Here is a 230,686-nt window from a genome sequence, read left to right on the forward strand (position 1 = left end):
GCCGGGTAAATGGACAGCTGCAATATAAAAACGGCGGCGCCGGGGAAACAATCAGCTATAACACGCTGGCCACTCCCCGCGGAGGGCAATACCGGTTGCTGCTGCCCGATGGCACGGCCGTATGGCTGAACGCCGCTTCTTCTTTACGTTATCCGGTTGCCTTTACTGGTAATGAAAGAAAGGTGGAGCTTACCGGCGAAGCCTATTTTGAGGTGGCCAGCAATGCTGCAAAGCCTTTCCGGATACACGCAGGCAGCCAGCTAATAGAGGTGCTGGGCACTCATTTTAATGTAAACGCCTATGCAGATGAACCAGAAATGAAGACCTCCCTGCTGGAAGGCGCGGTAAAAGTAGGCAGCACGGTGCTGCAGCCAGGCGAACAGGCGCATGTAACCCGTAACGGCAATATCACCGTTACGCGGGGCGGCAACATCGCAGACGCCGTAGCCTGGAAAGAAGGCTTTTTTGTTTTCAGGAACGATAACCTGCAGACGGTGATGCGTGAAATAGCAAGATGGTATGACGTAACAGTTGTGTATCAGCCAAACATCAATAACAGCCAGCAATTCTCCGGGAGAATAGACCGCAGCCTCACGTTAGCGCAGGTGCTGAGCGGTCTGGCGGCAACAAAAGCACATTTTAACATTGAAAACGACCGGAATGTAGTGATACTTCCATAACGTACAACAGTCAATCAAAATAACGGAGGGCAAAAAAAACCGGGAATGCGGGAACATCCCCGGCGCATTTGGCTCGTCCTGATAAATCATGCCCGGAACGGCAATTATTATTAACTCACCAAACATCGCAAAAGTATGTATTTTTTTTACAGTGGTAAAAGGAGGCCGCGGCTTCCTTTCAAGCTACGACTATTCCTCCGCGCTATGAAGCTAACAGTCGTTTTTCTTATGCTGGCACTGGGCGTTTACGCCTCCGGTTATTCGCAGCAAGTGACAGTCTCCGGTAAAAGCCTCCCGCTTGAAAAAGTGTTCAGGATGATTGAACAGCAAACCGGCTATGCATTTTTTTATAACAATGTAGATATCGGCAAGGCGCCGGCCATCGACCTGTCCGTCAGGAATGTAAGCCTGGAATCCGCATTGGACCAGGCGCTGAACGGACAGCCCCTTGCATATACCATACTGGGCAGAACCATTTTTATCCGATCGGCCGCCAGGCCAACCGCTGCCGCGCCAACGGCAGATAATATTAAGGCACAGGGCGTAGTCGTGGACGCCACCAGCGGACAACCACTGGTAGGCGTAACCGTGCAGGTAAAAGGCGGCACGGGCGGCACCACCACTGATGCAGCGGGCAAATTCAGTCTGTCTGTGCCCGAGGGCGCTACACTCGTTGTCTCTTACCTGGGCTTTGGAAAACAAGAAGTAAAAGCCACAGACGGCATGCTGCGGATTGCGCTGATAGCCACCAATACAGGCCTTAACCAGGTAGTGGTGATAGGATATGGCACAGAGAAAAAGAAAGATCTTACCGGCGCTATTGCTTCCGTAAAAGCGGAAGATCTTACCCGTACCGCTTCCAACAGCTTTACCACCGCTATCCAGGGAAAAGTGCCGGGCGTGTTCATTTCACAAACCGGTGGCGCGCCGGGCGCTGCGGCCTCTGTACGCATCCGGGGCGTGGGCACTACCGGCGGCAACCAACCGCTATATGTGGTGGACGGCTTTCCTATTAACGGTGATGGTATGTCTGTGCCAGGCAGCTCATCCCGTGTGGACGGCATGTCTATCGTAAATCCTAATGATATTGCCTCTATAGAAGTACTGAAAGACGCTGCCGCTGCGGCTATCTACGGATCGCGCGCGGCGAATGGCGTGGTGCTCGTTACCACCAAACGGGGAAAAGAAGGCAAGGTAGATGTTAACCTGAACGCGTATACGGGGTTCACCCAGTTATGGAGAAAGCCCGCTTTTATGAATGGAGAAGAGTTTGCCAGGATGGCCAATGAATTATACACCAACTCCGGCATGACGCCCAACCCGCAGTGGGCCGATCCCGCCTCCTTTGGTAAAGGCACAGATATGATAGACGAGATCTTCCGTACTGCGCCCCTGCAGAACTACGATCTAAGTTTTGCCGGCGGCTCCCAGAATCTGAGGACCCGGCTTTCCCTGGGATACACCAACCAGGACGGCACCATGATAGGCACCGCCTATAAGCGGTATACCGCCAGGCTCACTGCCGATCTTAAAGCCAATAGCCGGCTCAGTTTTGGTGGTACCCTCGCCTTTGCGGCTACAGACTCCAAGGGACAGAATACGGATGCTATGCAGGGCGGCATCTTTAACCTTGCACAACAGTTTTTTCCCACACTGAACAGGGATTCCGTATTCTTTGGTCCCGGCGGCTATTACACCAAAGATGGCGACAACCCTATTCTGAAAGCCGCTTCCATCGACAACCGGCTGAGGAACTACCGGTTTTACGGCAATGTGTTTGGCGAGCTGGAAATTGTAAAAGGCCTGAAGTTCAGGACCAGCATAGGCCTGGATATGAACAGCAACCGGGCCTCTTCCTGGGAAGGACAGGCCGTACGCGGATTTTATATACACCCACGGGCAACGTTGAATGAACGGTTTGACCAGGGACTGACAGCGCTGATCGAAAACACCCTTTCGTATTCCAGGTCCTTTGGCGATCATAACATATCCGCCGTAATAGGCCAAACCGCCCAAAGCATCAAAAACGGCTGGATCTCCGCCGCCGGTAACGGTTTCCAGAATGAAGCATTGCAGGTGATCAATGGCAGCGATGTAAGCCTGCGTACTGCCAGCGGCACAGATACTTATGCTACGCTGGCCTCTTACCTGGGCCGCGTTAACTATTCCTATAAGAGCAAATACCTGCTCTCCGCCAGTTTGCGCCGGGACGGCTCCTCCAATTTTGGCCCCAATAACAAATGGGGCAATTTCCCTGCGGTATCCGCCGGCTGGCGCCTTTCTGAAGAAACGTTCATGAAACCGCTGGCCAATGTGGTGAGCGACCTGAAGATCCGTGGCAGCTGGGGACAGCTGGGTAACGACGCCATACCCGCATTTGGCTACCTGAGCACCATCCGCAGCGGCTCGAATACGGATAACTATGTGTTTGGCGCCGGCGCACAAAACATCGTGATCGGCTCTACTATGACCAGGCCCGGTAATCCCGATCTGAAATGGGAAGCCACCGAGCAGACGGATATCGGCCTGGATGCCTCTTTCCTGGCAGACCGGCTCTATTTCACCGCAGACTATTTTGTAAAAAACACCAAGGGCATGCTGATAAGCCTCCCTGTTTCACTGGAGGCAGGCTTCCAGAACGCGCCCACCGTAAACGGCGGGCAGGTGCAGAACAGCGGTATTGAGCTATTGCTGGGCTACCGGGACGATATAGGCGCACTGCATTTTGATATAAGCGGCAACGTAGCCACGCTGAAGAACGTGGTGAAAAGCCTGGGTGTGGGCCAGCCCATTGTAGGGCCTACCCTGCCCGGTACTGCTATGACCATGACCTATACCCAGGCGGGACAGCCCATTGGCTATTACCGCGGCTATATTGTAGATGGCGTATATCAAACGGATGCGGAGGTAGACAAAAGTTTCCAGCCCAATGCCATTGCAGGCGATTTCCGCTACAGGGATGTGAACGGCGATAAAGCCCTTACCGATGCCGATAAGGTAAAGATCGGCAAGCCCTGGCCTGATTTCACCTACGGCCTTAACCTGAATGCCACCTGGAAAGGATTTGATCTGAACCTGATGCTGCAGGGCGTAGCTGGCAACCAGATCTACCATGCCAATAAAGTGTCCAACTATCCCATGAAATACTTTAACGGCAATGGTATCGTAAACGGCGTAAAAGATGTGCTGAACCACTGGACACCCGGCAGCGGGGTCAATGACCAGCCAGGCCTGAAGTATACGGACGCCAATGGTAATTATGTAAACGCCTCTTCCTTCTTCGTGGAAAACGGCGATTATATGCGCCTCCGCAACGTGGTGATAGGATATGCGCTGCCCGCCAGCCTGCTGCAAAAAAATCCATCCGCCATGCTCAAGAGCGTAAGGGTATACGTAAGCGCACAAAACCTGTTCACCTTTACCGGGTACTCCGGTTTTGATCCTGAAATAGGCAATACGGACCCGCTGAATTCCGGTATAGACACCGGCGTTTTTCCGCAGCCCAGGACTTTTATGGTGGGCATCAATGTTGGTTTCTGATCTAACTGTTAAATGAAAAAGACATGAACGTATTTAGTAAATATTTTATCGTTCTCCTGCTTATAGCCATGGCATCCTGCACTTCCGATTTCCTGACGGTAACGCCAAAGGATGTGCTGACAGACGCCAACTTCTTTGTTACGGCCGCCGATGCGGAATCCGCGCTGATAGGCGCCTATGGGCAACTACAGGAAGAATCTACTTTTGGCAACGTAGTGGACGCCGCCAACCTTGACTGGACCATGAGCGGAGACCTGTATGAGCAGGACCAGAATACCCCCAGGGTAGAACTGGAGATGTTAAGCCTGCCGGCCAACAATCTTTATATCGAGCAAATGTATACGGGTTTGTACAGAGGGGTGGCCCGCGCGAATTTCGTGATCAGCAGAACGGGTAAGATGACGGGGATTGACGCTGCGGAGCAGGCGCTGATCGTGGCCCAGGCTAAATTCTTACGCGCCATTTATTACTATAAGCTCGTTACCTATTTTGGCGGCGTATCGCTGGTAGTGGATGAGCTGAACGCATCTTCCAAACTGGATATTCCCCGCTCCCCTGCCGCTGATGTATGGAAACTGATCATCAGCGACCTGCAGGAAGCCGCCGGTGTGCTGCCGGTTAACTGGTCCAATGCAAACGACCTGGGACGGGCAACCAAAGGCGTTGCGCTGGCCTACCTGGCAAAATGTTACCTGTGGCAGGAGAACTGGGCGGAAGCCGTGAAGGCCAGCGAAACCATCATCAGCTCCAATGCCTATGAGCTACTGCCGGATTTCAGGAGCGTGTTCCTGGAAACCAACGAGAATAACCGGGAGATGGTGTTCTCTACCCAATACGCTTCCGTAAGCAATGGCATAGAAGGCAACCAGCTGGATGTAAGGTCTGCCCCCAGGGGAGCCGCCCCCGAATTCATAGGCAGGGGCGCCAACAGTAATTTTGTGCCGCAAACCGCGTGGATCGATGCTTTTGAGAAAGGGCTTGACGGCAAAATAAAGGACCAGCGCTACTGGGGCGTGATCATAGGTCCCGGCGAACATCACCAGGAAATGACGGATTTCGTGATGCCGCTCACTTTCCCCAACAGCTATACGAAAACAGGTTATATCGTTACCAAATACTGGCAAAAGGCGTCTGTAGTAGCCTCTGGCCTTAATGCGCCTATTGTGCGTTATGCAGAAGTGTTGCTGAACTATGCAGAAGCGCTGAATGAGACCAACCGTTCTCAAGAAGCCATGGAACAGGTAAACAAAATAAGGGCCCGCGCCGGGCTGGATCCCAAACCGCTGCAGCTTTCCAAAGCAGCCACGCTAGATGCTATATTCTATGAGCGGCGCATGGAATTTGTATGGGAGCCTGCCGGCGCCTTCAGTGATCTTAACAGAAGGAACCGCTTTATGGATTTTATCAAAGCCAACCGGGCAGATTATAACAAGATCGATGTGGGCAGCAAGCCTTGGCTGAATCAACGTCCTATCCTGCTGCCCATACCATTGGGCGCATGGAATGTAAATAAGTCGCTGACACAGAACCCGGGATATCCCGCATTTTAACCCAAACCGGAAATATGTATGAAGAAACTGATCGTTCTATTGTTAGCAGCCGTGTTACACAATGCGGCCAATTGCCTGGCCCAGGACCTTACCGCCGATTCCGCGCGCATTGATAAACTGCCTGCCCTCCCCTTCCTGCCGGAACCACTGGTACTGGATGAAGGAGGCAGGAATGTACCGGTAACCTCGCCCCAGCAATGGGAGCAGCGGAAAGCCGAGATCAAAAAACAGTACCAGTATTGGGTATCCGGCGCCGTACCGCCGGCCCCGGGAAAGATAACGGCAAAAGTATTATCAGAAACGATGTCTGGCAGCGTAAAACTGCGCCTGGTAGAATTATCATTCGGTCCGGGCAACCGTGCTAAAATGACGCTGGAACTGATGATACCGCCGGCGACAAAGCCGCTGCCTGTTTTTATGACACAGTGGAATCACCGCGGCTGGGCGCAGATAGCGGTACGCAGGGGATATATAGCCTGCGTTTACGCCGGAGCGGATAATAAAGATGATACAAAGAACTATAACGAGATATTTGCGGGTTACGATTTTGCCACGCTGATGAAGCGCGCCTGGGGCGCATCGCGGGTAGTGGACTACCTGTACGGCCTGCCGGAAGTGGATACGGCCCGCATTGCGCTCACGGGCCACTCCCGTAATGGTAAACAATCGCTGATGGCGGCGGCATTTGACGAGCGTATTAAGGCGGTAGTGACCAGCAGCGGTGGTACTGGAGGCGAAAGCACTTTCCGCTACTCTGACGAGCGCTTTGGTTCAGAGTCTGTGGAAGAGATCACCCGGGTATTCCCTCACTGGTTCCACCCCCGCCTGCATTTGTTCGCCGGCCGGGAACAACACCTGCCGGCAGACCAGAACCTGCTGATGTCGCTGATAGCGCCACGCGGACTGATGATGGTATCCGCCATTACAGAAGGCCAGGGCAATGCATGGGGTATTGAGCAGAGCTACAAATCCGTAAAGAAGGCCTATCATTTTTTAAATGCGGACAGCAATGTAGCCATCCTCTTGCGCAGGGGCCGGCACCAGCATGCAGCCAGGGATGCGGAAGATTTTATTGACTTCTTTGACTATGTTTTCCAACGCTCGCAGGCGCGCCCTGCCAACAGGCTGTACTACGGCTATTCTTTTGAGCAGTGGCAACAGCTGAGCAAAGAAACGGCGCCTCCCTCCAATTTACAGTCTGCCGGCCTGCAGCAGCGGATACAATGGCTGCTGGGCGATGAGCCGCCAGGCATATTTGCGGAGAAGCCGCTGTCTGCCTTGCTGTCGCGGAACAGCACCTATCCCGATGATTACCTGGCAGAGGTAATAGGGCAGCCTAATCTGCCAAAAGGCGTAAAGAAAATGGAGATAGGCGCCTACACGGCATTGGGAGACGATCTGTGGGGAACGGTCTATTTTCCCGCGGATAAAGCGCCCAATGATACGGTTAGCGGAAAATTACCGCTGGTGATCTTCCTGCACGGATATTCATATGCCACGGGCAGCCAGCGGAGAACGGAGGGCATTATCCGCCGTTTTACGGCACAGGGATATGCCGTACTGTTATTTGATCTACCGGGCATGGGTACCCGCGCGGAAGAAGCGGCGCGTTTTTATAACCGTTATCCACATTGGTCGCTGATGGGAAAGATGGTAGCGGATACCAGGAGCATCCTCAACGATGCATGCACCAGGATGCCTTTTGTTGACACTACACATATCTACCTGGCGGGATATTCCTTAGGCGGGACTGTGGCGCTGCTTACCGCTGCGCTGGACAGCCGGGTTAAGGGAACGGCGGTAGCGGCCGCATTTGGCTCCCTCCGGCACGATAACGCGGGAACGGAAGGCATACGCCATTATGCCCGCCTGCATGGATTGATGCCCCGGCTGGGATTCTTTGAAGGCCGTGAGGGCAGCATCCCTGTAGATTTTGATGAAGTGCTGTCCAACATTGCCCCGCGGCCGCAGCTGGTAATATCACCGGCCAAAGACAGGCATCATACCCTGGAAAAAGTACGGCAGCTGATGAGACCCGTTAAAACCGCCTATCAGCAAAAAGGCGCTGAAGGGCAGCTGGAATTCAGCACGCCGGACGATTATAACCGGTTTACCGTGCAGATGCAGGACCAGATGGCAGAGTGGCTGGGTAAACAACGATAGCTTATATGTGTGAACTAAAGCGGCCCGGAAGACATTGTTCTTCCGGGCCGCTTTAGTTTAAACCCGCCGATTAACACCGTTTGGCGGAACCAGCCCCCTAACTTGTCGGTTTTACACCTCATAAAATCCTCCGGTGATCCCCATCTTTGCATTGTCAATAACATCCAGGCAAAAATTTAACAAGCTTTATGAAAACTTTATTAAAAACACATAACCTACGTACAACAATTCTACTCATTGCAATTATGTTTGCAGCATCCCGGTCAAACGGGCAACAGCTCAAACCGTCCGATAGTGGCTACGCGCCTGTTAACGGCATCAAAGTCTATTACGAAGTATATGGCCAGGGTGCGCCCATCGTTTTAATACATGGTTCCTTTATGACAATTAATTTGAACTGGAGTGAATTGATCCCTGAGCTGGCAAAGACCAGGAAAGTAATTGCCGTTGAATTGCAAGGCCACGGGCATACACCGTTTTCAGACAGGAAATTAACAATTCCTACTTTAGCAAGTGATGTGGCAGGCGTAATGGATCATCTGAAGATTGACAGTGCTGATATAGCCGGATATAGTTTAGGTGGCACTGTTGCTTACCAGTTTGCCATACAAAGTCCTAAACGGTTAAAGAAATTAGTGATCATTTCTTCTACTTATAAAAGCGCCGGCTGGCTACCAGAAATAAACAATGGATTTAAGGGATTCAAGCCTGAGTTTTTTACCAATACCCCTCTAAAATCTGCATATGACGCAGTGGCGCCCGACAAGACAAAATGGATAAATTTCTTAGAGCAACTGATTGCTTTTGCCGGCACACCATTTGACCTGGGTGACGCCAATATTTCGAAAATTACCGCTCCTGTTTTAATCATCTCCGGTGATAATGACGGATTGGATAAAATTGAGCTGATGAAAACTTATAAATCATTAGGAGGTGGTGTTTCTGCTGATCTGGGGGCTAGTCCCAAATCGCAATTGGCCATTGTTCCCGGGCAGGGGCATGTGAGCCTGATGATGCAGACAACAACGATCCTGACCTACATGAACAGTTTTCTACAATAATCTGACAGCATAATAACTATTAACTTAATTATAAAAAATTGAATAAAATGAGAAAAATAATTGTTTTTTCAATGATCACACTGGACGGCGTTATACAGGCACCCGGCGGCCCCCAGGAAGACACATCAGGCGGCTTTAAACTTGGCGGCTGGACCTCATCTTACGGCGACGAAGTTTTTGGCAAGATCATGGCAGAAGAGTTGAAACCGGCTGAGTATCTTTTGGGCAGAAAAACTTTTGATATTTTCGAATCTTATTGGCCCAAACATGCTGATTTCTGGCCCGGCATCAATGATGGCGCTAAATACGTGTTATCCCAGACCAGGGATAAATCAGATTGGAAGAACACTAATTTCCTCAAAAGCCCGGCAGATATCGAAAAGCTGAAAAATTCGGACGGTGGCGATATTCATGTCTGGGGTAGCAGCAAGCTTGTCCAGGTGTTGCTTAAACATGACCTGGTGGATGAGCTCCGGCTCAAAATTTACCCGGTGCTGCTTGGCGAAGGGAAAAAGCTGTTTGAAAGCGGCGTGATCCCGGCAGCATTTACGTTAACAGATAGCCAGGTGACGCCTAAAGGGGTTATTATCACCAATTACAAGCGGGCAGGGGAAGTGGTGACAGGCGATGTTGGGGCGTAAGGGAAACCGCTGCCCGGAGACATTTTTCAACAATCACCCCGATGGTCATGTTGCCTTAGTAAGTCAACATAAGCATCGGGGTGTTTTCTTTGGAGCCATCATTATCGTCAATAGCGCTTATTATTCAACGCCCTTATCCAGGACCTCCTTTTTCTCAATGCGATAGGACGCAATGAGGCCCATACCGCCGAAAATAGCAATAAGGGCAAAGTAAATGGAGGAGTTCTCTTCGCCATTGATAGCTGGCACCGCTACATCTGTAAGATATGCCAATAATAAGCCGATACCGCCACCGGTAAGCAGCAGCCCATATTTAAGGCTGGTATAGGGAGCCGGCCGCTGTATCTTAGGGTTCATACCCTTTTCTATCATTGCCAGGTTCTCTTTCTTCATGAGGTAAACAATCCCGAAAACTAAAGCCATAGCTGCCAGTGGCACCAGTATGGCCATCATCATTTCATTCGTATTCATGATAATTTGTTTGTTGTTAGTATTACAAGCTATGACTACATCTAAAAAGACCAGGTTACAGAAAAACGTACAAATTATTTTAAATTGTAGTGTAACCTCCGGGTTAAAATAGTAGTCATACCTCTCATCTATGCACGCCGGAATGGATGACATTAATATTATCAACCAGGTACTAAAAGGTGACCAGCAAGGTTTTGAGGAATTGATAAAACGATACCAAAGCTTTGTATTTACCATTGCGCTACGTTACTGCCGCAACCGGGAGGACGCGGAAGAAATTGCCCAGGATGTATTTGTGAAAGCTTACCGCTCGCTGGCAGACTTTAGACGGGACGCGAAATTCAGTACATGGCTGTACACGATTGCGATGAATACCACCAGGACTTTTTTACGAAAGGCCAAGCCGCCTGTTGACTCCCTGGAAAAGGCGGTAGTATATGAAACGGTGAGCGCCCAACATACCGGGACCGGCGCCGATCTGACGGAACAGCGCTCCACCCATCAACTGGTCAATCATGTAATAGGACTGTTAAGCCCGGATGACGCTACTATCATCACCCTGTTCTATAAAGCGGAGCAAAGCATTGAGGAAACAGCCGTTATTATGGGCCTTGCGCCTAATACTGTAAAGGTGAAACTGCACCGGGCGCGGTTACGGTTAAAGGAGAAACTGGAACAATTTTTTGCAGATGAAATAAAAGAAATTATAAATTAGTATTGTAATTGCTTTAAGTGAACTGATATGGAGAAACATTTTGATATAGAGAAACACCTGCGCGAAGACGTGGAGATCACGTCCCCCTCCCCTGATTTCTCTAAAAAAGCAATGAGCGCTGTTATGGGAACAACTATTGCGCCTGCGTCCCGCAGCTATATCAATAAAAAGGTTTTGTATGTTGCCGGCGTGTTTTTTCTGTTATTGATCACCGTGCCCCTGGCGTACAGCCTCTTTCCCGCTAACTGGTCCATGACGGGCGATATGCTTCCCGCTGTTGCGCTTAATAAGCTCGAGATCAGCAAATATTTTAACCACCAGACGGTCAATAGCCTGTTATTCCTGAATGTATTATTAGGGCTGATATTCCTGGATAAATACCTTATCAGGAGGCCGCGCGCTCCGCATTTCTGAAATCAGCTGCAGCGTTCCTCATCTTTCTGCATCAGGGTTGCCCCGCCCCGCCTGAGGAGCCATAGATCTGCCCTGTAGCATAACTGCCACTATCCGCAGCCAGTTGAACATAGATACCGGCCAGTTCCACCGGCTGTCCGGGCCGCCCCATTGGCGTATTACCGCCAAAGTTCTTCAGTTTTTCCTGTGTGGCCCCGCCGCTAACCTGCAGGGGCGTCCAGATAGGGCCAGGCGCCACGCCATTCACCCGGATGCCCTTTGCAGCAAATTGTTTGGCCAGCGATTTTACGTAATTCATAGTAGCCGCCTTTGTTTGCGCATAATCATACAGGTCTGGCGATGGATCATATGCCTGTTCTGATGTGGTTGCAATGATCACCGACCCAGGCTGCAAATGCGGCAGTGCTGCTTTAATAATCCAGAAGGGCGCGTAAATATTTGTTTTCATGGTGGCGTCAAAGTCTTCGGTTGTAAGATCCAATACCGACTGGCGGGTTTGCTGGCGGGCAGCGTTATTAACAAGGATATCGAGGCCCCCCAATCCATTAACAGCCTCCTGCACCAGTTTTTTACAGAACTCTTCGTCACGCAGATCACCGGGGATAGCTACTGCTTTGCGGCCTTCCTTTTTTATAAGCGCTACAACTTCCTGTGCATCCGGTTCTTCTGTGGGAAGGTAGTTAATGGCCACATCCGCGCCCTCCCGCGCAAATGCGATAGCGGCAGCCCTCCCCATGCCGGAATCACCGCCAGTGATCAATGCTTTCCTGCCTGTCAGCCGGCCGGATCCTTTATAGCTATCTTCTCCATGATCCGGCCGTGGATCCATCTTACCGGCTAAACCTGGCCATGGTTGCGATTGCCCGTTAAACGGCGGGCGGGGGTATTTCTTTGTGGGGTCCTGCAGTTGTTGATTTTGGGGAACGGATGCCTTTCCGTTTCCTGTTGCCATAAGCGCAGGTGCGGCAGCAAGCGTAGCAAGCCCACCTATAGCCCGGCGGCGGCTGATTCCTTTTGAGTAGGTCATGATCAGTGATTTAAAGTGTATGCAGGCATCTCCACAAAGAACGAGCCACGCCAAACCATCCGTATTTTATACAGTGAAACAGCAACGACCTACCCATTCCACTAACCCTGTAACGCAGTTGCGACCGCTATTAACGGGAGCAGGGAACGCTTTTAAGCCTAAGCGGACTTTAGTATGGAACGCTTTTAAGCAAAGTACCGAACGCTTTTGCCCCTAGTCAAACCCTAGTATGGAACGCTTTTAAGCCGTGTACCGAACGCTTTTAAACTTAGGGAGAATACAGGGATGGAACGCTATTAACAAACCTCCTGAACGCCTTTGAGCCCTAGTGGGGAGCTGGTTTAAAGCGCTATAAAAGGCGGTTGGCAGGCAAAACAGCTCCTGTTACATGCCGGGCGGTATCCCCTTATGTGGCAGTGTATCCCTGGTTATGGATCAGATAGATTGCTGGCGATAGCGGAAAGTTCACTGCCTGCATGAGCAGGCGTGTCTTGTCCTATGGAGTATCATGCTGATCAAAAACGTTCATTTTGTCGCAAAATGCCCATTTTGTACAAAACCGATTATTTTGTACAAAAACGCCAGAAATGTCAGGTGCATTTGGGTGGTATTGACGGCGCCTTTACATTTGCCGGTACCTAAAAAATATGTTTATGGGAAAGCAAAAAGGCCCTGTTTTTATCGAGGGCACCTTCGACGGCCGTACCTATTACAAACTGGACGGCAAGTATTATGTAAGAAAAAAAAGCAGCTTAAGCGCCCGGCGGGTTAAAAGAACTCCAGCGTTCAGACGCACCATGGAGTATGCCGGATGGATGGCGCAGGCATCTGTCATCGGATCAGCCATTTACTGGAAATTGCCGGCTAAACAACGGAAGCGGGCGCGTTACCAGGCGCTTACCGGAGAAGCCATGCGTTTGCTGCGGGATGGCGTAGATGAGGCTACGGTGCGGGCAAAGCTGGAAACGGCCTATCTGCAGAAAGAGGCGGCCAGCAGTATTGATCCTAAGCCGGTGGCCTGTGCAGATCCGAAACAGACTGCAGCTCCGCAACCGGAGATCAATGAAGCCGGTCTTAAGCCGGTGGAAAAGGCAGCGTCAACGAACGGGCGGCAGCCAGCGATCATTCAGTTGGAAGCCAGGTCTACTGCTATCATTCCTGCTCCGGCTTCAAGTCAGCGACAGTCGCGCGTATTGCGTTTCAAGGCAAAGCGCAAACATCCGTTTACAGCCGGCGCGACTGGTAACCCACCCGTTGCGGTACCGGCATAGACAAGCGTAAGCGGCGCAGGCGCCTACATCCCGTATATCAGAAACAATGTGTATATTGAGTAAACATTACGCCCCAATATTCCTAATCTGATAAACGCCCCCAAAAGTATGGACAATGGAATGAATGCGGTGTCCGTAGGTTCCCCATTTTTCAAGAATAGCAAGGCTTACCTGGTTGCCATCAGCCGCTATGCTTCCCCGCATATAAACAACCTGTCAAGCCCGGCTAAAGACGTGGCTGCGTTAAAAAACGTTTTGGAAGAGCAGCATGGGTTTACTATCGGGCCGGTGGATCATTGCAAAGATGGGAAGGTTTTTGCTATCTCCAATCCTTTGCTGGATTGCAGCGGGCACACGTTGTTAAAATTCCTTTCCGGAATAAAAGCGGAGCACGAAGACAGGCTCTTATTCTATTTCGCCGGGCATGGTATTGCTATTGACAGCAATGACCGGCCGGAAGGTTTTTTGCTGGCATCCAATGCCAGGGCGGGCCAGGAAAAGACGTTTGTCAAGATGAATGATATCATGTCTATCCTGGGCAAGTTGCCTTGCAAACATCTACTGGTCATACTTGATTGTTGTTATGCAGGCGCTTTCCGCTGGAGTGAGCGCACCAGGGGCCTGGGCACTGCGGCCATCCCCAAAACGATCTATTATGAGCGGTTTGAGCAATATACCAAACATAACGCCTGGCAGGTGCTTACCTCCTCTGCGCATGACCAGATGGCTATTGACACGCTACGGCTTGGCAAAAGGGAAAGCGATGGAGAAACGGATGAGCTGTCCCCGTTTGCACAAAAGCTGGTAAATGCCCTCAAATCCGGGGAGGCGGACTATTCCTCAGAAGCTATACCGAAGGACGGTATCATTACCGTGGCGGAACTTTGTCTTTATCTCGAAAACAGCGTTTTCCAGCAATTATATAGCGCCGGTATATCACGGGAGAAACGGCAGGCGCCCATGCTCTTTCCGCTGGAGAAACATGATAAAGGACAGTTTGTTTTCCTGAACCCAAAGCTCCAGGAGGAGAACAGGATCCGGTTGCTGCATAAAACGGGCCGTAATCCGTATAAAGGCCTGGATGCTTATGCCCCGGGGGATAACGGTTTGTTCTACGGCAGGAAGCGGGTGATTGAAGATGGCTGGTCAGTTGACAGTACCTATTATCCGTCCTTACGTAAAATTATCACTGCGCACCGGATAGTGGTAGTAACCGGGCCATCCGGTATCGGCAAATCATCCCTGATACGGGCGGGCCTGTTACCACTTTATAAAGCATTGGGGTTTGACAGCTGGCACGAGATCCGTCCCGGTAAAAAGCCTTACAGCACACACGCCGCGTTCCTGGTTGAATGCGGGAACGATCCACAGCGGCGTATTATACTTGTGGATCAATATGAGGAACTGATCACGGAATGTAATAACGAAAAAGAACGGAACGATTTTGAACAGGCCCTGGCCATGCTACCTGACCGGCATACAGTTATTGTCAGCATCCGCTCAGACTTTGAAGCCCATTTTAAGGAAGGTTTTATTGCACCTGTTGCCAACCGTAACGGTTACCACCGGTTTGTGGTACCGCCATTTGCCCGGCAGGAGCTTAAAGAGATCGTTACACAACCTGCCGCACAGGAAGTGCTTGAATTCAAACCACTACAGGCACAGGACGAAAAACGCAGCAGCGAGGATTTTATCAACAGGATCGTAGACGAGGCACATCAACAACCGGGTTCCCTCCCACTCCTGTCTATGGCGCTGGCTGAGCTATATGCAAAAAAAGAGGGAGTAAACCTGCTGGAGGCGGTATACAACCAGTTCAGCGGCATATCAAACATCATTGAAAGAAAAGCAACGGAAGCTTATGAAACCTATCAGGGAAATCCACGCAAACAGCAGCTCTTCAGATTCCTTATTTACAGGATGATATCATTGGATGGCGGAGAAATTGCCAAAAGAAAAATATTCACCCGGTATTATACGGATCAAGGCAACAACGAAACACTGAATGATCTGTTATTTTCAGATCCTGATGCGACGGCTACCATCCAGGAGATCAAGATCCACCTGGAAAAAGAAAGGTTACTGAACTCCGGCACAGATGAAAAAGGGAATGAATATACAGAACCTGCACATGACGCCCTGCTGCGTTCCTGGCCCATGCTGCTAAACTGGTTAAATGAAGATCCTGAAAATACCGGCAGAACAGAAAAAAACAACCTGCTCCTGCATGAGGCTATAAAGGATACTGCCATAGAATATTATAAAGAAACGGATCCCAAAAGGAAAAATAAGTATCTATGGAAAACGGACCCAAGGCTAAGCCTGGCGAGAAGGCCGGAAATAACAGCCAGGCTTAACCAAATAGAGCATGCGTTCATTGAAGCATCCTATAAAGCAAAGGTACGCGGCGCCAGAAGGAATATTGCCATTATTACGGCGGCGTTCCTGGTCATTGGCGCGGTAGCGGTGATCGCCGTTATACAGGCAAAGATAGCGCAGGATACTGCTGCCAGGAACAAAGCGCTTTACCTGGCCAGTGAAAGCGACAAATATCTGCCTTCGGATGCTATCAGGTTGTTGGAATATGCCGCCAGCTTGTCTCCGGAAGAAACCAGCGTGATGCAGAAGCTACAAATGCTGACGGGTTTTGCTACTGACATTAACCTGTTTACGCTGGCCAATATGGAACATCCTAAACAAGTGATGACAGCGGATTTTAATACCAGCTCCCGCACACTGGTAAGCGTATGCCTTGAAGATTCCGTGGCCAGGTTATGGAATCTTAAGGGAAGGATGCTGGCCGTTCTAAAACCCGCTACGCCATCGGAGGTCAAGGAAGCGATCTTCCTGCACAATAAGGAAAATAATATCGTAGTACTGTCTGGTACGGAAAAGACCAGCTATATTTCCATATTTAGCGCCGGTGGAACCCTGTTACGGGAGAATAAAATAGATGGCAGCCTCCAGCACCTCAGTCATTCATTTTCCGGCGCTTTTCTTTTTGGACAGCCCAGTGTTGTGATAGATATGAAAAATGTGCGGGGAGCACTCATCCCCCGCATCTTACAGGGAGAAGCCATCTATCCCTATCCTGCCAGTGATAGCTTTATCGTAAAAAACGACAACAGGTTACAAATATATGGACCAGATGTATCCATGCCCGCTTATTCCTTTCTTGTTGATCCTGAACTGAGATACCTGACGATCGATAAATTTGGCTACTGGATGTTGCTTACGAGCGGGGAGGATTCCAAAGGATCGACCGCGCAGTTGCTTCGCCTGGGCGACAGTATCCCAGTATTTGATCTGCGCAGGGATCTCAGTGAGATAATAATTGCCAATACCGGTGATGTGAATATATTTTATAAGGACTCCATGTTTGCCTTTAATGAAGAAAACAAACACACCTACGTAACTACGGAAACTGACCTAAGCTTCTACCAGTCACAGGCCGTTGGCGGCAGCTATATTACCGTTCTCAATACGCAGGATGAGTATGGCAACAAACTGAGTGATGAGGATCTTACTACTACGATCGGCCTGGGCGATCATTTCAGGAAGATCAGGTATAATGGTGTTTTCTTTGCTTCATTTGACAGCCTGGATGCCAAAAAACTATCCTATGACAGGAATGTGATCCGCTACTGGGATTTTAACGAAAGGGCATTTGAAAGCCGGTTTTTTGGGCCTACCGAAACCCGCCTGGCGAAATATGTAGATGGCGGTAAAAAGAAATATGTTTTCTCAAATATAGATGAAGATGCGGACTCTGTTATCTGTTCCATCTCCGATGAACAATCCTACCATGAGCTTTATTTAAGCGGATCTTACCTGGTTATAGAAAAGTTTCCATTATTCTTTGCTATTGATGAGGATTCGTGTCTGCAGTTCGAATTCAGGAACAACCAATTTGAACGGATCAGCCAAACCGTTACGGGAAGAGCGCTCGATTATCGCAAGCTGGCAGGCAACAACCGTTTCTTTTATGGCATAGCCGATAGTAACAGGATAATCCGGCTATCCCTCCCGGACGGCAAGACAGACAGCTTTACCATCAACAAAAAAACTATTATCAACGATTATTATGAAATGGCCGGCAGGGAGGATCAACTTTTTGTAATTGACAGTTCTGGAAATTGCTTTATATGTTCCCGGCAGGGCAAGACAGAAAAATTTGATATCCCAAACGAACCAGGCAGAAAGGTCAGGCAGTCAGATGATCACCGGTTCCTGAGCTTTACCCTGCGAAGAGGCGTGTTATTGCTGGATCTTTCTGATCTTACATCCAAACTGGTAGCGATAAAAAACGAGGAAATATTTGATGCATCCTTTTTTCCTACATCCAACAGGATGCTGATCTGTACACGTAACTACAATAATTACCTTTATAACATAGCAGGCGATAAACTGCGTTTCTTCTATACCAAGGAGTTTATCAGCGCCGGCGATTATGTTTCGCTCCGGTTAAATGACTCTTTCTCTGCGAATGAAGTTTTCTTCTCCCAAAATGGTAATGCATTTATCCTAAAAAGCGAGAACCGCTGCTCTCTATTTGACGGGGATGGTAAAAAGCTGGTAGACTATGACCTGAGCTTATTGAATAATGCGGTCTTCGTCAGCCTCTCTGAAACCGGCGAAAAGTTTATTGCTATGACGGATGATAACGTAACCAGGGAGATCTATACCCCCGCCGGGATCCTTGCATGGTTAAAACATGCGAACATTCCCCCTTTGTCGAAGAAGCTAAGGGACCAATATGATCTGCCTTTACCGGAGAAAAAACCTTAATCAGGGGAACCCTAAGCGCCGGTCTGGAAAGGCTGATCAACCCACCATCATTACAGCGGCTTATTACCTGCATTCTTTGCCGCCTCCTTCAGCCATTCCCGTTTTTCCTTTGCGAGATTTGCCTGCTCGTCTTCATTATCCAATTTCCCTGATTCCGTAATATAGCTGAACGCCGAGGCTACGACAGCGCTTCCTACAATTTTGGTTATTGTCAACGCGGTACCGCCGGGAATAACATGGAATACTATGCTCGATACTGGATCAACCGCGGCGCTAACTGCGCCACCAACATCCGCTTTCCAGGGCAACCGCCTTACCTTTTTTCCCAGCTTCCGCCAGAAAGAATCTGCATTCTGCAATTCCTTGTCCCAAAAGTCTACGCTGGCATCTGCAATAGCCAGTGCCAATAACACAAAGTTTTTGTCTTTATCATTGTATTCCCCGGCAAAGACCTCATTTTCTACCTGTTGTATCCGCGCTTTGATCTCCTCAACATTATCGGATTCAAATTTCAGCAAGCTGGTGATCATTTCAATCGCGTCCTTCCCTAGCTCTGCCTGGCGCAGTTTTTCACCAAGGTCGCCTTTATTGGTTTTACTAAGTATGTCCGCGATCATTGAATAACTGATCGCCTTATCAGCTTCTGTTGTCTGACCTGTGACAACGGCTAAGTAATCGCATACTGTTTCAATGATCAGATCCAGGGAAAGACCATCCCTTGATTTGCCCGATAGTTTGTCTACTAGGGAAGTAAGGCCTTTATTATGGAGCGCTCCATATTTCCTGAAGGGATTCACATTGACCGGCTGATTGTCCATTGGGGTTGATTTAAGGTTGAGGATAATTGTATTATAAGTAATATAACGATTTTCTTTACAATTTCAAATAGTGTCATAATTTTGCCACTTGATCAAAAACACCAACTTTAGCATGGACCTTACAATCTCCGGATATTCGACCGCATTATTTTCCACCTGGTATTTCATAGAAGAATTAGGCTTACTATTCGATTGTGGCGATGGTGTTGTTTCGTCTTTATTACAAAAAAGCAGAAAGGTTGACAATATATTCATTTCACATGCTGACAGGGACCATATAACGGGTCTTTTGCAGTTTAATCAATTAAATGCAAGGCAGGGTTTCCCTGTCATCCACCATCCGCGGGACAGCGGATCGTTTCCGCCGCTGAGGGATTTTTCAGTAAAATTTGATCCACATGTACAAGGCGCTGTCTGGAAACCCATCATTGACAGGGATAAGATCTGGATAAAAAAAGACATTTATGTGGAGGCGCTAAGGAACAATCATGTTGCGGCCAGTGAAAATATCTACAAAAGCTTTGGGTTTAAGGTGGTGAATGTAAAAACCAAACTGCGACCGGAGTATGTTACCCTGCCGCCCGTTGAAATAAAGAAAACAATTGAAACGCTGGGTAAGGAAGCCACACATACCAACGTTGAAACAATACTGCTATCCTATAGTGGCGACACTCCTCCGGAAAACTTTGCATATTGGAATAATTCGAAAGTATTAATTCATGAAGCTACTTTCCTGGGAGGAGATCATATCCAACCACATGGCAATAAACACAGCACGCTTGAGGAGGTCATAAGATCGGTTGCCGCGATCAATATTGAATGTCTGATCCTTGGGCATTTTTCTTCCAGGTATTCCGATGAACAGATCAATAGCAGGATAAAGGAGCTATGTAAGCAATATGCCATCCAGATCCCAGTATACAGCGTGCTGCCCGGAAAAACGGTTATTGATATTTTATCGGGAGCGCCGGTGTGTTAACCCCGTATCTTTTCTTATTTTTGTTACGACAGGATATATCAACCCCAAAGGCCTTTGCTGGATCAACAGGAACTGTTTCTCATCTGGTTTTAGATAGCCATGCCATTCAGATCAATTTTTACTGCCGCCGTACTGTTTTGCCTTGTAGGGAATTTACAGGCACAGGCTCCGCACCTGTATTTCGAAAGACTTACTACAGAAAACGGCTTGTCGCACAATATGGTCAACTGCTTTTTACAGGATAAACGCGGTTTTATGTGGATCGGAACAGAGAATGGGCTGAACCGTTATGATGGCCATACCTTTACCGTATTCCGGAATGAGCCGGGTAATGCCGCCTCGCTTTCAGGAAATATCATCACTGATATCATAGAAGACAATGACCAGCTTTTATGGATCGCCACCGCAGACGGCGGGTTAACCAAGTATGATCACCGCCTGCCCCCTGCGGAGCAGTTTAAACAATACCGGCATTCGCAGACAGACAGCGCATCGATTCCCGTCAATATTATTAATACCCTGCTATACGACCCGCATGGCTATCTCTGGCTGGGCACCGGCGGGAAAGGGATATGGCGCTTTGATAAGCGCACGGAACGGTTTGACCAGCCGGTAAAAAAAGGCACCCAGGGGATCCTTGACCTTTGTATGGATGCCAGTGGCATTATCTGGGCGGGCCGGCAGGGAGGCGGCCTCTTAAAGATCAATCCGCGTGATCTCAGCTACCAGATGGATGAACGATATACCAACCTGTATGCCAACCTGCCCCATATGAGCGTAACCGCACTGTTTTGCGACCGTAAAAAGAATATGTGGTACGGCTCATGGGATAAAGTGATCTACCGGTTCAACGCCGCTACCGGCAGAGAAGAAATGTTTGAAGAGAACAAACACCCACCGGGTTTTCTGAATGATGAGATCTCCAGCTTTGCGGAAGACCATAACGGGCTGCTATGGATGGGCGGCGGCAGTAAGGGGCTGCAGGTATATGATCCGGTACAGCAACGTTTCTATCATTACGGCTATGATCCGGCGCTGGAGGGCACGGTTAGCGCGGACCGGATCAATTGCATCTATACTGATAAAGATGGCGTAGTATGGCTGGGCACCAGCAAAGGCATCAGCATCCATCACCCATTGCAAAAACAATTTGAGCAGGTATTCCTTCCTCCCGTAGCAGGGGATGAAAAGCGCCCCACTATCTATGATCTTTACCGGGACGATAATAATGATCTGTGGATCGGCGCCAGTAATGGCCTGTATATCTATCACCCTGCCACGGGCTCTTTCCGGCATTTGCCGCTGCAGTATAATGGCGTTTCCCTGAGCGTTACAAAATTCTTCCGGGATGAAAACGGGGCCATTTACCTGGGCACCAACTACTCCCTATTCCGCTTTAATGCGCAAAACCACCAAATAACGTTACTGCCCAATACGGAAAAGGACGCCGTAATGAACAAGATCATTAAATCGAGGGTGGTATCTATTGTGCGGGACACGATTGACGGCCATCCGGTGCTGCTGGTATCACCCTATGGGCATTTCCTGGCGTATTATGATCTCACGGAGCAGCGCTGGGTATCGCGGATGGATACGGTACGGAATATACTGCCGCGTTACCACCTTACGGATAATCTTATCAGGAAGATCTTCAAGACCCGCAGTGGAAAAATATGGCTGGCCACCACCAGGACCGGTCTTGGCAACTGGGCCAAACACCCGCATCCGTGGGTGGAATACCTGTATAATAACCCTGCCATGCCGGGCACTATCAGCAATGATAATGTATATGATATGGCGGAGGACGATAAGGGTAATCTGTGGCTAAGCACCTATGGCGGCGGATTGAACTATTTTGACACCAGCTCCCGCAGGTTTACCCATGTACCGGATTCTGAAAACCTGCTGGAAGGGCTCCAACTCGATAACAAAGGACATGTATGGATGATCAGTAACGGGAACCTGCATAAATACGCTCCCGAAGACAAGTTATATTTTTCCTACCAGCTGCCGGATATTGAAAGATCCGGCGGCGTATCCGGCCCCATCTGCAAAGATCGTAATGGCCATATGTGCGTGGCGGGGCCTGGGTATTTCATCACATTCAACCCAACGGCGCTGATCAGGCAAAACCGGCAGCCCAATATCTATTTTACAGACCTTAAAATATTCAATACCTCTTACAGCCAGCTGTTAGCAAAAGATAAGATCATCCTGCGCCACAACCAGAACTATTTCAGGATCGAATTTGCCGCGCCCTTCTATTCCCCGGGACGCGATGTACGGTATGCCTATCAGCTGGCAGGATGGGATAAGGACTGGGTAGAGATAGGGCAGGAACAGTTTGCGCAGTTTTCCAACCTCCGTGGCGGGGAATACGTTTTCCGGGTAAAATCCAGTAATAGCCAGGGGATCTGGAGCGAAAAAACGGCCAGCATCCGTATTGTCATTATCCCTCCCTTCTGGCAGCGGTGGCAATTCTATGTGCTATTATCCCTGCTGATCATTGGCGCCCTCTTTGGCATTCACCGCTACCGGGTCAATGAGCTATTGAAGAGACAGGCCATCCGGAATAAGATCGCCCAGGACCTGCATGATGATGTGGGCTCCACGCTGAGCAGTATTGCCGTATACAGCCAGGTAGCAAAGATATATTACGAGCAGCAACGGCCGGACGCGCTGAAAGACACTATTGACAAGATCAATGACACGGCGGGTGAAATGATCGTAGACATGAATGATATCGTTTGGGCCATCAATCCCCGTAATGACAGCATGCACACCATCTTGCAGCGGATGGAATCTTTTGCCAGGCCGCTGACGACGGCAAAAGGCATCAGTTTCCATTTTGATACTGATGAGGACGTGCAACAGATCAGCTTAAGCATGACGCGCCGTAAGAACTTTTACCTCATCTTCCGGGAATCAGTGAATAATGTGCTCAAATATGCCGGCTGCCGGCATTTATGGGTAAAGGTCAGGAAGGAGCACCATCACCTGGTGATGATCATACAGGACGATGGCAAAGGATTTGAGCCGGAGAAAGTAAAGATCAATGCCTCCCAGTCGCTATCAGGTAACGGATTACACAATATGCAGATGCGGGCGGAGGAAATGAAAGGCAGTTTAACCATTACCAGCCGGCCCGGACAGGGGACCACCATCCAGCTACGGTTTCCGGTTACTTAACAGGACGCCTCCCCAGTTTTGGGGATTGCGGTATTGCATAATTTACAAGAACTTAGATAATATCTCCACTTATGAGCATACGCATTGCAATATTTGACGATAACAAAAACGTAAGGGACGGTATCGCATTGTTATTAAGGACCGTACCCGATGTAGAAATAGCCGGTTCCTTTTCCCATGCATTGGATTGTGTACAGGACGTCCGGAACAGCCGGCCGGATGTGATCCTGATGGATATTGAGATGCCCGGCATATCCGGCATTGAGGCGGTGCGCCTTATCAAACAAGCATTTCCGGATATACAGATCTTAATGCAGACCGCCTTTGAAGATGATGAGCGCGTATTTGCGTCGATCTGCGCCGGCGCTTCCGGGTACATCCTGAAGAACCATCTGGACAGCCTTTTAACAGATTCCATTGCCTCCCTTCAGTGCGGTGGCGCGCCTATGTCGCCTTCCATTGCCCGTAAGGTGCTGGAAAAACTGCAGCAGATGCCGGTACAAACAGCGCCCCCTGTGGATTACCACCTCTCTCCCCGCGAAAAGGAGGTGCTGGCCTGTATTGTGGAAGGGCTGAGCTATAAGATGATCGCAGACCGGCTGCATATCAGTTACGAAACGGTACGCAGCCATGTAAAAAAGATCTACGAAAAGCTGCATGTAGCGTCCCTTACAGAAACCGTGGCAAAAGCTATTAATCATAAGCTGATCTGATCATACGGCAGCCGCCAGTCCACTTACATCCAACCGGTTCAGGAGCTCAATTACATTATTGACCTGGAATTTTTCGAACAGCTTCTGCCGCATGTTCCGCACCGTATTGGGGCTGATACGCAGGCAGCCGGCCGCCTCTTTTATGGAAAGCCCTTGTTTCATCAGGGGGATCAGCTCGTTCTCGCGGGGCGTAAGCTGAGCGGTAGCCTCGCTGGCGGCATAATATTCCAACACTTTTTCGTTATACCCCGTTTTATAAGCTGTCATTTTGAAACCGGAGAAGGTCCCCTCATGGCTGATATCCCGGAGCAACAGGAAATACAGCCGCTGCCCATTCTTTAGCCGGATCATAGCCTTTTCGTCATGGATACAGATATACCTGCCATCTGTCCGCAATACCCGGTAATTGAATATAAACCGGAACCTGTCATGTTCTTCCGGGTCTTCCTTCTGGAGCAATCCTTCGAGCAGATGAATGCCCTTGTTAAAATCGGCCATATCCGCCGGGTGCACGCGGTCGAAAAAATTATCCAGATGCCAGGTTTCAATACCGATGGACGGATCAAGCCCTAACAGATCGCGGAAATTTTCACTTATGTAAAAAAAGTTCGAGTGCATGAACCGGCAGGTGCAGATGGTCCATTCAGGAAAGATCCTATGCAGGTTGCAGAAGGTGTGCATGATCTCCTCGTCTATTTCTTCCGCCTCCCGGTGATCAGGATCGAGAAAGGAAATGATGTGATTGACACGCCTCTTCAATAAAAGATGTGAATGCATTTGGGGTGTTCAATTTAAATTAAATAATACTGCTACAGAAAAATAAGTAACAAACTTAACCTTCTTTCAAATACCCGGCAATCCCCAAATGTGGGGAGGTGGCGATGGTAGAAATTCACTATTTCCCGCGGCTCCCAATGCCAATAATTTTGTGCCCGTTAAAACAATTGCGTAAAAAAAAAGAATTGTTATGAAAATTGTATTGCTCTATGTGGCCGTAATGGCATCCATTGTAATGGCCGAAGACCGCCTCACCGGCAGATGGGAAAGCCAACCCTCCCCCAAGGGTAATGTAACCGGCGTAGTCTTTAAAACGGATCACAGTTTTGAAGGGTATGTAAACAAAAAACCCTTTGTAAGCGGAACATATACGCTCCAGGACGACATATTTACCTTCAGCGATAATGGCTGTGAAGGAAAAAGAGGCGTATATAAGATCTTTTTTTTCAGTAATGCCGACTCCCTCCGCCTTATCCCGATAGTAGACAGCTGCGCTGAAAGAAAGCAAGGAATGAGCAAGCTAGTCATGGGAAGAGTAAAATAATCCGCTATTATCATGAAACAATTGATCATTTCAGGTGCTGTCGCGATCGTTGTGCTGCTGGTTCCCATGTCCTTTAAGGATAAGGAGCCGGCAGACATCGCCGGACTGGGCGCGTTGCTGTTCTTTGATCCGGTCCTTTCTGTGGACCGTACGATCAGCTGCGGCAGCTGTCACCAGCCCAGCCATGCTTTTGCTGATACCGGTATGGTAAGCACCGGCGTAGGCGGCCGCAAAGGCGTGCGTAATACCCCCACCGCCATGAATGTAAGACTGCAGAATTCCTTTTTCTGGGATGGCCGCGCCGCCAGCCTGGAAGAGCAAGCCCTGGCCCCAATTGCCAACCCCATCGAGATGAACCTGCCGGTACCGGTGGCTTTGCAGCGCTTGCGGCAGCAGCCTGCTTACCGGCAGTATTTTAAAAAGCTCTTTGACCGCGAGCCGGATAGCAGTAGCCTGGCCGCCGCCCTGGCCGCTTTTGAGCGTACATTGGAAACCAGTGACAGCCCGTTTGACAACTGGAAATTCAGCGATGATCCTGCGGCGGTTAGCGATGCCGCTAAACGCGGGTTTACCCTTTTTAATGGTAAGGGTAAATGTGTGCAGTGCCATTTTGGGGCTGATCTCACCCAGCGCGATTTCCGGAATATAGGCCTGTATAATGGTACTACGCTGAATGACAGCGGGCGTGCCGTGGTTACCGGACAGCCGGGCGACCTGGGCAAGTTTAAGACCGGATCGCTGCGTAATGTGGCGGTTACGCCGCCCTATATGCATAATGGCATGTTCAGAACACTGGAAGAGGTGATCGAGTTCTATAATGAGCCGGAAAAGTTTGTGCCGGATGCCGTAAACAGGGATAGTATACTGGCAAAGCCGCTGGGTTTAACGGCGGATGAGAAAAAAGATCTGCTGGCCTTTCTCCATTCACTGACTGATAAGCGGTTCAGTGGCCCCACTAATTAGGTTTACGTACAAAAGGCTCCGGAACCGGAGCCCTTTGCGTTTTCTTAATGACAACACTGTCCACCGCAACAGTTTGTCTGTTTTTTACAGCACTGTTCTTTCTGGACAGCTGCTTTTTGTTTTTTAGCTTTTCTATCAACGCCGGCAGCCATCGCTGCGGTAAGGCCTATAATACAAAGGCCTGCTAAAACTAACTGTTTCATCTGGATAAGAATTTGTTTAAAAGTGGTTTATCCACTATATGACGCAGGTTCCTGGAAAAGGATGCAGGATTTTCAGCAATTGCCGGTTTTACAGTGTGCGCTGCTGCAGCAGGATAAGATGTTGCCGTATTTATCAAACTCATAATTACAGCATTGGAGGATGATTTCCTTTAGTTTCTCCCGGGCGCGCTGCACCCTGGATTTGGCTGCCGGAAGGGAAATATCCAATTTGTCTGCCAGTTGTTGCTGTGTGTGTCCTTCCAGCTCAGTAAGGATCAGCGCCTGCCGGTAAATTTCCGGTAAGGTTTCGATCATCGGACGGAGGCAACAGTCTGCGAGCTGGTATTCGCTTAATTCGTCCTGTTTGTCTTCCAGCAGGCTGATGATCTCATCATTTTCCAGCGCTGGCGCCCGCTGCTGCTTACGGTGGTAATCAGTAACAGCGTTATGCGCCATCTGGAATAAATAGGCCCTGATATTCCCGGCTTTCTCTATTTTCCCGATGTTAATGTAAACTTTGAGATACAGATCCTGCAGTATATCGTTGCATTGGTCCGTATAATTCAGCTTCTGGTGGATGAAAGTCTCCAGGGATCCGCTGAATTGTTCCCAGACGGCGAGAGATGTTGTTTGTATATCCATTGGCGGGTCTTTTATACGCCTCTTCTGAGGCTTTCAGCATAGGCATCTGGCAAAGGACTGTTCTCTACGGCCTGAGCGGCTTTTTCCACATCATATGTAAAGCGGATAAACTCCACCTGGGCGGCGTCTTTGTCCAATACACTGCTGTGCTCATTGAGATGTAATAATACATACCCTCCCCTGGGATCGCCATCTTTGGGCTTACCTACGGAGCCAATGTTGATGGCATGGCGGTAGTGCGGACCTTCTCCCGGTACGGCGGGTAATATGCGATGATAGGGTTTGTGGGTATGGCCAAAGCACATAATATCCGCATCAGCGTCCTGCATGATCCGGAGCAGGCTCTTCTCGTCCCGGTCCTCAAACAGGTACTCATTGATCTTCCGGGGGCTGCCGTGTACCAGCAGGAGATTTAGCCTGTCGTTGTTTAGCTGGAACTCAATTTTGAGATGGGCAGGCAAAGTGCGGAGGTATTGGCGTTCCTTTTCTTCCACGATCTGATTGGTAAAAGAAATAGATACGGCGCCATTCGCTTTTTCAGCATCTGTTTTGTAAGCACAGCCGCAATCGTCAATAGCCCGGCCAATACCAAAATCATAATTACCGGCGATGGCAGGGATACGGCGCTTACGAATTTCCCGGATCACTTCATTGGGCCAGATGTTGTAACCTACCAGGTCGCCCAGGCAGTAGATGGCATCCGGCTGACGGGTATCTACATCGTTAAAGAAAGCTTCCAGCGCCGGTAAATTGGCGTGAATGTCACTGAATAGTGCGATTTTCATATTATGCGCGTTGTAATGTTGCAGGTCTGTAATATTTCTTTCTGAGCCAGAAGGCAACGTTCACCAGTGCGATCAGCGCTGGTACTTCTACCAGTGGACCGATCACGCCTACAAAGGCCTGTCCGGAGTTGATGCCGAATACGCCAATAGCTACCGCGATAGCCAGCTCGAAGTTGTTGCCGGCAGCAGTGAAGGCTATTGATGTGTTTTTTGAGTAGTCTGCCCCCATCAGCTTCCCTAACAGGAAGCTGACCAGGAACATGATGGCGAAATAGACCATCAACGGTATGGCGATCCTTACTACGTCCAGCGGAATATGAACGATCAATCTTCCCTTAAGGCTGAACATCACCACAATGGTAAATAAGAGGGCGATGAGGGTGATGGGTGAAATAAACGGTATATACTTTTCGCGGAACCAGGTTTCTCCCTTCCAGGCAATAAGACCGTAGCGGCTGATAATGCCCGCGGCGAAAGGAATGCCAAGGTAGATGGCTACGCTTTGGGCTATTTCTCCTATAGTAACCTGTACGCTGATCCCTTTCATCCCAAAAACCGTTGGAAGCCATGTAATGAAAATATAGGCGTATACACTATACAACAGTACCTGAAATATGCTATTGAGGGCAACCAGTCCGGCGGCGTATTCGCGGTTACCGTCTGCCAGCTCATTCCATACAATGACCATGGCAATACAGCGGGCCAGCCCTATAAGGATCAAGCCGGTCATGTACTCCGGGTAGCCATGCAGGAATAATACTGCCAGCCCAAACATCAGCGTAGGGCCGATGATCCAGTTAAGTAACAAGGATACTGATAGCACCTTTTTATCCTTAAATACTTCGCCCATATTTTCATAGTGCACCTTTGTCAGCGGCGGGTACATCATCAATATTAACCCGATGGCCAGGGGAACATTGGTGGCGCCACTGGAAAAAGAATTAATAAAAGTGGCGGTGGATGGCCAAAAGTAACCTAATCCAATGCCCAGGGCCATGGCAAGTAAGATCCATAGCGTAAGATATCTGTCCAGGAAGCGGAGTTGTTTACGCTGCGCCGGATTACAATTTTGAGTGCTCATGTGTGTGTTATTTATACGCCTGTGGTAGTGCTCCTCCGCTCCAACAGCAGCGTATCCCGCCATTGGCCGTTCATTTGCCCGATCTTCTCCCGGCGCCCTATCAACCGGAAACCGCATTTCCCGTGCAGCTTTACGCTGGCTGTATTTTCCGGGAATATGCCGGCCTGCAATGTCCAGAAACCGTTTTGCTCGCTGGCCGCTATAAGCGCATTCAGTAACAAGGTACCTGTACCTCTCCCCTGCGCTTCAGCAGATATGTACACGCTTACCTCCCCAACGCCGGCATACACGCATCTGCCGGATACCGGCGTAAGCGCGGCCCAGCCGAGTAGAACCTGGTGCTCGTCTATGGCTACAAGCCGGCAGGTTTTGACATGGGACCGATCCCATTCCTCCCATCCGGGTGCGGAAGTCTGGAAAGTGGCGTTGCCGGTGGCTATGCCGCTTTCATAGATGGCTTTTACCTGTGGCCAGTGAGCGGCCGTCATTGGAATGATCTGCATAATGAATTATTTACAACAGTCAGGCCCGCAGCATGTTTGAGCCGCAGCAGGTTTTTCTGCGTATACGGTAACGCTGTAGATACCTGTGTCTGTGGCCCTGAACTGCGCAATCTCTTCCGCGCCCAGATACCCGGCCAGTATATCATCAGGAATGGTGATCAGTTTCTCCTTCTGGATGGTGATGTCCGTAAAGCCATTACCTGTTATTAAGCGCAGGTACGCTTCCTTTTGGATAGCGCCGGATACACAACCAGCATACATCTCTGCGGCAGCCTGTATTGCAGGCGGCAGCTCTCCCTGCAGTACAATATCAGAAATACTGAAATGGCCGCCTGGTTTCAGGACACGGAAGATCTCCTTAAATACGCCGTCTTTATTGGGTACCAGGTTCAGCACACAGTTGCTGACGATCACGTCTGCTGTATTAGCAGTCACCGGTATGTGCTCAATATCTCCCTGGCGGAACTCCACGTTGTTAAATTGTAGCTTCTCCGCATTTTCCCGGGCTTTATTGATCATAGCCGGAGTAAAATCTATGCCGATGACCTTACCGGTTTCTCCTGTTTCCCGCCGGGCAATAAAGCAGTCATTGCCGGCGCCGGAGCCCAGGTCTATTACGGTATCTCCCTTCTTAATATGGGCAAACTGTGTAGGCAGGCCGCAGCCCAGGCCCAGGTCCGCATCCGGGTTATAACCTTCCAGCGTGGAATAGTCATCACTCATGATGTTGTATACCTCGGTGGAGCAACCACCGGCGCCGCAACAGGAGGCCTGGTTAGCTGCTTTATCCTGTAAAGCGATCTCGCTGTACTTCTGTTGCACCATCTCCTTTAATTGTTGATCAGTAGCCATAACAGATGATAGTTTATTATCTTATTATTGCAATATTGCGATGAATTCAGACAAAAAATTTTAACAGCAGGAGCCGTCCAGGTTTACGTCTTTAAAGAAAGCGGAAAATAGCTGCTGGTATTGTTTCCAGATTTTAGGATCAATACAATAGCAAACGCTGGCGCCTTCTATAGTGCCCTGGATAAGGCCGGCCGCTTTCAGCTCTTTGAGATGCTGAGAGGTGGTGGCCTGGGCCAGGCCCAGCTCATCTACCAGATCCCCGCATACGCAGGCGTTCTTTTTTACCAGGTACTGGAGAATGGCAATACGGGCAGGATGGGCAATCGCTTTTGCCATTTGGGCAATGTCGTTCTGTTGTTTTGTAAATAGGTCTGTTTTAGTGGCCCCCATGATCTTATGCCATTACGTTATCGCAATATTACGATTGACAAACGGAATTTCCAAAAATAATATTCCAATCTATTACACCGGATACCTTTTATTTCGCAACCTGTTGAAATAGTTCCACATCAAAGCCTTGTAAGTGACGTTAATATGCCGGGCCTGCATATATCTACAGCTTAAAACATCCCCTCCTGTGCTGGCATGAATTTGGCCTGACATCTAAAAAGCACAAATCATGGCTACATCAACGAAAACAAAAGAAGCAGTGATGCCCAATGCACACTTGCATGAGTTATTTATAGATGAGCTTCGTGACATTCTCGGAGCGGAAAAACAATTGCTGAAAGGTCTCAAAAAGATGGAAAAGGCAGCCACCAGCCCTTCGCTAAAAAGCGCTTTTGGAGAACACTACACTCAAACAGAAGGGCAAATTGAACGTTTAAAAGCGGCCTTTGAGTCCGTTGGTTCGCCGGCGCGGGCAAAAAAATGTAGGGCAATGGAAGGTTTACTGGGGGAAGCGGATGAAATAATTGAAAATTTTGAAGAAAGCAATGTACTCGATGCAGCGCTCATCTCCGCAGCCCAAAAGGTAGAACACTACGAGATCGCAAGCTATGGTTGTTTGGTAACCTATGCTAAGCTAATGGAGCACACAGAAGCGGCAAACCTTCTTGCAGAAACCCTTGCCGAGGAAAAAGACACCGATAGCAAGCTTACTGAAATCGCAATGAGCGAAGTAAACGAAGGATAGTTTATCTATATACACCCTGGCTTAACGCCAGGGTGCTTTATTTCTTAGGAATAAGTGTACTATATTACTGTTTCCCCACTACTTTACGGGTAGATATACATAAAAGCATGCCCCTTTTCCCGGCGTACCCTTTGCCCTTATAAATCCGGAATGGCTTTCAACTATCTTTCTGCATATGGACAAACCGATACCAGTGCCCTCGTATTGGGACCTCCCATGTAGCCGTTGAAAGATAGAGAAAATAAGCTCCTCGTGCTCTGAATCGAATCCTATCCCATTATCCTGGAATGACAGCTCTATATACTCGTTCTTCGTAAGATGTTCAGGAGGGCTTTGTAGCTGCTGTTTAGCCACCAGCTGAGATTTGATTTGGATAAGGGGTTTTTTATCGCTGAATTTTAACGCATTTCCGATCAGGTTTGCAAACAACTGTGTGATCTGATCGGGATAAACCTCAATGGACGGAAGCGGATCGTTGATGATTGTTGCGTGCTTCTCCTGGATCAACAGTTCGAAATCAAAAAGCACCGTTTCAAGTACCATATTGAGATCTGTATAGATCTTATTTCCTTTCTCTTTTCCCAGGCGGCTGTAATCCAGTAATGAATTGATAAGCGCCCTCATCCTTGCGGTTGATATTTTGATCTTCTCAAAATAGCGTTCCATCATTTTTTTGTCATGCAGATTGTGCTGAATAATGTCTGCAAATGTCTGAATCTTACGCAGGGGTTCCTGCAGGTCATGGGAGGCTATATAGGCAAACTGCTCCAATTCCAGATTTTGCCTTTCCAGCATTATTATGTATTCCCGCATTTTATCATCTGCAAGTTTACGTTCAGTCAAATCCCTTGTCACCTTTGAAAAACCCAAAATATTACCATTCAGGTCATGGAGGGCAGTTATTGTGATGCTACCCCAGAACTTGCTACCGTCCTTTCTTACCCTCCACCCCTCGTGGGTGGCTTTTCCGGTAGTGATTGCCTGGTTTATGAGCTTTTGAGGTAATCCTTCCGCTTTGTCCTTATCCGTATAAAATATCCGGAAGTTGGTCCCTATGATCTCCGTTGCTTTGTATCCTTTTATTTTTTCCGCACCGGCATTCCAGTTAAGTATGTTACCATTTTCATCCAGTAGGATAATGGCGTAATCCTGTACTTCTGCTATCATCTGATGATAACGTTCTTCACTCTTCTGCAGCTCGTCATTGCGTTGCTGAAGCTCGCTTGATGTCTGCTGCAGGTCATCTATCAGATTCTTTTTTTCGGTCAGGTCACGGGTAACCTTTGAGAAACCAATAATGGATCCATCGTCGGCGTGCAGCGCTGTTATCGTAATACTTCCCCAGAACCTGCTACCGTCCTTCCTAACCCGCCATCCTTCGTCCACAGCTGATCCGTTGTCGATGGCCTGCTGCCTGAGCCTGTCAGGACGGCCATCGATCCTGTCCTGTAATTGATAGAATATGCGGAAATTTTTCCCTATTATTTCTTCCGCTTTATATCCTTTGATCCTTTCGGCTCCCAGGTTCCAGCTCATGATATCCCCGTCGGGACTCAACAGGATAATGGCATAATCCCGCACTTCACTGACCATTTTATGGTATTGCTCTTCGCTTTTCCGCAGGGCTTCATTTCTTTTTGCGAGCGTTTCTGCAGCTGTCTTCAGCTCATAGTCCGTATCTCTTTTAGCGGTGAGATCACGTGTGATCTCCGTAAAATTGACAATAGCTCCGTGCGAGTCATGAAGTGCTGTTATTACCGTGCTTCCCCAGAATCTGCTGCCGTCTTTCCGCATCCGCCACCCTTCATGCGTAACGTTACCATGCTGCTTCGCTTTCTCAATTAATTTTTCCGGAAGTTTATTTCTCTGGTCGGCCGGCATGTAAAACTGTCTAAAGCTCTTTCCAATGATCTCGTCCGTTTTGTACCCCTTGATCCTTTCAGCCCCTACATTCCAGTTTATAACATCTCCATTAACATTCAAAAGGATGATCGCATAATCTTGTAATTCAGTGACCATTTTTGGGCCCGCTCCTGCAAAATGTGGTATATTATCAATTGAGCTCATCAATTATGTTTAAAGATTGAAACAAGCGCCTCTATTAACGAGGAAAAACCGGTGGGTTTAACCAGGTAATGGGCCGCGCCAATTTCGCTACATTTTTGAATTATTTTTGTTTCGCCTGATGTGGAGTACATTATTACCCTGGATTTTCTCAGATGATCCAGCTGTTTGATCTGTGACAGGCATTCCAGGCCATTCAGCTTAGGCATGTTAAGATCCAGAAAGATGTAGTCCGGTACAAATGAAACATCCTTTTTTAATTTATCCATGGCCTCCAGGCTGTCACTCAGCGCAGTACAAACAATGTCTTTATCAACTTCCTTCAATGCCATAATAAGGATTTCCTGATCATCCGGGTCATCATCCACCATTAAAACTATTTGCTTACTTTCTTTCGCCATAGAGATTAATGTGGGCTGAGATGAATATAACGTGTTCCTTACCATATCGTCCATATGCCATGCGGTTTGCTAAGTTCGTCAACTTGGTGGCGTCATAGGCGGTGACAGCCTCTGCCGTAGTTCTTACAGCCATTTTTATGCACTTGCCGGTCCTTATAATACCTGGTTTTAATTCCTACAATAAAAACCATGCCATAGCGGTTTCGGCAGCTATTCATTTTGGTAACCCGCCAGATCGCGGCTCTTTCAGGCCGCCGGCATAATGCGCATTTTTTGAATGGTCGGAAATAACACAATACTGGTAGCCTTTTTGTTGAAAGGTTACGAAGCCGGTAGGCGGCGCCGGAAAGTAAATGCGAAAGCCGTTCATCCTGTCCGTGTAGTAATAACAGTTCTGCAAATAGCTCAAACTGCCGGCTTATTTCCCTGTTGGATATTAAATGAGCAGATATTTTAGGCTGTCATGGTTGTTATACTTGCAGCAAATCCAATGTTTTTGAATCTTTTTCACCCAGGTAAAACCTGTCCAGTACATCCTGGAAACACTTATCAGCCCCCTCAACACTGGCGAAAAGGGTCATTGAGGAGCGAAGTTTCAGGTCGTCCGGGCTACCGAAGATCTCGTGCGCAGTTTTATTGTAATGAGTCAACAACGCCTGACAAATACTGATCAGGCGCTGGCCCAATACAGGATGATTCAAATAACTGGCCGCCTCCTCCAGATCCTTTATACCATAGTAACTGGACATTTCGCTAAAACCAAGGCCTTTAAACTGGGGGAAAATATACCACATCCAATGTCCCCACTTTCTACCCTCCAGCACTTCGTCGTACGCAGCGGTGTAGGAGCTCTCCTGGGCCTTTATAAATCTATTCAGATCTTCTATCATGTAAAGTTGTTAGTTATTTGAATAAGACAATTTACGCAACTGCTGAACCTGTCTGGTAAACCCGCTTTAAAGAGAAGCCTAAATTTCATGCCAGCTGCCTCTCCGTACTGCACAGGCATGATTTTTTGGGATGTTGCCATATGGGACTGCAGGAATACAAACAAAAACGCACCTTCGCCAAAACACCTGAGCCCACCGGCGGAAAAGCAAACGACGGCGGACTGCATTTTGTAATACAAAAGCATGCAGCCTCCCACCTGCACTATGATTTCAGACTGGAGATGCGTGGAGTATTGAAGAGCTGGGCGGTGCCAAAGGGCCCTTCACTTGACCCGGAGGTGAAGCGGCTGGCCATGCTTGTTGAAGATCATCCCTATGATTATAAGGATTTTGAAGGTATCATTCCGGAAGGAAACTATGGCGCCGGAACAGTTATCATATGGGATGAAGGCGCCTACGAACCGCTTGAAAAAGGACTAACAAAAAAAGAACAGGAAAAGATCCTGCTCAAAGGCTTCTTCGGCGGTTCATTAAAGATCAGGATGCACGGCCATAAGCTGAAAGGCGAATTTGCGCTGGTACGAACGCAGGGCCGCGGTGAGAACGCGTGGCTGCTTATCAAACACAAGGACCGCTACGCAAGGAAAACAGATATCACCGAAAAAGATACATCTGTTGTATCAAAAAAGACGATCGAACAGATGGCCGCCAGCAAAACTGCCGCCAGGTGGGAAAGTAACCGCAATAGCGACGGATCATTAAAAGACCGCCAGCGGTCAAAAAAAAAGCCCACCATGGCCGGAAGCAACTGGCCAGAGCTGGAAGCGATCCCTATTGAGAACGAAGCTGATTTTGATATTGACGGCTGTACTATCAAGATCAACAATATTGACCGGCAGGTATGGAAAGATGTTACCAAAGCTGATCTGATCCAGTATTATCATAGCATAGCGCCATACCTGCTGCCCTATTTGAAGGACCGGCCGCTGTCCCTGCACATCAAACCCCGCGGCGCCATGGCGCCCGATCTGTACATCAAGGACATGGAAGGCCGCCAGCCCGTCTGCGCTGATATCTTCCAGGACAAACGGCGGCATAAGAAAGCGGGCACACGGCCCGTTATAGACTATCTTGTCTGCAATAATGAGGCAACCCTGCTGTACATGATCAACCTGGGATGTATTGATGTTAATCCCTGGATGTCAAGAACCGCTACGCCGCAAGCGCCAGATTTTGTAAATATTGACCTGGACCCCTCCGGCAACGATTTTGAAAAAGTGATCGAAGTTGCGCGGGCGGCAAAAACAGTTTTATCCAAATGGAAGCTCAAAACAGTTGTAAAGACCAGCGGCAAAACGGGATTGCATATCTACATACCCGTTACCGGTATTAGCTACCAACAGGCACGGCGGGCCGCCGAAACAATAGGTCAGGAGGTCCTGGCGCTGGTTCCCCGCATCGCAACTACCAATGTGAATAGATCCCAAAGAGGCAGCAAGGTTTTTATCGACCCCTCTCAGAATGATTATGCCGATACCCTGGCTGCTGCGTATACCGTACGGCCGAATTCGATCCCAACGGTATCTACGCCACTGAGCTGGGCGGAGGTCAGGAAAGGGCTTGATCCAAAACAGTTTACGATCTTCAATACCGGCGAGCGCGTTAAGAAAAAAGGCGACTTGTTTAAGAACGCTCTTAACGTGGCCTGGGCGAAATATAATACCGGCATGTTGAGGAAAAGGGTTTTTGACGTGATTTGAAGCGGGGACATGACATTTCCAGAATTTCTCCAGAATTGGCTGATAAGTTTGTATGGTAATGTCAGATCAAGATATGCATACTTACAGAAATCCAGTTTTGCTTGGTGCGCTTACGGCTTGCTTCCTTGTAAGCCTTTTACCTGTTGTGCATATACCTTTTTTCCAGGATATCGATGTGAATGTGTTGATCCTCATAAATTTATCGCGGATCCATTCATTGGATGCTTTTTTCAACTTGGTTACCGATACTGCAGGTGCAGTAGGTATGCTAACGCCGTTGATCTTACTGTGCATTCCGCGCTTACGGAAAGCAGGGGTGTATGGCTTGATTGCCTATCTGGCTACCGCGCTGACAAGTAATGCATTAAAATATATATTGAATAGGCCGCGGCCATTTGCCACTTATCACTTTATAGAAAAGATGACAAGCGGAGGCAGCCCGTCTTTTCCATCTGGCCATACAACAGATGCGTTTGTAACGGCTGGCGTGTTGAGTCTTGTTTTTCGCCGCTGGTATGTGACGGTTGTTGTGTATCTATGGGCCATCCTGGTGGCCTATTCCAGGATTGACCTGGGGGTACATTATCCCAGTGATGTATTGGCCGGGGCTGCGTTAGGGAGTATTGCCGCGGTGGTGTGTTATGGTGTTGAAGGATGGTTGATAAGAAAGCGGGAGGCGTTTTGACCTCCTCAAATCTCCAACCTATTCTCCCCCGCCTTCAACCCATACTTCTTCCCTTTCCATACGAGCGTTCCCGTAATCCCCTCCGGCAAAACCACTTTTACCTTCCACTTCCCTCCTTCCAACGCGTACGCCACCGCCACTTTCCCAGCCGGATGCGGTATCTCCCCACTCACCGCTTTCAACTCCCCCAAATGCGGCTCTATTTTAATCCTCCTGAACCCCGGCGCATCACTATCAATCCCCAGCACCATCCGGAAAAACTCAATATTCGGACTAGCCCCCCATGCATGACAATCAGACCGGCTATTAGGCAGATCAGAAACTTCCGCCCAGGTAGTCAACCCCATTTTTATATTATCCCGCCATACATCTAACCATTTCAGATAATCATCTCCCAAGCCTCCTTTTGCCAATGCCTGATGCAGATAATATTTAAAATAGATAGTACACTGGGTCAGGGATTTATCCTGCAACAGGTGTTGACACAATTCCGGCAGGTCCTGCTTATTCACCAACCCGGCCAATACCGCCAGCGCATTAGCATGCTGGGAATATACATCTTTTTGATCTGTATCCGCATACAGTTTCCTGGCAGCATTCCAATATTTGGCGCGGATAGTCCGCTGCAGTTGCGATGCTCTTTGTTGATAGAGCGCAGCATATGCCTGCATACCCATTGCCCCTTCCAATTCAGCCGCCCATTGATAAGCCATCAACAATTGCAGATCAAGGATCGCAGACGCGCCATCAGTACCTTTTGGCGGCATGGCAAAATCCCATCCTTTCCCTCCTACCCAATCTATAAAATTCCAATAGGGTAATCCTCTTACTGACCCATCAGCCCCCTGGTATTTATTAAAAAAATCGAGCACAACCCGTTCGCCCACCAGCTTATCTTTAATGAAATTACTATCAGCCCTGTACATCCAGTAATCATGCAGCATACCTACATACCACAAAGAAAAAGTAGATATGATCTGCGTGCTATGTGTAGGCCAGCGGCTTTGGGTTACCCCTTCGGTGGTGCGGGAATGATCCATCAGGTTGATGGCATTACGCGCCAGCCGTTCATCGCCGCTATTGTAGTAGCTGATCATAGCCTGTATGCGCGTATCCCCTATATACTGCAGCTGCTCATAATACGGGCAATCAAAATACGTTTCCATAGCGCACAGCCGGGCGGTCCGCCAGCCTATATCCAGGATCTTTTTTATCTCCGTATTACCGGTATTAAAGGCAGCATTAAATTTAAAAGGATAGCCGGTAAACGTACCGGAAATATCATCTATCACCAGCGGCTCGCCTTGCGTATGCACGGTTACCAGTATATACCGGAAGCTGCGCCAGTAAAGGGTAGTATAAGACTGCCCGGTGCTGCCATCAGAGATAACGCTATCCTTCCGGCCTTTAAAGTCCTTACCATCCACATCATTGCGGTTGCCTTTACGATCGCCATACTTTTTAAGATCATCATACAACGATTCCGCATACCGCATGGAAATACCGGCGTTCTTACCCTTGCTGAATTTTAAGTGGATATACGCATTGGTCAAATGGGTCTGGTCCAACAGAAAAGAAACGGTCGTATCAGCCGGAATAGTAACCGTGGTTTTAGTGGCGGGAAAACCAGCAGGCAGCGTAATACCAGCCGCCTTACGCATAGCAGGTATCCGCTCATCCGTCATTTCCATCTGGGGCAATGAGGAAGGCACCAGCATCCAGCCAAATCCATCAGACCCGCCCTTCAAATGCCCCTGGAACAAATTAGCCGCCATCGGCCAGCTGCTATCGTCAAAATCCAGCACGGTCCAACCCTTAACGGATTGATTCATATCCACCAGTTCGCCGGTGCTCGCGGCAAAAAAGCCCGTAACTGGCTGGTATCCGTTATCCCGGATACATTTCCAGGTGTTGTTGGTATTCAGTATCTCTTCCGCAGGCGTATTCCCCTGTATAATAAAAGCCGTCCTTACCGTGATCTGCGCCTCCGGACGGTTCTCTGCCTCATTAAATACCAGCGCCGCCACCATATTTTTACCTGCTGTCAGGTAGGGCGCAAGATCCACCGTTTCATAGTTCCAGTAATAAGTATCTCCGCGCGCCGGTCCTAAGGATACCAATGTACCATTTACATATAGCTTATACCGGTTATCAGCGGATACATGGATGATAAAGCTGGCCGGTTTAGCCGCGAGGTCTATATTTTTCCTAAAATAATATACCCCATACCCCGTGCCGGGATCATTAGGCGCTGCAATCCAATTGGCATTCCAGGGCCTGCCCACCGGATCAGCAGTGGCAAATTGAGCGTAGCTGCATTGCGTCAGCAAAAAACTGCAAAGCGCCAGTAGCGCGGAAAATAGTTTACTCATGTAAAACACGGAATTATTTGGATGAGTGCATAGGGTTCGATGATCCCCTGATCTTCAGCTTTGTCTTTAGCACGATCTCCTTTGGAGGCGCGGTGGCATGCGCGGCATCCAGCCGGTCCAGCAACAGGCTGATCACACGGTGGGCAATTTTATCAATAGGCTGGGTAATAGCCGTGACGGGTGTAGAAAACAATTCAAAAATATCATGGTCATCAAAAGAGATAACCCCCAGGTCCTGTGGTACTTTCAGCTTTAGCTGGGTCATGGCCTTTAAACCACATGATCCCGCCTGGATAGCGCCAAACAGCACTGCATCCAGCTGTGGATTGGCCACCAGGAAATCACGTACCGCCTGCACCATTACTTTCTCTTCCGGCGTAAAATCGATCTCCATTACAGCAGGTTTAAGGCCTTCTTCTTTAAGCGCGGTCCTGTAGCCTTTCAAACGGCCTTTCATCTGCGTAAGGGTAGATGAGAAGGTAATAAAACCAATATTCCGGAAACCCTGTTTAACCAGGTAACGGGTAGCATTCTCCGCGCTGAATTCATTATCGATCACAACATAGTCCGTTTTTACTTTTGGCAGGTAACGGTCAAACATCACCACGGGCATGCCTGCTTTGATCAACTCGTTCATCTCCTTTTCCACACCGGGAGGCGGGGAAATAATATACCCATCTACATTACGCTCCCGTAATACATTGATCAGCTCTTTGGTTTTTTCCGTATCGTTATCGGTGCTGCAGTAAATGATCTTATACCCTTTTTTATAGGCGTTATTTTCAATCAGGCGGGCAATCGTTGCAAAGAAGGGGTCAGAGATACTTTCCACCATCAACCCAATGATATTGGATTTACCGGTCCGCAGGCTCTGGGCAATGGGGCTTGGACGAAAACCCACTTCGCGGATGTATTTCTCCACCCGCTCCACCAGCTCCTCGCTGATCCGCTTTTCCTGGGCCCGCCCGTTCAGGATAAAAGATACAGCCGTCTTGGATATGTTCAGGTCTTTGGCAATATCCTTGATTCTTATTTTCTTCACATGTTGTGATTTAGGCTCAAAAATAAATTAAAATCCAGCGGCTAGCCGCTTATAGCTATACCCATACAGCAGTATCACCAGGTAACAGATGATAGGCAGGTAATAGGCCGCGGCTACATTATGGTTAGCTATCAGGCCCATTAACGGGGGAAACAATCCACCGCCTACCACGCCCATTACAATAAAGGAAGAGGCCTGCTGCCGGTATTGTCCCAGGTTCTTTAGCCCTAAGCTGAATATTGTCGGGAACATAATGCTAAAAAAGAAATTGATCAGGATCAGCGCTACAAAAGAGATCCAGCCTAACGCCGCCGCTACGATAATACACATCAGGATATTCATACCGGCAAATATGGCCAGCAGCTTATATGGAGCGATGAAGCGCATGAGCGCCGTGCCGGCAAAGCGGCCCAACATCAGCATCGCAATGCTTAAAGAAAAGAAATAGCCCGCCTGCTCGTCACTCATCCCCATTACATCATGACCATAGTTGATGAAATAAGCCCAGGTGCCGCCCTGCGCGGCTACATTAAAGAACTGCGCAATTGCCGCAAAAACAAAATGTTTTTGTTTGATCAGTGGTTTAACCGGCACCGGCGTTTCCGTAACAGGCTGCTCTTCCTGTAGAGCGGGTAGCTTAATAAACAGGAAGGCAATTGCCAGTAAACTGATGGCTATGCCTATGGCTATATACAGATCCCTCACCGCCATGAGATCATTGGAATGCGCCTGCCCTGCTTTCAGGATGCAATAACTGCCAATAGCCGGACCAATCACCCCTCCCAGCCCGTTAAAGGACTGTGAGAAATTGATCCGCTGATCGCTGGTCCGCTGGTCACCCAATACCGCTATCAGCGGGTGCGCCACTGTTTCCAGCGTAGCCAGGCCGCAGGCCAGCACAAAAAGCGCAAAACGGAAAAAGTTAAAAGAAGCATCCGCTGCTGCCGGGATAAACAGGAATGCGCCCAGGGCATATAAACCCAACCCCAGCAGAATGCCTTTTTTATACCCAAACCTTTTCATGAACATACCCGCCGGAATGCCCATTACCGCATAAGCGCCAAACAAGGAAAGCTGTACCAGGCCGGAACGTGATCTGGAGATATGCAGCACATGCTGAAAATGCCTGTTGAGCACATCCCCCAGCGTAAGCGCCAGCCCCCAGCAAAAGAACAAGGAGGTGACAAACAAAAAAACCGTCAGGTACTTCTTTTCCGTAAACTTAGGTTGGGCGCTCATCTGTTACTATTTGATTGCGGTCAGTGAAAAAGGACGGTCCGCTGTCGCTATGCCCCTTTGTAACGCGGGCTTTGGCCCCATTACCAGGTGCAGCGTACCTCCTTTTGTAATGGCCGAATGGGTGATCCAGTTGTGTGACCAGGGTTGGCCATTCAGCGTAGCGGATTGAATATACACATTATCCGGGCTATTATTTTCCGCCTCTATTACAAACGCCTTCCCATTCTCCAGCGTGATGGTCATCTTCGGGAATAGCGGGCTGCCTAACACATACTGATCCGTACCCGGGCATACACTGTAAAAACCAGCGGCGCTGAGTACATACCAGGATGACATCTGCCCTTCGTCCTCATCGCCAGGATAACCGTTCTCGCTGGCGTTATACATATCTTTCATGATCTGCCGTACATGCTGCTGCGCTTTCCATGGCTGCCCTGCATAGTTATAGAGGTATACCAGGTGATGGATGGGCTCATTGCCCTGGGCGTACTGTCCCATTTTAAAGGCGGCCATTTCCGTCATTTCGTGGATCACCTGTCCATACCCGCCTACCTTGATGGTACCCGGCGTGCTGAATACGGAATCTATTTTGTCCACAAACGGTTTATCACCGCCCATGAGATTGATCAGCCCCTGTACATCATGGAACACAGACCAGGTCCAGTGCCAGGCATTGCCTTCCGTATACGGCCCACCCCAGTCCAGCGGATCAAAAGGCGTGATCCAGTTGCCTTCCGCGTCTTTTGCGCGCATAAAACGGGTGGTGGAATCAAACAGGTTCCGGTAGTTGTACATCTGCCGCGCGAACACCCCTTCATAATAAAACTGGTGATTCATTTTCGCCAGCTGATAGCCGCAGAAATCGTCATAAGCAAATTCCAGGGTCCAGGCAGTGGCGCCCAGGGTTTCTTTTGTGAAAGGCACATATCCTTTTTCGTAGTATTCCTTCCACCCCGGCCGGCCATTGGCGCTGCCCCAGGGGCCTTTATTGGTGGCTTCGTGATAATAGGCCCGCAGCGCCTGCAGCGGGTCAAAAGTACGGATACCTTTTACCCAGGCGTCTGTCAGTAAAGAGATGGCGTGGTTACCCAGCATACCGCCGGTTTCCGAAGGAAAAGACCAGGAGGGCAGCCAGCCGCATTGCTCCTGCGCATCCAGCAGGGCCTGCGCATAACGGCCTTCCATGGTAGGATGCATAATGGTGTTCAGGGGGAACTGTCCCCGGAAAGTATCCCAGAAACCATTATCCGTATACATATAACCGTTATGGATCTTGCCATCATAGGGACTATAATAATAAGGCTGCCCATCCTTCCCATATTCAAAGAACTGATGAGAGAACAGATTGGCATGGTACATACAGGAATAAAAAGTAGCTTTTTCTTCTTCCGTGCCGCCCTCTACTTTCATCCGGCCCAGCAAGGTATTCCATACTTTATCCGCGGCCTGGTGGGTGGCGTCAAAGTTTTTGTAGCCGCCCAGTTCTTTGGCTAAGGTGAGCGATGCCTGTTCCGGGCTGATATAGGAAGACGCTACTTTGGCCTCCACTTGTCCGGGCGCAAATTCTATATAAGCGCCCATGCCCTCTCCTTCCGCTTCCTGATTATTGGCATTGACGGTGTTATGCCGGTTTTCCCAGGTACCGTAGCTTTTAAAAGGCTTATTAAAAATGATCTCAAAATAATTACGGAAGTCCTTCGGGGCCCAGCGGCAATTGTTCACATAACCGCTTATCTTATGTTCTGCCGGGGAGATCTTTACGCTGCTCATTTTTGTATAACCATCCAATACAATAAAGGCTTTACTGCCTTTAGGATAACTAAACCTGAAATGTGCGCCTCTTTCTGTGGGCGAGATCTCCGTCTTTATGCCGTTATCAAAGCTTACTTTATAATAGCTGGGCTGGGCAATCTCCTGCTCATGTGTAAAGGCAGCTGCCCGGGTATCTTCATTTACTACCAGCTCGCCGGATTCCGGCATCAGGGAAAACACCGCATAATCATTTACCCAGGAGCTGCACTGGTGCGATTGTTGAAACCCGCGGATGGTATGTACAAAATACTGGTACTTCCAGCCGTCTCCGTTTTTACCCGTCTGGGGCGTCCAGGTGTTCATGCCAAAAGGCAAAGAAGTGGCCGGATAGGTATTACCATAGGAAAATTCGTATTTGCTATTGGTGCCCTGCCTGGTGTTTACATACTTTACCAGGTTATCCTGGCTATACGCGCACATAACCGGTACATAAAACAGCGACAAGCTTAATAGTAATGGCTTCATCAATTGTCTAATTTTAATCTGATAAACCGCGGACGGTATAAATGCGGATGCTTGTGCAAGTCTTTCAGAAATTCTACTGAGTTCACATTATAACTGATCAGCAGCTCCCCCGGTTTAGAGATACCGGGATGCGCTTTGGCATTATACATTACATAGGTTTTCTCCTCCGCGTCCTTGCTGCAATCCCATAATTTTATAACGGGGCCAAAAGGGCCTATGGGGCTGGCGCCTATACGCATACCAATGGTAGTACCCATCCCGCCTTCCTGGAAAATGAGGGCATAACGGCCATCCGGCAATGGCGACAGGCTTAATTCGTTAGATACCTTATCCGTTACGGCGGCCATCTGGTTCATATCCTTATTCCAGCCATGACCATCCCAAAAACCCCATTGATCAAAATGCTCAAAATCCGCCGGTTTCACCCTGGCCACTACCATTTGTTTTCCCAGTCCATGCACGCCGTATACATATACATAACCATCCGGCGCAGGCGCTTTTGCCTGTTTGGTATTCACATAGATACCAGCGCCAAAAGAACCGATATCACCGGCCTTATTCTTAAAGAACAAAGGGGTATCCATCTGCTCATAACCGGTAAACGGCGGCTTTGCGCCGGCGCGTATTTTAATAAGGGTATTACCCACTTCCCTGAAGCCAAAGGCATCGTCAGATACATTGCGCACCCGGTAACCAAATATGTACAGGGTATTGTTCAGTTCCTGGTTCACAAATCCATCTCCCAGCCAGTAATAATCCCTTGGCTGCGTATTGGGCGTATGCGGCTCAAATACGGATGCGGCTTCGCCTTTGGCATCAACGGCCCAGGAAAAATGCATGCTGCCTATATCGGGCGCATTTTTGCCCAGGATGGCCACCGTGTTATGTACCATCCGGGAACCAGGCAGCAGGGAGTCATTCTCAATTGTACCGATCATGGAATCGCTGAAAATGAACAGCAGGCTATCCGATTGCTGGTGCTCTACCCCGTTCAGCGGTATGCTATAGATCCCGTCTCCGCCAAACCAGCCGTTATTCCTGATAAAGAGCGCAGACCATTCGGGGGCTTCTTCCACCTTGAAACGTAGATTGGCGAGGTCCGGCGTTTGGGCCTGCAGCCCGCAAAACAATAACAGACCGGCACCGGTAAGCATCCATTTTTTCATAACATGCGTTTTATTCCGGTATGAAAAATAATACCTGGCGCTTAACCAAACAAATCCGGCCAGTCCGCCCGCTATGAATAACAGGGCGATCAGCTGCGCCTGACTAAGCTGTATGCCCAGCAATTGATATTTTGGGGTGATACGCAGCATTTCTATAAAATAACGCTCCGCACCATTCAGTAAAAGGAATAAATAGAACAGCGCCCCTGGCGTTTTAATGCTTTTGCGGATGATCCACATGGTGGTGAACAACAGTAAACAGCCAACCGCTTCATACAGCGGCGTTGGATACACACCCATAGGTAACTGATGGCAATGCAGCGAAGTACAACCCGGTATATACACGCCGGCGTCAATGGCATTATGCGGATAGGTAAAGGACCAGGCCCATTGCGGCAGCCAACCAGGTTTTACATGCCCGTTAACAATGCCCCAATCGCCATCCCCGGAAAGATGGCAGCCAATACGGCCAATGCCATACGCCAGCATCATACCGGGAGAACCGATATCCAGCATATGGATCATTTTGATCTTATGCCGGTAGCCGATATAGAGGAAAGTGAGGATCCCGAAGATCAACCCGCCATAGTAGGTAAAACCGCTGCGCGCCAGCAACACCTGCCAGGGCACATACCGCAGCTCCTGGATATGCTCCGCCGTATCAAACAACTTGGCGCCCAAAAAGCCCCAGATCCCTACCATAAACGTGATATAGGGCATCAGCTGGTAGGGATGCTGCACCCGCGTTACTGCCTCCGGTTCCGGTAATATGGCCTTACGGCGATCTGTATAGATCCAGATGGCCCATACCGCCGCCAGTACCATCCCCCATACCAGGCTGCCCTGCAGGGATAACAAACCCGGCGCCGGGTCTGTACCATGATAAAGGGATGACAAGATCCCCGGCGCCTTGTACCCCAGCAAAAAACCAAGCACCGCATTCAGCAACAGCTCCAGCCAGGAAGCAGGTTGCCCGGTCTCTTCTGTTATAACGATCCCACGGATGGTCCCATCTGCTTCCTTGCGCTTAAACTCGCTGGTAAACACTATATAGGCCCCGGCAAATGCCAGGGCCATCACAGCGCCGAATGTCTGCAAATTCAGCTTTACATCCAGCTGCAACAGGTAACTGATAAGATCTCCGATTGTCGCGAACATACGTAGCTGTTTTATAAACTCACCTGCAAACCAATATTCAGCACTCGCTGGTTAATATAAGCATCCCCGGCGGTATTGGTGCTGATCTCCGGATCCTGCTGGTATTTACGATAGTTATCCCAGGTGAACAGGTTGTAGGCGCTCAGGTATACCCGCGCGCTGTTCAGTTTAAAAGGCAACATCTTTGTCGGGAACTGGTAACCGATATCTATTGTTTTCAGGCGGATATAATGCGCATTCACCAGCCAGTAATCCGAAGGATAATAAGTAGGGCTGTTCACGGATGACTTATTGGTGGTAAGCCTGGGGTACCCCGCACTGGCCGCAGTCTCCGGCGTCCAGGCCTCCAGGTGAATGGGCTGCAGCTGCCCAATGAATGGTTCTATACCCGTGCCGGTAATAATAAAGCTATAATTGAAAGAGCCCTGTAACAGTATGCTGGCGCTGAACCCTTTGTAAGATGCCTGCAGGTTCAGACCCAGGTTGGTATTGGGCAGATTGGGATGCCCAATGGCGCGCTGGTCAAAAACGTTGATAAACCCATCCTTGTTCAGGTCCTGGTATTTAAGATCACCCGGATGCAGCGGCAAGCCGTTATCCGGGATGGCTATATCCTTATTACCGGCATTGCTGCCGCCATTGGCAGCCTGGTAGGCGGCTACATTCTTCAGGTCTTCCGGCGTATAATAACCCAGGCTGTGATAGCCAAACGGCTGGTTCAACGGCTGACCGGTATGCATCAACCAGGGATAAGCCGGAGATGCTTCGCTCTGGTATAATACCTTGTTCTTTGCATAAGAGAATACAAAACTGGATCCCCATTGCACATTGCCAATACTGCTGTGATAAGCGATCTGCCCGTCAAAACCCTGGTTACGCGTACGGCCTGTATTCACGGCCGGCAACCCTATACCGATAATATCCGGTACATTATTGGGAACGATCAGCTGGTCATAACGGATATTCCGGAATAACTCAATGGTGGCGGAAAGCCGGTTATCCTTCAGCATGTTGATGTCCAGCGCCAGGTTGGTTTCCTTTTGCTTTTCCCATACCACATTATTATTGGCCAGGTTGCCCTCATAGAACATGGTGTAATAGGAAGGGGATTCTCCAAACGGATAAGTTGCCGGGTTCTGGATATAGTTCTGCGTATAGATATACCTGTTATTAGGCGCCACATCAGACCCTACGATACCATAAGAACCACGGATCTTGAACAGGCCAAACACCGGGAAAGCTTCTCTAAAGAACTTTTCGCCAGACAGGTTATACCCTATGCCAATGGCAGGGAACAGGCCAAAACGGTGATTGGCGGCAAAACGGTCCGTGCCATTATAAGCGGCCTTCAGGTCCAGCAGGTATTTACCGGCATATTCATAATTGCCGGAAAAGGAGATCCCCTGGAACTTAGCGGGAATACCTACCGATGCCGGATCCAGGTTATCATAAGCGCTGAATGTCTGCGATTGCTGGTTCAGTAATACCAGCCCGCTTACATGGTGCTTTTGGTTAAACGTGCGGTCGTAATTGGAGAACAACTGCAGGTTAACGTTGGTGCTATAGATATTTGTATTACCACTGTAATAGATATTCGGGAATACATACGTGCCGGCTGGATTCAGCAGGTAGGTCTTGTTAGCGGCATCATAGTGATATGATGGTATGGGCCCATAGTTACCCGTGCCCCTTGTATATTGTTCCTGGCTGGAATAGGCAATACGCCCGGTGATAGAAAGCCCTTCCGTAATGGCATTCAGCTGCTGCGTGGCATTATACACAATGTTATAATCTGTTCTCTTCGCATTCTGGTAGCCGCCGGTGGCCAATCTTGCATTCAGCGTAGGCAGGTGCGCGGTGTTAAAACGGGAATAGGCATAGGCGTAAGATCCATCCGGGTTCAGGAATGGCGCAGTAAATGGCGTAACGCGGCTAAAATCAAACACCTCTGACAACGCACTCGCCGCGGATACATTGGGCGAGTTGGTGGTAGAAAAACGCGTGGTCACATCCAACCGCATGGTTAAGGTCTTATTGGCTTTCAGATCCAGGTTAGACCGGAAATTGTACCGCTTAAAATTGTAATTCGTATTCACCGTGCCCCGCGGATCAGGAAAAGTGCGCACCAGGCCGTTCTGGTTCAGCGCCCCGCCGGAGATAAAATATTTCACCGTTTCATTACCGCCAGAGATATCCAGGTTGGTATTTTCCTGGAAACTGTATGTTTTAAAGATCGCATCGTACCAGTTTACGTCCGGATGGCCGTAAGGGTCCTGCCCGTTTTTGTACAGGTCCAGGTCTTCCTGTGTAAACTCAGGAGCCAGGCCGTCGTTGATCTCTGCCTGGTTAATAAGACTGGCAGACTGGTAAGCATTCAGGAATTTAGGGATCTTGGTAGGCGTTTGCGCGCCGCTTTCCACCCGTACGTTGATCTGCGGTTTGCCTAATTTACCCCGCCTGGTAGTCACCACCAATACGCCGTTAGCGCCTTTAATACCGTATATAGCGGTGGTAGACGCATCTTTTAATATGGAGATGGAAGAGATCTCATTCACATTGATCTGTTGCAGCTGATCATAGGTATATTCCACATCATCTACAATGATCAGGGGTTTGTTACCCGCAGGGTTCAATGAGCTGATACCGCGTATATAAAAATCAGAAGCATCTTTACCGGGCTGACCGGATGACTGCTGGGAGAAGAAACCCGGTAAACGGCCCGTCAGTGCATTCTGTACGTTCGCAGTAGGTACGTTCCTGATCTCTGCCGCATTAATGGTGCTCACAGAACCAGTATTGGTAATACGGGTGGTTTTGCCATAACCTACCACCACCACCTCATCCAGCGCCTGGTTATCGGAAGAAAGGGTAACATCTACATCCTCATGCTCGCCGGCCACATTGATCTCGCGGGTCACATAACCCAGGAAGCGGAACCGCAGCACATTGGTATGTCCTTTTAAAGTAACCTTAAATTTACCGCCAGGGTCCGTAACAGCCCCGTTTGCCGGCATACCCTTCTCCGTCACCGTTACCCCGGGTAAGGGGCCCTGCAGATCCCGCACATGCCCGGTGATCACCCGGCCCTGCGCCAGCAGCAAGGCGGGAAGTAGATGTATCATCACACAAATCAGCAGTATTATTTTCCGCATATTTGTTTGTTTATAATTTTAATAATTGAGTGCCTACCATCCCGGATTCTGTTTCATATTCGGGTTCTTGGCCGTTTCATTGTAAGGGATGGGATACAGGTATTGACGCTCCTGGAAAACAGTATTCAGCAGCGTGACAGGATTGTACGTATAATCGCCGCCGTTCTTTACGATCGAAACGCCTGTACGCGGTTTGTTCAGCACCGTTTGCGCGAGCTTCCATCTGCGGAGATCAAAGAACCGGTGCTCTTCAAATGCGAACTCTATCCGCCATTCATTTTGTATCACCGCCCTCATGGCAGCCTGCGTCATATTAGGCGTCAGTCCATAGTTGCCCCCTGCGCCGGGGTCTATACCCGCGCGGGCCCTGATGGCATACAACTGCTGGTACACATCCGCCTGCGGGGCCGCTTCTGCTTCATTACGGGCTTCCGCATAGGCCAGCAAAACCTCCGCGTAACGCAGTATGATCCAGTCAGAGGAGTGGTTGCTGTAGGTACTGGCATCCTCAAAAGCGCCCATGAACTTGCGCATATAAAAACCGCTTACTGTTTGCTGCAGGGTGGAGTTGGGTTTGCTGATCCCCCCTTCATAGGTCTGCATGGTGCTGTTGAGCCAATGCGCCCCGTTATAGAGGATAGTAGCGTTAAAACGCGGATCACGCTTGGCGTCAGATAACACGCTGTAGGGATCGGAAGCCAGGTAACCGGAGGCGGGGTCTGTGACAGGTAAACCATTCTTCATGGGGAAAGCGTCTACCAGCTCCTGCGTAGGACTGGTATTACCAGTACCCCCCGCCTGGAACCCTACCGGCCCATTATTGGTTTCAATACTGGTGGTATTACTACCCGGCCGGATAAAGATCCTTTCGCTGTTGTTCTGCGTGAGGAACACATCCGTAAACGAAGGGTCCAGGGAATACGTGTTCAGGTCTATTACATCTTTTGCCGCCTGCGCTGCCAGGGTCCAACGGTTCACATCAAAATTGGTATAACCGGTGAGCGGATTGCCGTTGTCAATATTACCACCGTTAAACAGCGGACTGGCCGCCAGCAATAATGTTTTGGCTTTCAGGGCCATGGCGGCGCCTTTGGTAGCGCGGTAGTTATCGGCATCTGCTACCGGGGCGGTGATCAGGCTGTCCTTGATAGCATCGCACTCTTTTACGATATAGCTGATACAGTCTGCAAAACTGCTGCGGGGCAGGTCCAGGTTATCAGCAATATTGTATACCTTATCTCCCATCAGGGGCACACCGCCATAACGCCTTACCAGCTCAAAATAGAAATAGGCGCGCAGGAACCGGGCTTCGCTCCGCCATACCTGGGCGGTGGTGGTACCGTTGGGCAGGCCGCCCTTAACCGGCACCACGCCTATATTATTGATCACTATATTGGCATTGCGGATCCCTGCCCAGAATGATTCCGGCGGACCGGTAGCGCCCGGCGGCTGGGAAAGATTGGTGCCTTCCCATAAATTTTCTGATCCCGGAAAATTAAAAGAGGTCACTGCATTCGTGGAGATCAGCGTAATGGCAACGCCGGTGCCTGTTTTGGAAGATACCGCATCGTCAGACGCCGCATCCAGGTAATCGCCGCCCACGCGGTTATGCCCGTTCTTAACGATCGCGTACACGCTGTACAGGAAGTTCTGCGCATTTACCCCCGCAGAATCCAGCGGGTCAAATACATAGTTGCCTGTTACCTTATCCACCGGGAATTGCTCGTATTTTTTACAAGCGCCCATAATGGCGGCCAGCAGCAGGAAGGTTATTATTTTATTGTTAGTATTTTTCATGGCTCAGTCTCATTTATAGCTTAATACTTACACCGGCGGTCAGCACCCGTTGAATAGGATAAAAAGACGGCATCACTTCCGGGTCTACGCCTTTAAACCCGGCAATGGTGAACAGGTTCTCGCCATCCAGGAAGATCTTCAGACCAGAGATGCGCGCCCTTTTCAGCAGGCTGTATGGCAGCGAATAGCCGATCTCCGCATTCCGGAGCCGCACATAGTTGCCATTCCGCAGGTAAAAGCTGGAGAACATCGCATTGTTATTGGCAGCGGATACGGCCAGCCTGGATAAGGTGGCGCTGTTTGCTGTTTCCGGCGTCCACCGGCCCGTAGCGCCCTCATAGGTCTGGCGGTTCGTGGTGGAGAAATCCAGCCCAAAATGATCAATGGCGTCATTCTGTACACTGATCTGCCGGTTACCCACCCCCTGTATGATGAAACTAAAATTGAAGCCCTTGTAGTTGCCGCCCAGCGTCAGGCCAAAGAAAGCCAGCGGTTTGGTGCCGCCAATGGTGGATTGGTCGAAATTGTCAATGACGCCATCCTTATTCAGGTCTTTGTATTTAATATCTCCCGGCTGCGGTGTATACCCGGCTATATGTGCGCTTTTTGCCGCGTCGTCCGCGTCCTGGTAAAGCCCCAGCGCGGTATAGCCATAAAAAGTACCTGTTACCGGTAACCCTGTTCTGCGGTTCCAGGCAAACGGCGTGGCCAGTTCGTCATTGAACAGTATTTTGGAATAGGCCAGGCTGCCGTTGGCAGTGGCAAAATAATTGAAGTTGCCAATATGATTGTTATAGGTCAGCGTTAGCTCTACGCCCTGGTAAAGGTTCCTGCCAATGTTCTCCAGCGGATAGGCAGTGCCCAGCAATGCAACGGAATTACCGCGGTAACCCAGCACATCGGAATAGGTATCATGATAATAATCCGCGGTTAGCTGCAGATGATTATCTATAAAGGAGATATCCGTTCCTATATCAAACTTGTCCCCTTTTTCCCAGGTGATATAAGGATTAGCCAGCGTACCTTCATATTGATAGTACACCGTCGTATAACCGGTGCCTACCGGGAAATTCTTATCATGGTAGTTGGTGCCGTAGGTCTGTGAATAGGCATAATACAGGGAGGAATTCATATCGATATTGGCATTGCCCGTTCTCGCATAGGTAGCCCGCCATTTCCATCCGCTGATCCAGGAAAGATCCTTTATAAAATCCTCCCGGCCCATTTCCCAACCCAGGCCGGCGCCGTAGAACAGGCCCCACTGGCTACCCGGCGGATAGCGGTTGTTGCTGCTGCCTATCAGCGTGGCGCTGATGAAATACTTCTTATCATAATCATATCCGGCCCTGATCCCCGCATTGCTCGTGCTCGAAGTCAGATCATAGTTAGCCACGATAGATTTCCGGTCATACAATGCCTGCGCGCTTACATTACTCTTGTTAAAACTTCTTTCATAATTCAGGCTGCCCTGCGCAAACGCCTGCCGGGAAGTGAACACGGTATGGAAAGCATTCTTCTGTGCGGAGGTAGTGCCATACAGTACATAGCTACCATCATCGAAAGCATAGGTAGGGTTCTGCAGGCTCCTGTCCAGCGCGGTGATGGACTGGTAAGACAAATTGCCTTTCAGCTTTGCGCTCAGACCGGGTAATACGCTGTTTAAATTATAGTTCAGGTCTACATTGGCCAGGATATCATTGGTATTATTCTGCGTATAACCGGAGAACTGGGACCTCGACAGCAGGTTATTGCTGTAAGGGCCCGTATTGCCACCTATGTTATTACCGCCAAATGTGCCATTGGGGTTATAGATCGGATATGCATTATTGGGCGTGGAATATATGGCGGATAACAGGCCCACATAATCGCTGCCCGGCTCCCGGGTATTCTGTACACGGCCAAACAGCTGCAGGTCTACATTCAGGTTTTTATTTACCTGCACCCCTATATCAGAATTGATCACATACCGTTTCAGGCTGTTATTGGTGCTGTAGTTAACGGAGGGGCTGGTCTTAAAAATACCCTCCTGGTCAAAATAGCTCAGGGAAACAGAGTAACGGGCTACATTGGTGCCGCCGTTTATATTCAGCTTATAATTAGAAATAGGAGAATTATTCCGCAGCAGCGTTTTAAACCAGTTCACATCCGGATGCCCCACCGGATCTGTATGCTGCCGGTAAGCGTTGAAATCCTCTGCGGAATACAGGGCGGGTTTGCCATCGTTCATCAACATCTCATTCTGCAGGTACGCATACTGGTAGGCAGGCAATGGCTTGGGAAGGCCCAGCGGCTGCTGTACGCCGGATTGCGCGGTGAACGTAATATGCGGGCGGCCCATCTCTCCCCTCCTGGTGGTGACCAGCACCACCGGGTGCGAGCTGTTATTGCCCAGCAACAAAGTAGAAAAGCCATCCTTTAGCACGGATATCGATTCAATGGACTCCGGATCAATGGAAGAGATCTCCCGTTGCACGCCATCAATTACGGTAATGGGCGTCTGGCCACGCACGCTCAATGCGATCTCCGCATTGTCTGTAGACCGGTTGTTATTAGAGGTTTCATTCACCAGGGTTTGGCCGATAATAGCGGAAGAAGAGATATCAGTGACATTAAAACTGGTGAAACCGCTGTTTTGTTTGGTATACACGCCGGATAGCTGCCCGGGAAACGCATACACGTATAGCGAAGCGGGTGTGGTAGTAAGCTGGCTCGTATAAACAGTGGCTACTGATCCCAGTACCCTGGAACGGTCTACCCGTTCGTAGAGCATATCCACTTTATCTGGCGATCGTAGAAAAGCATCCGCCAGCTTAACGGTCATCGGCTTTCCTGTTCTTGCCGGCAGTTCGCTGGTATAATGATCCTTTGCGGCAAATACCAGTATTGTACCGGCCGGCGCATCTATTGCAAAATGCCCGTTCTCATCTGTTAATACGGAAATGTTTTTATCTTTTATGCTGACCTTTACGCCGGTCAGCGGATCATTGAATGCATTTATAACAGTGCCATTTGCCCATCCGGGATGGGTGGAGTCCTGTGGTGACTGAAAGGCAAGCACGCTTTGCGGTAAGCCTAATAAAAAGGCCACGCCTATCAGGCATATATTGTAGTACCAATAACGCATAGATGCTGGTTTTAGCGATAACTTAAAGATCATCCGCATTTAAACTTATAGGTGAAGGGGGCAGATGTATTACCATATCCTATCTTTTTAGTACCGGTTTTATCCGTGATGAAATAGGTCATATTGGTAAGCGTCTGACTGTCATTTACGCCAAAGAAAGCCCGTGGCCAGATGGTGATCTCATACCGGCCCCCGCTGGTAGGTTTCATGATGGTCTTATCCGTTTGCTCACAGATAATGATGGTACGGCCATCATTGGTGATCCCCGTAGCGCACAGGTAAACCGCGTCACTGCCGGTAAGATCGGTTTTGATCACATTGGAGTTGAAGGTCAGCGTCACCAGGTCGTTGTCCAGCGATTTTGGCGGTGAAACGGTGGTCAGCTGCGGATTACAAAAGTCCACCAGGTCGCCGGTACCACCGGTCACCGTAAAACAATCCCCGATGTATTCATTATAGTACTCTGCCGTGGCCCCATAACCGGCGTCCACATTGCCATCAGAGGTAAAGCCGTTGGTGGTGTTAGCCACTACATAGGCCAGTTTTACAATGGTGGGGTTATTATCCGCCCCTACTTTCAGTTGAAGGTTCAGGGAGCCGGTGATCTTGTCGCCGTTGGCATAGCTGAACGGCACATCAGACTGCATTACCACCCATTCCATATCATCTATCAGGTTGCCGGCAATACCAAAAGTAGCCCGCATATAATCCGGCCAGTTCTTACCATCGCCATGCGGCGCCAGTGTACTGAGCGGCGTCATTACAAAATTGCCATTGCCTTTACTGCCGGTATAACTGGCGGTGAGGTTCTGCGTACCCTTCCAGCCTTTGGGCATCAGCACGCCCAGGATCAGTTTATCCGATCCGTCTGAATTACAGGAAAGGTCCAGGTCAAGTTTAATAGGCACCACATCGCCCACCACCGCGGTGGCGGGTATGGTCACCTTCGTGATCTTGATATGGCAGAAGCTGAAAACGATCGCCAGGATCACCAGCGCCGTCAGCATCCAGATCCGCTGCCCTTTTATACGTAAACGTGGTAGCTTCATATTCATCAGGTAATTTTTGTAGATCAGTGTCAGTTGTCCCTTTGCAGTGTATAGATATAGGCATTCAGCGCACAACCGGGGCTGAAGCTGAGGCTTAGCTGCCGCGTGCCTGTAACGGTGGGATAGTTAAACGGAATGGATACCGCCGTGCCACCCTCCGGCCGGAACGTGATCTTAAAAGGATACGCCGGATCATCCAGCTCCACCTTTCCATTGGCATTCACCAGGAATGGCAATTTGTGCTGCAGCGTGTAGTTACCGGCGGAATCAAATTGCAGCCGGAACTGTGTAAAATCAAATGCGTTGGTGATATCCGTACCGTTCCTGGTAGCTTTAATGACCCGCCAGCTGCCGGCTATGTTTTTAGGCGCTTCCGCTACAGGGGCGATCTCCTCTACCTTACAGGAAGAAAGGAATATGAAGATGCATATAGCCACGTGGAGTATATAACGATTCATGTATGCAAGGTTTAAAGATCAATAACCAGGGTTTTGAACCAATTCCGGCGACTTACCGGTTTCTGAAATGGGAAAAGGCCACAGGTACATAGCCGGCCGGAAATTATGTTTGGTAACGTTAAAGACCTTATACGCCACCGTACTCCCGTTACGGTTCACTTCCATCCCCTGTGCCTGGATGCTTTCCGTTTGCGGAGCGATCTTCCATCTTCTCACATCCCAGAAACGGTGGCCTTCATAGGCCAGCTCTATACGGCGCTCCTGCTGTATGGCCCTGCGCATCTGCTCTTTGGTCAGGGCCCCGGGCAGCTGGTAGGGATCCAGCCCCGCACGCTGGCGGATAGCTTCTACCGCCGCATATACATTTGCGGTAGGCCCTTCATATTCATTAGCCGCTTCCGCATAGTTCAGCAATACCTCCGCATAGCGCATCAGCGGCATTACCCGGTTGGTGCCAAAACTGATACTGGAAGAAAGCGCCTGGGGATCCAGCATCTTGTTATTATAATACCCCGTAAGCGTACCCTGGTGTACCGCATCCTGGCCGGTTCCAACACCGTTGTAATTACCCATATAAATGTTGACCGGCGCCGATCCGTTTGCCTGGCCATTGCCCGTACGCACCAGCAATACCGTCTGATCATGTATAATGCTGTAGGCCAGTCTGGGGTCACGATCCTTATAAGGATCATTAGGATCATAGCCAGAAGTTGGATCTGTGATGGGTTTGCCGTTCCGCATAGGGAACGCATCCACCAGCCCTTGATAAGGGAAAGAGCCGGTACCATTGCCATTCCTTGAAGGCGGCAGGCACATAGTCTCCAGGTCATTATTCCCGGTGGCGCGCATCAGCTCAAAAATGTATTCCGTATTTACACGCAGCGGAAACAGTCCCTGGAAACCATAACCGGGAGAAGAGGTCTGGTAATTGTTGACGGTATTTAAACTATATACGCCCAGTGCGATCACTTTCTGCGCCGCATCTTCCGCCAGCTTCCAACGGTTTACATCGTACGTAGGATAACCCACCAGCGCGGGGTCCACTTCTTTTCCGCCGCCGGCTCCCGCTTCGCGGGGTAAGGTGGTGCCATTAAACAGCGGACTGGCAGCATACAACAGCACCCGCGCCTTTAATGCCAGGCATGCGCCACTGGACACGCGCCCGTAGTTAAGGCCCGTCTGTGTCACCGGCAGGATAAGGGCGGCGCTATCACATTCTGACAGGATATAATTCACACAGTCCGCATACGTGCTTCTTTTAGCCACAATAGGCGTTTCATAGGATAGCAGGGTATCCCCCACCAATGGAACGCCGCCATAATGCTCCACCAGGATGGCATAGTACCAGGCGCGCAGGAAACGCGCCTCCGCCACCATCTGTGCTTTATAAGGTGCTTTCAGCGGCGCATTGGGGATATTTTTGATCAATACATTTACAGCGCGAATGTTGCTATAGCAGGTCTTGTACGGCTCTTCGCCAATAATACCTGCATTCACCGTACCGGTGGCAAACTGCGTAGCAGGCGTAGGGAAAGCATGGGAAGGCTCCGCTTCATCGCAGCCGGCTTCCAGGCCGCCGCACACGATGTAATTGTAGGAAAAGCGGTTCAACCCCGTGCTCAGTCCTACATTGGAATAAATGTTAGCCAGGAAACCAACCGTCCGGGAACTGTCTGTAAATACGGTTTGTTCCGAAAGATTGGTAGTGGTGGTGGCAGAAAGAAAGCCCTCTTTCCGGCACGAGGAAGTGGCCAATGCCGTTGCCATTAGCGCCAAAACGGGAATACATCGTTTTATCATATAGTGGCGGATTTATTTTGCATCAGTGAATAGTATACGCATAACATCGGTATAGCGGTGTTTTTTCATCCGTGTGAATCAATATCCTATCAGTAAACCGGTTTAACTAATCAAAACAAGTATTGCCCCTTTATTGTGGAATTCTCTTCGCTGATCTGGTTGACTATCGCTAAAAACACTTTGTTAAACCGGTGTATCAAATCATTATCTGCTATTTATTTTTCTGGAAATAATCATGAAAGAACAACACATGGTACTTAATGGAATTGGTCCAGTATTCCCAGGTGTGGCCGCCAGGCCGCGCCGCATAATCATGCGGTATATTACGTTCCAGCAGCAGTTCATGCAGCTTGTTGTTATAACGGCTAAAGAAATCATCTGTTCCGCAGTCTATGGTCAGCTCCAGCAGATGCGGCGTAAGCAGGTACAGCATATTGATCACGCTGTTCTTTTCCCAGTGCTCCGGGTGTTCGCTATAGGCGCCCAGCACCTGGTCAATCCCAAAGCTTTGCGGAAAGGCGCGGAGGTCTACTCCCCCGCTCATACTGCCGGCCGCGCCAAAAGTATCGCTATGCCGGAAAGCCAGGTATAACGCGCCATGGCCGCCCATGCTTAAACCGGTGATCGCCCTGCCGCTACGGCTGTTGATCGTGGAATAGTGCTTATCCACCCATTTAACCAGCTCTGAGGAGATGTATGTTTCATATTTCGAGCCCGCTTTTACCGGGCTATCTATATACCAGCTGGCAAAATCGCCGTCAGGGCATACAATGATCATGTGGTAATCATCTGTCATTTTAGCGAGCGCCGGGTCTTTATTGACCCAGTCGCCATAATTGCCGCTGTATCCATGCAGGAGATACAGCACCGGGAACTTTTTACCGGCGCTGTAATCCCCCGGGGTGATCACCACCGCTTTGATCTGTTTGTGCATCGCTTCACTAAACGTTGCTACGGTATCTACTTTTGCCGCCAGCAGCCGGGAGCTGATCAGGAGTAATAAAATGAGTCTACAGGTATATTTCATAATGCCGGTTATCTGGCTGCGGTGATAGCGATCTTATGCAGCTGTGGTTTGTTGATCTCGTATATCTTATCCGTAAGGATGTCTATTTCCTGTTGCCAGGCATCGCGCAGGGTTTTGTAACGGGCGCGGGAATAGTTATCCCTGTTGCCGCTTACAAACAGGTCTTTGGAGGCGTTTACGGAGTCCATAGACGCATTGTCATCCTTAAACAACAGGCCTTTGCCTTTCAGGAAATCAAACTGCATCCAGGTATACATCCGGATCCGCCGTTCAATATCCCAGCGCTCCTCATTCAGTTCCCTTATCTGGATAGCCTGCTGGTATTCCGGCGTGCGGGTATTCTCTGCCAGGTTAATACCTGCGGACAGTTGCGCGGCATCGTAGCTGCCTACTTTTTCACCATCCATTACCAGGTCATACTGGCCTGCGTGGAGACCGCCTACCTGCAATACTTCCTGGTTAAACTCCTGCATAAAAGGCACCACTTTCAGCGCTTCCGCCTGTGCATGATGACTGCCCCAGGCGCGTGGCACCGTATCCAGCGGATAAGGCAGCGATTGCGCCAGGTAAGTGAAGCTGATGCCGCCAGCGTTGCCTGCTACCGCATTGATCTTACAGTTGGCAGCCTGCTTTACCTGTTTTGTGCTGGCATCGATATGTATAGTGGCTACGGGCTGATTGGCCAGTCCTTGCGCTTTCAGGAACAGGTATGCCATCACCATATGGCCGTCATTATCCGGATGGATACGGTCGCTGGGCGTAAGGCTGTAGGCAGAATCCCGTTGCTGCTCCCGCTGGTTAATAGCGCGCATAGGCTGGTAAAAATCAACAAAGGCCCAGCCGTTCTTTTTAGCCGCCTGTTGCTGGAAGGCCACCACTTCTGTCAACGCTTCTGCTTTATGCGGGAACAGGTTTTTATTATTGAATTTAGACGTTTCGTCATAGGGAGAGGTGCCGATAAAGATCTTCTTAATATCTGAGCGTTTTTTCAGGCGCTCTTCCACCAGGCTGTAAAAATGGTAGGAACGCTGCAGCCGCTGCTGCATCGTATCTTTCCCATCCGCGCGGTACCATTCAAAATAGCCCGTATCATTCATGCCCCAGGTGAGGGTAAGCACGGTAGGCTTTTTGGAGAGCACGTCCGCATCCAACCGGTCATAGATCTGGCCTATCACGTCGCCGCCTATACCGGCATTCAGGCAGGTAATACGCCTGTCCGGGAAACGGGTCATATAGTACAGCCAGATATAGGAATGGTAATGTCCGCCATCCGTAATACTGTTGCCTACAAAAACAACACGGTCACCTTTCTGAAATGGCGCCGGCTGTTGCTGTGCCTTTGCCTGTAAGGCGCCAGCTGCCATGAACAGGAATAATAGTTTTCTTCGCATTTGATGAGCTATTTATGAATGCTTCGTTATTTTGATCGTACGGATGCCAAAAGGGGGCAGCGTTACCGGCGTTTCCCATTGGCGGTTGTTTTTAATTATGTTGATGGAGGTACGGTCTTCACCGTTTAGCTCCACCAGCGCGGCGCTGCTGATCGCTGTGGGAAAGCTGAGACTGGCCTGGCTTTCTTTCCTGGAGGGATTGAATAACCTGATCAGCAACTCATCCCCTTGCCAGGTAACGGAACTCACCTGCACCGCACCGCCTTCCAGGCGAAACATGGATTGCCCGGCTGTAGCAGCTGCGCCTGCGCGTACCAGTAAAGGCTCATTCCATTTGCTATTCTCCATACAGATCCTCCCCTGCTCCCAGTTACTGGCATGCGGCACAATGGCATAATGGATAGCCGTAGGGCCGTTAATGGTGTAATTCCTGCCCCAAAGCCCCATACCGGAATACTGGATATCCAGCGCCAGCGGGAAATTTTCGCCATGCGCATAACTGGTGGTATGATCGCTAAACAGGGCCATCCCGTATTTGCCGCTGCCATCCGTTAGATCTACCCAATTCAGCAGCACGTTATTTTTAATACTGTCCCAGCGGTTATAGAAAGTGTTATCCAGCTGACTTTCCGTTACATCAAAAGGCGCATCTTTTGCTATATGCGGCTGTGTGAATGTGGATGGGAACAGGGCCAGCAGTTTTAAACTATCATTATAAAAAGGCTTGGCCGGTAATTCCCATTTATAGGTACCAGGCGCCATTGTTTGCCCGATACCGGTATTCTCTTTCCAGTTTATCTGCAGCTGGTTATCGATCTTCGGATCGCCGGCAGTCACGGTGAGGGTTTGCGTAAAGCTGTCTCCGGCAATCTGCCCTGTAAGCAGCAGCTTTATCCGCAGCGCGCCTGCTTCCTGTACCTGCACGGTTACCGGGGTTTCCATGGATGATCTGAAACCTCCCCTGTCATAGAAATTTCCTCTCAGGGCATTGAAACCATCGCCCGCGAGCTCTTTGTTATGCAGCTGTTTGGCAATAAGGCTTTTGATAATGCCGCCATGCAGCGTATCTATGGTGATCCTGTATAGATCTGTTTCCAATATGTATGTACTCCCCTGCTGTTTAACCGCTGTAGTTACCGTGGGCCTCGCAGCCGTATTCACCAAATGATACACCTGGTTACCCATGGCCGGCACATTGGCCAGGAATAAAATACCATCATTCACCAATTGGGAGGCTACGGGTTTACCCTGGGCGTCTAACACCTTGGCAGCGTTCCATCCTTTGGGAAGCTCCGCACGCACTACTTCTTTACGATCCAGCCCCAATGTATTGCAGACTGTTATAGCCTCCGGCTGACCAGTCACCGGGACAGACAACTGATCAATACTATCACAGATCCGGCGGGTGGCGGTTGTCCACGCAGCCACTTTATCCGCCCAGGTATTACCCGGCTTGCCGTTATAGGGTACAATCCAGCAATCATGATGCTCAGAGAGTAATAAGGTACGCCAGGCGGTATCCAGCGCCTGTTGCGGCCAGGGTGTTTGTTTATTCCAGGCCGCCATTGCCGCCAGTTTTTCTGATTGTAGTATTTTATTCTCCGCCTGGCGAACGCGCTGCGCTATCTGCTGCGTTACCTGTGAGCCCCATACCAGGCTCACCAGGATATCTTCCTGGGATACCTGCCAATCCGTGGCCTTATCATTTACCGCTATATGATCAAAATAGTGATGCCAGAGGGTGTACGCAGCGCTATCCCCTTTGAATGGCCCGCCCTTCCAGCCGGCATCCTGTAAGGTCATACCAACAGGATGTTGCATGCCTGCGCTATGGGCGGCATTTATATACTCCCGGCTGTTATTCCAGGCGATGGTTTGCCAGGTGGATTTGTTAGACAGTGCCTCTACCGCATACCGGGGAGACGTAAGTATGGAGCTGCCATCCGGCCCTATCCAGTTCACTAATTCTCCGCCATGGGCACGGGTATAACCCCCAAAACAGGTATTCGGATTTTTAAGGGAGGCATATTTAAAACCGAACGATCTCAGTATCTGTGGCAGCGCGCTGGTAAAACAAGGCTCCTCCGAAGAATAAGTAGAAAACACTGCTTGCGGAAAATAATGATGCAGGTGCTGTATGCCATACCGGAACTGCCGGATAATACTCTCACCGGAGATATTAAAGAGATAACCCTGGGCATAGGAAGGGTTTACATACTCGATCCGCCCCTCTTCATACAATTTCTTAAAGTCTCTAAAGGCCTCTTGATCTATTGTGGTGACACGATCCCATGTCTCCGGCTCAATTTCTATATTAATATACCAGTTAGGATGTTGCCGCAGCTGGTCCGCCATAAAACGGGTATTCCAGTCCGGGTAATGCCCCCAAACTCCGCCATGGTAGCCATCTATATACCAGGCCTGCTGGGCCATTGCCTGCATACTTGCGAGCAGCAGCAAAATGGTGACGATCTTATATCGTAGCGGCCTATTCATATGTATTCAATACGGGTAATGCCCGCCGGTAGCAGGAATGGGACATTTTTCATAAACGAGAAATATGCTAAACTGATTTAGCAAATAAAACACAAAAGAATTGGTTCCGCAATAGCACTGCACACATTTATATTTAAATAATATCTATAGATACTTATAAACAATCATTTAAGGAGTCACAATTTTTTCATTTTTACCCTTCCTAAACCGGTTTAGCAAAATATTTTTATTATCCGGCGTAATGGAACATATTTGCGCAAACTTTTCCACTACTTATGAAAGCATGTGTTTTGTTCCTGCTGCTCCATGTTATTATCAGTACTTCCTATAGCCAGGGCCTTCCGCAACATTTACGCTGGAAGCTGCACCCACAGGGCGTATTGGCCGTACAAGGCGCAGGCATTTCAACACCAGGGTTTCCAGATCAGGACTGGCTGCTGGCTATTGTACCCGGTACAGTGTTCTACTCCTATGTAAAAGCCGGCAGGGAAAAAGATCCGGATTATGCGGATAATATTTACAAAGTTGATCAGCAGAAATACAACCAGCCTTTCTGGTATAGAACAGAATTCCCGCATCTTTCCGTTAAAACCGGCCAGCATGTATGGCTGCAATTCAATGGCATTAATAAATACGCGGAGATCTACTGCAATGGTAAACACCTGGGTAACCTGCACGGGCATATGCAACGGGGTAGTTATGATATCACGCCGCTGCTGAAGGCCAACGGCAGCAATGCGATTGCCGTATTAGTGAGCCCGCCCAGGTATGATCCGGATCATGGGCATGGATTGGCTAATTGGGAAAGCCCTACCTATATCTGCAGCGGCAGTTGGGACTGGATGCCGGCGGTACCAGGTTTAAACAGCGGCATTACGGACACCGTGGCCCTGCGCATCACAGGCGCCGTGCATTTGTCTGATCCCTGGATCCGTACGGACATGCAGGATACCAATGCTGCTACTATCCATATCGCTACACAGGTAACAAACACCGCTCCCACTGCTGTTACCGGAAAACTACAAGCAGTGATCAATCCGGGCAATATCACTATCACTAAAAATATCACCCTGGCGCCCGGCAGTAACCAGGAGATCAACCTGCCTGCGGCACAACTGCGGCATCCTCATCTCTGGTGGCCGAATGGGTATGGAGATCAATTCCTGTATACCTGTAAAGTATCCTTTACATCCGGGGAGACCATCACCCAACAGTTTGGCATCCGGAAAGTTACTGCTGATACCACCGCGCTGCATGGCCCCATGCGGGTATATGTGAACGATGTGCCTATCCTGCTGAAGGGAGGTAACTGGGGCATGTCTGATTACATGCTGAAAGTAAGGGACCAGGATTATGATACACGGATCCGGTTGCACCAGGCCATGAACTTTAATATGATCCGCAACTGGACCGGCGAAGTCACAGATGAAGCCTTTTACAAGTATTGCGATAAATACGGCATTATGGTCTGGGATGATTTCTGGCTGAATAATATGGGCGGTATCGATAGCCTGGCCATGTTCAAAGACAATGTTATTGAGAAACTCAAAAAATTCCGGAACCATCCTTCCATTGTTATCTGGTGCGGCGCCAATGAAGGCATTCCCGGCGGGGATGCGCATGGCGCGATCAGTAACGTAATTACTGCCGCCATCCACACGTACGATGGAGGCTCCAGGCTGTATCTGCCCCGTTCTAATGCCGGCGTAGCCAATCCCAACTTCTCTATCCATGGGGATAGCAGGAACCTTTCCGGTAGCGGTATCTGGGCGAATGTAGACCCTAAGACCTATTTCACCGATCCGCATAACGGCTACCTGTTTTCTGTCAATAGCTGGGGCCTGCGGAGTGAGCTGGGCATGGCCACTTTTGTAAATCCTGAGAGTTTTAAGAAGTTTATGCCCCAGGCGTATTGGGTCCCCCCTACCCCGGAAGATGTAAAAAGCAAGGACAATATGTGGGCCCGGCATTTCTTCAGCACAGATGGCGCACTGGGCGGCGGCGCTGACCCGGTTAAATATATCCATGACATCAATAAAAGCTACGGCCAGGCAAACTCGCTGGAAGACTTTTGCAAGAAAGCACAGCTGCTGAACCTGGAGACCATGAAAGCCATGTTTGAAGCCTGGAATGATCATATGTGGAACGACGCCTCCGGTATGCTGATCTGGATGAGCCAGTCCGCTTATCCTTCCATGATCTGGCAGACCTATGACTATTATTACGACCTGACCGGCGCTTATTTTGGCGCAAAATCCGCCTGTGAACCGGTACACATACAGTGGAACCCGGCTACAGATACGATAAAGGTCATCAACAACCGGCCCATTGCGTTGAAAAACCTTACCGCGAAGATGCGCATTTTTAACAGCGATGGTAAACCCGTTAGCAAATACTCCCGTCATGTTTCCATTGATGCGGCGCCTGTTTCCGCCACAGCAGTATTCCGCCTTATGCCAGATACCGCGGACCTCTCTGCCGTATATTTTATACGATTACAGTTATTTAATGCCGCCGGAGGATTGGTAGCTGAAAACACGTATATGGCAGGGAAAACCTACCTGGATTATACTGCTTTGAATACTTTACCCCACATAGGACGTAATCTTGTTATCAGCACGCCTGTTGCAGCTAAGAACAAAATGGCTTACACCATCTCAAACAACTCAACCACCACTGCCGCCGTTGGGGTGCGGGTGCAATTGGTCGATAACAACGGACACCAGATATTGCCGGCACTGATCAGCGATGCCTATTTTACATTAATGCAGGGGGAGAAAAAGCAAGTCCTGGTGGATGTAGACCCGGAATTATTGAAGAACGGGTATAAGCTGGTAGCGAAAGCTTATAATGATTAATTGGATTATGATGGGACTTCGCCTATAATTCGTTTTCTTTGCAGCATAGCAATCGAAAAACATGGAACATATTCAGGAATTGATACAGGCTGGGAACATTGACGAAGCCATCCGCCAGACAGAAGCAAAACTCAGCCAGTTGCCGCCAACAGATTTCCACCAGGTCATCGGCAAAGACCTGCTGCATCATGCATCTTCGCTGGGCGCGTTTCTTAGCATATTTTACGATATTCAAACAAAGGAAGAAGAGCTTGACATCAAGGCTATTTATGTTGAGCTGAACAGCTTCACCACCCAATTTGACCGCTGGTTCCTTCATTTGCTGGGATATGAATCCCTGTTCAGCAGGGATAACCTCGACTGGCTGACAGATTTCAGCGCAGAATCCGACAAAAGCATTACCATAACAGGTTATGAAGCCCTGCAGGAAGCTAATAAACGGTATATGCAATCGGAAGGATACCGCGATGATCTGCTCAGGGAAGCATGTGAGCTGCATGAATACCTGGTGATACTGCGCCTGCACCAACTGGTACAACATACCGTTGCCGCACATAAAGACAGCGCCTGGGCGGCTGTTACCGTGTTTGCTGCGGCACATGATTATGAGGACCTGATGTATACCGCGAAATAATTAGTTCCATCATCTTATTATCAAAAAAGCCGGTTGTTTCTAAACACCGGCTTTTTTCGTGATGTTTCGCGGAAAAATGGTATATTCAGCAACAGTCAAATCTAAATTCCATGTGCAAATTCATTATCAGGACCGGCAAACATCATCAGTTCTTCTTTGACCTGAAAGCAGAAACCGGCGAGGTGATCCTTTCAAGCGATGCATTCCATACCAAGGCCGCCTGCAACACCGGTATAGAAGCGTTAAAGGCAGTAGCAAGGGATGATAACAAATTTGAGCGAATGAAGTCTGCTGATGAGCATTTTTACTTTGTTATAAAAGGCGCAAACGGCAAGCAGATGGTGAAGAGTGTACTATTTGCCAACCCGGCAGACAGGAATGCTGCGATTAAGAGTGTGGAGGCGGAGGCGCATGATGCGGTTACGGTAGAGGAGTAAACTGCAGTTTCCGCCATCAGTCATGCTGTTGTTTATGACCAGGATTGAGTTTGTCAAAAATAAATGCTTATTTCACACATTAAGTAAAAGCACGTTGACAATCCTATCCAATGATAAATGGTCATACCATCATAATAGACAATAATATACAGATCACCGTATTAACAGATCAGCAAGCCGTTGCCGCATTAAAAAGCTCCATACCGTCAAAGACGCCCCCTCCTGCCCCAATGCAGCAGGCATCACAAAATGAGCATAATCCCATACCCGGATATATCGCACGCTATATTAACAAAGATGCTTCAGTACTCCCATTAATGGTTGAATTATTGAAGCAGGGGGATTTCAAACTTAGGAAACGCCTTTTATACGCCATCAATAACATTAAATATACGACAGACTGGAACTTCCGGATTACGGAACCTGTACTGATTGAAACCTTGTTTTCCCTGACAAAATATAGGTCTCTTGAGTCCCCACTACTGGACGTACTGCTGACGTACAGAATGGAAGGTTATATAGGGACACTGGAAAAATTGTTTGCCGCCACCAACTCAAGGATACTATCGGCGCTCTTATACCACCTGACCCATATAGGCAGATTTGACTGCCTCCGTATGCTGGAGAAAAAGGTCGCAGGGCGGCATCACGACAAGCTCATGTGGCCTATGTTACTCATGACGCTCAAGAGCATTGGCGCACGGTGTGATAAGGCTACCGTTCCTTATCTGGAAGCAATCATCATGCACTTGTTCAAACGTGGTACTATTCCGTTAAAGGACCTACAGAAAGGAAGCATGCGGGAAGACAAAATGAATTATATGCATTTGCTTTGTCTATACGGAACAGAGAAAGTTACCCCTTTGATCGATGAAATAACGCCATTCCTGTCAAAAGATTATCTCGCTTATTTCCGCTACCGCATGGGTATAACCACTGACCTGACGGAAATATTAGATGCGCTTCGCAAACATGATTATCCGCCTGCCTATCGGCAATTTATCCTTCCTGTAGGGCTCTCCAATATGACTGAAGAGTGGAAAGTGGCGATAATGCTCCATTCCCTTGAAAACAAAACAGTGGAAAACAAACTATGGCATGCCATGTCGCTCTCACAGATGTTTGACTGGCTGGGCGACCCTAACTTCATAAAAGAACACATATCACTTGTAAAAGATCCGGAGGTTGCCAATGCCCTGCTTAAATTGCATACCATTAAAAACCTGCCGGTTGAGCCCATTCTATCCGATTTTCTAAATGCCGGCCTCCTTGGTAACATTCAGACAGAGAGAGCCTTTGACAAGATCTCCTTTGGCAGGCGGGCAGCTCCTCATGCCTTGCCAGGATATGTATTGGAGGGATTATATACAAAGTTTATCCACGACGCCTACTATATGGAGTCCACCGCCGTTTTTATGCAGCACCATATCGAAAAATGGGCTAAAGATTGCGGCGCGCCCATTGATGGTCTTACTGCCTATGCTGCATCCAACCAGGAAAACGACGATTGCAGCATGGTAAAGGCTGTTTTGTCTGATAAGGGATACATTATGACAGACTTGTCTGGCAATGGTCTTCCATATAATCTGGAGCCGGTGAGAGCATTGTTAAATACCATATTGGAATACGAAAACATACCCGGGAGGATTGTACCGATGTTACAATATTTTTCCGAATGTCATGTCTTGGGAAATGTTGAAAAGCTGCAGGCGCTTAATGAAAAATACGATTTCGAAAAATCAGTTAACTGAAATAACCTGGTATAACTCATTATAATAACCAACCAGATCACTCAACGAAAATCCCCGGTTCAACCCGCTTGGATTAGGCAGCACCCAAACCCTGGCGCCACCAAATTTCATGTCTTGCGCACCCCAGGCAATCGTCTTTAGCCCGGAAAGGGCCTGGAAGGCGGGCTTTCCAAGAAAGGCGACATACCGCGGCCTGTATTGCTCGATCTTCCGTGTAAAAGCAACCGCGGAATCTGCGAATTCATGCTTTGCCAGTTCGTCTGCACGGGTAGTAGGCCGCTCTACTACCGTCGTTAACCCATAGCCGTAGCGAAGTATCGAACTGTCATCTATCGCAGCAATTTCATGCGGCGTAAACCCTGAAAGATGCAATGCCCGCCAGAACCGGTTGCTCCTTCCTGAAAAATGATGCCCGTCTATAGCCGATTTAAGCCCCGGGTTGATACCGCAAAAAAGGACCTTCAGGTCCGCTGCGATGATATCAGCCAACAAATGATCCATATTTCAGTCTTTAGTATCCACAATCGCCATGTGCCCGGCAAAATACGCAAATCCAATGATAAGCGCCAACCCCTCCTTCCCGCTCTTAACATGACTGGAAATTATCCGCCGGATAAGAAATCCCTTAGCGGATCCAAAACTTCCATTTTGTATTTCAAAAATATCTACTAACTTTGAAACACAAAGTGCTTTTAAACACCAACAAATGCATCACTCTACGGCTACATTTTATAACCGTCTGGCATTTCTATACCCTATCATCAACTACTTTTTAAACAAACAAAGAAAAGTACTGATCAGTGAGGTTAACAATGCGCCTCCCGGAAGATTGCTGGAAATAGGCGTCGGTAACGGATCGCATCTGCCTTTATATGCTGCCCATCAAATTATTGGCGTTGATATCTCCCAGGCTATGCTAAACCATGCCAAACGATCTGCTAATAATAATACGGAGTTATTGCTCATGAATGGCGAAGACCTGATATTTCCGGAAGCCTGTTTTGATTATGTTGTCATTACCCATACCCTTGCAGTCGTAAAAGATCCGGAATTGCTATTAGAGCAGGCGTACAGGGTATTAAGACCAGGGGGTAAACTATTTATCCTTAATCACTTTACGCCTGCTAACTGGTTAAAATACCTCGACCGGGCTTTTCAACCCTTCTCCTCCTTTTTTCATTTCAGATCCGCCTTTTACCTGGATAAGATAAAAGGACTGCAAAGATTCTCTTTACATAAGCAAACGGAGCTTGGAATGGGCTCTTATTATAAATTTCTTATCCTCTGTAAGCCTTGAAAAAGTACATCCCTATACTAACGCTATCCATGCTTATCAGCCTGTTCATTTATGTATTTTACCGGACCGACAGGACCTTAATAAACCAGCTTTTTATTGAGGTATTATCCCGGGAAAGGTATTTCATGCTAAAAACATATATCACCGCTTCCCTGCCGCTGCACCGTTATGTTGTTTATTCCTTACCGGAAGGCCTATGGATCTTTTGTATTACCATCACCTCAAGCTTTTTCTATTTAAACCTACGGAACCGTAAATGGAGCTTGATATGGATACCGCTACTAGTAGCTCCGGCCATGGAAATAATGCAGTTATTGCGATTACTCCATGGCCGGTTTGATATGATGGATATACTGATCTCAACAGACTTTTGGCTGCTTGCCGTGTTCCTTACCAAAACCAACACAGGTAAAGAGCCGCTTTTCCAATCTGTGAATGTTAAGACGGTCTGTTGTGTGGTGAGCTACCTTGTTGTTTATCTGGCGCATGTTACGTACTAACAACACTCAATCATCCCACCAATCCGGCTTCTTACCGCTACGGGATGCAGACAACCTATCACCGGGACTGGGAAAACAATCAATGGTCTCCTCATCATAATACAATACAAACATATTCCCGGTGCTGGTTTCTGACAGCGTCAGGAATCCATCCGGGTCTTTACCCATCGTACACGCTATAGGCGGCGTACTCTGCTGTTGGCCGCCGTTATAATAGGTAACGGTCACATTGGCATGTGTATCGTCCGCTATATCTATTTTTACTTCCATTTTCTCGCTGGCAGTTGGCAGCGCGAGTACCTCCCCGTTCACCTCTGCTTCAAAGGCGGAGAAGGTACCGCTTGCCTGGCGGGGAGAGGTATCCTTGTCATCCTTTTTACAGGATGTAAATGTCAAAATTGATCCGATAAATAAGCAACCCAATAGTAATAGACTCCTGTTTTTCATAATGCACTTTTTAGATATGATTAATGTATGGGTGAACAATGGGCTTGATGGATGTCAGGCCAGTGAATCGATACAAAAGTACCGCTGCTGCAAAATGATACCTATTTTGCAGGGTCTACAAATGGTTACACGCAGGTATACAAATGGTCTACAGGATCCTGAAAAATGGCTACAGAAAGCATTTTCTGCCGGTTACATGGGTCACAACGTCAGTAAAATTGACCTTTTATTTATAAATTAAGGATGTATGTGGAGAGATCGTCCTTCGGCTGCAGGGATAGCTTTTTTTTGATACGGTAACGGCTCATCTTAACACTGTCAGGGTGTACATTCAGCAAACTGGCCACCTCCTTATTGGAAATATTCATCCGGATATAGGCGCAATGTTTCAGTTCATTCCGGGAAAGTTGGGAAGATAATTGCATCAGCTTATCAAAAAAAGCAGGGTGTACTTCCTCAAAATGCAGCTTGAATTTTTGCCAGTCCTCCGTCAGCTCCAGGTTATAGCGGATGAGTTTACGGATCTCCTCCAGGTGGTTGCTATCTGACATCCTGACATTATCGGTCAGCTTCTCCCGCAGTTCAGACAGTACCCGGTTCATCTGATCCGTATGGATGATATTGGCGGATAGTTCCCGGTTCCGGTGGTCCAGCTCCTGGCGTACCCGCAGTGATTTCTCTTCAATAAGGGCCCGCTCCGCCAGTATGCGGCTATTCTCATCTTGTAGCATTTTCTGACCGTGCTGGTACACTTTTTCTTTTAGCCGTTTATTATAATACAGGATCACAATGATCACTATACAGAGCAGCACGGCGCCGGCGCCAAAATACATGAGCGTTGTTTTCCATTTGTTCTGCTGTTGCAGCAGGACGATCTGCGCCTGATGCTGGCTTGTCTGGAAGCTTACTTCCAGCAGGTCCATATGTTTTTTATTGGCCAGCTTTTGCAGGGTATCCTTCACGGCAGCCGCCTGTAATGAAAGATCAAAGGCCTTTCGATAATTGCCCTCCTGGCGGTACAGGCCAACGCCTGCATCAGCCACCAGCTTTCGTTGTTCCATATTGGGCGACCATTCCTGACGTATTTCCCGCAGCGTAGCCTCGCTCTCGCGGAACTGACCTTTGCGGGCCAATATGCGGCTTAGCATTACCCGCCCCTCTATGCTGATGCTGTTGAACCCTGCTTTATCCGCCAGGGACAAGGTTTGCTGGATGTATTGCATCGCCTTCTCCAATGACTGCTGCTGCAGGTATACATCCGCCATGTTCAGGTAGGTGCTTGACTGCAACCGCGTATTCTGATGCACCAGCAGCAAAGCAAGGGCCTTGTTATAATAATCAAGGGCTTTATCAGGGAAGGATTGTTCAAGATAGGCATTCCCGATATTGTGATAAATGAAGGCAATATCCGCCGGCGACTGCAGCCGGTCATAGATCACCAACGCCTTATTCAGATAAGCCAGCGCATGCTTGTAATCCCCGGCGGCGCCATACGCTACGCCGATATTGAGGAAGCGGCCGCCTTTGGCAGCCAGGTTACTGGGCCTTACCAGCCGCAGGCTGCGCTGCAGGTAGTCAAGGGCCTTATCAAATTCATGCAGGGAATTATGGAACAGCCCCAGCTCGTTATAAACAATCGAAAGCCCGCCCCGCTCGTTCCGGGCCTGGGCAATATCCCGCGCCTGGATATATTGCGCATAGGCCTCCTTGTAATGATCGCTTTGAAAATAAACATCGCCCAGCCGCGAACGACCTACCACCTGGCCAAAGGAATATTTTAGCTTATCAGAAAGGGCAATGGCCTTACGTGCATAGTAGAATGCACTGAGACTGTCGTTATACAGGTTAGCATAAGAAAGATGCAGCAGCTCATTTACCATGGCGGTATCCTGCCCGTGATGACTGATCCTCTTTTCCAGCGAGTCATTGATAGACGGCCCTTGTGCGTAGTTACGGGCATACGGGATCAAACAACAAATGATGATACATGATCGTACAGCTTTCATAACTGGTTTCCTTTGCATTACTCGTAGATAAAAATAGCTGATATACAGGGAAAAAGGAAGCCTGGGGCCAATAAAAGATACTATCTAGGTAACTTTGGAACACTTGCATATATAACCCATGATGATTATTTTGCCGGATCAAACCTATGTGAATGTACGATAACAACGTTAAACAGGCCATACAGACCAATACAACAGACCTGTTAAAGACCAGACCACATTTTGAGCTACTGGACGGATTAAGAGGCGTAGCCGCAGTGGTGGTGGTGATCTTCCATTTCATGGAAATGGCAATTACGGATTATAGCAAGAACTTTGCAGGGCATGGCTTCCTGGCGGTAGATTTCTTCTTTTGTCTCAGTGGATTTGTGATCGCTTATGCGTATGATGGCCGCGTAGGAAAATTAGGCGTCGTTGAGTTTTTCAAATCAAGGATCATCCGGTTACATCTTTTGGTGATACTGGGCTCTATCCTGGGACTGCTTAGTTTTCTGTTTGACCCCTTTACAACATCGCCGCTTGCCTATAGTACCGGTCAGATAATACTGATCTTTTTAACGTCTTTACTGCTGATACCATACCCGGTGATCACGGAGCGCAGCTTTAATCTCTTTGGCATTAATGCGCCGGCCTGGTCGCTGTTCTGGGAATATGTGGCCAATATCCTCTACGGCTGGATCCTCTGGAAACTTAACAGGCGCATCCTCCTCGTGCTGGCCCTGGCGGCGGCCGCATGGCTTTTTTATGTGGGTTATATCGCAGGCAACCTCATGGGTGGCTGGGGCAAGGATGGCTGGTGGCATGGCGGCGCCCGGGTATCCTTCTCGTTCCTGGCAGGCATGCTTGTTTACCGTTATCAATTCATTATCCGTAACAGGCTGGGATTCCTGGGCCTTACCATACTGCTGCTTATAGGCTTACTGATGCCCTGGTTTAAGCAAAACTGGCTGGTGGAACTGGCGGTAGTGATCATTTACTTCCCGTTATTGGTGGCACTTGGAGCAGGCGCACAACCCGGCCCCAGGGCAAGGGCTATTTGCATATTCTCCGGCAGGATCTCCTACCCGCTTTATATGACGCACTATGCCGTGATCTGGATGTTCCTGAATTATTATACCCGTTATAAGCCGGATAACGGTACGCTGGCTTTGATCATCATCTGCGCAGTGCCGCTACTGATCGGTTTTGCCTACCTGGCCATGGTATTATATGACAACCCTGTACGGCGGTATCTGACTAACAGGCGGAAACTGAACAAAGCGGGATAGGCATACCCGTGCGGGGAAAATTGTCCATCCACCCACGCCCTTTATCCATTTTCATCCATTTACAATGGCTGCAATTTTGTTTTGTCAATATCGACATAAACAAAAGATGCAGAAAATGTCAAACACAACTTTCAAAGTTCCCCAGCGGGAAGATGTCTCTCCTAACAACCAGGCCATCTTTGATAACCTGAAAAGTGCATTGGGTATGGTACCCAATCTCTACGCCACCATGGCCTATAGTAACACCGGGCTTGAGAATTACCTGAATTTTCAGAACGGTAAAACTTCATTGAGTAAAAAAGAAAAAGAAGCTATAAACCTGGTGGTGAGCCAGGTAAATGGCTGTAATTATTGTTTATCCGCACATACGCTGCTGGGTAAAATGAATGGCTTCACAGAAGAACAAACGATAGAGATCAGAAAAGGGGGAGCCGCTTTCGATAGCAAGCTGGATGCTTTGGTAAAATTCACAAGGGATGCCACCATCAATAAAGGCCGTGTAAGTGAGGTAACATTGACTAACTTCTTTAATGCAGGATATACCCACGCAAGCATTGTTGACGTTATGATCGCCATAGCCGATAAAGTGGTGATGAACTACATTCACAACCTCACGGAGGTCCCCATCGACTTTCCGTTGGCAGCGCCGTTAAACTAACATACCGGCATAAAGCTGCGGGGACGGGCCTCCGCAGCTTTACCTTAAATTATAAGTATCTTCGTAACAGCACATCAGGCAATGGTATCTACACTCGTAAACTCAAAAAATGGCCATCTCGCTTTTAAGATCTTTGATTTTGAAGGTCAGGGCCATTTCGACCATATTCACCGCAATAACTACTACTCGCTGATCTTTTTAAAACAGGGCAAGGGATCTCTGAAGGCGGATTTTGCCAGCTATGACCTTAAAGACGGGAGCGTTTTTGCCTTCTCGCCTTACCAGCCTTTTATGTTTGCAGCAGAAGATGGCATAAAAGGCCTGGCCATACAATTCCACCCTGATTTTTTTTGTATCCATAAGCACCAAAACGAGGTAGCCTGCAATGGTGTGTTGTTCAACAATATTTACGAGCCGCCTTTTATAACGGTTAGTGCAACCCAGGAGCAACAGCTTTACCCGGTGATAGAACAGCTAAGATCCGAAACGAAAAACACCGCTATTGCCCAATATGAACTGCTGCTGGCCCATTTGAAAATATTGCTGATCTATCTGTCAAGGATAAAGATCGAACAACAACCAGACCTGCAAAAAAACACCGGAGATAACGATCCGCCCTTTATCCTGCAGCATTTAAAGAATGCTATTGAACATCATTTCAGGACCAAACATTCAGCCAGCGACTATGCCAGCATATTGCATATTTCTCCCAAAGCGCTGGGCAGGATCACAAAAGCGTATTTCAATAAAACACTGACAGCACTGATATCTGAGCGCATTATCATTGAAGCAAAACGGGAACTGTATCTTACTTCAAAAACAGTAAAGGAGATCGCTTTCGAACTGGGCTACGAAGATGAATACTATTTTAGCCGGTTTTTCAAGACCAATGCAGACGTTTCTCCACAGATCTACCGGGAGTCGGTAGGGTTTGCCGCGGGGGAGCAATAAATTGCCATAAATGATAATGCCGCCTGGAGAGGCGGCATTTATTATTTTGACTTGTTTATCAGTGAAACACAACATATATACAATTCATCATTAAAATGCAGCATCAGCGGCCAGTTGCAAAATAATGGGCAATTGCAGGTTTGGATATTGCGCTTTTATTTTGGTTTGAAAATCTGCTGAGCTGGTGGCAGTGGGCAGTACGGAATCATAGAAAGCAAGATATCCTTTTGTCAGATCCAGGCTGGCTGCATCATCCTTCGCCGTAGGATTTTTGTGTCCGGCCACCACTAGTGCCGGCTTAAGCGCTGCAATGGTATTAATGGTACTGATCCAACCTTTGCGTTGCTCCGGCGTTGTTTCGATCGTCCACGGAAAAACGCCGTTGTAGTTAGTATCGCCACATACCACCGCTTTCAGTGAAGGGATCCATACATAAGAGTTCCCGGCTTCATCGCCTTGTAAACCTCCCGTGATCTGGAACGTTTCGTTTTCAAGGGTTAGCGTGGTGCCGGTAAGCACATCCGGGATAATAGGATTTGCCGTGATCCCATCGCCAAAAAGCGGCTGCCATTGCGCCAGCTGATCCTTCCATTTCTTTTGTATATCAGCCACCGTTGCCGCCAGGGCCACTATCTTAGCATTAGGAAAAGCTTTTTTCAATTGCACCAGGCCAAAATAATGATCCGCATGAGAGTGGGTGATATAAATGGTGGTCAGGTTCTTTTTGGTATCCTGGATAATCTTAACCAGCTTATCCGCATCACTTATGGTGAATTGGGCATCGATCAGCACAGCATCCTTCTCCCCTGTTATTAAAGTTGAATTCACCTGGAAACCCTCCGGCGAAGCAGTGATAACCTGTAACTGTAACGGCGCCGGCTCATGCGGCTTTGGATCATTATCATCTGATTTGCAGGCCTGCAGCGTAGAAGAACTGATAAGCCCAATAGCCAAAAACATCATGGAAACCCGGACTGACTTTGCTATCTTTTTCATTGTTTCTTTGTTTGTATTATAAGATTAATTTATAATACAAAACTACAACGGCGCTGTGCTTTCTTCCATTGATTCCAGGCAAGAAAAATTGTTGACTATCGTCAATACTTTTCCCGGGGACTTTAGCTTTATTTGCCTGTAAATAGCCTTTTCCTTACCCGGCTCAGCGTTTCAGGCGTGAGCCCCAGGTAGGAGGCGATCATATGTTGTGGTACGCGCTGTACGATGCAGGGATATACAGATACAAAATAAGTATAGGTTTCCTCCGGCGTCAGGCTGATAAGGGCTGTTATCCTTTTTTGCATATCCGAATATGCGGCCATGAGCTCAAGCCGGATAAACAGCTCGTATTGGGGCACCACCTTTTTAACTTCTTCCCAGGCGCTTTTGGGAATGAAAATGATCTCGGTATCTTCCAGCGCATCAATGTTGTAAATAGATGGCTCGCTGGTCATAAAACTGTCGAGGTCTGAAATTGTCCAGCCTTCCATCGCAAACCGTATAATATGTTCCTGCCCCTTGTCATCTACAGAGTAAGCCCTTAATGCGCCTTGCTCTACAAATGCCAACGCCTTACAAACATCGCCTGCCTGTAGCAGGTATTGTTTTTTCCGGATCTTTTTTGAAATAATATAGCGCCTGATTATTTCTTCCTCCTGCGTTGTAAGGGAGATCTTTTCCCTCAGCTTTTTGAAGAATAGTGCTGACATAAATAAGTTTGCTATTTCAGTTGTTCACTAAAACCCGGCTCCAGGTAAATACAGGCCCCTATATGAACAGTTTACTGCTCAAATCTAATACAAAAATACCTAAAACAGACAAGTCAGTTTAACTGTGTACAAATAAAAAAAGCTATATCCGTTCCAGTACGTTAGCCTGGCTCCACAGCGATAATGATTGCATGATTTCAGTAAGCGACTTCCCTTTATCTGTCAGATCATATTCCACCCTGGGCGGCACCTCGGGATAAGCTGTTCTGGTGATGATCCCGTCCATTTCAAGCTCCTTCAGCTGCCTGGAAAGTACCTTTACTGCCGCTCCCGGTATCAGCTTGTGCAGCTCCCCAAAACGCCTGTTACCATTGATCAGAGCCCATATGATAATGGGCTTCCATTTCCCGCCCATCACATCGATCGCAGCTGTTATAGGACAATCATCCGCCGCCCAGTATCTTTTTTCAACTTTTTTCATTTGCTAACTGATTGAAACGCTGTAATAGTGACTCCTCTGTCACTAGCTGACAAAAATGTAACTTCTTGATATTGATTTATTTGCGTGATAGTTTTGGTCCATCAAAAACAAGTGAACAATTGTTCAAAGCACACTAAAATCAACTTTTAAAGGTATGAAAACATGGGAAATACAAGGCTTCGGATTGGAAAATTTAAACCAGGCAACCCGGCCCATTCCTCAGCCCGGCACCGGGCAGCTGCTGGTAAAAGTATCCGCGGTATCGCTCAATTTCAGGGATAAAGCTATTATTGACGGGATCTATCTGCCCCACCTGATGAAAATGCCCATCGTCCCGGTGTCTGATTTCGCGGGAACAGTAGTAGCTATCGGTAACGGCATAACGAAGTTTAAAGAGGGCGACAGGGTGATGTCTACCATGTTCCCTACCTGGACAACCGGTATGCGGCATCCTTCGGATGTTTCCTTATATGCCCTTGGAGGAGCTGTAGATGGCGGTCTGGCAGAATATGCCCTTTTAAGCGAAACCGGTGTTGTTAGGAGTCCTGATAGTTTATCCGACAGCGAAGCGGCTACCCTGCCCATCGCCGCGTTAACCGCATGGTCTGCGCTAATAGAACATGGCCAGTTAAAAAGCGGACAGACCGTGGTAACACAAGGAACCGGCGGCGTGGCCCTATTCGCCGCACAGCTGGCCATTGCTATGGGCGCCCGCGTAATTTCACTGACAGGCAGCCAGGAAAAACAGGCATTATTAAAACAGCTTGGCGCCAGTGATATTGTGAACTATAACCTTTCTCCGGAATGGCAGGAAAAAGTATTGGAGCTCACCGGCGGGAACGGTGCAGACAATATCATTGATATTGTTGGAGGCGGCAACCTCAATAGATCTGTACAAGCGGTGGCAAATGGCGGCCAGGTATCAGTGATCGGGTTTCTGGGCGGCACCACTGCCTCCCTGGACCTGTTACCCGTGATCTTTAAAGCGGCACAGGTACGCGGTGTACTGGTAGGGAGCACCGCAGCATTCGAAAGATTGGTGAAATTTATAGCAGACAACCAGATCAAACCGGTCATTGAAAAGACCTATTCATTTGATGAGGCGGTACAGGCTTACCGGCACCTGGAAAAAGGGGCTGTGGGGAAAGTGGTGATTAAAATTGACGGTAAATAATGTGAAGACAGGTTGCTGGAAATGGAGATGGGCCAGCTTTTGAGCCGGCCCATCTCTATAATTCTTTTACATTTAACTGATCCTGGAAAACAATGCCTGCAGGTCACCATATGACATGTTCTCTTTCGTCAGAGAAGCGGAGTCGCCATTGGCCAGGAAGTCCTTTGTCATATCCGCGACACCCTGCCAGACGATCTGCGATATCCCGGAGCCGGCGGAAAGCCTTTTAACGCCCAGTTCCGCAAGCTTCAGCGCCGCCGGAAGACCCGGCCAGGCCATTACGTTCACCGGCATTGCCAGGGCCTGGGTAATGGCTTTTATATCCCCGGAGGCCGCCAGCCCGGGAACAAAAAGCCCGTCCGCACCCGCCTCCTTATAGGCAAGCCCTCTTTTTATGGTGGTTTCCACTGCTTTATCGCTGGGTACCAGCTGTTGCAGGTAGATGTCTGTTCTAAGGTTAATGAACACGTCCAATCCTTCCTTTGCCGTTGCTTCGCGGATTGCTTTGATCTTAGCTATAACGATCTCCGGGGAGTCCCGGCCATCCTCCAGGTTTATACCGGATGCGCCAGCCCTTATGATCTCAATAACGTTTTGCGCAACAATTTCCGGATCTGCACTATAACCGTTTTCCATATCCACAGATAAAGGAACAGTGATCACCCTGGCTATCCTTTTAGTCAATTCAACCTGGAGGTTGGTGGGTAAAGTATGACCGTCCGGGTATCCCAGCGACCATGCCACGCCCGCACTCGTTGTAGCAACTGCTTTTGCGCCCAGCGATGTGGCAATAACGGCCCCACCGGCATCCCATACATTGGGAAGAATAAGCGGACTATCCTGCTGATGCAGGGCTCTGAATTGGGTTACCAGGTCTTGCATAATTTGTTTTATTGATTACAACGGATAAGTTAATCATTTTGATCCACTTTTGGTGGTCTGGATATTATGATAATATAACACCGTATCCATAATATGTTTTGCCGCCACCCGCTCAAAAAGGATGCGGTGCCCTGGTATATTCAGATGGATACCATCCTGGTCATATTGTTTGTTGATCGTATTATCAGGGTTGGCAAACGGCTCCCAGAAATTGATCACTTTGTCGCCATAGGTAGCCAGCAGCCAATCACGCATCTGCGGCAGCGTATTACGGGGGTGTCCGAAAGTATTGGTACGTGGCTGGGTAGTAGTCACCCACACCAGGATATGTTTATCCGTTGCGGTTTGTATGATCGTCCGGAAATTAGCCTGCTGCTCTTCCAGGCTGTAACCGGCAGCAGCATCATTGGTAGGCAGGTTGATAATAATAGCGTCCGGATGGAAACTGAGCGCTTTGGTAATATTTCGCTGCTCATCCGGCGCCGGCCGGCCTTCTTTACTGGTGCCGGTAGGCATTACTTCGTAGGTAGAATAACCGCTCCTGGAAATGTTATGCACCGCTACTTCCGGGCCCAGTGAGTAGGCAAACCGGTTCACCCAGCAACTGTCCTTCGGTTTAATACCATACCCTTCCGCAGTGGAGGAGCCCACTACAACAATCGTATACCGGTGATGATCCGGTTTGGTTTTGCAACCCATGGCAAACAATAAACTCATAATGGCCGCTAACCCAACGGCTGCCGTATTTCTCCGCATAATTGAACAGATCACAACGTATAGCAATAAAAAATTAAGACAATCCTCCACGCAAGATCTTTTCCATCTTCCTGCCTTTCGCCAGCTCATCTATCAACTTATCCAGGTAACGGGCTTTCTGCGTCAACGGATTTTCAATTTCTTCCACACGATACCCGCAGATCATTCCGGTAATAAGGCTTGCATTGGGATGTAGCGAAGCCCGCTGGAAAAACGTTTCAAATGTTACATTCTCCGTTATCAGTTCCTGCAGTTTTTTGTTATCAAAACCTGTCAGCCATTCTATTACCTGGTGTAACTCTTCTTTAGTTCTGCCTTTACTCTCCACCTTTGTAACGTACATCGGGTAAACGGAGGCAAAGCTCATTTTGGCAATGCGCTGATTGTGAGTGTCGGAGGGTTGCATAACAGGTATTTTAGCAATATTAATAAATACCTGCGAAATGGCGCAGCCGTTAAACAGCTCCGGCCGGTATCCACGAAATATTATGATTTTATTAGCATTATTAACAAAAAGGATAGTTATCTTCATGGTATGATACGGGGAATCATTCTTATCGCAGTTTTAATGTCTGGCACGGCTGTAAAGGCACAGTCTCCATTGTACACCGGGCCGCAGCAAAGCCAGGCCACCGATACCGGCCACCTTCAGAAAAAATGGTTTATTACAAAATATACCGGCATTACCACTGGTTTTGCCGCATTTAAAGGAGGAAGCACCAGCTTTTTATCCGCGCCATTAGCTATGCAGCTCAACCGGCAGATTACCAATAACATATTTGCTTTTGGAGGGCTTTCCGTAGCCCCTACCCTTTTACAATACAATGGCGGATTCTATCAACCCGCGGCTAACAAGAACTATGGTTTAATGCGCACTAACCCTAATTTTGAGATCAACCCTGCTGCCAGGGTAGGCGTCATGTATATCAACAACGATAGAACATTTTCCATTTCCGGGAGTGTTGGCGTAAGCAGAAGCAGCTATAATGGTTATGCGCCCATGTACGACCCAACTTTTTCCCATGGACAATTTATGCCCACGCGCTGGTAACCCGTAATTAATACTATCCCCATATGGCAACCGACATCGGATTCCAATTAAGATTAACACCAAAGACGGCACCCTCGAAAACAAAAAGCTGGAAACTATAGCGGCCATCTGCGAACAGGCAAAGTCCAGCTGCGATCTGAAGGGGTTACATGGCAAATACTGGTTTAATATGAAAAATGGCGGTAATTACGTCTCTGTTGAGCTGTATGGCTATTACACCAGCGGTGAGGAAGACCCGGACGAAGCCCTGGAGAATGTGCTTGAAATGACCTGGTAGGATGAAGATAACGCTCCCCTGATAATAGAAAGGTATTTTAAGGACTTTTCAGGTGAATATCACATCGAAGTTATACGGGACTATTGGGTGTAATATCGTAATTTCAATTACTCCTTACCGGTATCGAGTTACATGGCAAGTATAATCGTTTATGTCCACTTATATGGCTGAGAAATATTTATCCACGTCGGAAAGAGATAGCATAAAATTAGTATACACTGCCCATGCTGCGAAAATCTGTTTTGAGAAATTACCTAATACATGAAGGTTTTCCTGTTGCTCCGTTAAGATATGACGATAAGTTAGGGCTGATCGCGGATCCCGAAGACTTTGAGTTTTGACCAAACGATACAAACGAGTATAGAAGACAAAAAAGCCCGGTTACCCGGGCTCAAAGTTTAATTTGGTAGTTCTACTTCAAGGAATAAGGGTGGCCATCCAGCGCCAACGTAGCCTGAGGCGCTATACCCCCTAAGTCCTGTGCTGATTATTACCTCTGCAGTTACCTGGGTACCGGCAGTTATTCCGCCAAAGGCCACGTTATTAAAACAACCAGTGGTAATAACGTTTATCCATTTTGACGCGATAGGCGGCGCGCCTGGTTGCCCCGCTGGAAGAATGTTGACCTGCACATTTTGGCACGGCCAACCGTTCCAACTAATTGTTACGGAAACGATACCCGTGTCGAGACGTGCATGGTCCTCTTTAGTGTCAAAACCTGATTGGTTAACCAATAAAGTGGGTTGTGTTTCGTTTGTCTGCGCAAGTACAGGTTTAACTGCTGCCAGACAGATGGCAAGTAGTATTAAGTAGGGTTTCATATTAGGGTGTTTTTAATGAGATTAAGATGTACGGAAACTTTTGCATTTCCGGCTATTGCTAGTCTCCCTTAATCCTGGCAGGGAGAAAACCGGTGCCGAGAGGGGGCAGCATTTTACAAAAAAGCCCGGTCCGCGGGGCTTGAGACTATTTAGGAAAAGAACAAGAGAGAATTAGCGGATCAAATCCTGAATGAAGATAGCCAGGTGCGCTCTGTGCCTTCAACCCTGTGCTGCATATTACCTCTGCCATAACATCCGTTCCGGCCCATGGCCCCCTAATGGCTACTGAAGAAAAGCATTGGCCCATCGTGTTTATCTGCTGTGAGTATAAAGGCGCTCCGTTCGGGGTGCTTGCCAAATATATGTTTATTGTTGAATAGCCACAGAACGGCGCTGCACTGTTCCAATCGATCCTTACAGATATCACACCTGAATCACCAGGTGTATGGACTTTCATTTGTTTAACATGTAAATCGTAACTTATTTCATTTTTCTGCGCGTGAGCTGGTTTAACGGCTGCCAGACATACGGCAGCGAATAGTAACATTAAATAGGGTTTCATTTTGTGGGTTTTTAATTGATCTGAAGATATATAATATTTATTAAATCTTATTATTATTTGTAAGATAAAATAAAGGCCCGGTCACCCAGGCCTTTGCTTTAGTCCAACAATAGCCTGCAGCATTGGTGCCGAATAATATCGGTCGATGTTTCATTCTAATAGATTGTTAAGAGTTTAAAAGATGCACCCGGTTAACCACCGGTTAACGGTTATCGGCAAGGTTTATTCGTACTTTTAATTAATAACCCCCAACCATATCCAAAAACCTTTCGAATTACCAACAACGATTCTGTAAATAGACCGGGTTCGGTCTTTTGATCGTGGTAATTTGATCTCACCGCCGACGTAGGAGGGCGGAACTGAATCCTGAAAAAACGGCACCTGGTTTTATGGTACCAAACAAAACGAGAAAAAACAGAAATTCAAAAAAATCAAAAAAACAAAGATCATTTAAATTAAACTGGGGAAAAGTTTTCATTTGCGTTGATTTTATTATTAGACTGTTGACCTTTATTTCTAATGTTATGTAACACTTGAATCGTTTAGGATGATTTATAAAGGGTCTTCCCAGAGGCCCTTTATAATGTTTACGCCTCCTGCTCAGTGGTACCGGGAAGATCAACAACGAATAGACATCGTTCCGCAATACTGACCGCTAACGACGATGTGTTTAATTTCTTTTAAACGGGTCTCAGAACAACCCAATTGACCCACCCCCGTCTACTTTTATTTCCTGCCCGGTGATATACGAAGCTTTATCCATTGCCAGAAAAGCTACCACACCGGCCATCTCTTCATCTTTCGCTATCCGCCGCATGGGCGTACGGGAAACGATCCGGTCATGTACTTCCGGTTTGGCCAGTACATTTTCTGTCAGCGGCGTATAGGTGTACCACGGAGATACCGTATTTACCCGGATACCTTCTTTCGCCCACTCTCCCGCCAGGTTACGTGTAAGCTGATTTAGCCCTGATTTGGACATGCCATATGGCGCGCCGGTACCGGCATCCAGTGAGCCGGCCACAGAGGAGATGTTAATTACCGCAGCATTGCCGCTTTGTTTTAATAACGGATACAGTTTCCGGCTCCATTCAAAAGGCGCTATCAGGTTTATATCAAGCACCCGGCGGTATTCTTCTGTGGTAAAATCCACACTGGGTCTGCGGATGGTAGTACCGGCATTGTTCACCAGGATCTCCAGGCTCCCCCAATGGCTTTCTACCCATTGTATCGCCGCTGCCAGGTGATCCGCGTCCGTTACATCACCCGCAAGGCCGTAAGCTTTCAATCCCTGTTGTTGCCATTCCGCTTCCCGTGCCTTAACGTCTTCCACTGTCCGGCCGGTGAATAACACTTCAGCGCCCAGCGCCAGTAACTCGTTTACGATTGCTTTGCCTATACCTTTTGTGCCGCCCGTTACTAAGGCCCGTTTGTTGGTTAATGTCCATGGTTTCATAGTTCACCTTATTTTTCCGGTAAATTTATGATATCACGGTATACAAAATCAACCCGCCTTTATAATTTAACGTTGTACGCATGCAATTCCCCTAACGCCCCGCTACCTTCACCAGACGCTGGCTGCCCTGCCTGCCGCCGTTCCTTACCGTTAGTATATATACGCCGCTGGTCAACGGGGATATGTCTACAGGAATAAATGACTGTCCGCTTATGGCAGCGATCCTTTTCTGCAATACCACCCGTTGGTTCATATCTATGATAGAAATGTCCATTGGTCCGCTGGTCTTATCTTCAACAATGCGGAGGTACAGTGTATGCACTACCGGGTTCGGATAAAATAAGAACCGGAGCATGGAAGGTTTTTTGAGGCGTACCGGCGATATTACTGGTCTGTTACTCAGGGTATCCACTTTTACAAAAACGGTGTCACTGAACAGGGACAAGAGTTGTATAGTATTATTATGCGCACGCGCATAATAATACCCGGATCCGGTCGCTGTATAAGTAGAATCGCCCACTTTACGCACCAGCTGTACGCCATCCTTCCACCAGATATAGCTGTTATTGCTCAGCGTACCGCCCGCATCTACATACAATACATTCCCGCTTCTTTTGAGCGGGATACTGGCCTGCTCAAAATAGCTGCAGGTATTGTTCGAACGCTGCCGCACATTTTCCAGTCCGTCAAAAGTAAAGCGGTTATATTCCAGCCGCAGGCTGAACGGCCATATACGGAATTTGTCTATGACCGCCGCAGGTACCGGGCCACTCAGCTGGTTATGATCCAGGAACAGCTCCGAAGGGTTGACCAGTGAATCCGGGATCCGGCCGCTCAAACGGTTGGAATTAAGAAAAAGTGACCCGAGCGGCGGCTTGCACAGGCTAAGCGGAATATGGCCACGTAGTTTGTTGGTAGCAAGATCCAGGGCGGCCAGGTTCGGGAGCTCGCCCAGGCTGGAAGGAATACGGCCGCCAAATTGATTCCCGCCCAGGTATAGCCACCCTAACTGGTTTAGCCTGCCCAGGAAACGGGGAATATGCCCGCGCAACCGGTTATTCCGGAGATCCATGGCAGCCACTGCAGATAATTTGCGAAAAGAACCGGGTATCTGGCCGCTTAGATCGTTGTCAGCCAGGTTCAGGTCTTTTACCCGGGATAGCCTGCCAAGGGAAGCAGGAATGCGGCCGTGCAACTCAGGATTGCCGTTGATGTACAAGACCTCCAGATTGCCAGCCTTTCCCAATCCTGCAGGAATACGCCCCTTGAACCGCCCGGAAAGATACAGGGTGCGCAGCTTAGGCAGCCGGCCTAAATAGGCGGGTATCTGGGTTTCCATTGTCACTCTGGCCATTCCCAGGTCCTCCAGCTCAGACAGCCGCCTGAAACTGGCGGGGAAATCGCCGGTAATGGAATTAAACGTTAGCAGCAGTACCTTCAGCTTTGACAGCTTACCGATGGATGCTGGGATCGGGCCACTGAGGTTATTAGAAGTCATGTTGATCCATGTTACCCGCCCGTCTTCCACGAAAATGCCACTCCAAAGGGCAACAGGGCCGTTCAGCCAGCCGCTGTTGTTCAGCCAGCCGGGGCCGTTTGTGCTGTTGTAAAGATCAACCAATACCAACGAATCGCTTTTATTAACGGGTTGTGCCAGGGTAAAAGAATGTACGATGCAACAGAGCATAACACTCGTGCATAGTGTAGCAAATGGTTTCATGCGGTGGTTTTTTGGGGGTAATAAAAATATGGCGCCTGGATCCTCGCTGGTGTTTCCGGGGTTGGAGCGATAGTTATAGGCCTAACGGTTCACCGTTATTCTAAAGAATGCAGCCGGAATGGACGTACTACCAGCATCACCACTCCGGTTCTCACGGTTAAATAACTCCTCCAGCTCACGTTGTAGGTCCGCAGCCTTACCGGCTTTCTCCGCGGCTTCAAATGCAGTCATGGTAGGGCCATAATAGTCCCTGAATCTTTCAACAAATGCAGCCGGGGAAAAAGGAGCATTAAAAGTATAGGTATCCTTCTCAAAAGAAATATTTTCAGCAGGGATACCGGCTTTACCAAACCGCTCAATTACATGGCTTTCTACCCCCCATAACATAGGGCTTACAAATCCTTCGGGTGGCGGAGGGGTGTATGCGGAACTGATCTTTAATATCTGGGCTACCAATGTGGGATCACCGGGTATCCAGTTGCCCATGATGATCCGGCCGCCGGGACGCGTAACCCGTACCATTTCCCTGGCCACATCAAACGGCTTTGGCGCAAACATAGCGCCGAAGATACTTACCACCAGGTCAAAACTTTCGTCATTGATCCCCTCCAGGTTCGTGGCATCCCCTTCCCTGATGGAGATATTGGTGAGGCCCTCTTCCTGGATCCGTTTATTTCCGGCATCCACCAGGTTCCGGGCAATGTCCACGCCAGCTACACGGGCGCCCAGTCTTGCCGCGGGAATGGCCGTAGTGCCATCACCGCAACCAAGGTCCAATACATCCATACCGGCGCTAATACCGAATTTATCAACCAGTGCCGCGCCGCTTTCGCGCATGGTTTCGGAAATGCGGGTAAAATCACCTTTTTCCCATAAAGTTTTGTTAGGGTTTGCTACAGTTGTTGATCCACTCATGAGTGAAGTTTTTGAGGTTAAGAATAAAGGCGGGTTTCAGGGTGATAGCAACAAATAAGATTAGATACTATGAAGATACAAAGTTTACCACTAAGTCCCGTCGCAGTCATGTACGTCGCCAATCCTTACCGGACTATTTTAAAACCATGGCAACTGATAACGGAAGAAAAATTATCTTCTATTAAAAATAATTATAATTACTTTACAAGCCTCAAATAACCAAAAAGTCTAACCTATGGCATTCAGGTCCCGGGAAAATCAGCACTATTATCTTATTGCCAGGCATAGCGGTAAAGCGCTTGGATTCAGTTCCAATACACCTGGCAGTGAGCTCCGCCAAATGACATTCGATCCAAAGAACAATTTGCAGAAATTCCGGTTCGATCGTGGCGGTGACAATTTCTACTGGCTCAAATTACCACATTATGACCGTTATGTAGCCATACATGACAGTTCGCAAAACGATAAGGCCCCTGTTATTTTGTGGCAGTGGGACCCTTCCGGGGAAAATAGCCGCTTTCTCATGGAACCTGCAGGCGACGGGTATTACCGTATAAAAGCAATGCACAGCAACAAGTTTCTCGATGTATATCTTGCCAAAACCACTGATGATGCCAGCGTGGTGCAGCATTCCCTGACTTCAACGGATAACCAGCTTTTTAAGCCCGTACCCGTTATAGACCAGGCCGTAGACGCCAAAGCCACATCGTATACTGAAGTAAACGATTTGGTGCGGACAGGCGCATTGAGTCTGATCGGACAGATCCCCACGGCTGGCGGTTCACTCTCATTCCTGGTCGGCTTGTTCTGGAGCGAGCATAACAAACTGGCTGATCTCTGGGAACAAATGAAGAGTTATGTGGATAATCGTATACGTGAACTGCTGAAAGAGGCGCAACTGAAACAATTGAGGGAAATGTTGGCAGGACAGCTGAAAGTACTCAATGAGATCAAAAATTCACCCGGCTTAAAAGGGCCAAAACTCGAAGAAGTGATCCTTAGAATAGTGGAAAAAGAACCGCATTTCCTTGAGCAATCGAAAGAGGTATTACCTTACCTGGTAGGACTGGGCACGATTATGATCACCCTGAGGCATATGATGGTGGTTAACTATAAAGACCTGTACGGTAAAGAGCCTGATCAGGCAACACTTGACGCCAACAAAACCCAACTAAAAAACAGTATAGCGGAATACACAGATGCCGTAAATAAAACCAGGGCTGAATTAATGGATTGGCGGATGACCTTTCTGGAAAAATGGATAGGGTTCCCCTCGCAAGTGAAGGACTCAATGGTAAAAGACACTTATGATGGCTGGTCTATGGCATGGCTTTGGGATACTTACCTGACAAACGTTGAAGATTGTAAGATCCGTGCCGAGCATGCCGCGCTGCAGCGCAGAAATCAAATTAGTGTGCAATATGAATCAGAACTGAATGAGTTTTTGCGGGCTGCTAAATGCTGGCCATATTTTGACCCGGCATCAAAGCCTTACACTGAAACAGTTATTAAAAAGGAAGTAGGCTCCTTCGGTGGGCCGTATACGCATAACCCTTTTTCCGGCGTGAGTGGAGAACGGATCACAAAGATCATCGCGCATACAAATGAGGCATACAAGCTGTGTGGCCTGGAGGTCTTTTATAACGAAAAATCATCCGGCCTGAAGGGCAGAGTCGGTAAAAGCTCGGAAACCATTGCCCTGCAGGATGGCGAATACATAAACAGCGTACACGGCTATCATTACAATGCTGTGGAAGGCATATGGTTTACCACGCAAAAAGGGAATATTGCAGGCGCTGGCAATCCGAAACCGCGCAAACCAAGCCGCTTCTTCTGCGCGGACCTCGCTGACGGTTTAAATCCCAGGCTGGTAAAGATCTCCGGCTCATATAAAAATAATGAGATAGAACAATTGACTTTCCACTGGGAGTATATTGACTAACATCATACCTTTTCAAAAATATAGAGATTAAAGGCGCTGTCATTCACGAACACGTAATGCGCAGATATAATAGGTTCCGTATTCAGCATAGCTCCTTTCGGTAACGATAATTGGGTTTGCCATAGGATCTCCTGCTGATGAACATCAAATACCCCAAAACGGTTCCACTGTCTGGCGCCGTTATCCGCTGTATAGTATATATGATGCCCATACAGGGCGCCTCGTTTTACAAATACGGTCTCTCCCTGCGGGTCCTTCTCAATTTTTTTCAGTAACCGGCAGCTGCGTGTTTCCAGGTCAAAGCTGGCTAAATTGGGTCCCAGCAGCGAGTAGATCTTATCCTGGTATACGCCGCCCTGCAAAGGACCATGCAGATAACCCGGCTGCGGCTGGCCCTCGTTGTCAACCCATCCTTCCACCGTCCATTTAATGTCGCCGCTGTCAGGGTCAACGCCGGTAATGATGCCGTTATCCAGCAGGCACACAAGGGTATTATTATGAAAGGTCAGGATATGGTAGCCGGTATCCCCGCCAAAATCCGTCAGTTCCTGGTATTCGCCGTTGCGTAGCAGCAGTTTGTTAAGAATGGATGGCCTGGTAATAGCACCATCCTTACGCTTAAAATAAAGCACATCGTCGTGTACATATTGCTGGTTCGCGAGTTTCAGCTCCTTTGCCCATACGGCCCCGCCCTCCGGCGTTCTTCTTTCCAGCGTATACGGCTCCTGCGTTTTATTAGTGACAATAATATCATGGTCGTACCGCCACTCCGGGTATAGCTGCTCCCCCAATTCCAGGGCACTGCCATCTGGTGAAAAGTACACCGCCCGGCTGTTATAACCCAGCACTACCCCCCCGTTCAGGGCCAGCGCCCTGATATGATACTTCGTTACTCCAGCCACTATAGTGCGGCTGGAGCTATTTTGTCTGTCTATTTCTATAATTGTATGGTTATGGTATACATACAGGCAGGCAGCGGTTTGCGCAAACACTGCGTAGTAGCCCGTCCATGTTTCCTTCAAACGTAACATCATTTTTCAACCCAGTTTACAAATGAATAAATACTGCTGTTCAGATCTTCCGCCTCCTTCTTAAAATCGTTGATATCACTCGTGTTAAACAGCTGGTCCATTTTAATAACGCCCAGGGTACCATTTTCGCCAAACCACTCGTTCGCATTATCCCTGAACACCTCCCGCAACACGGATCTGGCCTCCTCCTTACTTATCCTGAGGCCATCAAAAAAATAAGTCAGATCCGCTATGTTATTAGTTTCATGTAAATAGGTATGCAATTGTTTGGCAAAACCGTTACGTATGGATCGACTTGCGAGAAAGGCCTTCAGGCGCTTCTGTCCCCAGCTCTTGAACTCGAAGTGTTTATCCTCGCTAGCAAAACCAGTGCCTTTTATCCGGATATCATAACGGCATTTGCTTCTTGGTTCACCATCTGCCGGCGCGTCACCTGGATCGTCGGCATCTCTGTCATCAATGCTGTCATCGAATCGTATCGTGCCTCCTTGAAACAAGCGGGCAGCGTCACGCAGCACCTTGATCTGGAAGCCGGCGCCCACCACCAGGTTTATCGCCTTCCGGTGTTTCAGGTCATTCCACACACTTTCTTTGTTCTCCCCATTAATAACCGCAAAATTGCGGAAGTCCTTTACATATTCTGACGCAGTCCGTACGAAGTCTTGTCCGGGGGCACAGGTAGCGCAGTTCAACAAAATATTGGCAGTCAAGGCTGTTTCAAAACCATCGTCACCGCCGATTTCCGTATTAAAAGTAGCATCTGTCCTGGCAGCTCTGATCTCTCTCAGTGCAGCAAAATCTACCTGGTAATTCTTCGAAGCATCGCCTTTAGCGGCTTTCATTAGTTTCCAGGCATCCACCAAATTGGCATCTATAGACCTGATATTTCCGGCAAGATGCGCAACCCCGCCAGTAGCCCCAATATCACTCAGGAATTCAGCCAGCGTCGCATTATCCATATTGGTCGACAGCAGGTAATCCAATACACTGTTCACATTGTTTGGCGACAGCTGCGCGCACAATTTACTCACCGCCACTGCATATGCAGCGCCACCTGATTTGGCGTCCAGCTTCTCAAATTTATGACAGATCTCCTGGGAGAAAAGCTCACAACGGGTACATCCGTCTTTTTCCCTTACTTTTTCAATGATCCTTTGTGCGGCCGCAGCCGTTGCGTATATCATCTGCGGGGCCTGTTCAGGCTGTACCAGCACAATTACGTCCGGCGCCGTTTCTGTAGCAATGGCCGGAGCCAGCGTATATCGTTTCGCTACAGCCCGGGTAAAAGATGCCGGATTAAACCTGGCGTTGGTAGCTCCGGCAATGGCCGCCTGTGCCATTACGCCCACTTCCCCGCTTTCTTTTAACAGACTGCCCTTTACCAGGTCATCTATCGTACCCACAACTTCAGGTTTAGCAAGCACGGCTGCATCTACTGCAACACCGGCAGGTAGCCGGGGATTTACGATCGGATCAGCAGATACCTGCACATAATCTTTCGGACCGCCGCCGCCTTTAAACAGGAAGAATTTGGCCTTTGAAAACTCATCATCAAAACCAGCTACCACTTTAATCTCGTCTACTTCAGTTATACTGCTATACTTTACTTTGCTGGCGCGGGTAAACATCGGAGATTCTTCCCCAAACCCTTTTATCAGGGCAGCAGACGAGTTCGGAATATCCTTCAGATTTTCAACTCCCCTGACGAGGGCTGTTTGTGATACCGGTATCTTGTCCAGCACCGGCTTCAGGCGCCTCACGGTGCTGCTGATCCATTGCAGGCCATTGGCGCCGGCTACGGCAATGCTGGCATAAGCTGTTACCGCTTTCACCTGGTCCCAGGCCTGGTAATACTGTTGATTAGCGGCATATTCCGCGGGGCTAAGGCTGTTCTTCTCCGCCTGTATAAAAAGGTCTGCCGCTGCTACTACAGCGGATACCTTCCCGGTAATAGCTGTGATCATTGCCAGTGACGAACCGCCGGTTTCAGGCGCCGCCAATAGCGCCGTGGCAAGGGTCACCACATTGCCGGCAGTCGTGACAAAGCGGCTAATTTCGGTACGGTGGATGTCGTTGTTATATACCATTGCCATATAAGCGGGCACTAAAAACCGTTTCCCCGCGGTAAAGCCATCTTCTGCATAGTTTTGCGCTATCAGGATGGTCACAGGCTCAAATGGATCATATTTTTCCTCGTACCATACCTTTACGTTCGGTTCGGACCTCTCATCCGCGTTGCGGAGCATTAATGAATCATTCCTCACCCCGTAGTTCTCCGTGAAGTAGACCCTGCCGGCATCCTCAAATTCAATATCAGCGTTCACAGGCTCAGGACCAGTATAATATGTCGTATACCTGGAAATGTTATACGTCTCATTGTTATCCAGGCCCAGCAAATACGGTGTCAGGCCAGGATAGTACAAATAAGTAGCGTTTCCGAACATCGGATCAGAAAGCGTGTGCTGCACCGGCTGCACACCCAGCTTACTGAAATTTGCGGCAATCCATGGATTGATGACGTCAAAAATACCATGCACATCTGCATATCCTACACCGTTGGTGAACTTACGCGATGCACTCCAGAGGTTCCGCAGCCATTCGTAGTTATTGGCGCGGAAGCCCTCTTTCAGCAGGGCCGGCTGGTCTTCCGGTGGTGTGGTCTGGATCAGGTCCGCTACAATGAACTCCCCGTCATCAGAAGTATACCACGCAGGATCCGTATACCAGAAATTATTATTATACCCGTCTTTCAATAACTGGTCCAGCAGGTATTTTCTTTCTTTGAACGTTAGGCCGGCCAGTGAGCAGGGCGAGTATCTGTCTACCATTATCCTGTTAATGGCTGCCGCATCTGCGCCGGCGCCTATGGCAGTCTGCAACTCCTTCAGCTTTTCCACATTACCCTGGGCCAGCTTTAACAGTTCCTCCTGCGTTTTCAGGCGCGCGTCATCCAGGATTTTGCTGCCATTATACCTGATACCCTGTGTGATGATCGACGTCACAAACTTGATAGTAGCCAGCAAGCTCCGCCAGTTCGCGGTGAACTGCCGGCCCATACAGGAAGAGAGGCCCTGGAGCTCATCTTCCTTCATAGTCGCTATAGTGAAATAGGCAACATAATCTGCAAAGGTTTTCTTTTCATCCAGCGCATCCAGCAGGAAGGCTTTTAATGTAACAGGGCCGCCAATTTTGTAGTTAAAGTGGATATTGTCATTCGCGAGGAGGAAATTGCCATTGTCAAGCTCCAGGAAGGCCACATCGCCTGCCTTTTTATTTTTAAGGGTAATTTCCAGCGCTTCCGAATCACTGGCGGGCTTCAGGTCCACAATACTGAGCAAAGCCGTTTTGGGGCCCGCTGCTGTATAAGTACCGGAGATGGCTGCGTTCTGCACTACACTGGCATAGCGGGAGGCATAACTGATGAACTTACCGCCCTTTACGCCCATGAACACGCCGATACCGGAGCTGGGTTTCAGCTGTGCCGTATAGGTATCCTCATAGAATTTCGTTTGATCATCGCTGCGCCGGAAACCTTTGAAGGTGTTCCCTTCATTATACAGGCTATAGGACACGTTGCCTATCTTAAAGGACACCAGGGTACCCAGTGGGATCAGCGTTTCCGTAGGGTTGCTCAGGTCCGCCTTGCCTTTCAGCTCGCTGAACGTTCTATCCAGTGTAGAGAAGCGCGGCTTAGTGGCATTTGCCGGCAAGGTTACATACAACCCGGACGGTGCGATGAACGTATAGGTGCCGTTCGTTTTATCGTTGCCGGGCGTCACGTTCTTCAGCTTGTCAAATACCTTGATATCGTCATAAGACACGCTGCCGCTCTCCTGGTCGTCTTCCAGCAGGCCCCATACATGACCCGGGTCATATACAATATCCCACTGGTATTTGAGCAGGCCATAGCCATTGTTATAATCCATCAGGTTATCCGTGCTGCCTTTCTCCAGCCCAATACCCGCACTGAAACTATGCTCCAGCGTAAACGCGCCATGCCCCGTTTCATGGGCTACGGTACGGCCCACTGCCTCTGGCGATGCATTTTTTACAAACACAAATCCAAACTGGCTCTGGCGCGGCATCTTGCCTTCCAGGTCACCATCGCTGAGGGCCGCTTCATTCACCAGGAACAGGTATACCGTGTTGTCGTCCACACTGTGGGATCGGGTGTAAGCTTTCTTCAGGGCTTTTTCCTCGCCCGTGAAACCATCGCTCAGGAATGCGCTCCTGCTGTCCTGCAGCAAGCCGTTATTATCATCATCCCAATCCTTATTATCGCGGAAGCTTTCATCCGTTTCCACCGTATAGCTAACCCCTATCTTGCCATAAGCCTTTTGCAGGCTGCTCTCAATGGCTTCCAGCGGTACGGCCGTCTGCGCGCCTACTGGCACCAGCACGATCTTCTTTTGTACCGGTCCATAACCGGACACCAGCAGCTTACCCAGGCTCAGATACTGTCCGCCGCTTTGCGGGTACGCAGCATATATTTCCTGTGCATCGCCGGCAGGGCCGCCGGTTATTTTGATGGTGTACGTATTGCCATTCCGCTCAACCGGGTAGCTCACACCTTTGCCACTGACAAACAGGAGCTTTGCCGGATCAATATCACTGGCCGCCTGCTGCAGCGTGGCGATCACTTCTTCCTGCTCATTCGGTACGATAGCTTTGGCGCTTACACGGTATTTGCCGCCTCCCAGCGACTCGTAACTCTGCTCCAGTACGGTTTTGCCTGCATAATCATCTTTCCAGGCGTCAAAAGCATATTTGCTGTTGGGCGAGGCTGCAAACGTCACCATACCCTTATCCAGTGACAGGGTATTAAGCGCAGCCAGGGCAGCCGGGTTCCCGGCCAGGTCATGGTTCCGTTTACCCGCCGCTGTTACCTTACCGTTCTTATCTATATTGTACATATTACCGTCCACATCTTCCAGCGTGAGCGGTAATGTTTTACCCTTGTCTTTATAGTTCACCACCTCCTGCTCGCCAGTCTGGCTGTCCTTCAGCGTAATGGTCCCATCTGCCGTATCTACGGCAATGTTTTCCTTTGTGAAGATGTGCAGCTTCGTAACAATATCGGGCGGCAGATCGCCGGATTTCGTTTGCCCCACATCGTTACCGCCCCGTTGCTCCTTCACCGCATCGCTCACGAACTTATCAATACCATCGGTCACCGCCTGCATTTCTCCTTTGATCACGACCAGGTCGGTATTAACAGTTATCCTGTCGAACTTCATCAGTAAACCAATGCCAAAGCCCGGCGTTACCACACGGCCTTTGCCGGTAAATACGCCATCGCTGCCGCTTACTTCCGTTAACAGGATATCAAAATGGCCTATACGCACGATCAAACCGGGTACGGCGGCTATCAGGGGCTTGGTATTGGCAGGGGCCGTCAGATCGCCCGGTACGCCGCAAACAAAGGTTTTGAGCGAGTCTGTGGTCACGGTCACCAGGTCGCTGTATGGCCCATAAACCCCGGCTATCCGCCATTGCAGGCGGGCCTCATAGGCACGGTTAGGCTCCAGGCTGTTAATATCCAGTGCGGTATCCTGCGGTTTTTCCGAGGTGATCCAGTCAAATTCCACATCGCCTTTTTTGGTAGCGCGGTATTGCAGCCGGTAGGTTTCTACCTGGTAAGCGGCATTGCCAGGCGCCAGCGGCCATGACCAATGAATGGTACGCTGACCGGTAACCGTGCCTTTCAGCGTGGGTTTGGTAATGTTGTTGGCCTTAAACGGATCGCTGCCCAGGTAAGAGAAGGTACAGCTGCGGCTAAAGCCCTGGTTATTGTACATATCACGGCCGCCTTTATCACGGGCCTGCACCACCCACGCATAGTCCATGCTGTCTGTCAGCTGGGGCTCGCCGGGACCATATACGATCGTATTGGTTTGTGTAGTAACCGTATAAATGGGCCGGGCGCTACGGATAATATAATCAGGGTTGCTGCCTTTGGGTTTTATTTCATACAGGGAAAATATATATTCCGTGGCATCCCCAAAAGGACTGGGCGTATTACGGGTGCTCCAGTTAAAAGTAAGGAACTGGGGATCGCGTTTCTCCACACGGCTGCCGCAAACAGGCTGGTTCAGGAGGGGCGGATCGTTCTTCTGGAAGAAGAAGATATTAGCGCCGGCATTACTTACCTGTACTTTGGGACGGCGATAGTCAAATGCCGTGAAACTGATCCGGTAAGCGCCTTCCGGCAGGGCCTTGGTACGTTCATATTCATCACGGCTAAAGCCGTTGCTGAACTCAAGATTATTGCTTTGCAGGTAATCAAACAGGTCTGTGCCACCAATAACAGTGGGTACACCCGGGCTCAGACTAATGGGCCTGGGGTTAAAGGTCTGCGCACTACGCATGATCACCTGTCCGTTCCTTTCTACTGTCAGCTGCAGCCGTACATCATAGGCGGGTTTGGTAAGATCGTTCTGTACCAGTATCACGCGCAGTTTATCGCTGCCTGGCACAGCATAATCCGGCAGATACACGCTGTAAGGCGGTATGATCTGGGTACTGGCAGTTATCGCGTACTGTTGGGCGCGCAGGCTGGTCTTTACTGTCAGCAACAGTAGCAGGCATAACAGGTATCGGAATATACGGAACATGCTTAATCTTATATTATACTTGATTATCAAAACGAATAGGTATAATTAACGGTGGTAGTGAGCTCGTTATAACCGCGCTGGTTGGCCGCAGCGCCATGCAGCAGCCACATTACGGTACCGCCTATATTATGCGACTGGCGTCCAAAAAACCGCTTCTTACCATCCACCGGGGCGCTTTCTGCCTGTTTGCCTTTGGGCGAGTAGTTAAGATTGAGCGCCGTGTTAAAAAGGGAACTGGTGGTGCTGGTACGCACGCCTGCATTATCAGTAGTGGCCCTGGTAATGTTGTAATTCGCATTAAGGCCGGCGCGCAGCGTCTTATCCAGGTATTGCCTGTTCACCCCTACACCGGGTCCCATAAAACTGGTGCTTAAACCAGGCGCGGTATTGCGGTAGTAGTTCACAGATCCCGTCATGGACAGGGATTTAGGCTGCAGATTATAGGCATAGCTCAGGTTAGAAGTAAAAAATCTGCTCAGGTTGGCCACCGCATCCTCCGCGTTGCTTTTGTCACTGGCATATTGGTAAGAGGTGTTCAGGGAAATGGATTGCTGCCTTTCCTTATTCCCGGTGCGGTACATGATAGCCGCATTATAGGTATTGTTCACCTGGTAAAAATTCAGCGTGTCCAGCGGATCTGTAAAATAGGGATCCACCATCGGCCGGATCCGCGTATAGTTGCTGAAGTTGGAATACCCGCCGTTAAACGCCCAGTGATCGTTGACCACTACCCCGGCGGTTATATTAGCTACCCAGTGGCGGGTATCGCTGTTTTTGCTGTGATCCAGGTTATTGACCTGCATACCTGCGTTGGCAGAGAGGTTCAGCTTTCCGTTAAACAGCTGTACAGTGGGCGCCACGGTAATATTACGCATATCGTTCACCACGTTATAAGCGCCCAGCGTTACATAATCCGGGGCCACCCTTTCATAACGCAGCTGTACGGTGTAAAAGCTACCGGTATATCCCAGGCCCGCCTGTATGGCGTCAAAATAACGGGTGCTGGAAGTGGGCGACAGGAAATTGCCCAGGAAATTAGAAGTGCCCCGGGTGCTGTCAAACTTCGTTAGCTCTGAGCGGGTATCCCGGTTAATGGCGGAAATAGAATACTCTACATCCACAAATACCCGGCGGGCAACGCTCTGGCGAAGGCTAAAAGCCACGGCCACATTTTCACGGGGCGTAAGATTGGCGTCATCCGGTATATAGGGCAGCGAAGAAGCTTTATCCTTTGCATGGAAAATAGTCACGCCATAAGCATTACCATCCGCTTCATAGCCCATCTTTAAACCATAGCCGTTACGCTCGTAGGCGGCACGCGCATAACTTTCCGGCGCGGCCGCGTCAAAAGGAACGGCTTTGAGCAGGCGGCCATACATGGCAGACACGCGCCATTTACCAGGGCTCAACTCCACGCCTGCCCCGTCAAATAAATGGCCCGCCAGGGTATAGCTGCTGAAATTCATGCTGGTCGTGCCAAAATAGGCCCGCGCCCATTTGTAGGCCGGCGCAAACCGGAACTGGTTAAAGGGCTGCGAATAATTCCGGCCCTGGTTGCTGTAGTTAAAAGAAAAGGGCATATCATATCCAAAAAGATTGATGTTGATATTGCCGTTCAGATACCAGGCCAGCGGATCACGCCGGCTTTCAATACCGCTGGCGGAATAGGCGGTAACGCTGCTGTTTACGGAGCCGCTCATGGCGACGCCCTTTTTTACTCCCAGCTGGTCCAGCGCCTGGGATTGGACCTGCCTGGCTCCCAACAACAGGGCCATCAGTGTCAGACAGTAATGTATATAGCGCTTCATAGGTATATAATGCGTTTTACCGGGTGATGATGAACCGTATGTCCCTGCTCTCGCTTTCCGCGATCACCCTGAGTATATATGTACCGGGGATGGGGTTATCCAGGGAGAACTGGTCCTCTATCGTTAATGTGTTTGAATACTGTTTTTTACCTGCTATGCCGCCATTGATGGTATACACATATACCACTACCTGTTGCTTCCTGTTCAGCGTTATCCTGAACCGGAATTGGCCCTCGTTTGGATTAGGCGCAAGCGTTACCGTATCTATTACATGCACCGGTACATCATAGCCAGGCCCGGAGAGCGGGTCATATTCGTTGATCTCAATATCTTTCCGGAGGGAATACGTACAGGCCTCAAAACGCGCGGTCATCTCTACCCAATAGGTACCGGGACTATTAAATTTGATCAGTGGCATGCCTTTATCATAACCAAGCAGCACTGCCTCCGGAGAAAACGCCCATTTTGTTTCGTCAGGCGCCGGCAGGCTGATCTCCGTTATTGCCAGGGTATCCAGCGCATTCTTACGGGATGCCACCAGGAAATCAATATCCGGCCGGGTATTGGCTTTGGGAATGATGGTCTCATTGGCTGTAATACAGCCATTAGCATCCTGCACTTTAATATGGTAGGTACCCGCAGACAGCTGGTCAAAGCTGCCGGAACTTTGCCAGGCCGCTTCATCCAGCGAATATTGGTAGGGCGTAAGCCCGCCCTGTACCTGCGCATCCAGCAGGCCATCGCTTAAACCATCACACACAGGACCAGCCGCGGTAGTAACCACCAGGAGATCCGGCTGCACAATAGCATAGTTAAACGAGGCGGAACAACCCGTGCCATCCGCGATAGTGAGTGCATAATTACCGGCAGGGATATTAATAGCATCCGGCCCGGAGAGATCCGCCGTATTCCAGTTATAAGTATAATTCCCATCGCCACCGGCAGGACTTACTTTAATAGCCCCATCTGCCTGGCCAAAACAGTTAACCGGAATAACATTAGCCGTAGCAGTGATGGCAGGATATTGCGTAGTAACATTAGTCGTGGTATTAGCGGCACAGCCATTGACATCTTTTACCTGCAGCGTATAATTACCGGCGCTTAATGCCGCAAAACTGTTATCATCCTGTGCGGCGCCGTTGTTCAATGAATAACCATAAGGCGGTATACCACCACCAGCCTGTAAGGTGATCTTACCGGTAGGTTGCGCGCCACATACCAGGTTCTCAATACCCGTAACAGCAAGTGATACAGGCGCAGCCGGTTGTTGCAGCACTACGTTCCTGGTAATTATACAGCCGCGGCCATCCTGGATCTTTATTTGATAATTACCGGTGGACAGGTTGCTGTAATGGCCGTTGGTGGTGTAAGCGCTGTTATTGATACTATACTGGTAGCCGGCGTAACCATCGCCATTACCGCCGCTGGCGGCTACATTGATAACCCCGTCCGCCAAACCGTAACAGGAAATAGCTATCCCGTTAAAATCAGATATCGTCACCCCGGCGGTTAAAGGGGCAGCTGGCGCCGTGATAGCTAATACATCAGACACCGCGGAGTAACAACCCGCCGCATCTTTAATACGGACCGTATAATGGCCGGCATGGAACCCTGTATTATTATTAAAAGCAGTAAACACACCCCCATCCAGGGAGTACTCGTAGGTAAGCGCGCCGGTTCCACCATGCGCTTGCACATTAATGCTACCCTTCGTACCAAAACAAACGATCTCGCTACGGGTGATGTTATCTACCACGATCGGCGCATTTTGCGTATTCACCTGCACAGTAATGGATACACCACAACTATTCACATCTCTTACTGCCACTGTATAACTGCCCGCTACCAGGCCGGTGAACATGCCGCTGGATTGCCAGTTGGTATTATCTATACTATATTGTAAACCACCTGCTCCCCCACTGCCCGCTACCCTGATACCACCCGCGGGAATACCCGCGCAGGTTACATCCTGTTTGCTGACCAACTGCAGATCAATAGCCTGCGCAGATTCTGTGAAACTATAGGTAGCAACTGCTTCACATCCCCTGGCATCTTTTACACGCAGAACATGCGTACCGGCATTGATATTTTGTATAAGCGCTGCGCTGCCAAAAGGCCCGTTATCCAAGGCATAGGTGTAGCCGCTGTACGTACCGCCATTCCCACCCGTAGCAGTGATCTGGGCAAACCCGTTGCTCCCGCCTGCACAGGAAATATTGTAACCATTGTAGTCTGATAGTTTCGCCGTAAAACTCAACTGGGCCGGCGGAGCAGTAACAGACAAAATACCAGTATTGGTAACAGCACAACCATGCCCATCAGTGAATTGCAGTGCATAATCTCCGGCGGTTAAAGGAGCACCGATGACATACGGTGTTTGGCTGGCCCAATTATCTGTGCTAAGCCAGTACTGGTAAATACCATCTCCACCCGTAGCAGTAAAATCGATATTAGCCGTACTGCCATAACAGCTGATATCCGTGAGTGCCAAATTTTGAATACTAAGCGCAGGATAAGTATATACAATGGAGATCAACGTATCCTTTGAACAACCATTGGCATCAGTGATATGTAAAGTATAATCACCCTGTGCCAGGTTCGTCATAGCAGCGCTGGCGGCTACGCCGTTCATTAAGATAGCATAAGGCGCTGCGCCACCGGAGATACTGGTAGTAATACTACCGGTTGATTGGCCATAACAGGTAATATCCTGCTTAGTAGCATTGATAACAATAGACGGTTCAGTCAGGGTAACATGGTCAGTCACTTCACAACCACGGCCATCCTTTACACGGATGGTATACGCTCCGGCTGCCAGGTTGCTGAAACGGTTAGCGCTTTGATAAGGGTCGCCATTGAGGCTGTATTGATAGCCGCTATAACTGCCACCGTTACCGCCGGCACCGTTAACGGTAATGCTACCATCACCCGCATGGGTGCAGGAAAGATTGAAACCATGATGGTCAGATAGTTGGCTGCTAAAGCTAAGGGCAGCCGCCGGTAATGTTACACTATAAGTATTGCCATCTATCGTAGCGCATCCTGCGCCATCTGTAACGCGCAAGGTATAATTACCAGCCGTATGTAAACGGTCTGTCGCCGTAAAATTGGTAAAGGCATTACCGCCATCCAGCGAGTAAGCGTAAGTATAATTACCATCTCCTCCGCTGGCGCTTATATTAATGCCGGCGCCATCCGCCAGGCAAACAGCTTCCTGCACCGTTATGTTAGTGAAGGTAAGTGGAGCGGGCTCACTCAATTCAATCTCATCAGACATAACCGTACATCCTGCAGCCTTACTATCTTCTATTATTACCCGGTAACGGCCCGGCGCCAGGGCTTCGATCTGCGTATCTGTATTGAACCAGAAACTGTTACCTACCCAGGCGCCTCCCTTGAATTGCTGCCAGGTGTATTTATAGGAACCAGAGCCGCCGGCAGCAATGGCTTTAAGTATGCCATCCCCCTTACCTGCGCAGGTAATAGGGGTTGCCTGCAGCTGTACCTGTAACGGGCTACGCTGGTATACGGTATAGGTTTGCACCGCCTGATCATTACAGACAGCTATTGCATTGGTTAGAGTAATAGTATAACTACCCGCAGTAAGCCCCGTAAAATCGCCACTGGTATTGGTAAGCGGTGGTATACCGTTACCGCTTAGCGTATATTGGTAAGTACCGGAGCCGCCGGCGCCGGTGAACTGTAAATGCCCGTCATTGCCGCCATAGCAGCTTACGGAGTCGCGGGCTGCAAGCTGCAGACCCAATGGCGGCGCAACATCCAGTGCTACCGGCGCAGTCCAGCCGTCACAACCGGGATGATCCGCATTGCGGATCTCCACAGTATAGCTTCCAGCGCTTAAACCGGAGAAGGTATAGTTACGGGCGGTAACGGCGCCGGATGTTTGTATGGGCTGGCTATTACCCTGCTGATACAGGTTATATTCGTAGCTGGCTGCACCGGCATCTGCTGTAACAGCAATGCCGCCATTGCCGGGCGTATTACAGGTGAGCGGGATAGGCATGATCTGCCCCGTTATCAGCGGAGGCTGCCCAAGCGTGATATTCGCAGATGCCCGCACGCCATTACAGGTATTGTCCCGTACCCATACCCTATAACTGCCGGCAGGCAGGTTAGACCAGGACATAACATTACCGCCCGCGCGTTGCTCCCCCGCCACTACTGTGCCAGTGGCTGTTTCCAGGGTAAAGAAATAACCGCTGTTGGCGCCGTCGCCACCGGAAGCGGTTACGCTCACCACGCCATCACTGCCGCCGTAACAACTTATATTGGTGGTTAATGCGCTGTTATTGACTACCAGTAGCTGGTTCAGCTGCGGTACCACCACCTGGTAGGATCTCATACAATTACGGTCTACACTCCCGCCGGGGCTAACCAGCCAAAGGCTGTAAGTGCCCGGCCCCACCTTTTGCGTGGTTAGCCCGCCGGAAACCGGTACTGCCCCTTCACTCCAATCTATTATATCACCACAATTAGACTGGCCGTTGCCAAGCCCCGGATCACAGGCGCCGGCAACATTACCCGGGCGCAGGATCCAACGCATATTCTCGAAAGGAGAACTGATGGTATTACCGGCAACACTTACCCATCCGTTGTTCTGCCCATAACAGGCCGGCGTTATCAATATATTAGCAGGCGTTGTTTTGGGAGGAGGAGGATAGAATGTAAACGATCCCGTTTCCGGGCTGTATTCGGAATAGAACAGGCCGTACACGCCGCCGATATATTCTGCTTTTTTCCGGTAACGGAAGCGGAGGGTTTGGGTGGCGGTCCTCAATTCAGGGATCTTGTCGCCCACCTCAAAATTGATACTAAGGGCATTGGAAGAAGAATCAAACCCTTTCCACCGCCCATTGATATTATACTCCCAAACTACGCTGGTCCTCACAACATTGTCAGAGAACAAAGGCCGGTCCGGCGCTAACAGGTTAACCACCGCATTACCGCAAACCGTGGCGCCGGGATTAAAGTTTATCACGATCTGGGTAGGGTCCGGCATCTCGTATACAAACCTGGCCTTAAAATAACCGAAGTCAATCTGCGGTCCAAAGAAATTAAATGCAACAGGAATGCCGTTGTCACTGATCGGATAGATCTTTGACGCGTCCACTGTTCCAATCTGCACGCCGTTGCGAAATACACGGTACTGCGGATGGTAATACTCAGCGGTCCCATAAACGGCGTTGGGCACAGGAAGCGGCACGGTGCGGGCCAAAAGGTTGATGGGCTGCGAATTTTCCAGCTTCACCCCCAATCCCAGGTCATGCGGCGGGTTACCCGGCATCTGGATATAAATAGACGAATAGAACGCCTGGCCCCATACCTTGGTAGTAATAAGGCTCAGCAGACAGATACAACAGGTTAAAAGCGCAGTTCTAAAGCAATACTTCATTTAATGGTTTTGATAAAGGCCAGACCATTCTAATTGGTGATAATAAACCGCAGGTCCCTGCTTTCATTCTCTGCGATCACTCTCAATACATAGGTTCCGGGAAGGGTATTATTCAAAGAGAACTGGTCATCTATTGTTAACGTGGAGGTATATTGTTTCCTGCCTAATATGCCGCCGTTGATATCATAGACATATACTACCACCTGCTGTTTCCTGTTCAGGCTCACCTTAAACCGGAAATTGCCATCATTGGGATTGGGCGATAGCGTTACGGCGTCTATCACCTGTACCGGCAGGCTGTAACCGGCGCCTGCCAGCGGATCATAGGCGCTGATCGTAATATCCTTCCGCACCGTGTAGGTACAGCTGCCAAAATCAGCGCTTATTTCCACCCAATACGTACCAGGAGCGTTGAATTTTATCAATGGCGTACCATCCTTGTACCCCAGCAGCGTTGCCTCCGGAGAGAAGCGCCAGTTCAGATGGTCCGGCGCCGGAAAGCTGATATCCTGTATCGCAAGTGTATCCAGCGCATTTTTGCGGGATGCCACCAGGAAGTCTATATCCGGTTTAGTATTGGCTTTATCCAGTGTTACATCCTGGCGGGTGGTGCAACCGTTGGCATCCTGTACCGCTATGTTATAAACACCTGCTGCCAGGTTGGAAAAGGATGTGTTAGTTTGCCAGGTATCCCCGTTCAGCGAATACTGGTAAGGAGGTATACCGCCCTGGGTGTTAATGTCAATATGGCCATCATGTAAACCCTCGCATACCGGCGGACCGGCTACAGCCAAGCTTAATAACACCGGCTGTTCCACTTCGTAGTTGAAGGAAGCATTACATCCCGTACCATCCGCAATGGTAAGCGCATACTCACCGGCAGGTATCTTGGTAACATCCGCGCCGGAGATCTCCGGCGTATTCCAGCTATAGGTATAGTTGCCATCGCCACCGGTGGCAGTTACATTAATAGCGCCATCTGCCTGCCCAAAACAGTTAACCGGCTTAACAATTGCGGTAGCGGCAATAGCCGGGTACTGCGTGGTCACATTGGCGGTAGTACCGGCGGTGCAACCATTAACGTCTTCTACGTGTAAGGCATAATTCCCCGCGCTGAGCGTACTGAATACACCGCTTTGTTGTGCGGGGCCATCATCCAGTGAGTAGGCATAAGGCAGCGTACCACCATTTGCCCGTAAGGAGATCTCACCGGTAGGTTGCGCGCCACATACCAGGTTCTCAATACCCGTAACAGCAAGTGATACAGGCGCCGCCGGTTGTTGCAGCACCACGTTCCTGGTAATTATACAGCCGCGGCCATCCTGGATCTTTATCTGATAGTTACCGGTGGATAGGTTGCTGTAATGGCCGTTGGCGGTGTAAGCGCTGTTATTGATACTGTATTGGTAGCCAGCGTAACCAGCACCATTACCACCGCTGGCAGCTACATTGATAACCCCGTCCGCCAAACCGTAACACGAAATAGCTACCCCGTTAAAATCAGATATCGTCACCCCGGCAGTTAAAGGAGCAGCTGGCGCCGTAATGGCTAATACATCAGACACCGCGGAGTAACAACCCGCCGCATCTTTAATACGGACAGTATAATTGCCGGCATGGAACCCTGTATTATTATTAAAAGCAGTAAACGCACCCCCATCCAGGGAGTACTCGTAGGTAAGCGCGCCGGTTCCCCCATGGGCCTGCACATTAATACTACCTTCTGTACCAAAACAAACGATCTCGTTACGGGTGATGTTATCTACCACGATCGGCGCATTTTGCGTATTCACCTGTACCGTAATGGATCTGCCACAATTATTCACATCTCTTACTGCCACTGTATAAGTACCCGCTACCAGGCCGGTGAACATGCCGCTGGATTGCCAGTTGGTATTATCTATACTATATTGTAAACCACCTGCTCCCCCACTGCCCGCCACGGTAATACTACCCGCGGGAATACCGGCACAGGTTACATCCTGTTTGCTGATCAGCTGCAGGCCAATAGCCTGTGCGGATTCCGTGAAGCTATAGGTAGCAAATACTTCACATCCCCTGGCATCTTTTACACGCAGGATATGCGTGCCCGCATTGATATTTTGTATAGGCGCTGCGCTGCCAAAAGGCCTGTTATCCAGCGCGTAGGTGTAGCCGCTGTACGCGCCGCCATTCCCACCCGTAGCCGTAATCTGGGCAAACCCATTGCTCCCGCCTGCACAGGAAATATTATAACCATTATAGTCTGATAGTTTCGCTGTAAAACTCAGCTGGGCAGGTGGAGCGGTAATAGACAAGGTACCGGTATTGGTAACCGCACAGCCATGCCCATCAGTTACTTGCAGCGCATAATCTCCGGCGGTTAAAGGAGCACCGATCGTATACGGTGTTTGGCTAACCCAATTATCTGTACTAAGCCAGTACTGGTAAGTACCATCTCCACCAGTAGCAGTAAAATTGATATTACCCGTACTGCCATAACAGCTGATATCTGTTAGCGCTAAATTTTGAATGCCAAGCGCAGGATAAGTATACACAATGGAGATCAACGTATCTTTTGAACATCCATTGGCGTCAGTGATATGTAAAGTATAATCACCCTGTGCCAGGTTCGCCATAGAAGGGGCGGCGCTTACGCCATTCATTAAAATAGCATAAGGCGCTGCGCCACCGGAGATATTAGTGGTAATACTGCCGGTTGCGTGGCCATAACATATGATATCCTGCTTAGTAGCATTGATAACAATAAACGGTTCAGTCAGGGTAACACTGCCTGTCACTTCACAACCACGGCCGTCTTTAACATGAATGGTATAGATACCCGATTCCAGGTTTGTAAAGGTATTAGTACTTTGATAAGGGCCATCATTAAGGCTATACTGATATCCGCTGTACGTGCCGCCATTACCGCCAACCGCATGTATGGTTATACTACCATCACCCGCATGGGTACAGGAAAGATTAAAACCATGATAGTCAGATACCGTTGTGGTAAAGCTAAGTGCGGCTGCAGGTAATGTTACACTATGAGTATTGTCATCTATCGTAGCGCATCCTGCGCCATCTGCAACGCGTAACGTATAAATACCTGCCGTATGCAGGCGGTCTGCCGCCGTAAAATTGGTAAAGCTGGCACCGCCATCCAATGAATAAGCATAGGTATAATGCGTATCACCACCAGTGGCGCTCATGCTGATAGCAGCGCCATCTGCCAGGCAAACGGCCTGTGTCACGGAAACATTGGTAACAACAAGCGGAGCAGGATCGTCGAGAACAATTTCATCGGAAGTAACAATACATCCGGCAGCGCGGCTATCTGTAATGATCACCCGGTAAGTGCCGGGCGTCAACCCCTCGATCTGCGTATCCGTTTCAAACCAGAAACTGCTGCCGGTCCAGGCGCCGTTCTTATATTGCTGCCACGTATATTTATAAAAAGCAGAACCACCGCCAACCACCGCCCTGAGCACCCCGTTATCCTTGCCCGCACAGGTAATAGCCGTTGGTTGCAGCTGAACCTGCAAAGGATCACGCTGGTACACCGTGTAATCTGCTGTTAGCTGGTCATTACAGCCAGGTGCGGCATTGTTTAATGTGATCGTATAATCACCGGCAGTAAGGCCGGAAAAATTCCCCGTAGCATTGGTAACCGGCGTAATACCATTACCACTCAGCGTATACCGGAAAGCGTTGGAACCGCCGGAAGCAGAGAACTGCAAATGCCCGTCATGGCCCCCGTAACAACTTACGGAATCGTTAGCTAGCAGCTGCAGGCCCAGCGGCGATACAGTATTCAGCGAAACATCCGTAGCCCAGCCGTCGCAGCTTGGATAATCTGCATTGCGTATCGCTACCGTATAGTCTCCACCGCCTAAACCGGAGAATGTATAATTGCGGGTAGCGACCGCACCGGATTCCTGCAGCGCGTTGCTACTACCCTTGGGGTACAATTTGTATTCGTAATTGGTAGCGCCCGGATCTGCTTTCACGGCAAGACTGCCATTACCAGGTGAAAGACAAGTAGGTTGCACCGGCGTCACCTCTCCCGTGATCTGCGGCGGCTGACTAATAGTAATATTAACCGGCTTCCGGATAGTGGTACAGGTAGCATCCCTTACCCAGGCCGTATAATCACCAGCGGGCAATCCAGACCAGTTTTTGCTGCTGCCGCTACCTGGTTGTTCCCCAACTACCACTACGCCAGCCCTTGTTTCCAGGCTAAAGAAATAACCGCTGCCAGGGCCATTACCACCGGAGGCAGTCACGCTTATAACGCCGTCGTTGCCACCAAAACAACTAATGTTGCTGGTTTGTGAAGTATTATTACTGATCACCAGCTCGTCCAATTCCGGTATAGTTACCAGTATTGGCGTAATACAGTTACTACCCTGTGTGCCATCCAGGACCCATAGGGTATAAGTACCTGGAGCGCGGCCGCTGCTAGAGATGCCTTGTGAAACAGGAACGGCGCCATAGCTCCAATCTACCATATCGCCACAATTCGACGGCCCGGATCCCAGGCCAGGATCACAGGCATTCCTTGCATCGCCGGGACGCAGGATCCAGCGCATGTTGGAAGAGTTTGCAGTGATCGCACTGCCGGGCAGCGCTATTTTACCATTGGACTGGCCATGGCAGGCTGGCGTTACCTGGATGGCGCCGGCATTCACCCTGGGAGGCTCGGGAATAATAGTATAATAACCACTGGGATTACTGTAGGGCGAGAAAAAAAGCGCATCCGGATATTCCGCCTGTATCCGGCACCGGAACTGTACATTCACCGGCCCGGATACCGCGCCCAATACTGAAAGCGGTTGAAAGACGGAATTGTAACCCTGTAATGAGCCGCGATCATATAAATGCCAGTCAGCCTCGCCACTGACACGGTATTCCCAGAGAACGGAGGTGAGTACTATATTATCGGTAAATAATGGCCGCTCTGAACTGAAATACAAGGTGATAGCATCGTTGGCACAGGTTTGGCTATTGGAGGCAACACTTGCCATGATATTATTGGGAGGATTCATGATATACACGAACCGCACGGAGTAGTCTCCAAATATGTTATAATGATAATGCTCTCCATAGAAACTAAGGTTACCTCCCTGAGGCATTACCGGGTAGATCGCGTCTACGCGTACAGGATAACTAAAACCGGAACCCATCAGGTACTGAATGTTGTTAGAGGGAATATTGCCACCCATAACATAGCCACCGGAAAAAGCGATGTACTCTCCGGACGATAAGTATACGCCGTCCATTGCTATAGATCCGGGCGGCGGCTGGTCAAATTCCAGGTAAACACCCGATGTTGTATATTGGGCCAATACTTTTCCACTAACTACCAGCAGGAGGCAGGCCATCAGCGCTACACGCAGCAGTGGGGTAATCTTTTTCATGGTATGGGTTTAAAATATGATCTCCACCGTTTTGCTCATCTCTGCTTTGGCGTTTCCCTTTAATACGGCGGTGATCTTGTATTTATAGACGTTGCCTAATATGATCTCATCGTCTGTCCACTGTTTCGTTGTACCGTCCCGGGTAGTATATAAAATAAACGGATCATCGTTCTTTGCCCGGTAAATAAAATAATGTTTAACCTCCGGCTGGTTATATAACCAACTCAGCTGCACCTGCCGCTTCTCTTTATCCAGTACCGCTTTCCAATTGGAAACAGCCGGCCGCCGGCGCGTTTCAAACCAGACATCCCCACTGAGCTCCCTGGCATGATTACCGGAATCATCATATACCCACAGCTCATAGTAATAGGTATTCCCCAGCTGCAGGGCTGTATCTGTATAGGCTTCCCGTTTATTCGCAGTATCCCAGGCCAGTTTCATGGTACGGGTACTGTCTTTTGCATTAATGCTGTAAAGCTCATATTTCACCACGTCTTCGCTGGTGCTGTTACGCCATTGCAGTACCACCGCCTGCAGGCTGTCTGACCGGAAGGCGCGCGTCATTACCGGCGCAGAAGGTGCAATGGTATCAGGTCTTTTCAGCATGATATACGCAGTGTAATCAGAAGTATTATAGTTCTTATCCACCGCAATGATCTTATAGAATACTTTGGAGCTCAGGGTATGCAGGCTTACCGTATCAGCAAAAACCGGCCGGGTACAGATCTCGCGGGTCACTTCAATAAACTCTTCCTGGGCCGTATTACCGCGGAACACGCGGTAGCCTTTCAGATCCGGTTCTTTATTATGGTCCCATAACAGGCCCACAATACCGGATGAATCGATCTTTCCCGCCAGTCCGGATGGCGTGGCCGGCGGTATGGTATCAATTATCTGCGCAAAATAGGGGAAGGAGTAAATAGCCTTGCCCTTTCTGGTAATGCCTTTAATACGGTAATAGTTGGTGCCAAGCGGCTTTTCATCTGTATAGGTATATACCGGCTTTTTATCCACCTTAAACGTGGCAATAGGCAGAAAAGGCCCCTTACCATTAGGCGCCCGGGTAATGATCAGCTGCGACAACTGCTTTGACAGATCGCCGGGAAGCTGCCATTGGAGCGTGATCTTTTTATTATCCACCACAATAATAGTATCCATTATAGGGCGGTCTGCTACCGTAGGAACCCCTATGCCTTCCACTACCTGCGAGTAAGGCCCATATTCCCCAAATGGCGTTACGCCGCGCACACGGTAATAAAACCGGGTGTCATTATCCGGCAGCGAGTCCTGGTAATAGGCAAAGCCCCTGGGATCGGGATTGGTAGGCAGCACCGGCAAGGGCGTGACAGGTTTGAATGTTTTGCCATCGGTAGAACGTTCCACCATATAAGCGGAGTACATCCGTTTGTTATATACTGTCAGCCAGCCTAAAGTCGCGGCGCTATCCGCACATACAATGGCCAGCTCCTGTGGGCGGGATAATAATGTGGGCTCATCAACAGATGTCACTATAACGGCGGTATCTATCACCAGGTTCACCGGTTGTTTGGCCGGCGATATGCGGTACACATACCGCTCGCCTTTTTTTACATCCAGGTCTTCCAGGTACAGGCCTGCGCTTTTAGCGGCGTTAATGGAAAGATCGCAGGAGAGCAGCGCCATGGCCATACGCCAGTCATTCTGGTTCTTGCTTTCAAACCAGGCGCCAATGCCGCCTTCCGGTTTCACTTTGGGCGCGCCCTCTCCATAGATCATTTCGGCTATTACGGCCACACGCTCATCCTGTTCTGCCGCCGCTTCCATTTGTTGAAGGGTATACGGCTTTAAAGGCTGTGGCGTTAGTAGCACCGGTTTAGGCCCTTTCACCAGCTCCCCGTTTACAGCGATGGTGAAACGCTCCACCGTATAACCATATTTGTTACCTATTTCCCAGGCTATATAGCTGGCCGGAGACCAGCGTAACCTGATCTTTCCGGGCTGGGCGTCTGCGAGGGCCGCAATACGATGCTCCCGCTCCTGGGCATGCAGCACAACAGATCCTGCCGTGCACAATAACAGTAAGAACAGAACTGGCAGTAAAAAGCGGTGCATGTATTTAGAGTTTATAGTAAACATTACGCGTAACAGTACTTGTTATTTGATTATTGCCGGGCAGGCGGTATTGCAGCTCCACCGGGTAATTTATATTGCCATCCAGGTCCGGGAAATGCGAGATCATCAGGCGGCCGATGTTGGCGGGCGCTAATGACGGATCTATATAAAGGCGGCCGGCCTTATCCAGCAGTTCATGATAATCATCATTAGCTACAAAAGGCACGTAGTACATGAAACGGCAGCCGCCGGGATGCGGCTGCGCATACCCGTCGCTGATAGCGCCATCTTCCAGCTTATACAATGAAGCGTCGCCATTATACAGCCTGATAGCTTCCAGTGGAGGTACGCCGCCGGTTTGCACCGTATCCCTGCTGATCTTCATCGCTGAATTATAAGGATAACCATTGTACAGCAAAGGCAGCAGCTTATCCTGCAGCCAGCTGTTATTCAAACCGGCCCGCAGGTTGATCAGGGGTTTGGTAGCCAGGGAACCGTCCCCTCCTATTTCAAACTGGTCAAAGCTCTCATCCGTGTTAAACTGCTGGCCGATCACAGCAATATTATTAGTGGCTATATCCCACAGATCTTTAGCCCCGGTACCTGCATTCATTTTTTCAACAAAATTGCTGTACATGCTGGTGCGGAAGGCGTAACTGATCACCTCCTTACTCAGGGCAGACGTGGCATTACCTTTCAGGGCCGCCTCTGTGATCGTCGTGGTATCCCCCTCTGCGCCTATATCAGTTTTTGCTACGGAGGTCACGTTGTCGGCTGCTGCTTCACCGTCCGCAGAGTGCCGCACGATGCTGAGCGTATAAATGGTCTCTTTAGCCATGTTGGCGGGGAAATCAAAATTGGCCTGCGCTGTGCTCTCATCATAGGTCAGATTCATCAGTAAAGGCTGTCCCTGTGCAGGGTTCATGGAAGCGGTTATTTTCCATTTCTTACCGGCCTTATCTACGGGAACAAACAGGTCGGGCTGGCCGCGCTTCAGCTTTATATATCCCTTATTATATTCTTTCGGCAGGAAATGGTACTGCCTTTTTACTGGGTATACATAGGCTACATTCTCCCAGGGTATATAATCCGGCGCTTCGCCGGTTTTGAAGCTGGCGTTCTTTACTTCATAATCTACAGCGTTACTTTCATTTTTCAGCGCATCCCAGCTGCCGCCATTCTGCCTTTCAATATGTACTTTGGCAGAGGTGGTGAAATTGCTCACCGCCGGTAATATATCCCGCAGGGTGAGGGAGGCAGAGCCGCCGTCTGCAGCCACTTCAGTAATACCATTTATCTGCGCCCCATCGTTCATCAGCTTCAGCTCGTCCAGTTGTATCCGATAGGTGGCCACTTCATCATATTCGTTCATCATAGAGAAAGGCTTTGCTACCGGGTAATTAAAGGCCACCTGCGGCGTAGCAAATACGCTCACGTCAGTGGATTGATCGCCTGGTTTCAGATCGCTGATCACCTGGATCTCCAATTCCTTGGCGCCCATGATCTCACACTGGGAGCCCAGCTCTACTTTGATGCTGGAGTTTCCTTTTATCAACCCGCCCAGCACGGAATATTTTACGGCGGCCGCCCCGCGGAACCAGGCAGGATTAGGCGCCTTGGCCTGCAGCAGTACGGCTGCCGCTAACTGGGCAATAATGAAGCTGCGTTTTTTACGAAATACTTTTACCCGTATGCCTACCTCTCCTTTCAGGAATACATAAGCCTGACCGGATGCATACCAGCCGTTAAACCCTATAACGCTATTGCTGCCTTTACACTTAGCCTCCCCATAGTCACGCAACAGGATGTCTGAGCCCGCGCCTACGGCAAACTCCCCGTATACGCCATAGTCAAACTTAAACCCTACCCTGAAGCGTATCCCAAAACCAAATCCGCCACCCGTCTTCATGGAATTTTCCGTGGCCATGAAATCAGTATTAATATCATCAAACAGCTCGCTTACTTCTGTTGGTAAGGCTGGCATGTCCTCTACCTTTGAGCCCATCATAAAATAGCTCTGTACCTCTGCCAGGCCCAGGATGGATAAACCAAACATCTCAGAAGGACGGCCTATATAGAACCACCAGTCATCCGGCCCTATATGCAGGGCTGCTTCCCCTGCCAGGCCGCGCTCATGGATACCTTTCAGCACACCCACGATATTAATATAGGTTTTGAAGCTCGCGTCGAAAGTACTGTTCACATTATCGTAGCGCATCTTAAACTGTACCCATAATGGGGCGGAATCATCCCCTTCTGCGTCAGACTTATTAAGCGCCTTTATTGGCAGATGCATTACATAACCCGCGCCATCAAACTGCGCATACCGGAAACCACCATCTGTGCCAAACTGTACCTCCAGGGCTACGTTCACATTCACCACCATTTGTTGTACCAGCGCCAGCGAAACGCCGCCCATAAAACCAAGGCCTGCCTCTTTTACCGGTATATACTGGAATATTTCATTGAGCTCTTTGATACCGCCCTCCTTATCAAGGGAGTTACGGGTATCATAAGGATCAAACTGCGACGGCCTTTCCATATGGTAAGACATACCTCCCATCAAACCCGTTATCTGCAGCATAGGCGGAACCGGGATGGTGATGCCTATATAAGCATCCACATGCCAGTAACGGTAATCATCCTTTGAGCCAAAATAGGCCGTCGCTTTTGCCTTGGGGATGGGGCCCGGTATGGAGAACTCCAGGAAGCCCCGGAAACCGTTCCCGTATACAGGGTGGTTATCAAACAGCGTAATGATACCATGCATCTGGAAGGCCATCACCTTCACAGAAAGCTCAATATCGTTTATCTGCACCTTATCAAACGACCAATGCGTAGTTGTTTTCTCTACCGGAGCGCCATTTACAGTGATGGTCTGCACTTCCTCTTCCTGTTTGGCGGTTACCACAAAAGAGGTGGCTGCGGCAAAACCTTTATCACTGGAGTTCATGAAGGCGAGCCGCACGGTAGCGCCAATGCCAATTTTCCCTTCTGATATACCAATGAACAGGTTATCAAATCCCACGGGGAAGCCGCTCATTTTGGAACCGCCATCGCTATTGCTAAAGTCAAAGGTACCGCTGTGTACATAGGGGCTTTTCGTGGATAATACAATGTCCTGGAAAGTGACCTTATTGATATTCAGCACACTCTTATTCAGGGTCACCTTACCGTTGAGGGTAGCCACCGGTAAAAAGTCCTTATCCGTTTTAGTGAGTTCTATCCGGCTGTCTTTACCCAGGGTGATGGTACCGGCAAAGAACTTAAACTCTTTATCCGCGGTGGTATTTACAGCAAAGGAGTAGTAGGTATCATCGCCACGCATGCTCACGGCAGCGTCATAATCCAGCGGATCGTCACCCAGGAAACCTACCCTCAGCTGGCCGCCCATTTCGCCGCCATTCAGCTTATTCTTACTGAATGTAAGGCCCACCTTATCTATAGAAAGAGGCCAGCCACCGGCGCTGGCGTCACCCAGTTTTACTATATGATCTGCAGTAATGGAACCGCTCACGCCCTGGTCATCTAATATAAAATCACTTACCGTCACTTTGGGGGGGCCATTTTTAGTGGCCAGTTGTGAAGGAAGATCTACCTCCAGTTGTTGCAGGTAAAAGCCCCGCCATAATAAAGGACTGCCCGGGTCTACCAGCATATCCTTACTCAATTTGATGCCTGCGGGATTCGCAATATCGCTCATATCCACCACGGCATTCTTTACGCGAAAGCCAAAATCCTCCAGGCCTTTAATGCGGAAAGCCGGTATATCTACCGTAGCCATGATATTATTTAGGTCGCGTACATTCACCTGCAGGGATGCACGTAGTATATCTGTATTAGTATCCTGGGGCCGTAGCATGCCCTTATCAAACTCGAAAACGCCACTGAGGTTGGCGTCTTTGAAACCGTTGCAATCCCATTCAACAAAATTGCTCCCATCACCGGGGAAGATGAGGTCTAAATGATCGTTAACATTAATACGCTTTTCTTTCAGCATCACCAGCTTGGTACCGGTACCGGCGGAGATACCGCCGGGCGTAAACGCAATATTCTTACCGCCAAAGACCAGCTCACTTTGCGTACCCGGAAAGGTAAAACGGAAGTAGGCGCTGAAAGTAGCGCCTGTGCTGGTCATACGCGCGCTGTCAATAGCGATCACATAGGTTTTTCCGTTGATTTCCCGCACCAGGCCTACCGGCAGGGTACCAAGATCGCCGTCAGTAAGCGCGGTTACAAAACGGTTCTTTTCCTTGATCTTGTTGAAGAGGCCTGTGACATATCCTTCAAGGTCCGTTACCAGTGAGGTATCGGTGGCGCCATAAGTAGCGTCCATGGCAAATGCCAGGGAGTAACAGGGCTGCAGGAAAAACAATAACAGGGCCAGTGAAACAATAATACGTTTCAGGGGCATAGGGCTACATAGGTTGTGTGGCATTGTACTACCGGATAAAGGGTGTACCCTTGTTAAGGGTCGTTGTAGCCGTAAATATACATTTATTTTTTAATGTAGATAATTTCGTAATACAATATTTAAAGGAGGCGAACGTTAGAGGCGAGATCAATCACCCTAACACATACCCGCTAACGTCAAAGCAGCAATATCTCCAATACTTTCCCCCAGCGCCGCCGGCACAATCTCGCAAACACTGCGCGATCCCGCTAACGCTTCCTCTGCTATCACCTTGGTCATCGCAGGGTCCAGCAGTGGTTTGGCCCGGCCATAGATACTCCCCAGCACGATCCGTTCCGGGTTCAGGATATCGATCAGCAATGATAATCCCTTACCCAGGTACGCTGCGCAGGTATTATAAATATCAATCGCCACCTCATCCCCTGCAAAAGCCGCTGCTGCTACCGTTTTTGCAGTGATCCCACACAGCTGGTCAAAGCTCTTGCAGAAACTCACCGGCTCTCCCATCTGTAATTTTTGCCGCACCTTCATCTGCGCGATCTGCGCAATACCGCCACCGCTGCAAAACCCTTCAAAAGAGCCTGCCTTTCCAAAACCCACCGGGCCTATATCAGCCAGGCGTATATGCCCTACTTCACCGGCCAGCTCAGAACTGCCTTCATACAAACGCCCGTCAAGTATTAGACCAGCGCCCATACCGGTACCGAAGGTCAGGAAAATGATATTATTGCAGTTCCGTCCTGCCCCATACTTCCATTCCGCCACGGCGCCCGCATTAGCGTCATTCTGCATCATCACCTTTTTACCAAACCTTTTTTCCGTAAGCTGTACCATGGGGATATTATCCCAACCCGGCAGGTTGGGCGGGGAAAGTATAAGGCCCAACCTGCGGCTCAATGGCCCACCACAGCTAATGCCTATACCTGCTATATCGCCGGTTGTTAAAGCATGTTGCTGCAGCAGGTTCTCTGCTGCGAAAAATAATTTGTCGATCATTTCATACGCGGGCCCGCCTGTGGGGATCACTTCTTTTGCCTTTATATGCATGCTGCCATTCTCCTCATTGCCTAGTATTATCGCACACTTCGTTCCGCCTATATCAAAGCCTAATAACATATATCTTACTTTATGATTATTTAGATAAAGGATACACCTTTATCGCGCTGAATTTTACTTTCCCATGTTTGGCGTATAACCACAGATACGATCCTTTCTGCTCATACAAACGGTTCACTATACACCGTTTGCCGTTTACGCATACATCAATAATGCTGTTCTTTACAATGATATCCAGCGTTATTTTCTTGTCTAACCCATCCACTGCCTCAATACTGGTATTGGCCAGTTTTACAATCCTGTTAATAGCAGAAAAGCTAAGCGCGTAACCGCCTGCTGCGTGCTCGCCAGACCTGAGCACCAGGCCATATTCTTCGTTTATGCCCGTTGGCGTAATTTCCATCGTAACCCTGTAATCTGCCGGCAGATCCTTAAAATAAACAGCGCCCTGCCCATTGGGGGCGTTCACCAGGTAACTGCCAGCCGCAGGTTCAGTGGTCAGGGAATCATGTACAGCCTGCAAAGGCAGCGCGGTTATATTATCGGGTAGCATTTCCGGCGGGAACTTTGTGCTGAGCGTACCATCCTGCTCCTGTATCAGCTCACGGAAAACAGTGCTGCCGCCAAATATCTCGCCTTTATCATCCTTGCCATCCCGCCGGGAGGGTATCCATCCTGCCGCAATTCTCCTGCCATTCGTGAACTCAGCGGTCTTTACCACATTCGCCCAGTCTTCATTTAATGCCTGGCTCCGCGGCTGCTCCCACGGTCCCAGCGGGTTCCGGGATTTAACATAAAAGGTATTGCCATTATGACTGTATACCAGGTAATACCATCCGTTCCAGTTAAAGTAATCCGGGCATTCCGGCACAGACGGCTGGCCGGTTAGTACCGGCGGCTCCACCGCCCAGTGCTGCCGGTCTCTGGAACTAAGATGTACCAGGGCACCGGCCGCTCCATTCATAACGGGCTGGTCCTGCCGGCTGGAAACGAACAAATTAAATACGCCGTTTTTGTCTACCGTTACCTTGGGATCCCGGAAATCTCTTTTGCTGTACCCCGGCGCCGAAGTATAAAACGGATTAGGCTTTTGTTTCACGAAATGAATACCGTCTTCACTGATGGCATAGCTGAGTTGCTCATTTACCTTGCCATTATCAATAAGCCGGGTGGCATAATAGGCATAAAAGCGGTTGTTTGCATATACAACAGAGCCGGTACAGATAGATTTCTCCCAATCCTCATCAATACCCAGCACAATGGGGAAATTCTTCCAGTGCTTAAGATCCTTCGTAGTGCTAAGTACCCACTGATGACCGCCCAGGCCGTTGAGGGACGAGTGATGGGCGGAGTCCAGCAGCCAGTACAGGTAATAGGTATCATTGTGAAAGAAGGGAATACAATCCCCTACAAATAGCTGCTCGCCTGACGGCGTAAAATATTGAAAATTATCCGTAGGTTGTTTAGCCGGATCATACTGTACGCTAAACTGCGCCTTTACCTGCATACACAGCAGGATAATAGTTCCAATTAAGAGTATTCTTTTCATAAACATAATTAACAGTGTCTATAATGTGCGGGGGCTACCGCCTTTACGCCAGTGAGATTCGATATCCTCCAGTGACCGGCCCTTTGTTTCAGGAATGTAATACCATCCCCAGATAAGACCCAGTATACAGATCCCTGTATAAAACCAGAAAGTGGTGGCAATACCTATTCCGTTGACCAGCTTCAGGAAAGTGAACGCGATAATGGCATTAAAGCCCCAGTGTGATAATGAGCCTATACTCATACCCAGGCCGCGCACATTCAGCGGAAACACCTCGGATATCAGCAGCCAGCCCAGCGGCGCCAGGCTAATGGCAATGAAGATGATATAAAACACGATACTCAATACCGCAAATATGGGCAGGCTGGCCCCCAGCTGCTCCCTTAAATAAAAGCAGAGGCCCATCATAAAAAGGGAAGGTATCATGCCGGAAATACCGATCATGTATAATTTCCGGCGGCCTACTTTGTCCAGCAGCACAACAGACAGGAAACAGGATAATACATTCACTACGCCTATAATGATGGCGGGTAATATGCTCTCTGTATTACTTACAATACCAGCCATCTTAAAAATGATGGGCGAATAGTAAATGATGGTATTAACGCCGGATAACTGCTGGAAAAAGAAGATGCCAACCGTAATGATCAGCGCAGGACGTAACCAGGGCTGCAGCACTTCCTTTAGTCCGCCGGTTGCGGCAGTCTGCAGCTCCACATCCTGTTTAAGCGCAACCAGCGTTTGTTCTACCAGGTCTTTATCTTCTACCTGTAACAGCACCTTTCTGCCTTCCTCCCAACGGTTACGGCTAATGAGCCAGCGCGGCGTTTCCGGCAAAAAGAACATACCCGCCAACAGGACAAGGGCAGGAAAAAACCCTACAAAGAACATCCATCTCCAGGATTCCGTGTTTGCATCGTTGCTCAGCAGGTAATCTGCTATATAGGATAACAGGATGCCTGCGGTGATCATCAGCTGGTTAAGCGTCACCAACTGTCCGCGTCTGCGTGTAGGCGATATCTCCGCTATGTACATAGGTACTACATAAGAGGTGATGCCTATAGCGATGCCGATCAGCAGCCGCATCACCATCAGCACCGTCACACTGGGCGCAAATGTGCAGCCTAAAGCCCCCAGGGCAAATACGATAGCATTTATGATGATCATTTTCTTGCGGCCCAGCCGGTCAGAGAGTTTACCGCTTGCCACTGCTCCCAGCACAGCGCCTATCAACACCGTAGTGGTGACCCATTCCAGCTGCGCATCTGTTAAATGCCAGTGCTCCTTTAAAAAGGGTAATGCCCCGGAAATAACGCCGGTGTCAAAACCGAATAATAATCCACCGGTAGCGGCTATCACCGCTATTAATAATACATTGGGCTGTAAGCTCATACTGTTTGGTTTTGTTTTCATATTACCAGCCTGCATTCTGTTTATAAAGTCCCTTGCTATAGTTCATCTGGTTCAGGGGAATAGGCAGGTATTCATCCCTTCCCTTCTGGAAATGCGCTGTGCTCAGATGCGGCCGTTTTACGGATTCACTGGTAAAATAAGCATTCAGGTATTCCGCGGCAATCCCCCATCGTACCAGGTCAAAAAACCGGCAACCTTCCATCGCAAATTCAAGGCGCCGCTCCCAGCGTAATGCCTGGCGGGCAAAGTCTTTTGTCCAGGTACAGTTAACGCCCGGCTGGTAAGTGCCCATACGGTAGTTGGAAGTAAAGGAACCGCTGTTCTGTTTTAATAGGCCGGTACTGGCGGCCGCCCGCTGTCTTACCTGGTTGATCAGTGGCAGCGCTTCATTCTGCCGTCCCAATTCGATCAGCGCCTCTGCTTTCCATAATAGAACATCCGCATAACGGATTAGTTCCCAGTTTTTGGAACTGGACATAAAAGGCGGGATCTTCTGGAAAGATGGATCGTCCGGAGCTACGCATTCTTTCAGGCTGGTAAAAGGCCCATAGATCTGTGGCGCCCTGGCCCATAATTTCTGGTATACAAAATTGGGCTTGTACTTCCATGGGTGCCCGGGAATGGCTACGGTATGGTCCAGACGGGGATCAAAGGCCTGGTTCAGAAAATCATTGCCCTCCACTGCATCTGTACCATTATAACCATTGAACATAGGCAGGCCGTTGGCGTCTGTTTTAAAGGCGTTTACCATGTCCTGGCTGGGAATATGTTGCCAGCAGCAGCCAAACTCCTGGTTCATCGGATAAGACAAGGCATGGCCCATATCTATCCTTCCAAAAGGAGTCCCGTCGCCTTTAGAGAACTGAATGGCAAATATAGATTCGGGCCCATTTTCATACTGTGACAGGAAGTTCTGCGCAAAATCCGGCGCCAGGCCAAATTTGCCGGAACTGATCACCTCATCACACAGGCTGTTTACTTCCGTTAGCTTAGCGGCGTCTATATTAGTGACGTTATTGTGCTCATCCTGCTGGTAAGCCTGGTACAGCAGGGTCTTGGCCAGGTAGGCTTTCGCGGCAGCCTGTATGGGCCGGCCAGCATCCTCCTGAGTAACAGGCAGGTTAGCCGCTGCATACCGGAACTCCTCCGCTATTTTTGACCACAATGCATCATTGGCGTATCCAACATTAGAGATAGTATCATAACTGGTTTTAGGCGCCGTTTCATCAATAAAGGGTACATGTTTGTATAAGATCTTCAGCATAAAATAGAAATGCCCGCGCAGGAACCGCAACTCCGCCTGCCGGCCGGCTTTCTGGGGATAGCTGGTTTCATCTATGGCGTTTACACGGCGCAGGGCGTCATTTACGCGGGATATGGCGGCGTAGAGTTGTGCCCACATCTGGTCCGTGATGGAATTGTCCGGCCGGTTGGTCACAAAGAGCTCATAGTCATTCCACTCGCTGTTATCCCCCGGGCCATCGCCGCCTTTGTAAGCATCGCCACTACGCATGCTGCCCCATGGCCAGAGACTGTAAGAAGTATGGATCTGATCATTGCCCACGGCGGAGTAAGCGGCAATGACCATTTTCTCTACGTTGCCGGGCGTATTCAGCTGGTCGCCGTCAATGGCGCCCTGCGGCTGCTGATCTAAGAAGTCTTTGCAGGATACGATAAACCCGCAACATAGCAGTAAAAGGAATATTTTCTTTTTCATGCGTCTTGTTTGAAGTTTACAGGGAAAGGTTTACGCCAATAGTACCCATTGCCGGGATGGGATACGCATAGTTTGGATTCTCCGGGTCTGTGGCCGTATAAGCCTTGCTTTTGATGGTAAACAGGTTACTGCCTTGCACGAATATCCGTATGGCCCTGATGCGGCTGTTCTTCACCAGCGGTTTCAGATCATAACCTAGCTGTATATTCCGCAGCTTCAGATAGGAACCGTTTTCTATGAAATAAGAAGAGGTGCGGCCTTCATTGTTCCGGTCTACCAGCGACAATGCAGGAATGGAAGACCCTGCGTTTTGCGGGGTCCAGGCGTCCAGTGTTCTGCTGCCCCAGTTAGTGCCTGGCCAGATGGAGGAAAAATCCGTATATGTTTTATAGTTGTTATATACATCCAGCCCCTGTACGCCCTGCAGGAAAAATGACAGGTCAAAGCTGCGGTAACGCAGTGATACATTCAGGCCATAGGAAAAATCCGGTATGCCACTGCTGATGTAATCCCGGTCCTTATCATTGATCTCCCCGTCTCCGTTCAGGTCTTTGAAGCGGATACGGCCCACACCCTTTCCTGCCTGAGCGCCATAGTCGTCCACCTCTTTCTGGCTGGTAAACAGGCCGTCTGCTACATAACCAAATACAGAGTTGATAGAATGCCCTACAATCGTTTTATCCTGTCCGTTACCTGCATAGGCGGTCAACACCGCATCCGGCAGGTAAGTGACCTTGTTCTTATAGTTGGAGAAGTTACCGGTAACGCTAAAACTGAGCTCTTTGGTGATATTTCCCTCGTAGGATAATAATATTTCCAATCCTTTGTTCTGCATGGAAGCCCCGTTCAGCCAGCGGTAGCCACCCTCCCCTATTACCGCCAGGTAAGGCGGCCGGATCAGGATATCAGATGTTTTCTTGATAAAGTAGTCAACGGAACCGGAAAGTTTGTTATCAAACAGGCCAAAGTCAATACCAAAATTAGACTCCTTTGTGCTCTCCCATCTCAGCGAATCATTGCTTTGTTGTATGAGGGCGTAACCGGAAGGCAGCTGGCCCGTACCGGCGCCGCCAATATCATAGGCCGTTCCCTGGTCAGCATTAAAAGTAGGGTCTGTTCCGTAAATAGCGGAATACAGCGCGAACGGCGCGTTATTGGCAATCTCCTGGTTGCCCGTCTTGCCCCAGCCGTAGCGCAGCTTCAGGTCTGAGATGAAGGCAACCTGCTTCATAAACTCCTCTCCGCTGAGGCGCCATCCCAGTGAAAATGCGGGGAAATTACCATAACGGTACTGCCTGCCAAAACGGGATGAGCCATCCCTTCTGAGGGTAACAGCGGCCAGGTATTTATCATCATACGCATAGTTGATCTTTCCGAAAAAAGACATCAGCGTATATCCGGTGCCATTACCACTGTTATTCTTATTGGTGGAGCCGGCATCCAGGTAGGCATAGTCTATGTTCTCCAATGCATACCCCTGCCTGCTTCCGGAGAAGAACTGGTTGATATACTTTATCTGCTCCAGTCCTGCCAGGAAATTGAAGCGGCTTTTACCAAGATCAAGATCGTAGGTGGCGGTATTCTGCCAGATCCAGTTGCCTTCCAGGGTTTGGGACGTATTGTTGAGGTTTGAGGGGTCCGACAAGAAACCGGAGACATAAGATTTACGCAGCGTCCGCTGATAGACGCCATCGTAGTCAATGCCAAAGCTGGTGCGGTAATGCAGATTGGGAATGATAGTAAGATCCGCATAGGCATTACCGAATACCCGGTAGAAATGGCTCTTATTCTGGATATTATCGGCAATGAGCCGCACGGGATTCTGCCGGTCGGTCATACCAGGCGCAGGACCGCCCCAACCGCCATCTATGGTATGCACGGGCACAATGGGTTGCTGTACAAGGGCGGTGAACAGCACATCGTTTATCGGTATCAGCACATCTTTTATATAGGTGGCGGACAGGTTCTCTCCTACTTTCAGCCGCCCATCCCAGAAACTGTAGTCTGAATTAAACCGCGCAGTCGCCTTCTGCGTGTGGGTGCCGTCAACAATACCTTTATTATCATAATAGCTGACAGAAAACAGGGAATTGCCACGCTCTCCGCCATTGGACAACGCCAGGCTGTAAGATTGTATCAATGCCGGCTGATCTATTTCACCATACCAATAAGTGTTGGCCGGTTTCATTGTTTTGGCGGCATCAATATATTCCGGCAGGATCACCTTGTTTAACACCGGGTTATTAAAGTCCTTATTCCAGTCGAACTGATAGATCTGGTTGGCGTTGGGATCTGATTTATCATTTACCGCCGCGCGCCAGTACCTTTCCCCCCTTTGTTCCGCATTCAGCGTCTTTAGCCGGGAGGTATAATACTGGAGGGAAGTAGACGCGTTTACATCAATGCGGCTAAAACCTTTGCGTGCCCGCTTGGTGGTGATGATAATAACGCCATTAGCCGCGCGGGACCCATAGATAGTAGCGGAAGATGCATCCTTTAATACCTGGAAGGAAGCGATATCATCAGGGTTTAGCTCCTGCATGCCTCTTTTAGTGGGGATACCGTCAATTACATATAGGGGATCATTGTTCCCCAGTGTGCCGATACCGCGTATCCGCACCGTGGCGCCGCCAGACGGCGCGCCATCCGTGGTGATGGACACGCCGGGAACACGGCCCTGCAACGCCTTTACAGGGTTGCCCACAGGGATATCCTTTATTTCAGTGAGGTTAACGGCCGATACGGCCCCCGTCAGGTCCGCTTTTTTCTGTACCTGGTAACCGGTTACAACTACCTGGTTCAGATCGTTAATGCTTTGTTCCAGGCTTACTGACAGCTGTCCGGAGCCTGGCGCCTTCATGGTTAAAGTTTGCATTCCCAGAAAGGAGAAAATAAGCGGTTCATCCGGCGTGGCGTTTATCGAAAACCGCCCGGAGCTATCCGTAGTAGCTACCTGTGAACCGGTACGTACTGTAACACCGGGCAGCGGGCTATGTGAGCTTTTCTCGCTGACGGTGCCACTTAAACGCCTTTGTTGGCTGAAACCCGCGGCTGCCATGCAGCAAGCCGCCAGTGTAAATAACAACACTTTCATAACTGGAATTTATTTAGGTAAGGTTCTGATATGTTAGTGCACAAAGATCCCGCTGCAGCCTTAGCTGCATGCTCCTGGTGGTGACTACAATGACAATCTGTTTAGTTTAAACGTTTAAGCAACTTGAGCAAAAAATTTTATTCCCCGCAAGACCGGCCTAAAACGAACCCAGCCTCCAGATAGATCTGCCTGTTAACCTGATTATGATTGATGATATCCATTAGTGTATTGACCGCGATCTTCCCGATCTCTTCCAGTGGTTGCCGCGCATGTGTGATCGGACAATAGAACAGCTCAAATGCCTCTGCTTCGTCAAAGCTGACTATAGCCAGGTCCTCAGGAACCCTTAGCTGCATGCCGTTAATATACTTTAACCCGTTAATAGCAATAATGTCTGTGGCAAAGAAAATGCCGTCGCAACCTTGTGCTACCAGTTCCTGTACCGACCTCAGTACATCTTCCTGCACATGTTTTTCCCTGATCTCCTTTTTAAATTTGCTATTGTTCTTTAACCCATGATCCTCTAAAGCCTGAAAATATCCCCTGTCGCGCTCTCTCAGGTGATAGAGCGTTGTCTTGTAGTTAATAAATCCTATCTTTTTATGACCTGTTTTTATGAGGTGTTGGGTGCATTGGTAAGCTGTCCTGAAATTATCCACGGCTATATGGTTCGCCTGTATACCCGGAAAGTTACGGTCTATAAGCACAAACGGGATCTCATGCTTTTTCAGCCACTCTATCTGACTTTCTGATTTTTCCACGGGCACCAATATCAATCCGTCCACCTGCCGGTTCACCAGTACGTTCACGAGCTCTGCAAACTTGCTGTGATCTTCGTCAGAGCTGCCCAGGATAACGGTATAATTATTCTTGCCGGCTTCCGCTTCAATAGCCCTGGTAACGCCACTGGTAAAGCGGTAATTGATATCTGCTACTATTAAGCCTACGGTATTGGTACGGTTTGTTTTTAAACTCTTGGCAATCTGGTTTGGGCGGTAATTAAGCGTGTCAGCGGCTTCCCTTATCTTTTCGGCTATTTCCTTACCCACCCGCTTTTCCTCTGCCCTCCCATTGAGTACATAAGAAACGAGGGCGGTGGATACTCCTACATGCTGCGCTATGTCCTTTAAGGCGATCTTTTTTTTCATAACACTGGAATCGCGGGGAAGCACTTTTACGGGTTGCTTATACGTTTAAGCAAAGATAGAGATTAATTTGAATCAGCAAACTTTTTTTTGGGCTGGGTGGTATATGAGATAATGGGGCGCTCCAGAAACGGCTGTTACCATCTATATTCGAGACTGCTATGACCTTGCATGTTTCTCTATTTCATCCTGGAGTTCCTGGTCCCAGATAAATTCCATATCAAACTTTCCATCGGGCAATAACGTAAAAACAGCCCTGTTCCATTTATTACTACCGCCTTCAGTAGTTATTTCATGCAACTCCCGGATCCAAAGCCTGATATCCCGGGGAATTTTCCTGACAGACATATCATGTCCAGTCTCTCGTATCTGGTAATCTCCCGTATAACCTACCACGCCGGTTCCTACCACCTTAATAAGCAACCTGGCTTTTGTCCAGCTACTTTCTTCTATAGCACCCGCCATACCTTGGCCGATGTTTAAATAAATTTCATCAACAGTCATACGATTTTATTTTAATCAGAATTTTCTACACAATGTGCCTGTGAAACGATAAATGCGGGTTAGGCGCACAAACTTCTTGCAGGTTTCCGTAGTTAGGGATTCCACTTTATTCATATTTAAATGTAGCCAAAAAATTATTTTTTAATAGAATATTCAATAGCTGGCAGCATTATTACCAAAAAATATTCCCCACAAGAATAAGACAAGCAAGAAAAAAACAAGAAGATCTATTGTTGTATTGCGAAAAGAAAAAATTACCCTAAATTACGCTCCTAATTAATTGTTTTGCAAATCGTTAAGGCCCCCAAAGCATCAGTTCATTTTTTCACCCTCAAACCATTTCCTTATGGAATCCCAAGTAACCTCTTTATCAATTTCTCTGTCAGAGGCCATTCAGACGGCTAAAATAGTTAACCTGGCAGAAATCATGTTCAAACAGGCATTAAAGCAGAAGGATAAGCCTTCACAATTAAATCCCTCATTGCAGGCGTATCAGAACATCTGCAACAATCCGGACTTCCAGGCACTGGTAGACAAAGACTTTATGACAAATTACAACGTGCTGTACAATATCCAGATGAATGACATCATTGCCCAGGGCGGCCTTCCGGATCTGGTCTATTATGGCTTCATCGCCCAGCACAAAAGTACTTTGGATTACGTGATGGCTATCCGCGGTACACAAAACATCCTTGAGGTCATTGCAGATGCATTTCTGATCCCAACCACCTTTAAGGAGTTTAACAACAACGCGATGGTGCCATCCGGCTTCTATGATCTTTACGAATCCGCCCTCATTGTATCACCACCGGATGCCTCCAAGCAGATTGTACCGCTTCTGTTAAAGATTGTGGCAGCAGATCCGGCGCTCATGATGCCGGATGCCCGCAATGTGCGGACAACAGTTGCCGGTCATAGCCTTGGAGCCACACTGGCCACCTATTATGCCGCCGCGGCTTCCTCCGGCCTGGGCAAAGGACTTGATTTGACCGTATGTACTTACGCCTCTCCAATGACAGGCGACGCCACATTTGCCAATACTTATAACAACCAGGTGGCTGACAACACCCGGATCTATAATGTACCGGATGTTGTTCCAAAAGTTCCCGAGTATTTCGAAAACGGGGTTAATATCTACACCCAGGTAGCCGGCGGATATAAGATCGATTCCACACCGTATCCCCAGGTAAAACCAGGCGCCCCTTGCGCGCATCAGTTACCGGTGTACGAGTATGTGCTTGAAAGGCTTAATGGAACAGATAATCCAGCTATCCTGAACTTCGACGGCGGAGGCTGCAAAGCAACAAGTTAAAAAACAATACCGGTGACGGAATGGCCGGGGGCCGCCATTATACGTTACTGTTTGATCTATTATGAAACAAAGGGTACCGGCAGTAAATAGTGCCGGTACCCTTTGCATTCGGTGGCAAACCTACAACGTTATTTTAAAGATCAACCGGGAACCTGTTCGTGAAACAGTAAACGGATGATCCTCAATTACCGGATCGGTTACATTTATATAATAGGGGTTACATGCATTGCCAGACGCTACCTCCTTATTAGTATAAGACAGGGTAACGCTCCCTACATTGGGAATGTCTATCTTATATTTAAATGCTCCCTTTTTTGTATCGGTGATATGGAACATCAGTGAACCATGCCAGGGAGCTCCCGGCTGTTTCACAATTATGCCCCGTTCTGAAGGAACATCTGCAGGCTCCGGGGTGATTGTTATAGTAGAAGTATCAATATCCTTTGTTAAAAGAATAGTATCCCCTGTTTGTCCATCTATCAATACAAGCCCTGCCTGGGTAGGCATCCCTTCACTAAAAACGCCCTCGCAGGGGTTAGATGGTTTCGATTTCTTACAGGCAGTGCCAAAACTTATGGCGCCCAGCAGCATTAATGGCAGATAATAAAATTTCCGGGTAAGGGAATAAGGTAATCGTTTTGTTTTCATAATTAAGATAGGAGGATTTGATGCAATCACAGTACTTAGTTCTTTACAGGCAACAACAAGTGGTGACAATAGGTACTCAAAATATACTTTCCCTGGAATATACGCAAATATCATCAGGCCCCAATATTAAATACATAAAAGACTGTCCTTTGGGCCAGTTCTTGATAAGTTCACTACCATCACAGCCAATTTCAAATAATCCGTAATTTCCCGCCATGAGCGTCACCGAATTTTTACCGGCCCCTCATTGGCGCGAGCATATCGCCGCCTATTGGGTACGAAAAACAGCGCCGGATCCCGGGCCTTCCGGCAGGCGGGTCTACGCAAACGGTTGTGCCGATCTGATTTGCAACGCAGGAAAAAACACCGCGTGGTTTTATCCCATGGCGCGCCCGCAGCAAGCCATCCCTTTATATCCGGGACAATTATACCTGGGCGGAACAATGACCGCTTATGGTGTTGTTAAAAGCGATGCAGATTGCCTGCTGACCGGCATCCGCTTCTGGCCGGGCGGATTTTATGCCCTTTTCTCCCAAACCATGCAGCCGGCGGTCGATTCGGTCATTGAGTTCCACCAGGAAGAATTACGCATGTTGATGCAACGCGTAGAAGACCTGGACATACACCTGGATCAGTGGCTGAATGGCCAGGCAGCGCTGGGGGTGTTACAGCATACAGATAAATATAATTTCGCATTACTACGCAAACGGATGTATGATTCAGGAGGCCAGGCGTCCGTAGAAACGCTGGCGGAGGAAATGCACGTAAGCAACAGAACGCTGGAGCGCATTTTCAAAAAAAATGTAGGTATCTCTCCCAAGGAATTCCTGCGGATCGTCCGCTTCCAGGAAGTATTGAGGCGTTTGCGGAGTGCCACAGACAAGAACGGATCACCGGAAAGCCTTTTACGCATTGCATACGAGCTTGGCTACTATGACCACGCACATCTCACCAATGAGTTTAAAAAATATGCGGGTATCCTCCCTTCGGAATTGTCGCTTTTTTACAAAACGGGAATAGCCGGCGGGCAGTACTTTTGACTTCAAAAAAAATGGTTGTTATTATTACAGGGCTGATCGCAGGCAGCCTGGATCTTGTCGCAGCGGTGCTGCTCTTTATTTCCCGGAGTAAGCAAAACCCTTCTTTACTTTTCAGATATATTACCAGCGCCGCATTGGGGCCCAGCGCATTCAGTGGCGGCGCCCAAATGGTGTTGTTGGGAGTTTGTTTCCATTACCTCATCGCATTGTGCTGGACCGTATTGTATTTAACCCTCTTTTCACGGGTGTTAGCATGCACAGCATTACTTACAAATGCTATCATATATGGGCTCTTTGTCTGGGTGATCATGAACCTGGTGGTCCTTCCACTTTCAAAAGCTGCCCCAAGGCCCTTCTCAGCATCGTTCGCGCTCATCAACATTGTTATCCTGATCATTGCCATCGGGCTGCCCTGTGCCTATGCCGCTAAACATTATCCTTTGCTGCTGCCTGGGTTCTAAAAAGCAGGCAAGCTGCATTCAGGACGGCGCCAGATCGCTGGGGCTATACCCAAAATGTTTTTTGAAGGCAAAGGAAAAATGGGAAAGATTCTCAAAGCCGGCGTCCAGGTAAATATCCGACGGTCTTTTCTTTTGCCCGAAGATCTGGTAATGGGCCAGCTCCAGCCGTTTCTGCGTTAACCATCTGCCCGGCGAGGTTTTAAATGCACGCTTAAAGTCCTTCTTAAAAGTGGTCAGGCTCCTCCCAGTCAGGTAACCAAATCTTTCCAACGAAAGATTGAACATGTAGTTTTGCTCCATAAAACCTACCAGGTCCAGCTTGTCTGGTTCTTCAAAATCCCCCAGCAGCTCATCTACCTTAGGATCAATAGCGCGGAGTACGCGGATCGCTTCTTCCACCTTAAAAGCGGCTATATCCGCCGGCAAGGCATCCGCCAGCTCAAAATAAGGCAATAAGGAGTTGAACAGGCTTTTCAATAAGGGATGCTCCTGGAATGTTTTAAGTTGATAATTATACTGCCCGGTTGGGTTAAGCTGGTTGGACGTGTAATAATGCTGCAATCTTTCTTTGCGGAAGAGCAGCGAAATGACAACACAGGGTGTGCCATCCAGCGGCAATTTACTCATCCTGCCCAGCTGATTACGGGGAAGCAGCGCGGTATCGCCCGCAAAAAACCGGTAGCTGCGCTCCGCTGTCACGATCCTCATCTCTCCGGAAATGACACGCACCAACGCCGGCTGCGGCAGGATCAGCTCCCGGCTATAGTGCGCCTCCTTTTTGCAGGCGATAAATACTTCGGCTACTTCCATCGCGTAAAGTTAGGATTATTGATCTAACAAGTGCAGGCGGATCATGCTTTCAGCCGTTGCCAGCACCGCATCTTCAGTAGAACGGGGCGACCAGCCCAACAGACGGATAGCCTTGTCACTGGTCGTATTCATCACCATGCCCAGCAAAGGGAGCATCAGTTTAGCCGTAGGATTCTTCAATGCCAGGATCCGCATCAACGTATTAGGTACCTCCTTAACATTTACCTTACCGGCAGCCTCGCCCAAACGCTCTTTCAGGATGCGGGCTACGCCAACCAGCCAGATACTTTCTCCTGCGGTGGCAATAAACCGCTCCCCTTTTGCTGCCGGATGCGTCATAGCGCGCAGGTGCAGGTCAGCTACATCACGGACATCTACAAAACCAGCATTAATTTTCGGACAACCGGGCATTTTGCCGGTTAACAGGTTTTTGACCAGGTGTATGGAATGTGAATAATCCGGTCCTAATACCGGCCCCAGGACTCCCGAAGGGTTAACAACGGAGAGTTCTAACCCGCCGCCTTCGCTGTCTATAAAATCCCAGGCTGCCTTTTCTGCCAGCGTTTTCGATTTTTGGTAAGCCGGCGTTCTATCACTGGCAACATTGGTCCAGGTTTTCTCGTCATAGGGCGTCTTTTGCGATGGATGACCGCAGACAATAGCACCGATAGCAGACGTCAGTACAACACGCTTAACCCCGGCATCCCTGGACGCCCGCAAAACGCGCAGCGCACCCTCCCGGGCGGGAATGATCATTTCGTCTTCGTGTTTGTAATCCTGGTTAGGCGTGGGCGAAGCTACATGCAGTACGTAGGTGCAGCCATGGGCTGCCTCTTTCCAATTCGCATCGGCGGACAGGTCTGCCGCTATAAAACTTAAACGCTCTCCGGCTTCCACTCCGCCTTCCCGTAGCATGGCCCTCACTTCCGCTTCACGGCTCAGGGAACGAAGGGTTGCCCTCACCCGGTAGCCTGCCTGCAATAACTGAAGGATGCAATGCACGGCTATAAAGCCCGATCCGCCCGTTACCAATACTAATTTTTCAGCATTTGAATTCATGGTCATCTTTTTTCTTTTTGATGACACAAAATTCGGTGTAAAAAGGGCTGGCTGTTTTGTTTAAAAGTCGCAATTTACTTTGTTTAAAAGGCGGAGCACAGTACTAAGCTATTGAAAATCAATTTCATCCAGATTAATCACGCATAACGCTATAGTTCAAAGGAGAAACAATAATTTTGCGCATTAAATACTGCAGAACGTAAGTGGAAGATTGTAAACACAGCAGGATCTCTTATTTCCTGGACAAGTCGATAGATAGGATAGCATTACCGGAAAGATTCACCTTTCCGTTTTATTACGAGCCACATCCATTAGCGAAAATAGCGGCCGATGAGCTGCAGCACTATCTGGAAACGCAAACAGACCTCAATCATAATTTTGGGCTGGACATTGACCAGGACGAAAACGCCATCGGCAAAATGTTCGGTATCATGGTGGTACAGGATCCCCAGGGAAAACTCGGTTATTTATCAGGATTCTCCGGTAAACTGGCCGGCACAAATGACCACCCGGAATTTGTTCCCCCCGTCTTTGATATGCTCGTTGAAAACAGCTTTTTCCTGAAAGAACAGGAGATCATCAGCTCCATTAACACCCAATTAGAAGCAATATACGCAGACGAAAATTACAAGCGCCTGTGCCTGGATCTTGAACAGCTATCAGCCGGATCCCAACAGGAAATTGCCGCCTGGAAACAACAACTGAAAAGCAATAAAGACAACCGGAAAGCGCTCCGTGAAAAGTTAAGGACCAGCCTGGATCAGCAGGCATACGAAGTTGCAGAAGCAGACCTCGTTAACCAAAGCCTGTATGATAAACGCCAACTGAGGGACATTACAAACAAATGGGACACCCTGCTGACGGATATACGAACAAAACTGGCCGGCTACGAAGCTACTATCGAGGCATTAAAGAATGAACGCAAAGAACGATCAGCAGCTTTGCAACAGCAGCTTTTTGATCAATATACCTTTTTGAACAAAGACGGTAAAAGCAAAAGTTTACAGGAGATCTTCAGCGCAACAGTTTTAGGCAAACCACCCGCCGGCGCCGGCGAATGCGCTATACCCAAATTACTGCAATTTGCATTTGCAAATGGCTACAAGCCAATTGCTATGGCAGAATTCTGGTGGGGCGCTTCTCCCAAGTCAGAGATCCGGAAACATAAACATTTTTATCCCTCCTGTACCGGTAAGTGCAAGCCTATTCTGGCACATATGCTGGAAGGAATGCCCATTGACGAAAACCCGCTTTTACATAACCCGGAGCAGAACCGGAGCCTTGACATAGTTTTCGAAGATGAAAACCTCCTGGTGGTCAATAAACCAACCGGATTACGTTCCGTTCCCGGCGTTAACATAGCGGATTCCGTTTACACAAGATTAAAATATGTATTGGAAGATACCGAACCGCTGATGATCCACCGGCTGGACATGGATACTTCCGGCCTTTTAGTGGTCGCCAAAACCGTGGAAACGCACAAGCATATCCAAAGACAGTTCCTGCAACGCACGGTAAGTAAACGCTATACAGCCTTGCTCTCCAAAGTGATTGACCAGTCAGAAGGAGAGATCGATCTTCCCCTGTCCGCAGATCTGTTAAACCGGCCAAGACAACTGGTCTGCTTTAAATCCGGGAAAAAAAGCGTTACCAGGTGGAAAGTGATCAAACGATACGGATCTGTGACCAAAGTTGCTTTTTGGCCGCTTACCGGCAGAACACACCAATTGCGCATGCATTCAGCGCACGAGCTGGGGCTTAATGCCCCCATTGTGGGAGATGATCTTTATGGAACAGCGTCTGAAAGAATGTACCTGCATGCGGCGTACCTGGAGTTTATGCACCCGCAGAAAAAAGAACGGATCAGTTTTGAGGTAGAAGAGAGTTTTTGATTATACCTATAAAAATATACCTTGTAAAACATGAAACATAAATAACTGTTTGGCGGTTCAATAACTACGTTAGAACATTAACTAAGGCCGGCCACTTTCTGGTCATACGCCACCATCCACTGAACCCCATACTTATCCGCAAACATGCCAAAATATATACCCAAAGGACCGTCAGAGATCGGCATTTCAACACTCCCTCCTTCCGACAGCCCGTTAAACAACTTATCTGCCTCTTCCCTGCTTTCCGCGCTAATAGATATAGTATTCCTATTGTCGTTCTCCGTCACCTGTCCCATCACTTCCAAAACATCACTACCCATTAACATATTACTTCCGCTGATTGGCAGCGAGATATGCATAAGCCTGTTGTCGTCATTTTCAGGTATCGGATATTCAGGGCTCGATAGGTCTTTGTAACGCATAACCTTTGCAAACTCTCCGCCAAATACTGACCTGTAAAATGTAAATGCTTCTTCGGCATTACCATTAAAGTGAATGTAAGGATTGATAAGCGCCATAATTGTTATTTTTTGTTTGTTACAATACAAATCTCGTCAACAAAGATGACGCTATCCGGGTGTAATTACGACATTCTTAGTGGCCAATTACGCCAAACTGCCCAATCTCCCATCAAACGGCAAAGTCCTGATCCATAGGGACCAGGACTTGTACCTTCCAATCTTCGCTTATATTAAGCCCCTTATTTAGTGTAAATGCTTCTTAAGCTCAGCCGCTACCTGGAGGAACAATTCCCTGGTTTCCGGCGCCTCTGCAAGCCCATTCAGCAAACCCCAGTCATGGATCATTCCATTATAACGGACAGTCGTTACCGGCACCCCGGCCAGATCAAGTTTACGTCCAAAAGCTTCCCCTTCATCACGCAGTATATCATTCTCCGCAACAAGGATCAATGCCGGCGGAAGGCCTTTCAGCTGCTCTACAGTTGCCTGGAGCGGTGATGCATGGATATCCTTCCGTTTTTCAGGATCGGCAATGTACATATCATACATCCATTTCATGGTAGTCGTTGTCAGGAACCTGTCCTTTCCAAACTGTTTGTAAGATTCAGTCTCAAAATCAGCGTCAACAATTGGCCAGAGCATTACCTGCAGCTTGATCTTAGGACCATTTTTCTCCTTCGCCATCAAACAGGTAACCGCTGTCATATTACCGCCAACACTGTTACCAACAACAGCCATGTTTTTGCCATCTACGCCAATTTTCGCGCCATTTTCAGCTACCCATTTAGTACCGGCGTAAATTTCATTGATCTGGGTCGGAAATACCTTATCAGGTGTAGGTGTGTAGTTCACAAAAACAGCCGCATAACCAGATAAGACAACCAGGTCCCTGACCATCCTCTTATGCGTTGGATAATCGCCTAATACCCAGCCACCGCCGTGTATAAATATGAAAATCGGTAGTATGCCTTTTGCGCCGGCTGGCTTAACTATATTTAATTTAACTTTGATGCCGTCTTGTTCAATGATCTGTTCAGACTCAGTAATACCAGAAAGATCTACCTTAACAGAAGCCTGGGCTTTGGATAATATAGCCCTTGCATCAACCGGCGATAATGATTCCAACGGCGGAATACCGGCTGTATTGAGGCCATGTAAAAATGTCTTTGAAGAACTGGACAAGCGGGGATCTGTTGCATAATCTGCTACATTGTTGTTTTCCTGGGCAATGGCTGCGTTAAAGCTCCACACGGACGCTAATAATACCAGGGTCCGTTTTAATGTTAAAACTTGTTTCATGTGATAATTCTTAGGATGTAATTGTTATTTCATTGTTCACTTCCAACACAACAAAGCTCCGGTTTCCGTTAGTCAAAAAACTTAAGAAATCTTTATTTTAGACGCAAAACCAACAGCTTTGCCGGTTATCTTTAAAACAAGCGGACAGTTACACCTTTAACATTTTCATTTTTTAACTTAAGTTAAAACCCGGGGATTTTTTCGTACCGAACTTGCTTCGTATGACTTGTATGTGCCTGAGCTGTAGCCATTCAGGCATATTATTGTATATTGTGAAACGGGCCGCAGCGCCCTCAAAGTAAAAAGAGATAACACCATGAGTGAACACTATGAGATGCTCAATGCGCACCTGAAAAATTTTGCCCCATTGACGGACAAGGATCTCGATGCGGCCAGTAGCCTTTGGAAACCCCGCAAAATAAAAAAAGGCGACTTTTTTAATATGCAGCACATGGTATGCAACGATCTTGGATTGGTCGTTAAGGGAATTTTCCGTATCTATTATAGTGATCCTGATACCACCGAAGAGAAAAACATGTACTTCTTTTCAGAAAACCAATTCATTGTTTCCTTCCGTAGTTTTATCACCCGCCAGGCTTGTCACTATTTTATTCAAGCCATGGAGGATGCCGAGCTCATTTATATATCCTACCGCGATCTCACCAGTTTGTACGAAACGCATCCCAACTGGGCCAGGTTCGGACGGCTGCTCGCAGAGTTGTTTTTCACCTATTCACAATCCCGGACAGAAGAATTACTTTTCGTCAGCCATGAAAAACGATATATCAGCCTGCTGAATGAACATCCAGACATTGTGAACCGCATACCAGCCTACCATATCTCCTCCTATCTTGGCATTACCAATCCCTCTTTGAGCCGTATCCGGAAAAGGCTGGGACGCGGTGTATAATATGGCCGCGGTTGCTTAAGCAGCATCCGGCGCCGCCTTAATTGTTTTGGCTAACCGGATCGCGGTCAGGATGAAATAGAATGCGCCAAACGCGGCATAACCGGCCAAAGTAGAAATTCCCGAGTTGGGGGCGTGTGCCATATTTATGAAGGCACCGCCCGCCAAAACAGACTGTCCCCCACTGATGATCATAGGCCATTGCCCGCCCATTTGCTTACGCCGGCGTAAGCCCAGTATCAGCTGCATCAGGCCGGCAAGGATTGCCCAAACGCCAAACACAATGATGGCTTCTGGTATGCCCTTTTGCAGCGCCGCAAACACCGCAATTGCGGTAATAATACTGACGCCTGCATTTATATACTGTGGCGTTTTTGACGCGGCCGGCGGATTAGCCTTAATATCCAGGAAGATGGCAATTGCATCCCAGGCAGGATAAATAATAAAAAGAACCGCTGCAATACCGCTATTGCCCTTAGCCAAAACAGCAACAAGTATCACCCAGATAATGGAAAACGAAGCGCGTAAAAAATAGAGTTTGCGCAGGGACCTGGCAGTTTCAACAGTCTCCGCTGAAATAACCGTTTGAGATTGATTTAATGCGTTCATAACACGATGCTTTAATGTTTTTTGCTACGTCAAAGGTCACCGATATTTCGTTGGAGGTTTTTCACCTAAGTTAAATTCTGAAGAAAAAACTAAAATTGCTGACCGAAGAAGTTATTATACCACACTCATAATTATTAACTTACTGTCCATCCTGGTTGTGTTATGGATGACGTTTGTAATTGTACATGACCGTGTACTTAAAGACTGTTGTTGATTTTACCAGGCGCATACTGATCATTAAACCAATATAAATATGCAGACAGATGCCAATAAGGAGTTGCAGGAAAAAATCAGATTATCCCGTGAAGCATTTGAAATAGCTCAAAACGTGAGTGAGCGGCTAAATGAGCGCTTTAAGATAGCTGACCTGGGCGTTGCTGCCAATGCGCAGAAGGTATTGGTAGTTTCTGGAAGGATAGACAGCGAATCGCTGAAGACGGAAGTGATGAATTTCCTGAGTACAATGATGCCTGGTTGGCAGTTGAATGTTGAACTGGGGGTAAGCTAATAATGCCCTCAGGTGAATGAGCTCATGGTGACATACCCCCCGTTTCTTTTCACGTCCGATATCAACTCGCGGTAGGCGGCCGTCCACCCCACCGCTTCCGCCGACCCGAGTACAATCACCTGTGTGATCGCGCGCGATAAACCTACCAGCAGCTTCCGGTCCGTCATGCCGCTATCATCATGGGCAATGCTTTGAATGCTGCCAGCTTGTTTCGGGCTGGATACCGTAGTAGAAAAGATGATCACCCTTTTTTCGTTTCCCTGAAAACGTTCCACCGTATCTATCATCAGCTCTTCTTCTTCCAGCCAGTGCGCCGGTAATAAAGATTTTATTTCAGCTATCTGCGCCCTGAAAGGAGTAATGATACCAATATCCTTTAGCTGCAATCCTGCCTGCCCGTGTAGCATGCTCACCAGCTGGGACACTATCCGGGCTTCCGCTGGGTTTCTTTTCAGCCCGCTGCCATTTTTAGTTTCGATAAATACAGTCCGGCTTTTGCTTACCGGATAAAACGGGTTATCCGGGTTTAACTGGTAGGGAGCGGAGATATCTTGCTGCTCCTCTTTCCCCGGTAGCAGCGGTTTCAGGTAGTGCCGGCTTATCAGTTCCGCTATCTGCTGATGCATCCTGTAATGGTTCGTAAGCTGTCCGTAGGCGGTGGTCCACTTTTTATCATATGCATTACGGAACAAACGTTCGAACAATGATACCCTGAAATCCCGGATCCCCAATTTCCAGAGGTACCCCTCTTCCGCGGTGATGCATAACCGGTCATCTTGTGTTACTACGGAGGGCAATTGTTTATGATCTCCTATCAGCACAAACTTGTCAAATACCGATAATACGCCGGCCAATTGTGCTTCCGTCAGCTGGGATGCCTCATCCACCACCACCTGTTTAAATGGATACAGCCGCTGCAAAAGCAGCAGATTATTCTGAAAACTGGCAACAGTGGTCACGATCACCGTATGCGACTGGGCAATCTGCCGCCACACATCCGGATCTTTTTCATCTGCTATCTGCATGGCAAACAACTGATCGTCTTCCACATATTTGCTGCCAACACGCAGATACCGGATGGGTTTTCCATCCCTGGGATGTTTTAATTGCTGGCAGATCCCTTCCACAGCGGCGTTTGTAAACGCAAGCACAAATACAGGCCCCTTTCCCTCCTGCAGGGTATAGCGCAGGTAATTCACCAGGAATGTACTGGTTTTGCCGGTGCCCGGGGGCCCTTGCAGCAGATAATAATCGTCTGCAGAAAGCGCATCCTTCAACGCCATATACTGATCTGCAGAAAGCGTAGCAGGCAGCGCATATGATCTGTCTGTAAAAACGGGCGCATCGTGCCCCAGGATCAATCTCTTTTTTCGCTCACTGGCCGCCAGTACATTAAACAGGCTGGATATCACACTCCAGAAATTCCGCTCGTACAGATCAGGTTCCACCCCCCAGTATTCAAACTCGTCAAAATACGCGTAGTAGGTCTGCTTGTTGTGAATGGATATAGTAATATGGTCCTGGTTCAGCGCTTCAATAGAGCCTTTGAGGATATGCTGCGCCAGGCAATTTTCCGTTTCGGGGTAAAGGATCACCAGGTCTCCTTTTCTGAAGGCATGGGTCATCGGCTCGCTCATCTGCAGCAGTATATGCCCCTTTGGAACCTTTTTGCCCACTATCCGGAGATGGGAAATGATCCGGAATGTTTCCTTTTTATAGTCCGCATTATCTTTCCAGAAAGCCGCAAAACCGTTGTTCGTATCCTCCTCCTCCCGTAGCAGATGTCCCACTTTCGCGTTGATCATTTCCCGCACGGTAAAAGCGGCCAATGCCTGGTAATATTGCGTTGCAATACGCGTTGGGTCGTATAACGCCTGAAACCGCTGCAGCTCATGTTCGCTAAACTTTGACAGGCCGGATACGCCGTATTCTTTAATTTTTCCCAAAAAACGATAGTCATCCCTGGAAAAGGCGTATAGTTTTGACACGATCTTATTTCGTAAACGCAGCATGACATGCCACTCGCGATGCTCCGTCACAATATTCCGGTAAGGGGAAATGGTGCATTTGGAATAGAATACAGCATTGGTGCCTTTCCTCTCCTCGCCATATGTGCTTTTCAGTAACAGGTCGTATCCCACCACCTGCATCTTATGGTTCGCCCATGCAATGGACATTTCAGGATCACTGGGCCCTCCGCTCTTTAGTTCGATAATATTCCGGCTGCCCTTTGCCTGATCGATCGCCAGCATATCCAGACGCCCCTGTAAGCCATACTGCGCGGAAAAATACGTGGGCTCCACCCATACCTTGTGAACAGCCTCTTCTTTTACCAGCATACGGATATTTCCGGAATGCTCCGCTTTTACGGACCTTCTGATCTCCTGCATTTCCTGCCGTCCCAGGTAGGCAGCCTTCAGCGCATTATCCCGCTGCGCATCGTCAAATACTTCATCAAGGCCTTTTTCATTGTTACATATAAATTCGTCCAGACAGGCGCCAACGATCGTTCCCTTTAATGCGGCAGCTCCCGGCAGATTTTCCACCAGCTTACCAAGAAAAAATGTATCCTCGTTGGCCCCAAACTGGTTAAAACACTCGCCAATGGATGTAACATCCATCAGAAAATCAGGCTCCAATACCAGGATCGAATCATATCGGGTAGTATAATGGTTCTTCCCCTTGTTGGACATATTCTTTAATGACAGGATCGAATCCGCCGCGATCAGGTCCCTGATATAGGTAAAGTCTATAGTGGCGTTGCCGCTTTGATGTTCCCGGATCTCGATGGCCAGCACACCTTCCATATCATCCAGATCATAGGCGCTTAAAGTAAAATACTTCAACCCATCCTCCACCTCCACCGCTGAGCAAGCGGTACAAAGCACATGGATATCCCTTTGCTGGGCCGGGGTTGCACGGGGTATCATCCTGGAAAAATAATCTTCTATATAGCCGGCTTGGGCAGGAACAGGCTGATGCTGCAACCGGTATAAGATCCGCTTTACCAGCATTACCCCCTGGCTAACCATTTCATCATGCAGGGCAATTTTAACGCCCAGACCAGGCAACCGGCGGAATGCGTTCAAATTCCGTGTTTCCTGCTCGGAGAAGGGCAATTCCATAAGTATATAGCGGAACCGCGCGTAGAAGTTACCGAACGCCCTCTTCTCCCTGTTGGTGATATGTATAATTAGTTTCCGGAAAGTGGTATGCACTTGTGTAAACCGGTCCCCGGTATTACCGGCAACGGAAGTGATCAGATCCAGCTCGTTTAAAAATTTCTCTGCATACCCGGCATTCGGCGAACTCATAGTATAGCGATTAGTAGATGGGTGTACTCTTTATTCAGGTGATCCTTCAAAGATCTGGTTTCCAAAGTTGCTAGCCAAATTTATTGGCAGAACGGTAAAGCTGATATATGCAGCTTTATCTTATACAGCCAATACATTATATTTTCGGCGACTAGGAGCCCATCACAAGGCATCCAGTCTAAAATACCCCATATGCATCGGATCTTCTGCAATACCTGGCTGCGGGGTGACTATTAACCTGTATTGATCTTTTATACCGGCAGGCAAAATATCTGCTATATCATAAATATCATCTACATCAACACCATATTTATCATCTACATGTGCAGATTGCGCATGTTTGAAAAAAGCGGTTCGTTTTCCCTGCGTTATGGCCATTTGTTTATCGCTGGCTACCGTAATGATCTTATAGTGAAACTCTTCAAACTCATTTTCCTTATAGCCGCCAAGATTAATAAAAAAAAGCCGCGGTTCCACCGCAGGTGATTGCGCTGCAGCTGCAATTGCGGGCATAGCTTCCCGGGAGGCCACCCGGATGACATATCCGTTAACGGCAGTGACTTCCCGCCAGGCATCAATATGAATTTTAGGCGCGGCCTCTGGCCAGAACTCCAGAATAGCGGGTACAAGATCTTTCAACGAAAGACCAATACTAAAAAAAATATCGTGTTGTTCCGTATGACGGCCATTGGGCTTACAGCCCAGCAGCAACATATATAGTTTAGGCGCTGATACCATGTAACATGTGCGGTTGTTGCGGTCAAGGTACCTCAGAAAATTCATATTATCAACATGGCAACTTACTTCACGAAGCTTACATCCCCTTCTACCTGCATAAGCAGGTTATCCACATCTGTCCGGCTTAAAAATTTTCCATTTACAATTACTGAATAGATCTTTTTTGTATTACTGATACTTTCCAGGGGATTTGCATCCAGCAATATCAAATCGGCAATTTTACCTTTCTCAACACTACCAAGATCCTTATCCTTCTGAAGAAATTTTGCCGGATTGATAGTAGCAGTTTGTAGCGCCTCAAATGGCGACAAGCCAGCTTCTACCATCAGTTCAAGCTCATCATGCAGACTAAACCCCGGCATCAGGAAAGGGTTTGCAAGATCTGTACCTGCAAGTATTTTCACGCCTGCCCGTTGCATATCTGCCACAAGTTTCAGGGATTGCTTAAAAAACATGGCCCGCTGTAGCGAGTCACCAACGATCCTGGCTGGCAAGGCTTTTTTCCATGTTTCTTTAAGTGAGCCCGGAAAATACTTCAAACGGCTATCGTTCAGGAGGCGGGTTAAATTAGCACCGGAAGAAAATATCTGCAAATTTCTTAACGTAGGGCATTGCCATGTTTCGTTACGAAGAAAGATAGAAAACAAAGCGGCTGCCTTCTCGTCATCATATGTTTCCGTGGCTTTAAAACTGGCCTGCATTCGCTTTATGGTACCCTGAATTGCCGTAGCAGAAATTGTAAGCTCCTTTCTGATCTCAACTTCTTTTGATGAAACGGAGATAAGGATATCTGATAAATGTTCGATACTCCGTTGGCCTAAATTGGAAGCTTCAGCGGCAGTACTTGAAAAAGGCACATGACCTTCAAAGGGGATATTCAGTTTTTTCGACTCCCCGGCAATGGCCAGGTAAATGCCCTTCCCAAGTGTATTGTACACCTTGATGAAATCAGCTTTCTGCTGTTTATAGGACCGGACTATCTCTTCTGCTGCGTCAATATTGGCAGGATAGGTAAACAGCAGGGTATCCGGTTGAGGCGGGCCATCCAATATTCTTCCTGTTACTGCGCCCAGGCGTGGTCCCAGAATTTTGGAAGATTGAATCTCATCACGTATGTGGTCTATCTCTGCCAAACCCATATCACTCGCCATATCACGTATACCCGTAACGCCATTGGCTATAAAAAGAGGGAAAAAATATTGAAGTCTTCCTTTTCGTAAACTATGCGTATGCATGTCCCAAAGACCCGGGATCAGGTATTTTCCTCTCCCTTCTAAAATGGTGGCTTGCGCTGGAATACTGGCTTTTTCGTCCAGAGAAACAATTCTATTTCCTTCAATAACAACCAACCTGTCTTTGGTTACCTTATTATCTATTACGTCTATTATGGCAACATTCTTTATGACCAATACATTATTTTGTCCTAAACAACAAAGAGGGAGCAGCAGTAGAAGAACAACAATACATCGCTTACTCATAGTAGCAATTTGTAAGTTGATGAAATATATGGGGCATTGAATCCTACGGAGAAACCCGAAGTGCTTAGTATCCGGTCTCTTATGTCTACCAGTATTTAAATTAGCGAAAAGTTTGTTGAAAGAGTTAAAAAATTTCCATCGACCAGGAAATCCAGTGCAACAAATAAGTATTTATGCGTATACGGTAACACTCAGCATCACCTCTCCCCTTCCGGAAATATTCCTTCACTTGTTTAAAATTGCTTTACCTTCTTTATCATAGTCCCAACCCCTGCCTGGAGAACCATCCATCTCATATGTCTGATAATGCCCAAACTCAACTCCGTTTAAAGAATACATAATAGAAGAGACCACTCCATTATCATGATAATAAATTACCGTTCTGAATTTCTTCTCCGGGTCTATTATTTCCTCTCTGCTAATTTTACCTAGCCGTGTATACTCTCTTGAAATGATGGCTCTCCCGTAGCTGTCAAAAATAGTTTCATATTGAGCCTGCACTCTTTTATAAACAAAGTTTAGGGAATCTTCGGTTTTATAAAAGTCCTCTATAAGCAATTTTTTCCAACTCTTTTCTATTGTTGAATCGTAGTATATCCTGGATGCATTCAGCGGTTTACCCCTTTCATAATAATCGTCCTCATAAATTTGTCCTGTCTCATAAAACCATGCTGCCTTTCCATCTAAGGTATCATTTACATAGGATTGCCGGCAAAATAGCATCCCGTTAGGATACCAGATCTTTCGTGCTCCGTTTAGCTTCCCATTAACATAGCTCTCTTCTATTTCAATCTTACCATTTTTGTAAAACTCTTTCCTCTCTTCACTCACAAATTTGCGGATTGGATGCCCATACAGTTTCCTTAGCTGGTCCAATTCCTGCAAGCCGCTGCCGTATTTCCAGTCTCTTCGCCCGTCCCGTTCTTTGTATCGCCTGTTTCTATCACAAGGTAATATTGAAACTTTATTATTTTTTATCGTACCAAATAGTAGCCATTCTTCTCCCTTTGAAACACCAATGTCGCAGGAAGAGTTTTTCGCATATTCAAGGATTTTGTCGATTTTTTCTCCTTTAAAAAGTTCAAGGACTTTAAAAGACAATTGTCCAATAGTTTCGTGGTCATCTTTTGTAGGCTCCTTCAAAATTTGATCATCAATTATTTTGACATGTGCTATGAAGCTGTATTCTTCCAACTGGGCCAAACTGTCTATTGTCAAAATATCACTACAAACACAGGCCTGCGAAGTCTGACTGATGAAACCTGTCGAAATGAATATAATTACTATTCTTAAATACTGTCTCATAGAATTATCTGTAACGGCAAAACGCTCGCTGATCTGCAACTACCACAAATCCCGCTCCTCAAGATGGCTCACATTCAACGCATAATAAAAATAACCCATCGTGCTGCTCTCTTCTCCCCCCATATGCATCTCATCCGTCATGGAAATATGCAGATCCTTAAAAAACCATTCCCCATCTTCATTTCTGGTTATGGGCGCATACTTTGATAACCCTGTAGCGATAGTTTCCATCTCATCGTTAAAATCAAATGAGAATTCAAAAATCTGTATCCCATCACAGTGATGAATTTCCAGCTCCATCAACAGATCATCCTTATCATAATTCAGAGAGAAAAAATCCCCGGTTGATTCGCTGTCATCATAAATATCGTTCCGCACAATAATGGGCGGCTCTGTACCGCCTAAGGGAATAACCCGGTTCTGTTCTTCATAGGTTCTGCCCAGTTGCGCCCGCACTGACTCCCGGGAAGCGCCAAACTGCAGTTGGATATTGTCTAAAACAAACTCCTTTGTTGATAGATAACGGAAGATCATAAGCTCCTCTATTTTGCTTTAATATAATTATGCTGGATCGTATAAGTATGCTGGTCTTCCGTTGCTTTTTGTGTGGCTAATTTGCCTTCCGCATCATAAGCATTGGTATAATTAAGGCCGGCCTCATCACCCTCCTCATCTTTTCTCGAAAAACTTGTCAGGTTATTTTTCCCCAGGGAAACGATTCCCCCAACATTCTCCTGCATAATGGCCATGAGGTATGGGTTCTGGGAAAACAAACTCAGGTAGGCATTGGGATGGTTATCATAAGTGAAGGTGTATTCCTCGATAGTTACATTACCGGGATCTCCCGCGTAGTTATTATATTTGTGCTTATGCACTTTTACCGGGTTGCCGCCGCTATAGGTAAATTCAGTATAGCTGAGCTGTTTACCATTATTATCTTCATATACCGTGTCCTTGCTCCCCAGTAATGCTACCTGGTTATCACTGTTGAATGATATAACTGTACTGTCCCTTAATTCATGATCATCTGCTCTCAGCTCAAATACGGTTATCTTATTGGCGCCATATACCAGGGAATCCAGCTCGTAGAAATCGTCGAATTCATACCATCGCGCGGAAGTGCATTGCTTGTGGTCATTATAGAAGAACTGTATGCGGTCATGCCATGTGTGGCTGTATCCGTTGTATTCCAGGAACAGCTCCGCCGGCGTATTGTCTGGATTGTAGCTAAGGCTGTCATAAGGAACAGCTTCCTGCTGATTGCCGTCTTCGCTGGTAAGAACGGTTGAAAGAGGCAGATAAGCAGGCGTTTCCGGCTTTGTACCGCCGTCATCATTCTTTTTACAGCCACAAAATGTAATAATGGCCAAAACCAATAGTTTGGAAACAGATAATTTCTTCATGGATGTTATCTAATCGTTTGATTTTGAGTTCGCATTTGCATTCCGTTTTTGTACCTCCTTACGGGGTTATTACAGGGTTACCTGGTTTTCTTAAAGGCTACGTTTGATATTTGGGTTAAATGACGCCGAAAGATACAAAAATTTATATTTTTTCATAACAAGTAAAACAACCGCCATGCGAATGCCACACATAAAAATGGCTAACTACCCCTTCCCCATTATGCTATTCATCTTCGTACTCATCTTCTTCATCATCCATATCCTCAATAGACAAATAAAACCAACCTACATCTAAATGGTCTAACATGTCATTAAACCGGTCCCGGTTATTGGTACCAATAAAAATACCGGAACAGTTTTGGTTTTCGTCAAATGACAGGGTGATCACTTCGGTATAATCGCGGGTGTAGATCCGCTGCGAACTATTCGAAAGATCTTCCAATTCCTGCCAGTTATCTTTAATATAATCAATGACTTCCGGTTTAACCGCCTCCAGGCAGTTGCCATTGAATAGCAATCCCCCTAAAACGCCATTATACACCGCCAACATTAACAAACAAGCTGCCAGTGGAAACTCCAAATGCCAATCAGGATCCGCTTCACTACTGGAATAGTTACCATATACAAGCGGATCCGGATCCATGAAGTTTTCCTTTTTTACACCCCAGGAAACCACACCCTGGTTCTCTTCATAAAACATCAAATACCCATCTTGGGAAATCCATACTTCTTCACATCGTAACAATCTGTTATGAGCATTGTTTAGCGATTCATGACTGCCCAAACTGAGGTAGTACGCTCGCAACGTAGCAGGCAACTCAATATTCAACCGCTTTTCCAATGCCACGATCTCGCTTTCTTTTAATCCGAAGTTTTCATCTTCGGGAATTCCATACAAATGTCTGATCTTTTGAAAATAAGTCATACGCAAATAGTTATATCAACCGGGTCTCTTTGGCGCGGTTGATCAATGTAACAATATTACTCACCTGAAATTTATGCCGCGCTATTGAAGCAGCACCCCAATGTTCTTAAAACTCTTTTCTTCTTCCCTGATCATTTCCTGCCAGGTGTTCAGCCCAGCCAGTTTCCGATGGGCCGCTATATCCCTTAAATTGTCATGGGGCAACTGCAGCATTGGTTTTCCATTCTCCATTTTTGCCCGCATACCATAGCGTTGTGGTTTACCCTGGTCAAGTAATTCATTATCTACGTCATAACAAATACGGTTTGGAAGCTCCTTCTTCTCCAGTAATGCTGTTATTTCAACTGTCTTATTAGCCACCAGGTCCCGTAGTACCCGGGACATAGTCTCGACAAACTTGTCCACCGGTACCTTGCCATCCTTTGAATACTGCGGCAAGCGCTTCCTGTTCACATATTCACCCGGAGCAATTTGCAGCAAATGTTCCTCCATGTATTTCGCTACCTGTTCAAACTGTTTCTTCAACGACTGCCCCTCCTCCCAGGTCATTTTAACATTTTTATAATAGAAATTCGATGACCATCCACTATAAACAGGGCCTATCAACAACTCACGTTCGATATATTGCATGCAAAACTCAGACGGTACATATCGTTTAAGCCCGGAAGCACTATCAATGTTATACCTACCAAAAAATACGCCATCTGTGAACTGTTTGTACATAGCCGGATCCCTCATCAATAAAAAGAGCATCTTATAATCTCTCAATTTCCCGGAAATATCCCTGGCGGCCAGCTCCTGCCGGATGAAATATACAGCGGAATCAAATTGGAGCAGCGAAGCGCAAACATCTGCGAGGTCCAGGTTATACGAGGGAGCACCCGGACGACTGGCGGCCGTATGCAATTCGTCTTTAGCAACTAGCATTAGCGACCGTAAAGACGGAAAAATCGAATCTACATAAAATGTGGTTGCCTTAGTGATACAGGAATTCTGCGCATGTGTGGCGGTAATAGTCAACAAACCAAAAAAAATAGCAATAATTGTTTTCATAGTATAGGTTGAGATAAATCGGCGCCCGGTTCGTTTAGAACGCACTTTGAACCGCAAGATACAGGTCTTATTGAAAATAAACCAAATGTAATAGTTAGGTTCCAGGCAAATGTACCCCCCAGCAAACGCAGTGGATCACCAGGAATGGCGATCCACTTTTGTCTTTTGCTATTTTTATAACCAATTATTGCCTGCATCCAGCAAACAATATGTTTACATTATCATCTTTATATGATCTGATCTGGTTTTCAGTTTTAGATAATCACCATATTACCGTTACCTGCGTACGTCTGTTCTGTTTGTAATCTTCCTCCGTGCACGGCACCCCGTCCTTACAGCCATTTACCGGCTCCTGTTCGCCTTTATTGCTGTAATAAAGCCGGCGGGGATCAATCCCTTTATTATTGACCAGGTAATCAATCGCGGCATAACAGCGTAAGGCCGACAGGTCTGTGTTATACTGATCCGGTCCCCGGCTGTCTGCATAGGAGACAATAACGATCCTCCAGTCCGGATGCCGTTTCATGGCGCCTGCCACTGCGTCCAGTACCTTGCGTGACTCAGTAAGCAGGGCCGTGCTGTTATAATTATAGAGGAACTTCAGCTGCTCCAGCTGGCGTTTGTCGTCCTCCTCTTCTGCCGTATGGGTCTTTACAATGGCCGGGGGCTTTTCGCCGCCCGTTTCGGGGCCTGTTGTAACCGGCGCGCCACTGTTAGCCGGGGCAGGGTTAAACCTGTCGGAATACCCCGGATCAGTAAAATAATAGATATCATCGCTCCCCATGCCGCCCTGCTTGTTAGACGCCAGATAGCCCTCATAACCGTTACGCTTCAATATCAGCCCCATATCATCTGCCCCCGAGTTAAAAGGGGCTTTCATATTTTCAGGTGTCTCCCAGCTGGCTTTATCTCCCTTTGCGCGGTATATATCATATCCGCCCAGGCCAGCATACCCTTTGCTGGAAAAATACAGGATCCCTTCTTCATTAACGGTAGGAAAGATCTCAGCCGCTACCGTATTTATTTTAGCGCCACAGTTTACCGGCACGCCCCAGGTGCCGTCTGCCTGCTTTTCTGCATACCAGATATCTGTCTGCCCCAATCCGCCCGGCCGGTCAGATACAAAATATAAAACACTGCCGTTGCTGTTCAATACCGCATGGCTGGAGGAATAGCCCGCTACATTTATACCTGGCAGCAGCACCAGCGGCGCCCATTTGCCGTTCTTCTTTACAGATTGATAGATCTGCAGTTGCCGTACCCCATTTGCAGGCCCCTTGCTATTGGTTGTAACCGGCTGCCCTTGTATATTAATGGTTGCATACAGGGTGTCTTCCGTATTGTTAAGACATACAGGCCCTATATGATAGTCATATTTTCCCAACAGGCCAGGCAGCAGTTCTTCCAGGTACATATTAGCATTCCCCAGGGAGTATTGCCTGTAAACGTATGCTTTATAATAAGGCTGCTCCGTACGTTTGTCTGTAGCCGGGTGCGCCTCTGATCCGCTGTTTAATGACAGCGTGCGGTAGCCGGTAGACATGAGCAATAACCCTTTTTGCACTACACCGCTTACCAAGTCTGACCCTGGCGTGTTCAGTTCCTTTACCGGCTGCAGCTGCACCCGCCCGGAAGACTGCCTCCAGGCCCCCGAGCTGTCGCAGCTTTGTAAGGCTACGGCTTTTAACTGTATGCTATCCGCATTGACGGTGCTGAACAAATTATATTGCTGCCTGGCGGAATCGTATTGCTGCAGCTGCCGCAAAGCCTCTCCATAAGCAAAATATGCTGCTACAGGGTGATCAGGACGGCTTATTATATGCTGGTAATAACCTGCGGCCTCCTTAAAATTTCCTGTCTCCTGGTAGCACCTGGCCAGCCTCATCCACTGGTCAACGGGCATTTTATCACCGCGGCTGCGCGCCAGCCTGTTATAAAGGGCGCCCGCCACAGCGTATTCCTGCCGCGAATAGGCTTCTTCCGCCAGCCGCAACACACTTTTCTGCTCCTGGCTGTACAGGGCTGCCATGCTTATGAATACCAGCGCTATTGTTAAACTACATCGTATCATAATGCGTAAGTAATGTTTTAGAAATACCGCGGGCTCCGCACGGCGTATTTTTTTGAGGGGAATAAAAACCCTAATGATATCTCATGTGATCCTCCCTGGTAACCGGCCATTTTATTCACATTCAGGTCGTAAGAATATCCAATGCGCAGCTTCTCCGTTGCATAGTATTCTACCATGGCGCTGGCCGCATCCAGTTCGGTAAGATCGCCAGGCAGGTTGTTTTTGTTCCAGAGCTTCACATTCGTGCGGTAAGAGCCGCCTATCCAGATCTTTTCATTGATCAGCAGGAACACATTAACATCCATATTGGTAGGCCCCTTAAAATCCTCCTTTACCAGGATGGAGGGCTTTAGCTGCAGATTTTCCGATAAGTTAAACAGGGCCCCGGTGGTAACGTACAGGTGCTGTGTCTTACGGATGGTGGAATAGTTGTTCCCCTTCCAGGTGTAACGGCTGGCATCTGTATACAGCGAAAAAAGATCCATGATGGAGGCGCCGGCATAGAACCGCGGCGTATAATAGTAGATACCAAACCGGGCATCCGGTACCCAAACGCTTTTTTTACCAAGGGGTAGCGCCACATCATCATTATCGGTGTATTGCAATGCATTGCCATCAATGGAATATTGGGTAACGCCCCCTCCTATACCAAAACACAGCCGCCGCGATCCTTCATCATCCAGTGGTATACGGTAAGAGTAGGAACCGTACAGTGACAGGGCGTCCTGCGGGCCCAGCTTATCAAACAGCATCTGCAGCCCAAGCCCTACCTTGCCATCGCTGGCTCCCGTTACACCATCCACCGATACGCCGCCGGTACGCGGCGCGCCCGGGAACCCGGCCCACTGGTGCCGGTATACCGCGTTTACATACAGATCCTCTTTGTAGCCTGCATAGGCAGGGTTAACGCTCAACCCGTTGAATACATACTGGCTGAACTGGATATTTTGTTGCGCCGTAGCGCTAACTCCCAGGATGAGCAGCAGGAATACCATTCCCGCTCTGCGTACTGTTTGCATCTTTTTCACTTTTAAGATCAGCAGATAATGTTGCGGTCTGTTACCGTATAATAGTTACCCAGCCTTTGTACTTTTTAATGCCGTCCGGCTTCTTCACTTCCAGGATATAGTAATAGGTGCTTTCATTCAGATCCGATCCGTTCCAGTCATTATGATAGTCTTTGGATTGGTACACCTGTCCGCCCCAACGGTTAAATATGTACAAGCCTGATCCGGGATACTTCTCCAGTCCGCCAATGATGAACCTTTCGTTCTTGCCATCGCCATTTGGCGTGAATACGTTCGGGAATGTCAGGTCCGCGCCTTCGATCTGTACGCTGGAAGCTGCCTTATTATTGGCACTGTCTGCATCCGGCATATTGGTACTGTAAGCGGTGGCTTCATTCACCAGCGGACCGCCTTCTATTACACGGGTGGTCAGCGTCATCTGTAGCGTTGCACCTGGCTGCAGATCGCCAATATTCCATGTTACCAGTTTAGTGGCGGGCGTTACTACCACTTCTCCCCTTTCAGCAGAAGTATGTGTGGGTACATCCAGTTGTACCGGCAGGTGATCTTCTGCTTTTATGGCTGTTACAGCGATGTTACCGGCGTTCCGTACCGTAATGCGGTAGGTCAGGTCCTGGCCCATGCGGTAAGGCCCTGCTGCCGGTGTCACGATCTCCTTGGTCACTACCAGGTCGCCGGCCAATTTATCGGTATCGGTGATGGTCACCGTTGCATCTGCCGGCACAGCTGCGGTAAAGGTGTAGCTGGCAGAAGCGCCGCCGGTGAGCATGAAGATCACCGTCTCGGGATCTTCCACCTCGCTGTCATCAAGTACCGTTACCGGTATGGTAACGCTGCTGGCCCCTGCGGGGATCGTAATGGTACCTGTAATAGCCCTGTAATCGGCATCCGGCGTGGCTGTGCCGCCAATCATATACTGGAGGGTGACCGGTGCTGCCGTGCGCTTGCCGCCCGCCAGGCTGATGGTGAACGCACCATCTGTACCCGGTTCAGTAGCAGCCGGCTGACTGGCCCTGATCACCAGGTTCAGGTTGGCGTTATCGTCATCTGCGATGTTGACAGTAGCGGAATTGTTCGCGCCAACGGTATAGGTAATGCTGGCAGACTTACCGCCGGTAAGGGTAGCGGTCACTGTTTCTGATGCCTCTATCAGGTCATCATCAGCAACGGTCACCGGTATGGTGATGCTGCTCTGGCCTGCTGGTATTACTGCAGTGCCGGTGAGGGCGGTATAGTCAGTACCTGCGGTGGCGGTGCCGCTGATGGTGTAGGTCACCGTAATGTCCTCATCGGGCACCTTGCCGCTCGCCAGGCTGATAGTGAGCTCCCCTGCCGTAGCGGGTTCAGATGCTGCCGGTTTGCTGGCGCCCACCACGAGGTCAAGGCCGGTGTTATCGTCATCTGCAATGTTAACAGTTGCAGTCCTGTCCGTTCCTGGCGGGATGGTCAGGCCGCTGCCGGCGCCGCCGGTTAATGTAACTGTTACCGTTTCATTGCCTTCAATAAGCTGATCATCGGTGACAGCCACTGGAACAGCTATACTGTTCTGACCAGCGGGGATCACTACAGTGCCGGTAAGGGCCGTATAGTCGGCGCCGGCGGTCGCCGTACCTGTCACCGTGTAAGAAACGGTTACATCCCGGGCAATGGTCACACCGGCGGGCAAACTAATGGTAAAGGCGCCGTTAGTGCCTGGTTCGGCGGCATCTGCATCCTTCGCGATGTTCAACACGAGGTTGGCGCCTTCATCTGTGATGTTGACGGTGGCATTGCCAGAGGCGTTGAAACTGAAGCTGGTGCTGGTAGCGCCGGTTAAAGTCAGTATCACGGTCTCTGTTCCTTCAATTACCTGGTCGCCGGTCACCATTACCGGTATAGCCACGTTATTCTGGCCGGCTGGTATCACTACGGTGCCGGTAAGAGCCGTGTAGTCGCTGCCGGCTGTAGCTGTGCCGCCTGCTGTGTAGCTGACTGTAATGTCTTCAGATGAAACGATACCTGCCGGCAGGCTAATGGTAAAGCTGCCGTTGGTAGACGGTTCTGCGCCGTCTGCGTCTTTAGATGCGCTAATCACCAGGCTGGCCGGCGTGCTGCGCTCGTCGTCGGTAATATTTACCGTGGCAGCGCCTGTGCCGGTAAAGCTAAAGCTGGCAGCACTGCCGCCGTTGAGCGTAATTATTACTGTTTCAGTTTGTTCTATTATCTGATCATCTATTACGGTTACGGGCACGGCCACACTGTTCTGGCCCGCCGCGATGGTGATAGCGGCGGTGATGCCGGTATAATCCAAACCGCTGGTGGCAGTGCCGCTAACGCTATAGTTCACCGTGATATCTTCAGAAGAGGTGATGCCTGCCGGCAGGCTGATACTAAAGCTGCCGTTTGCAGACGGTTCCGCGCCGTCGGCCACCTTGGCCACGTTCAGCACCAGGTTAGCCGGGATGTTATCATCATCCGCAATATTTACGGTAGCGTTACCATTTGTGCTGCTGGCAGTAAAGCTAAAGCTGGTGCTTGCACCGCCGGTGATGGTAGCATCCACTGTCTCAGTCTGCTCAATGATCGCGTCATTGTTAACTGTTACCGGAACAACTACGCTGTGCTGGCCGGCGGGAATTACAACCGTACCGGTTAATGCGGTATAGTCTGCGCCACTGCTGGCGGTACCGGCTACGGTGTAGCTTACTGCAATATCTTCCGCAGCAGTTATGGCGCCTGGCAAGCTGATGGTAAAGCTGCCGTTGGTAGCCGGCTCTGCTCCGTCTGTTGTCTTAACAATGCTCAATACCTGGTTAGCCGCGGTATTTTCATCATCCGTGATATTCACCGTTGCGCTGCTGCCACCACCAAAGCTGAAGCTGGTGCTTGTTCCGCCAGTAACTGCCAGTATCACAGTCTCCGTGTTTTCCATTACAGCATCGTTTATCACCGGTACCGGTATGCTAACAGCGTTTTGGCCAGCGGGGATCACCGCGGTACCGCCCAGGGCGGTATAATCCGTACCACCGGTAGCCGTGCCGCTGATGGTGTAGCTTACCGTGATCGCTTCAGCGGAAGTTATGCCGTTAGGCAGGCTGATGGAGAATGCGCCGTCAGTACCTGGTTCTGCGGCATCAGCTGTGGCAGTTGCCGTTAACACAAGGTTAGCCGGTGTGTTATCATCGTCCTGTATGTTCACGGTAGCGTTGCCGCTGCCAGTGAAGCTAAAGTTTGCGGAAGAGCCGCCGCTCAGCGTCAGCTGCACTGTTTCCGTATTTTCTATGAGTTGGTCGTCGATCACCGGAACCTGTACGGTTACGCTGTTCTGACCCGCAGGGATCAGTACTGCTGTGCCCAGGGCGGTATAATCAGTGCCGGGGGTAGCCGTACCGCTGATGGTGTAGCTGGCGGTCATATTTTCAGATACCGTAATGCCCGCAGGCAGGCTGATAGTAAATATACCGTTAGTAGACGGCTCGGCTGCATCAGTGGTTTTCGCTACGCTGATCACCAGGTTGGCCGCTGTGTTGTCATCATCGGTAATGTTGACAGTAGCATTGCCTGTTCCGGTGAACGCTAAGCTGGCGGAGCTGCCGTTATTGAGCGTCATAATAACGGTTTCTGTCTGCTCAATCACCAGGTCTTCTGTTACGGCCACAGGAACTGCTACGCTGTTCTGACCGGCGGGGATGGTAGCTGTACCGGTAAGCGTTGTATAATCTGCACCGGCGGTAGCGGTGCCCCCGATTGTATAAGCGACCGTGATATCTTCCGCTGCAGTATAACCGGCAGGCAGGCTGATATTAAAGTTACCATCAGTTCCAGGCTCCGCGCCGTCTGCCGTTTTGTTTACCAGCAATATGCGGTTAGCCGCAGTATTATCATCGTCTGATATATTTACGGTCGCATTAGCATTAGTAGCGCTGGCAGTAAGCGTCAGGCTGGCGGAGCTGCCGCCGGTAACGGTAAGGACCACGGTTTCGTTACCTTCAATGATCTGGTCATCCGTTACGGCCACCGGTATGGATACACTATTCTGGCCGGCTGGTATTACTACAGTGCCACCCAGGTTGGCATAATCAGTACCGTTTACTGCACCGCCGCCAACATTGTAACTCACCGTGATATCTTCCGCGGCGGTGATACCGGCAGGCAGGCTGATATTAAAGTTACCGTCAGTTCCAGGTTCTGCCGCATCCGCTGTTTGCGCTATGCTCAGCACCAGGTTGGCAGGCGTGTTTTCATCATCTGCAATGTTCACTGTTGCGTTACCCGCGCCGGTGAACGTAAAGCTTGCAGACGTGCCGCCGGAGAGTGTAAGGACCACTGTTTCCGCATTTTCAATTACCTGGTCATTGATCACATTAACCGGTACGGTTACACTATTTTGACCGGCTGGTATCACTACGGAGGCGCCCAGGCTGGTATAATCTGCACCGCTTGCAGCAGTGCCGCCTACAGTATAGTTAACCGTTATGTCTTCGGCCGCGGTGATGCCTGCAGGCAGGCCGATGCTAAAGCTGCCATTGGTAGCTGGTTCAGCGCCATCACCTGCATTTTTTACGCTCAGTACCAGGTTAGCCGGGGCACTGTCATCATCGGCAATATTTACCGTAGCATTGCCGGCAGTGGTGCTTGCTCCCAGCGTAAAGCTGGTGGAGCTGGCTCCTGTCACCGTCAATATCACGGTTTCTGTTGCTTCTATGATCTTGTCGTCTGTTACAGTTACCGGCACTGCCGCACTGTGCTGGCCGGCAGGTATCACTACAATGCCATTCAGGGCGGCGTAATCTGTGCCGCCGGTGGCGGTACCGCCTATGGTATAGTGTACGCTGAGGTCTTCCGATGCCGTTACGCCATTGGGCAGGCTTACACTGAACGAGCCATTGGTGGCAGGTTCTGATGCATCGGCCGTATTGGAAACGCTCACCAGCAGGTTAGCCGGCGTATTGTCGTTGTCTGTAATATCTACTGTAGCGTCAGCAGCGGCAGCATTGGCAGTAAAGCTAAAGCTGGCGGATGCGCCGCCGGTGAGCGTCATGATCACCGTCTCAGTAGTTTCTATTACCTGGTCATCCTGCACAGGCACTGTTACGGTCACACTGCTGTTACCCGCGGAGATCACCGCGCTGCCGCTAAGGGTGGTGTAATCGGCGCCACTGGTGGCAGTACCTGCTATTGTGTAGCTCACGTTAACATCTTCCGTTACTGTAATACCTGCAGGCAGGCTGATCGTGAACACACCATCCGTACCAGGCTCGCTGCCATCGGTGGTTTTCACAACACTCAGCACCAGGTTCGCAGGCGTATCGTCGTTGTCTGTAATGTTCACAGTGGCGTTGCCATTGGTAGTGCTGGCAGTAAGATTAAAGCTGGTGGAAGCGCCGTCTGTAATACCCAGTGTCACCGTTTCAGTGCCCTCTATCAACTGGTCGTCCAGCACCGGTACCGCAACGGATACGCCGTTCTGGCCGGCCGGGATCACTGCTGTAGCGCCCATGGCGGTGTAATCTGTACCGCTGGTGGCTGTACCAGCTACGGTATAATTCACTGTTATGTCTTCGGATGCGGTGATACCGGCGGGCAGGCTGATATAGAAGGCGCCATTGGTGGCCGGTTCTGCTGCATCGCCCGTTTTTGTGACACGCAGCACCAGGTTGGCCGCTGTGTTGTCGTCATCTGCTATATCCACGGTGGCAGCAGTGCTGCCGGTGAAGCTAAAGCTGGCAGATGTGCCGCCATTAAGCGTTGCCACTACCGTTTCCGTATTCTCGATCAGCTTATCATCCATCACCGGTACCGGCACAGATATGCTGTTTTGGCCGGCGGGGATCACCACGGTGCCGCTTAAGGCAGTATAGTCCGTGTTAGCTGCCGCTGTGCCGGTAATGGTATAGCTCACCGTGATGTTCTCTGCCGCAGTAATACCGGTTGGCAGGCTTACACTGAAGCTACCGCTGGTAGCAGGTTCTGCCCCATCCGCCGTTTTGGCTATGCTCAGCGTCAGGTTGGCCGGTGTATTGTCATTGTCAGTGATATCGGCGGTAGCGCTGCCATTGGTGCTGCCAGCAACCAGCGTCAGGTTGGCGGAGGTTCCACCGCTCAGGGTTACTATTACTGTCTCTGTATTTTCAATGATCTGGTCATCTGTTACGCTCACGGCAAGCGGCACGCTGTTCTGACCTGCAGGAAGCACGATGGTTCCGCCAGGGGCCGTATAGTCAGCGCCGCTTGTGGCGGTACCTGATGTGGCGTAGCTTATGGTGATGTCTTCCGCAGCTGTTACGCCCGTGGGCAGGCTGATACTGAAGGCGGCAGCGGTTGCCGGTTCTGCGCCATCGGTTGTCTTTGTGATGTTCACTACCAGGTTAGCTGGCGTGTTGTCGTCATCTTCAATATCCACGGTGGCATTGCCTGCAGTGCTGCTGGCCGCCAGGGTGAAGCTGGCGGAATTGCCGCCCGTAACGGTCAGGATCACTGTCTCTGCAGGCTCAATGATCTGGTCATCCGTTACCGTCACTGGCACAGTTACGCTGTTTTGTCCGGCCGGTATTACCACGGCGCCGCCAAGGGTGGCGTAGTCTGTGCCATTTATTGCGGCGCCGGCTACGGTATAGTTCACGGTAATATCCTCTGCTGCCGTAACACCGGTGGGTAGAGCAATACTAAAGGCGCCATTGGAAGTTGGTTCTGCCGCATCACTGGTCCTCACTACGCTCAGTACCAGGTTATCCGTATTATTGTCATCATCAGCAATGTTTACCGTAGCTGCGCCATTGGTAGTGCTGGCGGTGAAGCTAAAGCTGGTGGAGGCGCCATTGGTGATGGTCATGATCACGGTCTCTGTGGTCTCAATGATCTCATCGTCTATCACATTTACCGGTATGTTCACTCCGTTTTGCCCCGCCGGTATTACTACAGTACCACTTAAAGCAGTGTAGTCATTCCCCGCAACAGCGGTACCGGCAATGGTGTAGCTGGCCGTAATAGGTTCCGCAGCCGTAACGCCGGCCGGCAGCGCGATCCGGAATGCTCCGTTTGTACCTGGTTCTGCTGCGTCAGTGGCTTTGCTTACACTGAGCACAAGATTGGCCGGCGTATTATCGTTGTCGGTAATATCAACAGTAGCGGTAGCAGCTGCAGGGTCCGGGGTAAAGATAAAGCTGGCAGAGGCGCCACCGGTAAGGGTAAGCACTACTGTTTCCGTACCCTCAATGATCTGGTCATCTATGCCGTTCCTGTCAATAAATGCGCCCGCCTGGCCAGCCGGTATAACCACGCTGTTGCCCAGGGACACGTAGTCCGCACCGTTGGTAGCGGTACCTCCTATGGTATAGTTCACCGTAATGTCTTCAGTAGCGGTGTAACCTGCCGGCAGCAATACCTGGAAGCGGAAAGGCGTTGGCGTCTCACTTGCGTCATTCACGGGCACTATGTGTACCATACGGGCGGCCGCTGTATTATCGTTGTCCGCGATGTTAACAGTAGCCTTGTTATTACCGGTAGACGGTGTAAAGGAGAAGCTGGTGCTTGTGCCGCCGGTAAGAGTAACGGCTACGGTTTCAGCGCCCTCTATGACCTGGTCATCCGTTACATCCACTGGCAGGCTAACACCTTGCTGGCCGGCAGGGATGGTCACCGTTGCAGGCAGCGCAGCGTAATCAGCGCCACTGGTGGCCGTACCGGCAGTAGTATAATTTACTGTGATATTTTCAGAAGAGGTATAACCTGCAGGCAGGCTGATGGTAAATGCACCATCCGTAGCCGGTTCCGCTCCATCAGCGCTGTTGGTTACCAGCAACACCTTGTTGGCCGCAGTATTATCATTATCTGCAATGGTCATCGTTGCCGCATTGCCGGCGGGATCAGCGGTGTAAGTAAAGGAGTTGCCGTCAGTACCGCCGTTCAGGTTCAATATCGCCGTTTCGGAGTTCTCAATGATCTTATCGTCTATTACCGTTACAGGTATGGTTATGCTGTTGGTGTTTGCCAGCAGGGTAATGGTGAACACGTTATAGTCGGTATTGCGGGTGGCAGTACCGGTCATATTATAAGACAGCGTAAGATTACCGCTGGAAGTATAACCGGCAGGCAGGCTGATGGTGAAAGCACCATTGCTGTTTGGTTCTGCCGCGTCTGTCGTCTTCACCACTTTAAGCACCTGGTTGGCAGCAGAAGCGTCGTCATCGGCTATGTTTACGGTAATATCGTTGTTAGCAGGATCCGGTGGGAATATAAAGGCATTCCCTCCCCCATCGGTAGCGCTGCCAGACAAGAGGGTGAATGTCATTGATTCTGCAGGTTCTATGATCTTATCATCCAGCACGTTGAGGTTCACCGTTACGCTGTTGGTATTAGCGGGAATGGTGACAGTTCCCAACGCGGCGTAGTCCACACCGGATACGGCTGTGCCGGATATGCTGTATCCTACTGTAATCGGCCATGCGGATGTAGCAACGCCAGCCAGCTTCACAGTGAAGCTGCCATTGGTTGCCGGTTCTGCCGCATTGGCGCCGGTGATCACCTGTATGGGCGTGCTGCTGGCAGCATTGGCATCCACAATGTTCACCACCGCCCCGTTGCCGGAAGGATCTATTGTAAATGGATAACTGCCGGAGGCGGCACTGGTGAGATTGAGCACCACGGTTTCCGGGCCCTCTATGATGCCATCGTTGCCGGCATCCACATCAATGTATACTTCGTTGGCGCCGGCCGGTATAGTGATCTTGCCGGAGGACAGACCCAGCAGGTTATAATCAGTTCCATTAATGGCGGAGCCGGTTGTGGTAAAGCTAACTACCACATCTTCGGCGCTGGTTACGCCCGGCGGCAGCGCTATCCTGTATTGGCCGTTGGTGCCGCCTTCTATGGCATCAGATACTTTCGTGAGCAGCACAACATTACTGTTACCGGTAAAATCATTATCCGTAATGGTAACTGTTGCTGAGCCGCCGCCCGATGCCGGGGTGTAGCTGAACTGCGTATCATTGCCACCGGTAACATTCATGATCACCGTTTCATCCGGCTCTATCACGGTGTTATCGATCACATTTACAGCTACAGCCACGCTGTTCTGGCCGGCCGGTATGGTGACAGTACCGGTAATGGCCCTGTAGTCCGTACCAGGCGTAGCTGTGCCTGCGCCTATGGTATAGGTCACCTGGATATCCCTGGCCGCCGTGATGCCCGTGGGGAGGCTAACGCTGAATGCCCCGTTGGTGCCAGGTTCCGCTGCGTCCAGCGTTTTGGTAATGGTGATCGTCTGGTTGCCAGCCGTATTATCATCATCAGCAATATCCACCGTGGTGCTGCCATTGGTAGCGCTGGCAGTATATGCAAAGCTGGTGCTGGCGCCGGCGCCGATGGTGAGGATCACCGTCTCTGCGCCCTCTATGGTCTGGTCATCGGTAACAGTTACAGGAATGGTCACCCCGTTCTGACCGGCAGGAATAGTGGCTGTGCCGGTAAGGGCGGTATAATCAACCCCACCTGTGGCTGTACCAGTAACGGTATAGGTGACAGTGATATCTTCGGACGGTATGATACCGGCAGGCAGGCTGATATTGAAGCTGCCGTTGCCGGACGGTTCTGCTGCATTACTGGTGTTTGTTACGCTTAGCACGCGGTTGGCCGGCGCGTTTTCATCATCGGTAATGTTTACGGTAGCCGTGGTATTAATACTGCTGGCAGTGAGTGTGAAGCTGGCAGACGTACCCCCCGTGAGCGTTAATACCACCGTTTCAGTGCTTTCCACCAGCTGATCATTGATCACGCTTACGGGCACGGATATGCTGTTCTGACCAGCCGGCAGGCTAACAGCGCCGGTGAGGGCGGTATAGTCAGTACCGCTACCCGCGCTGCCAGACACCGTATAGTTCACTGTAATATCTTCAGCGGCGGAGTAACCGGCCGGCAGGCTGATATCAAAGGCGCCCGCAGTAGCCGGTTCTGATGCGTCGCCGGCATTGGCAACGGACAGTACCAGGTTGGCCGGGATATTATCGTCATCCAGGATATTGGCCGTTGCGCTGGCAGCGGCGCCGCTGGCAGTGAAAGCAAAACTGGCGCTGGTACCGCCTGTAACGGTGGCGGTCACTGTTTCAGTACCTTCTATGATCTGGTCATCCAGTACATCTGCGGAGATCAGCACGCTGTTCTGACCGGCAGGCAATGTAACCGTGCCTGTTAATGTAGCATAGTCTGTACCATTCGTGCCGGTACCACCTACCGTGTAGCTTACCGTAATAGGTTCAGATGACCTTACCAATGAGGGCAGGCTTATCCTGAACCCGCCATTGGTGGACGGCTCTTCAAGATCTGACAGCTTCACGATACTGAGCACCCGATTGGCCGCAGTGTTGTCATCATCGGCAATATTCATCGTGGCGCTGCCATCAGTGGTGCTGGCAGTATAAGTAAAGTTGGCAGATACGCCACCGGTAAGGGTAGCTATTACCGTTTCTGTATTCTCGATCAGTTTATCATCTATTGGGTTCAGCGCTACGTTCACCCCATTGGCGCCGGCCGGGATGGTTGCGGTACCGGTGAGCGTCGCATAATCCGTTCCTGCAACAGCAGTACCGGCAATGGTATAATTCACCGTTACGTTCTCTGATGCGCTGATGTTAGCAGGCAGGCTAATGCGGTATACGCCGCCGGTGGCTGGTTCTGCGGCATCGGTAGTTTTGGTGATGCTCAGCACGCGGTTGGCCGGTGTATTGTCATCATCTGTAATATTCACGGTGGCGGTGCCCGCCGTAGTGCTGGCCGTGAAGGCAAAGCTTGGGCTGCTGCCACTGGTGGCTGTCAGCACAGCGGTTTCGGTTATTTCCAGCAGCTGATCATCTTTCACAGCAACGGGTACGGTTATACTATTCTGGCCGGCGGGGATGATCACCGTACCGTTTAATGCGGTATAATCGCCGCCGTTAACAGCAGTGCCGCTCATGGTATAATGGATGGTCACCGGTTCTGATACCGTTACGCCGGCAGGCAGGCCAATGCTAAAGCTTCCGTTGGAAGACGGTTCTGCCGCATCTGCGGTGCCGGTTACTGCCAGCACGCGGTTGGCGGCTGTATTATCGTCATCTGCGATGTTCACCGTGGCTGCGCCGCCGGTAGCGCTAACGGTGAAGTTAAAGCTGGTGCTGGCGCCGGCAGTGGCAGTGAGGATCACCGTTTCCGTATTCTCTATCACCTGGTCATTAACAACCGTTACCGGTACGGAAACGCTATTCTGGCCGGCAGGAATGGTCACAGATCCGCCCAGCGCGGTATAATCAGTGCCGGAAGCAGCCGTGCCGGCTACCGTATAGTTCACGGTAATGTCTTCAGCAGCCGTCACCCCAGCGGGCAATCCGATGGCGAATGCGCCATTGGTCCCGGGTTCCGCGGCATTACCACCGTTGCTGACGCTTATTATACGGTTAGCTGCTATGTTATCATCATCCGTAATATTAGCCGTTGCGCTGCCGCTGGTAGTGCTGGCTGTAAATGCAAAGCTGGTGGAGGCGCCACCGGTAAGGGTAAGCGCTATTGTTTCCGTATTTTCTATCACCAGGTCATTAGTAACAGTTACCGGCAGCACCACGCTGTTCTGCGCGGCAGGCAGGGTCACTGTGCCGCTAAGGGTGGTATAATCCGTGCCGTTGGCGGCGGTACCTGCTATAGTATAGTTAACGGTGACTGCCTCAGGAGATGTGATGCCGGCCGGCAGGCTGATAGTGAAAGCTGCATTAGTAGCCGGTTCAGCAGCATCAGCCGTTTTGGTAATGCTCAGCACACGGTTAGCCGGTGAATTATCATCATCCGTAATATTTACTGTAGCGTTGCCATTGGTAGTGCTGGCAGTGAAGGCAAAGCTGGTGGAAGCGCCACCCGTTACCGTAAGTATTACGGTTTCTGTATTTTCCAGAAGCTTATCATCGGTAACAGCTACCGGGGCCGTTACGCTGTTCTGGCCCGCTGGTATCACCACTGAACCGGATAACGTGGTATAGTCGGCGCCGTTGGTAGCTGTACCTCCTGTCGTATAAGTTACGGTGATAGCTTCCGCAGCTGTAACGCCTGCAGGCAGGCTGATAGTGAAGGCTCCGTTGGTGTTGGGCTCTGCCGCATCGCCACCGGCATTGGTAACGCTTATTACACGGTTGGCTGCGGTGTTATCATCATCCGCAATATTGAGGGTAGCGCTGCCATTCGTTGCGTTAGCGGTAAACGCAAAGCTGGCGGACGTGCCACCGCCAAGTGTGGCTATCACGGTTTCTGTGTTCTCTATGATCTTGTCATCGGTAACCGTCACCGGCAGTATTACGCTGTTCTGACCAGCGGGTATTATCACCGTACCGGTTAACGCTGTATAATCAGTGCCGCTGCCGGCTGTACCTGATACCGTATAATTGGCGGTAATGGCCTCCGCAGCAGTAATACCGGCAGGCAGGCTAATGGTATATTCCCCGCCGGTGGCCGGTTCTGCCGCATCGGTGGTTTTTGTTATGCTTAATACACGGTTGGCCGCCGTGTTGTCATTATCTGTAATGTTGACGGCTACGCTGCCATTGGTGGTGCTGGCAGTATAGGTAAAGTTAGCGCTTGTGCCGTCTGTAACGGTCATCAATGCCGTTTCCGTACTCTCTATCACCTGGTCATCCGTTACTGTCAATGGCACTGTTACGCTATTCTGACCGGCGGGTATCACCACCGTACCGCTCAGGGCGGCATAATCAGTTCCACTGGTGGCCGTACCGGCTATCGTATAATTCACGGTGATGGCCTCACCAGGCAGGATACCGGCTGGCAGGCTAATATTAAAGCCGCCGTTTATGCCCGGTTCTGCGGCATCTCCCGTCTTTGTAACACTCAGCACACGGTTGGCAGGCGTGTTCTCATCATCCGTAATGGTGACCGTTGCAGTACCTGCGCCAGTGCCGGGGGTTAGCGTGAAACTGGCAGAACTGCCACCAGTAACGGTGAGCGCCACAGTTTCCGGGCTTTCCATCAGCTGATCATCTATAACTGTTACAGGCAGCGCCACGCCATTCTGACCTGCAGGGATCACTACCGAGCCGCTCAGCGCACCATAGTCCGCGCCAGGTGTGGCAGTACCGGCAACGGTATAGTTCACGGTGATGTCTTCGGATGCGGTAATCCCTGCGGGCAGGCTGATATTGAACGCACCGTTGGCGCCCGGTTCTTCGGCATCACTGCCGTTTGTTACGCCAACTATCGTCTTGGCGGGATCATTGCTGTCATTGTCTGCTATGTTGATGCTGGCAGCTGCCTCAGTGGTGCTGATGTTATAGGCGGTGCTGCTAACGCCGGTGGCCCCGGCAACAGTCACCGTTACGCCTTCCGTTGTCTCAAGGATATTGTCGTCTGTAACGGTAACAGGCAGGGAAACGCTGTTGCTGCCTACCGGCAGGGTAACAGTACCGCTAAGCGTTGTGTAATCAGCGCCATTGCCGGCAGTACCGGTAACTGTATAATTTACGGTAATATCTTCTACAGCTGTTACGCCCGTGGGCAGGCTGATGCTGAAGGATCCGTTCTGTGTTCCTTCCGTTCCATCCTGTACTTTCTGTATAGCCAGCACCTGGTTAGCGGTAGTTAAGCCGCCAAAAGTGGAGAAGTTCTGGATGCCGCTGAATTCAACGTACTCCACGCCGTCCTGCTGGCCGGCGCCAGAAGGCGTAAGCTCAGTGATATTCGCCAGTCCTTCAGCATTAAGGTCAGACAGGGTGGCGCTAATATCGCCGGTATGCTTAAACCAGGTCCACCTTTGTGCGCCTGTTACGCCACGGGTGGTGGACAGCATATTTTCTGCATTGGTCCTTTCGATGGGGTCCCAGAACAGGCGCAGGGTAATGCCGCCGTTCGTTGTGAGATCTGCGCCGGTGTATGTGATCTGTACCAGCCTGCGCATCAGCTGGGTACCATAATCCGTGCCGCTGTTCTTGCCAAGAGCGGCATTCATATCCCTGTTCACATCTATGGTGGCAGACAATTTCGTGATATCCACCACATTATCATTAAGCTGCATGGCAGCTATATATTTATTTATATCGGCGGGATCGATAAAGTATAACCAGCCATCCTTGATACAGGTGGCGGCCACTGTCTTCACTGTAGCATCTGCCACCAGGGAGGGTGTACGGTCAGGCTGGCTGGTAACAAGCGTGAACACTGCGCCGTTGGTTAAGGCGGTCACATTATCAAAGCCTACTATGCCCGCGTTGAAATCCGTTGCCGGTAGTGTGGTAAGCGTGCCGGTAGTAAAATCACCATCCCCGTCTCCATCTATCAGCAACATAAAATCAGCAATATCGGTACCTGTTACGGTTACGCCGGTCAGATCGAACTGCAGGCGCAGCGCATGGGTGCTGATATCGAAATTTGTAAGCTGGGCCTTCCATTCCTGGGTAAGGCGTTCCGCAATACAGCTGCCGGTGGGCAGATCTGTACCGGTTGCCGTGAGGGCGGCGCTGTTGCTGCCCAGCATAAAGAAACTCTTATCATTGGTAAAGGTATTGGTATTGTCCGCATTGGTAGCTGCGATCGTGCGCAGGCCTGCTGCCAGTATACCACCGGGGTTCACGCTGCGGGACTGCTTCTGCAGTAAGGCGGAGGCATCATCGCGGCCTATACCGAAGATGTTGTTCTTATATATGCCATTAGCGGCAGCATTCCAGGCTATTGTTGCCGGATCGCTGGCCACATAATCCCTGGGGGAGGATTGGTCAAGGGTAAGACCGTACTTGATGGCCAGGTAGGATTCTACACGGCTGTTTTCCGTAGCGGAAAGCGTGGATCTGTAAACGATCACTTCTGGTATCTTACCATTAAAGATGCGGGCATCATACGTAGGGCTTCCTGCGGTACGGCCGCCTACTTCAAAGAGGGTGGTGGCATAGCTCAGGCAATTTGTGCCGGCAGCCATCTCTGTTTTGCCATTGACAGCAAGCAAAGAATTAAGACCGCTACCTGGCACGGTATAAACACCACGTACCGCTCTGGGCACTCCCGTGCTGGGCGATGTGCTGGCGCCCGGCGAACAACCAGGTCCATCCAGATAGTAATTATTTGGTCCCGCATTAATACCCATGCCAGCGGAGCCACCGTCATTACCGGTCCAATCTGCCAATCCGCTGAATACACCCGCCAGGGCTCCGGCGCTGGCATTACCCATTGTACCTTCTACTACGCTTACAGTAAACATAGTTGTGGCAGTGGCATTCCAGTCGGCTATCGCATTTCCTTTCAGGGACCTGGTCGCCGCTCCTGTAAAGTCGATGGATGGGTTATAATTGATTGCGCCAGGCACCTGTGTAATAGCGGCTGTAGGCGTGACAGGATCCGTATGGGTTAGCGTTGCTGCCCGTAGTTCTGTAGCGGTATTATTGCTGCCGCTCTGGTCCAGCCACTGCTCTACCTGGTTGCTGGCATCCGTTTGTACGCCGGCGTCTGCCTTCACCCATAACACATCACCCAGTACGCCGCCCGGCGCTGTTACCAGCGCAGCAAAAGTGAAATACTGGCCGCTTGTGAGGTCAAGCGTAACAGCATAGTAATCAGTACCATCTATGGTTGTCTGTGCAAGCGGAATGAATTGGTCGTTCCCATCAATGGTGGCATCAGCGCTTATCACGATGTTGGGTGATGAAACGCTGGCAGGTACGGCCGTTGCGGGAATAGCGATCTGCACGTTACCTATTGTTCCGGTTTCCTGTGCTTTCCATATCCTGGTGACACGGGCAGTAATACCCGGTTTGTTTGTCATCGCGGTGTTGAAGCCGGTGGCAGCGCCATCATCGCCCCATGTCAAATAAGATCTGTCAGCAGGGAATGTGTTAGTGTTAGCCAGGTTATCTGCAGCAATAGCGCCCAGGCCCACTATGGGCTGGAAGCCCCCGTTAATGCTGCTGGACTGCTTCTGGTTCAGCCCTTCCACATCATCACGGCCTATGCCGGTGATGTTGTTCTTATAGGTGGCGTTTGCCGTGGCATCCCATACCTTGGTAGCGCCATCGGTAGCCAGGTAGTCCGTTGCGCCGTTATTCAGCGTAATACCATATTTGAGGGCCAGGTAGCTTTCTACCTGCTGCTGCTCGGTAGCAGTAAGCGCCTTGTCGTAAACGATGGTTTCACCCAGCGAACCGCTATAATAAAGGCCGCCTCCATTCACCACGTTATCGCCCAGGTAAGCCAGCGCTGCGGAGCTTGTGTTAATTGCGTACGTGCCGCAGCATATAAAGGCGTTCGGACTTATCGCGCTGTTCACCCGTATCTGTGTAGCAGCCGGCGTGGTGCTGGCTGCATTAGTGAACATAGTGATATTGGGAAGCGTGGTATTCCCCCCCGTATTGCCGTAACGGCTGTTGGATGTTTCAATAGAACGCTGGCCGCCACCTATTTCCATCGTATAACGTGTACCCGTGGTTGCTGCAACCTGGCTGCCCCAGCTGATCACGCTGCGGTTGGCTATTGCAGCACCGGCCGTTACAGATATCACGGTTCTTGCACTGGTACCCAGGGGCAGTTTTGTTCCGTCCAGCAGCATACGCTGACCGGTACCATTGAACTTCATAACCGGGTTGAAATTGACGTTACCCGCTGCATTATTGATATACAGGGGCTGATTAGCTGCCGCGGATTGTGTAGCATTATTCAGGTCAGACGCATAATCTGTCCATCCGCTGACAGCAGTATTGTCTATCGTGCTGGAAGTTCCTGCATCTGCACGTAACCAGAGTGACGTACCCACTATACCACCCGGCGCTTTGATGGAAGATGCATAGCTGAGATATTGCCCATTGGTTATATCAACAGTGGCCGCATAGTGCTTAACGCCATTCAGCGTAATTTCTGTTAATGGAATAAATTCGTCAGTTCCATCAAAATTTGCATCATCACTTATTATAAGATATGTTCCGCTTGCATTGGGTAGGGCATCGTACGGCACGGCTATCTGCACATTACCTATCGTACCGGTTTCCTGTACTTTCCATACCCGGGTCATGCGGTAGTTCACCGCCGGGTTACCGGTAATAGGTGTTTTGAACAGCGCGTTGGCGCCGTCATCGCTCCAGACCATGTATGATCTGTCCGCGCTGAAGGTATTTGTATTGGCCAGGTTCGTTTCCGCCAGTGCGCCAAGACCAATGGCCAGCTGTGTGCCGGCATTGATGCTGCGTGCCTGCTTTTGCAGCAGGTCTTCCGCATCGTCGCGGCCTATGCCGGCAATGTTGTTCTTGTAAGCGGCATTGGCGGCGGCATCCCATACTTTGGTCGTGCCGTTTGTGGCCAGGTAATCAGTAGCGCCGTTGTTAAGGGTAATGCCGTACTTGATGGCCAGGTAGGTATTAACACGCTGCTGCTCAACAGGGGTCAGGGCGTTTGCGTACACGATCAGGTCCGCTATACGCCCATTGTAGGAACCCGCGTTCCTGCCTACCTGGAAGCCGCTGTTATTGCCGGTAAAGGTCCCTGCGCCGTTACCGGTGGCCACGCTCAGGCCGTTCTTATAAATGGCCTGCCGGTTGGCCGCCAGGCTAACATCGCTGGTAGCGGTCCACAGGACAGTCTGGTTATTAACGCCACCCGTATTATACGCAAGCCGGTTAACGGAAAAAGGGGGGTCCCAGTAAACCACATTGTCAGACCAGGTAGCATGCAGCGTAAACTGCGTACCGCCACCTATGGTAGGCTCCGTGAAAATAACGGCTGCAACGGGGCTTACCTGGTTGTTCACCACAAAAGCAGCCGCACCACTATAGGTACCGGTCTTCAGGAAAGACGGACCTGTTAAGCCGGAGCTCAGGCCATCAAATTTCACAACCGGGTTAAAGTTGATATTGCTGGCGGCATTATTAAGGAATAACGGCTGACTGGCCGGTGTGGCCTGTGCTACATTGTTCAGGTTAGGGCTGTAATCGTTCCAGCTGCTTACTGGCGTATTGTCTGCTGTGGCGGAAGTGCCATAATCAGCGCGCAGCCATACCAGGGTACCACTGCTTACCCCGCCGGGGTATTTTACGGCAGCGCCAAAGGTGAAATACACACCGTCTGGCAGCTGGCTGGTGTTCAGCGTAACAGATTTGTCCGTATTTAGCGGCAGCTCCTGGTTAATGGTAGCGAAAGTGGGATCGCTGCTGATCAGCAGGAACACTGCCGTACCGGTTGCATTCGCTTTGAGGGTGATGGGCTGATCTGCCCAGTTGGTCTTATCCACTTTCCATACGCGCGGCAGCCGGCGTGTAACATTTATACCGCTTATAGTGTTCGAGTAAGCGGTGCCGGATAGCCCATTGTCCGCAAATACAAAGAAAGACTTATCGTTGGTGATAGTATTCGTGTTCAGTTCGTTGGTAAGCGCAATGCTGTTACCCAGTGAAACGGTCACAAAACCGGTATCCACACTGAGCGATTGCCTGGTGTTCAGACGGGTGGCATCATCCCTGCCTATACCGGTTACGCGGTATTTATAGGTAGCATCCGCAGTCCAGTAAGCTGTACCATCCGTAGCCAGGTAACTGGTAGCGCCGTTGTTCAGCGTAATACCATATTTAAGACCCAGGTAAGATTCTACTGACTGGCGTTCAACGTCTGACAGTATGCGGTTATAGGCGATCACTTCACCCATGTTGCCTAACCAGTAAAATGCCCTGCCGCCCATTGTGCGGGAGCCTATAGAAAGATAGTTGGCGGAGTTGGGGGTTAAGTTAACGGTACCCTGGTTATCCGCCGTGTAATTTTCAAACAGGCGTAAGCCGTTGGCAGCGTTTGACTGGACTGCGCTGAAGATATATGGCTTGCCCGGCAGGATCGTGTTAAGGCCTGTTACGGAAGCAAGGGCCGCCGCGTTTTCCAGGTACTCGAGTTTGGCCGTACTGGTAACCCGGAATTCCATTCCCTGATTAGAGCCAACCGCACCTCCGCCAATAAGGTCCCTGTATGCATTGTACCCGGAACCGCTGGCCACTGCAAATACCGTAGAGGTGGCGGGGTCTATACGGGTAGTATTAATATCCAAAAAGTCGTCCGTACCATCAAACACAAAGCTGTAGTTGAAGTTCAGCCCGCGCGCATCGGTGATGGGCTGGTTATTTGCTACAGACTGCAAGGCCGTATTACCAAAGCCGGAGAAATCGTTCCAGTTTGAACCGGAAGAGGCCCCATCATCGGCACGCAGCCACAGCGCAATACCATCATTAACGCCGTTAGGTCCTTTGATCATTTTGGCGAAAGTGAAGTATGCGCCATCGGGCAGATCGGTACTGTTTAGGGTAACACTGCTGTCTGTAAGCGGGAAGCTAACATCGCCGGCGCCAAAGCTGGCGTCCGTGCTTACCAGCAGGATGGTGCTTGCATCTGCTTTATTGTACTTAAGCGTGAACTGGTTGGTCCAGTTCGTTTTATCCGCTTTAAAGACGCGGCTCATCCGGAAGTTAACACCCGCAACACCTGCTAAAGGCGTACGGAAATCGGCGCTGGCGCCATCATCTGAAAACGCCAGGAATGATTTGTCAGCGGCAAATGTATTGCCGTTTGCTGCGTTGCTGGCTGCTACCGCATTACCCAGGGCTATCGTTACGATACCGGTATCGGTGCTGAGCGACTGCTTCTGATAGAGGCTATCCGTATCATCACGGCCAATGCCGGTGATGCGTTTACCATAACCCGCGTTATCCGCTGCTGTCCACATCCTGGTTGTGCCATCACTGGCCACATAGTCGGTGGCGCTGGTCTGATCGAGCGTAACGCCGTATTTGAGGGCAAGGTAAGATTCTACTTTGTTTTTATCAGCCGCGCTCAGGTTAGCGCTATACATGATAAACTCTGCGATGCGGCCGTCAAATGGGAAGTTTTGTGTAAATCCACGTCCCAGCCAGGTAGTGGCCGGCCCGTTGGGGTTGGCAGACCCGGTAGCTGTTACCGCTACCCTGCCGTCTATAAACACCCTGGTTCCGTTTGCTACTCCCTGTTGCCATACAGCGCCCGCAATGTTATTTTTTCCGGTAACTATCCCTGTATAGGTAGCGCCTGAGGGTAGGATACTGCCCACATATAAGTTCCGGTCATCTGAAAAACCATCATCATTACCTACAATAGAACCGCCTCCGTCCGTATTGATCACCGCAAAAACAGACAGCGCCGGGAATGCGGTGGGGTTCATGTTGTACGGGATAGTAAAGAAGGTGGTGGGCACAAAATCCGGGGCCACGTTAAAGTTCATGGCGCTTGTTCCCAGGGAACCGGCGGATACAACAGCGGTCTTATTATTATTGCTGAAATCTTTCCAGGGCTGATTACCTCCGCTAAAGCCATTATCGCCACGGTACCAGGCCAGCACGCCATTATTAACAGCGCCAGGTCCCTTGATCAGCGTGCCGAAAGTATAATAAGCGCCATCCGCCAGCTGGCTGCTGTTAAGGGTGATACGGTTATTCACCAGCGGCAGGATCACATCACCGGCGCCAAAGCTGGCGTCGCTGCTGATCACAATGTATCTGGGCAATGCAATGGCCGCTACCGTAGTATCCACCAGCAGCGTAATGCTCTGATCCGTCCAGTTCGTCTTTTGAACTTTCCAGGTACGCGCCAATGTATTGGTAATACCCGCAAGCCCGGTTACTGCGTTGGTGTAGTTGAGGGCAGCCGCATTGTCGGCGGACATGAAGAAAGACTTATCGGCATTGATCGCAGCCGTATTCGCAGCATTTGTTGCGGCTACACTGCTCCCCACCGCTACCGTCACAAAACCGGCAACCGCCGCCCTGGACTGCTTCTGGTATAAGTGACCGGCATCATCACGGCCAATACCAAAGATGTTTTTATTGTAGGTGGCATTAGTGGCCGCATTCCAATATACGCCGGCGTCTGACGCAATATAATTAGTGGCGGTGGCCTGATCCAGCGTAATACCATACTTGAGGGCCAGGTAAGACTGTATCTTTTGATGGTCCGTAGCCGTCAGCGCCGTATTATCCGTGTAAACGATCAGCTCTGCCAGTTTGCCTTTATAAAATGCATTACCAGGATGCCCGATATAGAATGGCGCATTTATACCTGTATAATTGCCCAGCGCAGTGGTGGAACTAGCCACATTCTTATTATTCAGCAGTATCTGCATGCTGGTGCCGGATGGTTTGCGGATAAACGCAAACAGGTTGGGATTACTGAAGGAGCCTCCCCATGGCCCGTATACGCGGTAGCCATAAGGCGCGTCAAAATAGGCATTGCCATCTGAGTAAGGAGCATAAGCGCGGATAGGATAACCAGGGTTGCTGGACATTTCTGCAAATAGCGGATCACCGCCAGGCCCATCCGGGAGATTGACGGCATATACCGTTACGTTGCCAATACTGCCGGTACCAAATACAGAAGGGCTGGTCATCACCTGGTTTACGCCATTGAATGACAGGGCGGGGTTAAAGTTGGCGCCGGCGGCCAGGAAACCTGGCTGCGCAGTAGTGCTGGCTGCCTGCTGGGTTTTACCATTGCCGCTATAATCGCTCCACGCGCTTTCTGTAGCACCCGCGTCTGCCCTCCACCAGGCGCCAACGCCGGTATTTACACCTGCAGGGCCTTTAACCGTCCCGCCTACGGTGAAATAGCTGCCGTTCGCGAGCAGGGAAGAATTGAGGGTGATATTACCATTTACATCTATCGGTAACTCCTGGGAGATGGTGGCAAAAGCAGGATCAGTGCTGATGAGCAAATAACCATTGCTGCCCGCAGGTATCTTAAAGGTCACCTGCTGGTCTGTCCAGGCGGCGGTTTTCTGCACTTTCCATACCCTGGCCATGCGCTGGGATACAGCGGTACCCGTTACTGCGGTCGTATATGTAATAGCGCCGGCATTATCGCTGAAGGCCAGGAAGGTCTTATCGTTGGCAATAGTTTGTGTATTCGCTGCGTTGGATACCATTATGGCTGATCCCAGCGCAATGGTCACAAGGCCGGAGTCCTGGCTAACGGACTGTTTCTGGTACAGCATGCTGCAATCATCACGGCCTATACCTGTAATGCGCCGGCCATAACCGGTGTTGGAGGCGGCGGTGTACATCTGCACCGTGCCGTCGCTGGTAATATAATCCGTAGCGCCGCCGTTGAGCGTAATGCCATACTTGAGAGCCATATACGATTCAATGCGCTGTATTTCAGCGGGTGTAAGGTCCCTGTTGTAAATAAATACTTCCGGGATCGCTACTTTCGAATATTCACCGAAAGCAGCGCCACCTACATCCAGCGTCCATACGCCGCCGTCTGATGCAGTGCCCGTTTTAAGGGAGGCGCCATTTCCTTTAAACTCGTAGCCGCCGGTAGCCGCCCGTTCAAAAGAATACAGTTTTCCCCTGGCCGTGATGGCATTGCCGGTATTGAGCCAGGCCTCTACGAACAACCGGTTCTCCAGGTTATTATGCCAGCCCAGTAACTTATTACCGGTGGCGCTGGTGAATACGCGGCCGGTAGCGCTGCCCTCTATCTCACCCATGCCCATGATGGTATAAGCGCCGGTAACGCCTGCCGCGGCAGGCACACGGTGCGCATCATTTCCATCATAGTAAATGGCGCGGTTAAAGTTAACCAGCGCCGTTGTATCATCCGGATCTCCTATCACCGTCATATGATTAGCGTTACCGGAGATATCGCCCCAGTTCACGCCGTTCACCGCCTGGTCTGCCCGGAACCAGGCGAGTATACCATTGTTCACGCAGGCCGGTCCCCTGAAGGTCATGGGCATGGCGTTACCAAATTCAGAGGTGCCACAGTTATTGGCGGGGATCCGGAGAGTAGCGGTCCAGAAACCCAGACCGCTGGCTCCCGGGCCGATATTATAGGAGATGGTATGCGTGGAGCTGCCGGCAGCAACGCCGGTCAAACTGGTTACAAAATATTGCCCGCTCGTTTTGCTCGTAGCGGGATCACTGGCATAAATGTCCACCGTATACTGCGCGCCTGCCGTTATATTAGGAATAGTAAGCTGCAGCTGGTACTGCCCCACTCCCGTGGGCGTGGAAGAAACCAGGACCGGCGTACGGCTGGCGGCAGCGGTATAACTACAGTTTCCGCCCGGGTTGGCTATTCCCAGGCTGGTGTTATTATAAATGGAGTTATTGGTGATGACGACCTTACCAGGCGCATCGTTATAAATACCTGCGCCGCCATTGTCATGGATCACACAACCCGTTACCTGGGCGTCTGTAACGCCGGCGCCACCGTAAAACCAGATACCATGGCTTGCATTGTTCACCACCGTATCACCGGTAAGATCAACATCGGTTGCAGCGTTGGCCCCGTTAACCATTATACCGGCACGGAGGCCATTGGAGAAGAATGAATTAACAATATCTACGTTGTTACGCGGCAGGTTGGAGTAAAACTCAATACCATCATAATTATTGGTGAACCTGCAACCGGTAACGGTAAAATTGGTAGCCGCCCCGTTCATATACAGGCCATCGGAATCAAACTCATTGAAACTAACGTTGTTCAGGGTAACATCAGTTGCAGCACCGATGAAAACAAGCCCGAGGTCAGCATCGTTTGTGGTGCCGGTCTTGTCTGCATCCAATGTGCTATTGGATATACTGAGCTTGTTAACAGTTGTTTCAAAACGGATGAACTGCCCGTTGTACCCATCTCCCGGCGTAGGATCTGTCACAGTAACATTCGTCATGGCGATATTGGAGGCCGCTCCATTAAACCAGATGCTGTACAGATCAGCGTCCTTTACCGTTACACTGTCAAGTGTAAGGCCGTTGATTGTATTATCAAAGCGGATGGGATAATCTCCGTCATCCGTGGAAGTCGTAACATCCAGATCAATTACCGTATTATTCAGAACAATGTTTGTGTTGACCAGATCGCTGTAAAAACCCAGGGCCACCCCACTAAATGTAGAATCGATGGTAACCTTATCCAGTGTAACATTATTCGCAGTTTCCACAGGGCCGCCGGTGTTATCCAGCACGATCCCGTTCTGAAACCCGCTGATGTTTGAATTACTAAGCGTCCAGCCATTAACAGATGCGTCCCGGAATACAATTGCTTCGCACCCTCTTGCATTGCCGGCAGTGTTTAACTGGATATTTTCCATCCGCAGATTTGTGTGCATGCCTCCTGCGAAATAGAACCCACGGCCGTTATAGGCCGTACCACACAACTCCACATCTGAAGATGTCAGGTTCCTGAGGGTGAGATCAGTGGAAGCCCCCGTTACCCTCAAAACGGCGTTCAGAAAGTTGCCCACTGTGCTGTACATCAGGATGTTCTCTATAGTAACGCCCTTTGTGTTAGCCAGGATATCAAAATCTATATCCCCGTTGTTGGTCAGCGTAAAATTGCGGATAGCTACACTGTCAGCATTGATCACAAACGGGTTAACAACGCTGTTTGTACCTGTTGAATTAATAGTTATCTTATGCTGGCCATCTATTGTCAGCCGCTTTGCCGTAATAGTTGGCAGCGAGCTGAGTATCGTGATCTGCCCGTATACATTAAATGTGATCGCATGTGGCCCCGCACCTGCCGCATTGGCATCCAGGATAGCCTGCCGCAATGATCCCGGCCCCGCATTGTTGGTGTTGGTGACCGGGAAAGAGCTGGCCATAGCGGTTATTGCCACCATGATACCAGGCAGCAACAGCAATAGCGATTTGCGGATTTTGGTGAAAAACCGGGTGTTCCGGTTCATTACATTGAAACAGGACATGGTGCAATAGCTTTGGGTAAAAGGGGGCTGATCCGGTCTGCTGACGGGTGCAGCAAGGCGGAAAATGCATTCGGTATAACGAACTTTTTTACTGTGTATTAAGGGTAGATCACATTATAAACAGAGATAGGGTCGCGTAACTCGGATAGTTATAACAGAGATAGGTCGTTCCGCAATGCGGGCCAGAGAGTATCCGGAATAATAATGTGATCGGCGCCTTTCGGTACGGGTGTCAGGTAAAGCTTCCCATAGGACGATGTTATGGTTACAAAAATTGGTTAGAAACATCTGGTTTGCCAGACATGCTCATTCGATAATCAGCTAAAACTTGTTAATAATGACTCACAACAGCTAATTTAGACAAATTGAACATATACGGTTATAGAACTTATTCGTATTGCCTGTAGTATTTGTTCTACAGAAAAACCGTCATCCTGTATACAGATAAACGCTATCTTAGCATCCATATAACCAGTGTCATATCCTTAAACGCCCTGTTGTATCATGAAGACCGTACTCATTGCTGATGATCATACAATAGTAAGACTTGGTATACTCCTGGTAGTAAAAAGTATGTTCCTCAATGCAGAAGTAACAGAGGCGGAAACGCTGGCCCAGGTAATTACACAGCTGGAAGCAAAACCTTTTGATCTGCTCATACTCGACATTAACCTCCAGGGCGGTAATAACCTGCAGATGATAGATGCGGTACGGCTACGGCAACCTGCTATTAAGATATTGATGTTCTCAGGTTATGAAGAACAGCTGTTCGCGCTTAATTATATACAGGCAGGAGCCGACGGTTACCTGGTAAAGGATTCTTCGGAAGAAGAGATAAGGACCGCCCTGCGTACAGTAATGAACAATGAAAAATACCTGAGCGCCGCCGTAAAGGATCAGCTCATATCCAGGCTGCACCAGCCCCGCGCAGTATCAGCCAACCCGCTGTCCGTACTGTCTTCCAGGGAACGGGAAGTGCTGAACCTCCTGATCAAGGGCAGCAGCGTAGCTAAAATAGCGGAGATGCTGCACCTGCAGATCACTACTGTCAGCACCTACAAGACCCGGGTATTTGAAAAGATGGGCGCCGCCAATCTTGTGGAGTTAATAGAAAAAGTAAAGCTCTATAGCCACCCGGGTTAATTTGCGTCCAACTCTATTCCGATCCTCGCGCCCGCATATGGTTTATTCTCCGCTATGAGCCTGCCGTTCACCATGTCCAGCAATTCCATTACGATCACCAGCCCCATGCCGCTTTGTACAGGAGATACCGCTTCCTCCTGCTTGCTATTGCCGGCATCGTGCCGCCGGATCCAATCCAGGAGCTCAGGCGGCAGCCCCGTTCCACTGTCTTCTATGTAAATGGTTATTTTACCGCCATAAACAGAAGCATACACCTCAATGGTCCCATCGCGGGTATTTTTTACGGCATTATCCAACAGGTTATGGATCACAACAGCCAACAGCTGAAAATTGGTGTAACATGGCAGATCCGGCTGCACCTTATTAATAATGGTGGTAGACTGTGCCGCCGCTATGCTGTTAAATATGTCTATCTTCTCCTCTACCAGCTCCTGGAGATCTATTTCCTCCATTACTGCACTGCCATTTTTAACATGTGTTTTGATGTACCGGATCAGGTTTTCTATCAGGTAGTACATGCGGTAGGAAGCGTCATAGATCGCCTTCGCGCTCCTCGCCATCATTTCCGGCGCGGGCTGTTCGTTTTCTTTCCATGACATGTTAGCGGACAGCATCATCAGGTACTTCATAGGTGTTTTTATGTCATGTGTGATGGAAGCTATCAGTCTTTCCTGGATACGGGCCTGCCGGCGCAGTTTTTTTTCCGAAAGGGTAAGGGAGGCCAGTGCAGATTCCAGCTGCCCCGTACGGGCGAAAACCTTTGACTCCAGCGCCTGCTTCTGCTGCTGAATACGATAGGTGCGCAACCGGGTATATAACGCCGTCCCCGCCACCAGCATCAGCGCGATCAGCAAATGGAACCAGGTTGTCTCGTAGTACGCCTGCCGTACCATAAACAATACCACTTTTTCCGTGTAATTGTTTTTGCCAAAGCCATTTATCATCCGGATACGTAACCGGTGGCTGCCCGATGCCAGTGTAGAAAACGACAAGGAATGATCACTGCCCAACGGCAACCAAAGGGTATCCTCCTCTCCTTCGCTAAGTGTATACGTTAGCTGAAGATTGTAAGGGTCCCCGAAATACGGAACGCTTACATGCAGCTTCAGCTGCTGGAACGCATGTGGTAACAACAGGGTATCCCTGTAAGCAACCGGCTTACCGTTCAGCGATGCCTGATCTATAAACATTGCCTTGCCGGGCAGTTCCGGCGTTACCTTTGCCGGCGAAAAGCAAACCAGGCCATCCAGCGAAGGCAGGGATATATTGCTGCTGTCCCGTTGTAACGTATAGGGCTGACAGCTGCCGTTGAACTCATTGCCCTGGAAACCCCGTTCTTTCGCATAACGGTAATAGTAGATATACCGCTGCCGTTTATCAGCATAGGCAAGCAGATCGCCTTGCGCAGCCTGGAACAGCCCTTTATTGGTAGCGATCCAGCAATACCCCCTGTTATCCTCTATAATGTAGTGGCTACTTAGCAGGCATTTTTGCCGGTCCAGCGGAAAAGCTGTTAGCCTGTTGTTCCGGTAAAGGAAAATGCCATCGTCGTAAGTAGTTATCCATACCCGGCCCGGGAAGGAAATGCTTACACTGCGGATAGGGACACCTTCCAATCCTCTAACTGTGTCTATCCTTCCGGATGATAATTCCAGGCAGTATAAGCCATTATCCGTGCCCACCCATAACCGGTCCGGTGTTTCCAGCTGCATGTGGGATATGTCGCTGATGGAAGCGCGGCATTTCCATTTCCGCAATAATCTTCCGCGGCTGTTGAATTTACACAGCGCCTGCTGGTCCTTGTCCCAGGTATAACTGCCGCTGTCCGCTACGCTCCCGCTCCCTGCCACACTGAATTGCCGCCGCGTAAAAACGTAAAGGCCATTACTAAGGCTGCCCAGGAATACACGCGCGTGCACGGCATCATAATAAACAGATATGATCTGGTTTCTCTCAAAGTCAACATCCCGGACTACCAGGCGGGTATTCAAACGGCCATCCGGCAATCTTTCCAATATATAACAAGCCTGTTCCAGGTAGATGAATACCTCTTCCGCCGCCGGGTTCCAGTACAGCGCCATTGCCCTTGCGCCATTCCGTGCTGCATGCTGCAAGATATCGCCGGTAAGGGTCATAGCCTTCACCTCCTCCCTGTAAAAGCCCTGGATTTGACCAGATGGCATCATATAATACAGTTGTCCACCCAGCACAAAAAAGCGCTGGAAATTGTTATGTGGGAACGACAGGCCATACAGTGGCCGCTGCCCCTCCTGATAATAAACACTGTCTGATGTAATGAGAAAAGCAGCATGCGGTTTTACCGGTAACAAACACCGCTTTATTACGGTGTGATTCATGCGCAGATCCGGTAAACCCGTTATCATATAGGCGCGCTGACTAGCATTTTTCAGCGGTCGCCCAAAGAGCGCTGCCGCAGCAATTGTATCTGAAAGCAGACCAGCGTTACCGTTATCAATACCGATCACCTGCCGGCCATCGGTTACCGCAAACAGCTTACTATGGGCTGCATTGGCGTAAATATAACTGACCCCGCTGGAGCTGATCCCAAGGTCGCTCTTATTAAAATGCCGGAACCGGCTGCCGCCATCAAAACGCACTAATCCATCCTCCGTGGCCAGCCACAGGAATCCGGCCTTATCCGGCGCAATAGCCCTCACCGTATTCTGCGGCAAGCCATTTTCGTCTGTATAGCGCTGCTGGGTATAATGAGCAGTATCGCTCAATGCAAACGCGGAATTCAGAGACAAGAGCAGTGGTATTAACAATCCGATGTTAAACTCCATTTTGTGTATAGGCTGTGGGAAGGGTTTTCACAGTGACTCTCCTATAAATATATAAAACCTGCAGCAAATATCCGATCATATTTTAGTTGTATATACCAATATTATCCGGACATTCATTTGTCCGGTACCGGCAACAATCATCAAAACTTATGATAAAAGTCAAATCATCATACTAAAATAAAAAGGCTTGAAAATCGACGATTTTCAAGCCCTAACCGTGATCTTGTCCGGCTATTCTACATTAGTTTTTTAACCCCAGATACGCTTTTACCGCAGCATAATCAGACCAATTTACCGGAGCAGTTGATCTTGCCTCGCTATTGCCGGGCACGATCATATACCGGAACTGTTGATATTTCTTACCATTACGGGTGAAAGTACTCAGGTCAGAATTGGAGTACAATGAAATTCCCTGCGTGTAAGCGTTGAACTCTATATACAGACCGGATCCAGCAGTATAAGGCAACGGATAAATGACAGGATCACTTGCATCTTTGGAGTTGACGTACATTTTTACATCTGCGGTATTCAGCAGCGCCAGGGTGAGTTTAGGCACGTCAACATCAGCAAAGTAGCCCACCGTATCAATACCGCCACCTGCCGTATGGAAGGTGTCCGGCTTAAACGGCACATCCAGCCAATCTGAATAGATCACAGTTCCAGCGGTATTATCACCTTTGGGACCAGCCGGGCCGGCAGGACCAGCAGGACCTTGCGGCCCGGCGGCGCCATCTTTACCGCAAGAGATCATGAACATAACAAAAAAAAGCCCTGATAACAGGACTAAAGGGGAAGTAAAATTAAATCTTTTCATATTGTACGCTGTGTTTATGGCATGAAGGCCAGGGGTTTCATACCTGATTCAGGGGCGCCAAAATACAAAATTTTCTCACAGATTTAAATCAACCGCATCGAAGCCATCTATTCAGGTCATCGATCTCCTGTTGCTCCATGGAATGCGGCATCTGGTATTCATGATATTCGGGATATATTCCAAGTTCCTGCAGATAAGCCATCGCCTCACGCGCATAATTGACGGACAGCACCCTATCGTCCGTTCCATGCGCAATAAACACCTTCAGATCCCGGATCTCCGGGCCCGATTTGATCATTGGCCTTACTTCTTTCAGCAACCGGCCGCTCAGGCAGAAAATGCCTGCAAATTTAGGAGCAAAAGTCAGGCCTACGCTATAAGACATGATCCCACCCTGACTAAATCCCCCAAGATATACCCGGGTTTTATCAATCTGAAAACGCTCTGTCAGCTGATTTACAAACAGGTTTAAGACAGTACGGCTTTTCTCAGCCTGTTCCGCATTAATGATCGATCCCTCCGGTGAGAACTGCACCCCGAACCAGGCGTAACTATCCGGTTTTAATGTATAGGGAGCCCTCGCGGCCACTATGATCATATCTTCCGGCAATGAGGCCGCAAGCCTGAACATATTATCCTCATTGCCCCCAACACCATGTAAGAGTACAAGCAAACCCGGATTTGCTGCGTCAGTCAACGGTTCCCTCAATTTATATTTCAGGATGAGCTGCTCCCCTTTTGTCGCTTCGTATTTATAACTGCTTTTCATTGTAAATGATTTATCCGATTTGAAAACAACGCATGCTCATGGCTGCATATTGATATCCTTCATAGATGTGCGTGATCGGTTCATCCTGACCGGCCAATCCCAAACTGTATAACATTGGAAGATAATGATCGTTCGTAGGAACGGACAACATCGCGGAAGCGCCTATCTTAAAATAATTGATCAATGGCTGGAAGTCCCGGTCATCAAGACGCCGTTTTACAAAATGATCGAATTCCAGGTTCCATTCGTAAGGCGATGCATCGATATTATGCCAGTCGGTCAACCGGAGATTATGGACAATATTTCCACTACAGATGATCAGCACACCCCTGTCCCGCAGCGATCTTAACTGCGCCCCCAATCCGAAGTGAAAATCCGGTTGCCGCGTATAATCTACGCTCATTTCGAATACTGGCACATCCGCTTCCGGCCGGATGTATTTCAGAACGGTCCAGGCGCCGTGATCAAGCCCCATGCCGGCGTCTTCCATTACATCGGTCATGGACACGATCTTCTTTACGTTCCGTGCTATCTCCGGCTGTCCGGCCGGTTCATAACTTATCTGAAAAAGGCGGTCATCGAACCTTCCGAAATCATAGATCGTACGGGGCCTGGGATTCACGCTTACGTACGTACCTACGGTTTCCCAGTGTGCGGAAACGACCAGGATCGCATTGGGCTTTTCCAACGTCTTGCCCAATTTAGTAAGGCTCCTTGTAAAATCGTTATCTAACACTGCATTGATCGGATGTCCGTGACCAATAAACAAAACAGGCATTTTTCGATGCCTTGTTTTGTATTGTTCACTGATCTTATTAAATTCCTGTAATTGCATGATCCTGTTATTTATTTGCCAAGGCCGATCTGGTCCAGATACGCTTTATTATCCCAAAAGAGGTGTTCTTCTATCATCACCCCATTTTTCCAGATCCCAATGGTAGCCATGGGTATTTTAAACGATTTACGGGTAGGTTGAATGAATTTCCCGTTCCCTATCGGCATGGGCTTAGTGAAAGTCCCCTCAAAGACGCCGGTCACAGCGGTGAGATTACCGGACCCGAAGCGGATAGGGTGTTGTTTTATACGGGTGTCGGGTGCATATACGAATAATGCCTTCATGTCTTCCAGGTGTTTGGGAAGCCCCGTTGTCACGTGTCCATCAGGCCAGTACACCTTGATATGCTGATCATGGCTCTCATGAAAGCGTGCCCACTGCTGGTTGCTGAAAACCGTGTAATCCAGCGTGTCAAACTTAGCCAGGTATTGGGAGACCTCTTTATTGGCCGCGTTAAGCTGATTGATAACGCCGCGCAGGGAATCCACCTCCCTGGTGGCTTTCGCCGATTGTGCCTGGGTGTTGATACTTGTTGTGGCTAAAAACAATCCGGTGATGACTTTGATGATAGTTTTCATAATTTTAAGTTTTAGTCGTCCTTATTGACATTCCAAAGGTCTCGCTAATTGGATCTTTTCTCTTTGATGTATGGTAAGAAATCGGCTTGATCTATGGTAAGTCACTTCGCCCACTAATTTTATTAACATGTCGTCTTTATTATTTGATAACTTCAACAAATACAGCCGGTTAACGGAAGAAGAGTTTCACCTGATCGAGCAGGTGCTCACCAGGAAAATGGTGAAAAAGAAGAAGAATCTGCTAAATGAAGGGAATATCTGCAAATACCTTTTTTTCGTTGAAAAGGGAGCATTACGCTCTTATACGATCGACGAAAACGGCAGTGAACATATCGTTCAATTAGCGGTTGAAGATTATTGGATAGCCGATCTTTCCAGTTTTATTACACAGACGCCGGGGATGCTGACGATTGAAGCGATTGAGGATTGTGAGGTGTTGCTTTTACCAAATCCGGAGCTGGAGCGATTATACGATGCGATCCCTTCATTGGGGACTTTCTTCAGGAAGTTGTATCAAAGGGCTTATGTGCACTTACAGGGGCGGTTGCATTCATCGCAGCGCGTTAGTGCGGAAGAGCGATATCTTGAGCTGATCAATTCACAGCCTAAGATCGGTACCAGGATCCCGTTGATCTATATTGCCTCTTATCTTGGGATTACGCCTGAAAGTTTGAGCCGGATAAGGAAGAATGTCTATAACAAATCTTAAAGCCCTGGATTGCTTTAATGACCGCTAATTAGCTTATAGTTCTGTATAACGGCTATACTTAACCCGGTATTTTGTAATGAGCCATTCGTTCAGCATGATAAAGGTTGGTACTTTGGGAGAATTTAACAATGGGTATCTATAAAGTAAAGTCACGAATTATGTGGCATCGCTGCTTACATGTTATCGCTCCGGCAGCTAATTATAACGTTCTCTATATTGAAGGGGCGTAAGACCCGTGATCTCTTTGAATAATTGGCGGAAGGTTTGCATATCAGCGTAACCGACATCTGACATGATTTTCTCGATTGGCTTCCTTCCCGCCTCCAGCGCTTTTTTGCTTGCCTCTATCCTGACTTTCTGTAGATATTCAATCACCGTACAGTGTGTCGCCTTCTTGAATCTTCGTTCAAACGTTCTCCGGGTCAGGTGAAAGCTATCTGCCAGGTTTTCCACGGTTACCTTAGTTCTATAGTTTTCTTCAATGAAATCCTGCGCTTTGAGAATTTCTGCATCCTGGTGGGTTCTAAGTCCATTAAATATAATGAACGGCGTTTGCGTATTCCGATCAAGATCCACAACGAAATGTTTAGCCACGAGAATGGCAGTCTCCCGGTCGGTATATTTTTCCACCAGGAAGAGTAACAGGTTCCAATAGGCGTTGCTTCCGCCACTGGAATATATCCCGTTGTGTTCAACGATCATCTTTTCATCGACCAGGGTGACATCCGGGAAATAAAACCTGAATTCATTCGCATAGCTCCAATGGGTCGTGCACTTTTTGCCTTTAAGCAGTCCCGTGAATGCCAGCATAAATGCGCCAGTGCATAAGGAGGCGATCTCACAATTCTGCCGGTATTTTTTGATGATCCAATCCACGAAATACCGGTTCAGGTGATTGGAGCTCAAAAGATCGCCACGCAGCGCGGGGATGATGATCAAATCAGCAGGTACGTGATCAGCGACGGTCGCATCAGCCCTGATGGTCACCAGACCGCGTTCGATAGTCAGCTCTGGCTGCTCGGCGATGATCTGTACATCAAAATAATCCTGATCATACTTCGCTTTGCAGAAGTCGTTGGCTTTCTCAAACACGGACCGCGCGTCTGCGATGGCAGCGTAGTTGGCATTTTTTAAGGCTAAAATAGCGACGTGCTTCTTCTGCATGCTTTTTTTTCAAAAATAAGCATTTGTGATGTCGCAAACGCCTTTATGATTATGTCGCATTTACACTGTTTACCAAAGGCGTTTAATCTATAGTTTTGCTTAAAACTTATAGGAAAATGGTCAACACGGATATTTATTTACACTTCAACGGGCAGTGTGAGCAAGCTTTTGAGTTCTACCGGTCCATCTTTGGCGGCGAGTTTATTACCAGGCAGCGTTACGGGGATATGGCCGGCGGCGACAAAATGAACGCTGCGGACCAGGATAGGATCATACATGTTTCTTTAAGCATTACCCCTGCTACTACGCTCATGGGCTCTGACCTGCCATCTGGCGATGACCATAACTTTACGCTTGGCAGTAATTTTCATATTTGTCTTCAGGCAGAAACGGAAAAAGAAGCAGATAAGCTTTTCCAGCTCCTGTCAAAGGATGGCAAAGTGGAAATGCCGATGAGCAAGACATTTTGGGGCGCCTATTTTGGAATGGCAGCAGACCAGTTCGGTGTGCACTGGATGATCAGTTATAACAGCGTTAAACCAAATCAAGCATAAAAAACTTATGGAAAGCACTCATCCTTCCAGGGCAATACGCTGGACAGGCATTATCATGCGCTGGTTCGTTATCTTATTTTTGTTGTTCGATGCCGTCATGAAATTCGTAAAGCCAGCACCGGTTATCCAGTCAACCATCCATGAATTAGGGTATAAGGAACATCATATACTGATTTTTGCATTTCTGGTGTTGTTACCGACCCTGCTTTTTGCGATACCCCGAACCAGAATTTTAGGAGCGCTACTCTTAACCGCCTATCTCGGCGGAGCAATTGCCGCGCAGTTACGGGTTGATAGTCCGCTATTCAGCCATCTATTGTTTCCTGTGTATATCGCAGTACTGATGTGGGGCAGCATCTGGCTACTGGACGAAAGGCTGCGGCGCATTTTTCCGGTCATCAAAAACTAATTACTATTATGTCATTTCAAGGATACTTAAAAACGATCAAAGAGAAAACCGGCAAAACTGCCGAAGATTTCAGGAAATTAGCAGCGGATAAAGGTTATACCAGGGATGGGCAATTGACCGTTAAGGCTGGGGATATTGTTAAATGGTTGAAAGAAGATTTTGAGCTAGGCCATGGGCATAGTATGGCGATTTATGCGTTGCTGAAAGGGAAAAAAACTGAAAATGATCATTGACATTTGGGGTTGTAGTGAGAAGGTTGCTGGTGCGCAGAGAGTTAACGGAAGAACATTGAGGCTTATATCAAAAATAAGAGAAAATAAAACAAGCCCCTGTAAAGCCGCTTATGATAACCTGTTTAGCAGTTTTTGCTGCACACTTTTGCCCAACAAAAACGGGCTTATAAATGTGGCGCCTATCAGAAAATAAAAAAAGTTGGCAGTTAAATAGTCGGTTGCAACAGGCAAAATCAAACTATACAATAAGGATAGGCCTATGTATATGCCGCAGTTGACTACCGCAATCTGTAATAACCATTTTCGCCACCTTTTTGCATTTACCAGAAAATAGAAAAGAATAATGTAAAATAGATAGTAAAATATAAATCGCATTGCATTTACTTCAATCCCGTCCCTGAGCGCTTTCTCAATGTGCCAGGAATCTACTTTGTATTTTACAAATAATAACGAAGACTCAAATAATACAATGCAAATTACTGTTTCAATCAGCATTAGTAAAATTGTATAGAGAATACACCTTAGTACTGACATCCCTTTTATTTTTGTTGCCACCTTCAAAATTTGTAACTGCCATCTTGAGGAAATAGTAATTATTATAGATAGCGCAAAAAATAGTAAAATTAGCTTTCAAAGGTTCTTAACCACTCGAATCCAATCATTTGGTGCAAATGAAAAAAGCTCACATGCGTGAGCTTTTCATAAACAACTGATATCATCGTGCCCAGAACAGGAATCTTTATAAATTGATTTACAACACATTATGTTGACTGCTCGCCATTTGTTCGCCACAAATATATGTATTATTCCGATTAGACTGAGGCTATTCATTCCAATCCCTTCAGAATAACCCAGGCGATTTGAGTAATTAACCCCTGTTCCAGCTCCTCTCCCTCTATTGTGTTCTGTAGGCCGTTCCCGTCCGTGGGCTCAAATGTTAACGTCGTGGCGCCCACCTTCGCGGTGATCTTGCAGTCAATGCCTTGGTACTCCAGCAAGAAATCCACCGGGTAGTCCCGCCCCTGGTAGGCAACAGTGATATGTTTCGTTTCTGTTTCCATATAACAGCCGTCACAAAAATACGACCTAATTACGTAGTTTTGCTAAAAATATTAGTAATGAAGCCGTGGATAAAAATACGCTTTGACTATGTAGAGGGCGATACTCGGCTCCCCGCTCAGCTGGCGGAAACGATGCATTGCGGTGGCCGGCTGTCATTTCAGTTGCTCGTAAATAATTATTACTGGGGGGAGGTATTCCAGCGGCAGGGTGAATGGGTCTGGCCGGATCGGTTACACGGGGACGATATTGCCGGCCTGGTTGACAGGATGGGAGATGTATACTACCTGCGGCCGGAGGATATGTACTAAAACAAGGTCGTTGGGCTGTCATCTACTTGGTCTAGCAGGCTGGGATAATTATTTGCCGCCTTCCCGATATCGTTTCCTATCCGTCTCTTCGTCATCCGGTCGCTCGGAAAGGTTGTTATTAAGGATTTGGGATCAGAGAACCCCGGAAACAGCCATTTTTGAACGGCCCCGGCCTTCGGATCAAGAAATACCGGCATCCGGGTATGTATCTCTTTTATAAAGCCGTTGGGCTCCATTGTGAGAATTGTGAATGACCTTTTGACTTCTCCGGTTTCCTTGTTTACCCAATCATCATACAGCCCAGCCATCCAAAACAAAGCATCTTCGCATGGATATATGTAATAAGGAATCTTGGTCGTTTTGTCCAGTTTTTGCCACTCTATAAAGCCTGTGAAGGGGATGACACAACGCTTATTTTTGAGCAAGCCAGCCCAATAAGGCTTATCTAGCTCTTCCGATTTCTTATTGAACATACTGTACTGGCCCACCTTGTACTCTGCAGAATACGAAGGAATAAGCCACCATTTGGCCATTTCGACTTTGCCTACTGTGACCAGTATCGGCACGTCCTGAGTGGGAGCGATGTTATAGCTGCCGTACAGCCGGTAATCATCCTCCAAAATCAAATCCCTTTCTTCCAGGGTGAGATCCCGGTTATTCGGGTCCCTAGCTCCGCGTCCGCACATATTCTTGTATTTTTTCGGCAATTTGTTTGAGTAGCGTAAGGTTGAGCGCCGCCTCCGGATCTTCAGGCGCTATCATTATCCCCTCATTCTGTTGGTTGGTGATAAACGCAATCTCCTCCCCTTCTACCTCAACATAATACACGGTCTTTCCACTGATGTGGATTGATGGCCGCACTGTGTAGGGCCAGTCGTTAACGTGTATAGTGAAATCAGGCATTACATGAAGCGATCCTCTATCCTATCTGCAATTTCTTCCAGCAAAAATGAGTCCAGTTGAGCGGGTGGATCGTAGGGCACTATGATACGGCCTATTTCAGGGTTGCCTCCGAATATAACGGTTTGGTTGTCAATTATTACAGAGTATACTATCTTTCCATTGGCTTGGTTGATATACGGTTTTGCGAGATACCGGGAGCCGTCTCTTAGCGTGACAATAAATGATTCCATTTCAACTGCGAAGGTAAGGATTAAGCCGAGATTAGGTCGCTTATATTGCATTCCAAGGCCCTGGCCAACATTACAGCAGTTACAATGCCCGGCTCATGCAACCCTCGTTCTAGCTTACCCACATGCTGCGGCTCCATACCGGCTTCTACCCCGAGCTTAGTTTGAGTCCATCCCTTCTTAAGTCGGATCGATTTTAGGTTTTCACCAAATGCCTTTATAATGCGCTCATTATCCATTGAGCCACAAACATATACATGATTAGTTATACATAGTTAATCATTTACAATTAATTACATTTGATTAATCAAGTATGATTACATATATTCACCGATGAAGACCCACCTCACGGTGGCGTGATTATGGAGTTATGAAGATCGCCCCGGTTCTCAAGCCGGGGGACTTCTCGTGGACCTCAAAGATATTATTGGTTACAGGATGTTACGCAATAGGGCGCACATGTACAGCGTCTGTTTAATAGCCGCCCGGTTGAGCGACCGGGCTAGTTGTTTCGATGGTAAAGCCCGGCTTATCCAAGCGGGGCCTCCCTGCGACATAAACACAACTAAAAATAACACTGCTCGCTGAGCAAGTAAAAGCGGCCCCCTTAGCTTTATAATTAAGGGTAGGGAAAATGTATGCACATCTCAGGCCCCGATCATTCAGGTCGGGGCTTTTTATGGCAGCTTATTTGCAGCCTAATCTTATATGAAAGGTGCTTATGCTCCCATGTTGGCCGTGCTGGTGGACGACTTCCCGTCATCCGGAGATTGGGTTTATGAAAAAAAGTTTGACGGGTACCGGGCAATTGCTGTTATCCAGGCCGGCAAAGTCTCCCTATATTCCCGTAATGGCATTCTATTAAACAATAACTACCCTTCCGTGCCGGCCGCGCTTACCAAACTGCCGCACGATTGTGTATTGGACGGTGAGGTGATACATATTGACAAAGCAGGCCGGGAAACGTTTCAAGGGCTGCAGCAGTACGGCCAGACCAGGTCTGGAACCATTCAGTACTGCGTATTCGACCTGCTGAAGTTGGGGCGCCAGGATATTACCCACCTACCGCTGCTCCAGCGAAAGGAACTCCTGGCAACATTGGTTAAACCGCTACGATCCAGGGTAATTAAGTATGTGGAGCATGTTGAGGACGGCCGCAAGCTGTTTGCCCAAGCGGAGTCAGAGGGCTGGGAAGGCGTGATTGGGAAGCGGGCAAATGTCACGTATCTACCTGGTAAACGTACGGACTACTTCGTCAAGATCAAAACCAGCAAGCGCCAGGAGGCGATAATATGCGGATACACCGCGCCCGCCGGGAGCCGCAAACATTTTGGCGCGCTTTTATTGGGGGTATATATCGGGAAGGAGCTGCACTACGCGGGTAAGACCGGTACCGGGTTCACGGATCTTGACCTGAAAGAACTGTTTCAGAAGATGCAGCCGCTGATTGGCCCAATGCCGTTTGCCGAGGATGTGAAAAAGAAGTACTACCGGAATGTAGATGTTACATGGCTGAAGCCCGCCCTGGTGTGTGAAATAAAGTTCACGGAATGGACGGGGGACATGAGGATGCGCCACCCCTCTTTCCAGGGGCTCCGAACGGACAAGAAGGCGAAGGAGGTTATTTTAGAACTACCAAAAAGAATAGGGGTATGAAAGGGTGTGATATTGGTTTTCTCTTCCAGGAGTGCAAAACCAAAGACCAACTGATCTTCCAGATCATGAAAATGTCGGATGAACAATACAATGCTTTCCGGCAGGAAATAAGAGACCTCGACCACCAGCGCGGGGAATTGGCGGATTACCGTTGTACTGATGATTCTGAGGCAAAGGGGAGTGATCTGTTTACTCTAGCAGAGGTACCGAAAGGGCAATATTGTTTCCATGAGGGAAAGTAATGGCTCTGACTGCTTAACAGGCGAGGCTTGATTTTAAATGCTACTCCTTGACCATGCTGTATCTCCCCTATTACATTCCCCTTATTATTGGGGTCTTCGGGTAGAGCGCTTAATATCCGAGTATCGGGATCACGCATGACTATTAGGGTTGATCCTCTTTCAAACTCCCAATCGAATAAACACCGTAGACGCGGCGCCAGTGTATATGATTTATCCATCCCCAAAGCTACGATTACCTACAGACAGTACTTTACGGGTTCCCGGAAAACAAAAGCCGCCCTTTTGAGGCGGCCATATCAGTCATTTTGCTGAAGGTCACTTTTCAATGTGCTCTACTTTTACCCCATAAGCATTATCTGCCATTTTGAAAGTAGAAATGCTGTCATGTTTAAGCGCCAATATGTCCAATGTATCGTATCGGATTATAATTTCCACAATTGCCCCATTGCCAAGGGTCGCAAATACATGGTGGGAGCTGTTCAATTCGAAGCCCGGATTTTTGCTATCCATAATTTTTCCGCAATTTAGGAATCATTGTGGGATCATGGGTTAATTTGAAGTTAATGAAAAGCCGCCCTAAAAAGAGCGGCCGTTTATCTATCAACCAAAATCTATGAGGTAATTAGAAATAGCATTTAAGCTCTCCGGTGGTATAAAGATGCGCCTCCGCCTGACGCCGCCGGGTTAGACCTGCCAGTACCTTCTTGTTGCTTTTATTCCACTTCAGGAACTCGCCCGGTATTCGCGGATCTTCCGGATTTGCCAGTACGTACTTTAGTAGGGCACTATCCCCCAGCCCCTCGGCAATCTTATCCAGGTCGATATCTGATCCTACGTTGTAGGCGAAGGATACAAGCGCGTCAAATTGTTGCTGCTGCAATACGGTGTCTTTCGTTAGTACGTTCACGTCATTGACAAACCGTTGAACAATCCGTTTAAACAGATCGTCTGCTCGCCATTGTGCCACCTTATCGCCTTGCTTCACCCTCTTATCGTTCTCGTAAAACGTGTTGCCCCAGCCTATTGTCCACACTCCTGCTTTATCCTGATATGCTTCAAGCCGGCACTGTTCAAATTCTTTTATTAGGGCTGCTCCTTTTTCGCTTAGTGTCATATGATGCTTTTAAGTTTCAATACCACCCCGGCGCCGATTACCCCCGCAACCGCTATCCAGGTTATAATAGCCGCCCGCTGCCAATGCCCTGCGTCCTCTTTCTTTTCGCTCAGCTGTGCCTCTGCCTTATCCGCCCGCTTGGCCTGCTCGTTTGCATCCTGACGGGCCAGGTCAAAGGCATAGTTTGCGGCGGCCAGGGAATCCCGGCAAGACTGCAGCATTGAACTATCAATTACCTTCAGGGTGTCTACCCTAATCTGGCGGGGAGGACACTTGACATAGACTGTATCTATCCTGCCCGTCTCTTTGTCCTGAACCGGGCAAGGGACGCTGTCACCAGGGAGGTAAACCGTTTTGCCCGGGATCACCTGCGCGGGCGCGCACGGGTACTGCTGCCGCATCTTCTGTAGTAATGCCATTTCTGCCTGCCGGGCTTTCTCTTCTTTCGCCGTGCGCTCGGCCGCCAATTGTTCCGCTGACTTACATCCACACAGCCAGATAATTATCACAAATAGTATATACCTCATTGATCCGCTTTAAATATGTTCAATATTCCCTTTCGTACAGCCTTCCCGATTGCTATCAGCATGCTATCTCCAAACCGGCCGATGATCACCGCAGCAATTAGAGCTACGTCATGCTTCCCGCAACTGGCTAGCGCCAGCCAAACCACCCAGGCACACGCGAACGCCACGCTTGAATGAAATATTACCTCCCGCCAGCTTAAATCTCGTTCGTAGTTGAGGGTTGCTAGTTTTGCCAGCAGACCGAGTACGACCCCCGCTGCGTATATTACTAGCTTGATAACGAACGGGCCTTGCTCTTGACTGTTTTCCTGCATCGTATAATGGTTATTAAGATTATGAGGCCCGCGAATACATACTCATTCCAACCGAACTTTTTAGGGTCGAAAAACAGCTCATCCAGGACGTTATTAGTACACAGCCATATCGCGATTGTTGCGGTAGGATCGTTCGGCATGAGGCGTTTAATGAGCAACGCAAGCAGCAGCAGCCCTACTGCGATACACTGGTAAAAGAACCCATGCCATGCGAACGCCCAAAGGTTGTATCCCGCTACAAGTACCAGCAACGCGGCAATAAGTAGCATTCTATTGCTAATCATGGTTGCTTGTCTTTATTTCGATCATCCGGCCGATTGCCCACTACAGATGCCTTGCTCTTAGACATCATAGCAGTTACGCCCATCACAATCGCCAGGTTGCCAAAGATCCACTGCAACCAGTCCTGAGTGGTCTGTGATACGCTCCCCGGCAAGGTGGCAATAGCTTGCGGGCCGTAGGTGGCGAGCGCGGTCAAGGCAGTCGTTACTATAACCATCCATGACGGGCTCGCGTGTTTTACATTGCTGATTAGATTAGCCATACTTATATCGGTTTTCTGTAAACGGTTACTAAATAGTTCCAGGTAATAGTCGTCCCTGCCACGCCTGTAATTGTTATGATCGCATTAGCCCCATTGGGCGTAATGGTTAAGGATGCTGTGCTTAAAGCGGGGTCTGAGACGGTCAGTATTATGTTGGTAACCGACCCACAGGCAATAGATGTTCCGGCAACATTCTTAAAGAAGCCACCCTTTTGGCCAATAATCGTAGCAGCTCCATTCGCCGTTGATCCCATGTATGTGACTTCTACATAGCACATGTCGTTAGTCAACATCGGAACTGTGTGATCGATAGTTGGGGTGGCTGTAGTAGTTACCAACGTCTTGTCTATTAAAGGTGGTGTATATGACATGTTAATTTATTGAATATACCATTGAGTGCCATTAGACTGAATTGTATATGAGGCCCATTGTGTGCTTAATACCTGTGTATTAGATGCGTCAATTAATTCAGCGCCATTGCCTTGTATTGTGACAGTATTGGCATTGTTGATAATCTTCTTGATCACGTAAATCCTCCCGGCACAAGTAGAAGCCGCAGGAAGGGTTAATACGATGTTTGAGATATTATTTGCAAGTAGCATATAATCCGTTGCAGCAACAGTAGTGCTACCGGTGACCGTTCTAATTGGAAATGATACACTACCCCCAACCATTAGGCTGCTGCCGTTGTCTGTTGCTGTGTTCACCAGCATTCTGTTTGTAACGCGAACCGTAGGTGTGCCTGTACTGCCCGCATCAGCATTGATAATAAGCTGATCGGTATTCCCAAACATCCCCATATAGCCCCGCCGGGTACTGTCCGCGTTTTCAAACTGTATCCAGCTGTTTGCATAGCTCGTGAGCGCCCGCGCAGTGATCACATTATTATCACCCACGGTCGAAACACTTCTCGGGATTGTTAAGCTCCCGTCCGCACCGAAGACAAAAGCATATGTGCGACCGTGCCATGCGTTCGCTCCTACGGCTGTAGTTTGAATCTGTATTTCAGTGCCGTGGACGGAGTCCGTAAAATTATTCCGTGCGTACACTATAAAAGCGCCCGAGCTGGGACCAAAATTATTGGTTCCATACCCTCGGAATCCCCAGGAGGAGATTAAATCTCCGTACAGAACCCCTGAAGGTGCATTCTTCGTCCCTCTAGCTTTTCTTACATGCAGATTAGCCAGCCCGGTACTGTTGCTGTAGTTTGTAAACTGTGCGAGATAGCTGGTTGTTCCTTCACTTGTCACTTCAAAAACATGTGGCGGGTCGTTAGGTATCGGCTTTCTGTTATATGTGTAATCTCCGATGGTTAGAGTACTGTCTACGAACACTTGCTTACCTGTGTTTATCAGGACGGCAGTGTCATTGTTAGCTTTGATAACTACATTAGCGCTGTTATTGCTGCCTAAAAATTGTCCAGACGAAACAGTATTCCCATTGACGGACCAACGCGCATTTAAGCTGTCCTTCGCCTGCCCGAAGGTAACCGCATGATTATCCGACACCGCAGGCACTGTTTGGATATTCCCATCGAAAATAGCAGATAAATTTGCGTAGCTTGGAAGGGTACCAACTTGAAGCGGAGCTGCAGAAATACTAGATGTAGCTACCCTAAGTGTGTTATTAATTACTCCATTTCCGGTAATCCAAAAGTTCGCGCTCTGTGCTGCGGCGTTTTGATTTTGAATAAATGTAGAAAGGGCCTGGGTCTTAGTGTAAGACGGCCCGTTAACCGTATCCAATGAGATAAGCCCGGCCCCATCGTCGTTGAAATCCGCAGCCCGGAAAGTCGCCGCCCCCTTAGTCGTGCCGTTAGCCGCCGCGTTCGCAATGCTGAGGGTCAGGTTGCCCGTGAGTGCGCCGCCGCCCGCAAGCGGGGAGGTTGTGCTAATGGTCCTAGATGCGGGTGTTAATTGTGTCCAGTTGGCGGACGAAGTGGTGCCGTTTGCTACATATATATTGGCCCCGCTGATTGCAGTTTGACCCAATAGCCGAGGCGTCCCGGAGATATTCTGCTGTACATTCGGGTAGTTATTCAAAAGAATGCTGGTAAGATTGTCAGCTGTTATGTTTCCTGTGTTACCCTCTATGTAGTTATCATTATTCCCGTTAGCGGATATAGCATGCACAACTGTTCCCGCCTTGTAGATGTTATCCGTAATCTTATTGCCAGTACTGTTATCAAACACCAGCGCTGAGGCGCCAAGGGAATCGAATACGTTTCCTGTTACTAACGAGCGCTTTAGGCCCTGAACATGTAGTGCCTGTCCGGCACAATCGCGGAAAATGTTGTTCGCAATGATATTGGTTTGGGTAGAGTCGCCGGTTGCGCGTTGAAAGTATGCCGCAATGGTCGCGTTACTGTACTGCAACTTATTTCCCATTATCTGAGTACCCCCAGCGGTGTTCACCTTTAATAAGTAGTCCGTCAGGCTCGCGTTATACTGAACAATGTTATTAGCAATCGTTGTATTATGAGTCGCTCCGCCGTCTTGGAAGTCCACATCCAGGCCCCGCGTACTTACCGTGTCGATTACGTTATTCGCCACTAACTCACTATATCCATTGGTTCCATACTTCGTAGGAATGGTCGCGTAAAACGCCTCTATGTTATTACCGGAAACAGAGATACCCAAATCGGAGTTTGTTATCACATTACCGATAATAGTGAAGCCCAGACCCCTTCCCTTGATTCCCGTGCCGCCCACCTTACGCATTGTGTTCCCTGTGACCGTTGCCCACAGAGCGGATGAAATGTAAATACCATTGTTGTATGAACTGTCTATGGTATTGTTAGAGATACTAATGTATGTAGTATTATCCCCTATTAGAATAGGGCAACCAGCGTTCCTGACACGCCCCTTTGTGATCGATCCGAAAACCAGGTAATGTGTAGGATCAACAAACCCATACCCCACTGTCCGAACCCCGAATGCGCCCAGCACATTAGAGGCTATCCCGTTTTTAAATATCCCCTCCTGGACCCAATCATCGAGATTTACATTGCTGCAGGATGAGAAGGTAATCAAGCCGCGTTTGTTCTGCCCGAAAAGGCCTGTTACCGATACGATATTACTACTGTCTACATACAGGTACTGTTTAGGGCTGGAGGGGTCGGAGGTTAAAAAGTATGCATAATCTTCCGGGCCGTCAAAGCGCAGATCTTTAATCACCGATCCATCACATTGTTTTACCACAATCGTGGAGTAGAAAGATTCCGCCTCCTTGATTGTTGCACCCTTACCGTCGAGCACGAAGTTTGTTTTACCCTGAATCGTTACTGAGTCTTCTAACAGGTATGTTGCGCCCGCGCGCAGGGAACAATGGTTGTACTTTGCGATGACAGCCGCAATAGCTGGGGATGAATTCTCCACGCCGGTCGGATCAGCGCCGGCCCAATCAATCAGTACGCCGTCTTCCGCGTTATACACTCGGTGCCAGCCGCTAAATATCAGGATGTTATCAGTTATACCTGTGCCTTTGTTTACAAACAGGCCGCCCCTGTAAGGGTCAGTCACAAACAGAACGACTGAGGCGCCGGTATATGTCGCCAGCTGATCAACAGTACTAACAGTGTCCACCTGCGTCGTTATCGAGTCCGGGATGTTCGTAATATTCCCCCAATGCACTTGCGCCTGGCCGGCCGTCTGTAACTGGGACTTGGTATAGTAAAGTGATCCATTAAATGAAGATATGGCCCACCCTGCGCCGTTCCATGTGTAGATTGGAACAAAAACCGGGTGGCCTACGGTATCCTGTGGACGGATCGTTTGCGCTCCTACCCGTTTACGCGGATTGTTTAGGGTGTCTTTAACCGGCACGTATAGGCCGCCATTGAAGTAAATATTTCCTGGATAGATGAAATCCCCATAAATCGTCTGCGGTGTCTGCGCCGTTGCTTTGAGTCCAAAAGTCAACAGTAGTATGATAAATATCTTTCTCATGCACTAATCGTTTTCGCGTACAGGATAAACAGCGTTTGCCCAGCGTACATTTCAAAACCTGGCAATAATGACAGGGTACTGGTATTTGAATTATATAAATACCCTGCCGGCGGCATGGGCTTTGTCTCATTTTCTATCTGCACAATTCGAACAGCCCCAAGCGGAGTAACCCCGTCAATCTGCGTTAGGGAAATCACATTCTCCCCATCCACACCGGCGGTATATGTCGTCTCAATAACTTGCTCATACATATTGTTGACTGGATTTAAAGGCGGTGGTATGTACGGGTCCGTTGGGTTGTTGTTCGGATTTGTGTTGCTGTTCGGGTTTTGGTCAATGATGTAGTAAACAGATCCGTTATTGCCCAAGTTAGTTGCATATATGATCCCGCTTAAAGTAGTGCGTTGGAACACATTCTGATCCACTACTAAGCTGTCGTCGTACGTATAAACTTGCCCACTTTTAGGTATATCGTTCACGCTATCCACCCCGCTGTCCTGAATCAGCTTATAAAGCAGATCCAATGAGCCATAGCAATTCAGGCATACGTCGAATATGCTTTGTCCGAAAACCGCTGTGAATGTCCTTATTGCCATTATGGTCTGCTTGCGTTAGGATTTACTGTTAATATCCCATCTGCGTCCGTCACGATAGACGGATTGTTAACTATATACCCGTCAGATGTGAGGTTTAGCTTTATAGCCCGGCTTAGAGCCTGTTCCTGCCCGGCTGAATTGAGGTATGCAAATACTCCCACTCCATCTGCCGGGTACTCTTTCCACCAGCCGGGGAACGCGTTTATGGTGTCGGCAACATGCTGTTCATCTGACTCGCCGATCGTCAAGTCCCCGTCTCTAACCTGTAGGTCATTCTGGTACAATGCTATATCTAAACTATTCGCCATGCGTTACGGTTGTATTTTCAAGTTCAGCCCGAATAGTAGGGGTTAATGAGCCTGTTTCTACAGCCGTAGTAACGGCGCTCGTTCCTGCCCCGGTTTGTACGCCGGTATGTACGTGCGTGTTATACTTCTGAATGAAATCATTAACAAGCGTTTCCAGGTTGTTTAGCTTAGTTACCAAGTCTTCCACTTTCACCAAGCCACCAAAATCCCCGTTATTCAGCTTTATAAGCCCTTCTGTTACGTCTATCGTACTATCCCCTACCACGTATCGTATGGCCGACAATTCCGAGTACAGGGCGATGTAGGGTACATTCCGTTTGCTGTATACGACAATCACTGTACTGCCAATTGCCGGTATGTACAGGATACCGTCGTCTACTTCTGCCATTAGCTGCACTCCCGGGATATCCGTTACCGCCTCGCCGCCTATTGCAATGCAATCGCATGCCCGCTCCCCCTCATTTACAGCATCTACGGTGCAGGCGATGATATACACCTCGTCCGTCAGTTGGCGGCCGGCTATCTTCTGTATGGCTTCTGTTATCCCTCTATCACTCATATAGCTACCCCGTTTTTATCAAGCCTTGTGATCAAGTAATCAAGATGAATCACCTGGCGCATGCCGGTATTGACCCCGCCCTGGTAATCAACTGCCTTTACCTTGTACCGCCCATTCCTCTCAGGGAGGATGTCGTCGAGTATATCCACATTGTCCCCCATTCGTACATACGGGATGCCAAACGTGGTAAACTTGCCCTTAAATCCAGTGTAGTAGTACTTCTTTAGTTCGTTCGTTGCTAGCTCTGTTAGTTCTGCAGTAGTGGATACATTCCAGAAATAGAGGGTCCGGCGCTCGCCTGCGGTATTCGGCGCGAACTCCGCCTTTTCGCCCGGCGGCTTCACTTTAGAGATGAACCCATTATCAGACTGCGTAACCAGTACTTCTAAACGCTCATGCTTGGTTTTTTGCTTCCCTGACTTCGTAGTTACTTCCAACTCCTTGCGGTTGATGGAATATGCAACCGCAGATAGTCGGATATCGTCTTTTCGTTTATAATCCAGCTCGTCTGATATGATATTCTGTTGAAACTTAAAGATCTTCTTACCGCTGACGACGGCATCCGATTCGAGGTAAACAATAGAGCCGGAGCGCAGCTCATTACCACGGAAATAACTTTCGAAGTGGTAATCTTTCCGTAGTCGCGCCAATACCTCACAAACCGTCTCATTTTGCGTCCGAAATGCCCCAAATGTGGTCTTTGTCAGCGCATTGACAGTGAAGTCTGTCCCCGCGAGTAAATCCCTCAGAATATCCTCTAAAGTGGCAGTGGCGGGATAGGCCTTGTTGGGGGCAATAATCTGTTTAAGTTTCCACATGTTATCCTCCAACTCCAGTACCACCGGCTTCTTGCTGGTTACCTGAGAGATAAACCCGGTAAACAACACGCTGGTAGTAACCTTTTGATTGCCCTGTACATCAAAGTATTTATAGCCGCCTTCTATCGTTACCTTGTCGCCTTTCAGGAACAGCGGAACGTTATCGGAAAAGCCGCCTAAATTGATGTTGTCGGTCTCACCAACGCCCGCACCAGTTGGCCGCGTCTGCCCATCCCCAAACCGTACCCGTATATTCTTGGGCATGGTGATCTTCGCCTTATTAGTAAGGTCAGCCCAGCTGTCTGAAGCTTCGTATTCTGTAACAAAGTCGTAATGCAGAACAGCCCGTCGCGACGGGTAATCCGTCGTTGGCTGTTGAAAAAAGGTGATATTGGTTACGACTATATACATTATACATTGGTGATCAACAGTTCTATTGGTGTATCGCTCAGGCAGTTGATAGTAAACAGCTGCCTGGAATAACCGCCCGGTTCTTGGGCGAAGGCATAATCCCTAACTACCAGGTTGTACACATCAAGGTTCTGCAGGTACCAGGAAACAGCCACGAGCGGCACAGGCGCGTCCAACATCTGTTTGAGGGCGTGCGTCTCATCGATGGGGTAATGCTGGTTAGAGCCGGTTATTATCCCGTTTATCGTTACCTCATAGTCTCCCATGCCGATATACTCCTTTACCGTACCGTCCCTGCCCTGTATGTCCGTAACGATGATCTTTTTACTTTGTGCGACTGTTACAAGTACCGTCTGCATGGTGATTGACGGAACCCTACGGATTGTTCCATCTGCAAGCTCGTACCTAATCGCATCAAAGGTCAAGTCGGTAAATACGGGGGTCCCAAGGCTTGACTTATACAATACCCGGTCTTTCTCGAACGTCTGGTCAATCTTCCCGTCGTAGCTGTTTGGTTTGGCCGCACTGATTGTTCGAACATTCCCTACATTGTATGCGCGGGTGATCTGATTTACCGTTGTTGATATTATTACCCCTGTAGCCATTCTATTGCCCTGCAACTATTTGAGAGTCATTAACAGCACTTAGCAGTGTCTGCACTACCATTTCCTTTACCTTGCCCGATCCCTCTGCCATGTTCTGCGTTTTTACCGTAAACTCTTTTACCAGGTTATCAATTTTTATATTGATGCTCACAGACTTGTTGCCGGTGACTTTAGTGGTCTCCTTTGGAGGAGGCGTAACTGGTGGCGTAACCCCAGTAGGCTTAGTGACTGGTTTTGGCCCGTTGGCTTCCTCTGCTGTAGATTGGGCGAAATCCGCCATCCCCTCGTCGTACCCTTTTTTGAAGGATAGTGCAAGGTTCTTGGCGCCGTCAAAAACAACAGACTTGGCATCTTCAAACCCTTTGGATATCCGGTTAATATCCATGGTTAACGCCCCCAATACCATTTCCCCGAATGCCATTAGTACCTTGAACGGGACGACAGTTATCCACTCGAAGAAAGCCTTCATAAACTCCCAAATCCCCCACAGAATGGCCCGGAATGTGCCAAAGTGGTTGTAGCAGTAAATCGCAGCCGCCACAAGGAGTCCAACGGCCACGATTACCATCCCAATAGGATTGGCTATCATCGCCTCATTCAACAAAACCTGAGCCCCGGCCCATAACTTCGCAGCGAAGGAAGCCGTCAACATGCCATCACCCAACAGAACTATTGAAGCGTACTGAATGGTCTGCCATATGACATTTATTTTTGTCCATAATGCTATCCCAATCAGTATGCCCTGATATGTCAGATATGATCCAGCCGCCACCAATACAACCTCCCCGATATCGATGAATAATTGTTTGTTTTTCACCGACCAGTCCCAGGCATCCCCAAGCACGCCGATTAAATCTCCGAGACGCTCTAAAATCACATCTATAGCGGGCTTCAAATCGTTGAACATCCTTACCATCAATTGAAACGTGGCATCCTCCAGGTTGGAAATACTTACAGATGTATTATTTGCCATATTCTCCAAACCCCCTGCATAGATCCCGCCTTCATCGTGTGCTTTCTTGAGCGACTGTGTGAGCAGCTCGTAACTGATGTCCATTTCCTTTATCTGCTCGATACTCTTGCCGGTAGCTTGGTGCAAAACCTCATAAATGTTGATTCCAGCAACTGCGAACTGCTTAATATCCTGACTTGTAGCCTTGCCAACGTTCCGAATACCCTGCAGGTTAACAATCATGCCCTCTAACTCAGCATCGCTGCCGCCGGTCGCCGCTATCGCATTCGCCAGGTCCAGAACTGCTTCCCTGGCATCACTGGCACTCACATTCGCTGCTATTAGAGCCTTATTCGCTGCCAGAAGGCTTTCAAAGGCAAATGGGGTCTTTGTCGCGTCCTCCATAGTATTCTGAACCACTTCGACTGCTGCGGCGTTGTCTTTAAGCAGGGTTGTTAAGCCGGTAGTGGCATTTTCAACCTTACTCCCCGCCTCGATCACCTGGTTTATGAACGACATCACTTCATGGACACCGAATGCCGCACCAATAACCCCGCCAAGGGTAAGCATGGTGCTTTCAAGCCCTTTCGCGGCATCATCAGCATTTTTCAGCTTGCCGCTTAACAGGTCCTCCAACGTTAGCGTATATTCGACGTTCGTGTTCATCTATTCGTCCATTTGCTTAGTTTGTATCAGCCAAAATCTTAATCGGCCCCACTCCTTTGCTAATTGTTCGTCTGTCATAGCGTCCGGGTCTAAATGCAGATAGCAGCGGATATAGGCCTCAATATGGCTTTCTTCGCTGCTATCGCTCGTTATCCGGGAGTCGACTATTTTTTTTTGAACTGGTTGGTGCTGAGTTCTATGATTTTAGTAGCAGCTACGCAAGCTCCCAGGAATACCTTGTCATTTTCCGGGCTTTCGCTTAGTATCCGCGGGTCACTTGCTTCTTTTATCAATACTGATTCAAGACACTCGCTCGCGGCAGTCATAGGCCCGGTAATGCTTTTATCCAGCACACGCAGCTTGACGATTCGTGGCGGCTCCTTCATGTACCCCACGATTTGCTCACCGCCTTCCTCCGTCATAAAGACCAGTGGGTGTATTTTGCAGCCATGTACTTTTTCAAGCTCTTCAGCCCTGGCCTGCACCTGTTCATTAGTTAGTTTTTCTGACATAAATTTTGGTTATCGTTCAATTGCCGCTATGATGAGCGGTATAGTTACAAGTAGTTTTGAGTCCCCCTGGCTGGCTTCAAGCGGATCCTCCATGAACTCCACGGACCGCAGAACATCGCGTTCTGTTGTCAATCGGCTTCCCTGGAACACCACCTGAATATCGAACGGGCCAATGGCCAGCGGGTCACGATCCGGAGAGGCGGCGATAATGCGCTTCCATTCGTCGGTGTACAGCTCTACTGATCCTTCGTACTCATAGTTGCCATACCCCCGGCTTATTGGGTGTTGCCCAAATCCATAGTTGTTGTCTTTTTTCAACTTACGCTTGTAGCTTATCTTCGTAATGCCGACTACCGGCACGCCGAACATAACCCAGGATATATTTGCCCACGAGTAGTTGATTCCGTTTATGAGTGGTGTTGCTGGCATTGTTAGTTGATTGCGACGTTAAAGCCTATGTTCACCTGAATGTTGCGCGCCGTGCCGATGGGCACCAGATTGATTGTGATCACCAATAGCTCGGTTTGGAGTACATTTTGGGCAGGATTGATTGCAACCTGGTAGGCGCTTAGCTCACTGTCCCGTATCATCTGAATCAAATTCACTTCAGAATTCCCCTGAAGTGATGCTATGGTTGTAGCGGCCAATGTGCCGTCAGCGTTGAGCGTCAACGGACCATTCAGGTCGAATATCAATGAAGTATAAACGCCCCTTGTGGCCTTCTGAATAGTTCTATTGTCATTGATATAGGCGTAATCAGAGGTCCTGGCAATAGCGGTTCTATTCTCGTTAAAGAAACTACCCGCAACCCCGACGAACTTCCGCAGGAAAGTATAACACTTGTCCTGAAGGGCCGAAAGCAAGCTATCAGTGACAGTAACATCGCTGAACAGCTTCCCGTTGGCGAATGCCAGTGTATCACACTCTACCCCATTGCTGATGTTGAACTTCCGAAGCCAAGCAATACTTTCGCTAACTTTTGCCAACGAGATGGCCCCAAGGGTCGCCCCAAGGGTCGTGATTGACTTCCCGGTAGTCAGGTATAGTAGAGCGCCCAACGCGGCGCCATCCTGCCCTATAACCACACTCACCAGGTTGTCAGACTTAGTGGATAAATCGGTCAGGGTGGAGATATCAGTTACAGCAGCCATATCAGCGGCATAAACCGCGATGATCTCTTTGTGAGCCGCTACCAGGCTATTACAAACGCCGTGTATCAGGTCAACGTCACTGGCAGAATAGGCTGCACTGTCCTTGTACAGACCAACCTGCCGGATGGTGCCATTGGCGTAGTTCTGAATGGTTTGAATCTCAGAAAAGGTGTAAGGAGTCGGTACGGCGAAAAAGCCTACATACAAATTCCCCTGCGGCTGCAGGCGGAAGTATTCGGAAATGTGATAGTGCCAAACGGCCTGCTTGGAAGCCACCCCGCCGGTAAACTGCGTAAGTGTACCGGCCAGCGTGCCGGATGCTGTGGCCGTAAGTGGAGTGCCACTGTTAAAGAACACCCCCATACCTCGCCGGGCAACAATGGTAACCGTAGCTGTATTCGCTTCAGCTGAATACCCGTGCGTGTTCGTCCCTGCGTTTATGATCGCTGTAATGGCGGTCGCTATAGCGTTAACTGTTGTTTCCGCCGCCGTTTTGGTGTACGTGCCAAGATTGACAGTTACGCCAAGAGGCTCGGCAACAGTAAATCCAACCGTGTCCCCATTCACCCCGATTGCAGTAACCAGATAGGAACCTTCTGCTGCCGTTTCATCGCTGTAATTAGCCAGTATCCCAGCAGCTTCTGCGTCCTCGACGCTGAAAAATTGCTTTATCCGGCTGGTTGTAGTAAATCCAGACGGTAAAGAGCCATTAACGCAATAGAACACCAGGCCGGAAATGTGATCCTGACCGGCAAGTGGGCGACCTAAGCCGCCCTGTCCTAAAACGAAACGAATGTTATTAAGCGCCATGATTGTCTTTTGTTAAGCGGATACAGAACGGCCGGTTTCCTCCCAGTTAGCCCCATCGAAGATGAAACTGATGTTCGCCGTCTTCGCTGTGGTCACGGAAAGCGTGCCGGTTGGTAAGAAGCCAGTGCCGAACGTAGCCACGCGAGTGGTACCATCAGGTATCAGGATGAATGTCATCGTATCGCCCACATAAGGGGCCGTGGTTGACGTACCAACGCCGGCCGTAAATGTAACGGCACCAGTCAACGTACCTGGTTTAACAAGGGTATACGATTTTGTGGGGGCAATTGCGATTGTAGCTGCAAAATCGGGCGTTAAGTACTCGTTAGTGCGAATACGATCCGTATTGTCCTTACCTTGATTGATTACCCCAACGTTATTTGTGAAACGTGCTGTAGTAGCCATTATTTCTGTTTTTTGTCTTTCTTGGAATCGGGTTCAGTCGGTTCAGCAGGGGGTGCCGGCGAGCCGTTTTCGCCCTGCTCGGGCTGTGCCGCCGCTTTCAAAGCGTCAATCTCTGATTGCAGCGCCTCCTTCTCGATTTGGAGCGAAAGAACCTGATCAGCTAAAGACGTATTCTCCACGCGGAGTGATTCAATCGCCTCGTTTGCTCCTTCCTCCGGGGCTTCGTATCCCGACATTACCTCATCCCTCGTCTTACGGATGGGATGCAGGTCATTAGGCGAAAAGACCCATTCTCCTTTTGTATTCAGGTAAACATGCTCGATCTCAGGCCTACCCTTTAAGTATTTCCTCAGTGCGTCCATATGGTTATGCGTTGAAGGATGAAGCAGTAAGAGTTGTGAACAGGAAAATCTGTTTGGGGAAGCCATACTGAACGTCGTACTTCATCAACCCTTTCAGGAAAAACAGTTCGCTGTTTGCTTGCAGTCGCTGCAGCTGCAACTGATCATCGGAAACACTGTTCATGCCCACATACAGATTAGATGACGTGTCCATCAGGCCTTCACAGAACAAGATGGTATCATCCGCCATGCCTGCCAGTGGTACAATCTCGTATCCCTTAAACTTGTTGATGCCCCTTTCGGTAGTATTAACACCTTTGAAGGTCAGAGAAGTAGTGATAAAGGTCTGGTAGATCTGTTCTGAGTTGATCGACATGAAGAATTTCATTCTCTCGTACCTGGTGGGGCGGCTTAAAAGAGCCTTATTGTTGGTAGCAGCCAGGTTCAACAGGGCATTCATTGCATCCACAATGTTGTAAACGGAGCCACTGGACGCGGCAGCGCTTAGCGGTAGCGGAGATGGAACCTGGTAGATAGATGAGTCGTTGACCATCTTCTTTAGGAAGCCGTCGAAGAACTTCAGCTGACCATTACCGGTAGAACCGGCGGCAGCGGTGTAAGTTGTTGACCCCATCCAGATACCGGTTTCAATGAACTCTAAGGCGCGATTAAGCCCCATCTGCAGCATGTAGTTCTCAGCCGTTACCGGAAGCTCACGGGCCAGCAGGGTCGGAGAAAGCTGTTCAGCCAACCAGTGTTGTTCAAAGTCACGCGGGTTAAACTCGGTATACACCATTACATCCAGGGGAGTCAGGGACCGACCATCTATCGTGTAGGTGCCGCTGCTTGTTGGGGTGGCTGTACGGGGCTGTAATGGATTGGCGAAGTCAATACGGCCGATAGTGTGGGACTTCTTTATCCCGTCCTGCACATACACGGCTCCTTTCTGAATGGTGTCCATTCCGAAAGTTGCAGGCAGCCAGAAGTAGCTTGCAAAAGTACCGGCATACGCCGTATCACTGATAACTAAAGCCATTTTATGGTATTTTTAAAGATTCTTGTTACTGTTTTGCGGTCTTTGCCTTGATCTTAGCCATCAAGCTGAGGGCATTAGTGGGCAGTTCGTTTGCGTCCAACTTGTTTTCGGTCGGAATTACTACGGCTGCTTTGTTTAGTGGCAATTCTTCCAGTGTAGCCTTGGTATCGTCGAAGTTCTCCGTTGCCTTAACCACCCACTTTGCGATGATCTCTGCATCGTCCTTTATCTTGCCGACCTTTACAAATCCCTGAATCAGGTTCTTGGCCGCGATTTCCTTGGCTTCTTTTTCGGCGGTGTCCTTAGCGGCTTTCAGCTGGTCGCGTTCGGCTTTCATTTCGTCGAACTCCTTTTGTTTGGCAGTCAGGCTGGCTTTTACTTGGTCGATCTCCGCAGTCTTTTCATCAAGTGCTTTCTGATGCAGATTAGCAGCGTCCTTCACCTGCTTTTCCAAACCGATAACCTGGGCTTCGGCCTTGTCGGCCTTGTCCTGAACGCCCTTAATTGCGTTTACGATGGCATCCTCGGGAACGCCTTCAACAAGGCCCAAGGCCATGGTTGTTTTCAGCATATTTGTTGACATTGCTGGTGTTTTTTCGAATTGTTTGTTAAGTATCTTGTTGGCTTCCGACCAGTACACTTTTGAGTTGTTCGCAACTGGTTGCAGGCGCTTTTTGTTGTAGTCGCCGCTTAACTCCACCTCATCGCATAGTTTCAAGGCAAATGCCTCGGATGAGTCCACGAATGTGGTTCGGTTCATCATCGCGTCACATTGTGTTTCAGACATGCCGCTACGGCTGCAGATCATGGTCACAATGGAGAGCTTCATTTTGTTGATTAAGTCCGAATTATCGCCGCCAAAGGGGTTATGGTACATCAGTATACCATAGTCGGCCATGATGCGCTTACGGCCCGCCTGAAAGATCACAGCGGCCATACTTGCGGCAATGCCTACGCAATACGTGTCTACTTTAGTCCGGCTCTTCAGAATTGCGTTGTAGATGGCGTAACCATCCACTACAGAGCCGCCGGGGGAGTTGATCCATACTTGGATGCGATCTTTCCCCATCGTGTCCAGGGTGAGAAGCTCCTGTTGAAACAGGTCTCCGATGATTCCAATACCATCAACGTCATCCACGCCGATATGCCGGTTAATAAGCATTATCGGTTCATCTGCTGACGGATCTATAGTATACACGAAGCTCATCTTACTCAAAGATGAGTAAGTGCTGTCCGGAGGGGCCGGAAGTGATTCACATTTCGTATATTTGAGGGCCTTGATTCGCAAGGCACAGATAAGAATGGACAAGATCAAGATCTACCACAAATACAACGAGGGGCTGAAAGGAGGGCGCTTGACTATCTATTACGACAAACGCCCCTTTAGCCTGGAATGGAAGGATTCGCCGCAATCAGAGGCGCATTACGAGGAATGGGGGTGCGGTCAAATGGATTACTCCAAAGACGCACTAGTTTCAGAGGTGATAGCATATGCTGCTGGGAATGGGGTTAGGCTAACTTCAGACCATTTTGACAACTGGACTACGCAAGGACTAGATTTCAATTTAAAACAAGGGGCTATATTATAAAGGCTACAGAATTGCGATATGGTAATATCGTTAAGAACTCGAAAGGGGAGACAATACAATTTGACCCGACAGACTACATGCCAAACAGCGAATCTGGGCCACTCATAGCATACAATAAGTTAGAATTTCATCCGGTACCGCTATCTGGCTGGCTGTTTTGGCTTGGGTATTACACGGATACTATCGATCCTGGCACTCCCCATGAATCTGTACCTTTCTACACTAATGACAGTCAATTAATGCTATACTGGGATAGTCTTAACCCGATTTGGCAAGGTGTTGAAATGGACCTGCCGTATAATCTGGAATATGTTCACCAGCTGCAGAACCTGTATCACTCTTTAACTGGCGAGGAGCTGAAAATAACACTTCCTAAATGATAAAGACATTAGACCTGAGGCCCCACAGCCTCGTCAAGGATAAACGTACTGCGCAGGTGTTAACACTCCAACAGGCTAGGCTTAATATCGCATATGAAAACCGTTCACCCATTCCTCCGGTTGACGGGGAATGGACAGATGTAGACCCCGCGCCAATAACGGAGGAATGGCTAAAGCGACTAGGATTCTCGCCTGACGTAATGCCCACGTCCGTGGATGACAGCGGGTCGCTGTCAGATGGTGACGACTACTGGATATCAGCGAACGAGAAGTTGGTTATTCGCTTTCAAGAAGGCAAGGCGCACCTGTGGTGGAGATGGTCGGCCACGGCGTTACACGAGCTACAGCGGCTCCACTTAAATGTTACAGGGGAGGAACTTGAACTAAAAGACCTTAATCATGGAAAGTAACAACGAGCGTATTTATCGACAGGCACTGGAAAGGATATTGTTAGAGTTAGAGTATGGGGACCATGGGGAAATCCCCTGGCCCTTCGTAAACAGGGTCGCCGATATTATGAATGAGTCGGGCATTACCTTAGCGAGTAACGATCGGATAAAAGCCTTAGGGCTGTTTATTAAGGAGTCGGAGTTGCCGCATACCTCAAACCCTAATACGAATTCTTTGACCCCGCTAAATGTCTGATCTGTAAATAAAAGAACAGTTATGAATATAGTTGATGCCGTTGATATTTACGGGCACCCAATAACCATAGACTTTGAGAAGATGACTATCGCTGAAATAGATATCCTTATCTACGGTCGGCCATTAACAGGAGAAGAGAGCCTGTTGATAAAGTCATCAGGGGCCGATCCATTATTGGTTGTTAAATACGGGCCTCTTTATCGGCTGCTGCGTACGCAACGCGCCCACAGCCCTTTACAATGGGCACCACAGTTTGGCTAATATGAGTTTTTTGACCCTGCCAAACGCCTGATCCGCTCTATCTCACCGGCGGGCATCGCATCAAAGAACCGCTTAATAATATGGTTCAATGTCTCACTGCGCCCCATTCCATTTGCCTCCCTGTAGCTCTCCAGTAATTGATAATATTTCGGCTTAGGATGAGCTTGTACTTTCCGCTGCGTTGCTGTTGTCCCTCTTTTATCCATAACTACACTATTCGTTGAACATAAAGTACTGTCCTGTATGGGTTAACTACATTGAACGGTGTATTGGTACCCATATTAGCAGTATGAAGCACCGGGTAAGGCCCGGCATCTGTACCGGTACTCCCCATGGCAAACCGCCCGCTACCGGTATCGTCCTGGCTGGTGTCTGGCCCCGTAACCGGCACATCGAGACTCACAGCCGGTAAGTTTGCCTGAACAAGGGTTACCGTTTTTGATCCGCCGAATGTGTCGTAGGGGGTGTCATAGTCCGAATCGCTGCCATTGTATCCCACAGCGGCCCGCCCGCCCATGTTATCCGTTCCGTTCTGGCCGTCGCAGATCGCCCAACCGGCAGTATAAGGATGTATCCCGAGGCCCGTGGTCAGATTGAAGTAATCGTCCAGATCACCGCCGTAAAACTTCCAGTTCCATATCTTTATTTCGCCAATAGCCCCCTGTAGTTTTCGGGTAACATCCACGAAGTCCACGAAGTTACCAGCGCCAGACCCGGATAGCCCCGCTTTGAGGACAATCTTCCGTATTTGATGGACGTTGCGAAGCACCCCATCGGTAAACTGTACGGAATCGGCCACTGCATCCGCAAAGAAAGTTGTGGTTACGACTCCAACAGCGACATTGGGATTGGAAATCGTAAATGATGCCGGATCTACCAGATACACCTCCCCGCCATAGAAAACCGCGCCGGCCGATATAACATAGCTTGACCCTGACCCGGAATTACGGCACCCGGTTAGGATATAAACCTTACCCGAGTCATACGTGGACCCTGCCAGCGCAGCACCCAAAGCACTAATCGCCTCCTGGTACGCAGACTGCAGATGCGTTAAGGTACCTGCCTTTATCGGCATGCCTATCGAGGTCGTTATCGGTGATACATCTACTTTTCTCACTATCAGTATGTTTGAACGTTATATATAATGCCTGCTACTATGTATTGGTTAGCGTAATTCCTGATGATCTTCTCAGCGTTAGCCGCGTTGGGGTCCAGGGCTGCATATAGTACGGCCGGCACCATCAGCGTCATGTTAAAGAAGGTATTAAAATCATAGGCGTTAATTACGAACTCGGATGATGTGTTGCTGTACACTATGGACGAATTACCCTCAATCCCACCCACTACGAAGACCGAAAACGGCTTTTCGTTCACGGATATGTATATATCACTGAGATTAGGCGGCTGCCTAAAAACAGCCCCAAAATACTTGTTAATGGCGTATTCGAAGATCAGCTTATTGCCGGTATACAAAACCCTCTCAAAGACGCCGATAAAGTTCTGTTGAACTACCATCCAGGCTGTTTGGTCTGTGGGGGAGGCAGTGTTGCCGCCGATCAGGCTTTCGTAAACCTTCTGCTTGTAAAGTATCCGGTCGTACTTCGCATACGTCGAACTACCCACCCATGGATTAGCGGTAGATCCGGTCCTGTAGCTGCCCATCCATAGATCACGAACCCACTGTAAAGGCTTTAGCAGGGTCTTAACCCATGCCACCATACGGCTGTACCGCTTATCCGGCGGAAGCATCTGCGGCCCTGTTTGGTCGTAGTTTACGTCGTATATGCTCATTGTTCGTGATCTACTTGGTTATTCCAATCCGGTGAACCATCTGTCTTTTGTGGTATTTCAGCCACCAATGGGCCATCTACCCTGCAATAGCCCAATCCGTTACGTTCGCAGTACCTCTCCGCCTCTTCCTTCGTCTCACCAGACACATATGGCCCATGAAAGTTAGTTAGCTGTCCCGTTGCCGGGTTGATTGCGTCCACGTATGTTACCCATTTTCTCATTCTGGTATGAATTGAAGTGTGTCCGTTAATGTTTGTCCGCTGGTCGTCTCTCCGACCATATACCCTGCTACCGTCGGCCATAAGCGGGAAATGACCTGATTATTAAGTACCAGATAGGTTCCCGAACCAAACGCCACGCCATCTGCGCGGGCCTGAACGTTCTGCAAAAGCACGTCAGTGACCCCGGCAACGCCCCTAATGGCCTGCTCCAGATCGCTTACCCTCATTTGGCCATTAAAGGGCAGCTGAGACAGGAAGCCATTAACCGCCTGGATCACGTTTGATGCTATCACATCGCTGTATTGGCCGTTGTAGAAGACCTGCGCCTGCAGGTACAGCTTGTCGCTGCTCAGGCTGCGTACAGTGTATGTAACCCCCGCCACGCCGATCGTGTTTACGTAGCTTTGCAAGGCCGTAAGCTCATTTGATGCCAGTGCCTCCGGCGGGTCGCTTTTCGCCACCTTAACAATCACGCTATTAGCCAGATCAGTAGTAACGCTACACCGGGTTACTATCCGCAAAGAAGCGTCTGTAATGGGGTACTGAGGTGCAAGATTGACCAGTTGGACCACCTGCGGCACGTCTGCGCTGTACTGGAAGTTGAATATCTGCGCCTGCAGCCATGGGGCCGACCCCGGCGCCGCTTTAGCTACGGTAGACTCAATAGCGGCGCTAAATACGTCCATTAGCTGCTCCAATATCGCAATAGAGGAGGCAACGATATAGGCCCAAACGCGGTAAATGGCCCGTTTACTGGTCGATGTAAGCAAGGGGCTTAGCACCGGGTCCGCCGCCTTGGCATCAAGTATCTGCTGTTCAATCTGTGCTATCTGTCGCGCCATCATTGCGGTATTTTAAAGGTTATGTCATGAATAGGCGTGTTCTCGCGGCCCACAATTGAGTTCACTTCATTTACGACTACCTGCAGCCCGGTTGGTGGCGTTTTATCAATGAACTTCCCTGCGTCCGGATCGTAAGGGCTACCCTTGCTGTCTATGAAGTGGCAAGCGAAGTCTATAGTATATTCGTAAACGTTGTCGTGGTCGTAGCTTTGACTTTCGCCGGTTTTTACCAGCGGGCCGCACGCAGTGGCCTCATAAAGGGACAGTTTGGCCACTATCTTGTCACGCAGATCGAATACTATAAGATCCTGCTCGAAGGTGCCATCCTGTGCATCATAATACTCATGCTCCAGATGTATAGTTACCCCCAGGTCCGCGCCCTGAAAGCCCATCCCAATCTCTTCCCAAACCGGGCTGTTGATCACCTCAACAAACGCGGCCGGCGTGGGGTAGTCGTAGTGCTGCCCCTGTTTGCGGGATTGAATCTGGTTATTCCAGACGCGCACATATTGCAGCTCCGGAATCTCCCGTAGCCGGTTCATTAAGTCCTGTATGGGCTGTTTTATCCCCGCCATATCGCGTCCACTGTTTTATTTATAGTCTTTATCTGCTTGTCCCTCAGTGTCCGGCTATCGCCCATAAATTGCCTTTGCGGTATCCGCACGTTATGCGCGGGAATGATGACCTTTTGAGCGGATTTGGCCTTAGCCATCTTAGAAAATCGGCCCTTTCGATTGAAGTGCAGTATCTTTTCAGCTGCCGGGATGTGTACTACTCCGCCCTCATTGTGAATGGCGGCATAAGGCACGTCCACAACAAAGCGGATCTTTTCAAAAGACTTCTGCCGAAGAGAAGAAGAGACGGCGCGGCGTAACCGGCCCGTCTTAACCAGTATGGCGCGGCTCCGCTCCCTCTTCGTTGAACCGTGGGAGGCCCTGTGTGGTTGCGCCCATGGCTTCAGGCCCGCATCCAACCACCCCTTACGCTTCCATGAATCGGTGAAAAAGTTCTGCGCCTGGTTAGCCAGTAGGGTCGGCAAGTAGTGCTTAACCACCCGCACATTGGCCCGTATAATGTCGAAATTGAACCGGCTTAGCTTCATGCCCTATCGCTTTTAGGTATCGGTAAATCAAAGTTTCTTGCCGCGTACTCTCGATCCTTGGGAGCAACATCGAAATAAGGGTGCTTATCACTAAACACCACCCGATCGATTCCCGGATTCATCTTGAATATGTCCTGCATTTTATCCCCCACCTCGCTTTCTAATCCCTCTATTTTGCTTTTAGACGTGGATCTCCCGTCTTCTAACTGGCGAATGAGGCAACGGCAGTTGAAGTGGTTTAAAGGCGCGTATTTGCGCCAAAACGGGTCATTTACTGGCAACCTAACCCCATTTAGCGGCCGACATATGTCACTGGTGTTCTGATCCATCACCGCGTCGTACTCCAGCATCGGCAGCACGTCCGCGTTTTGCATGATGCTATTCCACTTAACAGCGCAATGCCCCTGCCCAATCGCGGTATCGTATTCAGTTCTGAGCCAAGCGACATTGTACTGATCAAACACTCCCCGAGCGGCTACCTTAAAGTCGGCAAACGGCATTATCGTTTCGCCCTCTGTCAGTAGTTCCGACATTACCTTTACCTGCTGGTAAGTCTTGGCCCCGGAGAACATGTACACATTCTCGCGCATTTCGTCGAGCAGCTCGAAATCCTTTCCACCTACTGCGAAGTCACTCAGACCACCGCCAAAACCCGCGTAAAGACCCTTTTTAATGTAGTCTGCGATAGCATAGTAAAGGGCATCAGGCAGCGCATATGGTTGCACTGACCCGTTGTAAATAGCGGCTAAAAGCCGTGTTATCTGCTCTTCGCTGAACTCAAACATGCCGTTTCTTCTCCTTTAAGGTGCGTTTCAGGTGATCTCTGAACGATTCGTGCATCCGCTGGTTGACTTTCTGCCAGTCCATACCCTCTTTCTCACATACCGCCCCCATGCCGTACTTTGATACCAGATTGCGCCACTGTGCCGGCGTGCGGTTCTGATCAGCCCCAAACATCGCTTCGAACGCCTGCTGTGCGGCACTGATCCGCTCGCCGTTAAGTTCCTGCAGGGCCTTCATTTCCGTTTTGCGCTCAACCTCCGCCATTGCCGCAAATCCCTGCATGGCGGCAAGCGCGACACTCTTATTGATCATTTTCACCCGTTTTATACAGTGATTTCAACCTGTTTTGCACCCTTTCGCTGAATCCTGGCGCTTCTTTGCCTTTGTCGCCGGAAAGGGGGGCTAATGGCACCGGATCAGGGGCCGCTTCTACGGGAATACCGGTTCTTTCTTTGAAATAGGCCCAATCAGGCTTACCGCCCGCGTCCTTTATGACCTTGTAGATATCAGCGGTCTTTTTGTTGCTTTCATCCTCCCGGCGGCGGAATGCCTCTTTCTCCTCATCGTTTTTGAACGCGAAGCGCATGCCCGTTGGAATGTCAAAGCCGAGGTTGCGCATCTTAGGCAGTAGCTGCTTGTTCGTCAATGACTCCAGGAAGCGGCCGTCCTTGGTTTGCTTCGCCAGCATAGCCATGGTGACGGGGTTGTCTTCCTTCGCGCCGCCGGTACCTAGTTGGCCGGGGGTAGAGCTGGCCGCGTCTTCATGGCCTAAAATGAGCTTGGTGACGGTCCTGACGCATCGCTTTTCAAGGTTGTCGTAAGACTCCCACCCGGTACCTCCTAAACGGGTTTCCAGGAAGGAAATGTCGTCCATGGGGTCAATGATGGCATAGCCCGCCGATCCCATGCTCTGTACCGCTGATTCCAGCTCCGCACGTTCGCTCTCCGTGGTCTTAGTAGTCTTGCCTACCCGGTATGGCATGGCGTACAGCTCCACAAAGTCGGCATTGAAGCCTAATGTGTTCCTAAGCAGGATCTCGTATAGGCCTATCTTGTAAAACAGCCCATATCCGCAGGTTGTGGCGCCGTTCTCGCTCTTAGTCTTGGCCCATATGTGCCAATCTGAATACGGCTCTTCAAGGAACTTCACCCCATCCAACGAATAGACATACCGGGCCACGTTGAGCCGGTCCGGACTCACATTCCAGCGGCGAACGATGGATAGATCAGGGAAGGCGTCGTCTTTTATGTCGCCCAAGCTTATCAAGGAGTAACCAAAGAAGATAGCATCTAGGGAATAAGCCAGGTAGTCCGTAAACCAGTCTTGCTCCTGTAAGTACTGCGACAGAACCTCACTCTCAACCCCCTTCTGATCACATATTCTGAAGTCTCTCAGCAGGGAGAGGTCAGACCGGCGCTCCATGAGTGAGAACACATGCCCATTGAGGATAGTGTCTATAAACATCCGCTGCATGCGAACCCTTTGTGGGTACCACGCAAGCTCCGCCTCACTGATTGCCTCCCGCCACATCTGCACATCTTGCCGCAGGCGCTGCAGCTGAACTGGTGATATGATAGAACTAAGGTTGCGGGCCGCTTCCTTGCTTTGAGGTTCAGCTATGATCCCCGGCCGGACTGGCGACCCGCCTAACCCAACTATTGCGGCATTCCGTATGCTCTGTATCCAACCCATATTAATAGCTGTTTACCCTTTTTACATTGCCCCCATACCGTATCCGGCCCCCTTGCCTTGGCTGTTTAACCGGCAATGCAGGGGTTACGTCCCCGTTTGCGCAGTAGCGCAGCCACTGTTTCGCATCGTCATACGCCTTTACCCGCAGGTCCGGTATGTTCCGGGGGCTTATGCGCTTATGTACGTGATACAGGGTAATATCGATCATGTATAGGACCATCTGCTGATCCCTGTTGTCCCCTAACGTCCAGGCCGCGGTATCTGTCGGCAAAGTCCCCGGCAGTATTAGTTGCGGAACAGGATCGCCCCAGTAAGCCACGCCAAACACCTGGTTATCCGGGAACACATTTGGCAGTGGCGCATTTTGATAGGTGCCCGCCTGTAATAACCCTTCATGACTGATTTGTATGGTCGCTATTTTACAGGTATACACGTTGCCATTCCAATACGCCTTGTCCCCCACAACGTAGTTTGAGTAGATGTTGAACATGGGGAATGGCAGGGCGCCATAGTAAACGGCGTTCTGAGCGCCCAAGAGCGCCCATTTGGTCACATCAAAGGCTCCCGTGGTCGTGTCGGTGCATACATAGCCATTCCCAGCGTTTATAACCACATCATTGGGGTTATAAGTGGTTGCGGGCACATATACCGGGAAGTCGATCACAACTCGTTGGGCGGCTCTATAAACCGCTATTGGCGACCACGGGGTGATGTCCGCGAACTCCGCCGATACCTCGTACTTCTGTATCAGGTAGCTGATGCACTCCGCCTGGGCTGCTGACATAGCAGCGTCCAAAATGGACTGATCAGACCCGATAATTTGGTTTAGGTTGTCTGTCTGGATTTGCTTGCGGAAATCGTATGGTATCAGGTATGACATATGCCGGTTGTTGTGCGTTCGTTTACCACATAAAGGACCCCATTCACCACCTTCCATTCTATTACTGAGGTGATTGGGCCGCCGTCATTAAAATCAAAAGACAGATAAGGCCCTTCAGGCATTTTATCCGCCGGCAGTGTTGGTATGTTATTAAACATCTTGCTCATGACTTTTTGCTTTTAAGGTAAGCGGCCAGTGACATTTTGGATACGTGATAACAGCCGCATTTATCACACTCGTAAACCCGCAGCGACTCCAATGGCTGCCCTTTGTGCTTATGTAGGCTTATCGCCTGGCCTTGGGCCTGTAATGCTGTTCTATGTGGTTGCTTTCTGCACATCTGTTTCCCAACCTATGAGTAATTCATATTGTCCGTTGTACTTCGTTCGATCGGCATCCAATTCATTCACCACTCTCACCTCCGCCCTTACATTCCCCAGCAGAATACTCACAAACCCGTGACGGTTCTGGCCATCATAGTGATGGGTCCGCGTCTTTAATCCGGCTTCATTGAGCGCCTTTAACAGCGGAATGGCGGCCTTGTTAGCTACGAATTCGCCGTCACCAAAATCTACCAGCTCGTACTCATCTGTCAATTCGTGATGATGGTTGCAGTAGCGATATTTGTCTGTGCCGTCTGGCTGTGTCATGTTAGTAGCTGTTTTTACTGGTTTGCTTGCCTACTGTGACCTTTACGCCCTTTCCTGTCTTCTGGTAGTCCGTATACTCCGCATTGAAGGCGTAGCACATGAAGTAGTCGTTCGCGTCGGATGTGTGGCCGTATTGCTCATATTTGACGCCTGTCTGCTTGTCCATGACCTTCGTTTTGGCCTTCGTCCCGTCGCTGGCTTCCTTCAGGTACATGTAGTCACTGATCGTCTTGCTGCAGTTGTCCCCTATCACAAACGTTAGTCCGGCGAAGTTGTGCGCAAAGACCTCGTTGATCCAGTTGCCACGCATCACAACCGCCGGGTGGGCATTCGCAACCCGCATTCCGGGCCGGTACTTCGCCAGGCACCTTAGTATGACCACGTAGTCATTATGCCCTTTCTCGCTCCTGGTGTCCTCCTGCATGCCTGACGGGTCGCCGTAGATGAACAGGCCCGCTGCATGCGCCGGATACCGCCTTTCGAACTCCCTACAGACGCTTTCCGTCCGGTTATCGGGCGAGGGTAGGCAGATCTCGTCGATCTGCTCCGCCCTTTTGCCTGCTATCTGCCAAATGGTACAGGTCATATACGGGTTGACGTTGAAGTCAAACGATATGTGGAGAGCCAGTGCCGGATTGTATGCGGTCTCCCCCGTATCCCTAGCCCTTGAAAAGAGCTTGTAGAAGTTGCCCCCGGTCTGCTTCCTGGTCCATAATCCTTTTGCATATACGGAGTACAGGTAAGTGTTGGTAGTCTTGTAGGCCTCTATCGCGGCTTTAACTGCCAGCGGTAACCACCTGTTGTCCTGGTAAACCGAATGGTGAACCGTTACACTAAACTCGAACGGCTTGCCCTCAACCTCTATCTCTATCGTGGTGCGGTAGCTCAATTGGTCCTGCCCCTTGAAGAAGCGCTTCCAAAACCAGCTGTCCTCAAAATCACCCTCTATCTCGGGGTTGATGCTGAAGTACTCTTGCAGCACATCAGCCTTGTTGGACCTCAATGTGAGGGTGATAGTCGCAAAGTCCTCTTCCTCCGGTATATCCTCTTCATACCACACACAAGTGGGGTCTTTGATGGACTTCAACGAGCCAGGATCGTCCCCGCCCCTGGCTATGAACTTGTTACCATTGATGCACATGATGCGCATCGGGTTTGCCCTGAAAATAAAGAGCTCTTGTAGGCCCAGCGTGATGATTGTCTGCCTTATGTTCTCGTAACTACTCTCTAGTATCGCGTTGTACCGCTTTCGGTACAGTATGCACTTAAAATAGTTGTGAGTGAGGCAGTTATATACTAGCTGTTTAGCGATGTAATCTGACTTCCCGGACCCTCTCGACCCGTAAAGTACCACGTACCGGTCCACACACTTTGTAAGGCCTATAAACTTCTCATTGATGATCTTCCGCCACTTAGGCCATACTACCTTTATCATTCGTCATCATCCGGCGTTTCAACAATGATCGTCTTTTGCTCAACCTCCTTCTTGTCAGCCAGGCCCAAGTCACGGGCTATGATGTTGGCGTGAAGCAGCCCAGCAGCAGCGCCCTCGAACTTCTGTGTATATATGATCTTACCTATACGTGTTATGACTTGGGAAAAAGCTTTATATGTCTCATTGGTTTTGTACTCCCTTAAGGAGTCAATATCCAAGAATGTTTCCAGTCCATCCCAGGTGTATGGCCGCATTTTCTCTACTTCGCACCTTTCGGCATCCCTACCATAAAACTCAATGGCGATTAGGGGGTTATTGTCCACCCACTCGAAGTATTCGCAAGCTGCTGCCCACAAGTCCTCAGGAGAGGAAAAAATCTTATCCCTTCCGTGCTTTGATCTCTGCTTCCAAAACTGATTGCCTAATGGTGCTCCCATACTAATGTCCCTCCTGTACGAAAATGCCCAACTCAGCTACGCCTATCCCAACCCGGGTAACCGTTACCCGATTCCCACAACAACTACACTCTCCAGGAGTCACATCGACCCCAAACAGCAGGCCTTCGCCTGGTTGAGCGAATTGGAAGCTTGCGGATATGTGCTTTCCGAACATTTTCATTAATTCCGTAATTTATAATAGGTGAATACTAAGAAGAGCAGGGTGACGCCGGTAATGGTTAGTGGGGTTAGGTAATACGGCGCGTGGATAATGGGGTATACTTTCTTTATGAGGATTGTGGCCGATAAGCCCAACAATCCAATCATCAATGCCGCCCCGAGTATCTTATCCACCATACCATGCATTTCAACGAAGATACAAAATTGTTTGTATTTTCAAAATGTTTCGAAAGTATGATACATATCGTCTATATGATTATTACAGAACTATTTGGACAAAAGAAAGCCCGGTGGTTATTCCGGGCAATTGTTAAAATAGTATCATATTCAGCGGCAAATGGGGGTCTTATCGCATGATTGTTCGGCTCTCAGCGGTGCTGATTGGTGTTAAATTACCTTAAAACCTAACATGCCAGTCGTACAAGCGCTTATCCTCCCCGACCTTCTTTAACGCTATACAGCGGCCATAGATCCCCAGCCGATAGTCTTTCATGGTCACACCGTCCTTTAGCCCAAACGTGAGCCAGTTTTTCAGTATCTTCCTACGGGCCGATGCCCTCTTATTGTATGGGAACTGCCCGTACACTTCGTAATGCGGCATCTGTGCCAGATACCTGACCAGTTTACGAATAGACGGGTAGGTTATATCATCGAATACAACTACCCCGCCCACGTCCATCATTCGGTCAATCAGGAAGAAGTCGGTCATCAACCAATCAATCATTTTCGTGGAGTCAATGTATGCAAAGTCCAGGCGCCGGCCTTCAGCTGCCAATCGGGGTAATACTGTATGCGAAAAGTCCTCAAAGAACTCGATTTCATAGCCGCCCTGTTTAACCAGATCCAGGCCGTTATTGTCATAGTTTCCGGTCTCAAACGGGTCCATGGAAGTTAGCCGGCCGGCGTTTTCTGCCAGGGCCTCGGCAATTGCCAGGGAGGAAATGCCGTATGCCATCCCCACCTCTACGGCTGATTTGAATTTATTCTCCCGAATGATCTTTTGCAGGAACTCGCATTGCGGGATTGGCGTTTCTCCGCCGATTGTAACTGTTTGTTTTCTGCTATTGATGTACTTCCCAGTTTTGTCTATCTCCTCTAAAATAGGGTGCATATAGTTGAATTATTTTGACGAAAAATTAAGCAGCTCCCAGTTGTTCACATTTGACCAATCGCCGCCCTTATAATGTACCGTAGCACCGTATGAGGTGCGTATTGTCGCACCCATCCGGTTCTGTGCGTCTACATAGGATACAATTCTAAACAGGCTATCCCCGAGGTAGTCTACCCTGTCGGGGACGTGTGGGAAGTCAGCAGTCGCGGGCGTAGCTAATTTGGCCTTCACGAACACCTTTGCTATCGTAAATGCTTCTGTACTCATCTGCGAAACCTCTTTTGGTTTGATGGAGCAGGAGGCGAGAAATAACGGCAGGACGAATAGGATTTGTTTCATAGCTTCTTTTTAACAATTACATTCTGATCTATCCACATAGGTTTTATTCCCGTTGCTGTTCATATAATAACATCCACCATCAGGACCCTTATAAAGCTGATGGCCGTTGTGGCTTCCGCAGCCAGACGAGCCAGGATTATTTGAGTCTTTGGAGCATGCAAACAAAGCAATTGAAAGGATAAGTAGCAGTTTTTTCATTTCGTGTATTTTGGTTATTTTTTCTCTACGCATATACGTTGCGGATACTCACTTCAATTTAGCGACTATAATATACTTATTCGAGTAACACAAACGTTTTATTTTGGATTATAGCCGTCAGCTATAATGAACAATTTAGTATTTTAGTCGTCCGTTCGCTGTGATCAACATGATCCTTTGAAACCCGGACTGCCGTTTAACCCTTCATAACTCCATCTTCATTAATTAACGGGACAAAACACCGAATAGATTTCTATTGTCAACCTAACACCACTGAGTTTATGAAAAAAAAGAAAGCTGTTACCAAGAAGACCCCTAAGCCGCTCATAGTGCTTTCCACTAAGCGTTTAACCTTTCATTTACCAGCCCTTCCAATTGCTTCTGGACTACAGTCACCGCCTGACCCGTCGAACGAGCAAGTAGCTCCGCCACAGCAGAAAGGATAACGGCATTGGTTTCTCGTATTATTCTTAATTCATCACCAACATTCACCTGCACATATTCTGTGCTATCTATTAGCATAGCTCCATCGCCTTTCAGAAGCCACGCGTGACTTACGGCTTCAAAGGTTTCTGTTATCGCCTTTACAATATCCGTAGGGACGCTGGGGTATTTATTGGACCTGGGGTCCAGGTTGAATATACGGTTGAACTTCTGTTGGGACACCTCATGTCCCGCCTCGTTCAATAGACGTACGAATTTCGACACATTACCTTTTGCATAATGGTCTACTAACTGATGGACACGTGCGTTCATGCCCTGTAATTCCGTTTTCATAAATCAATCTATGGTTTCATTTTTTTACCGTATATCTGCTCCTCTCGATCCTTTCTTCTCTTCAAAGGGCCAAATCTACAAACAAATAACAAACAATAATATTCATTACTCACTAATTACCAACATAACTACACTATTTTAAAAAATAGTTACCAAAATGTTTGTTACTATACAAACTTGTTTGTAATATTGTACTGTAATCGTACAACAAACGTACAACGCGATACACAGATTACCAAATCTTATACCACAAAATCATTATGAGTTTACTTTCTAAAGACAAAGTGCAGGAGATACGGGGGGTGCTGGACCAGGTGAAGAGAACCCAAGGGGGTATTGCCGAAATATGCCGGCAGGTAGACGTGAAGAGGCGGACGGTTTACTCTGTGTTGAATGGGGAGTCTTCAGACTTTGAATCTCTCAGGAAGGTGGTAAATGCAGCCAAGAAGCATCTGAAGAATCGCGCAAAGGAAATCCAATCACTCTAACCACTCAATCCACCCACTATGAACACAGAATCAATTTGCGCCCAACTCCGCAGTATAGCCACTAAGCAAGATATCGTGGACTTTCTGGAGTCTTTCCATCAGGCAAAGGTGCCTGCCCGATACTTTACGGACGAAGAAGATGCCGCGATATGCATAGTATCCCATGTTTACTGCTGCGACTATGAGACTAACGAATACCGTACCGGCGACATCTCCGCTGACGACATTTCAGACGATCAACTGAATTATGTTCTTCTCCTCATCGCTGATTTGGCTCCCGTTCAATCAATTGCCGCTTAACTCTATAACTCACCACTATGAACAAGACAACCGTTCGGATTTTAGACTACGCTTTCACCGTAGAATACTGCTCAGAAGGCAACTACGGCCTCAAAATAGAATGCATAATGCCTTGGGGTGAAGAGGTGTTGGCCTACGGTCAGCTGACTGAAAGGGACGGCACTTGGGTGCTGGTGGGTATGACGTTCGAGGATGCGCACGATGAGGTGACTTTACGGGACTTCTTCAGCGGTCTGCTGAAGGTGCGGGGATTCGCCTACCCACAGGCGATCGAGGACTTCCGGTTGATCAACCAGCTTGACCAGCAGATAGAAGATCTGCGCAACCACTTTAAACCAGCGATTTAATCACCTATAAACTGTCTGAAGATGAAAGAAGTTACCAAAAGCGAATTCTACAACTTCATAGGGCCAAGAGACCTTGCATGTAGCGTTCAGGGTGATTACCCCTATACAACGCTTTGGAAGGACAGATACGGAAATCTCTACGCAAAACATGTAGAATCCTACCCTTCTGATGGCTTATGGCCGTTGGTTGACACGTACTTAATTAACTCCTTATAACGAATTCATAGTGGCCCGAAACCTTCGGCGCCGCTTTAACCTCTCCGGAATATCCGGATAACTCAACTAGCTCGAATATTTCGAGCAGTTCACCAAATAAATAAAATTCAACATGGGTCTTGATACTACACACGATGCCTGGCACGGCGCATATTCAGCATTTAGCCGCTGGCGGCACTACATAGCAGAATTAGCAGGATATGGCAACCTCACATCATACCAAGGATTTGGTGGTGCCATCCCGACAGAACTAATGGATAAAGACGGCTTGCGTGTGCTTCTCTCTCACTCTGACTGTGATGGCGAGTTATCGCCTTCTGAATGTGAGGCTATCGCAAAAGACCTAGAAGAACTGCTGCCAAAGATGAGGGGAAATCTTGGCGGCCACATTGGAGATGTCAAAGAAAAGACAGAGCAGTTCATTAATGGCTGCAAGTTGGCCGCTTCAAGGAATGAAACGATGGAATTTAATTAAACGCTTCACCAACAAACCACAAACACATGAACTACACTTTAATCCCTTCTATAGCGCTTACGGCTCTCTTTGCTGCCGCTTTCCTTCGGTATGCTATACCGGTTATTATAATCCCTGGACTGCGGGATTTGTTCACCTCTAAAGTCGCCAAATAGTCATGCAGAAAAAGATTGCTTTGATCATGCCAGCGATTGCAGGGCTACTCCTCAGTATGAATGACAGGACCGACCCAGGGCTGATTGTGATTAACCACGGACGCCCATCGGGTCCTGAAGAAGAAGACAAAACGGAGTCAAAATCTGCGCAAGCTTCCGCCATACACGTTCCATCCTCGTTCAAGGAAGACGACACAATCCGGACATTCATTGTCAAAGGCCAGCCGATACAGGCCCGCTCCCTGAAAATGGCAAAGAAAATCTATTCACACACCTCTAAAGTTTCAAACAATGGGTAAGCCGATAAACGACCTCCTTTTCGCTATCGAATCCTGCGACAATACCGAACTGGATTCCTACCTGTCCACCAATGATCTGGACACCATACGGAAGGATTTTGACGACCTTATTGAGGATATAAAGAACCAAGACCTTAAGGCCTTCACAATGGCAGCAATGCAGGGACTACTTGCAAGTTCTGATAATTTGGCCGTCATCAATAGATTAGCCAATAATGGGGGGACTTCATCTACCGAGGCGTTCGGTAAGACGGCAGTATCATTTGCCCGCGCCACTCTTGCAGAACTTCAAAAACAGCAGTCATGAAATGTGACGATTGCCTGCACTGCGGTCACGAGCCGTCAGGGGATGAGGAAACAGTAGAAAATGATGAATGGTGGTGTAGTATGGGCAAATGGGCGGGATGGCTGGCAAAGGGAGAGCCGTTCAGACCTAAAGACCCTTGGAGCGACTGCGAACAGTTTGAGCAAAAATCAAAAGAAACAAAATAGCCAGATGCGCTAACATCTGGCTTGAAGTAAATCACATTGTAAACTCTTAAAGCGAAGATATGGAAAATATTGAAACAAAACATTCTCCAGGGCCGTGGACATTGGATGCCGACTGGAATACACTCATGGAAGTCCCCGGGGCTGGCAATATATCTGCGTTTAATTCCTTTTCCAGTTGGATTCGCGACGCCAACAGGTGCATTTTAGCGGATGTTAAGGCTTATGAGGCCGAAGGATTCGTTAAACCATCCTCTGGTCAATATGAAGCCAATGCGCGGCTGTTGTGTGCCGCCCCTCTCCTGCTCTCTGCACTCATGGAGGCTGTGAAACATGCGGATGAAGCTATTGCGGAAGACCTGGCCGACTATAATACCTGCAAACCAGCGGACACGCTGCTCGAGGCCCCGGCCTCTTGGTATCCCTCTTGGTACGCAGGCGCTAAAGACGCTATTCTTTCAGCTACAAACACACAGCCATGACCTACACTGTTAACGACATAGAGCTAGATCAGTTCTGGTATGCGGATCGATCCTTGGCTGTCTTCTATTTCATCAAAGACGATCTGCATAAAAAGGGCTTATTGCTCCCTGAATCATCCCTATCACAGGCGCTTAAGGAAATCGGATTGGTAAAAGACTACAACGTCAATACGGCGGAGGTAAGACTTGGGAATATGGCCCCTTACATCACCCTGACCAATTACATGGAAAACTACCTGGATGAGGAGCTCGCCGAAAAGCTGGTTATCAATTACCTGAACAACAAAACATCAAAACCATGACACTGCATCCCTTATTCGCTCAAATAATCGCCGTATTCGCGGCGCCCCTGCACCAAAAGACTGCCAGACAGGTACAGGCAGTGAAGGAAGACAAGATATTGGTAGAAGACTGGATCTTTGAAATGGGCATGTTCGTAGCCCACCTATATAAGAAGTCATGGGGCGACCGCTGCATCTGTCACCGGGCTGCTTATCCCTCCTGTATGTTTCAGGAGTGGTGTAAAGACAACTACTCCTACGAATATTGGCCTATATGGTGGGCAAAGTTACGGGAAGTCGGACAGCGGGGCGTAGTTGAGGCATTCATTAGATCAAACGAAAGCGCCCTTTCCAAACAGATGGACAACTACAAAAAATCTTCAACGACAGATACAGGTTTAGATACCAAAACCGGCCGTTGATCACGGCGGCCGGGTATTTTCTCACAAACAAAACAATTCACAATGTCAGAATATAAAGTAGGCGGCAAGGTGATAGCTATACAGGATCATTCTTGTGGCCGCTTTAAAAAGGGGAAAGTTTATCCAATATTGGGGCTTAAGAGCGCCCCGTGCTGCCAAATGCCGTTGATTGACATTGGAATCCCTCAAACGCGTTCCGGAATGGAATGCACAGCCTGTGGCGGATTTTATGGGGACAATGATCAAAACATGTGGTTTCAAAGAAAGGCCTTTGTTCCCCTTGACCAAATCGAGTCACCACAGGTCACCTACACCAAAATAATTGAACAACTTCCTGTTGGGGCTAACTAATCTCCTAACCATGAAAAAAAGATCTATATGCTCACTCGTATTATACTATTCGGCCTTGGCGCTGTACTTGCTGCCTTCGTTTTCTTCCTTCTTTATCTCAATCCTAAAAGGCGCGACGAGCCGCTTTACAAGGACGAGGACGAGTATAAAGACTTCATTGGGTTATAATAACATAAAAAACTGAAACGATGAACAGAGAGATAAAATTTCGGTTATGGGACGAGCGCAAGATGCATCTTCCTGAATATTCTGAAGATGATAATTTTTATCTATCAGCAGATGGAACCCCGAAAATGATATTGGAAGTAGGCGCAGAAGGGCACAGAGAGGCCGCCTACTTACATGGTAGATGCATACTTATGCAGTTTACAGGCCTCCAGGACAAAAACGGAGTGGACATATACGAAGGCGACATATTGAAGGCAACTAAATACGTGGACTGGATATCACAAGTCAAATGCATACCCGGTGCATTCGTTGTCTCCATCCCTGAATCAATAAGGGGAGTATCAATGATGGAACGGGTACAGCCATTGAGCTCATTCGTATACGAGCACTACGAATGGATAGTAATTGGGAACATCTATGATAATCCAGAGCTTCCTAAATGATTCCACACCTCTTCATAATGTCTCTGATAGTAATGTGTTTTCAAATAATTAGAATACTGTATGGCAGGAAGGATAAGAATAGAGGTTGACGGGAAACAGGTGGCAGATAGAAATTACTCATCCCTGGCAAAGAGACAAGAAATTATTAACGAATTCCTTGATAAAAATGAAAAGATCGAAATATACATCAATCCGGATGAACAGCAAGACAAACGACCTATTCCTTTTGATTTCCGGCGCGGTGTTAACGATATTATTGATCGCAGTGGTGATCTACTGCGCTCTGCATAGCAGGTATTAACGTGGCACAGTGGAATAGTGATTGTTTTGGTTTTCATAACATGGGATTTACACGCCGCCCGTTTCTACCGGTGGCACTTAATCGAAGTTCTTTGAATCAACATATTGTGCCGGTGTAGGAGGTTAGCCGGATAAGAATATACCCCGTGATACTCGGGACGCTTTCTGACCGAACCGGCACAACTCATTCCATATCGCTTGTGGTTATAGGGTGAACTACCGCTGATTTGTGTACGCGATTAGTGAGGACTCCGGGGCGGAGCCGGAGGCGGTAGCAAATGTATAGGTATAGGGATAATAAATGAAAACGGATGCGTGTCTACGCAACCGTAGATTTTAACCTTTTAAATGAACAGGTGACGGAATGTTGGACGCTCGTCATGTGCTCCCGAAACTCAAGCGGTTGAGCTGGGCGGATGGAAACGGCAGCGGCTGAGCCGGATTACAATGCAGGTGCAAGCCCTGCCCTGTTCACGAGGACCGATAGGTACATGGAAGTTGCCAACGCCCCAAAGTCTTGCAGTCGGTTTAAAGGACGGGGTGGGCTGGTTGGAATCCAGCCATAGAACGTGTATGCAGGGTCTTTAAGAGTGTGATTGCAAAGCAATACAATCGAACGAAGACTCTTTAACCAGCCAGATTAGCTCAATTGGTAGAGCGCCGGTTTTGTACTCCGGGGGTTGCGGGTTCGAGTCCTGCATCTGGCTCCAGGGGGTGCCAAGAATCGTAGAAAAGCTACGCAGATTCGCGGCACGGCCCCGATGTATTACGATAGTTGTTTTTAAAACGCCTCTCCCTGGGCCATAATGGGGGATATACGGGAAGAACCCGCTTTAATCATTCGTAGTTACAACCATTTAAATGAACAATTACCGCGAAACACAAATGCACGACGATCCGAACGCGCAGACAGCAGATGTACAGGAAGAAACACCTGTAAGCACTGAAACGCCTGCAGCAGAGTAACAATCATTCAACGGACAGGAACCAGGCCGGTTAACCCTAGAGGTACGGTTTTGACGGCCGGCCTGGTTTTAAACAGATCACTTTAACACTTTTTATATGCAAAAAGGATCAATCGTTATCTGCTTAATGGACGGCACATGGGAGTATGTGGAGACAAAGGAGACGTCCACGGGGCCACGGTACGGCGACCAAACGGTAGTATCCGGATTCCAAGGTGACGGGCTTTATCTGGAGTTTGAAGAATACCCGGCTCTCTGTTCGGATGGCTTACCCAACTCGTGGGATAGAACCTACTTCCGTGAAGTACAACCGCCCATGACCGTGCAGATCGAAGACATTATTTCTGAACCACAAACCGTTTGATATGCCAGACGAATCAATAGAACACTTAGCAGCAACTCTCAAATGGGAACTGCATCAATTCATGGCCAGCATTGACAGCTACACAAAAGAAGTAGAAGTTCGGGCCACGGACGAACACGGAAATGAATACTCCGCATCAGCTATATACTGTTGTGGGGAGATTGAAAACGTAACAGATGTTGAAAAAATATGAAACCGGCAATTACACTTATTAACGAAGAACGAATCCGGCAGGCATTCGATGAGGGGTATACCCCAGCGCATGATGACCAGCACACCAATGGAGAATTGGCTTATGCCGCTGCCTCGTACGCCAGAAATCACGATGCCCTGCCCGGGATAAAGAACGGAGATTATGCACCACCCAAATGGCCATGGAAGAGGGAGTACTGGAAGCCCACGCCGGACAATCGTATTCGGGAACTGGTGAAAGCTGGTGCCCTGATATGTGCAGAGATTGAACGCCTCCAGCGCCTGGAAGAAAAGCAAAACACAAACCAAACAGTTTAGCCATGCTCACCCTCTCCCACCTATTACACTACATCTTTTACCGCCCACGTGGCCGTAAACACACACAATTTTGGAACGAGAAGATAAGACAGGTACAGGAGATGAGAGACAGGAGATTGAATAATAAAAAACAACAATAAACTATGAAGGTAAAGACAGTCACTTATGCCCGGTTAGTGAATACCGGCAACTACGAACACGAACGGTTTGAGCTGACCGTAGAACTCGAAGAAGGCGATACGCCAAACGAAGCCATTAACCGCGCCCGCCTATTCATAGACTCTAAAAGGAGCAAGGGGAAGATTGAAGAATGGCAATATCAGAACGCTCTGAAAGTAACGAACGATCCGCTCAACCACACAGGCCAGCAAGTTAATGATGCCCATGAACTGATAAAGAAATGGGAGGCACAAAATACGGACGAACTGCCATTTTAGGGGATACAGAGAATGCCAACCGGTTCGTTGCCGGTTATCCTCTCTAAGTAACTCACATACAATGAAACTCGAAAAAAACACAGCTGAATTTTGGGACGCAGTGGCTGCGAATGTGGAGTGGGAAGCAATAGAGATGAACGAAGGACACCAGTTGCGGGCAATAATTCCCTGTATAAATGGGAGGCGATACACATTCGATTACTGGCCTAAAAAACGAAAGATCACCCTAGTTGGATCAAATGTTTTTAAGGTTGTGGGCGATAGAAATACAGTTGGCGGCTTCATTGACAGCTACATCAGGAAGACACTGAAGACAATCCCTGTAAAGCGATTTAAACCCGCACAAAACACAGAAAAGTAAATCACATTATAAACCACAAACACAAAGCAACATGAGTACCGCAATAGCTAAAATCAATGGCGGTTCGTTAATGACGGAAGCAACTTTTTCAGCTGGCAAACTAAAGTCCGCTGAAGAGTTCCTGAAAAAGCTGAATGAAGCGCCGCCAGAAAACGAATTGAAGCCAACCCCAGACGGTCGGGCGCGGACCCTTCCGATATCCTTTGTCCAAATGAAGCTGGACGAAATCTACATAGGCCAGTGGGGTACAACAGAACTAAGGCTGACGCAGATAGGGAATGAGATTATTGGCAACCTGGTATTGTGGGTTATTCACCCCATAACTGGCCTGAAAATAGAGCGCCCTGGTACTGCTGCCGTCCAAATTACTGTTGATGCCGTACCTGCCCACCTAAAATTTGACAAGGGGGATTCCCCAGAGCTTACCGCACAGAAAAATAAAGACCGTAACTCCTGGGCTTTAGACATGCAGAATAAGAAGCCCAACGCTCTCTACTTGGCCGCGCCAAAACTCAAATCGGAGGCATTAAAAAATGCAGCCGCCACCCTGGGTAAAGTTTTCGGACGGGACATCAACCGTAAGTTGGACGATGTGGATAACTATGAATCCATTTACACCGACGAAATACAAGTAAATGAGGTTAAGGCAGAAGTTGAGGAAAAATTCAACAACTGCACCACGCAGGAAGCGCTTGCCGCGATATGGACCGAATATAAGGCGTTACAGAGTAACCCACAGTTTAAGAAACTCTTTTCCTCTAAAAAAGCACAACTATCATTCAAATGACACCACTACAAGCAGTAGAGACGTGGAAGGCAGAACGTATTGGTAAGTTCACGGCAAGCGATATTCATAAGCTAATGCAGTCCGGTAAAAAGAAGGACGAATACTTTGGCACCGGAGCATTAACCTACATCTATGAGACGGTTGCTGAGGTTATAACCGGGGAAGTTCCTGAGGTTACCGCCAAGGCAATAGAATGGGGATGGGCAAATGAATATGACGCTATCCTGGAGTACGAAAAGAGAATGAACGTGCCGGTTAATTACTACGGAAGCGGGCAGCCCAAATTTGTCCTATATAATGAAGTAGCTGGGGGATCACCTGATGGAGAGGTGGGCCTAACCACATTAGTTGAGGTTAAATGCCCGTACAACTCCGGAAATCACATCAAGTTCCTCAATATGGAGACGCAGGAGCAGTTGAAAAAAGACAATTTTGACTACTACTGCCAGACGCAAATGAACCTTCTCTGCACTAACCGAGAGCTCGCCCACTTTATTAGCTACGACCCCCGAGTAATTGATCACCGGTTGCGCCTGGCTATACTGGACGTAAAAAGAGATGAAGAACTAATCACCGAAATAAAGGCCAGAATCTCAGCTGCCACCCTGATCGTAAAATCATTATTATCAAAACTCGCTATATGACAACATTAGTCGGCCGCACCTTCTCCTACCGGTACCACGGGAAGGAGGTAACCCGGAAAGTAATTAAAATGATTATCCGGAAAACGAAACGGATATACGAACTGCTGGACCCTACCACCCATCTGCACAGCGAGGCGTACGCGGACCAGTTTGATAAAGCCTTCAAGCACCGGCCCACCGGCCCCGTAATACGGGACAAAAAACATAAGGGCAACCACATTACTTCAAAACAGCTTAATAATCTATACTAATGTCAAATGTTATTGGGCTAAGCGCCTACCACGAAGAGAACCTACGCAAGCTGGCGGCACACTTGCTACCGGGAAATCTGGAAACGGACTTTGATATGGCGTTTTACACGTCTTACTCCAGATCAATAGAAGACTCTGCCATTGATTG

At 49.0% G+C, this 230,686-nt stretch carries 180 protein-coding genes and 1 tRNA gene (1 of these 181 cut by a window edge); 66 read left to right on the forward strand and 115 right to left on the reverse strand.

Going from position 1 to position 230,686, the window contains the following annotated elements; all coding sequences use genetic code 11:
• From F0L74_RS09090 to F0L74_RS09115, 6 genes are all read left to right on the forward strand, one after another.
• Window positions 1–680: the 3' portion of a FecR family protein gene (locus F0L74_RS09090; protein ID WP_149837546.1), read on the forward strand. Its footprint begins 499 nt before the window's first position; the window shows 680 of its 1,179 coding nt (coding positions 500–1,179); the start codon falls outside the window, past its left edge; it ends in the stop codon at window positions 678–680.
• Between the two features lie 204 nt (window positions 681–884).
• Window positions 885–4,220, forward strand: coding sequence for a TonB-dependent receptor (locus F0L74_RS09095; RefSeq protein ID WP_188315930.1), 3,336 nt, complete (start codon window positions 885–887; stop codon window positions 4,218–4,220).
• Between the two features lie 23 nt (window positions 4,221–4,243).
• Window positions 4,244–5,770 (forward strand): RagB/SusD family nutrient uptake outer membrane protein, encoded by a 1,527-nt coding sequence (locus tag F0L74_RS09100; protein WP_149837548.1) that lies wholly within the window; start codon window positions 4,244–4,246, stop codon window positions 5,768–5,770.
• An 18-nt stretch (window positions 5,771–5,788) separates the two neighbouring features.
• Window positions 5,789–7,933, forward strand: coding sequence for an alpha/beta fold hydrolase (locus tag F0L74_RS09105; RefSeq protein WP_149837549.1), 2,145 nt, complete (start codon window positions 5,789–5,791; stop codon window positions 7,931–7,933).
• 188 nt (window positions 7,934–8,121) lie between these two features.
• Window positions 8,122–8,994, forward strand: a complete 873-nt coding sequence (locus F0L74_RS09110) for an alpha/beta fold hydrolase (RefSeq protein WP_149837550.1) — start codon at window positions 8,122–8,124, stop codon at window positions 8,992–8,994.
• Between the two features lie 47 nt (window positions 8,995–9,041).
• On the forward strand, window positions 9,042–9,635 hold the full coding sequence (locus tag F0L74_RS09115) for a dihydrofolate reductase family protein (RefSeq protein WP_149837551.1): 594 nt from the start codon (window positions 9,042–9,044) through the stop codon (window positions 9,633–9,635).
• 120 nt (window positions 9,636–9,755) lie between these two features.
• On the opposite strand, the gene F0L74_RS09120 is transcribed toward F0L74_RS09115, so the two are convergent.
• A complete protein-coding gene (locus F0L74_RS09120) occupies window positions 9,756–10,106 on the reverse strand; it encodes a DUF6249 domain-containing protein (protein ID WP_213086929.1) in 351 nt (116 codons plus the stop codon).
• 130 nt (window positions 10,107–10,236) lie between these two features.
• Between F0L74_RS09120 and F0L74_RS09125 the strand changes: the two genes are divergently transcribed.
• Both F0L74_RS09125 and F0L74_RS09130 read left to right on the forward strand, forming a co-directional pair.
• Window positions 10,237–10,821 carry an RNA polymerase sigma factor gene (locus F0L74_RS09125; RefSeq protein WP_149837552.1) on the forward strand — a complete coding sequence of 195 codons (585 nt, stop codon included), beginning with the start codon at window positions 10,237–10,239 and terminating at the stop codon, window positions 10,819–10,821.
• 27 nt (window positions 10,822–10,848) lie between these two features.
• Window positions 10,849–11,235, forward strand: a complete 387-nt coding sequence (locus F0L74_RS09130; protein ID WP_149837553.1) for a hypothetical protein — start codon at window positions 10,849–10,851, stop codon at window positions 11,233–11,235.
• A gap of 31 nt (window positions 11,236–11,266) precedes the next feature.
• On the opposite strand, the gene F0L74_RS09135 is transcribed toward F0L74_RS09130, so the two are convergent.
• Window positions 11,267–12,262: an SDR family oxidoreductase gene (locus F0L74_RS09135; protein WP_149837554.1), complete on the reverse strand. Its 996-nt coding sequence runs from the start codon at window positions 12,260–12,262 to the stop codon at window positions 11,267–11,269.
• A gap of 653 nt (window positions 12,263–12,915) precedes the next feature.
• On the opposite strand from F0L74_RS09135, the gene F0L74_RS09140 reads away from it, so the two are divergent.
• On the forward strand, window positions 12,916–13,533 hold the full coding sequence (locus tag F0L74_RS09140) for a hypothetical protein (protein ID WP_149837555.1): 618 nt from the start codon (window positions 12,916–12,918) through the stop codon (window positions 13,531–13,533).
• Between the two features lie 108 nt (window positions 13,534–13,641).
• The gene (locus F0L74_RS09145) at window positions 13,642–18,321 is read left to right on the forward strand and encodes an nSTAND1 domain-containing NTPase (RefSeq protein WP_149837556.1); all 4,680 of its coding nucleotides are present in this window, start codon (window positions 13,642–13,644) and stop codon (window positions 18,319–18,321) included.
• A 50-nt stretch (window positions 18,322–18,371) separates the two neighbouring features.
• Here the strand turns inward: F0L74_RS09145 and F0L74_RS09150 are convergent, their stop codons facing one another.
• Window positions 18,372–19,139, reverse strand: coding sequence for a hypothetical protein (locus tag F0L74_RS09150; RefSeq protein ID WP_149837557.1), 768 nt, complete (start codon window positions 19,137–19,139; stop codon window positions 18,372–18,374).
• Between the two features lie 112 nt (window positions 19,140–19,251).
• Here F0L74_RS09150 and F0L74_RS09155 point away from each other — a divergent pair, with 112 nt between their 5' ends.
• The 3 genes from F0L74_RS09155 (at window position 19,252) to F0L74_RS09165 (ending at window position 24,020) form a co-directional block, all read left to right on the forward strand.
• Window positions 19,252–20,118 carry an MBL fold metallo-hydrolase gene (locus tag F0L74_RS09155; RefSeq protein WP_149837558.1) on the forward strand — a complete coding sequence of 289 codons (867 nt, stop codon included), beginning with the start codon at window positions 19,252–19,254 and terminating at the stop codon, window positions 20,116–20,118.
• A gap of 99 nt (window positions 20,119–20,217) precedes the next feature.
• The gene (locus tag F0L74_RS09160; RefSeq protein ID WP_149837559.1) at window positions 20,218–23,307 is read left to right on the forward strand and encodes a sensor histidine kinase; all 3,090 of its coding nucleotides are present in this window, start codon (window positions 20,218–20,220) and stop codon (window positions 23,305–23,307) included.
• Between the two features lie 71 nt (window positions 23,308–23,378).
• Complete coding sequence (locus F0L74_RS09165) at window positions 23,379–24,020, forward strand: response regulator transcription factor (protein WP_149837560.1); 642 nt, start codon at window positions 23,379–23,381, stop codon at window positions 24,018–24,020.
• Here F0L74_RS09165 and F0L74_RS09170 read toward each other — a convergent pair whose 3' ends face one another.
• A complete protein-coding gene (locus tag F0L74_RS09170) occupies window positions 24,021–24,797 on the reverse strand; it encodes a helix-turn-helix transcriptional regulator (protein WP_149837561.1) in 777 nt (258 codons plus the stop codon). It abuts the gene before it with no gap.
• 190 nt (window positions 24,798–24,987) lie between these two features.
• On the opposite strand from F0L74_RS09170, the gene F0L74_RS33630 reads away from it, so the two are divergent.
• Entirely contained in the window at window positions 24,988–25,341 is a 354-nt protein-coding gene (locus F0L74_RS33630) for a hypothetical protein (protein ID WP_213086930.1), read from the forward strand.
• Between the two features lie 12 nt (window positions 25,342–25,353).
• Complete coding sequence (locus tag F0L74_RS09175; RefSeq protein WP_213086931.1) at window positions 25,354–26,304, forward strand: cytochrome-c peroxidase; 951 nt, start codon at window positions 25,354–25,356, stop codon at window positions 26,302–26,304.
• Window positions 26,305–26,348: 44 nt separating this feature from the next.
• Here F0L74_RS09175 and F0L74_RS33235 read toward each other — a convergent pair whose 3' ends face one another.
• From F0L74_RS33235 to F0L74_RS09205, 7 genes are all read right to left on the reverse strand, one after another.
• Window positions 26,349–26,507 (reverse strand): hypothetical protein, encoded by a 159-nt coding sequence (locus tag F0L74_RS33235; protein ID WP_188315932.1) that lies wholly within the window; start codon window positions 26,505–26,507, stop codon window positions 26,349–26,351.
• Window positions 26,508–26,579: 72 nt separating this feature from the next.
• On the reverse strand, window positions 26,580–27,149 hold the full coding sequence (gene sigZ / locus F0L74_RS09180) for an RNA polymerase sigma factor SigZ (protein ID WP_149837562.1): 570 nt from the start codon (window positions 27,147–27,149) through the stop codon (window positions 26,580–26,582).
• A gap of 11 nt (window positions 27,150–27,160) precedes the next feature.
• Window positions 27,161–27,934: a metallophosphoesterase family protein gene (locus tag F0L74_RS09185; protein ID WP_149837563.1), complete on the reverse strand. Its 774-nt coding sequence runs from the start codon at window positions 27,932–27,934 to the stop codon at window positions 27,161–27,163.
• 1 nt (window position 27,935) lies between these two features.
• Complete coding sequence (gene arsB / locus F0L74_RS09190; RefSeq protein WP_149837564.1) at window positions 27,936–29,015, reverse strand: ACR3 family arsenite efflux transporter; 1,080 nt, start codon at window positions 29,013–29,015, stop codon at window positions 27,936–27,938.
• Between the two features lie 11 nt (window positions 29,016–29,026).
• Window positions 29,027–29,518, reverse strand: coding sequence for a GNAT family N-acetyltransferase (locus F0L74_RS09195; RefSeq protein WP_149837565.1), 492 nt, complete (start codon window positions 29,516–29,518; stop codon window positions 29,027–29,029).
• Between the two features lie 6 nt (window positions 29,519–29,524).
• Window positions 29,525–30,370: an arsenite methyltransferase gene (locus F0L74_RS09200; RefSeq protein ID WP_149837566.1), complete on the reverse strand. Its 846-nt coding sequence runs from the start codon at window positions 30,368–30,370 to the stop codon at window positions 29,525–29,527.
• Between the two features lie 60 nt (window positions 30,371–30,430).
• Entirely contained in the window at window positions 30,431–30,760 is a 330-nt protein-coding gene (locus F0L74_RS09205) for an ArsR/SmtB family transcription factor (RefSeq protein WP_149837567.1), read from the reverse strand.
• 229 nt (window positions 30,761–30,989) lie between these two features.
• On the opposite strand from F0L74_RS09205, the gene F0L74_RS09210 reads away from it, so the two are divergent.
• Entirely contained in the window at window positions 30,990–31,505 is a 516-nt protein-coding gene (locus F0L74_RS09210) for a YciE/YciF ferroxidase family protein (RefSeq protein WP_149837568.1), read from the forward strand.
• Between the two features lie 78 nt (window positions 31,506–31,583).
• On the opposite strand, the gene F0L74_RS09215 is transcribed toward F0L74_RS09210, so the two are convergent.
• The 3 genes from F0L74_RS09215 to F0L74_RS09225 form a co-directional block, all read right to left on the reverse strand.
• Window positions 31,584–33,572 (reverse strand): PAS domain-containing sensor histidine kinase, encoded by a 1,989-nt coding sequence (locus F0L74_RS09215; protein WP_149837569.1) that lies wholly within the window; start codon window positions 33,570–33,572, stop codon window positions 31,584–31,586.
• A complete protein-coding gene (locus F0L74_RS09220; protein WP_149837570.1) occupies window positions 33,572–34,024 on the reverse strand; it encodes a response regulator in 453 nt (150 codons plus the stop codon). Before F0L74_RS09220 ends, F0L74_RS09215 begins: the two co-directional genes overlap by 1 nt.
• A gap of 416 nt (window positions 34,025–34,440) precedes the next feature.
• The gene (locus F0L74_RS09225) at window positions 34,441–34,860 is read right to left on the reverse strand and encodes a DUF1810 domain-containing protein (protein WP_149837571.1); all 420 of its coding nucleotides are present in this window, start codon (window positions 34,858–34,860) and stop codon (window positions 34,441–34,443) included.
• Window positions 34,861–35,000: 140 nt separating this feature from the next.
• Here F0L74_RS09225 and F0L74_RS09230 point away from each other — a divergent pair, with 140 nt between their 5' ends.
• Both F0L74_RS09230 and F0L74_RS09235 read left to right on the forward strand, forming a co-directional pair.
• Window positions 35,001–36,620, forward strand: coding sequence for a non-homologous end-joining DNA ligase LigD (locus F0L74_RS09230; protein WP_149837572.1), 1,620 nt, complete (start codon window positions 35,001–35,003; stop codon window positions 36,618–36,620).
• A gap of 58 nt (window positions 36,621–36,678) precedes the next feature.
• Window positions 36,679–37,305, forward strand: a complete 627-nt coding sequence (locus F0L74_RS09235; RefSeq protein ID WP_188315933.1) for a phosphatase PAP2 family protein — start codon at window positions 36,679–36,681, stop codon at window positions 37,303–37,305.
• Window positions 37,306–37,310: 5 nt separating this feature from the next.
• On the opposite strand, the gene F0L74_RS09240 is transcribed toward F0L74_RS09235, so the two are convergent.
• The 14 genes from F0L74_RS09240 to F0L74_RS09305 all read right to left on the reverse strand — a co-directional run bounded on the left by F0L74_RS09240 (window position 37,311) and on the right by F0L74_RS09305 (window position 62,853).
• A complete protein-coding gene (locus tag F0L74_RS09240; RefSeq protein WP_149837574.1) occupies window positions 37,311–39,677 on the reverse strand; it encodes an alpha-L-rhamnosidase-related protein in 2,367 nt (788 codons plus the stop codon).
• A gap of 13 nt (window positions 39,678–39,690) precedes the next feature.
• Window positions 39,691–40,719: a LacI family DNA-binding transcriptional regulator gene (locus tag F0L74_RS09245; RefSeq protein WP_149837575.1), complete on the reverse strand. Its 1,029-nt coding sequence runs from the start codon at window positions 40,717–40,719 to the stop codon at window positions 39,691–39,693.
• A gap of 27 nt (window positions 40,720–40,746) precedes the next feature.
• Window positions 40,747–41,958, reverse strand: a complete 1,212-nt coding sequence (fucP, locus tag F0L74_RS09250) for an L-fucose:H+ symporter permease (protein ID WP_149837576.1) — start codon at window positions 41,956–41,958, stop codon at window positions 40,747–40,749.
• A 6-nt stretch (window positions 41,959–41,964) separates the two neighbouring features.
• Window positions 41,965–44,235, reverse strand: a complete 2,271-nt coding sequence (locus F0L74_RS09255) for a GH92 family glycosyl hydrolase (RefSeq protein WP_149837577.1) — start codon at window positions 44,233–44,235, stop codon at window positions 41,965–41,967.
• A complete protein-coding gene (locus F0L74_RS09260; RefSeq protein WP_149837578.1) occupies window positions 44,235–46,559 on the reverse strand; it encodes a prolipoprotein diacylglyceryl transferase family protein in 2,325 nt (774 codons plus the stop codon). The genes F0L74_RS09255 and F0L74_RS09260 overlap by 1 nt, the downstream gene beginning before the upstream one ends.
• Window positions 46,560–46,570: 11 nt before the next feature.
• Complete coding sequence (locus F0L74_RS09265) at window positions 46,571–49,681, reverse strand: SusC/RagA family TonB-linked outer membrane protein (protein ID WP_246197667.1); 3,111 nt, start codon at window positions 49,679–49,681, stop codon at window positions 46,571–46,573.
• 63 nt (window positions 49,682–49,744) lie between these two features.
• Window positions 49,745–51,508, reverse strand: a complete 1,764-nt coding sequence (locus tag F0L74_RS09270) for a RagB/SusD family nutrient uptake outer membrane protein (RefSeq protein ID WP_149837580.1) — start codon at window positions 51,506–51,508, stop codon at window positions 49,745–49,747.
• A gap of 13 nt (window positions 51,509–51,521) precedes the next feature.
• A complete protein-coding gene (locus F0L74_RS09275) occupies window positions 51,522–54,671 on the reverse strand; it encodes a SusC/RagA family TonB-linked outer membrane protein (protein ID WP_149837581.1) in 3,150 nt (1,049 codons plus the stop codon).
• Window positions 54,662–55,681, reverse strand: coding sequence for a DUF4961 domain-containing protein (locus tag F0L74_RS09280; RefSeq protein ID WP_188315935.1), 1,020 nt, complete (start codon window positions 55,679–55,681; stop codon window positions 54,662–54,664). The genes F0L74_RS09275 and F0L74_RS09280 overlap by 10 nt, the downstream gene beginning before the upstream one ends.
• A 29-nt stretch (window positions 55,682–55,710) precedes the next feature.
• Entirely contained in the window at window positions 55,711–56,139 is a 429-nt protein-coding gene (locus F0L74_RS09285; protein ID WP_149837583.1) for a DUF5004 domain-containing protein, read from the reverse strand.
• Between the two features lie 18 nt (window positions 56,140–56,157).
• Window positions 56,158–57,939 carry a RagB/SusD family nutrient uptake outer membrane protein gene (locus tag F0L74_RS09290; RefSeq protein ID WP_246197668.1) on the reverse strand — a complete coding sequence of 594 codons (1,782 nt, stop codon included), beginning with the start codon at window positions 57,937–57,939 and terminating at the stop codon, window positions 56,158–56,160.
• Between the two features lie 211 nt (window positions 57,940–58,150).
• Window positions 58,151–58,966 (reverse strand): alpha/beta hydrolase, encoded by an 816-nt coding sequence (locus tag F0L74_RS09295; RefSeq protein ID WP_149837584.1) that lies wholly within the window; start codon window positions 58,964–58,966, stop codon window positions 58,151–58,153.
• An 8-nt stretch (window positions 58,967–58,974) separates the two neighbouring features.
• Window positions 58,975–60,357 carry an SGNH/GDSL hydrolase family protein gene (locus F0L74_RS09300; protein WP_149837585.1) on the reverse strand — a complete coding sequence of 461 codons (1,383 nt, stop codon included), beginning with the start codon at window positions 60,355–60,357 and terminating at the stop codon, window positions 58,975–58,977.
• Window positions 60,358–60,369: 12 nt separating this feature from the next.
• A complete protein-coding gene (locus F0L74_RS09305) occupies window positions 60,370–62,853 on the reverse strand; it encodes a glycoside hydrolase family 38 N-terminal domain-containing protein (protein WP_149837586.1) in 2,484 nt (827 codons plus the stop codon).
• 275 nt (window positions 62,854–63,128) lie between these two features.
• Here F0L74_RS09305 and F0L74_RS09310 point away from each other — a divergent pair, with 275 nt between their 5' ends.
• The 4 genes from F0L74_RS09310 to F0L74_RS09325 all read left to right on the forward strand — a co-directional run bounded on the left by F0L74_RS09310 (window position 63,129) and on the right by F0L74_RS09325 (window position 68,533).
• Complete coding sequence (locus tag F0L74_RS09310) at window positions 63,129–65,711, forward strand: glycoside hydrolase family 2 protein (RefSeq protein WP_149837587.1); 2,583 nt, start codon at window positions 63,129–63,131, stop codon at window positions 65,709–65,711.
• A 61-nt stretch (window positions 65,712–65,772) separates the two neighbouring features.
• Entirely contained in the window at window positions 65,773–66,345 is a 573-nt protein-coding gene (locus tag F0L74_RS09315; protein WP_149837588.1) for a hypothetical protein, read from the forward strand.
• Between the two features lie 110 nt (window positions 66,346–66,455).
• The gene (locus F0L74_RS09320; RefSeq protein ID WP_149837589.1) at window positions 66,456–66,782 is read left to right on the forward strand and encodes a YegP family protein; all 327 of its coding nucleotides are present in this window, start codon (window positions 66,456–66,458) and stop codon (window positions 66,780–66,782) included.
• A 110-nt stretch (window positions 66,783–66,892) separates the two neighbouring features.
• A complete protein-coding gene (locus tag F0L74_RS09325) occupies window positions 66,893–68,533 on the forward strand; it encodes a hypothetical protein (RefSeq protein ID WP_149837590.1) in 1,641 nt (546 codons plus the stop codon).
• Here the strand turns inward: F0L74_RS09325 and mug are convergent.
• Window positions 68,522–69,034 carry a G/U mismatch-specific DNA glycosylase gene (gene mug / locus F0L74_RS09330; protein ID WP_149837591.1) on the reverse strand — a complete coding sequence of 171 codons (513 nt, stop codon included), beginning with the start codon at window positions 69,032–69,034 and terminating at the stop codon, window positions 68,522–68,524. The genes F0L74_RS09325 and mug overlap by 12 nt on opposite strands.
• Window positions 69,035–69,239: 205 nt before the next feature.
• Here mug and F0L74_RS09335 point away from each other — a divergent pair, with 205 nt between their 5' ends.
• Window positions 69,240–69,830, forward strand: a complete 591-nt coding sequence (locus F0L74_RS09335; RefSeq protein WP_149837592.1) for a class I SAM-dependent methyltransferase — start codon at window positions 69,240–69,242, stop codon at window positions 69,828–69,830.
• A gap of 506 nt (window positions 69,831–70,336) precedes the next feature.
• Here F0L74_RS09335 and F0L74_RS09340 read toward each other — a convergent pair.
• Window positions 70,337–70,726 carry a hypothetical protein gene (locus tag F0L74_RS09340; protein ID WP_149837593.1) on the reverse strand — a complete coding sequence of 130 codons (390 nt, stop codon included), beginning with the start codon at window positions 70,724–70,726 and terminating at the stop codon, window positions 70,337–70,339.
• A 281-nt stretch (window positions 70,727–71,007) separates the two neighbouring features.
• Entirely contained in the window at window positions 71,008–72,783 is a 1,776-nt protein-coding gene (locus F0L74_RS09345; RefSeq protein WP_188315936.1) for a tetratricopeptide repeat protein, read from the reverse strand.
• A 152-nt stretch (window positions 72,784–72,935) separates the two neighbouring features.
• Here F0L74_RS09345 and F0L74_RS09350 point away from each other — a divergent pair, with 152 nt between their 5' ends.
• The 3 genes from F0L74_RS09350 to F0L74_RS09360 all read left to right on the forward strand — a co-directional run bounded on the left by F0L74_RS09350 (window position 72,936) and on the right by F0L74_RS09360 (window position 75,660).
• Window positions 72,936–74,051 (forward strand): acyltransferase family protein, encoded by a 1,116-nt coding sequence (locus tag F0L74_RS09350; RefSeq protein ID WP_149837595.1) that lies wholly within the window; start codon window positions 72,936–72,938, stop codon window positions 74,049–74,051.
• Between the two features lie 115 nt (window positions 74,052–74,166).
• Window positions 74,167–74,709, forward strand: coding sequence for a carboxymuconolactone decarboxylase family protein (locus F0L74_RS09355; protein WP_213086932.1), 543 nt, complete (start codon window positions 74,167–74,169; stop codon window positions 74,707–74,709).
• Between the two features lie 81 nt (window positions 74,710–74,790).
• Window positions 74,791–75,660 (forward strand): helix-turn-helix domain-containing protein, encoded by an 870-nt coding sequence (locus tag F0L74_RS09360; RefSeq protein WP_149837597.1) that lies wholly within the window; start codon window positions 74,791–74,793, stop codon window positions 75,658–75,660.
• Between the two features lie 90 nt (window positions 75,661–75,750).
• Here the strand turns inward: F0L74_RS09360 and F0L74_RS09365 are convergent, their stop codons facing one another.
• From F0L74_RS09365 to F0L74_RS09375, 3 genes are all read right to left on the reverse strand, one after another.
• Complete coding sequence (locus F0L74_RS09365; protein WP_213086933.1) at window positions 75,751–76,656, reverse strand: MBL fold metallo-hydrolase; 906 nt, start codon at window positions 76,654–76,656, stop codon at window positions 75,751–75,753.
• Window positions 76,657–76,784: 128 nt separating this feature from the next.
• A complete protein-coding gene (locus F0L74_RS09370) occupies window positions 76,785–77,366 on the reverse strand; it encodes a Crp/Fnr family transcriptional regulator (RefSeq protein ID WP_149837598.1) in 582 nt (193 codons plus the stop codon).
• Between the two features lie 142 nt (window positions 77,367–77,508).
• Window positions 77,509–77,847 (reverse strand): winged helix-turn-helix transcriptional regulator, encoded by a 339-nt coding sequence (locus F0L74_RS09375; protein ID WP_149837599.1) that lies wholly within the window; start codon window positions 77,845–77,847, stop codon window positions 77,509–77,511.
• Between the two features lie 154 nt (window positions 77,848–78,001).
• On the opposite strand from F0L74_RS09375, the gene F0L74_RS09380 reads away from it, so the two are divergent.
• Complete coding sequence (locus F0L74_RS09380) at window positions 78,002–79,021, forward strand: zinc-dependent alcohol dehydrogenase family protein (protein ID WP_149837600.1); 1,020 nt, start codon at window positions 78,002–78,004, stop codon at window positions 79,019–79,021.
• Between the two features lie 72 nt (window positions 79,022–79,093).
• Here the strand turns inward: F0L74_RS09380 and F0L74_RS09385 are convergent, their stop codons facing one another.
• The 3 genes from F0L74_RS09385 to F0L74_RS09395 form a co-directional block, all read right to left on the reverse strand.
• Window positions 79,094–79,903, reverse strand: a complete 810-nt coding sequence (locus F0L74_RS09385) for an isocitrate lyase/PEP mutase family protein (RefSeq protein WP_149837601.1) — start codon at window positions 79,901–79,903, stop codon at window positions 79,094–79,096.
• 33 nt (window positions 79,904–79,936) lie between these two features.
• A complete protein-coding gene (locus tag F0L74_RS09390) occupies window positions 79,937–80,620 on the reverse strand; it encodes an SGNH/GDSL hydrolase family protein (RefSeq protein ID WP_213086934.1) in 684 nt (227 codons plus the stop codon).
• Window positions 80,621–80,693: 73 nt separating this feature from the next.
• Window positions 80,694–81,065: a DUF2200 domain-containing protein gene (locus F0L74_RS09395; protein ID WP_149837603.1), complete on the reverse strand. Its 372-nt coding sequence runs from the start codon at window positions 81,063–81,065 to the stop codon at window positions 80,694–80,696.
• 162 nt (window positions 81,066–81,227) lie between these two features.
• Between F0L74_RS09395 and F0L74_RS09400 the strand changes: the two genes are divergently transcribed.
• Window positions 81,228–81,710, forward strand: coding sequence for a hypothetical protein (locus F0L74_RS09400; RefSeq protein ID WP_149837604.1), 483 nt, complete (start codon window positions 81,228–81,230; stop codon window positions 81,708–81,710).
• A gap of 675 nt (window positions 81,711–82,385) precedes the next feature.
• Here the strand turns inward: F0L74_RS09400 and F0L74_RS09405 are convergent.
• The 5 genes from F0L74_RS09405 to F0L74_RS09425 all read right to left on the reverse strand — a co-directional run bounded on the left by F0L74_RS09405 (window position 82,386) and on the right by F0L74_RS09425 (window position 87,461).
• A complete protein-coding gene (locus F0L74_RS09405) occupies window positions 82,386–82,808 on the reverse strand; it encodes a hypothetical protein (protein WP_149837605.1) in 423 nt (140 codons plus the stop codon).
• 145 nt (window positions 82,809–82,953) lie between these two features.
• Window positions 82,954–83,370, reverse strand: a complete 417-nt coding sequence (locus F0L74_RS09410; RefSeq protein ID WP_149837606.1) for a hypothetical protein — start codon at window positions 83,368–83,370, stop codon at window positions 82,954–82,956.
• 691 nt (window positions 83,371–84,061) lie between these two features.
• A complete protein-coding gene (locus F0L74_RS09415) occupies window positions 84,062–84,826 on the reverse strand; it encodes an SDR family oxidoreductase (RefSeq protein ID WP_149837607.1) in 765 nt (254 codons plus the stop codon).
• A 91-nt stretch (window positions 84,827–84,917) separates the two neighbouring features.
• Entirely contained in the window at window positions 84,918–86,546 is a 1,629-nt protein-coding gene (locus F0L74_RS09420) for a T9SS type A sorting domain-containing protein (protein ID WP_149837608.1), read from the reverse strand.
• Between the two features lie 81 nt (window positions 86,547–86,627).
• A complete protein-coding gene (locus tag F0L74_RS09425) occupies window positions 86,628–87,461 on the reverse strand; it encodes a class I SAM-dependent methyltransferase (protein WP_149837609.1) in 834 nt (277 codons plus the stop codon).
• Window positions 87,462–87,696: 235 nt separating this feature from the next.
• On the opposite strand from F0L74_RS09425, the gene F0L74_RS09430 reads away from it, so the two are divergent.
• Window positions 87,697–89,403 carry an RICIN domain-containing protein gene (locus F0L74_RS09430; protein WP_149837610.1) on the forward strand — a complete coding sequence of 569 codons (1,707 nt, stop codon included), beginning with the start codon at window positions 87,697–87,699 and terminating at the stop codon, window positions 89,401–89,403.
• A 2-nt stretch (window positions 89,404–89,405) separates the two neighbouring features.
• Here the strand turns inward: F0L74_RS09430 and F0L74_RS09435 are convergent, their stop codons facing one another.
• The 14 genes from F0L74_RS09435 to F0L74_RS09500 all read right to left on the reverse strand — a co-directional run bounded on the left by F0L74_RS09435 (window position 89,406) and on the right by F0L74_RS09500 (window position 126,651).
• Entirely contained in the window at window positions 89,406–90,437 is a 1,032-nt protein-coding gene (locus F0L74_RS09435; protein ID WP_149837611.1) for a PQQ-binding-like beta-propeller repeat protein, read from the reverse strand.
• Entirely contained in the window at window positions 90,434–97,048 is a 6,615-nt protein-coding gene (locus F0L74_RS09440) for a fibronectin type III domain-containing protein (protein ID WP_149837612.1), read from the reverse strand. Before F0L74_RS09440 ends, F0L74_RS09435 begins: the two co-directional genes overlap by 4 nt.
• 26 nt (window positions 97,049–97,074) lie before the next feature.
• Window positions 97,075–98,856 carry a hypothetical protein gene (locus tag F0L74_RS09445; RefSeq protein WP_149837613.1) on the reverse strand — a complete coding sequence of 594 codons (1,782 nt, stop codon included), beginning with the start codon at window positions 98,854–98,856 and terminating at the stop codon, window positions 97,075–97,077.
• Between the two features lie 16 nt (window positions 98,857–98,872).
• Window positions 98,873–104,269 carry a T9SS type A sorting domain-containing protein gene (locus tag F0L74_RS09450; protein ID WP_149837614.1) on the reverse strand — a complete coding sequence of 1,799 codons (5,397 nt, stop codon included), beginning with the start codon at window positions 104,267–104,269 and terminating at the stop codon, window positions 98,873–98,875.
• Between the two features lie 29 nt (window positions 104,270–104,298).
• Window positions 104,299–109,668 carry a T9SS type A sorting domain-containing protein gene (locus F0L74_RS09455; RefSeq protein WP_149837615.1) on the reverse strand — a complete coding sequence of 1,790 codons (5,370 nt, stop codon included), beginning with the start codon at window positions 109,666–109,668 and terminating at the stop codon, window positions 104,299–104,301.
• Between the two features lie 9 nt (window positions 109,669–109,677).
• A complete protein-coding gene (locus F0L74_RS09460; protein WP_149837616.1) occupies window positions 109,678–111,759 on the reverse strand; it encodes a fibronectin type III domain-containing protein in 2,082 nt (693 codons plus the stop codon).
• 4 nt (window positions 111,760–111,763) lie between these two features.
• Entirely contained in the window at window positions 111,764–116,197 is a 4,434-nt protein-coding gene (locus tag F0L74_RS09465; RefSeq protein ID WP_149837617.1) for a hypothetical protein, read from the reverse strand.
• A 132-nt stretch (window positions 116,198–116,329) separates the two neighbouring features.
• Window positions 116,330–117,289, reverse strand: coding sequence for an ROK family protein (locus F0L74_RS09470; protein WP_149837618.1), 960 nt, complete (start codon window positions 117,287–117,289; stop codon window positions 116,330–116,332).
• Window positions 117,290–117,305: 16 nt separating this feature from the next.
• A complete protein-coding gene (locus tag F0L74_RS09475; RefSeq protein ID WP_188315938.1) occupies window positions 117,306–118,778 on the reverse strand; it encodes a glycoside hydrolase family 32 protein in 1,473 nt (490 codons plus the stop codon).
• A gap of 18 nt (window positions 118,779–118,796) precedes the next feature.
• Window positions 118,797–120,170, reverse strand: a complete 1,374-nt coding sequence (locus F0L74_RS09480; RefSeq protein ID WP_213086935.1) for a sugar porter family MFS transporter — start codon at window positions 120,168–120,170, stop codon at window positions 118,797–118,799.
• Window positions 120,171–120,192: 22 nt separating this feature from the next.
• Window positions 120,193–121,908, reverse strand: a complete 1,716-nt coding sequence (locus tag F0L74_RS09485; RefSeq protein WP_149837621.1) for a RagB/SusD family nutrient uptake outer membrane protein — start codon at window positions 121,906–121,908, stop codon at window positions 120,193–120,195.
• A gap of 16 nt (window positions 121,909–121,924) precedes the next feature.
• Entirely contained in the window at window positions 121,925–125,002 is a 3,078-nt protein-coding gene (locus F0L74_RS09490) for a SusC/RagA family TonB-linked outer membrane protein (RefSeq protein ID WP_149837622.1), read from the reverse strand.
• A gap of 137 nt (window positions 125,003–125,139) precedes the next feature.
• Window positions 125,140–126,150 carry a LacI family DNA-binding transcriptional regulator gene (locus F0L74_RS09495; protein WP_149837623.1) on the reverse strand — a complete coding sequence of 337 codons (1,011 nt, stop codon included), beginning with the start codon at window positions 126,148–126,150 and terminating at the stop codon, window positions 125,140–125,142.
• Window positions 126,151–126,306: 156 nt separating this feature from the next.
• Window positions 126,307–126,651 carry a hypothetical protein gene (locus tag F0L74_RS09500; protein ID WP_149837624.1) on the reverse strand — a complete coding sequence of 115 codons (345 nt, stop codon included), beginning with the start codon at window positions 126,649–126,651 and terminating at the stop codon, window positions 126,307–126,309.
• Between the two features lie 346 nt (window positions 126,652–126,997).
• Here F0L74_RS09500 and F0L74_RS09505 point away from each other — a divergent pair, with 346 nt between their 5' ends.
• Window positions 126,998–127,963 (forward strand): lipase family protein, encoded by a 966-nt coding sequence (locus tag F0L74_RS09505; protein WP_149837625.1) that lies wholly within the window; start codon window positions 126,998–127,000, stop codon window positions 127,961–127,963.
• Window positions 127,964–128,083: 120 nt separating this feature from the next.
• Here the strand turns inward: F0L74_RS09505 and F0L74_RS09510 are convergent, their stop codons facing one another.
• Window positions 128,084–128,725 (reverse strand): hypothetical protein, encoded by a 642-nt coding sequence (locus F0L74_RS09510; protein ID WP_188315939.1) that lies wholly within the window; start codon window positions 128,723–128,725, stop codon window positions 128,084–128,086.
• 101 nt (window positions 128,726–128,826) lie between these two features.
• Here F0L74_RS09510 and F0L74_RS09515 point away from each other — a divergent pair, with 101 nt between their 5' ends.
• Window positions 128,827–129,651 (forward strand): helix-turn-helix domain-containing protein, encoded by an 825-nt coding sequence (locus F0L74_RS09515; RefSeq protein WP_149837627.1) that lies wholly within the window; start codon window positions 128,827–128,829, stop codon window positions 129,649–129,651.
• A gap of 11 nt (window positions 129,652–129,662) precedes the next feature.
• Window positions 129,663–130,112, forward strand: coding sequence for a hypothetical protein (locus F0L74_RS09520; protein WP_149837628.1), 450 nt, complete (start codon window positions 129,663–129,665; stop codon window positions 130,110–130,112).
• An 18-nt stretch (window positions 130,113–130,130) separates the two neighbouring features.
• Here F0L74_RS09520 and F0L74_RS09525 read toward each other — a convergent pair whose 3' ends face one another.
• Complete coding sequence (locus F0L74_RS09525; protein ID WP_149837629.1) at window positions 130,131–130,922, reverse strand: helix-turn-helix domain-containing protein; 792 nt, start codon at window positions 130,920–130,922, stop codon at window positions 130,131–130,133.
• Window positions 130,923–130,937: 15 nt separating this feature from the next.
• Entirely contained in the window at window positions 130,938–131,981 is a 1,044-nt protein-coding gene (locus F0L74_RS09530; RefSeq protein ID WP_213086936.1) for an SDR family oxidoreductase, read from the reverse strand.
• 203 nt (window positions 131,982–132,184) lie between these two features.
• Between F0L74_RS09530 and F0L74_RS09535 the strand changes: the two genes are divergently transcribed.
• On the forward strand, window positions 132,185–133,873 hold the full coding sequence (locus tag F0L74_RS09535; RefSeq protein WP_149837631.1) for an RluA family pseudouridine synthase: 1,689 nt from the start codon (window positions 132,185–132,187) through the stop codon (window positions 133,871–133,873).
• A 77-nt stretch (window positions 133,874–133,950) separates the two neighbouring features.
• Here F0L74_RS09535 and F0L74_RS09540 read toward each other — a convergent pair whose 3' ends face one another.
• Together F0L74_RS09540 and F0L74_RS09545 are read right to left on the reverse strand one after the other, a co-directional pair.
• The gene (locus F0L74_RS09540) at window positions 133,951–134,391 is read right to left on the reverse strand and encodes a VOC family protein (protein WP_149837632.1); all 441 of its coding nucleotides are present in this window, start codon (window positions 134,389–134,391) and stop codon (window positions 133,951–133,953) included.
• 186 nt (window positions 134,392–134,577) lie between these two features.
• Window positions 134,578–135,633 (reverse strand): alpha/beta hydrolase, encoded by a 1,056-nt coding sequence (locus F0L74_RS09545; protein WP_149837633.1) that lies wholly within the window; start codon window positions 135,631–135,633, stop codon window positions 134,578–134,580.
• Window positions 135,634–135,949: 316 nt separating this feature from the next.
• On the opposite strand from F0L74_RS09545, the gene F0L74_RS09550 reads away from it, so the two are divergent.
• Window positions 135,950–136,543, forward strand: coding sequence for a Crp/Fnr family transcriptional regulator (locus tag F0L74_RS09550; RefSeq protein WP_149837634.1), 594 nt, complete (start codon window positions 135,950–135,952; stop codon window positions 136,541–136,543).
• A 15-nt stretch (window positions 136,544–136,558) separates the two neighbouring features.
• Here the strand turns inward: F0L74_RS09550 and F0L74_RS09555 are convergent, their stop codons facing one another.
• Window positions 136,559–137,149 (reverse strand): DUF308 domain-containing protein, encoded by a 591-nt coding sequence (locus F0L74_RS09555; protein ID WP_149837635.1) that lies wholly within the window; start codon window positions 137,147–137,149, stop codon window positions 136,559–136,561.
• 253 nt (window positions 137,150–137,402) lie between these two features.
• Here F0L74_RS09555 and F0L74_RS09560 point away from each other — a divergent pair, with 253 nt between their 5' ends.
• Window positions 137,403–137,657, forward strand: a complete 255-nt coding sequence (locus F0L74_RS09560; RefSeq protein WP_149837636.1) for a hypothetical protein — start codon at window positions 137,403–137,405, stop codon at window positions 137,655–137,657.
• A gap of 8 nt (window positions 137,658–137,665) precedes the next feature.
• Here the strand turns inward: F0L74_RS09560 and F0L74_RS34455 are convergent, their stop codons facing one another.
• The 11 genes from F0L74_RS34455 to F0L74_RS09615 all read right to left on the reverse strand — a co-directional run bounded on the left by F0L74_RS34455 (window position 137,666) and on the right by F0L74_RS09615 (window position 175,663).
• Window positions 137,666–140,971: an ATP-dependent helicase gene (locus F0L74_RS34455; RefSeq protein ID WP_149837637.1), complete on the reverse strand. Its 3,306-nt coding sequence runs from the start codon at window positions 140,969–140,971 to the stop codon at window positions 137,666–137,668.
• Window positions 140,972–141,133: 162 nt separating this feature from the next.
• Window positions 141,134–141,709 (reverse strand): DUF1543 domain-containing protein, encoded by a 576-nt coding sequence (locus F0L74_RS09570; protein WP_149837638.1) that lies wholly within the window; start codon window positions 141,707–141,709, stop codon window positions 141,134–141,136.
• Window positions 141,710–141,771: 62 nt separating this feature from the next.
• Window positions 141,772–143,187, reverse strand: a complete 1,416-nt coding sequence (locus F0L74_RS09575; protein WP_149837639.1) for an amidohydrolase family protein — start codon at window positions 143,185–143,187, stop codon at window positions 141,772–141,774.
• A gap of 225 nt (window positions 143,188–143,412) precedes the next feature.
• On the reverse strand, window positions 143,413–144,492 hold the full coding sequence (locus F0L74_RS09580) for a hypothetical protein (RefSeq protein WP_149837640.1): 1,080 nt from the start codon (window positions 144,490–144,492) through the stop codon (window positions 143,413–143,415).
• 39 nt (window positions 144,493–144,531) lie between these two features.
• A complete protein-coding gene (locus F0L74_RS09585) occupies window positions 144,532–145,026 on the reverse strand; it encodes a hypothetical protein (protein ID WP_149837641.1) in 495 nt (164 codons plus the stop codon).
• 8 nt (window positions 145,027–145,034) lie between these two features.
• Window positions 145,035–145,895: a hypothetical protein gene (locus F0L74_RS09590; RefSeq protein ID WP_149837642.1), complete on the reverse strand. Its 861-nt coding sequence runs from the start codon at window positions 145,893–145,895 to the stop codon at window positions 145,035–145,037.
• A gap of 223 nt (window positions 145,896–146,118) precedes the next feature.
• Window positions 146,119–146,820: an SMI1/KNR4 family protein gene (locus F0L74_RS09595; protein ID WP_149837643.1), complete on the reverse strand. Its 702-nt coding sequence runs from the start codon at window positions 146,818–146,820 to the stop codon at window positions 146,119–146,121.
• Between the two features lie 81 nt (window positions 146,821–146,901).
• Entirely contained in the window at window positions 146,902–147,747 is an 846-nt protein-coding gene (locus tag F0L74_RS09600; protein ID WP_149837644.1) for a hypothetical protein, read from the reverse strand.
• A gap of 388 nt (window positions 147,748–148,135) precedes the next feature.
• Window positions 148,136–149,944: an OmpA family protein gene (locus F0L74_RS09605; protein ID WP_149837645.1), complete on the reverse strand. Its 1,809-nt coding sequence runs from the start codon at window positions 149,942–149,944 to the stop codon at window positions 148,136–148,138.
• A gap of 17 nt (window positions 149,945–149,961) precedes the next feature.
• Window positions 149,962–150,963: a PorP/SprF family type IX secretion system membrane protein gene (locus F0L74_RS09610; protein WP_149837646.1), complete on the reverse strand. Its 1,002-nt coding sequence runs from the start codon at window positions 150,961–150,963 to the stop codon at window positions 149,962–149,964.
• A 40-nt stretch (window positions 150,964–151,003) separates the two neighbouring features.
• Window positions 151,004–175,663 carry a DUF8202 domain-containing protein gene (locus F0L74_RS09615; protein WP_149837647.1) on the reverse strand — a complete coding sequence of 8,220 codons (24,660 nt, stop codon included), beginning with the start codon at window positions 175,661–175,663 and terminating at the stop codon, window positions 151,004–151,006.
• A gap of 504 nt (window positions 175,664–176,167) precedes the next feature.
• Here F0L74_RS09615 and F0L74_RS09620 point away from each other — a divergent pair.
• Window positions 176,168–176,806 (forward strand): response regulator, encoded by a 639-nt coding sequence (locus F0L74_RS09620; protein ID WP_149837648.1) that lies wholly within the window; start codon window positions 176,168–176,170, stop codon window positions 176,804–176,806.
• Here F0L74_RS09620 and F0L74_RS09625 read toward each other — a convergent pair.
• The 5 genes from F0L74_RS09625 to F0L74_RS09645 form a co-directional block, all read right to left on the reverse strand.
• Window positions 176,803–179,574, reverse strand: coding sequence for a sensor histidine kinase (locus tag F0L74_RS09625; protein ID WP_188315940.1), 2,772 nt, complete (start codon window positions 179,572–179,574; stop codon window positions 176,803–176,805). The genes F0L74_RS09620 and F0L74_RS09625 overlap by 4 nt on opposite strands.
• 277 nt (window positions 179,575–179,851) lie before the next feature.
• Entirely contained in the window at window positions 179,852–180,424 is a 573-nt protein-coding gene (locus F0L74_RS09630) for a hypothetical protein (protein WP_149837651.1), read from the reverse strand.
• Between the two features lie 88 nt (window positions 180,425–180,512).
• Window positions 180,513–181,193 carry an alpha/beta hydrolase gene (locus tag F0L74_RS09635; RefSeq protein ID WP_149837652.1) on the reverse strand — a complete coding sequence of 227 codons (681 nt, stop codon included), beginning with the start codon at window positions 181,191–181,193 and terminating at the stop codon, window positions 180,513–180,515.
• Window positions 181,194–181,203: 10 nt separating this feature from the next.
• On the reverse strand, window positions 181,204–182,028 hold the full coding sequence (gene ygiD / locus F0L74_RS09640) for a 4,5-DOPA-extradiol-dioxygenase (protein ID WP_149837654.1): 825 nt from the start codon (window positions 182,026–182,028) through the stop codon (window positions 181,204–181,206).
• 11 nt (window positions 182,029–182,039) lie between these two features.
• Complete coding sequence (locus tag F0L74_RS09645) at window positions 182,040–182,606, reverse strand: ester cyclase (protein WP_149837655.1); 567 nt, start codon at window positions 182,604–182,606, stop codon at window positions 182,040–182,042.
• 127 nt (window positions 182,607–182,733) lie between these two features.
• Here F0L74_RS09645 and F0L74_RS09650 point away from each other — a divergent pair, with 127 nt between their 5' ends.
• Complete coding sequence (locus F0L74_RS09650; RefSeq protein ID WP_149837656.1) at window positions 182,734–183,315, forward strand: Crp/Fnr family transcriptional regulator; 582 nt, start codon at window positions 182,734–182,736, stop codon at window positions 183,313–183,315.
• 195 nt (window positions 183,316–183,510) lie between these two features.
• Here the strand turns inward: F0L74_RS09650 and F0L74_RS09655 are convergent, their stop codons facing one another.
• On the reverse strand, window positions 183,511–184,479 hold the full coding sequence (locus tag F0L74_RS09655) for a GlxA family transcriptional regulator (RefSeq protein WP_149837657.1): 969 nt from the start codon (window positions 184,477–184,479) through the stop codon (window positions 183,511–183,513).
• Between the two features lie 116 nt (window positions 184,480–184,595).
• Here F0L74_RS09655 and F0L74_RS09660 point away from each other — a divergent pair, with 116 nt between their 5' ends.
• Genes F0L74_RS09660 through F0L74_RS09670 form a run of 3 tightly spaced genes read left to right on the forward strand, consistent with a single transcriptional unit; the run spans window position 184,596 to window position 185,675 of the window.
• Window positions 184,596–185,033: a VOC family protein gene (locus F0L74_RS09660; protein WP_149837658.1), complete on the forward strand. Its 438-nt coding sequence runs from the start codon at window positions 184,596–184,598 to the stop codon at window positions 185,031–185,033.
• A gap of 7 nt (window positions 185,034–185,040) precedes the next feature.
• The gene (locus tag F0L74_RS09665; RefSeq protein ID WP_149837659.1) at window positions 185,041–185,442 is read left to right on the forward strand and encodes a DoxX family protein; all 402 of its coding nucleotides are present in this window, start codon (window positions 185,041–185,043) and stop codon (window positions 185,440–185,442) included.
• Between the two features lie 8 nt (window positions 185,443–185,450).
• Window positions 185,451–185,675 (forward strand): DUF4287 domain-containing protein, encoded by a 225-nt coding sequence (locus F0L74_RS09670; RefSeq protein ID WP_149837660.1) that lies wholly within the window; start codon window positions 185,451–185,453, stop codon window positions 185,673–185,675.
• A gap of 827 nt (window positions 185,676–186,502) precedes the next feature.
• Here F0L74_RS09670 and F0L74_RS09675 read toward each other — a convergent pair.
• Window positions 186,503–186,736: a hypothetical protein gene (locus F0L74_RS09675; protein WP_149837661.1), complete on the reverse strand. Its 234-nt coding sequence runs from the start codon at window positions 186,734–186,736 to the stop codon at window positions 186,503–186,505.
• Window positions 186,737–186,793: 57 nt separating this feature from the next.
• Between F0L74_RS09675 and F0L74_RS09680 the strand changes: the two genes are divergently transcribed.
• Window positions 186,794–187,045, forward strand: a complete 252-nt coding sequence (locus tag F0L74_RS09680) for a hypothetical protein (protein ID WP_149837663.1) — start codon at window positions 186,794–186,796, stop codon at window positions 187,043–187,045.
• Here F0L74_RS09680 and F0L74_RS09685 read toward each other — a convergent pair.
• Both F0L74_RS09685 and F0L74_RS34105 read right to left on the reverse strand, forming a co-directional pair.
• Complete coding sequence (locus tag F0L74_RS09685; RefSeq protein ID WP_149837664.1) at window positions 187,042–187,731, reverse strand: SOS response-associated peptidase; 690 nt, start codon at window positions 187,729–187,731, stop codon at window positions 187,042–187,044. The two genes, F0L74_RS09680 and F0L74_RS09685, sit on opposite strands and share 4 nt — an antisense overlap.
• 467 nt (window positions 187,732–188,198) lie before the next feature.
• The gene (locus tag F0L74_RS34105; RefSeq protein WP_149837665.1) at window positions 188,199–188,414 is read right to left on the reverse strand and encodes a helix-turn-helix domain-containing protein; all 216 of its coding nucleotides are present in this window, start codon (window positions 188,412–188,414) and stop codon (window positions 188,199–188,201) included.
• Window positions 188,415–188,883: 469 nt separating this feature from the next.
• On the opposite strand from F0L74_RS34105, the gene ligD reads away from it, so the two are divergent.
• Together ligD and F0L74_RS09700 are read left to right on the forward strand one after the other, a co-directional pair.
• Window positions 188,884–189,831: a non-homologous end-joining DNA ligase gene (ligD, locus tag F0L74_RS09695; protein WP_149837666.1), complete on the forward strand. Its 948-nt coding sequence runs from the start codon at window positions 188,884–188,886 to the stop codon at window positions 189,829–189,831.
• Window positions 189,828–190,073, forward strand: a complete 246-nt coding sequence (locus F0L74_RS09700; RefSeq protein WP_149837667.1) for a hypothetical protein — start codon at window positions 189,828–189,830, stop codon at window positions 190,071–190,073. The genes ligD and F0L74_RS09700 overlap by 4 nt, the downstream gene beginning before the upstream one ends.
• Window positions 190,074–190,695: 622 nt before the next feature.
• Here F0L74_RS09700 and F0L74_RS09705 read toward each other — a convergent pair.
• From F0L74_RS09705 to F0L74_RS09785, 17 genes are all read right to left on the reverse strand, one after another.
• Window positions 190,696–191,187 carry a lysozyme gene (locus F0L74_RS09705; RefSeq protein WP_149837668.1) on the reverse strand — a complete coding sequence of 164 codons (492 nt, stop codon included), beginning with the start codon at window positions 191,185–191,187 and terminating at the stop codon, window positions 190,696–190,698.
• Window positions 191,184–191,408 (reverse strand): hypothetical protein, encoded by a 225-nt coding sequence (locus F0L74_RS09710; RefSeq protein ID WP_149837669.1) that lies wholly within the window; start codon window positions 191,406–191,408, stop codon window positions 191,184–191,186. The genes F0L74_RS09705 and F0L74_RS09710 overlap by 4 nt, the downstream gene beginning before the upstream one ends.
• Before the next feature lie 900 nt (window positions 191,409–192,308).
• The gene (locus F0L74_RS09715; RefSeq protein WP_149837670.1) at window positions 192,309–192,572 is read right to left on the reverse strand and encodes a hypothetical protein; all 264 of its coding nucleotides are present in this window, start codon (window positions 192,570–192,572) and stop codon (window positions 192,309–192,311) included.
• A 377-nt stretch (window positions 192,573–192,949) separates the two neighbouring features.
• A complete protein-coding gene (locus F0L74_RS09720) occupies window positions 192,950–196,519 on the reverse strand; it encodes a beta strand repeat-containing protein (protein WP_149837671.1) in 3,570 nt (1,189 codons plus the stop codon).
• Window positions 196,516–197,043 (reverse strand): hypothetical protein, encoded by a 528-nt coding sequence (locus F0L74_RS09725; RefSeq protein WP_188315941.1) that lies wholly within the window; start codon window positions 197,041–197,043, stop codon window positions 196,516–196,518. The genes F0L74_RS09720 and F0L74_RS09725 overlap by 4 nt, the downstream gene beginning before the upstream one ends.
• Before the next feature lie 71 nt (window positions 197,044–197,114).
• Window positions 197,115–197,423: an oxidase gene (locus F0L74_RS09730; protein ID WP_149837673.1), complete on the reverse strand. Its 309-nt coding sequence runs from the start codon at window positions 197,421–197,423 to the stop codon at window positions 197,115–197,117.
• Window positions 197,413–197,982, reverse strand: coding sequence for a hypothetical protein (locus tag F0L74_RS09735; protein WP_149837674.1), 570 nt, complete (start codon window positions 197,980–197,982; stop codon window positions 197,413–197,415). The genes F0L74_RS09730 and F0L74_RS09735 overlap by 11 nt, the downstream gene beginning before the upstream one ends.
• On the reverse strand, window positions 197,979–199,211 hold the full coding sequence (locus F0L74_RS09740) for a hypothetical protein (RefSeq protein WP_149837675.1): 1,233 nt from the start codon (window positions 199,209–199,211) through the stop codon (window positions 197,979–197,981). Before F0L74_RS09740 ends, F0L74_RS09735 begins: the two co-directional genes overlap by 4 nt.
• Window positions 199,211–199,570: a DUF6046 domain-containing protein gene (locus tag F0L74_RS09745; RefSeq protein WP_149837676.1), complete on the reverse strand. Its 360-nt coding sequence runs from the start codon at window positions 199,568–199,570 to the stop codon at window positions 199,211–199,213. Before F0L74_RS09745 ends, F0L74_RS09740 begins: the two co-directional genes overlap by 1 nt.
• 247 nt (window positions 199,571–199,817) lie before the next feature.
• Entirely contained in the window at window positions 199,818–201,434 is a 1,617-nt protein-coding gene (locus F0L74_RS09750; RefSeq protein ID WP_149837677.1) for a tape measure protein, read from the reverse strand.
• Between the two features lie 164 nt (window positions 201,435–201,598).
• Window positions 201,599–201,946, reverse strand: coding sequence for a hypothetical protein (locus F0L74_RS09755; protein ID WP_149837678.1), 348 nt, complete (start codon window positions 201,944–201,946; stop codon window positions 201,599–201,601).
• 9 nt (window positions 201,947–201,955) lie between these two features.
• Window positions 201,956–202,375, reverse strand: coding sequence for a hypothetical protein (locus F0L74_RS09760; protein ID WP_149837679.1), 420 nt, complete (start codon window positions 202,373–202,375; stop codon window positions 201,956–201,958).
• A gap of 2 nt (window positions 202,376–202,377) precedes the next feature.
• Window positions 202,378–203,907 carry a DUF2586 family protein gene (locus F0L74_RS09765; RefSeq protein WP_149837680.1) on the reverse strand — a complete coding sequence of 510 codons (1,530 nt, stop codon included), beginning with the start codon at window positions 203,905–203,907 and terminating at the stop codon, window positions 202,378–202,380.
• A 12-nt stretch (window positions 203,908–203,919) separates the two neighbouring features.
• Entirely contained in the window at window positions 203,920–204,312 is a 393-nt protein-coding gene (locus F0L74_RS09770; protein WP_149837681.1) for a hypothetical protein, read from the reverse strand.
• Entirely contained in the window at window positions 204,312–204,674 is a 363-nt protein-coding gene (locus F0L74_RS09775; RefSeq protein WP_149837682.1) for a hypothetical protein, read from the reverse strand. Before F0L74_RS09775 ends, F0L74_RS09770 begins: the two co-directional genes overlap by 1 nt.
• A 4-nt stretch (window positions 204,675–204,678) precedes the next feature.
• The gene (locus F0L74_RS09780) at window positions 204,679–205,689 is read right to left on the reverse strand and encodes a hypothetical protein (RefSeq protein ID WP_149837683.1); all 1,011 of its coding nucleotides are present in this window, start codon (window positions 205,687–205,689) and stop codon (window positions 204,679–204,681) included.
• Between the two features lie 25 nt (window positions 205,690–205,714).
• The gene (locus F0L74_RS09785; protein ID WP_149837684.1) at window positions 205,715–206,896 is read right to left on the reverse strand and encodes a Clp protease ClpP; all 1,182 of its coding nucleotides are present in this window, start codon (window positions 206,894–206,896) and stop codon (window positions 205,715–205,717) included.
• Between the two features lie 758 nt (window positions 206,897–207,654).
• Here F0L74_RS09785 and F0L74_RS09795 point away from each other — a divergent pair.
• Window positions 207,655–208,068 (forward strand): hypothetical protein, encoded by a 414-nt coding sequence (locus F0L74_RS09795; protein WP_149837686.1) that lies wholly within the window; start codon window positions 207,655–207,657, stop codon window positions 208,066–208,068.
• 256 nt (window positions 208,069–208,324) lie between these two features.
• On the forward strand, window positions 208,325–208,564 hold the full coding sequence (locus F0L74_RS09800) for a hypothetical protein (protein WP_149837687.1): 240 nt from the start codon (window positions 208,325–208,327) through the stop codon (window positions 208,562–208,564).
• A gap of 208 nt (window positions 208,565–208,772) precedes the next feature.
• Here the strand turns inward: F0L74_RS09800 and F0L74_RS09805 are convergent, their stop codons facing one another.
• The 16 genes from F0L74_RS09805 to F0L74_RS09880 all read right to left on the reverse strand — a co-directional run bounded on the left by F0L74_RS09805 (window position 208,773) and on the right by F0L74_RS09880 (window position 221,003).
• On the reverse strand, window positions 208,773–209,681 hold the full coding sequence (locus tag F0L74_RS09805; RefSeq protein WP_149837688.1) for a hypothetical protein: 909 nt from the start codon (window positions 209,679–209,681) through the stop codon (window positions 208,773–208,775).
• Between the two features lie 2 nt (window positions 209,682–209,683).
• Window positions 209,684–210,355, reverse strand: coding sequence for a hypothetical protein (locus F0L74_RS09810; protein ID WP_149837689.1), 672 nt, complete (start codon window positions 210,353–210,355; stop codon window positions 209,684–209,686).
• A gap of 217 nt (window positions 210,356–210,572) precedes the next feature.
• A complete protein-coding gene (locus tag F0L74_RS09815) occupies window positions 210,573–211,421 on the reverse strand; it encodes a hypothetical protein (protein WP_149837690.1) in 849 nt (282 codons plus the stop codon).
• Window positions 211,418–211,993, reverse strand: coding sequence for a hypothetical protein (locus F0L74_RS09820; protein WP_149837691.1), 576 nt, complete (start codon window positions 211,991–211,993; stop codon window positions 211,418–211,420). The genes F0L74_RS09815 and F0L74_RS09820 overlap by 4 nt, the downstream gene beginning before the upstream one ends.
• A complete protein-coding gene (locus F0L74_RS09825) occupies window positions 211,981–212,520 on the reverse strand; it encodes a phage virion morphogenesis family protein (protein ID WP_149837692.1) in 540 nt (179 codons plus the stop codon). The genes F0L74_RS09820 and F0L74_RS09825 overlap by 13 nt, the downstream gene beginning before the upstream one ends.
• Window positions 212,517–213,305 carry a phage head morphogenesis protein gene (locus tag F0L74_RS09830; RefSeq protein WP_149837693.1) on the reverse strand — a complete coding sequence of 263 codons (789 nt, stop codon included), beginning with the start codon at window positions 213,303–213,305 and terminating at the stop codon, window positions 212,517–212,519. The genes F0L74_RS09825 and F0L74_RS09830 overlap by 4 nt, the downstream gene beginning before the upstream one ends.
• A complete protein-coding gene (locus F0L74_RS09835) occupies window positions 213,298–213,615 on the reverse strand; it encodes a hypothetical protein (RefSeq protein ID WP_149837694.1) in 318 nt (105 codons plus the stop codon). Before F0L74_RS09835 ends, F0L74_RS09830 begins: the two co-directional genes overlap by 8 nt.
• Window positions 213,605–214,777 (reverse strand): phage portal protein family protein, encoded by a 1,173-nt coding sequence (locus F0L74_RS09840; protein ID WP_188315942.1) that lies wholly within the window; start codon window positions 214,775–214,777, stop codon window positions 213,605–213,607. The genes F0L74_RS09835 and F0L74_RS09840 overlap by 11 nt, the downstream gene beginning before the upstream one ends.
• 220 nt (window positions 214,778–214,997) lie before the next feature.
• Window positions 214,998–215,780, reverse strand: coding sequence for a hypothetical protein (locus F0L74_RS09845; RefSeq protein WP_149837696.1), 783 nt, complete (start codon window positions 215,778–215,780; stop codon window positions 214,998–215,000).
• Window positions 215,781–215,863: 83 nt separating this feature from the next.
• Complete coding sequence (locus tag F0L74_RS09850) at window positions 215,864–216,043, reverse strand: hypothetical protein (RefSeq protein WP_149837697.1); 180 nt, start codon at window positions 216,041–216,043, stop codon at window positions 215,864–215,866.
• A 150-nt stretch (window positions 216,044–216,193) separates the two neighbouring features.
• On the reverse strand, window positions 216,194–216,526 hold the full coding sequence (locus tag F0L74_RS09855; RefSeq protein WP_149837698.1) for a hypothetical protein: 333 nt from the start codon (window positions 216,524–216,526) through the stop codon (window positions 216,194–216,196).
• A gap of 1 nt (window position 216,527) precedes the next feature.
• On the reverse strand, window positions 216,528–217,961 hold the full coding sequence (locus F0L74_RS09860; RefSeq protein ID WP_149837699.1) for a phage terminase large subunit: 1,434 nt from the start codon (window positions 217,959–217,961) through the stop codon (window positions 216,528–216,530).
• Entirely contained in the window at window positions 217,958–218,398 is a 441-nt protein-coding gene (locus F0L74_RS09865) for a DNA-packaging protein (RefSeq protein ID WP_149837700.1), read from the reverse strand. The genes F0L74_RS09860 and F0L74_RS09865 overlap by 4 nt, the downstream gene beginning before the upstream one ends.
• Window positions 218,399–218,975: 577 nt before the next feature.
• Window positions 218,976–219,689, reverse strand: coding sequence for an O-methyltransferase (locus F0L74_RS09870; protein WP_149837701.1), 714 nt, complete (start codon window positions 219,687–219,689; stop codon window positions 218,976–218,978).
• A gap of 9 nt (window positions 219,690–219,698) precedes the next feature.
• Entirely contained in the window at window positions 219,699–220,028 is a 330-nt protein-coding gene (locus tag F0L74_RS09875) for a hypothetical protein (protein ID WP_149837702.1), read from the reverse strand.
• A 537-nt stretch (window positions 220,029–220,565) separates the two neighbouring features.
• A complete protein-coding gene (locus F0L74_RS09880; RefSeq protein ID WP_149837703.1) occupies window positions 220,566–221,003 on the reverse strand; it encodes a hypothetical protein in 438 nt (145 codons plus the stop codon).
• A 506-nt stretch (window positions 221,004–221,509) separates the two neighbouring features.
• Between F0L74_RS09880 and F0L74_RS09885 the strand changes: the two genes are divergently transcribed.
• The 21 genes from F0L74_RS09885 (at window position 221,510) to F0L74_RS09985 (ending at window position 230,538) form a co-directional block, all read left to right on the forward strand.
• The gene (locus tag F0L74_RS09885) at window positions 221,510–221,791 is read left to right on the forward strand and encodes a hypothetical protein (RefSeq protein ID WP_149837704.1); all 282 of its coding nucleotides are present in this window, start codon (window positions 221,510–221,512) and stop codon (window positions 221,789–221,791) included.
• Between the two features lie 17 nt (window positions 221,792–221,808).
• Window positions 221,809–222,138, forward strand: a complete 330-nt coding sequence (locus F0L74_RS09890; protein WP_149837705.1) for a hypothetical protein — start codon at window positions 221,809–221,811, stop codon at window positions 222,136–222,138.
• Between the two features lie 328 nt (window positions 222,139–222,466).
• Window positions 222,467–222,829, forward strand: a complete 363-nt coding sequence (locus F0L74_RS09895; RefSeq protein ID WP_149837706.1) for a hypothetical protein — start codon at window positions 222,467–222,469, stop codon at window positions 222,827–222,829.
• A 157-nt stretch (window positions 222,830–222,986) separates the two neighbouring features.
• Window positions 222,987–223,283, forward strand: coding sequence for a hypothetical protein (locus F0L74_RS09900; protein WP_149837707.1), 297 nt, complete (start codon window positions 222,987–222,989; stop codon window positions 223,281–223,283).
• A complete protein-coding gene (locus F0L74_RS09905; protein ID WP_149837708.1) occupies window positions 223,276–223,590 on the forward strand; it encodes a hypothetical protein in 315 nt (104 codons plus the stop codon). The genes F0L74_RS09900 and F0L74_RS09905 overlap by 8 nt, the downstream gene beginning before the upstream one ends.
• Window positions 223,587–223,775: a hypothetical protein gene (locus tag F0L74_RS09910; RefSeq protein ID WP_149837709.1), complete on the forward strand. Its 189-nt coding sequence runs from the start codon at window positions 223,587–223,589 to the stop codon at window positions 223,773–223,775. Before F0L74_RS09905 ends, F0L74_RS09910 begins: the two co-directional genes overlap by 4 nt.
• A gap of 59 nt (window positions 223,776–223,834) precedes the next feature.
• Window positions 223,835–224,254, forward strand: coding sequence for an XkdD/Y8K6 family phage-associated protein (locus tag F0L74_RS09915; protein WP_149837710.1), 420 nt, complete (start codon window positions 223,835–223,837; stop codon window positions 224,252–224,254).
• On the forward strand, window positions 224,251–224,556 hold the full coding sequence (locus tag F0L74_RS09920; RefSeq protein WP_149837711.1) for a hypothetical protein: 306 nt from the start codon (window positions 224,251–224,253) through the stop codon (window positions 224,554–224,556). Before F0L74_RS09915 ends, F0L74_RS09920 begins: the two co-directional genes overlap by 4 nt.
• Window positions 224,553–224,957 (forward strand): hypothetical protein, encoded by a 405-nt coding sequence (locus F0L74_RS09925; RefSeq protein ID WP_149837712.1) that lies wholly within the window; start codon window positions 224,553–224,555, stop codon window positions 224,955–224,957. The genes F0L74_RS09920 and F0L74_RS09925 overlap by 4 nt, the downstream gene beginning before the upstream one ends.
• Before the next feature lie 42 nt (window positions 224,958–224,999).
• A complete protein-coding gene (locus tag F0L74_RS09930; RefSeq protein ID WP_149837713.1) occupies window positions 225,000–225,308 on the forward strand; it encodes a hypothetical protein in 309 nt (102 codons plus the stop codon).
• A 188-nt stretch (window positions 225,309–225,496) separates the two neighbouring features.
• Entirely contained in the window at window positions 225,497–225,919 is a 423-nt protein-coding gene (locus F0L74_RS09935) for a YopX family protein (protein WP_149837714.1), read from the forward strand.
• A gap of 60 nt (window positions 225,920–225,979) precedes the next feature.
• On the forward strand, window positions 225,980–226,210 hold the full coding sequence (locus tag F0L74_RS09940; protein ID WP_149837715.1) for a hypothetical protein: 231 nt from the start codon (window positions 225,980–225,982) through the stop codon (window positions 226,208–226,210).
• Between the two features lie 643 nt (window positions 226,211–226,853).
• Window positions 226,854–226,929, forward strand: a tRNA-Thr gene (locus tag F0L74_RS09945).
• Window positions 226,930–227,281: 352 nt separating this feature from the next.
• Window positions 227,282–227,548, forward strand: a complete 267-nt coding sequence (locus F0L74_RS09950) for a hypothetical protein (protein ID WP_149837716.1) — start codon at window positions 227,282–227,284, stop codon at window positions 227,546–227,548.
• 1 nt (window position 227,549) lies between these two features.
• Window positions 227,550–227,741 carry a hypothetical protein gene (locus F0L74_RS09955; protein WP_149837717.1) on the forward strand — a complete coding sequence of 64 codons (192 nt, stop codon included), beginning with the start codon at window positions 227,550–227,552 and terminating at the stop codon, window positions 227,739–227,741.
• Complete coding sequence (locus F0L74_RS09960; RefSeq protein WP_149837718.1) at window positions 227,738–228,058, forward strand: hypothetical protein; 321 nt, start codon at window positions 227,738–227,740, stop codon at window positions 228,056–228,058. The genes F0L74_RS09955 and F0L74_RS09960 overlap by 4 nt, the downstream gene beginning before the upstream one ends.
• 143 nt (window positions 228,059–228,201) lie before the next feature.
• Window positions 228,202–228,495: a hypothetical protein gene (locus F0L74_RS09965; RefSeq protein WP_149837719.1), complete on the forward strand. Its 294-nt coding sequence runs from the start codon at window positions 228,202–228,204 to the stop codon at window positions 228,493–228,495.
• A gap of 61 nt (window positions 228,496–228,556) precedes the next feature.
• Window positions 228,557–228,856, forward strand: a complete 300-nt coding sequence (locus F0L74_RS09970; protein WP_149837720.1) for a hypothetical protein — start codon at window positions 228,557–228,559, stop codon at window positions 228,854–228,856.
• A 31-nt stretch (window positions 228,857–228,887) separates the two neighbouring features.
• Window positions 228,888–229,643 (forward strand): hypothetical protein, encoded by a 756-nt coding sequence (locus F0L74_RS09975; protein ID WP_149837721.1) that lies wholly within the window; start codon window positions 228,888–228,890, stop codon window positions 229,641–229,643.
• A complete protein-coding gene (locus F0L74_RS09980) occupies window positions 229,640–230,287 on the forward strand; it encodes a lambda exonuclease family protein (RefSeq protein WP_149837722.1) in 648 nt (215 codons plus the stop codon). Before F0L74_RS09975 ends, F0L74_RS09980 begins: the two co-directional genes overlap by 4 nt.
• Entirely contained in the window at window positions 230,284–230,538 is a 255-nt protein-coding gene (locus F0L74_RS09985) for a hypothetical protein (protein ID WP_149837723.1), read from the forward strand. The genes F0L74_RS09980 and F0L74_RS09985 overlap by 4 nt, the downstream gene beginning before the upstream one ends.
• The last annotated feature ends 148 nt before the right edge of the window (window positions 230,539–230,686 follow it).

This window comes from Chitinophaga agrisoli (assembly GCF_008386695.1).
GTDB lineage: Bacteria > Bacteroidota > Bacteroidia > Chitinophagales > Chitinophagaceae > Chitinophaga > Chitinophaga agrisoli.

Bases quoted from the DNA above. Each gene is read 5' to 3' on its own strand.
- F0L74_RS09095 (WP_188315930.1), top strand. From the start codon at position 885: ATGAAGCTAACAGTCGTTTTTCTTATGCTGGCACTGGGCGTTTACGCC.
- F0L74_RS09100 (WP_149837548.1), top strand. From the start codon at position 4,244: ATGAACGTATTTAGTAAATATTTTATCGTTCTCCTGCTTATAGCCATG.
- F0L74_RS09105 (WP_149837549.1), top strand. From the start codon at position 5,789: ATGAAGAAACTGATCGTTCTATTGTTAGCAGCCGTGTTACACAATGCG.
- F0L74_RS09110 (WP_149837550.1), top strand. From the start codon at position 8,122: ATGAAAACTTTATTAAAAACACATAACCTACGTACAACAATTCTACTC.
- F0L74_RS09115 (WP_149837551.1), top strand. From the start codon at position 9,042: ATGAGAAAAATAATTGTTTTTTCAATGATCACACTGGACGGCGTTATA.
- F0L74_RS09120 (WP_213086929.1), bottom strand. From the start codon at position 10,106: ATGAATACGAATGAAATGATGATGGCCATACTGGTGCCACTGGCAGCT.
- F0L74_RS09125 (WP_149837552.1), top strand. From the start codon at position 10,237: ATGCACGCCGGAATGGATGACATTAATATTATCAACCAGGTACTAAAA.
- F0L74_RS09130 (WP_149837553.1), top strand. From the start codon at position 10,849: ATGGAGAAACATTTTGATATAGAGAAACACCTGCGCGAAGACGTGGAG.
- F0L74_RS09135 (WP_149837554.1), bottom strand. From the start codon at position 12,262: ATGACCTACTCAAAAGGAATCAGCCGCCGCCGGGCTATAGGTGGGCTT.
- F0L74_RS09140 (WP_149837555.1), top strand. From the start codon at position 12,916: ATGGGAAAGCAAAAAGGCCCTGTTTTTATCGAGGGCACCTTCGACGGC.
- F0L74_RS09145 (WP_149837556.1), top strand. From the start codon at position 13,642: ATGGACAATGGAATGAATGCGGTGTCCGTAGGTTCCCCATTTTTCAAG.
- F0L74_RS09150 (WP_149837557.1), bottom strand. From the start codon at position 19,139: ATGGACAATCAGCCGGTCAATGTGAATCCCTTCAGGAAATATGGAGCG.
- F0L74_RS09155 (WP_149837558.1), top strand. From the start codon at position 19,252: ATGGACCTTACAATCTCCGGATATTCGACCGCATTATTTTCCACCTGG.
- F0L74_RS09160 (WP_149837559.1), top strand. From the start codon at position 20,218: ATGCCATTCAGATCAATTTTTACTGCCGCCGTACTGTTTTGCCTTGTA.
- F0L74_RS09165 (WP_149837560.1), top strand. From the start codon at position 23,379: ATGAGCATACGCATTGCAATATTTGACGATAACAAAAACGTAAGGGAC.
- F0L74_RS09170 (WP_149837561.1), bottom strand. From the start codon at position 24,797: ATGCATTCACATCTTTTATTGAAGAGGCGTGTCAATCACATCATTTCC.
- F0L74_RS33630 (WP_213086930.1), top strand. From the start codon at position 24,988: ATGAAAATTGTATTGCTCTATGTGGCCGTAATGGCATCCATTGTAATG.
- F0L74_RS09175 (WP_213086931.1), top strand. From the start codon at position 25,354: ATGAAACAATTGATCATTTCAGGTGCTGTCGCGATCGTTGTGCTGCTG.
- F0L74_RS33235 (WP_188315932.1), bottom strand. From the start codon at position 26,507: ATGAAACAGTTAGTTTTAGCAGGCCTTTGTATTATAGGCCTTACCGCA.
- sigZ (WP_149837562.1), bottom strand. From the start codon at position 27,149: ATGGATATACAAACAACATCTCTCGCCGTCTGGGAACAATTCAGCGGA.
- F0L74_RS09185 (WP_149837563.1), bottom strand. From the start codon at position 27,934: ATGAAAATCGCACTATTCAGTGACATTCACGCCAATTTACCGGCGCTG.
- arsB (WP_149837564.1), bottom strand. From the start codon at position 29,015: ATGAGCACTCAAAATTGTAATCCGGCGCAGCGTAAACAACTCCGCTTC.
- F0L74_RS09195 (WP_149837565.1), bottom strand. From the start codon at position 29,518: ATGCAGATCATTCCAATGACGGCCGCTCACTGGCCACAGGTAAAAGCC.
- F0L74_RS09200 (WP_149837566.1), bottom strand. From the start codon at position 30,370: ATGGCTACTGATCAACAATTAAAGGAGATGGTGCAACAGAAGTACAGC.
- F0L74_RS09205 (WP_149837567.1), bottom strand. From the start codon at position 30,760: ATGGGGGCCACTAAAACAGACCTATTTACAAAACAACAGAACGACATT.
- F0L74_RS09210 (WP_149837568.1), top strand. From the start codon at position 30,990: ATGGCTACATCAACGAAAACAAAAGAAGCAGTGATGCCCAATGCACAC.
- F0L74_RS09215 (WP_149837569.1), bottom strand. From the start codon at position 33,572: ATGAGCTCAATTGATAATATACCACATTTTGCAGGAGCGGGCCCAAAA.
- F0L74_RS09220 (WP_149837570.1), bottom strand. From the start codon at position 34,024: ATGGACGATATGGTAAGGAACACGTTATATTCATCTCAGCCCACATTA.
- F0L74_RS09225 (WP_149837571.1), bottom strand. From the start codon at position 34,860: ATGATAGAAGATCTGAATAGATTTATAAAGGCCCAGGAGAGCTCCTAC.
- F0L74_RS09230 (WP_149837572.1), top strand. From the start codon at position 35,001: ATGGGACTGCAGGAATACAAACAAAAACGCACCTTCGCCAAAACACCT.
- F0L74_RS09235 (WP_188315933.1), top strand. From the start codon at position 36,679: ATGTCAGATCAAGATATGCATACTTACAGAAATCCAGTTTTGCTTGGT.
- F0L74_RS09240 (WP_149837574.1), bottom strand. From the start codon at position 39,677: ATGAGTAAACTATTTTCCGCGCTACTGGCGCTTTGCAGTTTTTTGCTG.
- fucP (WP_149837576.1), bottom strand. From the start codon at position 41,958: ATGAGCGCCCAACCTAAGTTTACGGAAAAGAAGTACCTGACGGTTTTT.
- F0L74_RS09255 (WP_149837577.1), bottom strand. From the start codon at position 44,235: ATGAAGCCATTACTATTAAGCTTGTCGCTGTTTTATGTACCGGTTATG.
- F0L74_RS09260 (WP_149837578.1), bottom strand. From the start codon at position 46,559: ATGTTCGCGACAATCGGAGATCTTATCAGTTACCTGTTGCAGCTGGAT.
- F0L74_RS09265 (WP_246197667.1), bottom strand. From the start codon at position 49,681: ATGATACATCTACTTCCCGCCTTGCTGCTGGCGCAGGGCCGGGTGATC.
- F0L74_RS09270 (WP_149837580.1), bottom strand. From the start codon at position 51,508: ATGAAAAATACTAACAATAAAATAATAACCTTCCTGCTGCTGGCCGCC.
- F0L74_RS09275 (WP_149837581.1), bottom strand. From the start codon at position 54,671: ATGCGGATGATCTTTAAGTTATCGCTAAAACCAGCATCTATGCGTTAT.
- F0L74_RS09280 (WP_188315935.1), bottom strand. From the start codon at position 55,681: ATGAAGCTACCACGTTTACGTATAAAAGGGCAGCGGATCTGGATGCTG.
- F0L74_RS09285 (WP_149837583.1), bottom strand. From the start codon at position 56,139: ATGAATCGTTATATACTCCACGTGGCTATATGCATCTTCATATTCCTT.
- F0L74_RS09290 (WP_246197668.1), bottom strand. From the start codon at position 57,939: ATGATAAAACGATGTATTCCCGTTTTGGCGCTAATGGCAACGGCATTG.
- F0L74_RS09295 (WP_149837584.1), bottom strand. From the start codon at position 58,966: ATGAAATATACCTGTAGACTCATTTTATTACTCCTGATCAGCTCCCGG.
- F0L74_RS09300 (WP_149837585.1), bottom strand. From the start codon at position 60,357: ATGCGAAGAAAACTATTATTCCTGTTCATGGCAGCTGGCGCCTTACAG.
- F0L74_RS09305 (WP_149837586.1), bottom strand. From the start codon at position 62,853: ATGAATAGGCCGCTACGATATAAGATCGTCACCATTTTGCTGCTGCTC.
- F0L74_RS09310 (WP_149837587.1), top strand. From the start codon at position 63,129: ATGAAAGCATGTGTTTTGTTCCTGCTGCTCCATGTTATTATCAGTACT.
- F0L74_RS09315 (WP_149837588.1), top strand. From the start codon at position 65,773: ATGGAACATATTCAGGAATTGATACAGGCTGGGAACATTGACGAAGCC.
- F0L74_RS09320 (WP_149837589.1), top strand. From the start codon at position 66,456: ATGTGCAAATTCATTATCAGGACCGGCAAACATCATCAGTTCTTCTTT.
- F0L74_RS09325 (WP_149837590.1), top strand. From the start codon at position 66,893: ATGATAAATGGTCATACCATCATAATAGACAATAATATACAGATCACC.
- mug (WP_149837591.1), bottom strand. From the start codon at position 69,034: ATGGATCATTTGTTGGCTGATATCATCGCAGCGGACCTGAAGGTCCTT.
- F0L74_RS09335 (WP_149837592.1), top strand. From the start codon at position 69,240: ATGCATCACTCTACGGCTACATTTTATAACCGTCTGGCATTTCTATAC.
- F0L74_RS09345 (WP_188315936.1), bottom strand. From the start codon at position 72,783: ATGAAAGCTGTACGATCATGTATCATCATTTGTTGTTTGATCCCGTAT.
- F0L74_RS09350 (WP_149837595.1), top strand. From the start codon at position 72,936: ATGTACGATAACAACGTTAAACAGGCCATACAGACCAATACAACAGAC.
- F0L74_RS09355 (WP_213086932.1), top strand. From the start codon at position 74,167: ATGTCAAACACAACTTTCAAAGTTCCCCAGCGGGAAGATGTCTCTCCT.
- F0L74_RS09360 (WP_149837597.1), top strand. From the start codon at position 74,791: ATGGTATCTACACTCGTAAACTCAAAAAATGGCCATCTCGCTTTTAAG.
- F0L74_RS09365 (WP_213086933.1), bottom strand. From the start codon at position 76,656: ATGAAAAAGATAGCAAAGTCAGTCCGGGTTTCCATGATGTTTTTGGCT.
- F0L74_RS09370 (WP_149837598.1), bottom strand. From the start codon at position 77,366: ATGTCAGCACTATTCTTCAAAAAGCTGAGGGAAAAGATCTCCCTTACA.
- F0L74_RS09375 (WP_149837599.1), bottom strand. From the start codon at position 77,847: ATGAAAAAAGTTGAAAAAAGATACTGGGCGGCGGATGATTGTCCTATA.
- F0L74_RS09380 (WP_149837600.1), top strand. From the start codon at position 78,002: ATGAAAACATGGGAAATACAAGGCTTCGGATTGGAAAATTTAAACCAG.
- F0L74_RS09385 (WP_149837601.1), bottom strand. From the start codon at position 79,903: ATGCAAGACCTGGTAACCCAATTCAGAGCCCTGCATCAGCAGGATAGT.
- F0L74_RS09390 (WP_213086934.1), bottom strand. From the start codon at position 80,620: ATGAGTTTATTGTTTGCCATGGGTTGCAAAACCAAACCGGATCATCAC.
- F0L74_RS09395 (WP_149837603.1), bottom strand. From the start codon at position 81,065: ATGCAACCCTCCGACACTCACAATCAGCGCATTGCCAAAATGAGCTTT.
- F0L74_RS09400 (WP_149837604.1), top strand. From the start codon at position 81,228: ATGTCTGGCACGGCTGTAAAGGCACAGTCTCCATTGTACACCGGGCCG.
- F0L74_RS09405 (WP_149837605.1), bottom strand. From the start codon at position 82,808: ATGAAACCCTACTTAATACTACTTGCCATCTGTCTGGCAGCAGTTAAA.
- F0L74_RS09410 (WP_149837606.1), bottom strand. From the start codon at position 83,370: ATGAAACCCTATTTAATGTTACTATTCGCTGCCGTATGTCTGGCAGCC.
- F0L74_RS09415 (WP_149837607.1), bottom strand. From the start codon at position 84,826: ATGAAACCATGGACATTAACCAACAAACGGGCCTTAGTAACGGGCGGC.
- F0L74_RS09420 (WP_149837608.1), bottom strand. From the start codon at position 86,546: ATGAAACCATTTGCTACACTATGCACGAGTGTTATGCTCTGTTGCATC.
- F0L74_RS09425 (WP_149837609.1), bottom strand. From the start codon at position 87,461: ATGAGTGGATCAACAACTGTAGCAAACCCTAACAAAACTTTATGGGAA.
- F0L74_RS09430 (WP_149837610.1), top strand. From the start codon at position 87,697: ATGGCATTCAGGTCCCGGGAAAATCAGCACTATTATCTTATTGCCAGG.
- F0L74_RS09435 (WP_149837611.1), bottom strand. From the start codon at position 90,437: ATGATGTTACGTTTGAAGGAAACATGGACGGGCTACTACGCAGTGTTT.
- F0L74_RS09440 (WP_149837612.1), bottom strand. From the start codon at position 97,048: ATGTTCCGTATATTCCGATACCTGTTATGCCTGCTACTGTTGCTGACA.
- F0L74_RS09445 (WP_149837613.1), bottom strand. From the start codon at position 98,856: ATGAAGCGCTATATACATTACTGTCTGACACTGATGGCCCTGTTGTTG.
- F0L74_RS09450 (WP_149837614.1), bottom strand. From the start codon at position 104,269: ATGAAGTATTGCTTTAGAACTGCGCTTTTAACCTGTTGTATCTGTCTG.
- F0L74_RS09455 (WP_149837615.1), bottom strand. From the start codon at position 109,668: ATGAAAAAGATTACCCCACTGCTGCGTGTAGCGCTGATGGCCTGCCTC.
- F0L74_RS09460 (WP_149837616.1), bottom strand. From the start codon at position 111,759: ATGCACCGCTTTTTACTGCCAGTTCTGTTCTTACTGTTATTGTGCACG.
- F0L74_RS09465 (WP_149837617.1), bottom strand. From the start codon at position 116,197: ATGCCACACAACCTATGTAGCCCTATGCCCCTGAAACGTATTATTGTT.
- F0L74_RS09470 (WP_149837618.1), bottom strand. From the start codon at position 117,289: ATGTTATTAGGCTTTGATATAGGCGGAACGAAGTGTGCGATAATACTA.
- F0L74_RS09475 (WP_188315938.1), bottom strand. From the start codon at position 118,778: ATGAAAAGAATACTCTTAATTGGAACTATTATCCTGCTGTGTATGCAG.
- F0L74_RS09480 (WP_213086935.1), bottom strand. From the start codon at position 120,170: ATGAGCTTACAGCCCAATGTATTATTAATAGCGGTGATAGCCGCTACC.
- F0L74_RS09485 (WP_149837621.1), bottom strand. From the start codon at position 121,908: ATGAAAAAGAAAATATTCCTTTTACTGCTATGTTGCGGGTTTATCGTA.
- F0L74_RS09490 (WP_149837622.1), bottom strand. From the start codon at position 125,002: ATGAAAGTGTTGTTATTTACACTGGCGGCTTGCTGCATGGCAGCCGCG.
- F0L74_RS09495 (WP_149837623.1), bottom strand. From the start codon at position 126,150: ATGAAAAAAAAGATCGCCTTAAAGGACATAGCGCAGCATGTAGGAGTA.
- F0L74_RS09500 (WP_149837624.1), bottom strand. From the start codon at position 126,651: ATGACTGTTGATGAAATTTATTTAAACATCGGCCAAGGTATGGCGGGT.
- F0L74_RS09505 (WP_149837625.1), top strand. From the start codon at position 126,998: ATGGAATCCCAAGTAACCTCTTTATCAATTTCTCTGTCAGAGGCCATT.
- F0L74_RS09510 (WP_188315939.1), bottom strand. From the start codon at position 128,725: ATGATATTTGCGTATATTCCAGGGAAAGTATATTTTGAGTACCTATTG.
- F0L74_RS09515 (WP_149837627.1), top strand. From the start codon at position 128,827: ATGAGCGTCACCGAATTTTTACCGGCCCCTCATTGGCGCGAGCATATC.
- F0L74_RS09520 (WP_149837628.1), top strand. From the start codon at position 129,663: ATGGTTGTTATTATTACAGGGCTGATCGCAGGCAGCCTGGATCTTGTC.
- F0L74_RS09525 (WP_149837629.1), bottom strand. From the start codon at position 130,922: ATGGAAGTAGCCGAAGTATTTATCGCCTGCAAAAAGGAGGCGCACTAT.
- F0L74_RS09530 (WP_213086936.1), bottom strand. From the start codon at position 131,981: ATGAATTCAAATGCTGAAAAATTAGTATTGGTAACGGGCGGATCGGGC.
- F0L74_RS09540 (WP_149837632.1), bottom strand. From the start codon at position 134,391: ATGGCGCTTATCAATCCTTACATTCACTTTAATGGTAATGCCGAAGAA.
- F0L74_RS09545 (WP_149837633.1), bottom strand. From the start codon at position 135,633: ATGAAACAAGTTTTAACATTAAAACGGACCCTGGTATTATTAGCGTCC.
- F0L74_RS09550 (WP_149837634.1), top strand. From the start codon at position 135,950: ATGAGTGAACACTATGAGATGCTCAATGCGCACCTGAAAAATTTTGCC.
- F0L74_RS09555 (WP_149837635.1), bottom strand. From the start codon at position 137,149: ATGAACGCATTAAATCAATCTCAAACGGTTATTTCAGCGGAGACTGTT.
- F0L74_RS09560 (WP_149837636.1), top strand. From the start codon at position 137,403: ATGCAGACAGATGCCAATAAGGAGTTGCAGGAAAAAATCAGATTATCC.
- F0L74_RS34455 (WP_149837637.1), bottom strand. From the start codon at position 140,971: ATGAGTTCGCCGAATGCCGGGTATGCAGAGAAATTTTTAAACGAGCTG.
- F0L74_RS09570 (WP_149837638.1), bottom strand. From the start codon at position 141,709: ATGGTATCAGCGCCTAAACTATATATGTTGCTGCTGGGCTGTAAGCCC.
- F0L74_RS09575 (WP_149837639.1), bottom strand. From the start codon at position 143,187: ATGAGTAAGCGATGTATTGTTGTTCTTCTACTGCTGCTCCCTCTTTGT.
- F0L74_RS09580 (WP_149837640.1), bottom strand. From the start codon at position 144,492: ATGAGACAGTATTTAAGAATAGTAATTATATTCATTTCGACAGGTTTC.
- F0L74_RS09585 (WP_149837641.1), bottom strand. From the start codon at position 145,026: ATGATCTTCCGTTATCTATCAACAAAGGAGTTTGTTTTAGACAATATC.
- F0L74_RS09590 (WP_149837642.1), bottom strand. From the start codon at position 145,895: ATGAAGAAATTATCTGTTTCCAAACTATTGGTTTTGGCCATTATTACA.
- F0L74_RS09595 (WP_149837643.1), bottom strand. From the start codon at position 146,820: ATGACTTATTTTCAAAAGATCAGACATTTGTATGGAATTCCCGAAGAT.
- F0L74_RS09600 (WP_149837644.1), bottom strand. From the start codon at position 147,747: ATGCTAGTTGCTAAAGACGAATTGCATACGGCCGCCAGTCGTCCGGGT.
- F0L74_RS09605 (WP_149837645.1), bottom strand. From the start codon at position 149,944: ATGATACGATGTAGTTTAACAATAGCGCTGGTATTCATAAGCATGGCA.
- F0L74_RS09610 (WP_149837646.1), bottom strand. From the start codon at position 150,963: ATGCAAACAGTACGCAGAGCGGGAATGGTATTCCTGCTGCTCATCCTG.
- F0L74_RS09615 (WP_149837647.1), bottom strand. From the start codon at position 175,663: ATGTCCTGTTTCAATGTAATGAACCGGAACACCCGGTTTTTCACCAAA.
- F0L74_RS09620 (WP_149837648.1), top strand. From the start codon at position 176,168: ATGAAGACCGTACTCATTGCTGATGATCATACAATAGTAAGACTTGGT.
- F0L74_RS09630 (WP_149837651.1), bottom strand. From the start codon at position 180,424: ATGAAAAGATTTAATTTTACTTCCCCTTTAGTCCTGTTATCAGGGCTT.
- F0L74_RS09635 (WP_149837652.1), bottom strand. From the start codon at position 181,193: ATGAAAAGCAGTTATAAATACGAAGCGACAAAAGGGGAGCAGCTCATC.
- ygiD (WP_149837654.1), bottom strand. From the start codon at position 182,028: ATGCAATTACAGGAATTTAATAAGATCAGTGAACAATACAAAACAAGG.
- F0L74_RS09645 (WP_149837655.1), bottom strand. From the start codon at position 182,606: ATGAAAACTATCATCAAAGTCATCACCGGATTGTTTTTAGCCACAACA.
- F0L74_RS09650 (WP_149837656.1), top strand. From the start codon at position 182,734: ATGTCGTCTTTATTATTTGATAACTTCAACAAATACAGCCGGTTAACG.
- F0L74_RS09655 (WP_149837657.1), bottom strand. From the start codon at position 184,479: ATGCAGAAGAAGCACGTCGCTATTTTAGCCTTAAAAAATGCCAACTAC.
- F0L74_RS09660 (WP_149837658.1), top strand. From the start codon at position 184,596: ATGGTCAACACGGATATTTATTTACACTTCAACGGGCAGTGTGAGCAA.
- F0L74_RS09665 (WP_149837659.1), top strand. From the start codon at position 185,041: ATGGAAAGCACTCATCCTTCCAGGGCAATACGCTGGACAGGCATTATC.
- F0L74_RS09670 (WP_149837660.1), top strand. From the start codon at position 185,451: ATGTCATTTCAAGGATACTTAAAAACGATCAAAGAGAAAACCGGCAAA.
- F0L74_RS09675 (WP_149837661.1), bottom strand. From the start codon at position 186,736: ATGGAAACAGAAACGAAACATATCACTGTTGCCTACCAGGGGCGGGAC.
- F0L74_RS09680 (WP_149837663.1), top strand. From the start codon at position 186,794: ATGAAGCCGTGGATAAAAATACGCTTTGACTATGTAGAGGGCGATACT.
- F0L74_RS09685 (WP_149837664.1), bottom strand. From the start codon at position 187,731: ATGTGCGGACGCGGAGCTAGGGACCCGAATAACCGGGATCTCACCCTG.
- F0L74_RS34105 (WP_149837665.1), bottom strand. From the start codon at position 188,414: ATGGATAATGAGCGCATTATAAAGGCATTTGGTGAAAACCTAAAATCG.
- ligD (WP_149837666.1), top strand. From the start codon at position 188,884: ATGAAAGGTGCTTATGCTCCCATGTTGGCCGTGCTGGTGGACGACTTC.
- F0L74_RS09700 (WP_149837667.1), top strand. From the start codon at position 189,828: ATGAAAGGGTGTGATATTGGTTTTCTCTTCCAGGAGTGCAAAACCAAA.
- F0L74_RS09705 (WP_149837668.1), bottom strand. From the start codon at position 191,187: ATGACACTAAGCGAAAAAGGAGCAGCCCTAATAAAAGAATTTGAACAG.
- F0L74_RS09710 (WP_149837669.1), bottom strand. From the start codon at position 191,408: ATGCTGCAGTCTTGCCGGGATTCCCTGGCCGCCGCAAACTATGCCTTT.
- F0L74_RS09715 (WP_149837670.1), bottom strand. From the start codon at position 192,572: ATGGCTAATCTAATCAGCAATGTAAAACACGCGAGCCCGTCATGGATG.
- F0L74_RS09720 (WP_149837671.1), bottom strand. From the start codon at position 196,519: ATGAGAAAGATATTTATCATACTACTGTTGACTTTTGGACTCAAAGCA.
- F0L74_RS09730 (WP_149837673.1), bottom strand. From the start codon at position 197,423: ATGGCGAATAGTTTAGATATAGCATTGTACCAGAATGACCTACAGGTT.
- F0L74_RS09735 (WP_149837674.1), bottom strand. From the start codon at position 197,982: ATGAGTGATAGAGGGATAACAGAAGCCATACAGAAGATAGCCGGCCGC.
- F0L74_RS09740 (WP_149837675.1), bottom strand. From the start codon at position 199,211: ATGTATATAGTCGTAACCAATATCACCTTTTTTCAACAGCCAACGACG.
- F0L74_RS09745 (WP_149837676.1), bottom strand. From the start codon at position 199,570: ATGCAGACGGTACTTGTAACAGTCGCACAAAGTAAAAAGATCATCGTT.
- F0L74_RS09750 (WP_149837677.1), bottom strand. From the start codon at position 201,434: ATGAACACGAACGTCGAATATACGCTAACGTTGGAGGACCTGTTAAGC.
- F0L74_RS09755 (WP_149837678.1), bottom strand. From the start codon at position 201,946: ATGTCAGAAAAACTAACTAATGAACAGGTGCAGGCCAGGGCTGAAGAG.
- F0L74_RS09760 (WP_149837679.1), bottom strand. From the start codon at position 202,375: ATGCCAGCAACACCACTCATAAACGGAATCAACTACTCGTGGGCAAAT.
- F0L74_RS09765 (WP_149837680.1), bottom strand. From the start codon at position 203,907: ATGGCGCTTAATAACATTCGTTTCGTTTTAGGACAGGGCGGCTTAGGT.
- F0L74_RS09770 (WP_149837681.1), bottom strand. From the start codon at position 204,312: ATGGCTACTACAGCACGTTTCACAAATAACGTTGGGGTAATCAATCAA.
- F0L74_RS09775 (WP_149837682.1), bottom strand. From the start codon at position 204,674: ATGGACGCACTGAGGAAATACTTAAAGGGTAGGCCTGAGATCGAGCAT.
- F0L74_RS09780 (WP_149837683.1), bottom strand. From the start codon at position 205,689: ATGGCTTTAGTTATCAGTGATACGGCGTATGCCGGTACTTTTGCAAGC.
- F0L74_RS09785 (WP_149837684.1), bottom strand. From the start codon at position 206,896: ATGAGCTTCGTGTATACTATAGATCCGTCAGCAGATGAACCGATAATG.
- F0L74_RS09795 (WP_149837686.1), top strand. From the start codon at position 207,655: ATGATAAAGACATTAGACCTGAGGCCCCACAGCCTCGTCAAGGATAAA.
- F0L74_RS09800 (WP_149837687.1), top strand. From the start codon at position 208,325: ATGAATATAGTTGATGCCGTTGATATTTACGGGCACCCAATAACCATA.
- F0L74_RS09810 (WP_149837689.1), bottom strand. From the start codon at position 210,355: ATGAGCATATACGACGTAAACTACGACCAAACAGGGCCGCAGATGCTT.
- F0L74_RS09815 (WP_149837690.1), bottom strand. From the start codon at position 211,421: ATGATGGCGCGACAGATAGCACAGATTGAACAGCAGATACTTGATGCC.
- F0L74_RS09820 (WP_149837691.1), bottom strand. From the start codon at position 211,993: ATGGCGGGGATAAAACAGCCCATACAGGACTTAATGAACCGGCTACGG.
- F0L74_RS09825 (WP_149837692.1), bottom strand. From the start codon at position 212,520: ATGAAGCTAAGCCGGTTCAATTTCGACATTATACGGGCCAATGTGCGG.
- F0L74_RS09830 (WP_149837693.1), bottom strand. From the start codon at position 213,305: ATGTTTGAGTTCAGCGAAGAGCAGATAACACGGCTTTTAGCCGCTATT.
- F0L74_RS09835 (WP_149837694.1), bottom strand. From the start codon at position 213,615: ATGATCAATAAGAGTGTCGCGCTTGCCGCCATGCAGGGATTTGCGGCA.
- F0L74_RS09840 (WP_188315942.1), bottom strand. From the start codon at position 214,777: ATGCAGCGGATGTTTATAGACACTATCCTCAATGGGCATGTGTTCTCA.
- F0L74_RS09845 (WP_149837696.1), bottom strand. From the start codon at position 215,780: ATGTCAGCAGCCCAGGCGGAGTGCATCAGCTACCTGATACAGAAGTAC.
- F0L74_RS09850 (WP_149837697.1), bottom strand. From the start codon at position 216,043: ATGAGCAAGATGTTTAATAACATACCAACACTGCCGGCGGATAAAATG.
- F0L74_RS09855 (WP_149837698.1), bottom strand. From the start codon at position 216,526: ATGACACAGCCAGACGGCACAGACAAATATCGCTACTGCAACCATCAT.
- F0L74_RS09860 (WP_149837699.1), bottom strand. From the start codon at position 217,961: ATGATAAAGGTAGTATGGCCTAAGTGGCGGAAGATCATCAATGAGAAG.
- F0L74_RS09865 (WP_149837700.1), bottom strand. From the start codon at position 218,398: ATGGGAGCACCATTAGGCAATCAGTTTTGGAAGCAGAGATCAAAGCAC.
- F0L74_RS09870 (WP_149837701.1), bottom strand. From the start codon at position 219,689: ATGCACCCTATTTTAGAGGAGATAGACAAAACTGGGAAGTACATCAAT.
- F0L74_RS09875 (WP_149837702.1), bottom strand. From the start codon at position 220,028: ATGAAACAAATCCTATTCGTCCTGCCGTTATTTCTCGCCTCCTGCTCC.
- F0L74_RS09880 (WP_149837703.1), bottom strand. From the start codon at position 221,003: ATGAAAACGGAATTACAGGGCATGAACGCACGTGTCCATCAGTTAGTA.
- F0L74_RS09885 (WP_149837704.1), top strand. From the start codon at position 221,510: ATGAACACAGAATCAATTTGCGCCCAACTCCGCAGTATAGCCACTAAG.
- F0L74_RS09890 (WP_149837705.1), top strand. From the start codon at position 221,809: ATGAACAAGACAACCGTTCGGATTTTAGACTACGCTTTCACCGTAGAA.
- F0L74_RS09895 (WP_149837706.1), top strand. From the start codon at position 222,467: ATGGGTCTTGATACTACACACGATGCCTGGCACGGCGCATATTCAGCA.
- F0L74_RS09900 (WP_149837707.1), top strand. From the start codon at position 222,987: ATGCAGAAAAAGATTGCTTTGATCATGCCAGCGATTGCAGGGCTACTC.
- F0L74_RS09905 (WP_149837708.1), top strand. From the start codon at position 223,276: ATGGGTAAGCCGATAAACGACCTCCTTTTCGCTATCGAATCCTGCGAC.
- F0L74_RS09910 (WP_149837709.1), top strand. From the start codon at position 223,587: ATGAAATGTGACGATTGCCTGCACTGCGGTCACGAGCCGTCAGGGGAT.
- F0L74_RS09915 (WP_149837710.1), top strand. From the start codon at position 223,835: ATGGAAAATATTGAAACAAAACATTCTCCAGGGCCGTGGACATTGGAT.
- F0L74_RS09920 (WP_149837711.1), top strand. From the start codon at position 224,251: ATGACCTACACTGTTAACGACATAGAGCTAGATCAGTTCTGGTATGCG.
- F0L74_RS09925 (WP_149837712.1), top strand. From the start codon at position 224,553: ATGACACTGCATCCCTTATTCGCTCAAATAATCGCCGTATTCGCGGCG.
- F0L74_RS09930 (WP_149837713.1), top strand. From the start codon at position 225,000: ATGTCAGAATATAAAGTAGGCGGCAAGGTGATAGCTATACAGGATCAT.
- F0L74_RS09935 (WP_149837714.1), top strand. From the start codon at position 225,497: ATGAACAGAGAGATAAAATTTCGGTTATGGGACGAGCGCAAGATGCAT.
- F0L74_RS09940 (WP_149837715.1), top strand. From the start codon at position 225,980: ATGGCAGGAAGGATAAGAATAGAGGTTGACGGGAAACAGGTGGCAGAT.
- F0L74_RS09950 (WP_149837716.1), top strand. From the start codon at position 227,282: ATGCAAAAAGGATCAATCGTTATCTGCTTAATGGACGGCACATGGGAG.
- F0L74_RS09955 (WP_149837717.1), top strand. From the start codon at position 227,550: ATGCCAGACGAATCAATAGAACACTTAGCAGCAACTCTCAAATGGGAA.
- F0L74_RS09960 (WP_149837718.1), top strand. From the start codon at position 227,738: ATGAAACCGGCAATTACACTTATTAACGAAGAACGAATCCGGCAGGCA.
- F0L74_RS09965 (WP_149837719.1), top strand. From the start codon at position 228,202: ATGAAGGTAAAGACAGTCACTTATGCCCGGTTAGTGAATACCGGCAAC.
- F0L74_RS09970 (WP_149837720.1), top strand. From the start codon at position 228,557: ATGAAACTCGAAAAAAACACAGCTGAATTTTGGGACGCAGTGGCTGCG.
- F0L74_RS09975 (WP_149837721.1), top strand. From the start codon at position 228,888: ATGAGTACCGCAATAGCTAAAATCAATGGCGGTTCGTTAATGACGGAA.
- F0L74_RS09980 (WP_149837722.1), top strand. From the start codon at position 229,640: ATGACACCACTACAAGCAGTAGAGACGTGGAAGGCAGAACGTATTGGT.
- F0L74_RS09985 (WP_149837723.1), top strand. From the start codon at position 230,284: ATGACAACATTAGTCGGCCGCACCTTCTCCTACCGGTACCACGGGAAG.